This window comes from Salipiger pallidus (genome assembly GCF_014643635.1).
In the GTDB taxonomy this organism is placed as follows: domain Bacteria; phylum Pseudomonadota; class Alphaproteobacteria; order Rhodobacterales; family Rhodobacteraceae; genus Salipiger; species Salipiger pallidus.
On the sequence record NZ_BMJV01000005.1, the window covers coordinates 1 to 226,596 of the forward strand.

The 226,596-nt window shown below is 65.1% G+C and carries 211 protein-coding genes, 3 tRNA genes, 1 other RNA gene and 4 pseudogenes (1 of these 219 only partly in view); 119 read left to right on the forward strand and 100 right to left on the reverse strand.

Features of this window, described 5'->3' with window-relative positions; translation table 11 throughout:
• The coding region (locus IEX41_RS12100) for a formyltransferase family protein (RefSeq protein ID WP_277874177.1) at positions 1-265 on the forward strand (265 nt) is incomplete at its 5' end.
• Between the two features lie 232 nt (positions 266-497).
• Here the strand turns inward: IEX41_RS12100 and mfd are convergent.
• Together mfd and IEX41_RS12110 are read right to left on the reverse strand one after the other, a co-directional pair.
• Positions 498-3,977 (reverse strand): transcription-repair coupling factor, encoded by a 3,480-nt coding sequence (gene mfd / locus IEX41_RS12105; RefSeq protein ID WP_229673197.1) that lies wholly within the window; start codon positions 3,975-3,977, stop codon positions 498-500.
• A gap of 54 nt (positions 3,978-4,031) precedes the next feature.
• Positions 4,032-4,559, reverse strand: coding sequence for a component of SufBCD complex (locus tag IEX41_RS12110; RefSeq protein WP_188790525.1), 528 nt, complete (start codon positions 4,557-4,559; stop codon positions 4,032-4,034).
• A 128-nt stretch (positions 4,560-4,687) separates the two neighbouring features.
• Here IEX41_RS12110 and hemB point away from each other — a divergent pair, with 128 nt between their 5' ends.
• Entirely contained in the window at positions 4,688-5,686 is a 999-nt protein-coding gene (hemB, locus tag IEX41_RS12115) for a porphobilinogen synthase (protein WP_188790526.1), read from the forward strand.
• A 232-nt stretch (positions 5,687-5,918) separates the two neighbouring features.
• Entirely contained in the window at positions 5,919-6,473 is a 555-nt protein-coding gene (locus IEX41_RS12120; RefSeq protein WP_188790527.1) for a lipid-binding SYLF domain-containing protein, read from the forward strand.
• Between the two features lie 172 nt (positions 6,474-6,645).
• Here the strand turns inward: IEX41_RS12120 and IEX41_RS12125 are convergent, their stop codons facing one another.
• Entirely contained in the window at positions 6,646-6,915 is a 270-nt protein-coding gene (locus tag IEX41_RS12125) for an usg protein (RefSeq protein WP_188790528.1), read from the reverse strand.
• A gap of 230 nt (positions 6,916-7,145) precedes the next feature.
• On the opposite strand from IEX41_RS12125, the gene gyrA reads away from it, so the two are divergent.
• Together gyrA and IEX41_RS12135 are read left to right on the forward strand one after the other, a co-directional pair.
• On the forward strand, positions 7,146-9,857 hold the full coding sequence (gene gyrA / locus IEX41_RS12130) for a DNA gyrase subunit A (RefSeq protein WP_229673199.1): 2,712 nt from the start codon (positions 7,146-7,148) through the stop codon (positions 9,855-9,857).
• Between the two features lie 159 nt (positions 9,858-10,016).
• Entirely contained in the window at positions 10,017-10,709 is a 693-nt protein-coding gene (locus IEX41_RS12135; RefSeq protein ID WP_188790530.1) for a M48 family metalloprotease, read from the forward strand.
• A 20-nt stretch (positions 10,710-10,729) separates the two neighbouring features.
• Here the strand turns inward: IEX41_RS12135 and IEX41_RS12140 are convergent, their stop codons facing one another.
• A complete protein-coding gene (locus tag IEX41_RS12140) occupies positions 10,730-11,035 on the reverse strand; it encodes a hypothetical protein (protein WP_188790531.1) in 306 nt (101 codons plus the stop codon).
• A gap of 205 nt (positions 11,036-11,240) precedes the next feature.
• Here IEX41_RS12140 and thrS point away from each other — a divergent pair, with 205 nt between their 5' ends.
• Entirely contained in the window at positions 11,241-13,187 is a 1,947-nt protein-coding gene (gene thrS, locus IEX41_RS12145; RefSeq protein WP_188790532.1) for a threonine--tRNA ligase, read from the forward strand.
• Positions 13,188-13,285: 98 nt separating this feature from the next.
• On the opposite strand, the gene IEX41_RS12150 is transcribed toward thrS, so the two are convergent.
• Positions 13,286-13,600 (reverse strand): ArsC/Spx/MgsR family protein, encoded by a 315-nt coding sequence (locus IEX41_RS12150; RefSeq protein ID WP_188790910.1) that lies wholly within the window; start codon positions 13,598-13,600, stop codon positions 13,286-13,288.
• A gap of 227 nt (positions 13,601-13,827) precedes the next feature.
• Between IEX41_RS12150 and IEX41_RS12155 the strand changes: the two genes are divergently transcribed.
• A complete protein-coding gene (locus IEX41_RS12155; protein WP_188790911.1) occupies positions 13,828-14,034 on the forward strand; it encodes a cold-shock protein in 207 nt (68 codons plus the stop codon).
• 42 nt (positions 14,035-14,076) lie between these two features.
• Here the strand turns inward: IEX41_RS12155 and IEX41_RS12160 are convergent, their stop codons facing one another.
• Positions 14,077-14,979 (reverse strand): LysR family transcriptional regulator, encoded by a 903-nt coding sequence (locus tag IEX41_RS12160; RefSeq protein WP_188790533.1) that lies wholly within the window; start codon positions 14,977-14,979, stop codon positions 14,077-14,079.
• A gap of 95 nt (positions 14,980-15,074) precedes the next feature.
• On the opposite strand from IEX41_RS12160, the gene metF reads away from it, so the two are divergent.
• The 4 genes from metF (at position 15,075) to eda (ending at position 18,865) form a co-directional block, all read left to right on the forward strand.
• Positions 15,075-15,941: a methylenetetrahydrofolate reductase [NAD(P)H] gene (metF, locus tag IEX41_RS12165; protein ID WP_188790534.1), complete on the forward strand. Its 867-nt coding sequence runs from the start codon at positions 15,075-15,077 to the stop codon at positions 15,939-15,941.
• Between the two features lie 177 nt (positions 15,942-16,118).
• On the forward strand, positions 16,119-16,925 hold the full coding sequence (locus IEX41_RS12170; RefSeq protein WP_188790912.1) for an HAD-IIB family hydrolase: 807 nt from the start codon (positions 16,119-16,121) through the stop codon (positions 16,923-16,925).
• On the forward strand, positions 16,926-18,152 hold the full coding sequence (locus IEX41_RS12175) for a glycosyltransferase family protein (protein WP_188790535.1): 1,227 nt from the start codon (positions 16,926-16,928) through the stop codon (positions 18,150-18,152).
• 68 nt (positions 18,153-18,220) lie between these two features.
• Entirely contained in the window at positions 18,221-18,865 is a 645-nt protein-coding gene (gene eda, locus IEX41_RS12180; protein ID WP_188790536.1) for a bifunctional 4-hydroxy-2-oxoglutarate aldolase/2-dehydro-3-deoxy-phosphogluconate aldolase, read from the forward strand.
• Positions 18,866-18,954: 89 nt separating this feature from the next.
• On the opposite strand, the gene IEX41_RS12185 is transcribed toward eda, so the two are convergent.
• Positions 18,955-19,800 carry a DUF6456 domain-containing protein gene (locus IEX41_RS12185; protein ID WP_308421504.1) on the reverse strand — a complete coding sequence of 282 codons (846 nt, stop codon included), beginning with the start codon at positions 19,798-19,800 and terminating at the stop codon, positions 18,955-18,957.
• A gap of 481 nt (positions 19,801-20,281) precedes the next feature.
• Here IEX41_RS12185 and IEX41_RS12190 point away from each other — a divergent pair, with 481 nt between their 5' ends.
• Positions 20,282-20,578 carry a DUF6477 family protein gene (locus IEX41_RS12190; RefSeq protein ID WP_188790538.1) on the forward strand — a complete coding sequence of 99 codons (297 nt, stop codon included), beginning with the start codon at positions 20,282-20,284 and terminating at the stop codon, positions 20,576-20,578.
• A 25-nt stretch (positions 20,579-20,603) separates the two neighbouring features.
• Here IEX41_RS12190 and IEX41_RS12195 read toward each other — a convergent pair whose 3' ends face one another.
• Positions 20,604-22,148, reverse strand: coding sequence for a trimethylamine methyltransferase family protein (locus tag IEX41_RS12195; RefSeq protein WP_188790539.1), 1,545 nt, complete (start codon positions 22,146-22,148; stop codon positions 20,604-20,606).
• Between the two features lie 274 nt (positions 22,149-22,422).
• On the opposite strand from IEX41_RS12195, the gene IEX41_RS12200 reads away from it, so the two are divergent.
• The 7 genes from IEX41_RS12200 to IEX41_RS12230 all read left to right on the forward strand — a co-directional run bounded on the left by IEX41_RS12200 (position 22,423) and on the right by IEX41_RS12230 (position 30,305).
• Positions 22,423-23,244: a DUF2270 domain-containing protein gene (locus IEX41_RS12200; protein WP_188790540.1), complete on the forward strand. Its 822-nt coding sequence runs from the start codon at positions 22,423-22,425 to the stop codon at positions 23,242-23,244.
• Between the two features lie 322 nt (positions 23,245-23,566).
• Entirely contained in the window at positions 23,567-24,307 is a 741-nt protein-coding gene (locus IEX41_RS12205) for a delta-class carbonic anhydrase (protein ID WP_229673200.1), read from the forward strand.
• Between the two features lie 108 nt (positions 24,308-24,415).
• A complete protein-coding gene (gene guaA / locus IEX41_RS12210) occupies positions 24,416-25,981 on the forward strand; it encodes a glutamine-hydrolyzing GMP synthase (RefSeq protein WP_188790541.1) in 1,566 nt (521 codons plus the stop codon).
• A 136-nt stretch (positions 25,982-26,117) separates the two neighbouring features.
• Positions 26,118-26,996, forward strand: coding sequence for a DMT family transporter (locus IEX41_RS12215; RefSeq protein WP_188790542.1), 879 nt, complete (start codon positions 26,118-26,120; stop codon positions 26,994-26,996).
• Positions 26,997-27,107: 111 nt separating this feature from the next.
• Complete coding sequence (locus IEX41_RS12220) at positions 27,108-28,268, forward strand: OmpP1/FadL family transporter (protein WP_188790543.1); 1,161 nt, start codon at positions 27,108-27,110, stop codon at positions 28,266-28,268.
• Between the two features lie 172 nt (positions 28,269-28,440).
• Positions 28,441-29,298 (forward strand): ATPase, encoded by an 858-nt coding sequence (locus IEX41_RS12225; protein ID WP_188790544.1) that lies wholly within the window; start codon positions 28,441-28,443, stop codon positions 29,296-29,298.
• 53 nt (positions 29,299-29,351) lie between these two features.
• On the forward strand, positions 29,352-30,305 hold the full coding sequence (locus IEX41_RS12230) for a homoserine O-succinyltransferase (protein WP_188790545.1): 954 nt from the start codon (positions 29,352-29,354) through the stop codon (positions 30,303-30,305).
• 34 nt (positions 30,306-30,339) lie between these two features.
• Here IEX41_RS12230 and IEX41_RS12235 read toward each other — a convergent pair whose 3' ends face one another.
• Entirely contained in the window at positions 30,340-30,792 is a 453-nt protein-coding gene (locus IEX41_RS12235) for a DNA polymerase III subunit chi (protein WP_188790546.1), read from the reverse strand.
• Between the two features lie 4 nt (positions 30,793-30,796).
• Entirely contained in the window at positions 30,797-32,281 is a 1,485-nt protein-coding gene (locus IEX41_RS12240; protein WP_188790547.1) for a leucyl aminopeptidase, read from the reverse strand.
• Positions 32,282-32,428: 147 nt separating this feature from the next.
• Here IEX41_RS12240 and lptF point away from each other — a divergent pair, with 147 nt between their 5' ends.
• The 7 genes from lptF to IEX41_RS12275 all read left to right on the forward strand — a co-directional run bounded on the left by lptF (position 32,429) and on the right by IEX41_RS12275 (position 40,350).
• A complete protein-coding gene (lptF, locus tag IEX41_RS12245; protein WP_188790914.1) occupies positions 32,429-33,547 on the forward strand; it encodes an LPS export ABC transporter permease LptF in 1,119 nt (372 codons plus the stop codon).
• The gene (gene lptG, locus IEX41_RS12250) at positions 33,544-34,638 is read left to right on the forward strand and encodes an LPS export ABC transporter permease LptG (protein WP_188790548.1); all 1,095 of its coding nucleotides are present in this window, start codon (positions 33,544-33,546) and stop codon (positions 34,636-34,638) included. The genes lptF and lptG overlap by 4 nt, the downstream gene beginning before the upstream one ends.
• Complete coding sequence (locus IEX41_RS12255) at positions 34,638-36,821, forward strand: LPS-assembly protein LptD (RefSeq protein ID WP_188790549.1); 2,184 nt, start codon at positions 34,638-34,640, stop codon at positions 36,819-36,821. The genes lptG and IEX41_RS12255 overlap by 1 nt, the downstream gene beginning before the upstream one ends.
• Positions 36,812-38,047: a peptidylprolyl isomerase gene (locus tag IEX41_RS12260; protein ID WP_188790550.1), complete on the forward strand. Its 1,236-nt coding sequence runs from the start codon at positions 36,812-36,814 to the stop codon at positions 38,045-38,047. Before IEX41_RS12255 ends, IEX41_RS12260 begins: the two co-directional genes overlap by 10 nt.
• Positions 38,044-39,021, forward strand: coding sequence for a 4-hydroxythreonine-4-phosphate dehydrogenase PdxA (gene pdxA / locus IEX41_RS12265; RefSeq protein WP_188790551.1), 978 nt, complete (start codon positions 38,044-38,046; stop codon positions 39,019-39,021). The genes IEX41_RS12260 and pdxA overlap by 4 nt, the downstream gene beginning before the upstream one ends.
• Before the next feature lie 121 nt (positions 39,022-39,142).
• Positions 39,143-39,979: a 16S rRNA (adenine(1518)-N(6)/adenine(1519)-N(6))-dimethyltransferase RsmA gene (gene rsmA, locus IEX41_RS12270; protein ID WP_188790552.1), complete on the forward strand. Its 837-nt coding sequence runs from the start codon at positions 39,143-39,145 to the stop codon at positions 39,977-39,979.
• Positions 39,980-40,056: 77 nt separating this feature from the next.
• On the forward strand, positions 40,057-40,350 hold the full coding sequence (locus IEX41_RS12275; protein ID WP_188790553.1) for an SH3 domain-containing protein: 294 nt from the start codon (positions 40,057-40,059) through the stop codon (positions 40,348-40,350).
• Positions 40,351-40,487: 137 nt separating this feature from the next.
• Here the strand turns inward: IEX41_RS12275 and IEX41_RS12280 are convergent, their stop codons facing one another.
• From IEX41_RS12280 to IEX41_RS12305, 6 genes are all read right to left on the reverse strand, one after another.
• Positions 40,488-41,222 (reverse strand): DUF4167 domain-containing protein, encoded by a 735-nt coding sequence (locus tag IEX41_RS12280; RefSeq protein ID WP_188790554.1) that lies wholly within the window; start codon positions 41,220-41,222, stop codon positions 40,488-40,490.
• Positions 41,223-41,468: 246 nt separating this feature from the next.
• A complete protein-coding gene (gene prmC, locus IEX41_RS12285) occupies positions 41,469-42,323 on the reverse strand; it encodes a peptide chain release factor N(5)-glutamine methyltransferase (protein WP_188790555.1) in 855 nt (284 codons plus the stop codon).
• The gene (prfA, locus tag IEX41_RS12290; RefSeq protein WP_188790556.1) at positions 42,320-43,369 is read right to left on the reverse strand and encodes a peptide chain release factor 1; all 1,050 of its coding nucleotides are present in this window, start codon (positions 43,367-43,369) and stop codon (positions 42,320-42,322) included. The genes prmC and prfA overlap by 4 nt, the downstream gene beginning before the upstream one ends.
• Positions 43,370-43,423: 54 nt before the next feature.
• Positions 43,424-43,843, reverse strand: coding sequence for a DUF1499 domain-containing protein (locus tag IEX41_RS12295; protein ID WP_188790557.1), 420 nt, complete (start codon positions 43,841-43,843; stop codon positions 43,424-43,426).
• 226 nt (positions 43,844-44,069) lie between these two features.
• Complete coding sequence (gene speB / locus IEX41_RS12300; protein WP_188790558.1) at positions 44,070-45,035, reverse strand: agmatinase; 966 nt, start codon at positions 45,033-45,035, stop codon at positions 44,070-44,072.
• Positions 45,036-45,077: 42 nt separating this feature from the next.
• A complete protein-coding gene (locus IEX41_RS12305) occupies positions 45,078-46,235 on the reverse strand; it encodes a M20 aminoacylase family protein (RefSeq protein WP_188790559.1) in 1,158 nt (385 codons plus the stop codon).
• 93 nt (positions 46,236-46,328) lie between these two features.
• Here IEX41_RS12305 and mazG point away from each other — a divergent pair, with 93 nt between their 5' ends.
• The gene (gene mazG, locus IEX41_RS12310; protein WP_188790560.1) at positions 46,329-47,180 is read left to right on the forward strand and encodes a nucleoside triphosphate pyrophosphohydrolase; all 852 of its coding nucleotides are present in this window, start codon (positions 46,329-46,331) and stop codon (positions 47,178-47,180) included.
• An 88-nt stretch (positions 47,181-47,268) separates the two neighbouring features.
• On the forward strand, positions 47,269-48,282 hold the full coding sequence (locus IEX41_RS12315; RefSeq protein ID WP_188790561.1) for a Fe(3+) ABC transporter substrate-binding protein: 1,014 nt from the start codon (positions 47,269-47,271) through the stop codon (positions 48,280-48,282).
• 250 nt (positions 48,283-48,532) lie between these two features.
• On the opposite strand, the gene IEX41_RS12320 is transcribed toward IEX41_RS12315, so the two are convergent.
• The 3 genes from IEX41_RS12320 to fabD all read right to left on the reverse strand — a co-directional run bounded on the left by IEX41_RS12320 (position 48,533) and on the right by fabD (position 51,057).
• Positions 48,533-48,766, reverse strand: coding sequence for an acyl carrier protein (locus tag IEX41_RS12320; protein WP_017469623.1), 234 nt, complete (start codon positions 48,764-48,766; stop codon positions 48,533-48,535).
• A 249-nt stretch (positions 48,767-49,015) separates the two neighbouring features.
• On the reverse strand, positions 49,016-49,753 hold the full coding sequence (gene fabG, locus IEX41_RS12325; protein ID WP_188790562.1) for a 3-oxoacyl-[acyl-carrier-protein] reductase: 738 nt from the start codon (positions 49,751-49,753) through the stop codon (positions 49,016-49,018).
• Between the two features lie 362 nt (positions 49,754-50,115).
• On the reverse strand, positions 50,116-51,057 hold the full coding sequence (gene fabD, locus IEX41_RS12330; RefSeq protein ID WP_188790563.1) for an ACP S-malonyltransferase: 942 nt from the start codon (positions 51,055-51,057) through the stop codon (positions 50,116-50,118).
• Positions 51,058-51,287: 230 nt separating this feature from the next.
• Here fabD and IEX41_RS12335 point away from each other — a divergent pair, with 230 nt between their 5' ends.
• The 6 genes from IEX41_RS12335 (at position 51,288) to IEX41_RS12360 (ending at position 58,232) form a co-directional block, all read left to right on the forward strand.
• Positions 51,288-52,481, forward strand: coding sequence for a cytochrome b/b6 domain-containing protein (locus IEX41_RS12335; protein WP_188790564.1), 1,194 nt, complete (start codon positions 51,288-51,290; stop codon positions 52,479-52,481).
• Between the two features lie 318 nt (positions 52,482-52,799).
• Positions 52,800-53,939: an acyl-CoA dehydrogenase family protein gene (locus tag IEX41_RS12340; protein ID WP_188790565.1), complete on the forward strand. Its 1,140-nt coding sequence runs from the start codon at positions 52,800-52,802 to the stop codon at positions 53,937-53,939.
• Positions 53,940-54,020: 81 nt separating this feature from the next.
• Positions 54,021-55,052, forward strand: coding sequence for an enoyl-CoA hydratase/isomerase family protein (locus IEX41_RS12345; RefSeq protein WP_188790566.1), 1,032 nt, complete (start codon positions 54,021-54,023; stop codon positions 55,050-55,052).
• Positions 55,053-55,111: 59 nt separating this feature from the next.
• A complete protein-coding gene (gene mmsB / locus IEX41_RS12350) occupies positions 55,112-55,984 on the forward strand; it encodes a 3-hydroxyisobutyrate dehydrogenase (protein WP_188790567.1) in 873 nt (290 codons plus the stop codon).
• Positions 55,985-56,117: 133 nt separating this feature from the next.
• On the forward strand, positions 56,118-56,744 hold the full coding sequence (locus IEX41_RS12355) for a DsbA family oxidoreductase (protein ID WP_188790568.1): 627 nt from the start codon (positions 56,118-56,120) through the stop codon (positions 56,742-56,744).
• A 282-nt stretch (positions 56,745-57,026) separates the two neighbouring features.
• A complete protein-coding gene (locus tag IEX41_RS12360) occupies positions 57,027-58,232 on the forward strand; it encodes a multidrug effflux MFS transporter (protein WP_188790569.1) in 1,206 nt (401 codons plus the stop codon).
• A gap of 214 nt (positions 58,233-58,446) precedes the next feature.
• Here the strand turns inward: IEX41_RS12360 and IEX41_RS12365 are convergent, their stop codons facing one another.
• Positions 58,447-59,124, reverse strand: coding sequence for a hypothetical protein (locus IEX41_RS12365; protein WP_188790570.1), 678 nt, complete (start codon positions 59,122-59,124; stop codon positions 58,447-58,449).
• Positions 59,125-59,235: 111 nt separating this feature from the next.
• On the reverse strand, positions 59,236-59,382 hold the full coding sequence (locus IEX41_RS12370) for a hypothetical protein (protein WP_188790571.1): 147 nt from the start codon (positions 59,380-59,382) through the stop codon (positions 59,236-59,238).
• 170 nt (positions 59,383-59,552) lie between these two features.
• Here IEX41_RS12370 and IEX41_RS12375 point away from each other — a divergent pair, with 170 nt between their 5' ends.
• Together IEX41_RS12375 and IEX41_RS12380 are read left to right on the forward strand one after the other, a co-directional pair.
• A complete protein-coding gene (locus IEX41_RS12375) occupies positions 59,553-60,767 on the forward strand; it encodes an NADP-dependent isocitrate dehydrogenase (RefSeq protein ID WP_188790572.1) in 1,215 nt (404 codons plus the stop codon).
• Positions 60,768-60,960: 193 nt separating this feature from the next.
• Positions 60,961-61,578 carry a YitT family protein gene (locus IEX41_RS12380; RefSeq protein ID WP_188790573.1) on the forward strand — a complete coding sequence of 206 codons (618 nt, stop codon included), beginning with the start codon at positions 60,961-60,963 and terminating at the stop codon, positions 61,576-61,578.
• A gap of 72 nt (positions 61,579-61,650) precedes the next feature.
• On the opposite strand, the gene IEX41_RS12385 is transcribed toward IEX41_RS12380, so the two are convergent.
• The 5 genes from IEX41_RS12385 to IEX41_RS12405 form a co-directional block, all read right to left on the reverse strand.
• Complete coding sequence (locus IEX41_RS12385; protein ID WP_188790574.1) at positions 61,651-62,544, reverse strand: fructose bisphosphate aldolase; 894 nt, start codon at positions 62,542-62,544, stop codon at positions 61,651-61,653.
• Between the two features lie 104 nt (positions 62,545-62,648).
• Positions 62,649-64,001, reverse strand: a complete 1,353-nt coding sequence (locus IEX41_RS12390; protein WP_188790575.1) for a cytochrome P450 — start codon at positions 63,999-64,001, stop codon at positions 62,649-62,651.
• Entirely contained in the window at positions 63,998-65,236 is a 1,239-nt protein-coding gene (locus IEX41_RS12395) for a hypothetical protein (protein WP_188790576.1), read from the reverse strand. The genes IEX41_RS12390 and IEX41_RS12395 overlap by 4 nt, the downstream gene beginning before the upstream one ends.
• Positions 65,237-65,328: 92 nt before the next feature.
• Positions 65,329-66,081: a cytochrome c biogenesis CcdA family protein gene (locus IEX41_RS12400; protein WP_188790577.1), complete on the reverse strand. Its 753-nt coding sequence runs from the start codon at positions 66,079-66,081 to the stop codon at positions 65,329-65,331.
• Positions 66,082-66,588: 507 nt separating this feature from the next.
• Positions 66,589-69,453 (reverse strand): Rne/Rng family ribonuclease, encoded by a 2,865-nt coding sequence (locus tag IEX41_RS12405; protein WP_188790578.1) that lies wholly within the window; start codon positions 69,451-69,453, stop codon positions 66,589-66,591.
• A 628-nt stretch (positions 69,454-70,081) separates the two neighbouring features.
• On the opposite strand from IEX41_RS12405, the gene IEX41_RS12410 reads away from it, so the two are divergent.
• Positions 70,082-71,509: an NCS1 family nucleobase:cation symporter-1 gene (locus tag IEX41_RS12410; protein ID WP_188790579.1), complete on the forward strand. Its 1,428-nt coding sequence runs from the start codon at positions 70,082-70,084 to the stop codon at positions 71,507-71,509.
• Positions 71,510-71,613: 104 nt separating this feature from the next.
• Positions 71,614-72,600 (forward strand): DNA topoisomerase IB, encoded by a 987-nt coding sequence (locus IEX41_RS12415; RefSeq protein ID WP_188790580.1) that lies wholly within the window; start codon positions 71,614-71,616, stop codon positions 72,598-72,600.
• 485 nt (positions 72,601-73,085) lie between these two features.
• Here the strand turns inward: IEX41_RS12415 and IEX41_RS12420 are convergent, their stop codons facing one another.
• Both IEX41_RS12420 and IEX41_RS12425 read right to left on the reverse strand, forming a co-directional pair.
• Positions 73,086-74,942, reverse strand: coding sequence for a cation:proton antiporter (locus IEX41_RS12420; protein ID WP_188790581.1), 1,857 nt, complete (start codon positions 74,940-74,942; stop codon positions 73,086-73,088).
• A gap of 574 nt (positions 74,943-75,516) precedes the next feature.
• Entirely contained in the window at positions 75,517-76,701 is a 1,185-nt protein-coding gene (locus tag IEX41_RS12425; protein WP_188790582.1) for a deoxyguanosinetriphosphate triphosphohydrolase, read from the reverse strand.
• 140 nt (positions 76,702-76,841) lie between these two features.
• On the opposite strand from IEX41_RS12425, the gene IEX41_RS12430 reads away from it, so the two are divergent.
• On the forward strand, positions 76,842-77,165 hold the full coding sequence (locus IEX41_RS12430) for a HesB/IscA family protein (protein ID WP_188790583.1): 324 nt from the start codon (positions 76,842-76,844) through the stop codon (positions 77,163-77,165).
• Between the two features lie 216 nt (positions 77,166-77,381).
• On the opposite strand, the gene IEX41_RS12435 is transcribed toward IEX41_RS12430, so the two are convergent.
• From IEX41_RS12435 to IEX41_RS12450, 4 genes and pseudogenes are all read right to left on the reverse strand, one after another.
• Positions 77,382-78,350, reverse strand: coding sequence for an ABC transporter substrate-binding protein (locus tag IEX41_RS12435; RefSeq protein ID WP_188790584.1), 969 nt, complete (start codon positions 78,348-78,350; stop codon positions 77,382-77,384).
• Positions 78,351-78,360: 10 nt separating this feature from the next.
• Entirely contained in the window at positions 78,361-79,158 is a 798-nt protein-coding gene (locus IEX41_RS12440; RefSeq protein ID WP_188790585.1) for an ABC transporter ATP-binding protein, read from the reverse strand.
• The gene (locus IEX41_RS12445; RefSeq protein ID WP_188790586.1) at positions 79,158-79,976 is read right to left on the reverse strand and encodes an ABC transporter permease; all 819 of its coding nucleotides are present in this window, start codon (positions 79,974-79,976) and stop codon (positions 79,158-79,160) included. Before IEX41_RS12445 ends, IEX41_RS12440 begins: the two co-directional genes overlap by 1 nt.
• Positions 79,973-81,112, reverse strand: a pseudogene (locus tag IEX41_RS12450) (aryl-sulfate sulfotransferase). The gene IEX41_RS12445 and the pseudogene IEX41_RS12450 overlap by 4 nt, the downstream one beginning before the upstream one ends.
• Before the next feature lie 170 nt (positions 81,113-81,282).
• On the opposite strand from IEX41_RS12450, the pseudogene IEX41_RS21880 reads away from it, so the two are divergent.
• Positions 81,283-81,444 (forward strand): annotated as a pseudogene (locus IEX41_RS21880) (LacI family DNA-binding transcriptional regulator); the annotation flags it as partial.
• 114 nt (positions 81,445-81,558) lie between these two features.
• Positions 81,559-82,314 (forward strand): substrate-binding domain-containing protein, encoded by a 756-nt coding sequence (locus IEX41_RS12455; protein WP_373285636.1) that lies wholly within the window; start codon positions 81,559-81,561, stop codon positions 82,312-82,314.
• A 37-nt stretch (positions 82,315-82,351) separates the two neighbouring features.
• Here the strand turns inward: IEX41_RS12455 and IEX41_RS12460 are convergent, their stop codons facing one another.
• Positions 82,352-82,762 (reverse strand): SufE family protein, encoded by a 411-nt coding sequence (locus IEX41_RS12460; RefSeq protein WP_188790588.1) that lies wholly within the window; start codon positions 82,760-82,762, stop codon positions 82,352-82,354.
• Positions 82,763-82,892: 130 nt separating this feature from the next.
• Between IEX41_RS12460 and IEX41_RS12465 the strand changes: the two genes are divergently transcribed.
• Both IEX41_RS12465 and IEX41_RS12470 read left to right on the forward strand, forming a co-directional pair.
• Complete coding sequence (locus tag IEX41_RS12465; protein WP_188790589.1) at positions 82,893-83,408, forward strand: hypothetical protein; 516 nt, start codon at positions 82,893-82,895, stop codon at positions 83,406-83,408.
• A gap of 513 nt (positions 83,409-83,921) precedes the next feature.
• Entirely contained in the window at positions 83,922-84,377 is a 456-nt protein-coding gene (locus tag IEX41_RS12470) for a c-type cytochrome (protein ID WP_188790590.1), read from the forward strand.
• 102 nt (positions 84,378-84,479) lie between these two features.
• Here the strand turns inward: IEX41_RS12470 and rnd are convergent, their stop codons facing one another.
• Complete coding sequence (rnd, locus tag IEX41_RS12475; RefSeq protein ID WP_188790591.1) at positions 84,480-85,637, reverse strand: ribonuclease D; 1,158 nt, start codon at positions 85,635-85,637, stop codon at positions 84,480-84,482.
• Positions 85,638-85,872: 235 nt separating this feature from the next.
• Between rnd and IEX41_RS12480 the strand changes: the two genes are divergently transcribed.
• Complete coding sequence (locus IEX41_RS12480) at positions 85,873-86,073, forward strand: hypothetical protein (protein WP_188790592.1); 201 nt, start codon at positions 85,873-85,875, stop codon at positions 86,071-86,073.
• Here the strand turns inward: IEX41_RS12480 and purN are convergent.
• Entirely contained in the window at positions 86,060-86,656 is a 597-nt protein-coding gene (gene purN, locus IEX41_RS12485) for a phosphoribosylglycinamide formyltransferase (RefSeq protein WP_188790593.1), read from the reverse strand. The two genes, IEX41_RS12480 and purN, sit on opposite strands and share 14 nt — an antisense overlap.
• The gene (purM, locus tag IEX41_RS12490; RefSeq protein ID WP_188790594.1) at positions 86,653-87,699 is read right to left on the reverse strand and encodes a phosphoribosylformylglycinamidine cyclo-ligase; all 1,047 of its coding nucleotides are present in this window, start codon (positions 87,697-87,699) and stop codon (positions 86,653-86,655) included. Before purM ends, purN begins: the two co-directional genes overlap by 4 nt.
• A gap of 224 nt (positions 87,700-87,923) precedes the next feature.
• On the opposite strand from purM, the gene ssrA reads away from it, so the two are divergent.
• The 8 genes from ssrA to IEX41_RS12530 all read left to right on the forward strand — a co-directional run bounded on the left by ssrA (position 87,924) and on the right by IEX41_RS12530 (position 93,752).
• Positions 87,924-88,273: a transfer-messenger RNA gene (gene ssrA, locus IEX41_RS12495) on the forward strand.
• A 184-nt stretch (positions 88,274-88,457) separates the two neighbouring features.
• A complete protein-coding gene (locus IEX41_RS12500; RefSeq protein WP_188790595.1) occupies positions 88,458-89,114 on the forward strand; it encodes a DUF1194 domain-containing protein in 657 nt (218 codons plus the stop codon).
• 49 nt (positions 89,115-89,163) lie between these two features.
• Positions 89,164-90,432, forward strand: a complete 1,269-nt coding sequence (chrA, locus tag IEX41_RS12505; RefSeq protein ID WP_188790596.1) for a chromate efflux transporter — start codon at positions 89,164-89,166, stop codon at positions 90,430-90,432.
• A gap of 88 nt (positions 90,433-90,520) precedes the next feature.
• Complete coding sequence (locus IEX41_RS12510) at positions 90,521-90,997, forward strand: SspB family protein (protein WP_188790597.1); 477 nt, start codon at positions 90,521-90,523, stop codon at positions 90,995-90,997.
• An 18-nt stretch (positions 90,998-91,015) separates the two neighbouring features.
• On the forward strand, positions 91,016-91,651 hold the full coding sequence (locus tag IEX41_RS12515; protein ID WP_188790598.1) for a class I SAM-dependent methyltransferase: 636 nt from the start codon (positions 91,016-91,018) through the stop codon (positions 91,649-91,651).
• 103 nt (positions 91,652-91,754) lie between these two features.
• A complete protein-coding gene (fumC, locus tag IEX41_RS12520) occupies positions 91,755-93,149 on the forward strand; it encodes a class II fumarate hydratase (protein WP_188790599.1) in 1,395 nt (464 codons plus the stop codon).
• 202 nt (positions 93,150-93,351) lie between these two features.
• Complete coding sequence (locus tag IEX41_RS12525; RefSeq protein WP_188790600.1) at positions 93,352-93,528, forward strand: DUF4169 family protein; 177 nt, start codon at positions 93,352-93,354, stop codon at positions 93,526-93,528.
• Positions 93,525-93,752 carry a ribbon-helix-helix domain-containing protein gene (locus IEX41_RS12530; protein ID WP_188790601.1) on the forward strand — a complete coding sequence of 76 codons (228 nt, stop codon included), beginning with the start codon at positions 93,525-93,527 and terminating at the stop codon, positions 93,750-93,752. The genes IEX41_RS12525 and IEX41_RS12530 overlap by 4 nt, the downstream gene beginning before the upstream one ends.
• Positions 93,753-93,861: 109 nt before the next feature.
• Here the strand turns inward: IEX41_RS12530 and lipA are convergent, their stop codons facing one another.
• The gene (gene lipA / locus IEX41_RS12535; RefSeq protein ID WP_188790602.1) at positions 93,862-94,812 is read right to left on the reverse strand and encodes a lipoyl synthase; all 951 of its coding nucleotides are present in this window, start codon (positions 94,810-94,812) and stop codon (positions 93,862-93,864) included.
• Between the two features lie 501 nt (positions 94,813-95,313).
• Here lipA and IEX41_RS12540 point away from each other — a divergent pair.
• Positions 95,314-95,399: transfer RNA gene (locus IEX41_RS12540), tRNA-Leu, on the forward strand.
• A gap of 578 nt (positions 95,400-95,977) precedes the next feature.
• On the opposite strand, the gene IEX41_RS12545 is transcribed toward IEX41_RS12540, so the two are convergent.
• The 5 genes and pseudogenes from IEX41_RS12545 to recA form a co-directional block, all read right to left on the reverse strand.
• Complete coding sequence (locus IEX41_RS12545) at positions 95,978-96,265, reverse strand: DUF1330 domain-containing protein (RefSeq protein ID WP_188790603.1); 288 nt, start codon at positions 96,263-96,265, stop codon at positions 95,978-95,980.
• A gap of 2 nt (positions 96,266-96,267) precedes the next feature.
• Positions 96,268-96,552, reverse strand: coding sequence for a DUF1330 domain-containing protein (locus IEX41_RS12550; protein ID WP_188790604.1), 285 nt, complete (start codon positions 96,550-96,552; stop codon positions 96,268-96,270).
• 2 nt (positions 96,553-96,554) lie between these two features.
• Entirely contained in the window at positions 96,555-99,227 is a 2,673-nt protein-coding gene (alaS, locus tag IEX41_RS12555) for an alanine--tRNA ligase (protein ID WP_188790605.1), read from the reverse strand.
• Positions 99,228-99,414: 187 nt separating this feature from the next.
• Positions 99,415-99,597: pseudogene (locus IEX41_RS21885) on the reverse strand (DM9 repeat-containing protein); the annotation flags it as partial.
• A 250-nt stretch (positions 99,598-99,847) separates the two neighbouring features.
• Positions 99,848-100,936, reverse strand: coding sequence for a recombinase RecA (gene recA / locus IEX41_RS12565; protein WP_188790606.1), 1,089 nt, complete (start codon positions 100,934-100,936; stop codon positions 99,848-99,850).
• Positions 100,937-101,117: 181 nt separating this feature from the next.
• Here recA and IEX41_RS12570 point away from each other — a divergent pair, with 181 nt between their 5' ends.
• Positions 101,118-101,720 carry a gamma-glutamyl kinase gene (locus tag IEX41_RS12570; protein WP_188790607.1) on the forward strand — a complete coding sequence of 201 codons (603 nt, stop codon included), beginning with the start codon at positions 101,118-101,120 and terminating at the stop codon, positions 101,718-101,720.
• Here IEX41_RS12570 and IEX41_RS12575 read toward each other — a convergent pair.
• The 8 genes from IEX41_RS12575 to IEX41_RS12610 all read right to left on the reverse strand — a co-directional run bounded on the left by IEX41_RS12575 (position 101,712) and on the right by IEX41_RS12610 (position 111,505).
• Positions 101,712-103,961 (reverse strand): hybrid sensor histidine kinase/response regulator, encoded by a 2,250-nt coding sequence (locus IEX41_RS12575; RefSeq protein ID WP_188790916.1) that lies wholly within the window; start codon positions 103,959-103,961, stop codon positions 101,712-101,714. The genes IEX41_RS12570 and IEX41_RS12575 overlap by 9 nt on opposite strands.
• 193 nt (positions 103,962-104,154) lie before the next feature.
• Positions 104,155-105,312 (reverse strand): RsmB/NOP family class I SAM-dependent RNA methyltransferase, encoded by a 1,158-nt coding sequence (locus tag IEX41_RS12580; protein ID WP_188790608.1) that lies wholly within the window; start codon positions 105,310-105,312, stop codon positions 104,155-104,157.
• 168 nt (positions 105,313-105,480) lie between these two features.
• A complete protein-coding gene (locus tag IEX41_RS12585) occupies positions 105,481-106,653 on the reverse strand; it encodes a metallophosphoesterase (RefSeq protein WP_188790609.1) in 1,173 nt (390 codons plus the stop codon).
• A gap of 555 nt (positions 106,654-107,208) precedes the next feature.
• A complete protein-coding gene (guaB, locus tag IEX41_RS12590) occupies positions 107,209-108,657 on the reverse strand; it encodes an IMP dehydrogenase (protein WP_188790610.1) in 1,449 nt (482 codons plus the stop codon).
• Between the two features lie 269 nt (positions 108,658-108,926).
• A complete protein-coding gene (proB, locus tag IEX41_RS12595) occupies positions 108,927-110,033 on the reverse strand; it encodes a glutamate 5-kinase (RefSeq protein ID WP_188790917.1) in 1,107 nt (368 codons plus the stop codon).
• A 2-nt stretch (positions 110,034-110,035) separates the two neighbouring features.
• Complete coding sequence (obgE, locus tag IEX41_RS12600; RefSeq protein WP_188790611.1) at positions 110,036-111,067, reverse strand: GTPase ObgE; 1,032 nt, start codon at positions 111,065-111,067, stop codon at positions 110,036-110,038.
• Positions 111,068-111,314: 247 nt separating this feature from the next.
• Positions 111,315-111,391: transfer RNA gene (locus tag IEX41_RS12605), tRNA-Asp, on the reverse strand.
• Between the two features lie 37 nt (positions 111,392-111,428).
• A tRNA-Asp gene (locus IEX41_RS12610) sits at positions 111,429-111,505 on the reverse strand.
• Between the two features lie 98 nt (positions 111,506-111,603).
• Between IEX41_RS12610 and IEX41_RS12615 the strand changes: the two genes are divergently transcribed.
• The 8 genes from IEX41_RS12615 to IEX41_RS12650 all read left to right on the forward strand — a co-directional run bounded on the left by IEX41_RS12615 (position 111,604) and on the right by IEX41_RS12650 (position 117,951).
• Positions 111,604-111,954 carry a hypothetical protein gene (locus tag IEX41_RS12615; protein ID WP_188790612.1) on the forward strand — a complete coding sequence of 117 codons (351 nt, stop codon included), beginning with the start codon at positions 111,604-111,606 and terminating at the stop codon, positions 111,952-111,954.
• Positions 111,955-112,220: 266 nt separating this feature from the next.
• Positions 112,221-113,300 (forward strand): LytTR family DNA-binding domain-containing protein, encoded by a 1,080-nt coding sequence (locus tag IEX41_RS12620; protein WP_188790613.1) that lies wholly within the window; start codon positions 112,221-112,223, stop codon positions 113,298-113,300.
• A 102-nt stretch (positions 113,301-113,402) separates the two neighbouring features.
• The gene (locus tag IEX41_RS12625) at positions 113,403-113,759 is read left to right on the forward strand and encodes an SUF system Fe-S cluster assembly protein (protein ID WP_188790614.1); all 357 of its coding nucleotides are present in this window, start codon (positions 113,403-113,405) and stop codon (positions 113,757-113,759) included.
• A gap of 83 nt (positions 113,760-113,842) precedes the next feature.
• Positions 113,843-115,504, forward strand: a complete 1,662-nt coding sequence (locus IEX41_RS12630; protein WP_188790615.1) for a mechanosensitive ion channel family protein — start codon at positions 113,843-113,845, stop codon at positions 115,502-115,504.
• A 128-nt stretch (positions 115,505-115,632) separates the two neighbouring features.
• A complete protein-coding gene (locus IEX41_RS12635; protein WP_188790616.1) occupies positions 115,633-116,013 on the forward strand; it encodes a HesB/IscA family protein in 381 nt (126 codons plus the stop codon).
• 119 nt (positions 116,014-116,132) lie between these two features.
• On the forward strand, positions 116,133-116,876 hold the full coding sequence (tpiA, locus tag IEX41_RS12640; RefSeq protein WP_188790617.1) for a triose-phosphate isomerase: 744 nt from the start codon (positions 116,133-116,135) through the stop codon (positions 116,874-116,876).
• A gap of 302 nt (positions 116,877-117,178) precedes the next feature.
• Positions 117,179-117,493 carry a hypothetical protein gene (locus IEX41_RS12645; protein WP_188790618.1) on the forward strand — a complete coding sequence of 105 codons (315 nt, stop codon included), beginning with the start codon at positions 117,179-117,181 and terminating at the stop codon, positions 117,491-117,493.
• 119 nt (positions 117,494-117,612) lie between these two features.
• A complete protein-coding gene (locus tag IEX41_RS12650) occupies positions 117,613-117,951 on the forward strand; it encodes a hypothetical protein (RefSeq protein ID WP_188790619.1) in 339 nt (112 codons plus the stop codon).
• Between the two features lie 107 nt (positions 117,952-118,058).
• On the opposite strand, the gene IEX41_RS12655 is transcribed toward IEX41_RS12650, so the two are convergent.
• The 6 genes from IEX41_RS12655 to IEX41_RS12680 form a co-directional block, all read right to left on the reverse strand.
• Positions 118,059-119,435 (reverse strand): TRAP transporter large permease, encoded by a 1,377-nt coding sequence (locus IEX41_RS12655; RefSeq protein WP_188790620.1) that lies wholly within the window; start codon positions 119,433-119,435, stop codon positions 118,059-118,061.
• Positions 119,436-119,439: 4 nt separating this feature from the next.
• A complete protein-coding gene (locus tag IEX41_RS12660; RefSeq protein WP_188790621.1) occupies positions 119,440-120,129 on the reverse strand; it encodes a TRAP transporter small permease in 690 nt (229 codons plus the stop codon).
• Between the two features lie 123 nt (positions 120,130-120,252).
• On the reverse strand, positions 120,253-121,263 hold the full coding sequence (locus IEX41_RS12665; RefSeq protein WP_188790622.1) for a DctP family TRAP transporter solute-binding subunit: 1,011 nt from the start codon (positions 121,261-121,263) through the stop codon (positions 120,253-120,255).
• 264 nt (positions 121,264-121,527) lie between these two features.
• Positions 121,528-123,759 (reverse strand): transglycosylase domain-containing protein, encoded by a 2,232-nt coding sequence (locus IEX41_RS12670; RefSeq protein WP_188790623.1) that lies wholly within the window; start codon positions 123,757-123,759, stop codon positions 121,528-121,530.
• 104 nt (positions 123,760-123,863) lie between these two features.
• Positions 123,864-125,090: a sigma-54-dependent transcriptional regulator gene (locus IEX41_RS12675; protein WP_188790624.1), complete on the reverse strand. Its 1,227-nt coding sequence runs from the start codon at positions 125,088-125,090 to the stop codon at positions 123,864-123,866.
• Positions 125,087-126,862: a sensor histidine kinase gene (locus IEX41_RS12680; protein ID WP_188790625.1), complete on the reverse strand. Its 1,776-nt coding sequence runs from the start codon at positions 126,860-126,862 to the stop codon at positions 125,087-125,089. Before IEX41_RS12680 ends, IEX41_RS12675 begins: the two co-directional genes overlap by 4 nt.
• Positions 126,863-126,923: 61 nt before the next feature.
• On the opposite strand from IEX41_RS12680, the gene IEX41_RS12685 reads away from it, so the two are divergent.
• Positions 126,924-128,096, forward strand: coding sequence for a cytochrome P450 (locus IEX41_RS12685; RefSeq protein ID WP_188790626.1), 1,173 nt, complete (start codon positions 126,924-126,926; stop codon positions 128,094-128,096).
• A 193-nt stretch (positions 128,097-128,289) separates the two neighbouring features.
• On the opposite strand, the gene IEX41_RS12690 is transcribed toward IEX41_RS12685, so the two are convergent.
• The gene (locus IEX41_RS12690) at positions 128,290-128,745 is read right to left on the reverse strand and encodes an Lrp/AsnC family transcriptional regulator (RefSeq protein WP_188790627.1); all 456 of its coding nucleotides are present in this window, start codon (positions 128,743-128,745) and stop codon (positions 128,290-128,292) included.
• Between the two features lie 153 nt (positions 128,746-128,898).
• On the opposite strand from IEX41_RS12690, the gene cobA reads away from it, so the two are divergent.
• From cobA to IEX41_RS12720, 6 genes are all read left to right on the forward strand, one after another.
• Entirely contained in the window at positions 128,899-129,666 is a 768-nt protein-coding gene (cobA, locus tag IEX41_RS12695) for a uroporphyrinogen-III C-methyltransferase (RefSeq protein ID WP_188790628.1), read from the forward strand.
• Entirely contained in the window at positions 129,666-129,965 is a 300-nt protein-coding gene (locus IEX41_RS12700) for a DUF2849 domain-containing protein (protein WP_188790629.1), read from the forward strand. The genes cobA and IEX41_RS12700 overlap by 1 nt, the downstream gene beginning before the upstream one ends.
• Before the next feature lie 68 nt (positions 129,966-130,033).
• Positions 130,034-131,707, forward strand: a complete 1,674-nt coding sequence (locus IEX41_RS12705; RefSeq protein ID WP_188790630.1) for a nitrite/sulfite reductase — start codon at positions 130,034-130,036, stop codon at positions 131,705-131,707.
• 5 nt (positions 131,708-131,712) lie between these two features.
• A complete protein-coding gene (locus IEX41_RS12710) occupies positions 131,713-132,501 on the forward strand; it encodes a phosphoadenylyl-sulfate reductase (protein WP_188790631.1) in 789 nt (262 codons plus the stop codon).
• Positions 132,498-132,881 (forward strand): DUF934 domain-containing protein, encoded by a 384-nt coding sequence (locus tag IEX41_RS12715; protein WP_188790632.1) that lies wholly within the window; start codon positions 132,498-132,500, stop codon positions 132,879-132,881. The genes IEX41_RS12710 and IEX41_RS12715 overlap by 4 nt, the downstream gene beginning before the upstream one ends.
• Before the next feature lie 82 nt (positions 132,882-132,963).
• Complete coding sequence (locus IEX41_RS12720; protein WP_188790633.1) at positions 132,964-133,827, forward strand: ferredoxin--NADP reductase; 864 nt, start codon at positions 132,964-132,966, stop codon at positions 133,825-133,827.
• Between the two features lie 202 nt (positions 133,828-134,029).
• Here the strand turns inward: IEX41_RS12720 and IEX41_RS12725 are convergent, their stop codons facing one another.
• Positions 134,030-134,644, reverse strand: coding sequence for a hypothetical protein (locus IEX41_RS12725; RefSeq protein ID WP_188790634.1), 615 nt, complete (start codon positions 134,642-134,644; stop codon positions 134,030-134,032).
• Between the two features lie 178 nt (positions 134,645-134,822).
• Complete coding sequence (locus tag IEX41_RS12730; protein WP_188790635.1) at positions 134,823-135,659, reverse strand: ICP22 family protein; 837 nt, start codon at positions 135,657-135,659, stop codon at positions 134,823-134,825.
• Between the two features lie 257 nt (positions 135,660-135,916).
• Here IEX41_RS12730 and infC point away from each other — a divergent pair, with 257 nt between their 5' ends.
• Entirely contained in the window at positions 135,917-136,462 is a 546-nt protein-coding gene (infC, locus tag IEX41_RS12735; protein ID WP_188790918.1) for a translation initiation factor IF-3, read from the forward strand.
• A 444-nt stretch (positions 136,463-136,906) separates the two neighbouring features.
• Here the strand turns inward: infC and IEX41_RS12740 are convergent, their stop codons facing one another.
• From IEX41_RS12740 to IEX41_RS12750, 3 genes are read right to left on the reverse strand one after another with little or no spacing between them, the layout of a single operon-like run.
• A complete protein-coding gene (locus IEX41_RS12740) occupies positions 136,907-137,875 on the reverse strand; it encodes an XdhC family protein (RefSeq protein WP_188790636.1) in 969 nt (322 codons plus the stop codon).
• A gap of 33 nt (positions 137,876-137,908) precedes the next feature.
• Positions 137,909-139,102 (reverse strand): DegT/DnrJ/EryC1/StrS family aminotransferase, encoded by a 1,194-nt coding sequence (locus tag IEX41_RS12745; RefSeq protein ID WP_188790637.1) that lies wholly within the window; start codon positions 139,100-139,102, stop codon positions 137,909-137,911.
• Positions 139,103-139,141: 39 nt separating this feature from the next.
• Positions 139,142-139,807, reverse strand: coding sequence for an HAD-IA family hydrolase (locus IEX41_RS12750; protein ID WP_188790638.1), 666 nt, complete (start codon positions 139,805-139,807; stop codon positions 139,142-139,144).
• A gap of 105 nt (positions 139,808-139,912) precedes the next feature.
• Between IEX41_RS12750 and glmU the strand changes: the two genes are divergently transcribed.
• The 3 genes from glmU to IEX41_RS12765 are packed head-to-tail and all read left to right on the forward strand — an operon-like array spanning position 139,913 to position 143,759.
• Entirely contained in the window at positions 139,913-141,262 is a 1,350-nt protein-coding gene (gene glmU / locus IEX41_RS12755) for a bifunctional UDP-N-acetylglucosamine diphosphorylase/glucosamine-1-phosphate N-acetyltransferase GlmU (protein ID WP_188790639.1), read from the forward strand.
• A 5-nt stretch (positions 141,263-141,267) separates the two neighbouring features.
• Positions 141,268-143,085 (forward strand): glutamine--fructose-6-phosphate transaminase (isomerizing), encoded by a 1,818-nt coding sequence (gene glmS / locus IEX41_RS12760; RefSeq protein ID WP_188790640.1) that lies wholly within the window; start codon positions 141,268-141,270, stop codon positions 143,083-143,085.
• The gene (locus IEX41_RS12765) at positions 143,082-143,759 is read left to right on the forward strand and encodes a DNA alkylation repair protein (protein ID WP_188790641.1); all 678 of its coding nucleotides are present in this window, start codon (positions 143,082-143,084) and stop codon (positions 143,757-143,759) included. Before glmS ends, IEX41_RS12765 begins: the two co-directional genes overlap by 4 nt.
• 56 nt (positions 143,760-143,815) lie before the next feature.
• On the opposite strand, the gene IEX41_RS12770 is transcribed toward IEX41_RS12765, so the two are convergent.
• Entirely contained in the window at positions 143,816-144,946 is a 1,131-nt protein-coding gene (locus IEX41_RS12770) for an acetoin utilization protein AcuC (RefSeq protein WP_188790642.1), read from the reverse strand.
• Positions 144,947-145,063: 117 nt separating this feature from the next.
• On the opposite strand from IEX41_RS12770, the gene IEX41_RS12775 reads away from it, so the two are divergent.
• Positions 145,064-146,116 (forward strand): AbrB family transcriptional regulator, encoded by a 1,053-nt coding sequence (locus IEX41_RS12775; protein WP_188790643.1) that lies wholly within the window; start codon positions 145,064-145,066, stop codon positions 146,114-146,116.
• Positions 146,117-146,175: 59 nt separating this feature from the next.
• On the opposite strand, the gene IEX41_RS12780 is transcribed toward IEX41_RS12775, so the two are convergent.
• Both IEX41_RS12780 and IEX41_RS12785 read right to left on the reverse strand, forming a co-directional pair.
• Positions 146,176-148,005, reverse strand: a complete 1,830-nt coding sequence (locus IEX41_RS12780; RefSeq protein WP_188790644.1) for an ABC-F family ATP-binding cassette domain-containing protein — start codon at positions 148,003-148,005, stop codon at positions 146,176-146,178.
• A 151-nt stretch (positions 148,006-148,156) separates the two neighbouring features.
• Positions 148,157-149,218, reverse strand: a complete 1,062-nt coding sequence (locus IEX41_RS12785; RefSeq protein ID WP_229673232.1) for an anhydro-N-acetylmuramic acid kinase — start codon at positions 149,216-149,218, stop codon at positions 148,157-148,159.
• 97 nt (positions 149,219-149,315) lie between these two features.
• Here IEX41_RS12785 and tyrS point away from each other — a divergent pair, with 97 nt between their 5' ends.
• Positions 149,316-150,569, forward strand: a complete 1,254-nt coding sequence (gene tyrS, locus IEX41_RS12790; RefSeq protein WP_188790646.1) for a tyrosine--tRNA ligase — start codon at positions 149,316-149,318, stop codon at positions 150,567-150,569.
• A gap of 400 nt (positions 150,570-150,969) precedes the next feature.
• On the opposite strand, the gene IEX41_RS12795 is transcribed toward tyrS, so the two are convergent.
• Positions 150,970-151,122 carry a hypothetical protein gene (locus IEX41_RS12795; protein ID WP_188790647.1) on the reverse strand — a complete coding sequence of 51 codons (153 nt, stop codon included), beginning with the start codon at positions 151,120-151,122 and terminating at the stop codon, positions 150,970-150,972.
• Between the two features lie 48 nt (positions 151,123-151,170).
• Here IEX41_RS12795 and IEX41_RS12800 point away from each other — a divergent pair, with 48 nt between their 5' ends.
• On the forward strand, positions 151,171-152,058 hold the full coding sequence (locus tag IEX41_RS12800) for a GNAT family N-acetyltransferase (RefSeq protein WP_188790648.1): 888 nt from the start codon (positions 151,171-151,173) through the stop codon (positions 152,056-152,058).
• 159 nt (positions 152,059-152,217) lie between these two features.
• Here IEX41_RS12800 and IEX41_RS12805 read toward each other — a convergent pair whose 3' ends face one another.
• Together IEX41_RS12805 and IEX41_RS12810 are read right to left on the reverse strand one after the other, a co-directional pair.
• Positions 152,218-152,775, reverse strand: a complete 558-nt coding sequence (locus tag IEX41_RS12805) for a peptidylprolyl isomerase (RefSeq protein ID WP_188790649.1) — start codon at positions 152,773-152,775, stop codon at positions 152,218-152,220.
• On the reverse strand, positions 152,762-153,274 hold the full coding sequence (locus IEX41_RS12810) for a peptidylprolyl isomerase (RefSeq protein ID WP_188790650.1): 513 nt from the start codon (positions 153,272-153,274) through the stop codon (positions 152,762-152,764). Before IEX41_RS12810 ends, IEX41_RS12805 begins: the two co-directional genes overlap by 14 nt.
• A gap of 156 nt (positions 153,275-153,430) precedes the next feature.
• On the opposite strand from IEX41_RS12810, the gene IEX41_RS12815 reads away from it, so the two are divergent.
• The 3 genes from IEX41_RS12815 (at position 153,431) to IEX41_RS12825 (ending at position 155,726) form a co-directional block, all read left to right on the forward strand.
• Positions 153,431-154,609, forward strand: coding sequence for a phosphoglycerate kinase (locus IEX41_RS12815; protein ID WP_188790651.1), 1,179 nt, complete (start codon positions 153,431-153,433; stop codon positions 154,607-154,609).
• A 359-nt stretch (positions 154,610-154,968) separates the two neighbouring features.
• Entirely contained in the window at positions 154,969-155,268 is a 300-nt protein-coding gene (locus IEX41_RS12820) for an FtsB family cell division protein (RefSeq protein ID WP_188790652.1), read from the forward strand.
• A gap of 314 nt (positions 155,269-155,582) precedes the next feature.
• The gene (locus IEX41_RS12825; RefSeq protein WP_188790653.1) at positions 155,583-155,726 is read left to right on the forward strand and encodes a hypothetical protein; all 144 of its coding nucleotides are present in this window, start codon (positions 155,583-155,585) and stop codon (positions 155,724-155,726) included.
• A gap of 305 nt (positions 155,727-156,031) precedes the next feature.
• Here the strand turns inward: IEX41_RS12825 and IEX41_RS12830 are convergent, their stop codons facing one another.
• From IEX41_RS12830 to yajC, 10 genes are all read right to left on the reverse strand, one after another.
• A complete protein-coding gene (locus IEX41_RS12830) occupies positions 156,032-156,601 on the reverse strand; it encodes a DsbE family thiol:disulfide interchange protein (RefSeq protein WP_229673202.1) in 570 nt (189 codons plus the stop codon).
• Positions 156,594-156,752 carry a heme exporter protein CcmD gene (ccmD, locus tag IEX41_RS12835; protein ID WP_188790654.1) on the reverse strand — a complete coding sequence of 53 codons (159 nt, stop codon included), beginning with the start codon at positions 156,750-156,752 and terminating at the stop codon, positions 156,594-156,596. Before ccmD ends, IEX41_RS12830 begins: the two co-directional genes overlap by 8 nt.
• Positions 156,749-157,477, reverse strand: a complete 729-nt coding sequence (locus tag IEX41_RS12840) for a heme ABC transporter permease (RefSeq protein WP_188790655.1) — start codon at positions 157,475-157,477, stop codon at positions 156,749-156,751. The genes ccmD and IEX41_RS12840 overlap by 4 nt, the downstream gene beginning before the upstream one ends.
• 175 nt (positions 157,478-157,652) lie before the next feature.
• Positions 157,653-158,315 carry a heme exporter protein CcmB gene (gene ccmB / locus IEX41_RS12845; RefSeq protein ID WP_188790656.1) on the reverse strand — a complete coding sequence of 221 codons (663 nt, stop codon included), beginning with the start codon at positions 158,313-158,315 and terminating at the stop codon, positions 157,653-157,655.
• Entirely contained in the window at positions 158,312-158,926 is a 615-nt protein-coding gene (gene ccmA, locus IEX41_RS12850) for a heme ABC exporter ATP-binding protein CcmA (RefSeq protein WP_188790657.1), read from the reverse strand. Before ccmA ends, ccmB begins: the two co-directional genes overlap by 4 nt.
• A 279-nt stretch (positions 158,927-159,205) precedes the next feature.
• On the reverse strand, positions 159,206-159,559 hold the full coding sequence (locus IEX41_RS12855) for an Mth938-like domain-containing protein (protein ID WP_188790658.1): 354 nt from the start codon (positions 159,557-159,559) through the stop codon (positions 159,206-159,208).
• Between the two features lie 10 nt (positions 159,560-159,569).
• Positions 159,570-160,322 (reverse strand): sulfite exporter TauE/SafE family protein, encoded by a 753-nt coding sequence (locus IEX41_RS12860; protein ID WP_188790659.1) that lies wholly within the window; start codon positions 160,320-160,322, stop codon positions 159,570-159,572.
• Positions 160,315-161,283: a protein translocase subunit SecF gene (secF, locus tag IEX41_RS12865; protein ID WP_188790660.1), complete on the reverse strand. Its 969-nt coding sequence runs from the start codon at positions 161,281-161,283 to the stop codon at positions 160,315-160,317. The genes IEX41_RS12860 and secF overlap by 8 nt, the downstream gene beginning before the upstream one ends.
• A gap of 1 nt (position 161,284) precedes the next feature.
• Positions 161,285-162,946: a protein translocase subunit SecD gene (gene secD, locus IEX41_RS12870; protein WP_188790661.1), complete on the reverse strand. Its 1,662-nt coding sequence runs from the start codon at positions 162,944-162,946 to the stop codon at positions 161,285-161,287.
• Between the two features lie 31 nt (positions 162,947-162,977).
• Positions 162,978-163,265, reverse strand: a complete 288-nt coding sequence (gene yajC / locus IEX41_RS12875; protein ID WP_188790662.1) for a preprotein translocase subunit YajC — start codon at positions 163,263-163,265, stop codon at positions 162,978-162,980.
• Positions 163,266-163,634: 369 nt separating this feature from the next.
• Here yajC and IEX41_RS12880 point away from each other — a divergent pair, with 369 nt between their 5' ends.
• The 3 genes from IEX41_RS12880 to IEX41_RS12890 all read left to right on the forward strand — a co-directional run bounded on the left by IEX41_RS12880 (position 163,635) and on the right by IEX41_RS12890 (position 167,928).
• A complete protein-coding gene (locus tag IEX41_RS12880) occupies positions 163,635-164,654 on the forward strand; it encodes a family 8 glycosyl hydrolase (protein WP_188790663.1) in 1,020 nt (339 codons plus the stop codon).
• Between the two features lie 122 nt (positions 164,655-164,776).
• Positions 164,777-165,949, forward strand: coding sequence for an HlyD family secretion protein (locus tag IEX41_RS12885; RefSeq protein WP_188790664.1), 1,173 nt, complete (start codon positions 164,777-164,779; stop codon positions 165,947-165,949).
• On the forward strand, positions 165,949-167,928 hold the full coding sequence (locus tag IEX41_RS12890) for a glycosyltransferase (protein ID WP_188790665.1): 1,980 nt from the start codon (positions 165,949-165,951) through the stop codon (positions 167,926-167,928). Before IEX41_RS12885 ends, IEX41_RS12890 begins: the two co-directional genes overlap by 1 nt.
• A 94-nt stretch (positions 167,929-168,022) precedes the next feature.
• On the opposite strand, the gene IEX41_RS12895 is transcribed toward IEX41_RS12890, so the two are convergent.
• Both IEX41_RS12895 and IEX41_RS12900 read right to left on the reverse strand, forming a co-directional pair.
• On the reverse strand, positions 168,023-168,595 hold the full coding sequence (locus IEX41_RS12895; RefSeq protein ID WP_188790666.1) for a hypothetical protein: 573 nt from the start codon (positions 168,593-168,595) through the stop codon (positions 168,023-168,025).
• A gap of 114 nt (positions 168,596-168,709) precedes the next feature.
• On the reverse strand, positions 168,710-169,927 hold the full coding sequence (locus IEX41_RS12900) for a HAMP domain-containing protein (protein WP_188790667.1): 1,218 nt from the start codon (positions 169,925-169,927) through the stop codon (positions 168,710-168,712).
• 580 nt (positions 169,928-170,507) lie between these two features.
• On the opposite strand from IEX41_RS12900, the gene IEX41_RS12905 reads away from it, so the two are divergent.
• The 6 genes and pseudogenes from IEX41_RS12905 (at position 170,508) to arsB (ending at position 177,452) form a co-directional block, all read left to right on the forward strand.
• On the forward strand, positions 170,508-171,599 hold the full coding sequence (locus tag IEX41_RS12905) for a carboxynorspermidine decarboxylase (RefSeq protein ID WP_188790668.1): 1,092 nt from the start codon (positions 170,508-170,510) through the stop codon (positions 171,597-171,599).
• Between the two features lie 41 nt (positions 171,600-171,640).
• A complete protein-coding gene (locus tag IEX41_RS12910) occupies positions 171,641-172,879 on the forward strand; it encodes a saccharopine dehydrogenase family protein (protein WP_188790669.1) in 1,239 nt (412 codons plus the stop codon).
• Positions 172,880-173,214: 335 nt separating this feature from the next.
• Positions 173,215-174,048 (forward strand): arsenate reductase/protein-tyrosine-phosphatase family protein, encoded by an 834-nt coding sequence (locus IEX41_RS12915; RefSeq protein ID WP_188790670.1) that lies wholly within the window; start codon positions 173,215-173,217, stop codon positions 174,046-174,048.
• Positions 174,045-175,043 carry an ArsJ-associated glyceraldehyde-3-phosphate dehydrogenase gene (locus tag IEX41_RS12920; RefSeq protein ID WP_188790671.1) on the forward strand — a complete coding sequence of 333 codons (999 nt, stop codon included), beginning with the start codon at positions 174,045-174,047 and terminating at the stop codon, positions 175,041-175,043. The genes IEX41_RS12915 and IEX41_RS12920 overlap by 4 nt, the downstream gene beginning before the upstream one ends.
• A gap of 132 nt (positions 175,044-175,175) precedes the next feature.
• Entirely contained in the window at positions 175,176-176,438 is a 1,263-nt protein-coding gene (gene arsJ, locus IEX41_RS12925; protein ID WP_188790672.1) for an organoarsenical effux MFS transporter ArsJ, read from the forward strand.
• Positions 176,435-177,452 (forward strand): annotated as a pseudogene (gene arsB / locus IEX41_RS12930) (ACR3 family arsenite efflux transporter). The gene arsJ and the pseudogene arsB overlap by 4 nt, the downstream one beginning before the upstream one ends.
• A 294-nt stretch (positions 177,453-177,746) precedes the next feature.
• Here the strand turns inward: arsB and IEX41_RS12935 are convergent.
• Entirely contained in the window at positions 177,747-178,364 is a 618-nt protein-coding gene (locus tag IEX41_RS12935) for a glutathione S-transferase family protein (RefSeq protein ID WP_188790673.1), read from the reverse strand.
• 457 nt (positions 178,365-178,821) lie between these two features.
• Here IEX41_RS12935 and IEX41_RS12940 point away from each other — a divergent pair, with 457 nt between their 5' ends.
• Complete coding sequence (locus IEX41_RS12940; protein WP_188790674.1) at positions 178,822-179,739, forward strand: AEC family transporter; 918 nt, start codon at positions 178,822-178,824, stop codon at positions 179,737-179,739.
• Between the two features lie 194 nt (positions 179,740-179,933).
• Here IEX41_RS12940 and IEX41_RS12945 read toward each other — a convergent pair whose 3' ends face one another.
• Positions 179,934-181,187, reverse strand: a complete 1,254-nt coding sequence (locus tag IEX41_RS12945; protein WP_188790675.1) for a diaminopropionate ammonia-lyase — start codon at positions 181,185-181,187, stop codon at positions 179,934-179,936.
• A gap of 283 nt (positions 181,188-181,470) precedes the next feature.
• Here IEX41_RS12945 and IEX41_RS12950 point away from each other — a divergent pair, with 283 nt between their 5' ends.
• From IEX41_RS12950 to IEX41_RS12985, 8 genes are all read left to right on the forward strand, one after another.
• Positions 181,471-182,172, forward strand: a complete 702-nt coding sequence (locus tag IEX41_RS12950) for a GntR family transcriptional regulator (RefSeq protein WP_188790676.1) — start codon at positions 181,471-181,473, stop codon at positions 182,170-182,172.
• 1 nt (position 182,173) lies between these two features.
• A complete protein-coding gene (locus IEX41_RS12955; protein WP_188790677.1) occupies positions 182,174-183,169 on the forward strand; it encodes an ADP-ribosylglycohydrolase family protein in 996 nt (331 codons plus the stop codon).
• Entirely contained in the window at positions 183,166-184,074 is a 909-nt protein-coding gene (locus IEX41_RS12960) for a PfkB family carbohydrate kinase (protein WP_188790678.1), read from the forward strand. Before IEX41_RS12955 ends, IEX41_RS12960 begins: the two co-directional genes overlap by 4 nt.
• Positions 184,075-184,137: 63 nt before the next feature.
• Positions 184,138-185,175: an ABC transporter substrate-binding protein gene (locus IEX41_RS12965; RefSeq protein WP_188790679.1), complete on the forward strand. Its 1,038-nt coding sequence runs from the start codon at positions 184,138-184,140 to the stop codon at positions 185,173-185,175.
• Positions 185,176-185,201: 26 nt separating this feature from the next.
• Positions 185,202-186,065: an ABC transporter permease gene (locus IEX41_RS12970; RefSeq protein ID WP_188790680.1), complete on the forward strand. Its 864-nt coding sequence runs from the start codon at positions 185,202-185,204 to the stop codon at positions 186,063-186,065.
• A complete protein-coding gene (locus IEX41_RS12975; protein ID WP_188790681.1) occupies positions 186,062-186,841 on the forward strand; it encodes an ABC transporter permease in 780 nt (259 codons plus the stop codon). Before IEX41_RS12970 ends, IEX41_RS12975 begins: the two co-directional genes overlap by 4 nt.
• Complete coding sequence (locus IEX41_RS12980) at positions 186,841-187,854, forward strand: ABC transporter ATP-binding protein (RefSeq protein WP_188790682.1); 1,014 nt, start codon at positions 186,841-186,843, stop codon at positions 187,852-187,854. The genes IEX41_RS12975 and IEX41_RS12980 overlap by 1 nt, the downstream gene beginning before the upstream one ends.
• Positions 187,855-187,991: 137 nt before the next feature.
• The gene (locus tag IEX41_RS12985) at positions 187,992-188,516 is read left to right on the forward strand and encodes a cysteine hydrolase family protein (protein WP_229673204.1); all 525 of its coding nucleotides are present in this window, start codon (positions 187,992-187,994) and stop codon (positions 188,514-188,516) included.
• A 242-nt stretch (positions 188,517-188,758) separates the two neighbouring features.
• Here the strand turns inward: IEX41_RS12985 and IEX41_RS12990 are convergent, their stop codons facing one another.
• The 5 genes from IEX41_RS12990 to IEX41_RS13010 form a co-directional block, all read right to left on the reverse strand.
• The gene (locus IEX41_RS12990) at positions 188,759-191,236 is read right to left on the reverse strand and encodes a carbohydrate-binding protein (protein WP_188790683.1); all 2,478 of its coding nucleotides are present in this window, start codon (positions 191,234-191,236) and stop codon (positions 188,759-188,761) included.
• Between the two features lie 2 nt (positions 191,237-191,238).
• Positions 191,239-192,783, reverse strand: a complete 1,545-nt coding sequence (locus IEX41_RS12995) for a gamma-glutamyltransferase family protein (RefSeq protein WP_188790920.1) — start codon at positions 192,781-192,783, stop codon at positions 191,239-191,241.
• A gap of 90 nt (positions 192,784-192,873) precedes the next feature.
• Complete coding sequence (locus tag IEX41_RS13000; protein WP_188790684.1) at positions 192,874-194,175, reverse strand: NAD(P)/FAD-dependent oxidoreductase; 1,302 nt, start codon at positions 194,173-194,175, stop codon at positions 192,874-192,876.
• 12 nt (positions 194,176-194,187) lie between these two features.
• Positions 194,188-194,994 carry a creatininase family protein gene (locus IEX41_RS13005; protein WP_188790685.1) on the reverse strand — a complete coding sequence of 269 codons (807 nt, stop codon included), beginning with the start codon at positions 194,992-194,994 and terminating at the stop codon, positions 194,188-194,190.
• Positions 194,994-195,371, reverse strand: a complete 378-nt coding sequence (locus IEX41_RS13010) for a cupin domain-containing protein (RefSeq protein WP_188790686.1) — start codon at positions 195,369-195,371, stop codon at positions 194,994-194,996. The genes IEX41_RS13005 and IEX41_RS13010 overlap by 1 nt, the downstream gene beginning before the upstream one ends.
• A gap of 265 nt (positions 195,372-195,636) precedes the next feature.
• Between IEX41_RS13010 and IEX41_RS13015 the strand changes: the two genes are divergently transcribed.
• From IEX41_RS13015 to IEX41_RS13030, 4 genes are all read left to right on the forward strand, one after another.
• Positions 195,637-196,386, forward strand: a complete 750-nt coding sequence (locus IEX41_RS13015; protein WP_188790687.1) for a GntR family transcriptional regulator — start codon at positions 195,637-195,639, stop codon at positions 196,384-196,386.
• A gap of 119 nt (positions 196,387-196,505) precedes the next feature.
• Entirely contained in the window at positions 196,506-197,171 is a 666-nt protein-coding gene (locus tag IEX41_RS13020) for an aspartate/glutamate racemase family protein (RefSeq protein WP_188790688.1), read from the forward strand.
• A 16-nt stretch (positions 197,172-197,187) separates the two neighbouring features.
• On the forward strand, positions 197,188-198,537 hold the full coding sequence (locus tag IEX41_RS13025; protein ID WP_188790689.1) for a dihydroorotase: 1,350 nt from the start codon (positions 197,188-197,190) through the stop codon (positions 198,535-198,537).
• Positions 198,538-198,552: 15 nt separating this feature from the next.
• On the forward strand, positions 198,553-199,335 hold the full coding sequence (locus IEX41_RS13030) for an SDR family oxidoreductase (protein WP_188790690.1): 783 nt from the start codon (positions 198,553-198,555) through the stop codon (positions 199,333-199,335).
• A gap of 249 nt (positions 199,336-199,584) precedes the next feature.
• Here IEX41_RS13030 and IEX41_RS13035 read toward each other — a convergent pair whose 3' ends face one another.
• Entirely contained in the window at positions 199,585-200,508 is a 924-nt protein-coding gene (locus tag IEX41_RS13035) for a dihydrodipicolinate synthase family protein (protein WP_188790691.1), read from the reverse strand.
• Positions 200,509-200,762: 254 nt separating this feature from the next.
• Between IEX41_RS13035 and IEX41_RS13040 the strand changes: the two genes are divergently transcribed.
• The 7 genes from IEX41_RS13040 (at position 200,763) to IEX41_RS13070 (ending at position 206,450) form a co-directional block, all read left to right on the forward strand.
• Positions 200,763-202,715: an oxidoreductase gene (locus IEX41_RS13040; RefSeq protein ID WP_188790692.1), complete on the forward strand. Its 1,953-nt coding sequence runs from the start codon at positions 200,763-200,765 to the stop codon at positions 202,713-202,715.
• A gap of 185 nt (positions 202,716-202,900) precedes the next feature.
• Positions 202,901-203,761, forward strand: a complete 861-nt coding sequence (locus IEX41_RS13045; protein WP_188790693.1) for a substrate-binding periplasmic protein — start codon at positions 202,901-202,903, stop codon at positions 203,759-203,761.
• 39 nt (positions 203,762-203,800) lie between these two features.
• Complete coding sequence (locus IEX41_RS13050) at positions 203,801-204,472, forward strand: amino acid ABC transporter permease (RefSeq protein ID WP_188790694.1); 672 nt, start codon at positions 203,801-203,803, stop codon at positions 204,470-204,472.
• Complete coding sequence (locus tag IEX41_RS13055) at positions 204,469-205,122, forward strand: amino acid ABC transporter permease (protein ID WP_188790695.1); 654 nt, start codon at positions 204,469-204,471, stop codon at positions 205,120-205,122. The genes IEX41_RS13050 and IEX41_RS13055 overlap by 4 nt, the downstream gene beginning before the upstream one ends.
• A gap of 40 nt (positions 205,123-205,162) precedes the next feature.
• Positions 205,163-205,975 (forward strand): amino acid ABC transporter ATP-binding protein, encoded by an 813-nt coding sequence (locus tag IEX41_RS13060; protein WP_277874178.1) that lies wholly within the window; start codon positions 205,163-205,165, stop codon positions 205,973-205,975.
• The gene (locus IEX41_RS13065; RefSeq protein ID WP_188790696.1) at positions 205,972-206,151 is read left to right on the forward strand and encodes a hypothetical protein; all 180 of its coding nucleotides are present in this window, start codon (positions 205,972-205,974) and stop codon (positions 206,149-206,151) included. The genes IEX41_RS13060 and IEX41_RS13065 overlap by 4 nt, the downstream gene beginning before the upstream one ends.
• 89 nt (positions 206,152-206,240) lie before the next feature.
• Complete coding sequence (locus IEX41_RS13070; RefSeq protein WP_188790697.1) at positions 206,241-206,450, forward strand: ATP-binding cassette domain-containing protein; 210 nt, start codon at positions 206,241-206,243, stop codon at positions 206,448-206,450.
• Between the two features lie 887 nt (positions 206,451-207,337).
• Here the strand turns inward: IEX41_RS13070 and IEX41_RS13075 are convergent.
• The 4 genes from IEX41_RS13075 to IEX41_RS13090 all read right to left on the reverse strand — a co-directional run bounded on the left by IEX41_RS13075 (position 207,338) and on the right by IEX41_RS13090 (position 210,009).
• Complete coding sequence (locus IEX41_RS13075) at positions 207,338-207,838, reverse strand: ferritin-like domain-containing protein (protein ID WP_188790698.1); 501 nt, start codon at positions 207,836-207,838, stop codon at positions 207,338-207,340.
• Between the two features lie 332 nt (positions 207,839-208,170).
• Positions 208,171-208,941 carry an aromatic amino acid lyase gene (locus IEX41_RS13080; RefSeq protein ID WP_277874182.1) on the reverse strand — a complete coding sequence of 257 codons (771 nt, stop codon included), beginning with the start codon at positions 208,939-208,941 and terminating at the stop codon, positions 208,171-208,173.
• A gap of 101 nt (positions 208,942-209,042) precedes the next feature.
• Entirely contained in the window at positions 209,043-209,387 is a 345-nt protein-coding gene (locus IEX41_RS13085; protein ID WP_188790700.1) for a P-loop NTPase family protein, read from the reverse strand.
• Between the two features lie 478 nt (positions 209,388-209,865).
• The gene (locus tag IEX41_RS13090; protein WP_188790701.1) at positions 209,866-210,009 is read right to left on the reverse strand and encodes a hypothetical protein; all 144 of its coding nucleotides are present in this window, start codon (positions 210,007-210,009) and stop codon (positions 209,866-209,868) included.
• Between the two features lie 30 nt (positions 210,010-210,039).
• Here IEX41_RS13090 and IEX41_RS13095 point away from each other — a divergent pair, with 30 nt between their 5' ends.
• The 6 genes from IEX41_RS13095 (at position 210,040) to IEX41_RS13120 (ending at position 213,566) form a co-directional block, all read left to right on the forward strand.
• Complete coding sequence (locus tag IEX41_RS13095; RefSeq protein ID WP_188790702.1) at positions 210,040-210,273, forward strand: hypothetical protein; 234 nt, start codon at positions 210,040-210,042, stop codon at positions 210,271-210,273.
• Between the two features lie 318 nt (positions 210,274-210,591).
• Entirely contained in the window at positions 210,592-210,753 is a 162-nt protein-coding gene (locus IEX41_RS21890; RefSeq protein WP_188790703.1) for a transporter substrate-binding domain-containing protein, read from the forward strand.
• 30 nt (positions 210,754-210,783) lie between these two features.
• Positions 210,784-211,068, forward strand: coding sequence for a type 2 periplasmic-binding domain-containing protein (locus tag IEX41_RS21895; RefSeq protein ID WP_188790704.1), 285 nt, complete (start codon positions 210,784-210,786; stop codon positions 211,066-211,068).
• A gap of 287 nt (positions 211,069-211,355) precedes the next feature.
• Positions 211,356-211,790 (forward strand): hypothetical protein, encoded by a 435-nt coding sequence (locus IEX41_RS13110; protein ID WP_188790705.1) that lies wholly within the window; start codon positions 211,356-211,358, stop codon positions 211,788-211,790.
• Positions 211,791-211,968: 178 nt separating this feature from the next.
• A complete protein-coding gene (locus tag IEX41_RS13115; protein WP_188790706.1) occupies positions 211,969-212,454 on the forward strand; it encodes a MarR family winged helix-turn-helix transcriptional regulator in 486 nt (161 codons plus the stop codon).
• Positions 212,451-213,566, forward strand: coding sequence for an FUSC family protein (locus IEX41_RS13120; RefSeq protein ID WP_188790707.1), 1,116 nt, complete (start codon positions 212,451-212,453; stop codon positions 213,564-213,566). Before IEX41_RS13115 ends, IEX41_RS13120 begins: the two co-directional genes overlap by 4 nt.
• Positions 213,567-213,910: 344 nt before the next feature.
• On the opposite strand, the gene IEX41_RS13125 is transcribed toward IEX41_RS13120, so the two are convergent.
• From IEX41_RS13125 to IEX41_RS13135, 3 genes are all read right to left on the reverse strand, one after another.
• Positions 213,911-214,453 carry a peroxiredoxin gene (locus tag IEX41_RS13125; protein WP_188790708.1) on the reverse strand — a complete coding sequence of 181 codons (543 nt, stop codon included), beginning with the start codon at positions 214,451-214,453 and terminating at the stop codon, positions 213,911-213,913.
• A 258-nt stretch (positions 214,454-214,711) separates the two neighbouring features.
• Positions 214,712-215,821, reverse strand: a complete 1,110-nt coding sequence (aroB, locus tag IEX41_RS13130; RefSeq protein ID WP_188790709.1) for a 3-dehydroquinate synthase — start codon at positions 215,819-215,821, stop codon at positions 214,712-214,714.
• 5 nt (positions 215,822-215,826) lie between these two features.
• Positions 215,827-216,411 (reverse strand): shikimate kinase, encoded by a 585-nt coding sequence (locus IEX41_RS13135; protein WP_188790710.1) that lies wholly within the window; start codon positions 216,409-216,411, stop codon positions 215,827-215,829.
• A gap of 95 nt (positions 216,412-216,506) precedes the next feature.
• Here IEX41_RS13135 and IEX41_RS13140 point away from each other — a divergent pair, with 95 nt between their 5' ends.
• From IEX41_RS13140 to IEX41_RS13155, 4 genes are all read left to right on the forward strand, one after another.
• A complete protein-coding gene (locus IEX41_RS13140) occupies positions 216,507-216,656 on the forward strand; it encodes a hypothetical protein (RefSeq protein WP_188790711.1) in 150 nt (49 codons plus the stop codon).
• Positions 216,646-218,322, forward strand: a complete 1,677-nt coding sequence (locus IEX41_RS13145; protein ID WP_188790712.1) for a hypothetical protein — start codon at positions 216,646-216,648, stop codon at positions 218,320-218,322. The genes IEX41_RS13140 and IEX41_RS13145 overlap by 11 nt, the downstream gene beginning before the upstream one ends.
• The gene (locus IEX41_RS13150) at positions 218,319-219,251 is read left to right on the forward strand and encodes a site-specific tyrosine recombinase XerD (protein ID WP_188790713.1); all 933 of its coding nucleotides are present in this window, start codon (positions 218,319-218,321) and stop codon (positions 219,249-219,251) included. Before IEX41_RS13145 ends, IEX41_RS13150 begins: the two co-directional genes overlap by 4 nt.
• Positions 219,252-219,426: 175 nt before the next feature.
• Positions 219,427-220,758 (forward strand): HlyC/CorC family transporter, encoded by a 1,332-nt coding sequence (locus tag IEX41_RS13155; protein ID WP_188790714.1) that lies wholly within the window; start codon positions 219,427-219,429, stop codon positions 220,756-220,758.
• Here the strand turns inward: IEX41_RS13155 and IEX41_RS13160 are convergent.
• Positions 220,715-221,899 (reverse strand): histidine kinase dimerization/phosphoacceptor domain -containing protein, encoded by a 1,185-nt coding sequence (locus IEX41_RS13160; RefSeq protein ID WP_188790715.1) that lies wholly within the window; start codon positions 221,897-221,899, stop codon positions 220,715-220,717. The two genes, IEX41_RS13155 and IEX41_RS13160, sit on opposite strands and share 44 nt — an antisense overlap.
• A 261-nt stretch (positions 221,900-222,160) precedes the next feature.
• Between IEX41_RS13160 and IEX41_RS13165 the strand changes: the two genes are divergently transcribed.
• The gene (locus IEX41_RS13165) at positions 222,161-222,781 is read left to right on the forward strand and encodes a nucleotidyltransferase family protein (RefSeq protein WP_188790716.1); all 621 of its coding nucleotides are present in this window, start codon (positions 222,161-222,163) and stop codon (positions 222,779-222,781) included.
• Positions 222,782-222,891: 110 nt separating this feature from the next.
• Here the strand turns inward: IEX41_RS13165 and IEX41_RS13170 are convergent, their stop codons facing one another.
• From IEX41_RS13170 to IEX41_RS13185, 4 genes are all read right to left on the reverse strand, one after another.
• Complete coding sequence (locus IEX41_RS13170; RefSeq protein ID WP_188790717.1) at positions 222,892-224,163, reverse strand: glycerate kinase type-2 family protein; 1,272 nt, start codon at positions 224,161-224,163, stop codon at positions 222,892-222,894.
• 24 nt (positions 224,164-224,187) lie between these two features.
• Positions 224,188-225,897, reverse strand: coding sequence for a CoA-binding protein (locus IEX41_RS13175; RefSeq protein WP_188790718.1), 1,710 nt, complete (start codon positions 225,895-225,897; stop codon positions 224,188-224,190).
• Positions 225,898-226,077: 180 nt separating this feature from the next.
• On the reverse strand, positions 226,078-226,545 hold the full coding sequence (locus IEX41_RS13180; RefSeq protein ID WP_188790719.1) for a lipocalin/fatty-acid binding family protein: 468 nt from the start codon (positions 226,543-226,545) through the stop codon (positions 226,078-226,080).
• Positions 226,542-226,596, reverse strand: the 3' portion of a protein-coding gene (locus IEX41_RS13185) for a GDSL-type esterase/lipase family protein (RefSeq protein ID WP_188790720.1). The gene runs 572 nt beyond the window's last position; the window shows 55 of its 627 coding nt (coding positions 573-627); its start codon lies beyond the right edge, outside the window; it ends in the stop codon at positions 226,542-226,544. The genes IEX41_RS13180 and IEX41_RS13185 overlap by 4 nt, the downstream gene beginning before the upstream one ends.

Consider the following 226,596-nt stretch of genomic DNA (forward strand, 5'->3'; position numbering starts at 1 on the left):
CGAGCGCGGCGTGAAACTCATCGGGGCCACCTCGCATTACGTCACCGCCGACCTCGACGAAGGCCCGATCATCGAACAGGACACGGTGCGCGTCACCCACGCGCAATCCCCCGAAGACTACGTCTCGCTGGGCCGCGACGTCGAGGCGCAGGTGCTGGCCCGCGCGATCCACGCGCATATCCATCGCCGGGTTTTCCTCAACGGCAACAAGACGGTGGTCTTCCCCGCCTCCCCGGGCAGCTACGCCTCCGAGCGCATGGGCTGACCAGCCCNCGGATTTGGCTCACCTTGTATGCGCACAGATTCCGGTGGCCTCCTGCCCGTGGCCAAGGTCCTGCAGTGCGTATTTGACAAGAGAAGAAACAAGGGGTGCGCGCCATCAAGACCGCGCCCCTTGTTTCCTTTGACCTCAAATATCCCGGGGGAGGCCGCCGAAGGCGGACGGGGGCAGCGCCCCCACCCGGGCCGCGCCGAAAGGCGTGGCAGCGCGCAGCGCCTTATTTCTTCTCCTTGATGCGGATGGTCCCTGCCTTCTCGGCAAGGTCCCGGGCAATGGCATAGGCGCCCTTGATCTTGTCGCTGTCCCGGGCCCAGTCACGGCGCACGACGATCTTGTTGTCCTTGATCTTGGCCTGACCCCGCTCGCCTTGGATGTACTCCACGAGCCCCTCGGGCTTGGCAAACTTGTCGTTGTGGAACTGCACCGTCGCGCCCTTGGGGCCCGCGTCGAGCTTGGCGATCCCTGCCCTTTTGCACATGTCCTTGATCCGCACCACCAGCAGCAGCGTGTTGACCTCCTTTGGCAGCTTGCCGAAGCGGTCGATGAGCTCGGCGGCAAAGCCTTCGAGTTCGACCTTCGTGGTCAGCTGGGACAGGCGGCGGTACAGGCCAAGGCGGACGTCGAGATCGGGCACGTAATCCTCAGGGATGAGGACCGGCACGCCAAGGCTGATTTGCGGCGCCCACTGGCCATCATCGTCCATAAGGCCTTGGCTTTCGCCCGAGCGGATCTTGGCAATCGCCTCTTCGAGCATCGATTGGTAGAGTTCGTACCCAACGTCGCGCATCTGGCCGGACTGTTCTTCGCCAAGCAGGTTGCCTGCCCCACGGATGTCGAGGTCCTGGCTTGCCAGCGTGAACCCAGCCCCCAGCGTGTCGAGAGAGCCCAGAACCCGCAGGCGCTTTTCGGCGGTGTCGGTCAGCTTGGTGCGCGGCTTGGTGGTGAGGTACGCATAGGCGCGGGTCTTGGACCGGCCCACACGGCCCCGGATCTGGTAGAGTTGCGACAGGCCAAACATGTCCGCCCGGTGCACCACCATGGTGTTGGCCGTCGGGATGTCGAGGCCCGATTCCACGATCGTCGTCGCCAGCAACACATCATACTTGCCGTCGTAGAAGGCATTCATCCGGTCGTCGAGCTCGCCCGCCGCCATCTGACCGTGGGCGACCACGTAGCTGACCTCGGGGACCTGTTCACGCAGGAACTCCTCTATTTCGATAAGGTCCGAAATGCGCGGCACGACGTAGAAGCTCTGGCCGCCTCGGAAATGTTCGCGCAGCAGCGCCTCGCGGATGGTCACCGCGTCGAATTCCGACACATAGGTGCGGATCGACAGGCGATCCACCGGGGGCGTGCCGATGATCGACAAATCGCGCACCCCCGAGAGCGACAGTTGCAGCGTGCGCGGAATCGGTGTCGCCGTCAGAGTCAGCACGTGGATGTCAGAGCGCAGCTGCTTCAGCCGCTCCTTGTGACCAACGCCGAAATGCTGCTCTTCGTCGATGATCAGCAGCCCGAGGTTCTGGAACTTGATCCCCTTGGCCAGCAGCGCGTGGGTGCCCACCGCGATATCCACGGTGCCTTTCGAGATGCCATCCCGCGTCTTGGCCGCATCCCCCGAAGACACGAAGCGCGACAGCGGCGCTACGTTGATGGGGAAGCCCCGGAAGCGTTCCGCGAAGCTTTTGTAATGCTGTCGGGCCAGCAGCGTGGTCGGCGCTATCACCGCCACCTGCACGCCGGACATGGCTGCAACGAAGGCCGCACGCATGGCAACCTCGGTCTTGCCGAAGCCCACATCGCCACAGATCAGACGGTCCATGGGCTGGCCGCTGTCCATGTCCGACAGCACATCCTCGATTGCCGAGACCTGATCGTCGGTTTCCGTGTAGGGGAAGCGGGCGCAGAAGCTTTCCCAAGCCCCCGGCGGCGGGTCGATGACTGGCGCCTTGCGTAGCGCCCGCTCGGCCGCGATGCGGATGAGCCTGTCGGCCATCTCCCGGATGCGTTCCTTCATGCGGGCCTTCTTGGCCTGCCATGCGCCGCCGCCGAGCTTGTCCAAAAGCCCTTCATCATGGCCATAGCGCGACAAAAGCTCGATGTTCTCGACCGGCAGGTAGAGGCGCGCACTTTCAGCGTATTCCAGAAGCAGGCATTCATGCGCCGCGCCGGCCGCAGTGATCACCTCCAAGCCATGGTAACGCCCAATGCCGTGATCGACGTGGACCACGAGATCACCCGGCGACAGGGACTGCGTTTCGGTCAGGAAATTCTCGGCCTTGCGACGCTTTTTCGGGGCACGGATCAGCCGGTCTCCAAGCACGTCCTGCTCGGAGATCACCGTAATTCGGCCATCCCCGAAAGGCGCCTCGAAGCCCGTCTCCAGCGCCCAGACCGCAAGATGCAGCCCGCGCTTGCCAATGCGGGCGCCGTTGGCGACGGGCACTGCCTCGGACAGACCTTCATCTTCGATAAGGCCGGTCAGACGTTCCCGCGCGCCTTCGGACCACGAGGCGATGAGGACAGGGCCCTGCGCCATCTTCTTCTTCACATGGTCCGCGAGAGCCGCAAAAAGGCTGATGTTCTCCTGCTGCCGCTCGGGTGCGAAGTTTCGTCCGATGCGCCCGCCTGCATCCACCACGCCGGGGCCCGAGCCCTGCTGCAGCGGATGGAACTGCACCACGCGGCGGCCTTCGGTGGCCATCTCCCACGCGGTGTCGTCGAGGTATAGCTGCCCCGGCGGCACGGGTTTGTAGACCGAATCCAGCCGGCCCTTCTGCGTCATGGCGTGGCGGCGGGTGTCGTACTGGTCGGAAATGCTCTCCCACCGTGCCAACCGCGCGGCGGTGAGCTGATCGTCCATCAGCAGCGGCGCACCGGGCATGTAATCGAACAGCGTCTCGAGGCGCTCGTGGAAGAACGGCAGCCAGTGTTCCATACCCTGCTGCTTGCGCCCGGCGGTGACGGATTCATACAGCGGATCGTCCGCGCCGCCTGCCCCGAACTCCACCCTGTAGTTCTGGCGGAAGCGCAGGATCGCGGCCTCGTCGAGGATGACCTCGGAGACCGGAGCCAGCTCGACCGCGTCAAGCGTCTCGGTGGTGCGCTGAGTCACCGCATCGAAGCGGCGCGCCCCGTCCAGAACATCACCGAAAAGATCGAGCCGCACCGGACCGCCATCGCCGGGCGGGAAGATGTCGATGATGCCACCACGAACCGCGTAGTCTCCCGGCTCGGTCACCGTGGGTGACTGCACGAAGCCCATGCGCACGAGGAACTGCCGCAAGGCCGCCTCATCGATGCGATCGCCGACGCGGGCCCCGAAGGCGGCCTCGCGCAGTGTATCCCTTGGCGGTAGGTATTGCGTGGCCGCCGACAGCGTGGTGAGCAGGATGAAGCGCTCGGGCATGCCGTGGACCAGCCCCGCCAGCGTCGCCATCCGCGTGGCGGAAATGTCGGGATTGGGTGACACCCGGTCATAGGGCAGGCAATCCCAGCCCGGGAATGTGATCACCGGCATGTCCGGCGCGAAGAACGCCAGCGCATCGCGCAGCGCCGCCATGCGTTGGTCGTCGCGGGCGACGTGCAGCACCGGGCCGCCGGCCTTCTCGACCTCGGCCAGAACAAGCGTTGCGTCGAAACCTTCGGGCGCGCCGCCCATGGTGATGCGGGCCGGGGGGATCTGGGTCTTTGCCATGAGCGCTGATTTGGCCCGCGCGAGCCCTGCCGTCAACTGCGCAAATGCGTGCGCTCAGCCGCCGAGGGCCGTGAAGGTCATGTTGTGGAACATCCCCCACAGCGCGGTGATGAAGATCGACATCATGCCGATCAGCTGGATGACGAACCGATGTGTGCCAAGCTTTCGCCACAGGTCCGGGCCGGTGAGGCCGAAACCGCGGATGCGCAGGGCGATCCGCACGCTCAGAAGCCCGACCAGCGCCATGGGGCAGCCCAGCAGGAACAGGGCCTGGCTGATCTCGGCCCCGTAGACGAACCCGGACACCAGAAGGGCGCTGAGGATCATGCAGCCAATGCCGATGACCCAGACGCCGGAAACCTCGGAGATATAGAGCAGGCGGTTCACGTTGATCCGGACCATGTCCTCAAGATCAAGCTCGGCCTGTCCACCCTGCCGGCGGGCGCGCATCACCATGTCGAAGGGAACGCCCAGCACCCAGTGGCTCGCGCTCGACCACATGACGGCAAGGGCAATCCAGAACCACAGGTTGGAAAAGGATCGCAATTCAATGGTTTCCAGAACGATGCGATACCAGTCCACTAGGCCTTGAACCCCTGTCGGTGCCGGCCGGGGCCGGGCCTTCATGCGCAGCCCTGTGACAGCGCGCCCTCTTGTGAGGGCGCTCTTTCCATGCCACCCAAGAGGCACGTTTACAAGAGAGGCCCGTCATGAAACCCACCCTTGCCGCCTTTCCGGCAACACGTCTGCGCAGGCTCCGCAAATCGCCGGCCATCCGCGCGCTGGTGAACCAGTCGGTGCTGAGCCCGGGCGATTTCATCTGGCCGGTCTTCGTGCGCGACGGAGACGGCGTGATGGAACCCGTGGCCTCCATGCCCGGCGTCAACCGGCTGTCGGTGGACAAGGTGGTCGAGGCGGCGCGCGAGGCCCATGCCCTTGGCATCCCGGCGATCTGCCTTTTCCCCTACACGCCCGAGCATCTCAAGACCGAGGATTGCGCCGAGGCCTGGAACCCCGAGAACCTGTCCAACCGCGCCACGCGGGCGATCAAGGATGCGGTTCCCGACATGGCGGTGATGACCGACGTGGCGCTCGATCCCTACAACATCAACGGCCATGACGGGTTCGTCCGGGATGGCGAGATCATCAACGACGAAACCGTCGAAGCCCTCGTGAAGCAGGCCCTGAGCCAGGCCCGCTCAGGCGCCGACATCATCGGCCCGTCGGACATGATGGACGGTCGTATCGGCGCGATCCGGGCCGAGCTGGAGCGCGAAGGGTTCCGCAACACGCTGCTGCTGAGCTATGCTGCCAAGTTCGCTTCGGCCTTCTACGGCCCCTTCCGCGATGCGGTGGGCGCGTCTGGTGTATTCAAGGGCGACAAGACCACCTATCAGATGCAGCCCGGCAACTCCGACGAGGCCATGCGCCTGATAGAGCGCGACCTTTCTGAAGGCGCCGACATGATCATGGTGAAGCCGGGGATGCCCTATCTCGACATCTGCCGCCGCGCCAAGGACATGTTCGGCGCGCCCACCTTCGCTTATCAGGTGTCCGGCGAATACGCGATGCTGGCGGGCGCTGCCGAGCGCGGCTGGCTCGACCACGACAAGGTCATGCTGGAAAGCCTGACCGGATTCAAACGCGCGGGCTGCGATGGCGTACTCACCTACTTTGCGCCGGCGGCGGCACGCCTGCTCAACGGCTGATCTCCGCGCAGCGACGCGCAAAGCGCCTTCGAACGGCGGAATGCCGCCCTCCAGGCCCGGTTCGGCGTGACAGCCCCGGCAACCGCAGCTATGGTTTTGGCCAGCAACCGGCGGGACAGTCGGGCGGACAGGCTATTGTCGGCATGGCCGGCTTACAAGGGGCCGGCTCAGCCGGCTTGCACAGGGGCCGGGATCGCCCGGCTTGGACAGAGACAGGACGAAAGAGCAGATCATGACCATCAGCAGACGCAGCCTTGCTCTCGGGTTGGGCGCTTCGGGGCTTCTTGCCGCATGTGGAAACGGTGTCGGCAGCGTTGGCGCGCCGACCATCGACGCGCGCGTGGACAGCACCCTGAGCCAGATGTACTCGCAGTTCCCCGGCACGGTGGATCTTGCCAACAAGTCCACCGGCATGCTCGTGATGCCGCTGGTGACCGAAGCCGGGCTTGGCCTTGGCGGCGCCTACGGCCGCGGCGCGCTGCGCGTGGGCGGTGCCACCGTGGATTACTACTCCATGGTCAAGGGCTCCGGCGGCTTGCAGATCGGCGCCCAGCAATATGCCCATGTGCTGTTCTTCATGACGCAAGACGCGCTGCAGAACTTCCGCTACTCCCCCGGCTGGGCCGCCGGCGCGAACGTGGAATATGCCACCCCCGAACGCGGCGAGACCCTGGCGGCGGAAACCACTACCTCGCTCGCGCCCGTCATCGCGGTGATCTTCGGCCAGTCCGGCCTGCGCCTCGGCGCGACACTCGAAGGCACGAAATACACCCGGATCATTCCCTGATCTCATGGCGATGGAGGGGCGCTGCCCCTCTTCGCCTGCGGCGCAGCGCCCCAGGATACGTGCAGCGACTGGACGCGCCAAGCGCGGCTCCCGGTTTCCTTTGACCAAAATATCCCGGGGGAGTCTCCACAGGAGACGGGGGCAGAGCCCCCTGTTGCCACCGGGCCCGGACCTAGTGGTAGCGGAATTCGCCAACCACCTGCCGCCACTCCCCGGCACCGATCATCTTGCGATGTGTAAAGCGGATCGAATGCAGAGGCCCCTCGATGCTATCCTGCCAGAATTCAATGAACTCAAAGAGCCTTTTGTGGTCCGGGGCAAGATCATACTCCTGCCAGACGAAGGTGTTGAGAACATTCCTGTAATCCGGCATGCGATAGAAGATTTCCGCGGTGGTCAGCCCGTAGCCTTTCAGCATGAGTTCCGTCGGCGTTTCCTGCATCGCTTTACCTCCTGTCTGCCCTGTTGTAACAGCTTGCGGACAGTTCAGTTATTTTTCAATGAAAACAGGTTGTTGGCAGGCAATCAAGGTGGCTGCCAGAAATGCGGGCGCGCCACCATTGCGCCCCATATCCTGTCTCTGGTATAAGCGGTTTCAACAAGATATAGCTTCACGACGGACAGGCGAGCAACGTGACGGATACGCCGGAACCCCCTGAAAACGATGACGAAATGAGCAGACCCGAGCGTCCTGCTCCCACCGGACCCGGTATTTCGATCATCGACGAGATGAAATCGAGCTATCTCGATTACGCCATGAGCGTGATCGTGAGCCGCGCGATTCCGGACCTGCGGGACGGTCTCAAACCGGTCCACCGCCGGATCCTCTATACCATGTGGGAAAACGGCCAGACCCGCGCCAAGGGCTATCGCAAATGCGCGACCGCCGTCGGCGATGTCATGGGCCGCTACCACCCCCACGGCGACAGCGCGATCTACGACGCTCTGGTGCGGATGGCGCAGGACTTTTCCATGTCCCTGCCGCTGATCGATGGCCAGGGCAACTTCGGCTCCATGGACGGCGACCCGCCCGCGGCCTACCGTTACACGGAGGCCCGACTCGACAAGACCGCCGAGGCGCTGCTCGAGGACATCGACAAGGACACCGTCGATTTTGTTCCGAACTACGCCAACGAGCGCAGCGAGCCTGTGGTTCTCCCGGCGCGCTACCCCAACATCCTTGTAAACGGCTCCGAGGGCATCGCCGTCGGCATGGCCACCCGCATCCCGCCACACAACCTTGGTGAAGTGGCGGACGCGACACTTGCGCTGATCGAGAACCCGGACCTGTCGTCCGAGCAGCTGATCGAATACATCCCTGCCCCGGACTTTCCCACGGGTGGCGTGATCCTTGGTCGATCGGGCGCGCGAAAGGCCTACCTCGAGGGGCGCGGCAGCGTCATCATCCGGGCCAAGACCCGGATCGAGGAGATCAAGCGCGACCGCTATGCCATCGTCATCGACGAGATCCCCTACCAGGTGAACAAGGCGGTGATGATCGAGCGGATCGCCGAATCCGTCCGTGACAAGAAGATCGAAGGCATCTCGCACGTTCAGGACGAATCCGACCGCTCCGGCGTGCGCGTGGTAATCGAGCTCAAGCGCGATGCCACCGCCGAGGTGGTGCTGAACCAGCTCTACCGCTTCACGCCGATGCAGACCTCTTTCGGCTGCAACATGCTGGCGCTGAACGGCGGCAAGCCTGAGCAGCTGACCCTGCGGGCCTTCCTCACCGCCTTCGTGGACTTCCGCGAGGACGTGGTGGCGCGCCGCACGGCCTACCTGCTGCGCAAGGCGCGCGAGCGGGCGCATATCCTCTGCGGTCTGGCCGTGGCAGTGTCGAACGTCGACGAGGTGGTGCGCACCATCCGCCAGTCCGCCGATGCGGCCGAGGCGCGCGACAAGCTGATGACCCGGCGCTGGCCCGCCGAGGATATCCTGCCCTACATCGCGCTGATCGATGACCCGACCCACACCGCGAACGAGGACGGCACCTATAACCTGTCGGAAACGCAGGCCCGGGCCATCCTCGAGCTGCGGCTGCAGCGCCTGACCCAGATCGGGGTCAAGGAAGTCACCGACGAGCTCGAGGAACTGGCAGGCAAGATCCGCGAATACCTCGAGATCCTCGGCAGCCGCGAGCGGATCATGGAGATCGTGTCAAACGAGCTTAGCGCGGTGAAGGAACAGTTCGCCGTTCCCCGCCGGACCGAGATCATCGACTGGGCCGGCGACATGGAGGACGAGGACCTCATCGAGCGTGAGGACATGGTCGTCACCGTCACCGCCGGCGGCTACATCAAGCGCACGCCGCTGGGTGAATTCCGCGCCCAGAAGCGTGGCGGCAAGGGGCTTTCGGGCGGCGGCCTGAAAGAGGACGACGTGGTCACGCAGCTGTTCGTGGCCAACACCCACACCCAGCTGCTGTTCTTCACCACCGAGGGCATGGTATACAAGCTCAAGACCTGGCGCCTGCCGCAGGGTGGCCGGACCTCGCGCGGGAAGGCGATCGTCAACATCCTGCCGATCCCGCAAGGGGTGTCGGTGGCGGCGATCATGCCGGTGGACCGGGAAGAGGCCGACTGGGACGATCTGCAGATCGTCTTTGCCACCTCCAAGGGCTCTGTGCGCCGCAACCGGCTTTCGGATTTCACCAACGTCATGCGCAACGGCAAGATCGCGATGAAGTTCGATGGCGAAGACGAAACCACTCGTCTCATCAACGCCCGGATCTGCTCCGAGGATGACGACATCATGCTTGTCACCAACTCGGGCCGCGCGATCCGCTTCCCGGTGCCGGAGGTGCGGGTGTTCAACTCGCGCAACTCCACCGGGGTGCGGGGCATCAAGCTGTCGAATGGGGACGAGGTCGTGTCCATGTCCATCATCCGCCACTTCGAGGCGGAATCGGACGAGCGGGCCTCCTACCTCAAGATGCGCCGTGCCATGGCCGGGCTCGCGGACGATGCCGAAGGCTCTTCGGATGAAGAGGAAGGCAACGCCGACAGCCTGCTGCCGGCCGAGCGCTATGCCGAGATGTCCGCTGCCGAGAACCTGCTGCTGACGATCACCGCCAAGGGTGTCGGCAAGCTGTCTTCGAGCCATGACTACCCCGTTCGGGGCCGTGGCGGCATGGGCGTGACCGCGTGGGAGAAATCCATGCGCGGCGGCGAGATCGTGGCCTCCTTCCCGGTCGAAATGGACGACCAGATCATGCTGGCAACCTCGACCGGCCAGTCGATCCGGGTGCCCGTGGAAGGCATTTCCTTCCGGTCCCGCGCAGCGGGCGGTGTGAAGGTCTTCAATACCCGCGAAGGCGAGGTCGTCGTGTCGGTGGCCTGGATTGCCGACCAGGGCGACGAAGACGAGGTCGAAGAGGGCTGAGCCCCTCCCGCCCCGAAGTGATCAATACGTCCCGGCCGGGGTTCTGGCCGGGACGTTTTTCTTTTGCGTATCTGGAAAGAGAAGAAACAGCGGGTCATGCCCAAGAACCGGCGCAGGTTCGGCTTGGAACCGGCGCAGGCCGGGCCCATATTGTGTGGTATGTTGAAGTTTACCCCGATCCTGCTGGCGCTGCTTTACGGCTTTGCGATGTATCGCTTTTCGGTCTGGCGTACCTCTCGCGAGCTGGACGCGAAATCGACCGAGCTTGCGGATGGGCAGCTCAGGGCGCTGACCGACCGGATGGCCAAGGCGCTGGACCTGCCGCGAATCCGCGTGAACATTTACGAGATCGAGCCGGTCAACGGGCTGGCGGCGCCGGATGGACGGATCTTCATCACGCGCGGGTTCTACAACCGTTACCGTGCCGGTGAGGTGTCGGCCGAGGAGCTCGCCAGCGTCATCGCGCACGAGCTGGGGCACGTGGCGCTGGGGCATTCGCGGCGGCGGATGATCGACTTTTCCGGGCAGAATGCTATCCGGACAGCCCTCGTGATGGTGTTGGGACGGATCCTGCCGGGTGTTGGTCCATGGGTTGCAAGCATGCTCATGCGCCTGCTGTCGGCACGACTGTCGCGCGGCGATGAATACGAGGCGGATGCCTATGCCGCGGCCCTCCTGCACAAGGCGGGGATCGGCGTGACCCATCAGAAGTCGTTGTTCCGCAAGCTCGATCAGCTCTCCGGCGGCGGGCGCGGTGTGCCCGCATGGCTGCTGTCACACCCCAAGACCGAAGAGCGTATCGCCGCGCTCGAGGTGCTCGAGGCGCGCTGGGACGATGCTTCGAAACACTAAGCCAGCCCTTTTCGGCGCGGTCAGTTTCGCAGGATCATCCGGAGGCGGCTGCGCTTGTTGCTGTCGCTTCGGTTGCTGTGGAGGATGCCCCTCACCCGCCCGGCCTGTTCGGGCGTGATGCTGGCCGGGTCAGCCCGGGGCATCAGGAAAGCAAGGCGGCTTTTTTCGCCTCGGGTCAGCGTTACGGGGCGTCCGATGCTGAGGGTCCAGTTGCGCTCGTGCACGCCTGTGCTGCCCTGCGCGTAACCTTGCGCGGCGGCAAGGCCAGGGGCCGCCGCTCCGAGCGCGGCGGTGAAAAGAACCATGGCATATGTGCGACGGATCATATCGCTGTCTCCTGTTGCCGTTCGGGATGGCGCGCCCGCCGGCGCCCGCATCCCGTTCCATTAAAAGGATAAGCCGCATCGCCAGCACCACAAGGGGGCACCACGGGTTCTTGACACCCCTGACCACGGGGGTCACAAGGCGCAGGTAACCATATACCCGCAACCGGGCGTTCCGTGGGCGCCAGACCGACGAGGAGAGCCATAGATGGCCCAGATCTCCCTAACCTTTCCCGATGGCAATGCACGTGAGTTCGAGGCCGGCGTAACCGCCGCCGATGTCGCTGCGTCGATCTCCAAGAGCCTGTCGAAGAAGGCGATTTCCGCCACCGTCGACGGCCAACACTGGGATCTTCAGTGGCCGATCGAGGCCGATGCCGCCATCGCCATCAACACCATGTCCGAAGAGGACGCCGCGCTTGAGCTGATCCGTCACGACATGGCGCATGTCATGGCCCGCGCGGTCCAGGCGATCTGGCCGGACACCAAGGTCACCATTGGCCCGGTGACCGAGAACGGCTGGTTCTACGATTTTGACCGCACCGAGCCCTTCACCCCCGAGGATCTTGGCGAGATCGAAGCCAAGATGAAGGAAATCATCGCGGCCCGAGATCCCGTCCGCACCGAGGTCTGGGACCGGGAGCGTGCGCGCAAGCATTACGAGGACAGCGGCGAGCCCTACAAGGTCGAGCTGCTCGATCGTATCCCCGAAGGCGCGCCGATCCGCATGTACTGGCACGGTGCGTGGCAGGATCTGTGCCGCGGCCCGCACCTTCAGCACACCGGCCAGCTGCCCGCCGACGCGTTCAAGCTGATGGGCGTCTCGGGCGCCTACTGGTTCGGCGATGTCACCCGCCCCATGCTGCAGCGCATCCAGGGCGTGGCCTTCAAGAACCGCGATGATCTGAAGAAATACCTCAACTTCCTCGAAGAAGCGGCCAAGCGCGATCACCGCAAGCTGGGCCGCGAGATGGACCTGTTCCACCTGCAGGCCGAAGCGCCGGGCCAGATCTTCTGGCATCCGAACGGCTGGTCGATCTACACCAGCCTGCAGGATTACATGCGCCGCATGCAGACCGCCGGCGGCTATGTGGAAGTGAACACTCCGCAGGTCGTCGACCGCAAGCTGTGGGAAGCCTCCGGGCACTGGGACAACTACCAGGAAAACATGTTTATCGTCGAAGTGGACGAAGAACATGCCCGTGAAAAGGCGATCAACGCGCTCAAGCCGATGAACTGCCCCTGCCACGTGCAGATCTTCAACCATGGGCTCAAGTCCTACCGCGACCTGCCGCTGCGCATGGCCGAATTCGGCTCGTGCAACCGCTACGAGCCGTCGGGCGCGCTGCACGGCATCATGCGGGTGCGCGGCTTTACGCAGGACGACGCCCACATCTTCTGCACCGATGACCAGATCGAGGCGGAGACCAAGAAATTCATTGAATTTCTTGCCCGCATCTACGCCGACCTCGGCTTCGAGAACTGGACCATCAAGCTTTCCACCCGTCCCGAAAAACGTATCGGGTCCGAGGAGAGTTGGGACCGGGTCGAGGCGGCGCTTGGCGATGCCTGCAAGGCGGCCGGCTACGGGTTCGAGCTGCAGGAAGGCGAAGGCGCCTTCTATGGCCCGAAACTCGAGTTCACGCTGACCGACGCAATCGGCCGCGAATGGCAGTGCGGCACGCTTCAGGTGGACCCCAACCTGCCGGAGCGGCTCGATGCCAGCTATGTGGGCCAAGATGGTGAAAAGCACCGCCCGGTCATGCTCCACCGCGCCGTGCTGGGTAGCTTCGAGCGCTTCATCGGCATCCTGATCGAAGAACACGCAGGCAAGCTGCCCTTCTGGCTGGCCCCGCGCCAGGTGGTTGTCGCCTCGATCACGTCCGAGGCCGACGATTACGTTCTGGAGGTTGTCACCGCACTCAAGGCCGCTGGCGTGCGCGCCGAGGCCGACCTGCGCAACGAGAAGATCAACTACAAGGTCCGCGAGCATTCCGTGGGCAAGGTGCCGGTCATCCTTGCGGTTGGTCATCGCGAAGTGGAGGAACGCACCGTCACCGTGCGCCGACTTGGCGAAAAGCAGACCAAGGTTGCCTTGCTCGACGAGATCACCGCAGAGCTTGGCCACGAGGCCACCGCACCCGACCTGCGCTGAGCCCTGAGCCGGGCCACGGTCGCAACACAGCAAAACGCCCCCGCGCAGCGCTCTGCCGGGGGCGTTTTCATGTCTGGCTTCATCACCTTTGACGCGGTTCAGACCCCGAGCGATGCCTGCGTGGCCTTGTCCCAGCCAAGGTACAGTGTCTCTCCGTCATCGATAAGTGGGCGTTTCATCAAGGTGGGATGCTGGGTCAGCAGCTCCTGCGGGGTGCCCTTGCGGTCTTCCTCAGAGAGCTCGCGCCAGGTGGTGGAGCGTGTGTTCACCAGCTTGTCACCAAAGCGCACGAGCGCTGCGCTCAGCAACTCGGCGGGGACGCCCTCCTCGCGCACGTCGATGAAGTCCGCCTCCGGCAGCGCCTTTTTCGCCTTGCGGCAGGTGTCGCAGGTCTTGAGCCCGTACAGCTTCATTTTGGCCATTCCTTTTGCCTCTGAAGGGGCAAAATAGCGCCTGACGCTGCGAGAGCGAAGTCTTTGTCTTGATTTTTGCCGAACCTGTGCAACGCTCAGGTTGTAACTTCGCCGACCGGACACGGGGAGACGGTGCGCCAGCCGCTGCTCCCCCCAAAAGCGAACGTTGCGGGGCGCCCGGCATGACCGGGCAGAACATTGGGAACGACTGGAAGGAGCACGGGAACATGCCGAATGGCACCGTGAAATGGTTCAACACCACAAAGGGCTACGGTTTTATAGCCCCGGACGACGGCGGCAAGGATATTTTCGTCCATATTTCAGCGGTAGAACGCTCTGGCCTGACCGGCCTCGCCGACAATCAGAAGGTCAGCTATGAACTCAAGGAGGGTCGCGACGGGCGCATGATGGCGTCTGATCTCCAGACCCTCTGACAATACGGCCGTCCCGGCCTTTTGCGGGCCGGGACGTGCTGTTCATCGCTGCAGCTTTCTCGCCTCGACACCGGCAAGACGGACAAGGTCCTTCATGAAGGGCTTTTCCAGGTCATCCGTGCGGTTGGCGGCGTAAAGCGTGCGCTTGAGGCCGGTTTCGGTCAGGGGCCGGGTGATGTAGTCCGAGCTGTATTTCACCTCGCGCACCACCCAATCCGGCAACACCGAGATGCCGCGATTCGATGCCACCAGCAGCAGGATCACCGCCGTCAGCTCCACTTGGCGGATGCCAGCAGGCTCGACCTTGGCCGGGCTCAGAAGCTGCGAGAAAATGTCGAGCCGCGCCCGGTCCACCGGGTAGGTGATAAGCGTTTCGCCCCGGAAGTCCTGCGCGTCAATCCAGTCCTTTTCCGCCAGCGGATGGGTGGCAGCGGCCACGAACACCGGGCTGTAGTCGAAGAGCGGCGTGAAAGTGACCCCCGGCAGCACCTCCGGATCGGATGAGATCACCACGTCCACGTCTTCCTTCTGCAGCGCGGGCAGCGCGTCGAAGGCAAGGCCGGGGCGGATGTCGACGTCCACGTCGGGCCAGCTCTTGCGAAACGCCTCGAGCACCGGGAAAAGCCATTCGAAACAGGCGTGGCATTCGATGGCGATGTGCAGCCGCCCCGATTTGCCCGCGCGCAGACCATCGAATTCGGCCTGTGCCGCCTCGACCTGGGGCAGCACCTGTTCGGCCAGGCGAAGCAGCCGCATCCCCGCCGCCGACAAGCGCATGGGCTTGGACCGGCGCACGAAAAGCTCGACCCCGGTCTGATCCTCGAGCCCCTTGATCTGGTGGGACAGGGCCGATTGCGTGATGTTCAGCACGTCCGCCGCCCGCGCGAGGCCGCCGGAATCGTGAATGGCCTTGATGGTCCGCAAGTGACGGAACTCGATATGCATCCTAGCGTTTCGCTCATGTTGTTGTTGAGATTTATGAGTTTGTCTCACATCCGCATCTGTGCGACAAGAGGCCAACCAAGACGAGGACCCAAGGCATGAACCGCCCCGAGATCTCTTTCGAATTTTTCCCGCCCCGCAACATCGAGGCGACCTTCCGCCTGTGGGACACCATGCAGACGTTGTCCCCGCTCGCACCCCGCTTTGTCTCCGTGACTTATGGTGCCGGTGGTACGACGCGCGAGCTGACCCGTGACGTGGTGGCGACCCTGCACAAGCATTCCGGCCTGCCGGTCGCGGCGCACCTCACCTGCGTTAACGCCACCCGCGAGGAAACCCTTGGCATCGCGAAGCAGTTCCGCGAAGCCGGTGTTCGCGACATCGTCGCTCTGCGGGGCGATCCGCCCAAGGGCTCGGATGGGTTCGTGCCCCACGAGGACGGCTTCAAGAGCTCGGTCGAGCTGATCGAGGCACTGCGTGAGACCGGTGATTTCAACATCCGCGTCGGCGCCTATCCCGACATCCACCCCGAGGCCCCCAGTGCCACATCGGACGTGGAGTACCTCAAGCGCAAGTTTGACGCCGGTGCCTCCGAGGCGCTGACCCAGTTCTTTTTCGAGGCAGACAGCTTCTTCCGGTTCCGTGATGCCTGCGAGAAGGCCGGGATCGACAAGCCGATCGTGCCGGGCATCCTGCCCATCGAGAACTGGAAGGGCGCGCGCCGCTTTGCCGAGGCCACCGGGACCAAGATCCCCGCATGGGTGATCGAGGCCTTTGAGGCCGCCGAACGCGATGGTCGTACGGATCTGCTTGCCACGGCAATCTGTACCGAACTGTGCACCGAGCTGCTTGAAGGCGGTGTCGACAAGTTGCACTTCTACACGCTCAACCGTCCGGAACTGACCCGCGATGTCTGCCACGCGCTCGGCGTGACACCGGAAGTCAGCCTCGAAAACGTCGCCTGAGCGATCCGCTCCCGACCCAACCGGAACGCCGCCCCTCACCGGGCGGCGTTTTTCGTTTCAACTACGGGCTGTGGCCTGCACAGAATCGCTTGGCAAAGTGGCAAGTTGCCTTGTCGCGGCGAGGCAAAGGCGCGTGGAATGTTCCCCCGTCAATTGGGATATGGTTACCTCATCTTCATGAAGACCCTGCATGAATGGCACGGACGGCTGATCGTCTTTACCGATCTCGACGGAACCTTGCTGGACCACGCCACCTACAGCCACGCCGCCGCGGCCCCTGCGCTGCACGCACTGTCGCAGCTTGGCGTGCCGCTGATCCTTGCCAGTTCCAAGACCGCGCCAGAGATGCTGCCGCTGCATGCGGCGCTTGGCCTTGGGGACACGCCGATCATCGTCGAGAACGGCGCCGCCCGAGTGACACCGGGCGATACCCTTGGCGCTCATGGCGATTACGACAGGCTGCGTACCATCCTGTCCGAGCTGCCCCAAGACCTGCGGGCGCCCTACCGCGGATTCGGCGACATGACCGATGCGCAGGTCGCGCAGATTACCGGCCTGAACCCCGAGGGCGCGGGGCTTGCCCGACAGCGCAGCTTTACCGAACCGGGCCTGTGGTCCGGATCCGACGCCGGGCAGCGCGCCTTCCTTGCGGCGCTGGAGGCACGCGGCGTCACCGCCCGCAGCGGCGGACGCTTCCTCACCTTGTCTTTTGGTGGCACGAAAGCGGGCCAGATGCAGGGCATCATGGGTGATCTGGGCCGCGACATCGCCATCGCGCTTGGCGATGCGCCCAACGATATCGAAATGATCGAGACCGCCACCCGCGGCGTCATCATCCGCAACGACCATGGCAAGGGAATCGCCCCCCTGTCCGGCGAGGCAGAGGGGCGCATCCTGCGCACCACCCTGCCCGGCCCCGAAGGCTGGAATGCCGCCATCCTCGGGCTGCTCGATCAGCCCGCCCTCATGCAAGGACACGACTGAATGGCCGACTTCCAGCAGAACGGCAACATTGCCCAGTTCCACAACCTGCGCTCACGCCGGCACGAAGAGCTGGTCTACGAGCTCGACACCTTCGCGCAAAGCCGCAAGATCTCGTTGGTCCTGCCGTCGCTGTTCTCGGAACTCGAAGGGGATGCGCTTCCCAATATCCTGTCGGAGCTGGCGAAGGTAAGTTACCTGCATCGCATCATCGTCGGGCTCGACCGTGCGAACGAGGCACAGTATCGCCACGCCCGCCAGTTCTTCTCGGGGCTGCCTCAGCTCACCACGGTGATCTGGAACGACAGCCCCCGAATGACCGCCATCATGAAGCGGCTCGAAGGGCTGGGCCTTGCGCCACAAGAGCCGGGCAAGGGCAAGAACGTCTGGGGCTGCATGGGTTACCTCATCTCCTGCGCTGACAGCGCGGTGATGGCGATCCATGATTGCGACATCGTCACCTACAAGCGCGAGATGCTCGACCGGCTGGTCTATCCCGTTGCCAATCCGACCTTTTCCTACCAGCTGTCCAAGGGGTATTACGCCCGAGTTGGCGGCGGCAAGCTCAATGGCCGGGTAACGCGCCTCCTGGTCTCGCCCCTTCTGATTGCGCTCAAGCGCACCATCGGGGACCGAGATTACATCGATTACCTGCGCGCCTTCCGATACCCTTTGTCGGGCGAGATGGCGCTGCGGACCGGGCCGCTGCCGGACCTGCGGATCCCGTCCGACTGGGGGCTCGAGATCGGTGTGTTGTCAGAGGCGTGGCGCAACCTCGGGCCCCGGCAGGTCTGCCAGGTGGAGGTCGCCGACAACTACGACCACAAACACCAGGATCTGTCGCCCGAAGATGCAAGCCGGGGCCTGTCGCGGATGTCCACGGACATCTGCAAGGCGATCTACCGCAAGCTGGCTGCCGATGGTACGGTGTTTACGCCGCACGTGTTCCGCACGCTGAAGGCCACCTATTACCGTTCCGCGCTTGATCTGCTTGAGGCCTATTCGGCAGATGCTCGGATGAACGGGCTGACCATAGACCGCCACGCCGAGGAGCGATCCATCGAGATGTTCGGCGAGAACATCGTGAGAGCCGGGCAGCTCTTTATCGAGAACCCGCAGGAAACGCCCTTCATTCCCACCTGGAACCGCGTGCATTCGGCCGATCCGACGTTGCTTGGGGATTTCCGCGCGGCGGTTGCGGCGGACGAACAAGAGTTCGGCTCAGAGTAATGTTAGCGCCTTACATCGGAACCGGATCGTGCTAAACGGCACTGAAACAGACCCGCGAGGAGGCCCGCATGATCACCCCGAAGGACGCAAGCCTGTCGAATGAAAAGCTCTGCCGCATGGCGCCGGTGATCCCGGTGCTGGTGGTTGAGGATGCCGCGAAGGCCGCGCCCCTTGCGCAGGCGCTGGTCAAGGGCGGGCTTCCGGCGCTGGAAGTGACGCTGCGCACCCCCTGCGCGCTCGAGGCCATCGCTGAAATGGCGAAGGTCGAGGGCGGCATCGTCGGCGCGGGAACGCTTCTGACCCCGGCGGATGTCCACGCGGCAATCGACGCGGGCGCAACCTTTGGCGTCTCGCCCGGTGCCACGGACCGGCTCCTAGATGCCTGCGAGGAAGCGGGCCTGCCGCTGCTGCCGGGGGCCGCCACCTCGTCGGAGGCGATGCGCCTTTATGAACGCGGCTATACCATGCTGAAGTTCTTCCCCGCCGAAGCCAATGGCGGCGCGCCGGCGCTGAAGGCCATAGGCGCGCCGCTGCCCCAGCTGAAATTCTGTCCTACGGGCGGCGTCAGCATGAAGAACGTGGGCGATTACCTGAAGCTGTCCAACGTTCTGTGCTGCGGCGGAAGCTGGGTGGCGCCGAAGGACATGGTGAACGTGGACGATTGGGCAGGGATCGAGGCGCTTGCCGCCGAGGCCGCTGCCCTGCCGCGCTGATTTCGACAGTACGACACAAGACGGGCGTGGCAGAGGCGATCTGCCGCGCCCGTTTCCTGCAAGCCCAACGCGTCCCCCCGGGGTAGGCTTCAGCCAATCAGCCCGCCGCCCTTGGCATTGGTCTCCTCGTAGAACCGCTGGAGGCGCTGCAGCGCGATACGTAGGACAACCTTGCCGGACCGCGCGGCCCAGCCCATACGCTTTTCGGTTATCTCAAGGCCTTCGAGATAGCAGCAGCATTGCAGCGCAACGTCACCAAGCCCCGGCCCAAGCTCCTTGAGGGCGGCGATGAAACGCCCTCTCGCCGCCTCCGGACCACGGGGCAGCTCTGTCACCTCCATGTCCGCACCCGGTGTCAGGAACTGATCCCAGTTTTGCGCGCCGCGATTGCCGATCTGCGCCAGTTCGAAATCCTCGCGAAGGCGCTCCCCTGCCCGGACCAGATCATCGCAGATAAAGGGCATACCGGATTTGTCCCGGCGCCGGGAAAGCAGCACCAGCGGGCTTTCCGTCATCATCGCCCGCCGGCGCGCCTGTGGATCGGCGGCGGCGGCCTCCATGGCCGCCTCTGCATCCGAGGTCCGGGCAAAGCCGGCCTGAGCCTCGGCAAAGCCGCGCAGCTTGTTTTCTTGATCTGCCAGCAACTTGCTCAGTGCCACCCGCCCCGCTGACGTGATCCGGTAGCGCGAGATCCGGCCCGGCGCATGGCAGGCAATCCAGCCTTTCAGCGCCATCGCCTGTGCCACCGGCGCATCCACCACGGCAGTGCGGGTAGAGCCGCCGTCGCCAAGGTCGCGGACCACCACGGCCTTTTCCATCTTATCCGCGACCGCAAGCACGGCGCTGGTTTCACACAATCTGCGCAACACGCGCCGCGCTTCGCGGGCAAGCATGGCGGAATCCGGTGTCTGGTCATCCCGGAGAGGCTCTGTCATCTTTCCGAACTCCTTGTCGGCGGTCCGGGCATTGAGGCGTCCCAACCGCCTCAGGGCCCCGTCGACAAGCGGATCGTCCCGCAAGGTTTCGATCTTTCGCACCTGGCGCAAGACCGTCGAAGCGTGGCAACCCGCGTGTCGCGCCAGTTTCCGTATCGCCTCTCCACCTTCCGTATGGGCAAGATAGTGCTTTGCATCTTCCGGCACCCAGGCAGGAAGGCGAACGGCAACATCTGTTTCGCTACGGCAAACCATGTCTTTCATCCCCTAGGCCAGTCATTTATCCACAGAGTTTTCCCCAGAATATCGCAACCTTGGGCAGTGTGGGGTTACCTGTTGGTTAACAACAATTGCGACCACCTGAAATTAGCTTCAATTTATAAACAATTCTGAACAAGCCGCGCGCTGCGCGCGACAGCTCCGCAACATCGCCCGGAGCATGCCACCATGGGCTCGTCACCTCATTGAAAGGATACGAGACATGCAGGATGTCATGGGAATGCTGTCGTCGCTGCGCCGGCCGAAACTGCTGGTTGAGGCCGCACGCGTCGGGGCGAGCGAGTATCGGCGAGAACGGCACCTGGGGCGGATACTGGGGATGACGCCGTTGCGCAGCGGGCCTGCCGTTTTCAGCCTGTTCGAGATAGAAACAACGCTGAACGATTGCCGGGTCAGCGGTGAAGGCGGCTATTCCGCCAGCCGCCATGTCGAAGTGCTGGCGGCACTGATTGGCGAAGCGCACCTGCTCGAAGCCGCGCGCGCGGACGCTGCATCCTGACAAGGCAGCGCCCGCAGATGTATGATCAGGTAAAGCTGTCGGGCTGCGCCGCCTTTTTTTCCGCCACGAAAGCGCTCAGGGCCTCGGCGATAGCGGGATCCAGCGGCGGCTGTTCGTAGGTGTCGAGCAGCTTCCTGACCCGCGCCCCGGCGAGGACCATGGTATCGCGGCTGCCTTCTTCGGCCCAGGTTTCGAACGGCTTGTAATCGAGCAGCTCCGAGCGCCAGAACGCCTCCTTGAAGTTGGCCTGCGTGTGGGCGCAGCCAAGATAATGCCCGCCCGGCCCCACTTCGCGCAGCGCATCCATCGCCTGAGCGTTTTCATCCATGGCAACACCGGCTGCCATCTTGTGCAATGCGCCAAGCTGGTCCGCATCCATCACGAACTTCTCGTAAGAGGCCACGAGCCCTCCTTCGAGCCATCCGCAGGCGTGCAGCATGAAGTTTACCCCGGCATAAAGCCCGTTGTTGAGCGTGTTTGCCGTCTCGTAGGCGGCCTGCGCATCGGGCAGCTTCGAGCCGCAGAACGAGCCGGCCGAGCGGAACGGCAGCCCGAGCCGCCGAGCCAGCTGACCCGCCCCATAGGTGATCTGCGAAGCCTCGGGGGTGCCGAAGGTCGGCGCGCCAGAGTTCATGTCGATCGATGTCACGAAGGCGCCGAAGATTACCGGCGCGCCCTTGCGCACCAGTTGGCTGTAGGCAACGCCTGCCATCACCTCGGCCAGCACCTGGGTCAGTGTCCCCGCGACCGACACCGGCGCCATGGCACCGCCGACGATGAAGGGCGACACGATGCAGGCCTGGTTGTTGGCGGCATAGACTTCGAGCGCGCCCATCATGGTGTCGTCGAAGGTCAGCGGCGAGTTGATGTTGACCAGCGAGGTCATCACCGTGTTGTCCTGCACGAAGTCCTTGCCAAAGAGCACACCGCACATGTCGACGCTGTCCTGCGCCCGGCTGGGTTCGGTGACCGAGCCCATGAAGGGCTTGTCCGACAGGGTCATGTGAGCGTGCAGCATGTCGAGGTGCCGCTTGTTCACCGGCACATCCGTCGGCTCGCACACGGTGCCCCCGGAATGGTGCAGCCAGCGCGACATCTGGCCGAGTTTCACGAAGTTCCGGAAATCCTCGATGGTGGCATACCGGCGGCCACCGACGGCGTCATGCACGAAAGGCGGGCCGTAAACCGGGGCGAGGACCAGGTTGCGGCCACCGATTTCGACATTGCGGGCGGAGTTGCGGGCAACTTGAGTGAACTGCGACGGCGCGGTGCTGCAAAGCTGCCGGGCAAGGCCGCGGGGGATGCGGACACGCTCGCCCTCGATCTCGGCGCCGGCCTCTTTCCAGCGGGCCAGTGCCCCGGGATTGTTCACGAAGTTGACGCCGATCTCTTCCAGCACCGTCTCGGCATTGTGCTCGATGATCTCCAGCGCTTCCTCGTTCAGGATCTCCATGTCGGGGATGTTGCGCGTGATGAAACGTGCGGTCTCCACCGAGGTCACGCTACGGGCAGCCCGGCGCGCGGCACCGCCACCGCTTCTGCCGCGCCTCTGGGCGGTTGCTTCCGTCATGTGATCCCTCCGAACTGGTTTGCGGACGCACTTCGACCGCGATTGTCCCTTCCTTCTAGCTTGCCCTGCCCAGCCTTACCGGGCGGTTAGCGGCACCTGACGGGAAAAAGCGACATTCCGTCGTCTCCTGCCCACCAGTCAAGTCCACCTGTCCGAAGGGGATACTCCGTCAAAGATTAAAAACCCATGTATCGCTTTGATGACGTTAACAGCTCGTTGACCGGTGGTGGGGATGATGGAGGCGGGCAGCAAGGCCCGATCGGGAGCAGAGCCAATGTCAGCAGGCGCAGAAACAGCATGGCACACCGCAAGGCGGCGCGGCGCACACGCACGAGTCATCGGTCCCGAAGGAACGGACCGGGACACCGTACGCATCACCAGCACCGGGCCCACCAGCCGCAATCGTGACGGCGACGGCCCCGGCGGCGGAGCCGGGCTACCCGACCTCACCACCGCGGAAATCGGCGCGTTGGCGCATCTTTACAGGGGCGAGGTGTATCGCTGTTCGGTATGGCGCACGCGGCTCGACACGACCACGAATTGGGCAGTGGTGACGCTGGGGGTCGCGCTGTCAATTTCCTTTGCTGCGCCGGAGGCGTCCCCCTTGCCGCTGGTCCTGGTGGGCATCCTCAACTTGTTTTTCCTGACGCTCGAAGCCCGGCGTTACCGGTATTGTGACATCTGGCGCACCAGGTTTCGCGGCATGGAAAAGAACTTCTACGCGGCGCTTCTCGACCCGCGGGCGCGTTCCCCCAACCCCCTATGGCGCCAGATGCTCGCCCATGATTACGTCTATCCTGTGTTCCACCTATCCTACGCGCAGGCCCTCGGACGCCGACTGAGGCGCAGCTACATCTGGATCATGTTCATCCAGGTGGCCGCCTTCCTCGGCAAGATTACCGTCCACCCCACGCCCGTATCCTCCTGGGACGAGGCGACGCAGCGCGCCTCGGTCGGCGCCATCCCGGGCGAGGTCATCTTTGCGGGCGGCGTGACCTACGTCGTCATCTTCTGCGCCATCGCAGTCTACAGCGCATGGCGCGACCGCCGCCGCTTCCATTCGGACAATATGCCCCTGCCGGACGCCATCTACTGATCCATTAGGAGCCACTTCAGGGTTTTGCGCCATGTTGCGCACCAACGAGTCACGGCACGAACCGCCCAATTCCGGAGCTTTCACAGAAATGTATCGCTTTGTCGTTTCCCTGATCTGTGTCCTCGGCCTGACTGCCGGCACGGCCTGCGCTGAAGCCACTCACGGAAGAAGTCGTTCCGCCCTGCCGCCGGGAACCCATGGCCAAGATACCGGATTCGGCGCCACGGCGGCCGGTCACGACAGCGGTGGCCAGGGCGCTGAACGGCATATAGCGAAGGACCCGCATGCGACAGGCGCTACGCAGGCGAGCGTCTCGGCCCCGGTGTCGTCCGGCCATGGTGCGACCTGTCAGGGCTTCGGCCCGCAGACACCGCGTGACATCACCAATCCCTACGGACGCAATCCCTCACGATTCCAGATTGCACCGCCGCCCGAAGAGATGAACCTGTGCAATATCCACACGCACACCAATGCCGAACACATGGGGCCGGGCTTTTCCATCTATGCAGGGCCGGGTGACCATGGCGGGTTCCGCTGCTCTGGAGGGCAGAACCTCAGCCCGTCGGAACTCAGCCGGCCCCGGCGCAACGGCGCCCGCTTCGAAGGGGTCGAACCCGGCGACACGATCGAAGTGCACTGGGTCTATTCCAGCTGCAATATCGCACCGGGGCCGGGCCTTGGCTCGTGTCTGTCGGATGCCTGTCGGAACCCCGAGCTTCGGGTGGAAAGTCAGGTCTTCCTTGTCGTGAACGACCCAACGGCGCTGGATTTTCGCGACTTCGTCTACATGGGGACCATGCGCAATGGCCTCAGCCAAGCGCGGTCCCTGCCTACCGGGACAGGCAATCCGGTGGTATTTCTCGGCTCGACCACCGGGCCGAGCTATAGCCAAGAGATCTGCTCGCCCCTGCAAGTGACATGGTCCGTGCGCCCACGCTGTGCCCGGCTCGACATCACCTCCCTTGATGCGTGGGCCGCCATGGGCAACATTTTTGAGGAAATCCAAAGTCACGGGGTGCGGCAGCTTGTCACCGCGCCAGACCTTCTGTCCCCCATCGAATGACTCCCGGCTGCCCCGGTGAGCCGTCGACCTCGAGACTGGAAGCATCATCGGTACACAACTGGCACCTCGCCTCTTGCGCAGGGGCGCAAGCGCCCCTAAAGCGTCGCCATGACCCAGCATGATCGCCTCCTCATCATCGACTTCGGTTCCCAGGTGACGCAGCTCATCGCGCGCCGCCTGCGCGAGCTGAACGTCTACTGCGAAATCCACCCCTACCAGAATGTCACCGACGCGTTCCTGGCCGAGTTCGCCCCTAAGGCGATCATCTTTTCCGGCGGCCCCGACTCGGTGATGCGCGAGGGCTCGCCCCGTCCGCCGCAATCGGCCTACGAGCTTGGCGTGCCGATCCTCGGGATCTGCTATGGCCAGCAGGTCATGATGCAGGATCTCGGCGGTCGTGTCGAAGCGGGAGAACACGCCACGGCGGAGTTCGGCCGCGCCTACGTGCTTCCGACCGAGCGCAGTACTGATTTCTTCAACGGCTGGTTCCTCGACGCCACCGGACGCGAACAGGTCTGGATGTCGCACGGCGACCACGTGGCGGAAATCGCCCCGGGCTTCGAGGTCTACGGCACATCGCCCGGCGCCCCTTTCGCGATGATCGCCGACCTCGACCGCCGCTTCTACGCGGTGCAGTTCCATCCCGAGGTACACCACACCCCTAACGGCGCAACGCTTTACGAGAACTTCGTCAAGATCGCGGGCTTCACCGGCGATTGGACCATGGGCGCCTACCGCGAGGAGATGATTGCCAAGATCCGCGAAGAAGTCGGCGACCGCCAGGTGATCTGCGCGCTCTCGGGCGGTGTCGACAGCTCGGTCACCGGCATCCTGCTGCACGAAGCCATCGGCGACCAGCTCACCTGCGTCTTCGTGGATCACGGCCTTCTGCGCCTTGGTGAGGCCGAGCAGGTGGTGTCGATGTTCCGCGACAACTACAACCTTAACCTCATTCACGCCGATGAAACCGAGCTGTTTCTCGGTGAGCTCGAAGGCGTCTCGGACCCCGAGACCAAGCGCAAGATCATCGGCCGCCTGTTCATCGACGTGTTCCAGAAATACGCCGACCAGATCGAGGGTGCCGAGTTCCTCGCCCAAGGCACGCTTTACCCCGATGTCATTGAATCGGTGAGCTTCTCCGGTGGTCCGTCCGTCACCATCAAGAGCCACCACAACGTCGGCGGTCTGCCCGAGAAGATGGGCCTCAAGCTGGTTGAGCCGCTGCGCGAGCTCTTCAAGGACGAGGTCCGGGCGCTGGGCACCGAGCTTGGCCTGCCGAGCAGCTTCATCGGCCGTCACCCCTTCCCCGGGCCGGGCCTTGCCATCCGCTGCCCAGGCGAGATCACCCGCGAGAAGCTCGAGATCCTGCGCAAGGCGGATGCGGTCTACATCGACCAGATCCGCAAGCACGGCCTCTACGATGAGATCTGGCAGGCCTTTGCCGCAATCCTGCCCATGCGTACCGTGGGCGTGATGGGCGACGGGCGGACCTACGACTACGCGCTCAGCCTGCGCGCCGTAACCTCTGTCGACGGCATGACAGCCGATTACTACCCGTTCACCCACGAGTTCCTAGGCGAAACCTCGACCCGGATCATCAACGAGGTGAAGGGCATCAACCGCGTGTTCTACGATTGCACCTCCAAGCCGCCGGGCACCATCGAGCTCGAATGAGCCAAGGCGCTGGCGCGCTGGTCGCAGCGCCCTAGGCAGCGCCCGGGAGGGCACCAGACGTCCTGCGCGGGCGGCACGGAGACCGTGCCGCCTGCTTGCATGTGAAGGCCGCCCCGGTGGCCAAGGGAGAGAGACCATGAGCCAGACCCTCCGAGCCGTCCTGTGGATGACCGGTGCCGTCGTGTCCTTCACCGCGATGGCCCTTGCCGGCCGTGCGATCAGCCTCGACCTCGATACGTTTGAGATCATGTTCTACCGCTCTGCCCTGGGCGTGATCATCGTCTGCGTGGTCCTGAGCGCGACGCGGAGCTGGGGTCAGATCACCACCCGGCGCATGGGTTTGCAGCTAGTGCGCAACCTGTGCCACTTCACCGGCCAGAACCTGTGGTTCTACGCCATCGCCACGATCCCGTTGGCGCAGGTCTTCGCGCTGGAATTCACCTCGCCGCTCTGGGTGATCCTGCTTTCGCCGCTGGTACTGGGTGAACGGCTGACCAAGAGCCGCGCGGTGGCGGCGGTATTCGGTTTCGTCGGCATCCTCGTGGTGACCCGCCCGGGCGCCGAGCCGCTGTCGCCCGGACTTGTCGCCGCAGCGCTGACCGCCATCGGTTTTGCCGGCTCGGCGGTGTTCACCCGCCGCCTCACCCGGACCGAAACCATCGCCTGCATCCTGTTCTGGCTCACCGCCATGCAAGCGGCTATGGGCCTGTTCTGCGCTGGTATCGATGGTGACATTGCCCTGCCTGCTGCAGAAAGCTGGCCCTTCGTGGTGGTTATCGCCATCGGTGGCCTCGTGGCGCATTACTGCCTGACCACCGCGCTGAGCCTGGCGCCCGCGCCAGTGGTCATGCCCATCGACTTCACCCGTCTTCCCCTGATCGCACTGATCGGCATGGCCCTTTACAGCGAGGTTCTCGATCCGTGGGTATTCCTCGGCGCTGCCATCATTTTCGGTGCGAACTACTACAACATTCTGAACGAAACAGGCGTACTCGGTCGAAAACTGCAAAAGTGACGTTACGGAGTTTTACGTCAACCTGACGCCTCGTCATCGCTTGACCGTCAAATCGACAGGCCACTACCGTCAACCTTGGAGGAGTGACAGGTTCAAGGGGAGAGGAACGTCATGAAATCGCTATACGTCGGGGCTGCAGCCCTGGCTTTGACCACCGGTGCCGCTCAGGCCGGGGGTATCGAGAGGACATCGCAATCGCTGATGATCCTGTTTGAAACGGGCAACCTGCTGGAGTTCTCACTCGGCAAGGCCTCGCCAGAGCTCAGCGGGCGCAATATCGCATTCGTAGAGGGCCTGCCGGTCGAGGACATCGATAATGTCGGCAAGGACTTCTGGCTGCCGTCTTTCGCGCTGAAGTACGACGTGAACGACCGCTGGGCACTGGCGCTGATCTATGACCGTCCGTGGGGAGCGGACGTGGAATACGGCGGCGAGAACCCTGTCTTCGGCGGCACCACCGCCGAGGCGAACACCCACACCATCACCGCACTGGCAAAGTACCAGTTCAACGACAATTTCAGTGCGTTCGGGGGGCTGCGGTTCCAGCAGGCGGGCGGAGACATCCACCTGGAGGGCATCGCCTATGGCCCGGTGACCGGCTACGATGTCAGTCTGGATGACGACTGGGCCGCAGGCTACGTGGTTGGTGCCGCTTACGAGCTGCCGGACATCGCACTGCGCGTGGCGCTCAGCTACCAGTCCGAGATCACCCATGACATGGAGACCCGCGAACGCGGCCCGCTGGTGGACCCGGATGGCCCCGGCCCTATCCCGGCGCTGCCGCTGCTCAACGCCTCGGGCGAGACCGAGGTGAAGACACCGGAAAGCTGGAACCTCGACTTCCAGACCGGCATCGCGCAGGACACGCTGCTGTTCGGCTCGGTGCGCTGGGTGCACCATTCGCAGTTCCGCGTCGATCCCGCCGCCTTCACTGCTGTCACCGGCGACGGCCTCATCGACCTGGAAGACACCACCACCTGGACCCTGGGCGTGGGACGCAAGTTCAATGACAAGTTCTCGGGGGCGGTCAGCGTCACCTATGAAGCACCGGGGGACGAGCTCGTCTCGCCGCTGGCGCCCAAGACCGGCTATACCCAGCTGCGCCTCGCGGGAACCTACAACATCAACGAACAGCTAAGCGTGTCGGGCGGGGTCAGCCACTTCTGGCTGGGAGATGCCAAGCCGGAAACCAGCACGCCCGACGTGGCGCGCGCCTCGTTCGACGACAACACTGCATGGGGTGTGGGGGCCAAGATCACCTACCGCTTCTGAGCATGACGGGGGCCATCCGTGGCCCCCTTTTCCGCCGCAACGCTCCATGGCGCCCCGGCGGACCTTCAAGGCCGGATCGCCAGGACCGGTACGCCTTATCAGCGCCTTGGGCATTTGACGCCGGGGCCGCGCCTCTTTACCTCTGGCGCGGACGAATCCCGGAGCCTTCCCCATGCCTTACGAAACCGCCCGAGCGTGGCGCGATGCCCCCAGCAGACGCGCCGTGATCTTTGCCATGTCGGGGCTTGGCAAGACCCATGTCTCATCGATGTTGCGCGACGCGGGAAGCTGGTTCCACTACTCGATCGACTACCGCATCGGCACCCGCTACATGGGCGAGTACATCGTCGACAACGCCAAGCGCGAGGCGATGCAGGTGCCCTTCCTGCGCGATCTTCTGCTGTCGGATTCGATCTACATCGGCTCGAACATCACCTTCCAGAATCTCACCCCGGTCTCCACCTACCTTGGCAAGCCTGGCGACGTGGCCAAGGGTGGGCTGCCCATGGACACCTACCGCGCGCGACAGGACCAGTTCCGCCGTGCCGAGGAACAGGCGCTTCTGGACACGGGCTATTTCATCGACCGGGCAAAGGATCTGTATGGCTACCCGCATTTCGTCTGCGATACCGGCGGGTCGATCTGTGAATGGGTGAATCCCGAAAACCCCGACGATCCGATCCTCGCACACCTGTCGGACCGCGCCCTGATGATCTGGATCCGTGGGACCGACGCGCACACCGAAGAGCTGGTGCGCCGCTTCGACAAGGCGCCGAAACCAATGGCCTACCAGCCCGATTTCCTCGAACGCTGCTGGCGTGACTACCTTGAGGAAACCGGCCTGCCCGAAGCGCAGATAGACCCCGACAGCTTCATCCGCTGGACCTATGCCCGTGCGCTCGCCCATCGCCAGCCGCGTTACGAGGCGATGGCCCGCCACTGGGGTGTCACGGTCGAAGCCGCCGACATGGCCACCGTCCGCGACGAGGCCGATTTCACCGAAGTGGTCGCTGCTGCGCTTCCCACTTGAGCAATGCCCCCCGGGGGTCTACATCAGCAGACCCCTGAGACAGGATAGATACGATGCCCATCAAGCTGCCCTCCGAGCTTCCCGCCTATGACGTTCTCACCCGCGAGGGCGTCATGGTCATGGACGAGGACAGCGCATCGCGGCAGGACATCAGGCCGATCAAGATCGCCCTGCTCAACCTGATGCCCAAGAAGATCCAAACCGAGAACCAATTCGCCCGGCTTATCGGTGCAACGCCGCTGCAGATCGAGTTCAGCCTGATCCGCATGTCCGAGCACCAGACCAAGAACACCGCCGCCGAGCATATGGAGGCGTTTTATCGCCCCTTCGCGGAGGTCGAGGCCTCAGGTGAAAAGTTCGACGGTCTCGTCATAACCGGCGCGCCGATCGAACATCTGGAGTTCAACGAGGTCACCTACTGGGAAGAGCTGGCGCGGGTCTTTGCCTGGTCGCAGACCCATGTGCATGCCACCATGGGCGTGTGCTGGGGCGGCATGGCGATGATCAACTATTTCCATGGGGTGAAGAAACACATTCTCGATCACAAGGCCTTTGGCTGCGTGCGGCATCAGAACCTTGCGCCCGCGTCACCCTTCCTGCGCGGCTTTTCGGATGACATGGTAATGCCTGTCTCGCGCTGGACCGAAATGCGCCGGGCCGAGGTCGAGGCGGCGGGCCTTCCGGTGCTGATCCATTCGCCCGAAACGGGGCCCGCGCTGGTCGAGGACAAGGCGCATCGTGCGCTCTACATCTTCAACCATCTTGAGTACGATTCCGGCACGCTCAAGGAAGAATACGACCGCGATGTCGCCGCCGGCAAGCCGATCAACGTGCCCGCGAACTACTACCCGGACGATGACCCCACCCGCACGCCGCTGAACCGCTGGCGCAGCCATGCGCATCTGCTTTACGGCAACTGGATCAACGAGATCTACCTCACCACGCCCTTCGACGTGGCACGGATCGGGACCGACTCCACCGACTGGCGGGCGCCCAAGACCTTCTGAAGACCATCTGCCAAGTAGCTGAAAACAGGAGCGTCTAGCGCTCCTGCTTCTTTTCCCAGCGGCCCGACTCCTCGGACCAGTATTGCGCCGAACAGCCTGCGGCGGTCAGCGCCTTCCACTGCCCGCGCGCCACGTTCAGCGCCGCCTCGTCATGGCCATCGAACAGGATGCACACCCGGTCGAGCCGCTTGACCTCGTCCGCGTCCACCTCGGCGCCATGCACGGACATCAGGCACGACGGCTCGTTGGTCATGTCGGTCCCTGCGGTCAGAAGCACCGGCTGCAGCGCATCATGCGGCCCGCCTGCAAGGCCGTGGGGCAGGAAACTGTCCTCCGGGCCCCACAGCGCGTGGTCGAGCCGCTCAAGCCGATCCGCCGCCCCGCGCACCACCACCCGCCAGCCCTGCGCGAGCGACCGCTCGAGCAGGACCGGCAGCGTGGCTTCCATGGGACGCCGGGTCAGGTGGTAGAACATGGCCGCGCCCATCGGATCAGGCCTTTCCGTCGTCGGCTTGCACTTCGAAGCGGTCCCTCACCAGCCGGTCGAGCGCAAGCACTCCCCAGCCCGACGCGCCCTTGGGCGACAGCGGGCCTTCGGATTTCAGCGAGGCGACCCCGGCGATGTCGAGGTGGATCCACGGCATGTCCTCACGCACGAAACGGCGCAGGAACTGGGCGGCGGTGACGGAGCCCGCCGGGCGGCCACCGATGTTCTTCATGTCGGCGACATTGGATTTCAGCAGATCGTCATAGGCCTTGCCCATGGGCATCCGCCATGCGCCCTCGCCCTCGGTTCCGGCCGCACGCAGGAATGCGTTGGCGAAGGGATCGTCGTTGGAGAAGACGGCGGCGTTCTCGTGCCCGAGCGCCACGATGCAGGCCCCTGTGAGGGTCGCAAGATCGACGATGGCAGCGGGTTTGACGTGTTCCTGCGTGTACCACAGCACGTCGCCCAGCACGAGGCGGCCTTCGGCGTCAGTGTTGATGACCTCGACCGTGTCACCCTTCATCGAGGTGACCACGTCGCCGGGCCGCACCGCCTCGCCCGAGGGCATGTTTTCGACCAGACCGACGAGGCCAACCACATGGGCGGGCGCCTTGCGCATCGCCAGCGCCTTCATGACGCCAGAAACAACGCCCGCGCCGCCCATGTCCATGGTCATGTCTTCCATGCCGCCCGCGGGTTTCAGCGAAATACCGCCGGTGTCGAACACCACGCCCTTGCCCACGAGCGCCAGCGGATCGGCCTCGGCCCCCTTCCAGCGCATCACCACCACCTTCGACGGCGAGGCAGAGCCCTGCCCGACACACAGCAGCATGTTCATGCCCAGCTCGGCCAGCCTGTCCTCTTCGAGCACCTCGACCTCGACCCCGAGCTCGCGCAGCCCCTCGAGCCGGGTGGCAAATTCCGTGGTGGTGAGCACGTTGGCGGGGGCGTTCACCAGATCGCGGGTGAAGAACACCCCCGAAGCGACGCCCAGCAGCGGGGCACAGGCCGCCTCGATTTCGGCGGGCTTGGGGCAATGGACGGTGGCGGGCTCCAGCGGCTTGCCCTTGTCGCTGCGCACCTCGGTGTAGCCATAGCCGCGCAGGGCGAGGCCCAGAACCACCTGCGGCAGGCGCACCAGCGTCTCGCCCAGCACGGTCACCGGCGATGCCCCCGCCAGACGCGCCAGAGCCGCACCGGCCTTGCGCGCCGGCTCGACCTCGGCGCGGCGTTCCAGCTTCACGATATCGATGGCATCCGCCGCCATGCCGCCCGGAAAGGCCAGCGACACAACCCCGCCCTCGGGCAGCTTTTCCCAGGCCTCACCCTCGACCGCCCGGGCAACGCTGCCCCGCGTCAGCCGGTTCAGCCGCCGGGCGCCCCGCCCCAGCTGGCCCGCCGCGTTGACGAACACCGCAACCCGTCCGGGCGCGTCCTTGAGCGCATCGAGATCGGTTTCGACGAAGGTGATCTGGCGCAGATCTGTCATCATGCTCTCCCATTGATTGGCAATAGTGGTAAGGCCGCCGGACGACATTGACCAGAGGCAGCTTTTCCAGCACAAGCCGTTGGTCTAGGGTAACCGAAAACATGCAAGAATGACGGGGGACGGGCAGTGCAGAGATTCGACAGGTACATGCTGTCGCAGCTCATGGTCGTGTTCGGATTTTTCGCCCTCGTCCTCGTGATGGTCTACTGGGTCAACACCTCCGTGGGCCTGTTCGACGAACTCATCGCAGACGGGCACACAGCGGGAATTTTCCTTGAATTCACCATGCTTGCCCTGCCCGGCGTCATTGGCATCGTGCTGCCCATGGCGGCTTTCGGCGCAGCGGTCTACGTCACAAACCGCATGTCCAATGACAGCGAGCTGACCGTCGCAAGCGCCACCGGCCTGTCGCCGTGGCGGTTGGCGCGCCCGGTGCTTGTGTTCGGTGTCATAATCGGCCTGATGATGGCGGTGCTGGCCAATGCGCTGGTACCCGCATCGGTATCACAGTTGCGTCTTCGCGAAGGAGAGATCTCGAACTCGGTGACCGCGCGGCTGCTGCACGAGGGCACTTTCCTTCACCCGGTGTCGGGGATCACCTTCTACATCCGCGACATCACGCCTGAGGGTGAATTGCTTGACGTGTTCCTGTCGGACCGTCGCAGCGAGGACCGGGTGACCACCTACACTGCCGAAACCGCCTTCCTCCTGCGCGAGAACGGTGCCTCCCGGCTGGCCATGCAGTCGGGCATCGCCCAGACCCTGCGCCTGTCGGACCAGACTCTGTCCACCACCAATTTCGACGACCTGACTTACGACATCTCCGAGATGGTCGCCGCAGGCGGGGCCAAGCGGCGCCGTGCCGAACAGGTCCCCACGCTGGAGCTGCTGACGCAGACCGCTGCCGTGGCCGAGGAAGTCCGCGATGATCCGGGCGAGCTGCTCGAGGAGGCGCATGGCCGCATCGCGCAGCCGCTGCTGTGCATCGTCGCCGCGCTGATCGGCTACGCGGCGCTGATGAGCGCGAGCTACTCGCGCTTCGGAGTGACCAAACAGGTGGTCGGTGCGATCTTCCTTTTGGTGCTGGTCAAGGTCATCGAAAGCGCCGTGGGCGGCCCGGTGCGAGCCAACCCCGCGCTCTGGCCACTGATTTACGTGCCAGCGCTGAGCGGCCTGCTCATGGCGCTGCTGCTGCTGTACCAGGCCGCGCGACCCTTCCGGCCGGGCAGCCCGGCCGCGCCTGATGAAGACGGGACAACCGCATGATCCTGCACCGCTATTTCGCCCGCCGCTTCCTGTGGATGTTCCTGTCGATCCTAGGGGTCTTTGCCCTGTTCATCGGCCTTTTGGATTTCGTCGAACAGTTGCGCAAGTTCTCGGGCGAGGCGAATTTCGCCCAAGTCCTCCAGGTCACACTGCTGCGCCTGCCCGACGGCATCTACGAGATCCTGCCGCTGGTCATGATCCTTGCCACCGCGGCGCTTTTCCTGATGCTGGCCCGCTCGTCCGAGCTGGTGGTGGTGCGCGCCTCGGGGCGCGCCGGGCTTACCGCGCTGATGGGGCCAATCACGGTGGCGCTTATCATCAGCGCCGTCACCGTGGCCATCTTCAACCCGCTTGTCGCGGCGACGTCGAAACGTGCCTCGGCCCTGTCGGAAAGCTACGAAAGCAGCGGCGCATCGGTAATCTCCATCGGGCGCGATGGACTGTGGCTGCGCCAGGGCGGCCCACAGGGCCAGACCGTGATCCGCGCCTCCAGCGCGAACCCCGACGCCACCATCCTCTACGACGTGAGCTTTCTCAGCTATGCTCCCGGCGCCGGCCCGGTGCAGAGGGTCGAGGCCGAGGAGGCAGAGCTCGAGGACGGTGCATGGGTGCTGCGCAACGCCAAGGCCTGGCCGCTGGCCGAAGGGATCAACCCCGAGGCCGGGGCCCAGCAGCACGACACCCTGCGCATCCAGAGCGACCTGAGCCGCGACGACATCCGCGACCGCTTTGGCAGCCCCTCTGCGGTGGCGATCTGGGATCTGCCCGACTTCATCGCCGGGCTTGAAGAGGCCGGCTTTTCCGCCCGCCGCCATCTTGTATGGTTCCAGATGGAACTGGCACGGCCGGTTTTCCTCGTGGCCATGGTTCTGGTGGCCGCGGGCTTTACCATGCGCCCCTCGCGCATGGGCCGCACCGGGCTGCATGTGCTGGCGGCGGTGCTCTTGGGCTTTGGCCTCTACTACGTGCGCAACTTCGCGCAGATCATGGGTGAGAACGGCCAGTTGCCGCCGGTTCTCGCCGCCTGGATTCCGCCCGTCGCGTCGCTTTTGCTGGCGCTCGGGCTGGTCCTTCAGATGGAGGACGGTTGATGCGTCTTGCCCGCCACTTCGCCCTTGCCGCCCTTCTGGGCATGACCGCCCCTGCCGCTCTTCTGGCGCAGGAGACGGTGATCCGTGGCGGGGCCGAGGCTGAACAGTCTCAGCCCGCCCTCCTGATCGCCGACGCGGTCTACGTGGAGGACGGCGCGCAGCTTGTGGCCACCGGCAATGTCGAAGCGCTGCATGACGGGGTGCGTCTGACCGCCACGCGCATCGTATACGATCAGGAAGGCAATACCCTCTCCATCGACGGGCCGATCCGCATCACCGACGATACCGGCAACCTGCTGCTGGCGGATGCGGCGCAGATGGATCAGGGGCTGCGTAATGGTCTGCTGTCCGGCGCACGCATGGTGATGGAGGAACAGCTGCAGCTTGCTGCCGTCGAGGCGCAGCGCGTCGATGGCCGCTACACCCAGCTCAGCCGCGTTGCGGTCACCTCGTGCCAGGTCTGCGGCCGCAACGAGGTGCCGCTGTGGCAGATCCGCGCCGACCGGGTGATCCACGACGAGGACGCCCGTCAGCTTTATTTCGAGGGCGCGCAGTTCCGGGTGCTCGACGTGCCGCTGCTGTGGCTGCCGCAGCTTCGCCTGCCGGACCCGTCGCTGAGCCGCGCACGCGGCTTCCTGACGCCGACGATCCGCAGCACCTCTCTTCTGGGGACAGGCATCCGGGTGCCCTATTTCATCCCGATCGGCGACGACAAGGACCTTACCCTGACGCCCTACCTGTCGTCGGAAACCCGCACCCTCGAGGCACGCTACCGCCAGGCCTTCGCCAATGGCACCATCGAGCTGAACGGCGCCGTCACCCGCGACACGCTGGTCGAGGATGAAACCCGCGGCTATCTCTTCGCCCTCGGGGAATTCGGCCTGCGCAACGATTACAAGCTCGAGTTCGAACTGCAGAGCGTCTCCGATGACGCCTATTTCAACGAATACGATTATGGCCCGTCGGAGCGCCTCGAAAGCTACGTTCTGGTCAGCCGCGCCCGGGCGGACGAATACATACAACACGATCTTACCGCTTACGAGACCCTGCGCGCCGCCGAGGACAACGACACCCAGCCGTCCCTGATCCTTGGCAGCAGTATCGAGCGGCGATACTTCCCGTCGCGGATCGGCGGAGAGCTGCGGCTTGGGGCCGAACTGCACGGGCATTACCGGCGCTCCACGCTTGATGTGGACAGCAACGACGACGACAGCGTCGTCGATGGCCGCGACATGGCGCGCCTGACCGCCGAGGCTGCATGGTACCGCCGCTGGACGCTGGCAGGCGGCATCCGGGCGGGCGTGCAGACTCACCTCTGGGCCGACCGATACATCACCTGGGACGATGCCGCCGCCGACGGTGAGGCCGACCAGCTGACGCCCGGCGCCGCGCTTGAACTTCGCTGGCCCTTTGTGCGCCGCGGCGCAGGCGGTGAACGCACCCTGATCGAGCCGGTGCTGCAATACGGCTGGGTCGGCGGCGAGCGCCTGAACGTTCCCACCGACGAAAGCACCCGCGTCGAATTCGACGAAGCCAACCTGCTTGAGCTCTCGCACTTTCCCGCCGCCGACCGGCGGGAGCGTGGCGAGCTTGGCGTCGCTGCTATGCGCATGACCCATCAGGGACGGTCCGGCTGGACTGCCGGGCTGACCCTTGGCCGGGTCTGGCGCAGTGATCTCGACAGTGGGCTGAGCCGGTCATCGGGGCTCGACGATCACCAAAGCGACTGGCTGATCTCGGGCGGCTTCACCAACCCGCTGGGCCTCAGCATCTCGGTGCGCGGACTGATGGACGACGACTGGCAGTTTTCCAAGGCCGAAAGCCGGGCCGCGTGGTCCAACGACCGGGTGGATCTGGGGGCCACTTACGTGATGCTCGTCGAGGATCCGCTGGAGGACCGCGACGAAAGCCAGGCCGAATGGGGCTTTGATGGCAGCTACCGCTTCGGCCGCCACTGGACCGGCTCCGCGGAATGGCGCTACGACCTCGCCGACCGGCGACTTGACCGCACCGGCCTCGGGCTGCAATACCGCAATGAATGCGTACAGGTGGACCTCACGGTGTCCCGCAAATTCGCGTCCGCGACGAACCTTGAACCTTCGACCGATTTCGGCCTGATGGTGGGTCTGACCGGGTTCGGCACCGCCGCCAGCGCCAAGGAGTATCGACGCACATGCAACTGACCCCTGCCCGCCTTATCCGCTCGCTGAGCGTTGCCGCCGTCCTGGCCTTGACGGTCGCGCCGGTGGCCGCCCCCGCGCAGAACATGTTCGGCCCGGCGATCACCGTGAACGAGATGGTGGTGACCGGCTACGAGCTGTCGCAACGCCAGCAGATGCTGACCCTGCTCAACAGCCCTGGCAATCCCGCCGAAATCGCACGCCAGCAGCTGATCGAAGAGCGACTGAAGCTCCAGGCCGCTCGCGACCAGGGCATTGTTCCTACCGAGACTGAAGTGGCCGAGGGCATGGAAGAGTTCGCCGGCCGCGCCGACATGAACGCCGAGCAGTTCATCCAGGCCCTTGCCGGCGGCGGTGTCGCCGAGCAGACCTTCCGCGATTTCGTCTACGCCGGCATCGCATGGCGCAACTTCGTGCGCGCTCGGTTCGGCGCCCAGGTCAGCCAGATCAGCGATGACGAGGTCGACCGCGCCCTTGCCGGGGCCGGCGGTCAGTCCAACGTGCGGGTGCTTCTCTCCGAAATCATCATGCCGCTGACTCCGCAGAACGCCGCTGAAGTTCGCGCCCGGGCCGAGCGCATCTCGCAGCTGACCTCGGTGTCCGAGTTCTCGGCGCAGGCGCGGCAGTATTCCGCCACCGCCACCCGCGACGAAGGCGGTCGCCTGCCTTGGCGCGACCTGACCGATCTGCCTCAGGCACTGCAACCGCTGATGCTCGGCCTTGCGCCAGGAGAGGTCACCGACCCGCTGCCCATTCAGGGTGCCGTGGCACTGTTCCAGCTGCGCGACATCGAAGAAAGCGGCTACACCCCGCCCGAGATCTCGAGCATCGACTATGCCGCCTATTACATGGCTGGTGGTCGGTCGCCGGAAACGCTGGCGAAGGCCCGCGTGCTGGCCTCCCGCGTGGACCGCTGCGACGATCTCTACGGCGTTGCGAAGGGTCAGCCCGAACAGGTGCTGGATCGCAGCGCGCTGCCGCCCTCGGAAATCCCCACCGACATCGCCTATGAACTCTCGAAGCTCGATCCCGGCGAAGTGTCCACCGCGCTTACCCGGTCGGACGGTCAGACGCTGGTCTTCCTGATGCTCTGCGGGCGCACGTCTTCGGCGGTCGAGGACGTGGACCGCAACCAGGTAGAGATGGGTCTGCGCAACAGGCGCCTCGCCGAGCTGTCCGACAGCTTCCTTGCGCAGCTGCGATCCAACGCGCGCATCGTCGAGCAATGAGCGCACCCCGGCAGCCCGTGGCCCTGAGCTGCGGTGATCCCTCCGGCATCGGGCCGGAGCTGGCCGAGGCCGCCTGGGCGGCCCTTGGACCTGAACTGCCCTTCGTTTGGCTGGGCGAGCCGTCGCACCTGCCGGGCAATGTACCTGCAGTGGTCATCAGCGATCCGTCTCAGGCTGCGGATGCGGCCGTGCGCGGCCTGCCTGTGCTGCCGGTCGGCATGCCCGGTCCGAGGGTGCCCGGCACGCCTCAGCCCACCCAGGCGGCGGGGGTCATCGCCTCCATCGCCCGCGGTGTGGAGCTGGTGCAATCTGGCGCCTGTTCGGCGCTGTGCACCCTGCCGATTTCCAAGCAGGCGCTGGCCGAGGGGGCGGGCTTTGCCTACCCTGGCCACACGGAATACCTTGCCGATCTCGCCGGGGTAGACGAGGTGGTGATGATGCTGGCATCGGACGAGCTTCGGGTGGTGCCTGTCACCATCCACATCGCCCTGTCGGAGGTGCCCGCCGTCCTAACGCCTGCACTGCTGGAAACGCGCCTGAGGATCACGCACGCCGCGCTTGTAGCGCAATTCGGCATCGCAGAGCCCCGGATTGCCGTGGCCGGCCTGAACCCGCACGCGGGCGAAGGTGGCCGCATGGGCCGCGAAGAGATCGACCTCATCGTGCCGGTGCTGGATCGGCTGCGGGGCGAGGGCATGGACTTATCGGGCCCGCTGCCCGCGGACACCATGTTCCACGCCGAGGCGCGTGCGGGCTATGATGCAGCGGTGTGCATGTACCACGACCAGGCCCTGATCCCGATCAAGACGCTGGCCTTCGACCGTGGGGTGAACGTGACCTTGGGCATGCCTTTCATCCGGACCTCGCCCGATCATGGCACCGCCTTCGGCATTGCCGGCAAGGGCATTGCGAACCCGACGTCGACCATCGAGGCGCTGCGCACGGCCTGGCGGATGTCTGGGGCGGCGGCGTGATTTGCGAAGACAGCGGAGCCGCTGCGCGGCTGGTGGGTAGCGCCGCTGCGCGGCGCCGTGAGGGGCTCTGCCCCCGCAGCCTGCGGCTGCTCCCCCGGGATATTTGGAGTCAAAGGAAGCGATGAGCGCCATCGATGGATTGCCGCCCCTGCGCGAGGTGATTGCCAGCCATGGGCTGTCAGCGCGCAAGTCGCTGGGGCAGAATTTTCTTCTTGATCTCAACCTGACCGCCAAGATCGCGCGGCAGGCGGGGGATCTGTCGGGGATGGATGTGCTTGAGGTCGGGCCGGGACCCGGTGGGTTGACCCGTGGGCTGCTGGCCGAGGGCGCCCGCAAGGTGCTGGCTGTCGAGAAGGACACGCGTTGTCTGCCGGCACTGGCTGAGATTGCCGAGGCCTATCCCGACCGGCTCGAGGTGATCTCGGGCGATGCGCTGGAGCTGGACCTGCTCTCGCGGCTCACGCCACCGGTCGCGATCTGCGCCAACCTGCCCTACAATGTCGGCACCGAGCTTCTGGTGCGCTGGCTGACCCCCGAGGCCTGGCCGCCGCAGTGGCAGACCCTGACGCTGATGTTCCAGCGCGAAGTGGCCGAGCGCATCGTGGCGACCCCTGGCAGCAAGGCCTATGGACGGCTGGCGGTGCTGGCGCAATGGCGCTGCGACGCGCGGATCGTATTGAGCCTGCCGCCCGGCGCCTTTACCCCGCCGCCCAAGGTGTCTTCGGCGGTCGTGCATCTGAAAGCGCTGCCCGAGCCGCGGTTCGAGGCGGATCGCAAGGTGCTGGAGCGGGTGGTCGCCGCGGCCTTCAACCAGCGGCGCAAGATGATGCGCGCCTCACTCAAGGGCCTTGCCCCGGATATCGAGGACAAGCTTCACACCGCCGGTATTCTGCCCACCGAGCGGGCCGAGCAGGTGTCCCTGGAGCAATTCTGCGCGCTGGCACGGCTGCTGGCGTGATCCGGCATCAGCCCGGGTTTCCCTCGGGCCACGATCCGCGCTACACCCGGCTCCGAGGCAGAGAACAGGAGATCCCCATGAAAGCAACCATCCTGGCAACCGCTCTGGCGGCGCTGGCCCTTGGCGGCTGCGGTGCCACGTCCAGCCTGGCCGAGCGGCACGTGGTCTATGGCGTTGGTGAAGACGACATGCTGAAGCTGCGCGGCGGCCCCGGCACCGGGTTCGAGCAACATGCCGGCCTGCCTAACGGCACCGTCGTGCGGGTTCTGGACTGCACCTCGACAGGCGGCACCAGCTGGTGCGAGGTTGCCTTGGATCGATCCCCGGGCATGCGGGGCTATGTCTCGCAGGCGTACCTGCGGCGTCTCTGATCAGACCCGCCACACATGCAAAAGGCGCCGTTCCGAGGAACGGCGCCTTTTTTGTTCTGCACCGGATTTATGTTGCCCCGGCTTGCCCCTCGTCCAAGATCTCGCGGACTAGCCAGGGCAGCCAGCCTGGCCAGACGTTACTCTGCCGCGTCGGGGGCCGGAGTGTCGCCGGAGGGCGCGGGCTCGTCGCCCTCGGCCTTGGGGGCGGGTTTTTTGCGGGGACGGCGGGGCTTCTTGGGCTTTTCCTCGGGCGCAGGAGCCTGTTCGGCCGAGCGGTTTTCCGGGGTTTCCACGAGGCCGCTCTCAGGGGTATCTTCACTGCCTTCGGGGCTGTCGACACTGCCGAGCGGATCACCCTGCCGGGCTTCGCTCCGGTCATTGCGGTTGCTTCGGTCAGAGCGGCTCTTGCGCGGCTGGGCCTGCGGCTGCGGCTGAGCCTCGCCCTCGGGCGCGGGTTTTGCCTCGGGCTGCTGGTGCGACTGGTTCGAGCCCTCGTTCGAGGACTGGTTGCCGTCGTCGCCTCCCTGCTGTGGCTTGCCCTGTTCGCGTTCGGCCCGCTCGCGGTCGCGCTGCGACTGGCGTTCACGGTTCTCGCGCTCCTGCGCCTCACGCTTGGAATCAGCCTCGCGCTGCGCTTCGGAAAGCATGCGCATGTAATGTTCGGCATGCTGCTGGAAGTTCTCGGCAGCGACGCGGTCGTTCGCCAGCCAGGCATCGCGTGCCAGCTGGTTGTACTTGTCGATGATCTGCTGCGGCGTGCCGCGGACCTTGCCCTCGGGGCCACTGCTGTCGAACACGCGGTTGACGACGTTGCCCAGCGAGTTGCGGTTGCGGTTGTTCTTGGACCGCGAACGGGTTTTCGAGGATCGCATAGTGTCTGCTATAAGCCTTGTGTCTGACGGAAGTCCGACTGCCCTGTGTCCCGGCTGGGCCTCGAGAGGCGTCTTCATGCTGGGTCACGTCGATTTCGGGTTGCTGTCGGGCGGGACCGCATCGCTTGAGCTATGCGAGGCATCCACCGCTCCAACGCCCCCTGATAATCATGTCCTGCCGTGAGAAACAAGGAAAAATGCGAAAACCATCCGCAAGAAACGGCGGTTTCTGCCGTCAGGGCGCGATCAACCGGCAGCTTTGCGCCCTGCAACCACGCGGTCGCGACCATCTAGATCAGGGATGATCGCCACGTCCTGCAGCCCCTGCGCGGCGAACATCGCCGCCACCTCTGCCCCCTGCGTCGGGCCGATCTCGACCAGCGCCCGCCCGGCGGGCGCAAGATGCGCGGCAAGCTGCGACGAGATGGCGCGGTAGGCCGCGAGCCCGTCGCCTTCGTCGGTCAGCGCCATTCGCGGCTCGTGGTCGCGCACTTCGGGCGACAAGCCCGGCATCTCGGAAAGAGCAATGTAAGGCGGGTTCGACACGATGAGATCAAAAAGCGGCGCATCGCCGGGGAGCGCCTCCCACCAGCTGCCCTGCCGGAACGAAGCGCGGTCCTCGAGTTTGCAGGCGTCACGGTTCCACGCGGCAACCTCGAGAGCGGCAGCAGACAGGTCCGTGCCGATCCCACGGCTGGTGGGCCGTTCCGCGAGCAGCGTCAGCAGGATGCAGCCGGAGCCGGTGCCAAGGTCGAGCACATCCTCAAACGGGGCCCCCAGCGCGGCCTCGATCAGCATCTCGGTTTCCGGGCGCGGGTCGAGCACATCGCCGTTCACACGGAAATCGCGCCCGTAGAAGGCCCGCCGCCCGGTGAGATGGGACATGGGCACCCTGCCCGCGCGGCGCGTCACCAGCGCGCTGAAATCCTCGGCCTGCTCGTCGGCCACCGGTTCGGGCAGGAACAACGTCAGGCGCCCCGGCGGCACGCGCAGCACATGGGCCAGCAGGCGCCGGGCGTCGCGTCCGGCATCGGCAATCCCGGCGGCCGACAGCTGACGGGTCGCCTCGACCAGCAAGGCAGAGCCGGTGGGCGGGCTCATGCGCCCATCTCGGCAAGCATGGTCGCCTGTGCGTCGGCGGTGAGCGCGTCGATGATCTCGTCAAGATCGCCGCCTATGATTGCATCCAGCCGGTAGAGCGTCAGGCCGATACGGTGATCGGTCATGCGCCCCTGGGGGAAGTTGTAGGTCCGGATCCGTTCGGACCGGTCGCCGCTGCCCACCTGCGACTTGCGATCCGAGGCGCGGGCATCGTCTGCCTTCTGCCGTTCAAGATCGAATAGCCGCGCACGCAGCACGTTCATGGCAATCTCGCGGTTGCGGTGTTGAGACTTCTCAGAACTGGTCACCACGATCCCGGTCGGGATATGGGTGATCCGCACTGCTGAATCGGTGGTGTTGACATGCTGGCCGCCCGCACCTGAGGCGCGCATCGTGTCGACGCGAATGTCGGCGGCGGCAATGTCGATATCCACCGCCTCGGCCTCGGGAAGCACTGCGACAGTCGCGGCAGAGGTATGGATGCGCCCGCCACTTTCGGTTTCAGGCACACGCTGCACGCGGTGCACGCCGGATTCGTACTTGAGCCGGGCGAATACGTGGTCGCCCTCGATCCGCACCACCAGTTCGCGCAGGCCGCCAAGCTCGGTAGGCTGTTCTTCGATCACCTCCCAGCGCCATCCGTGGGCCTCGGCGTGGCGCTGGTACATGCGGGCCAGATCGGCGGCGAAAAGGCTGGCCTCTTCGCCCCCGGTGCCGGGCCGGATCTCGAGGATCGCGGGGCGGCCATCGGCGGCATCGCGGGGCAGCAGCGCAAGTTGCAGTGCATGCTCCACCTGCGGGATGCGCGCCTTCAGGCCGGGCATCTCCTCTTCGGCGAGGGCCTTCATTTCGGGGTCGGCCAGCATCTCCTGCGCCTCGGCCAGATCGGCCTCGAGCGTTTCCCATTCGAGGATCTGGTCGACCACGGGCTTCAGCTCGGAATACTCGCGCCCGAGGGCGGCGATGTCGCCTTGCCCTGTGGCCATCATCGCCTCGAGATACTCGAAGCGCTGCTTGATCTGGTGAAGTCTGTCAGCGGGGATCATGCCGCCTTCTGTTCCCTATCGCCACGGCGCCGTCAAGGGCGCGCGGGCGCTGGGTCAGTCGTCTCCGCGCTCGGCAGCCAGCTGCGACAGCCAGGCGTCCACACGGGTGCGATTGGTGCCCATGTCACTCTGGCCAAAGCGCTGGCGGCCATAGATTTCGATCCGTCCGTCTTCGAGCTGCGTGGTGGTGTAGTCAGGAAAGCCCATCCACTGCGACCGGGTGATATAGGTCACACGGCCTTCGCCGGGGCTGCCCGCCAGCACCTCGGTGCGCGGCGTCTCGAGTATGATGCGGTGCAGCGCGGCATAAAGCGTGTCATTGCCGGGCGTGCTGCGCCGCACACCGCTGGCCAGATCCTGGTCGGCGGCGACCTGCGGATCCACGTTCCAGGTAGCGGGGTCAGAAGGGGCAAGCCTGATCCACGCGAGCCCACCGACCACGACCAGAATGATGATCCAGAAGATAAGCCTCACGCGTACGATCCTTTCCCGATGGCGCAGACAGAGGGCCTGCCCGGCACTTTCCTTTCACACGATTCCCGCCGGCAGGAAAAGGCCGGTCCGGGCCCCTTCGCGGGTTTTTGCCGGCAAACCCGCTCTTGCCCACGGCCTTCGGTCCTGCCTCAATCTTCAGTTCCTGCCTGCTGATCGAGGTTCCGCCTCCGGCTGCGAGCAGTCCGGATCGCTGCCGCTCCGCGCCTCAGGCGCTGCGGCGGGTCCAGCCCCAGAGGCACAGCAGTTCCGTCGCCACGTGAGCCGCCGCAATGGCGGTGGCGCCAGTGGTGTCGAACGGGGGAGACACCTCCACCACGTCACCGCCCTTGAGATCGATCCCCGCAAGCTCGCGCAGACAGACCGCAGCCTGATGGCTGGAAAGCCCGCCCCACACCGGCGTACCGGTGCCCGGCGCGAAGGCGGGGTCAAGCGCGTCGATATCGAAGGTCAGGTAAACCGGATGCGCGCCCACGATCTCGCGCGCTTTTGCTGCCGCCGCTTCGGGACCGATGCTGTGCAGCTCGCGCGCGTCGATAATGTTAAAGCCAAGCGTGTCGGGATTGTCCGTGCGAATGCCGATCTGAACCGAGCGCGCCGGATCGACGTAGCCAAGCTTCACCGCCTTGTACATGAACGTGCCGTGATCGATCCGGTCGAAATCGTCATCCGCCCATGTATCCGTGTGAGCGTCGAACTGTATCACGCTGAGCGGGCCGTATTTTTCTGCATGCGCTTTCAGCAGAGGCAGTGTGATAGAGTGATCTCCACCGAGTGTGATGGATGCTGCACCCGCCTCAAGTATGCTCTTAACATGAGCCTCCAAGGTGCTGGGAAACATTGGAACATTTGCATAATCAAAGGCAAGGTCGCCATAGTCCGCAATGGCGAATTCGCTGAGCACGTCATAGCCCCAGCCATAGGGGGCATCGCACGGTTGCAGCGCGCTGGCCTCGCGGATGGCGCGCGGCCCAAGCCGCGTGCCTGTGCGGTTGGTCACCGCCTGATCAAAGGGCACGCCAGTTACAGCGACATCCACGCCCCGCAGGTCCTTGGTATATTTGCGCCGCAGGAACGAGGTTGCGCCGCCGAAGACATTCTCGAAACTCGGCCCCTTCAGGTCATCGCGGGTGAAGGCGTGGTCAATTTGGGTTTTGGCGTCTTCGAGAGCCATGAAATTTCCCTCCTGTCAGTGTATTACGCCTTGTAGCTGAGGTTATGCCAGAGGCTGGCGTGTCTCGATCAGCCGGGCGAAGAAGCTTGCGCCGATAGGGGCGATCTCGTCGTTGAAGTTGAACATCGGGTGGTGACAGAGCGGGCCAACCCCCTGACCAAGATAGAGAAAGGCACCCGGCCGCGCCTCGAGCATGTACGAGAAATCCTCGGCCCCCATCGAAGGCACCGCCTCATCGTCAACCTGAGGCGAAATTTCCCTCGCGACATCAACAGCAAAGCCTGTTTCCCTCATGTGGTTCACAGTGGGCGGGTAATTGCGCTGGTAGTCCAGATCCGCAGAGACGCCATAGGCCATGGCCTGTCCTGAAACAATCTCGCGGATCCGCCGTTCAGCCATGTCGCGAATGCCCGGATCAAAGCTGCGCACGGTCCCGGCCATGTAGGCGCTGTTTGGGATCACGTTGGTGGCCGAGCCGCTTTGTACCACAGTCAGTGACACGACGAGTGATTCAAGCGGATCGGTATTGCGCGACGGCACGGTCTGAAGCGCCTGCCCGATGGCAAGCGCGCAGGGAATGGGGTCGATGCAGGTGTCTGGATGCGCCGCGTGGCCGCCACGCCCGGTGAGGCGCAATTCGAAGTCATCCACCGCGGCCATCAGCGGACCCGGCCGCGTGGCAAATTCGCCCGCCGGGCGCGACGGATCGGTGTGCAGGGCATAGACCTGGGATATGCCGAAGCGCTCCATGATGCCTTCCTCGACCATGATGCGCCCGCCGCCGATGGTCTCCTCGGCGGGCTGGAAGATCAGCGCCACCTTGCCCGAGAACCTCCGCGTTTCAGCAAGGTATTTCGCAGCGCCCAGAAGCATCGTGGTGTGCCCGTCGTGACCACAGGCGTGCATCTTGCCCGGTACGTCCGAGGCGTACTCAACCCCGGTTTCCTCGTCCATCGGCAACGCATCCATGTCCGCACGCAGGCCCGTCACTGGGCCGTCCCCCTGGCCTTCGATGATTGCCACGACGCCGCTGGTGGCGATGCCTTCATGGATCTCCGAAATGCCGAACTCTCGCAGCTTTTTCACCACGAAGGCGGCAGTCTGGTGGCAATCCAAGCTCAGCTCGGGATTGCGGTGAAGGTGATGCCGCCAGTCCGCCATCTCCGAGGCGTAATCTGCGATGCGGTTGACGATGGGCATGGGTGGACTCCGGATGATGCTTGGCGCAGGACAGAACAGAACAGAACAGAACAGAACAGAACAGAACAGAACACCTTATGCCGGGGGAAGTCCATGAGTGACAACAGGTCCGAAGCCCAGATCCGCAGTGATGCCCTCGTGCATAATCCCAAGGGAGGGATGCCGCGCCTGATCGAGATCATGCGCCGCCTGCGCGATCCCGAGACCGGCTGTCCCTGGGACGTGGCACAGGATTTCGCGTCGATTGCACCCTACACAATCGAGGAAGCCTACGAGGTCGCAGACGCCATCGAGCGCGAGGCCTGGGATGAGCTGCGCGGCGAGCTGGGTGACCTGCTGTTCCAGTCGGTTTTCCACGCGCAGATGGCCTCCGAGCGGGGTCTTTTCGGGTTCAATGACGTGGCTGACACCATGTCCGACAAGATGGTCGCACGGCACCCGCATGTGTTCGGAGCCGACAGCAACGAGAAGAGCCCCGAGCAGCAGGTTGCCGATTGGGAGACCATCAAGGCCGCCGAGCGCGCGGACCGCGCCGAAAAGGGCGTTCTCGACGGGGTCGCCATGGGGCTTCCGGCGTTGATGCGGGCAGTAAAGCTGCAAAAGCGCGCGGCGCGGGTGGGCTTCGATTGGCCGTCCACAGACGAGGTTATCGACAAGATTGTCGAGGAAGCACAGGAGCTGCGCGAGGCGGAAAGCCCTCAACATGCCGAAGAGGAATTCGGAGACCTGCTGTTCGTCATGGCCAACCTTGCCCGGCACATGGACATTGACCCTGAGGCTGCGCTGCGGGCTGCAAATGCCAAATTCACGCGCCGTTTCGGACAGATAGAGGACGCTCTTGCCACAGAGGGGAAACACCCTTCGGACAGCACGCTCGAAGAGATGGACCGCCTTTGGGACGCGGCGAAGGCCCGAGAGAAAGCGGCCAAAGCAGCCTCGGAATAGCCAATCGTTTTTATCGGGCATTGACCCGACTGTTTCAATCGGCTTTATGTCCCGTCGTTTGCAATCCGCACGAAGGGAGCCCAGAGACATGCGCCTTGCAGTATCCGCCATCGCCTTGGCCGCCGTGGCCGCACCGGCCCTCGCTCAGGACCAGTCCGGTGAGGTCAACCTCTATTCCTACCGCCAGCCCGAGCTGCTGGCACCACTGACCGAAGCCTTCACCGAGGCGACCGGCATCGAGGTCAACGTGGCCTATCTCGAGGATGGCATGGTGGAGCGCCTGCAGGCCGAGGGCGACCGCTCGCCCGCCGACCTGGTGTTCACCGTGGACATTTCGCGCCTGTCGGCCGTCGTTGACGCGGGCGTCACGCAGGCCGTGGAAAGCGATGTTCTGTCGCAGAACATCCCCTCCACTTACCACGATCCAGACGGCCACTGGTGGGGCCTGACCACCCGCGCGCGCATCGTCTACGCGTCCAAGGACCGCGTCGATCCTTCGGAAGTGACCAGCTATGAAGACCTCGCCGACCCCAAGTGGGAAGGACGCATCTGCACCCGCTCGGGCACCCACCCCTACAACGTGGCGCTAGCCTCGGCCTTCCTCGCGCATCACGGTGCGGAAGAGACCAAGACCTGGCTCGAGGGCCTGAAGTCCAACCTTGCGCGCAAGCCGCAGGGCAATGACCGCGCGCAGGTCAAGGCGATCTGGGCCGGTGAGTGCGACATCTCGCTCGGCAACACCTATTACATGGGCCAGATGCTGAACGATGACGAGCAGAAGGAATGGGCGGAGTCGGTCAACGTTCTGTTCCCCGAGTTCGAGGACGGCGGCACCCACGTGAACATCTCGGGCGTGGCGATGACGAAATCTGCGCCGAACCGCGAGAACGCGCTGAAGATGATGGAATTCCTCAGCTCGCCCGAGGCGCAGGAAATCTATGCCCACGCCAACTACGAGTATCCGGTCGCGCCGGGCACCGAGGCGGACGAGCTCGTGGAAAGCTGGGGCAGCTTCGAGGCGGACGAGCTTAACCTGATGGAGCTTGCGGGCTACCGGGGCGAGGCGCTGCGCCTGATTGAAGAGGTCGATTTCGACGGCTGATCGACGGCCGGGCGCACGAGCCTTTCGACCGCCTGACCGGCGGCGAAGGGGGCTCTGCCCCCGTCTCCTGCGGAGACTCCCCCGGGATATTTGGGGTCAAAGGAAACACGAAGGGGCGCTGCGGCATCGCGGCGCCTTTTTCCTTGGGCAATAAGCTGCTGAGGGTTGGTTCCCGGCGAGCCAGGCGCAAAAGGAAAGCGGCGCCCCCACAAGGGAGCGCCGCCTGAAATCCGGTCGGATCGGGAGAAGCTTACTGGGCTTCCTTGATGAACTTGACCGCGTCGCCGAAGGTCTGGATGGTTTCGGCTGCGTCGTCCGGGATTTCGATGCCGAACTCTTCTTCGAAGGCCATCACCAGCTCGACGGTGTCGAGGCTGTCTGCGCCGAGATCGTCGATGAACGAAGCGCTTTCGGTCACCTTGTCTTCTTCAACGCCGAGATGCTCGACAACAATCTTGCGAACGCGATCAGGGATATCGCTCATTCTTCCGTCCTCACAATGTCCTGGGCCATGCGGCCCTTTCTCTTTTGCCCTCGCCCCACCGGGGTGGCGGCGTATCGCCCGTGCCATGGCAGCGTGCCTGTCAGCAGCGGGCGGCTCACCCCGGGAGAATTCCCCCGGGAACGGCCATGCAACGCGGTTGCCCGCGCCCCCCGGCCTAATTCTTTTCGCGCCTATATCACAAGGAAACAGCTTGGCAAATGCTTTGTGCCCCCTCGTGCCGGGGCGCTTTTACAGCATCGCCATACCGCCGTTGACGTGCAGCGTGGCGCCCGTCACGTAGGCGGATTCCGGGCTCGAGAGGTACAGGACGGCAGCTGCGATTTCCTGCGCGGTGCCCATACGGCCTGCCGGCACCTGGTTCAGGATCCCGGCCTTTTGGTCATCGTTCAGCTTGTCGGTCATCGCGGTTTCGATGAAGCCCGGAGCTACCGCGTTCGCGGTGATGCCACGTGAGGCAACCTCGTAGGCGAGCGACTTGGTCATGCCAACCATGCCGGCCTTGGCGGCGGCGTAGTTGCCCTGGCCGGGGTTGCCGGTGGCCCCTACGATGGACGAAATGTTGACGATGCGGCCCCAGCGCGCCTTCATCATGCCACGCAGCACGCCCTTGCAGAGCTTGTAGGTGGCGGTGAGGTTCACGTCGATTACCGACTGCCATTCATCGTCGGACATGCGCATGAAGAGATTGTCGCGGGTGATGCCGGCATTGTTCACGAGGATGTCGACGCTGCCCATGGCATCGGCGGCCTGCTTGGGCAGCGCGGTGACCGCCTCGGGGTCCGAGAGATTGCACGGCAGCACGAAGGCGCGTTCACCCAGTTCGTCCGCCAGCGCCTGCAGTGGCGCTTCGCGGGTGCCCGAAAGGCCGACGGTTGCGCCTGCCGCGTGGAGCGCCTTGGCGATCTCGCCGCCGATACCGCCCGAAGCGCCGGTGATGAGTGCGCATTTGCCTGTAAGATCGAACATGACCTGCCCTTCCAAGTGATGTGACTGTTGCATTTGTTGCGCCCGCGTATGGCATCGGTCCGGGTTCGGGGCAAGTCCGGAGGCGCACTGCAACGCCCTATGCGGGCGACCGTTTTGCTGCGGCCTTATGTGGACCAAAGCGGCTTGAGAGTGCCACAAGGGCGTCTCGCAAGCTGTTCAGGCGCTAGTGGGGTGGGACGTTGCCACGGCAGATGCCGCTATTTGCCGTCAGGCCCTGCCGCGGATCCGAAAGGTCCCCGGGGCCTGTCGGGGCTGCGCCCAGGCAGGACGCAACGCGCGGGACTGCGCATCTGCTCGACCCGCCGGGGTGGTCCGGCGGGCCGCGGGGTGCCCAAGAGGCCTTAGCCGGCGTTCGCGAGGAGTTTGGCGAGATCCTCGGACGTGCCGATGTTCTGGACCGCAGCGCTGCGTTCGATCCGGCGGACCATGCCCGAAAGCGCCTTGCCCGCGCCGATTTCCCAGAATTCCGTGACGCCCTCGGCGACCATGTACTGCACGCTTTCACGCCAGCGCACGGAGCCGGTGACCTGCGCCACCAGAAGCTCTCGGATCTCTGCCGGGTCGGTGACGGCGGCGGCACGAACGTTGGCCACCAGCGGCACGGCGGGCGCCTTGATCTCGACCGCAGCCAGAGCCTCGGCCATCACGTCGGCGGCGGGGGCCATCAGGGCGCAGTGGAAGGGTGCGCTGACCGGCAGCAGCAGGGCGCGCTTGGCACCGCGGGCCTTGGCGATCTCGACCGCGCGCTCCACGGCGGCCTTGTTGCCCGAGATCACCACCTGCGAGGGATCGTTGTCGTTGGCCGCCTCGCACACGCCGCCTTCACTGGCGGCCTCGGCGGCCACCTCGCGCGCGGCCTCGAGATCGAGGCCAAGCAGGGCGGCCATGGCACCTTCGCCCACGGGCACGGCGCTTTGCATCGCGGCACCACGGGTGCGCAGCAGGCGGGCGGCGTCACCAACGCCAAGCGCGCCAGCAGCGGTCAGCGCAGAGTATTCGCCCAGCGAATGGCCTGCGACGAAGGCGGCGGAGCCGATCTCGATGCCCTCGGCCTCGAGCGCGCGCATCGCGGCCATTGAGGTGGCCATCAAGGCGGGCTGGGCGTTCTCGGTCAGGGTCAGGGCCTCGATCTCGCCTTCCCATACGAGACCGGAGAGCGATTGACCCAGCGCCTCGTCCACCTCGTCGAACACCGCGCGGGCGGCAGGATAGGCGTCGGCAAGGGCGCGGCCCATTCCGATGGTCTGTGCCCCCTGTCCGGGGAAGATGAAGGCCTTGGACATCGGCGTGGTCTCCTGTCGTTTGTCTGTGGCGCCGGTTGGCGCGGGTCCGTCTGCGGCGTGCTGTCACACCACCGTCATGCTGGGGGCTTCCATTAACGTCCTTGGCCCGTGCAGGCAACATGTGCGGGCAACAGTGCGCACGGGGGCTGTGCGCCCTTGGACAATTGGTTGTGCGCCCCGGGGCCGCTACCTTCGCCCAAAGCCATCCCCCTGAGAAGGAGCCAGCCCGCATGTCCATCGCCAACACCTCAACCAGCTACGGCAGCCTTGCCCGCGCCTTTCACTGGCTGATCGCGGTCGGCATCCTTGCCATGATCCCACTGGGCTGGACGGCGCATCTGTGGCCCATGTCCAACCCTGATGAGATTGCGTTCAAGACGCAGCTGTTCTCGGTCCACAAAACCATCGGCGTGCTGATCTTCGTGCTGGCGCTGGCGCGGATCCTTTGGGCCATCGTTCAGCCGCGCCCGGCCCCGCTGCACCCCGAGCGCCGTGCCGAGACCCTCGCCGCCGAGGTGGTGCACTGGGTGCTTTACGCCGCGCTGGTGATCGTGCCGCTGTCAGGCTGGATCGAACACGCGGCCACGGACGGGTTCGCGCCGATCCTGCTGCCCGTGGGTCAGGATCTGCCGCTGGTGCCGAAATCCCCCGCCGTGGCCGAAACCTTTGCCGCCGTCCACTTCCTGTCTCAATGGCTGCTGGTGGCGGCGCTGGTGCTGCATGTGGCCGGTGCGATCAAGCACGCGGTGATCGACAAGGACGCGACGCTGGTCCGCATGGCCCGTGGCCGGGATGCAGGAACGCCCCACCCACGGCGCGGCCATGCCTCTGCTCTCGTTCTGGCGGTGGCGGCATGGGCCGCAGTGCTGGGCGGCGGTGCTGCGGCGGGCATGTACGGCACGGACGGCGACGGTGCGCCGCAACTGGAGCAGGCCGCGTCGGACTGGACCGTCAAGGAGGGCACGCTGGGCATCGTGGTGATGCAGAACGGCCGCGAAGTCAGCGGCAGCTTCTCCGACTGGACCGCCGCCATCAGCTACGAGCCGCGCGATACCCCCGGCCCGGCAGGCGAGGTCGAGGTGACGATCTCGGTGCCCTCGCTGACGCTGGGGTCGGTGACGAGCCAGGCGCTGGGGGCGGACTTCTTCGCCGCCGAGACCCATCCCACCGCTACCTTCCGCGCCGACATCGTGCAGCTTGAGGATGGCAGCCTTGAAGCGCAGGGCACCCTGGCCCTCAAGCAGGCCGAGGTGCCGGTCACACTGCCCTTCACCCTCGCGATCGAAGATGGGACCGCCCAGATGGAAGGGGCAACCACGCTTGACCGACGCGACTATGCCATTGGCGACAGCATGAGCGATGGAGAACAGTTGGGCTTTGACGTCTCGGTGAACGTCGCGCTGACGGCGACCCGGGCGGAGTGATCCACCCGCGGCCCCCCGCCGGACCACCGTGACAGACAAATGCCAAGGGCGCCGCGCTTTCACGCACGGCGCCCTTTTTCACGCCGCCGTTCCGTATGTCCTTTATCGTGTCCTCTATCATGCGCCCGGACGGTGATGCAGCGGCGCTGCCGGTTCGGAGCAGGTACCGCGCGGGGCCACAGGACCGCACCCTGCCCCGAGCGCTGACGCGACGGCACGTCACGACGCGCCGGTGGGATCGCCGCTTGCATCCCCCGGCGACTCTCGGCACAATCTGAACAACCGTTCAATTTCCGGCAAGGCATGGGAGGGCCCGGCATGGATTTTGCGCTGACCGACGAACAGTCGGCCATCTTCGACATGGCACATGGCTTCGGACAGGAGCACATCGCGCCACACGCCCGCGACTGGGAGGCAGCGGGCACCATTCCGCGCGAGCTGTGGCCCAAGCTGGGTGAGCTCGGGCTCGGCGGGATCTATGTCAGTGAAGAACGCGGTGGCTCCGGCCTCACGCGGCTTGACGCGACGCTGGTGTTCGAGGCGCTGAGCATGGCATGCCCGGCGGTTGCAGCGTTCCTGTCCATCCACAATATGTGCGCCCGGATGATCGACAGCTACGGCTCGGATGATCTCAGGGACCGGTTCCTCGGCCCCGCCTGCCGGATGGAAACGGTGCTGTCCTACTGCCTGACCGAACCCGGCTCCGGCTCGGATGCGGCGGCGCTGCGCACGAAGGCCGAGGCGTCGGGCAATGGCTGGGCGCTGACCGGCACCAAGGCGTTCATCTCGGGCGGCGGCTATTCCGATGCCTACGTGGTCATGGCCCGCAGCGGCGAGGATGGCCCTCGCGGCATCTCAGCCTTCGTGATCGAGGATGGCACCGAGGGGCTGAGCTTTGGCGGGCTCGAGCAGAAAATGGGCTGGAAGGCACAGCCGACCCGGCAGGTGCAGATGGACGGCGCACTCATCCCGGCGGGCAACCTGCTCGGCGAGGAAGGCAAGGGCTTTCGCTATGCCATGGCCGGGCTCGATGGCGGCCGGCTCAACATATCCGCCTGCTCGCTCGGGGCGGCGCAGGCGGCGCTGGACACGACGCTGGCCTACATGGCCGAACGCCGCGCCTTCGGTCAGAGCATCGACCAGTTCCAGGCGCTGCAATTCCGCCTCGCGGACATGGAGATCGAACTGCAGGCGGCACGCACCTTCCTGCGGCAGGCCGCGTGGAAGCTGGACACGGGCGCGCCCGATGCCACAAAATTCTGCGCCATGGCCAAGGCCTTCGTGACCGAGGCGGGATCGCGCATCGTTGACCAATGCCTGCAACTGCACGGCGGCTACGGGTATCTCGCGGATTACGGGGTCGAGAAACTTGCGCGGGACCTGCGGGTGCACCAGATCCTCGAAGGCACAAACGAAATCATGCGGGTGATCGTGGCGCGCGGAATGGTCTCGGCCTGAGCCAGCCGCGCCCCGGACCCGTCTTCGGAGGGGTCCGCCAAGTCCTTGCAAGGAATTGGCCCGCCGCAACAGGGAAACACCATGACAGACCTCAAGACGCAAATCAGCGGCCGCGCCGGGATCATCACGCTCGACCGCCCCAAGGCGCTCAACGCCCTCACGCATGACATGTGCCTTGCGATCACCGCGGCGCTGGACGAGTGGCGCGACCATCCGGGCGTGGACCTCGTGATCCTCGAAGGCGCGGGCGAGCGTGCCTTCTGCGCCGGGGGCGACATTGCCGAGATCTATCGTCGGGGTCTTGAGGGCGACTTCGAGCCGGGTCGTCAGTTCTGGCGGGACGAATATGTCATGAATGCCGCGCTTGCCGAGTATGCCAAGCCTATCATCAGCTTCATGCACGGCTTTGTCATGGGCGGCGGCGTGGGCCTTGCGGGGCATGTGCGGCACCGGGTGGTGGGCGAAAGCGCCCAGATCGCCATGCCAGAATGCGGCATCGGCTTCGTTCCGGACGTGGGCGGCACGCTGCTTCTGGCCCGCGCGCCGGGACGGCTGGGCGAACATCTGGGCCTGACGGCCACGCGAATGGGCCCCGGGGATGCGATCCATGCCGGTTTCGCCGACCTGCACGTGCCCGAGGCGGACTGGCCCCTGCTGAAGGAGAGGCTTGCCGAAACCGGTGAGACCTCGGCCCTTGGCGAAGCCTCGGCCCCCACCGCCCCCGGCCAACTGGCCGAAGCTGCACCGTTTATTGACCAGATCTACGCCAAGCGCGAACTGCCCGCCATTCTCGCCGCTGCCAAGGCGTCTGACACGCCCACGGGCGAGATCGCCCACAAGGCGCTATCGCGCAATTCCACGCTGTCCATGGCCATGACGCTGAAGCTTATCGCTGCCATGCGCGCGCCTGGCACCGACATCCGCAGCGCGCTGCGGCAGGAATACCGTGTCGCCCACCGCATCGCCCAACAAGGCGATTTCCTCGAAGGGGTGCGGGCGCAGATCATCGACAAGGACCGCAACCCTCAGTGGCAGCGCAATATCGACACGCTGGACCCTGCCGAGGTGGATGCGCTGCTCGCCCCACTGGGAGAGGACGAGCTGGCGCTCTGAACACCGCCCGCGCGCCGCGCCGGGCATGCAACCATGGCTTAGGGAGAGGACCTCAGAGCATGAAGATCGCATTCATCGGGCTTGGCAACATGGGAGCCCCCATGGCCCGGAACCTTGCCGCCGCCGGCCACGAGGTCACCGGCTTCGACACTGCAGGCACCAGCGCAGAAGGCGTCACGGCAGCAGGCTCGGCCATCGAGGCCGTGAGCGGCGCCGAGATTGTCATTACCATGCTGCCCAGCGGCGCCATCCTGCGCGCCGTTGCCGATGAGATCCTGCCCGCCATAGCCCCCGGTGCGGTCCTTTTGGATTGCTCGACCGTCGACGTGGACAGTGCCCGCGACGTGGCTGCACTGGCCCAAGCGCGTGGGCTCGGAGCGCTTGACGCACCGGTGTCGGGCGGTATCGGCGGCGCAGCGGCAGGCACGCTGACATTCATGGTTGGCGGCAGCGACGACGCCTTCGCCCGCGCCGCGCCTCTTTTCGAGATCATGGGGCAGAAGGCTGTCCACTGCGGCCCCTCCGGCAATGGACAGGCGGCGAAGATCTGCAACAACATGATCCTCGGGGTCACCATGATTGCCACATGCGAAGCCTTCGCATTGGCTGACAAACTTGGCCTGTCGCGCGAGGCGATGTTCGATGTCGTCTCCACATCGTCCGGGTACAGCTGGTCAATGAACGCGTATTGCCCCGCGCCCGGCGTGGGACCGGCTTCGCCCGCCGACAACGACTACACCCCCGGCTTTGCCGCAGAACTCATGCTCAAGGATCTCGGCCTGTCCCAACAGGCGGCCACGGCGGCGGACGCTGACACTCCGATGGGGGCACGCGCGCTCGAGCTCTACCGCAGTTTCGTCGAAGACGAGAACGGCCGCGGCAAAGATTTCTCGGCCATGCTGCCACGATTTGAGAGCCGGCGCCGCGATTGAACAGCCCCGCAAGGTAGGCTCGGGCGGACGGGCGGCGTCCGAGCCCGGGCGCTATGGGCGGGAGCCGTTCGGGATATCCGGTCGCACACCGGCCACGGGGCTGCTAAGACTCCCCGAAAAGGAGCCTTCGCGCATGGTAACGCTCGACATTTTCTCGGACCCGATCTGCCCATGGTGCTATATCGGCAAGGCGCAGCTGGACGCGGCGCTGCTCGACGCACCGGACCACCCGTTCCAGATGCGTTGGCGGCCTTTCATGCTCAACCCGGACATGCCCGCCGAGGGCATGGACCGTCGTGCCTATCTCGAGACCAAGTTCGGCGGTCAGAAGGGTGCGGTGGACGCCTACATGCCCATCTCGGAGCATGCGGCGCAAGCCGGGGTCGAGATCAACCTCGACGCCATTTCTCGGACGCCCTCAACGGTCGATGCCCACCGGCTGATCCACTGGGCCGGGATCGAGGGCGTGCAGCAGGCGGTGATCTCGGCACTTTTCAGGGCCTATTTCGTCGACGGGCGCGACATCGGGGACACCGAGATACTGGGGGACATCGCCGATGCCTGCGGCCTTGATGCCAGCCTCGTGCAGCGGTTGCTGCGCTCGGATGCGGACAGGCGCGAGATTTTCGAGATGGATGCCGCCGCGCGCGGGATGGGTGTAACCTCGGTCCCCACCTTCGTGGTTGCGGGTCAGCATGCGGTGCCCGGAGCCCAGCCGCCCGCCCTTTGGGCCCGCGTCATCGACGAACTCAAGGCGTAGGGCAACGTCGGCTGAGCGGCCAGGACCGGTCTGATGCACCTTCTGGCGGGGCTTGCGCTCGGCCTTTTCAAAACCGATAGTATGCGAACAAATCTGGCAAACGGGCGCGTCAAGGTGCGGGCATGCTTTACACGCATACCGAACTTGTAGGCGCGCAACCGCCCTCCAAGGTGGTTGTGCGACAACGGCAGTTTCCGATAGCCGGTCAAGAAGCTGCAATCGCTTTCCAATACCATAATCCGGCAGGGACGGCCCTATCGTCCTGCCGCATCGGAGTCCGTCATGAAGTCTGTCCCGGGTCGTGCCGAATTCATCGCCCTGCTGGCGATGCTGTTCGCCACCATTGCCTTTTCCATCGACGCGATGCTTCCCGCCCTGCCCCAGATCGGCGCAGAGCTGACGCCTGACGACATCAACCGGGCGCAGCTGGTGGTCACCAGCTTCGTCTTTGGCATGGGCGTTGGGACATTCTTTACCGGCCCGCTGTCGGACACCTTTGGGCGAAAGCCCGTGATCCTCGCGGGCATCGCGCTCTATATCGCGATGTCCTTGCTGGCGGCATCGGAAGAATCGCTCGAAATGCTACTGATGGCGCGGTTCTTTCAGGGCCTGGGGGCCGCCGGCCCTCGGGTGGTGGCGCTAGCCATCGTGCGCGATCTGCACGCCGGGCGTGAAATGGCGCGTATCATGTCCTTCGTCATGATGATCTTTACCATCTTCCCGGCCCTTGCCCCTTCTCTAGGAGCGGTCATCATCTCGGTCGCCGGCTGGCGGGGCATCTTCTGGGCATTTGTCGTATTTTCGGCGATCTCGGCCACCTGGCTGACCCTGCGCCTGCCTGAAACCCATCCACGCGCCAACCGCCGGCCGTTCAGCTTCGCAGCCCTCGGCGCCGCGTTGAAAGAGCTGTTAGGGCACCCGGTCGTTCGTATCTCGATCGCGGTGCAGGCGCTGATCTTCGCCATGCTGTTCTCGATGATCTCGAGCATCCAGCAGATCTATGACATCAGCTTCGGACAGGCCGAGCATTTCCCGCTCTGGTTCGGAGGCGTCGCAATCCTTGCGGCGTCAGGGAGCGTGCTGAACGCAAAGCTGGTGGGCCGGCTCGGGATGCGTTTCATGGTGACGGCGATGCTCACGGCACAGGTAGGCCTTGCGGGGGTCGCGCTACTGCTGTTTTCCTCCGGAGCGCAAGGAGCGCTTGGCTTCGGCGTCTTCTTGGTGTGGCAGCTTTCAGTGTTCTTTCAGATGGGTCTGACCGTCGGCAACATCAACGCCATCGCCATGGAGCCGGTAGGCCATATCGCGGGGCTTGCGGCATCGGTGATTGGGGCTGTTGCCACGGTCCTGGCGGTGGTGATCGCCGTGCCCAACGGCTTGATGTTCAATGGAACCCCCATTCCGCTTGCTGCCGGCATCTTCATCGAGGCCGCGCTGGCCCTCATCTTGATGCGGCGCCTTGCACGGATCGAAGACCGCGACGCATGACACCATCCCGCACCGCGCTCAGGCGCGGCATTTGTCGGCGCTTGTCGGCGTGGTGCGGAGGCTGAACGAGCTCATCTCGATGAGCATTCTCTGGGCATGGTCCCGCAGGCGCATGGTGTTGATCGCATCGGATGTCACGCCACCACCCTGTTCGGCGCTCTGCATCCAAGCAGCGTACGGTCACACGCCGTGCCAGCCTGTCCGAAAGGTCCGTTCAGGCGTTGGTGATGGCGCTCACCGCAGGGGTGGCCCGACTCAGCACATGGGCTTGGCGTTGGCTGCGGCTGGACATGTCGCCAGTGGCAGCCTCAAGCGCATTGGTATTCATTTCGAAGGGACGGGCCTTGCCGTCCGTGCGCCACAACGTGTCCCACCAGTCGGCCAATCGCCCTGTTGAAATCAAGGGGCATGTCCTCGAAGCATCCTGTAACGCGGTCGTGCGTGACGCAATCGAGATTTCGCAGCGCAGATTGCGACAAAGCCAGCCCCGAACAACATTGCGAGCATCCGGCCAAGGATTGAGATCCCCGCGGGCATGATAAAGTTCAGCATGTGGGTGTCGATCTGCCATGGCTGCGTCTGGAAACTCGCAATCAGGATCATCGTCTCGGTCGGTACCGAGGCGGCCAGAACCTGATCGCGCCTCCCCCTTTGCAGCCTTTGGGACAGCAGCGCCAGGCCACGGCAGGCGACGCCCCCCGCGCGTTCCTGGCGGAGTCCAGCGTTCAAAGTACGGGTCGGTGTCCAGCTGCGTCGGCAATGGCATCACGCCAAGCAGGAAAGTCAGCGCAGCTTCTTTGAGCTGGCGGATCCTGAAGACCAGCGATCTGATCGTCGGGAAACTCGAAACAAGAATGCCATCGCGCGGCTCATGGATGGTACGGGCACCCAAGTGTGGTGGAAAATCCACCGGCGGCTTACCCCGAGCCGTCCAACGCCCCCCTAAGGCGACAAGCGACGGCTCCACAGGCTCCCGAGCTCCGGACAGGATGATCTCGTCGACCTACCCTCTCCCCGGCAGAACCGCCGCGAGCTCCGGCTGCCCGGCCTCCTGCGCCGCCGGACCCAGAGCAGCGGCGAAGGTGATCGCGATTCCCGTCACGAGCATGACAACGAAGAGCGCGACATCGAAATACATACGGACATGCATGGACATGACGCCTTTGTACCGCTCGTTTCCTTTCCAGCCCCTTACGCGATGCTCAATTTTTCGGCCTTCCCTCACGTTTATGGTATACCAGTGCATACAATACTTTTCCTTTATGCCTTTCTGGTCTACAGCGCTCACACTGCAATGGCGCAATCAGGAAAGGGAGCGGCATGTCGAAGATCAAGGTAGACAACCCGATCGTCGAGATGGACGGCGACGAGATGACCCGTATCATTTGGGATTTCATCAAGAAGAAGCTGATCCTGCCCTATCTCGACATAGATCTTCTGTACTACGATCTTGGCATCGAAAGCCGGGATGCCACCAGCGACCAGATCACCATCGACGCCGCCGAAAAGACGAAAGAGGTCGGTTGCGCGGTCAAATGCGCCACCATCACCCCCGACGAACAGCGCGTCGAGGAATTCGGCCTCAAGAAGATGTGGAAGTCACCCAACGGCACGATCCGCAACATCCTTGGCGGGGTGGTGTTCCGTCAGCCGATCATCTGCCGCAACGTGCCGCGGCTCGTGCCAGGCTGGACGCGCCCAGTGGTGATCGGGCGCCATGCTTTCGGCGACCAGTACAAGGCAACCGATTTCACCTTCCCCGGTTCGGGCAAACTGACGATGAAATTCGTCGGAGATGACGGCACGGTGATCGAGAAAGAGGTTTATGACGCGCCCTCCGCCGGGGTCTACCAGGCGATGTACAACCTTGATTCGTCGATTATCGACTTTGCCCGGGCGTCGTTCAACTACGGCTTGAACCTCGGCTGGCCGGTGTACCTGTCCACCAAGAACACCATTCTCAAGGCCTACGACGGGCGCTTCAAGGACCTGTTCCAGCAGGTGTTCGACGAGGAGTTTGCCGATGCCTTCAAGAAGAAGGGCATCTGGTACGAACACCGTCTGATCGACGACATGGTCGCCTGCTGCATGAAGTGGAATGGCGGCTTCGTCTGGGCCTGCAAAAACTACGACGGCGACGTGCAGTCCGATACCGTGGCACAGGGCTTCGGCTCGCTGGGGCTGATGACCTCGCAGCTGATGACCCCCGATGGCAAGATCGTCGAGGCCGAGGCTGCTCACGGCACCGTCACGCGCCACTATCGCCAGCACCAGGAGGGCAAGTCGACCTCGACCAACTCCATCGCGTCGATCTTCGCCTGGACCGGAGGGCTCAAGCATCGCGCAAAGCTTGACGACAACCAGAAGCTCATGGAGTTCGCGACGACACTCGAGAAGGTCATCGTGTCCACCGTGGAAGACGGCTGGATGACCAAGGACCTCGCGCTGCTCGTGGGGCCGGATCAGAAGTGGCTGACCACCATGGGCTTCCTCGAGAAGATCGACGAGAACCTCAACAAGGCACTGGCAGGCTGAGCCGGGCAACAAATTCCTTTGAAAGGAATTTGCGGCCCTGATGGCTGAAGTTACGCGGGCGTGGGCAGAAGGGTCCGCGCCCGTTGCTATATTGCCGGATATGTAGGCGTAAACCAGTCGGGACGTCGTGTTCCGCAGGCTGCAATCACACTGGCGGATTGACCTTCAGAGAAAAGGTCAGCATCACTGCCTCATGCAGATTCTGGGATCCCCTCCACCCGACAGGCACACGCTCTGGGAAGACGTCCACGGCATTCTCGTGGGCACGCTTCTCGTGGCCCTGTCGATCCAGTTCCTCCGGGCGACCGGGCTGTTCACCGGGCAAGTGGCGGGCCTTGCGCTCGTGCTGTCCTACCCCACAGGTTTGCCCTTCGGTCTGCTGTTCTTTTGTATCAATCTGCCGTTCTACTTCTTGGCGGTGAAGCAGCTGGGCTGGAGGTTCACAATCAAGAGCTTCGTGTCGGTGCTGCTCATGTCGGCCATGGCGGACAGCCTGCCACTGGTCATGACACTGGATGTTCCTGAATGGCTCGGGGCGATCATGTTCGGCGTGCTGTCGGGCATCGGCCTGCTGTCGCTGTTCCGGCACGGGGCAACGCTGGGCGGCGTGGGGATCGTGGCGCTGTGGCTGCAGGACACGCGGGGGATCAAGGCAGGCTACATCCAGCTTGGCTTTGATCTGTGCGTTTTCCTCGTAGCCCTGACGCTGTTCGACTGGGACCGCGTGGCGTGGTCACTCCTGGGGGCCGTGATCCTGAACGCACTTATCACCATCAATCACCGCAGGGATCGCTATATCGCGCGATCCTGAGGGCGGTAAATTGCGTATTTGGAAAGAGAAGAAGCGCAGCCCCGCGCGATAGGGACTGCGCCTGCGCCAGGCTCAGAGCGAGGCTTCGTAGATCTTGGTGATGTTGGCACCAAGCGCGGCATCGAAGTCGCTGTCCGCCTGCTTCTTCAACAGGCCCTCGGCCAGGGCACGGCTGAAGGACGCGATCATCTTCGGCTGCTTCGCCAGCTTTTCGCAGGCCACATCGGTGGAGTAGCCGCCCGACAGCGCAACGACACGGACGACGCGGGGGTGATCGGCGAGGCTGTCATAAAGGCCGTCCACGGTCGGGATCGTCAGCTTCAGCATGACGTCATCGCCCTCGGGCAGCGTGTCGAGCTGGGCGGCGATCTCGGCCTTGAGCATCTCTTCGGCCTCGGCCTTAGTGGTGGAATTGATGTCCACCTCGGGCTCAATGATGGGCACGAGGCCAGCGGCGATCACGGTGCGGCCAACCTCGAACTGCTGCGCGACGACGGCCTTGATGCCAGCCTCGTTGGCGGCGTGGATGACCGAGCGTTCCTTGGTTCCAAAGATGCCGAACGTCTCTTTCGCTTCTTTCAGAAGCTCTTCGAGGCCCGGCATCGGCTTCATCACCTGCACGTCGTTTTCCTTGTCGGCAAGGCCCTTGTCGATCTTGAGGATCGGCACGACACCGCGCTTTTCCCACAGGTACTGGCCGGTGGGGATACCCTCGATCTCGGCGCGCATGGTGCGCTCGAAGAGGATTGCGCCCAGCACCTTGTCCGAGGTGAAGTCCGGCGCCGTGATGATGCGGGTGCGCATCTTGTGGATCTCGCCGTACATCTCGGCTTCGCCGTCGTATTCGTCTTCCTCAACGCCGTAGAGCTTGAGGGCCTTGGGGGTCGAGCCACCGGACTGATCGAGCGCGGCGATGAAGCCCTTGCCCGTCGCCATCCTCGCCTTCTGCTCTTCAAAAACGCTCATCTGGACTCTCGCTCCCGTGCTGGAAATGTCTTTCGGGACAAGGCTTAAAGCATGGTTTCAACGTTGGATAGATGCGCCTGCCGGGTTTAACGCTAACGCGAGCGCTAGCGTTTTTCGACGCGCAACTCTATGCCATTTTGCGCCCTCACGGTGAGAAATGCCACCGGGCGCGGCACCTTGTCGGGAAACGCTCTGAGCCGGAAGTCGCGCAGGATGAGCGCCAACATCAACACCCCTTCGGCCATGGCAAAGCCCGCCCCGGTGCAGACCCGAGCGCCGCTCGAGAACGGCATGTAGGCCTCGCGCAGGCAGGCCCGGCCATTTTCGGTGGCAAAGCGCCCGGGATTGAAGCTGTCAGGATCATCCCAGAGCCGCTCGTGCCGGTGCTGGTGCCACGGGCTCAGCACCACTTGGGCCCCCTTCGGCACGTCGCGGTTGCGGAAGCGCTCAGGGCGAGTGGTTTCGCGCACCATCATCGGCACCGGGGGGTAAAGACGCAGCGTCTCGCGGAAGACATCACGGGTGACGCGTAGCTTCGACAGGTCCGAGAACTGTGGGTCGTGGCCGAGCGCCGCGCCCTCTTCCGCAATACGTTCCTGCCACTCGGGATGCGTCGCCACGAGGTAAAGCGCCCAGGCGAGGGCCGAGGCACTGGTTTCGTGCCCGGCAAGGAAGAAGATGGCCACCTGGTCCACCATCTCCTCGGCGGTGAACGTCTCGCCGGTCTCAGGGTCGCGGGTTGTCATGATCTTGGTGGCAAGATCGTCGGGGGCGGTGCCCGCCGCGATCTCCGCCATGCGGGCCTCGGTCAGTTGGGTGATGAGGCCGCGGATGCGGGCGGCGCTGGCGCGGGTGTCTCTGCGGTGCAGGCGCGGCAGCCAGCGCGGCAGCGGCACGAAGGCAGCCACGTTCAGGATGGGCTGACTGCGCTGGTAGTCGCGAAATTCATGGAATACGCGGGATGCAAGCCGGTCCTCGATGGGCAACGAGAACAGGGTGCGGAATATGATGTCGGCGGCGGCGTGGCTGGTCTGTTCCTCGATCTCGACCACGCCGCCTGCGCCCTGCCCCAGCCGCGCCACCGCTGCGCGGCTGGCATCGAGCATGGCTGGGAAGGTCTCGCGCAGGCGCCCCCCCTCAAAGGCCGGGTCGATGATCCGCCGCTGGCGCTGCCACTGCGCACCGTTGGTCAGGAACACTGACTCCCCCAGCAGGGGTCGCAGCCCTTCGGAGATGCGGGCAGATTTCGGGAAATCGAGCGGCCTCTCCTTCAGCACCGTCTTCACCAGTGCAGGATCGTTGACCATGTAGGACCGGAAGAACGGCGTGCGGAATTCGGCCATCCATGCCCGGTAGAGCCGCGCCGGCTGGGCCGACAGGATGTCCTGCCGGAACAGCCTGAGGTAGCGCAGCAGCGACACCCGGTCCGGGCGCGACGGGGGCTTGGGCGGGATCACGGCGCCACCGAGGTGAATTTCGACACCGGCACGTCGATGCGGCTGCCAGATGGAGGGCGCTCTGAGTAACGCGTGCCGAGGGTCAGTGGCCCAGCGGTGATACGGAAGTAATCGTAGTCGAGCGGTGCGTCGAAGGCACACAGATACTGGAAATGCAGGCGGAAAAAGCGCCAGCGCAGCTGTTTCCAGCGCGCGGGACTCAAGGACTTGGTGAACTGGGCCGAGAACACCAGCGGCCAGCGCTTGTCCTCTGGCGCAACGCCGCTCACCGTGACCGGATCGCACAACGCGAAAGCGCAGCCGTCGCCGGGGGCAGTCACATCGACCCATGTGAGCTCGTCGCGCGCCGACAGGTAGGCGAGGTCCGCCCGCAGGCGCCATGCGCCGCGCAGGAAGGACACCATGGGCACGACCTGCCCGAGGCTCAGGAAGGACAACTTCGGCCCCGTGGCAGGCACCCTGCCCGACCGGATGAGATCCGCGAGGATCGACACCCCCAGATGCGCCCCCGAGCTGTGGCCGACCACCAGCACCTCGTCCGCGTCGCTCGCAAGCGCCTCGGCGATGATCGCGGCAAACTGCGCCATGCGCGTCTCAAGCTCGGGCGGGTTGGCACCTTTGTGCCTCGCGGAATAGGCGTAGTCGTGCATGAGGTAATAGGCAAACAGCTTGCCGTCGCGGGCCTTGAACCAGCGCAGGACCAGCCCCACCACGACGGCCCAGAGCGCTGCCCCGATGATTGGCGCGGCGATGCCGATCCATGGGCTGGCGAGCGACGCGATCCCGAACGCGGCCCATCCCAGCAGCACCGCCAGAACCAGTTGCGCCAGCAGCATCCCCACCGGGTAGAGCGCCGCGATCACCGGCCCCTTGCGCAGCCGCATGAGCCGCCGCAGCGCGCCGGTGGCGATGTATTCCCACGCGGTCAGAAGCAGTTGCAGGTAGGTTGCGGGGATGGTGCCTGACATGGAGCCGCGCACGATGTCGGACCAGACCAGCACCTGCACCTCGGCCTCGACCTCGACCTCGGCGCCCTCCTGCCGCGAGGACACCGCCCAGCCATAGGGCCCGCTGCCCTGCCGGGGCCGCAGGTCCAGATCATAGCCAGAGATCGCCGCCTGTGCGGCCCCTTCCTTGCGGTAGAGCTCGCGGTAGCGGCGGGGGTGTATGGGATCGTAGCCGGGGATGTAGAACACCTTGCGGTGGCTCACCTCCTGGCGCTGCGCCGCCTCCATGCCGATTGCCTGCCTGTCCTGCCCGTGTTGCGGACAATCTTAACCGATCATCCCGGCAAGAACAGGGCGCGAATTGGCCCCCTTCGAGGATCTCAGCCCAGTTGGCCCAGTGAGGGGAAGGTTTCAAGCAGCCAGAAGGAGAAGGCCGAGAACGCTCCCGTCAGCAGCGCCAGACCCACGGCGATCAGCAGCACACCCATGACCCGCTCGATCATCTTCATGTGCCGTTTGATGCGGTTCATGAAGCCGATGGCGCGGGTCAGGAACACCGCCGCAAGCAGGAACGGCAGGCCCAGCCCGCCAGCGTAGACCGCCAGCAGCAGGGTGCCGCGGGTCACCGACGCCTCGGAGGCGGCCATGGACAGGATCGCGCCCAGTTGCGGGCCGATGCAAGGGGTCCAGCCGAAAGCGAAGGCAAGACCCAGCACATAGGCCCCGAAGGCCGAGCCACCGGTTTCTCCGGTTTCGATCCGCGCCTCGCGATCCAGGAACGGGATACGGAAGACATGCAGGAAATGAAGCCCAAAGATGATCACCACCACGCCCGAAATTCGGGCCAGAAGCAGTTGGTTCTGCAGGAAGAACGTTCCCAGCCACGACGCGGTGAAGCCCAGCAGCACGAAGACCGTGGAAAGCCCCAGCACGAAGAACACCGCAGCCATGACCGCCCGCAGCCGCGCCCGGCCGCCAGCCTGCATTTCCGACAGGCTGACCCCGGACATGAACGCGAGGTAAGGCGGCACGATGGGCAGCACACAAGGGCTGAGGAAAGAGATCACGCCCGCCAGCAGAGCCACGAAAATGGCCGGCGCAAGGCTGGCGTCGATGAGGTCAATTCCGAACATGGGCTTCGCATAGCCTAAAGTGTCAGGCCCGTCACCTGCGCTGACGTCACATCCCCGTGGACGGATTGGTACGTTGCCCCGCATGCGACATCCGCACCGCCGGTCCGGAGTGATATTGCGGCAAAGCGGCAGGGTCCGCGTCTCGGAGCGCGGCGGTGAATGACTGTCAAATCATTCCGGCCCGGCTGTCGCTGGCTTGGGATGGCGGGGGCTTCCACCCGAGAAACCGCGCGCATTCCGCCCCGACTACGGCGCAATTCGTCCCGAAGATCTTCGCACATCGGCGCTGGGACTCCGCGCGCCCATCCAGACAAACGCGGGATAGGCGGTTCGGCGGCGGACAAACCTCAGACCCGGCTGGGTGAACTATCGGGTGGCATCGCTACACAAGCCCATTCGGTAGGGCTGCGCCCAGCGATGTCTCATGGCCCCGCCCCAATCATCGATCGCAAATGAAAACGCCCCGGCCATGGGCCGGGGCGTTCCGTGATCATCATGCGGTAAAGCTCAGCCTACAGACCACCAACCGCGGCGCTTGGGCTTGTTCTCCGCCGGAGCGGGCTCGGCCGCCTCCTCCTCCGGCGCGACGGGGGCAACCGGTGCCTTGGCAGGCTCCGGGGCCGGTGCCTCTGCCGCGGGCCGGTCTTCGGACTGCGCAGGCTCTGCCTCGGAAGCCTGTTCTGCTACCGGAGCAGGTTCCGCTGCCGGGGCGGGTTCCTCGGCCGCAGGGGCCGGATCTTCGCTGGCAGCTGCGGGCTCGGCAACGGCTTTGGCCGCGGCAACGGTCTCGGCCACTTGTTTCGGAGCCGCCTCAACGACCTCGTCGGACACCACCGGTGCAACGACCTCCGGAGCGATCTCGGCGGCAACGGCGGCGTCCTCGACGGGCGCTGCCTCTTCGGAAACGGCAACCGTTTCTTCAGCGGCAGGGGTCTCGGGAGCGATGGCTTCGGCAACCGGAGCCCCGGTTACGTCAGCACCAGGTTCGGGGCCGACCTCGGGGGCCGCGTCGGTCGCGTCGGTCGGGGTCTCGTCGGTGGCCTTCTTGCGCGAGCGCGACCGCGAGCGGCTGCGCTTCCTCGGCTTTGCCTCTTCGCCGTCACCTTCGGCTGCGGCCTCGGAGTTGCCCTCCTGCGGTGCATCCCCGGTGGAAGCAGCCTCCGCCGGAGCGGCGTCTGCTGCCGGTGCGGTTTCGGAATCATCGGACCCGTTCTCGCCGTTCTCGTCACCGTTCTCGTCATTGTCCCGGTTCTTGGACCGCGAGCGGCGACGGCGGCGACGGCGCTTCTTGGGCTTATCGTCATCATCCGAGGGCGCGGACGGCGCGGTTTCCTGAACCACTTCTGCCTCGGGCTCGGCCTCGTACGCTTCGGGCGCCTCGTCCTCGTCCTCTTCGGCGTAGGTGCCGTCCTCGTCGATCTGGTCCATCAGCGAGGTATCCACAGACACAACCGGCGCGACGACCTCGGGGACACTGCGCGTGGCGGTCTTGAACTTCTCCATGGAGAAGTCCGGCGACACCAGCGCGGGATCACCTTCGATGCGCACGGCCATGCCGTAACGCGCCTCGATCATGGCGACATGTTCGCGCTTCTGGTTCATCAGGTAGTTGGCGATGCCCACCGGGCATTTCAGCAGAACCTCGCGCGACCGGCCACGAGTGCCTTCCTCTTCGACCTGGCGGAGGATGTTCAGCGCCATGTTGTCATCCGAGCGTACGAGTCCGGTGCCGTGGCACGCGTGGCAAGGCTGGGTCGTGGCCTCGATCATGCCGGGGCGCAGACGCTGGCGCGACATCTCGAGAAGGCCGAAGCCAGAGATCCGGCCCACCTGAATGCGGGCACGATCGGTCTTGAGCTTGTCCTTGATCTTCTTCTCGACGGCAGCGTTGTTCTTGCGCTCGTCCATGTCGATGAAGTCGATGACGATAAGGCCCGCAAGATCGCGCAGACGCAGCTGGCGGGCCACTTCTTCGGCAGCCTCAAGGTTGGTCTTGAGCGCGGTTTCCTCGATCGAGCCTTCCTTGGTGGCGCGGCCCGAGTTCACGTCGATAGCCACAAGCGCCTCGGTTACGCCGATCACGATGTAACCGCCGGACTTCAGCTGGACCGTCGGGTTGAACATCGACGACAGGTACGATTCCACCTGGTAGCGCGCAAACAGCGGCATCGTATCCACGTAGTGCTTCACGTTTTTCGCGTGGGACGGCATGATCATCTTCATGAAGTCCTTGGCGATGCGGTAGCCCTTTTCGCCTTCGACATGCACCTCGTCGATCTCGCGGTTATAGAGATCGCGGATCGAGCGCTTGATGAGGTCGCCCTCTTCATAGATCTTGGCCGGCGCGATGGATTTAAGCGTCAGCTCGCGGATCTGCTCCCACAGACGCTGCAGATATTCGTAATCGCGCTTGATCTCGGTTTTGGTGCGCTTGGCACCGGCGGTCCGGATGATCAGGCCCGCACCCTTGGGCACGTCGATCTCGGTCGCGATCTGCTTGAGCTTGGACCGGTCGGCAGCGTTGGTGATCTTGCGGGAAATGCCGCCACCGCGCGCGGTGTTGGGCATGAGCACGCAGTACCGGCCTGCGAGCGACAGGTAGGTGGTGAGGGCCGCGCCCTTGTTGCCACGTTCTTCCTTGACGACCTGGACCAGCAGGATCTGCCGGACCTTGACCACTTCCTGGATCTTATACTTGCGCGGACGCGGTTTGCGGGCCGGGCGGATCTCTTCCTCGGTGTCGTCATCGGCCACGGATTCGATGCTGTCATCGCCGTCCGAGATGTCGTCATCACCGTCGTCGTCATCGTTCTGACCGTTCCCGGCCGCAGGCGTCGTGTCCGCGGGCGCCGAAATGGCGGCGTCGGTCACTGCAGACGTTTCGGGCTGTGCCTCTTCGCCCTCGCCGAGGTCGATGGTCTCCATGCCACTGATGTCATCGGAGTCACCGGCGGCCTCGCCGGTCACGGTCTGATCGTCGGTCTTCGTCGTCTCTGCCTTGGAGCGCGAGCGCGACCGCGAACGGCTGCGACGGGACTTGGAGCGCTTTTCCTTGTCGTCCTCTTCGGCCTCGGCCTCGGCGGCAAGGGCAGCCTCTTCCTCCATCAGCGCCTGACGGTCGGCGACGGGGATCTGATAGTAATCGGGATGGATTTCCGAGAAGGCGAGGAAGCCGTGCCGGTTGCCGCCGTAATCGACGAAGGCCGCCTGAAGCGACGGTTCGACCCGGGTTACCTTTGCGAGGTAGATGTTGCCAGCAAGCTGGCGCTTGTTCTCGGACTCGAAGTCGAATTCCTCGACCTTGTTTCCGTCCACCACCACGACGCGGGTTTCCTCCGCGTGGGTGGCGTCGATGAGCATTTTCTTTGCCATGTTTTCCGTCTGCACGGCGCAAGCGCCCCTCCTCCCGGAGGGGGATGAAGAAGCGTTGCGGCGTGGCTTGTCTGGGCGAGTTGCGGCGCTTGAGGTAAACAGCAAGCGGCACGGGAAGACGTATCGCCTTCGCCCGGGTGCCTGATCTGCTGCGCGCGCTTCATCGCGTTTCTTCTCCGACGCGGGTTAGGGTCCCTTCCGGGTCGCCCTCCAGCGCCTGTTTACGGCCCGAAGCCAAGGGTATCCCTGTGGCGGACCGGGCGGTCTTCGGGTGGCCTTTCGGCCCGATCGGTCTGTTCCGGGTCCCTTATGTGCGGGGACGTCGCCGAAACAGCGAAACTCTCATGGCCTGCGTTACGCATGGCCTGACTGTCAGCATAGAGGGAAGGCTGTGGAAAACACAATATCCAATGTGACACCGCCGCAAAGAACCCAAACCACAGAACCTGCATGTTTCTTGGGCGTTAACGGAAATGAAACGTTTCGCCTGCCCACCCGCTCGGCATAGTCTGGGCCGACGTGGTGGCCGGGATGGCCGCGGACGTGTGAAGCGGCTTAACTCAGCCGTAGGTTGAGACGCAACGGCCATTCAAAGGCCACCTGAAAGACGACAAGCAGGAGAGACCCCATGTCCACACATCCCGAGGCGGACGGCAACACCCTAGCCCCCGTGGCCCCGGCCGAGAAAAGCTGGGGCTGGTTCGCCATTTTCAACATCTGGGCCAACGACATCCAGTCGCTCTTCGGCTATTCGCTGGTGGCGTCCCTGTTCATCTCCTTCGGGGTATCGGGCTGGACGGCCTTCGCCGCGCTGATCACCGCCGCCATCATGGTAATGCTGCTGGTAAACCTGTCCGGCAGACCGGGCGAGCGCTACGGCATCCCCTACCCGGTCCTCGCCCGCGCCAGCCTTGGCCTGCTGGGCGCACGGCTGCCGGCTATCCTGCGCGCCATCGTGGCGGTGTTCTGGTACGGGGTGCAGGTTTATTTCGCCTCCACCGCCCTGGCGCTGCTGATCCGCTCGCTCACCGGGATCGAGGGCGGCTTGTCCATCATGGGGATGACGGCCATCGACTGGAGCTCATTCATCGTTGTGTGGGTGTTCCATATCCTGATCTTCTGGCGCGGCATGGCCTGGGTCGAAACCTTCCTCAACATCGCCGGCCCCTTCGTCTACGCGGTCATGATCGGCCTCGTGATCGTGCTTTGGAACAAGTCCGACGGGCAGCTGCTGGCCGAGGCGCAGACCATCTTCGCCAGTCCCGAGGCAACGTTCTGGACCGAAGCCTCGGGCTTCGTCGCCATCGTCGGCACCATGGTGGCATACTTCGCCGCCGTGATGATTAACTTCTCTGACTTCTCGCGCTATGCCAAGGACGAGCGGGCCATGGTGATCGGCAACCTTGCCGGCTTGCCTTTCAACATGATCCTGTTTTCGGCCCTCGCGCTGCTGACCACCGCAGGTGCCGCCGTGGTCTATGGCGAGGCGATCATCAACCCGACCGAGATCGTGGAGCGTACCGATAGCGTGCTGCTGGGCATCATCGCGGCGATCACCTTCTTTGCCGCGACCGTGGGCATCAACCTCGTGGCCAACTTCATCCCTGCGGTCAACGGCATCGCCAACCTCGCGCCTTCGAAGATCTCGTTCCGCACTGCGGGGATGATCACCTCGGGCTTTGCGCTGGTGATCGGGGGCTTCTGGACCAGCTTCATCAGCAACTTCGGCATCGCGGGCTTCGTGAACACGCTGGGCGCGACGCTGGCCCCCATCTACGGCATCATGATTGTGGACTACTACCTGCACCGCAAGGGCCTGCTGGAGCGGGACGAGCTTTATGCAGAGCGGTCGGGCCGGTACTTCTATGGCAACGGCTGGAACGATCCGGCGTTGATCGCATTCGGCATCGCGGCAGTGTTCTCGGTGGCCACCGTGTGGGTGCCTGCTCTGCAGGCACTTTCGGGATATGCGTGGATGATGGGCGCGGCGCTTGGCGCGGGCATCTATCACAAGCTCGCCGCGAACCGGCTGAAGGAAGATGCCACGTCCGACTGACGCTGTCCGCTTAGAGCCGCCATTTGCTCGCGGCCGAATGTCCCCTGCCGCGCCCGCCTCACGCGGGCGCGGAACCGCCCCTGCCCAAGCGGCGTTTGCCGTCCATGAGCATGGCACCGGATCTTGTATATTACCCCGATGATCGCCCCGGCATCACCCGGCGGCGCTGCGGGCGTGGCTTCAGCTACACCGCCCCCGACGGCACGCGCATCGACAACCGCAAGGAACGCCGCCGGATCGAGGCTTTGGCCGTGCCACCTGCCTACGAGAAGGTGTGGATCTGCCCCCGGATCAACGGCCACCTGCAGGCCACCGGCCGTGACGACCGCATGCGCAAGCAATACCGCTATCATCCCGACTGGACCGAATTCCGCGCGCAGCGCAAATACGCCCAGCTTGCCGCCTTCGGAGAAGCCTTGCCCGGCCTGCGCCGCCGCATCCTGTCGGACCTGCGCAGCGGCAACGAGGGCGACCGCAGCTTTGCCCTTGCCGCCGTTCTGGCATTGCTCGACCGGGCCGGGATCCGGGTTGGCAACACCGCCTACTCCAAGGAAAATGGCAGCTATGGTGCCACAACCCTGCGCGCCACTCATATGTCCCTCGACGGCGGCAGCCTGACGCTCCGCTTCCCGGCAAAGGGTGGCACGAAGGTGGACACCACCCTCAGGGACCGCACGCTCGAACGGGTGATGGGGCGGCTCGACGACCTGCCCGGGCGCGAGCTGATCTCGTGGCTGGACGAGGACGGCACGCCCCATGCGGTCAGCTCCGAGGAGGTCAACGCCTTCATCGCCGAGCGCAGCGGCACGACAGGCGTCACCGCCAAGACCTTTCGCACCTGGAACGGCTCTGCCGCCGCGCTGGAGCGCGCGCTGCGGGACGAGTCTCCGACGATCAAGGCCCTGTCCGAGGCCGCCTCGGAGCGGCTGCACAACACGCCTGCCATCGCGCGTAAGTCTTACATCCATCCGCAGGTGATCGACCTTGCGGGCAGCGAGCCTGCCTTACGCGATGACATCGCCCGAAGCGCCCCCGAGGTCACCGGCCTGCGCCGGGCCGAAGCGCAACTTCTGTACCTGCTGAAGCGCTGAAATCTGCCGTTTGCGGGAAAAGGACATCTTGCTGGAAAAGGACATCCCGGCGCGGGCTGGCATCATCTCCTTGAAAATTTTCCTTAAGCGGTCTGCAATCCTGGCGGACCCGCTTTGAAAGGGACGCGACAGCATAAGGCCGACGTCCACCGTTATGGCCCTTGATGTGATCGCAGCGCCTCGCAAAACGCCGCCCGCACCACTCATGAAAGAAAGATCGCCGCAGCGGGATTCTGCGTGCAAGCCCGCTGCCACGTTCCGCAGACGTCGTCCGGTTCTGCGATAGACACACGACATGGTCTGCAGACGGCAGCGAGCAATGTCAGTAGGCCTGCGCACCGTGTGAACGTCTCTCTGCGGTTAACCGAAGCGGAGGCACCTGCGGGAAAGCTGGAGAAACCTGCGCAAGCGGCAGGCATGTGCCCCCGCCGGAACGCGCAAGGGGCGCCACCGGGCGCCCCCTTTTCCTCGTTCGGTGGGCCTGCTCAGGGGGCCTTCATCGTGTCGTTGCCATTCTCGTCACGCCGATCCTCCTTGCGCTCCTGCCGCTTGGGGCCGAGGAACAAGAGCCGCGTGCCGTCGGTTTCCTTCACCTTGTCGTCAGGGCCAAGAAGCCGCAGCGTGCCGTTGGGGCCAAGGTCGGCGACGGGGACGCCTTCGGGGTTCCGCTCCCGCCATTGCGCGATGGGAAATTCGCTCGACAGTTTGGTGACGCGGAATTCCCAGCCCTCGGCCAGCCGTGCGATGGCCTCGAAATAGGTCTCGTCCGCGCCTATGCGCTGGCCCCCGAGGGTCGAAGGCAACGCGTGACGTGCCGATTGCTGGCGCATCCGCTTGAGCTGGAACACGTGCTCCCTCCCGAACTCCGGGGCGAGGTCCGTGGCCACGAGGGTGTTGTAGGCGTCATTGTCGGTGGCTGCGATGACCTTGTCATAGCTGACGAAATCCAGCTTATGTTCCGCAGCCTCCGACAGGATGTCACCCCAGAACGTCTCTAGCCCCGCCTCGCGCGCATGGCGCAGGTGGGCGTGGTTCGGGTCCGCCACCATAACCGGCAGGTCGAGCTTGCGCAGCGCCAACCCCAGCGCCGCCGACCACCGCGAGCCGCCCACGATGAGCACGCCGGGCGTCTCCGTCGCCTTGAGGCCAAGCGCCCGTGCCATGGGGGTGAGCGTGAAGCCGTGCAGCACCACCGTCGCCGCCACCAGTGCAAAGGCCAAAACTGACACCCGCTGTCCGTCGGCAATGCCAAGCGCGGTGAGCCGTTCACCGAACAGCCCCGCCACGGCCACCAACACCACCCCGCGCGGCCCGGTGAAGGCCACGAGGAGGCGTTCCCGCCACGGGATGTTGGAGAACGCCAGCGCCAAGAGCACCGGCACCGGGCGCGCCACGAAAATCACCGCCAGCACGAAAACCACCGCCCGCCAGTCGAGGCCCGCAAGGGTCTCGCGGCTCATGTTGGCGGCGAGCAAGATGAACACGCCAGACACCAGCAGGATGGTCGCGTGTTCCTTGAAGCGGCGAAGTTCGGCGTAGCTGGGAAGGTCGGCGTTGGCGATCCAGATGCCCATTACCGTGACCGCCAGCAGGCCGCTTTCATGCAGCAGCGAATCCGACAGCGCGAAGACCGCCAGCAGGATCACGAACAGCACCGGCACCTTCATGTATTCCGGCACCAGCGCGTTGCGGAAGGCCCGCGCCAGCCCCCAGCCGCCTGCCACCCCAAGCGCGATGGAGGCAAGGATGCCCACCACCATGTCGGTGATCGCCTCGCCCATGGTGGCGGCGTTGTGGACCACGACGACCAACTCGAAGGCCAGCACCGCGGCCAGCGCGCCGAAGGGATCGTTGACGATGGCCTCCCATTGCAGCAGCGCCGCGGGGCGCTTCTTGAGCCGCGCCTGCCGCAGCAGCGGCGCGATCACCGTGGGGCCGGTGACGATCATGATGCCGCCGAAGACGATCGAGGTCTCCCAGCTGAGGTCCGCTGCCCAATGCAGCGCCAGCGACGAGGCGATCCAGCCCAGCGGCCCGCCCACCAGCACCAGCCGACGCACGCCCGTGGCCGCATCTGACAGGCTTTGCCGGTTGAGCGACATGCCGCCCTCGAACAGGATGATGGCCACGGCGATGGCGACCATGGGCTGCATCAGCGCGCCGAAATCGCGGCCCGGATCAAGCAGGCCGATCCCCGGCCCCACCAACAGGCCCGCCGCCAGCATGAGCACGATGGCTGGCATGCGCAGCCGCCATGCCAGCCATTGCGAGCCCACGCCAAGCAGGCCAACCAGCGCAAACCCAAGCACCGGGGCGATCCCCGCCGTTTCAGAAACTGCCATCTTCGTCCTTTCGACCTGTTGCACTGCCCTCCCGTCCCGGCACCAGACCGCACGGAGTGATGGACCTCACGGGGCGGGCCAGCGACATGAGATCACCAGATGTGCCGCCAAGGGCCTCTGTCCAGTGTTCGTGATGCGCGGGTTGATCCGTTTGCCACCATTGCCTGCGCCCGGATGTCACGGACCGGTTCTGCAATAGCGGCATAGGATTGAGAAAGTGCTCCCGGACGCGCCACCCGATCCTGCCATTGCGACCACACTGACCGCGCGGGAAACAGCCCCCTCGATGATCATGGCGGCGACCCCGTGCCCATTTCGGCAAGGACCTCTGCCCTTCAGCACCCTTCTCTTCCGTTCACAAGGAGCGGCCTCATTTCGGCGGTGACGTCTATAAATGACGCTCGGCGGCCTGCTTGCGCAGGCGGACGGCCTCGCTTCGCGGTGACGACTGACGTCCAGCAGACAGTCGACCTGTCACTTAGCTGCGGTGCAGCGGTTGGCGGCGGCAAAGGAGCGCATGCCTTTTCAGAAGCATGCCCCCGGGTGCGACAGGGCGAGCTCCGGTCACGATGGCTCAGGGCACGTCGTGCAGCACATCCACACCCATCAGGCGCTCATGTGCCTGAAGCGCGAAGCGATCGGTCATGCCGGCAATGTAATCGGCCACCAGCCGGGCCAGCTCGGCCTCGGAGCGGACCTCTTCGATTTCGCGCCGCCAGCGCTGCGGCAGATGCGAGGGGTCCTGCATGTAGATCGGGAACAGATCGCGCACCACCTGCGTCACCCGCGTGCGGATCTCGACGACGGAAGGCGCGCGGTACATGCGGGTGAACAGGAACTGGCGGATCTCGCGGATCTGCTGCCACATCTCGTCCGAGAAACAGATCACCGGCTGGCCCATGTGCCGGATGTCCGCCGCGCTTTGTGGCTTCAGCGTGGCAAGCCGCTCCGCAGAGGTGTCGATCACGTCAGACACCATGAAGCCGAACACCCGCCGCAGCGCCTCGTGCCGCCGCCGATAGGGATCGAGACCCGGGTAAAGCCGGTCGACCTCATCATAAGCGGGACGGATGAGGGCCATCTCGCAGATTTCGTCCTCGGTGAAGAGACCGGCCCTGAGCCCGTCCTGCAGATCGTGATTGTTGTAGGCCACGTCATCCGAAAGCGCTGCCACCTGCGCCTCGCCGCTGGCATGGGTGTGCAGTTCGAGATCATGGACGTCGTTATAGGCCGCAAGGGTCACCGGCAGCGCCTCGCCGTCCTTCAGGGGCAGCAACGGTCCGTTGTGCTTCGCGATGCCCTCGAGCGTGTCCCACGTCAGGTTCAGACCGTCGAAATCCGCATAATGCCGCTCCAGCGAGGTGACGATGTGCAGCGCCTGCGCATTGTGGTCGAAACCGCCGTAGGGGGCCATCAGCTCGTGCAGCGCATCCTCTCCGGTGTGGCCAAAGGGCGTGTGGCCCAGGTCGTGGGCGAGCGCCACCGCCTCGGTCAGGTCGGTGTTCAGGCCAAGGGCGTTGGCCATGGTCCGCGCCACCTGTGCCACCTCGATCGAATGGGTCAGACGGGTGCGGTAGAAATCACCCTCATGCTCAACGAAGACCTGCGTCTTGTGCTTGAGCCGCCGGAAGGCCGAGGAATGGATGATCCGATCGCGGTCTCGCTGAAAGCACGAGCGGAAGGCGCTTTCTTCTTCGGGGAAACGCCGCCCGCGCGAGTCTGCCGGATCGCATGCGTAAGGTTCGATCTTCTTCGCCATGGCCTCGGCCTCTTTTGCTGTCCCTGCCGGACGCGGGCCGACCCGCATATCGCGAAGTCTGCATTGCGCACGGTTGCCGGTTGTGTCGCGGATCCCTATATTACGAGTGCTGCACAAGTTAAACCGCTGCGAGTCCTGCCATGAATCTTCCTCCCAAAGTCACCGACCGTGCCTTCGCCCGCCTTGAAGAGATCGGCGCCGGCGCACAGGGCAAGGCCCTGCGCGTGGCCGTCGAGGGTGGCGGCTGTTCGGGCTTCCAGTATGACATCAAGCTCGACGCTGCTGCCGAGGACGACCTCATCCTGACCCACGGGCAGGAAAAGGTGGTCATCGACGAGGTATCCCTGCCCTTCCTGGCCAATGCCGTCATCGACTTCTCCGAAGAGCTGATCGGCGCGCGCTTCACCATCGAGAACCCGAACGCCAGCAGCTCCTGCGGCTGCGGCACCAGCTTCTCGATGTAAGGGCTGACCCGGTACGGGCGCACCGCGATACATCATCTGATGCCCGGTGATCTTCTCTGACACGCGACATCACCCGGCGCGTTCAGCTATATGAAAACGGCTCGCTTCACGCGGGCCGTTTTTACTTGTGGTCGTCCATCGCAGGTGCCCTGTCTTGTCGGCCTCTGAAGGCCTGTTCAAGGCCTCCAAGACGTTCGCAATAGCGGCACGGGCCCCTCAGGGCAGGCTTACCGCTTCCGGCGCGGCCCGGCGCAGCGCCTCGGGTGCGAAATGCTCCAGCATCGCATCGCTGCCTTTCGCTTCGCCCCGCACCACGCCCTGCTCGAGGATCCAGTCGCCTTCGGCGGCCAGGAGGTCGGCAAGCCCCGCATCGAGCTGCAGCCCGATGTCGAGATCCTGCCACAGGCGGCCCAGCTGATCGATGCTGACCGCGCCCTGCATCGACTGCGCCACCGCCTCCATCGCCGCCTCGGGGTCGGCGCGCACATCGGCATCAGCTCGGGCCAGCGCCTTCATGAAGGCGTCAAGATCCACGCCGCGCTCGGTCGTCATCTCGGGGCTGGCAGCAAGGATGAAATGCGCCTCGTAGCCGGGGGCGCGCAGTTCGGCATAATCATCCCCAATCGCCTCGCGGGCGGCGGCGTAAAAACTGGGGAACGGCGCGATGGCGTCCACGTCGCCCCGGGCCAGTGCCGGAACAAGATCCGTGGGAGCAGCGCCGATCACCTGTGCCTCGACGCCGGCCTCGCGAAGGATGCCGTCCAGAAAATAGTTCACATTGGTGCCAATGGTCGTGCCGATGCGCAGATCCTGCAGATCCTGCGGCCCTTCCACCGTCGCAGCGGCGCGGCTCACGATGATTCGGCTTCCCGTAAAGCGGGCAAGATCGCCGATCACCGCGAAGTCCTGCCCGCGCAGCGCGCCCACGGCGGCAGGGAACTCGGCCATGAAGGTCACGTCCACCTGTCGGCCAAGCATCGCCTCGAACCCCTCGCGGCCAGTGCGGAAGGCCACCAGATCGAGCTCGACGCCGGCATCCTCGAAATAGCCGTTCTGCAGGGCAACATCGACCTGCGGCGTCTGCGGATTGGGGGTCCAGGCAAAGGTGATCGGCTCGGCCAAGGCGCTACCCGCCGCAGCGATGGCACCGAGGGTGACGATGGTGAGGCGGCAGTGGTAAGGCATCAGGGCTCCTTCAAGACAGATGCTCCGGGCGGAAGGTGCCCGGGGGCCTCAGGAGGCCTAGGATATCTTCACGCAGCATTAACAGATCACGACCGGCACGGGAAAGCTTGCACGGTCTGGGCTGCGTCAGCTGGTAATGCATTACCAGCTGGCCCGGCGCATGGCTCATCACCCTGACGTGATCTGCCAGCAGAATCGCCTCGTCCACGTCATGGGTGACGAAAAGCACCGTCGCCCGCCGCTTGCGCCACAGGGCCAGCAAAAGCTCCTGCATGTCCACCCGCGTCTGCGCATCGAGCGCGCCGAACGGTTCATCCATGAGCAGCACCCGCGGGCCGGTGGCGAAGGTGCGCGCAATGGCAACGCGCTGGCGCTGCCCGCCGGACAGTTGCTGCGGGTAGCGGTGGGCAAGTTCCGCAAGCCCCACCTCTGCCAGGGCCGCCTCGGCGCGCTCGACCTCGGCACGGCGGCCAAGACGGAACTGCTTGAGCCCGAAGCGCACGTTGCCCAGCACCGTCAGCCACGGAAACAGGGCATATTGCTGAAAGACCACACCGACCTCAGGCGGGGGCCCGTGCACCTGTGCCCCGTCGATCCAAACGCGGCCCTGCGCCGGGGGCGTGAACCCGGCGATGGCGTTGACAAGCGTGGATTTGCCGCAGCCTGACGGACCGATCAATGCCGTGAAGCTGCCGGGCTGCAGGTCGAGGTCGATATTGCGCAGGGCGATGTCGGCGCCATGTGCGCGGTCACGACTGCGGCCGTGACGGATGGTCAGGCCCTCGATCTTCACATGTGCGCCGCGCATCAGGCCTGTTCCCAGTGGACCAGCTTTGCCCCGAGCCTCTGGACGACGAAATCCGCCGCCGCGCCAAGCGCCCCGAGGATGATAAGCAGCGCGAACATCCGGTCGGTGCGGATGTATTGCCGCGCCTCCTGCAGTCGGAACCCGAGGCCCGAAGACGCCCCCGACAGCTCGGCGGCTACGAGGCTCAGGAACGACAGCGCCACACCCAGCCGGACGCCGGCAAGGATATGCGGCGCCACCGAGGGCAACATCACCGAAACGAATTCGCGCCGGGGTGTGGCGCCAAGGCTGCGGGCCGCACGCAGGTAGGTTTCCGGAAGATACTGCATGCCATGATGGGTATTGAACCATACCGCGAGAAAGACCGTGTAGCTGACCACGAAATACTTGGACCCTTCACCGATGCCGAACCAGACGATGGCAAGCGGCACGAGAGCGATGGCCGGGATCGGCCGCAGTAGGCTCAGAACCGGGCCCAGCATCACCCGCGCAATGGCAACGCGCCCGGTCAGCAGGCCCACCCCAATACCCAGCGTCGACCCAATGGCGAACCCGATCCCCGCCCGTCCCAGAGAAGCCCCGAGGTCGGTCAGAAGGCTGCCGTTGTACCAAAGCTCAAGCGCCGCGCCCCACACGTCCCATGGCGCGGGGAGGATCGTGTCGGGCACCTCGGACCACGCGCCGAGCAACGCCCAGACGGACAGAACGAGCCCGAAGGACAGCACGATCGCCGCACCCGGAAGGCCCGCGATCCGCAACGAGACGCTGCGGGCGGTGTGGGTCGCAAAGGGGGAATTGGGTTTCGGGCTCTGCGTCACATCCAGGGAATCCGGCTCACATGGTATCTGTGAGCACGGAAGCACGAGTTGTGGCGACCTGCAATGAAGTGATTGAGCGGAGTTGGATATTCCGCGAAATCGGGGATCACGTATTCCCAGACCACGTCGCCGCCGGGCGTGATTTCAAACAAACGACCGAAGGTGCTTTCGCAAATCAGCGTATTGCCGTTCCAAAGCCTCTGGACCCCGCCCATGTATGGCGAAAAGAAACACGGCGCATTGGCGTCGCAATAGCTCCAGCTGATTTCCATGGTTTTGGGATCGAATTCCACCACACGACTGAAGGGATTTGACGACCCACGCCGCAGGTTGCCGTTGTCGAAACACAAGATCCGTCCGCCTGATACTTCGGTCGGGGCATGCTGCTAGGCCAGCAGGTCCGCCCCGGTGGACCAGGCAATCTGGCCCGTCGCCCGTGACACGGCAATGACGCCCGAGGTCGTGCGCATGCTCATGAGCACCAGCCCGCCCGAGGTCACCGACAGCCCGTTGATCATCGGCCAGTGGCGACGGTCAAAGATCGCCTGCACCGGCAGGTCGGCGGGGTCGATATGGTCCCAGATCCGCCACTCCCACACCGTGCGGCCATGCCGGTCAACCTCGCGCACGATGTCCGACTGGATCACCCCGTCCGGATCATCGCGCGAGGCGTCGCCCCCCGTCACCCGCGCTGCCAGCGCCTTCGGAAGCGGCGCCGCCACCGTGTAGAGCAGGTGCCCGTTGGGGAGCCAAATGGCATCGTGATGGTGCAGGATATCCTCATGACGCCAGACGATATCCCCTGTGGGAGTTACCTCGTAGAAATCCCCGCCGTGCCAAAGGTCCCAAGCCGGATAGAGCGCCGCCGACCAGACATGGCTGCCGTTGTAGCCAAGGTTGCCGTTCTCCAGCAGTACCGCATCGCGGCCAGGGCGCACGGGCATCGTCCAGCGATGCACCGTGCCCCCCGTGATGTCGATCAGGTCCACCACCCCGCCCCCGGTCTGCCGCGCGTAAAGCGTGACACCGCCAGCGGTCCGCTGCCGGTCCAGCGCGGTCACCCCGAGGCGCCGCCGCGCAAGGGTGACCGTGGCATCGGCCCTTTGGGCACTTCGAAATTCTAGGGACTCCGGCATCGGCAGCACCGCCTGTCTATAAGCAAACCAAATAATTTGACGCGAATGGCGTCCGAGAAACACTTCTGCATGTTATAACGATTTAGCGAATTGGACGATTGGTTTTTCTTGCATGCGGGCGAAAACGGGCGCATTCGGTAAGTTAAGTCGAGGAAAGAAGATAGGTATTCATGTCAAGTTCGTCGGATTTGTCGCGCCGCCGAGTGACGGTCAAGGACGTTGCCCGCGTCGCCGGAGTGTCCGCCGGAACCGTCTCGAACGCGATCAGCGGCAAGCGCCGCGTCGATGCCGAGACCCGGGAACGGATCGATCGCGCCATCGCCGAGCTGGGCTATGTGCCCAATCTCGCCGCGCGCGGCATGCGCACCGGACGCGCCAACACCATCGCGATCTTCTCGTCGATGCCCACCGCCGTGGCTGCGGGCAAGGCAAAGCTCGGCTTCCTGATGGAGATTGCCGCCGCCGCCGCCGTGACCGCACTGGAGCGCAACGTGGCGCTGGTGCTGGTGCCGCCCATCAAGGATCCGAGCACCGCCCTGTCCACCATCCCCTTCGATGGCGCCGTACTGGTGGAACCGGCGGCAGACGATCCCTATCTCGACATGCTGCGCAACAGGGGCCTTCCGTCGGTCGTGATCGGTCCGCCGCCGGACGAGAAAGACCCGTGGGTCCGCGTCGACAACCACCAGATCGCCGAGCTTCTTGTCGATCACATGATCGAGGTCGGCGCGACCAACTTCCCGCTTCTGGTGGGGCGCAGCATGCGGCGATCCAACGTGATCTTCCGCGAAACCTACGTGGCGCGCTGCAGCGCCGCTGGCCTGCCGGTGCGCATCATCGAGATCGACGAGACCGATGCCGAGAACGCCGCAGAAGCGGCCATCCTGCGCGAGATTGACGAGGGCAACGGGCTTGACGGCGTGGTGGCTTCGATCGACGCCACCGCCTCCGGTGCCATGAGCGCCCTGCGCGCCCGTGGGTTGAGCGTACCAGATGACGTCAAGGTGGTGACCCGCTACGACGGCTTCCGTGCCCGCAGCGAGAACCCGTCGCTGACCGCGCTCAACCTGCGCCTTGACGAGATCGCCCAGATTGCGGCCAATTCGTTGCTCGACGTGCTCGAGGGCAAGGAGCTGTCAGGACCCATCGACGCGCCGCCTCCCCTCCTGGTGGTGCGCGGCTCGACGGTCAAAGGCATGTGATATGACAGGGCATCCCGCATGGGGTGCCCGTCTGCCGTCAGGCCGCCGCGGCGGCTGTTTCGCGGATGCGCTGGACCATGGCCGTGAGCCCATTCGAGCGCTGCGCCGACAGGTGATCGTTGAGCCCCAGCCGCCCCAGTTCCGACCGTGCATCAAGGGGCGCGACCTCTGCCACCGGCAGCCCGTCATAAAGCTTGTGCAGCACCGCGATCAGCCCGCGCACGATCATCGCGTCACTGTCGCCGCGAAAATGGAAGGTGCCGTCCGAAATCTCGGGATGCAGCCAGACCTGGCTGGCGCAGCCTTCCACCTTGGTGGCGGGCACCATGAGCGCTTCGGGCAGCGGCTCCATCGCCTTGCCCATTTCGATCACCATGCGGTAGCGGTCTTCCCAGTCCTCGAGGAACTCGAAATCCTCGACCACCTCTTCAAATGCCGCCTGTGCCATGCAATGCCTCCTGAGTTTCGCCCCAGAGGTAGGCAGGCCGGGCGCAAAGGTCCAGCCCGGAACGCGGTGCTTTTCAAGCCTGCGACAATAGGATAACCCCTAGGCCAAGACAGGCAGGGGGCAGTGGCTCATGATGAAATCTCTTACCATGCTGGTCCTTGCGGGCAGCGTCGTCGCCGGGTGCGCCACGGTTCGCGAGTCCCGCGTCAACCCCATGAACTGGTTCGGGCGCAGCGCTCCGGTCCCTGCCAGCGTTGAGCAAGGCTCTGCCGGGCCGGTCAACACCCTGATTCCCGCCCGTCGACAGTCCATCGTCTGGGGCCGCGAAGAGGTCTACGGTGGTCAGCCGATCGAGACGATCGACGAGCTTCTGATCGAACGCCGTCCGGGCGGTGCCATCATCCGTGCCACCGGCATCGCCGACCGCGCCGGCCCCTTCGACGTGCGCCTTGTCGAGGACGAGGCCGCGAGCACCGGCGGCATCAAGGCCTACCGCATGCTCGCCCTGCAATCCGCCGGTCCGCGCAGCACCGGCCCGCGCGCTCGCATGGTGACCGTCGCCGACTGGCTGACCGACCAGGAGCTTTTCGGCGTGTCTCAGATCCGCGTGTCAGGGCGCGCCAACGCGCTAGCCGCGAGCCGCTGACAGGTCTGCCGATGGCTGCGGCGATCATGCGGGCGGTGGACTGGGCGTTAGCCCCGGTTCGCGCCTTGATGACATTCCCGCGGACGCCTTCTTTCATGCGCTGCGCCCCGACGGCAATCGCGGTTCTGCTCTGGGTCTTCCTCGTGGTCCTGTCGCCGATGGCACCCGCTAGCGCCGCGACACATGATCATGGCGCGCACGTTTGTCTTGACTGCGATGACGCAGATGCGCCTACGGGCCTCGCCTGCCAGTCAATGGCCGGCTGCCTGGCCGCGGTCCTGCCCCAATTCTTCACGGCACCGGCGGCGCTTAGCGCACGCCAGCACCATCCCCGCACAGGCCCGCAGACTGGCAGGCCGACCCGTTTTGCGCCGGATGTTCCTCCTCCGAGACGCGGTCTGTCCACCGCAGCCTGACCAGCGCGAAAGGCGTCTGGGCCAGATGCGCCACTTCCTGCCCGCAGGACAGACCGAAGACACGCGGCCAGACTGCCGCGTTCCAGAGGATACCCCCATGAAGACATACATCATCGGCGGCGCGGCCATCGCCCTTGTCGCCATCGCAGCCGTCGCCCTCATCCGGCCTGGATCGAGCCAGACCGCACCAGCCACGAACGAAGCCGCAGCACAGGCGGCCCCCGCAGAAGGCGACCCGATGGTCGAGGTGAGCCTTCCAGCCGAGCTTTCCGACCGTGCCAGCCTTGGCAAGCAGGCCTTCGATGCGGTCTGCGCCGACTGCCACGGCGAAAACGCCGCCGGGCGCATGGGCTTTGGCCCGCCGCTCGTGCACCGCATCTACGAGCCGTCGCACCACGGCGATGCAGCGTTCCAGATGGCCGCGGCCAATGGCGTGCGCGCCCACCACTGGCGGTTCGGCAACATGCCCCCGCAGCCGCAGGTCACCCCCGGCGACGTGCGGGCGATCATCGACTACGTCCGCACCCTGCAGCGCGCCAACGGCATCGAGTGACACCATGAAAAAGGGCTGCCTCCAGCAGGCGGCCCCGTCATTCGGGCAGTGCCTTCAGAACGATCGTCCTGACGGACTCTGTCGCGTCAGGGCAGCAGCGCCTCAGATCTCGATAACCTTCACATCGCGGCCCTTCACGCCAAGCGCCAGCTTGCCCTCGCACAGACGCAGGGCATCTTCGCCGAACACCTCGTGACGCCAGCCGGTCAGCGCCTTCAAGTCGCGCATCCCGGCGGCAATGGCATCGAGGTCGGCCGCCGGCGCGATCAGCCGCGCCGCCACGCCCGACTCCTCGGTGCGCGCCTTGAGCAGCACGCGCAGCAGATCCGCCAGCGCCGGGTTCACCTGCAGCTGGTCGCGGGATATGTCGGGTTTCGGCAGCTGCTCTTTCGGACACTCCTGCCCCGCCTTCACCGCAGCGAGGATGCCGTCGGCAATCGCGCCCTTGCGGGCCTCGCGCAGCAGCAGGCGCGAACGGCCAAGGTCTTCCATGTTGGCGGGCTTGGTCGAGGCCAGCTCGCTCAGTGCGTCGTCCTTGAAGACCCGGTTGCGGGGGATGTTGCGCGATTGCGCATATTCTTCGCGGAACGCCGCCAGCGCCTGCACGATGGCAAGGAAACGCGGGCTGGACGACCGGGTCTTGACCCGCTGCCACGCATCCTCGGGGCGGGTGACGTAGGTTTCGGGGTCGGTGAGCACGCCAAGCTCTTCGGCCACCCAGCGGGCCCGGCCGGATTTCGCCAGCTCGGCGGCAAGGTATTCGTAGATCACCCGCAGGTGCGTCACGTCAGCAAGGGCGTATTTCTTCTGCGCGTCGGTCAGCGGGCGGCGCGACCAGTCGGTGAACCGCGAGCTCTTGTCGAGCGTCGCCTTGGCGATGCGCTTGACCAGGGTCTCGTAGCCCACCTGTTCGCCGAAGCCACAGACCATGGCCGCGACCTGCGTGTCGAACAACGGGTCGGGAATGACACCGTGGTCGATGAAGAAGATCTCGAGATCCTGCCGCGCCGCATGGAAGACCTTTACCACCGACGTGTCACGGAACAGTTCGAGCAGCGGCTCGAGTGACAGGCCGTCCACGAGCGGGTCGACCAGAACGGCGTTCTCGTCGCCCTCTCCGGGATAGGCCAGCTGGATCAGGCAGAGCTTGGAATAATAGGTGCGCTCGCGCAGGAATTCCGTGTCCACCGTGACATAGGGCGTTTGCGCGGCCTCGGCGCAGAAGGCTGCCAGCTCTTCGGTGGTGGTGATGGTCTTCATGCGGGCTCCGGGGTCTTGCAGGATCTGGGTTTCAGATCTCCTACACCCAGCGGATGGCGAGGCAAAGGGGGCTGCGAGGAATGGACGCGGAGTGATGCATCGCCGCAGTCCCTTAAGGGCAATTCATCAACAAGGATGATACCCAATACATCAAACATTCATTTTCAATATGCGCCGTCGGTCTCTACCTGATCCTCACACGCCCCGCTGCCAGTTCCCTGTCGGAGACCACGCTATGACGATTCTCGATACGTCTTCCCTGCCCCGCAGAAGCGTTGCGCTCACGCCGCGCGCCGCTGCCTCGGTCCTTGCCGCCGTTGCATTGCTGATTGTGCTGGGAGTGCCTGCCCTGACCGCGCCTGACGCCGATCTCGATAACGGAAACTGGCGCGGGAATTCTGCGGGCGCTATCGCCCGCGACGTCAGGCTTCGCTGAGGCGCAGCATCTCGCGGTTGCCGCCCGCGAAACGCCGCAGAACCGCCGGGTAGAGGCGGTGTTCCTGCACCAGCACCCGCGCGGCCAGTGCGTCGGGCGTATCACCGGGCAGGACCGGCACCGTCGCCTGCCCGAGGATCGGGCCATCGTCAAGCTCGGCGGTAACCTCGTGCACGGTGCAGCCGTGTTCGGCATCGCCGGCCTCGAGCGCACGGGCATGGGTGTGCAGCCCTCGGTACTTGGGCAGCAGCGACGGGTGGATGTTCAGCATCCGCCCTTCCCAGCGGCTGGTGAAGCTGCCGGTGAGCACCCGCATGAAGCCCGCCAGGCACAGGATATCCGGCGCGGCATTCTCGAGCTCAGCCTGAAGCGCCTCCTGAAAGGCCTCGCGATCGCCGCCGAAGGGCTTGTGATCCACCACAGCCGTGGGAACGCCCCGTTCTGCAGCGCGTGCAAGCCCGCCCGCATCCGCCTTGTTCGACAGGACGAGGCAGGGGCGCGCCGGATGATCGCCGGTCATGCTGTCGAGAAGCGAGACCATGTTGGACCCGCCCCCCGAGATGAAGATGGCGACGCGTTTCACTTGAGGCTACCGGTATAGCTGACGCCAGCTCCCTCGGTGATGGTGCCAAGATCGAACACCTCGTGGCCCGCCTCGGCAAAGGTGGCGCGCGCAGCTTCGGCCTTGTCTGCCGGGACCACGGCGATCATGCCGATGCCGCAGTTGAAGGTCTTGAGCATCTCGGCCTCGGCGATGTTGCCCTGTGCCGCGAGCCAGCCGAAGATCGGCGGCAGCGCCCAGGAGCCAAGGTCGATGGTCGCGCCGCAGCCCTCGGGCAGCACGCGCGGCAGGTTCTCGGTCAGGCCGCCGCCGGTGATGTGGGCCAGCGCATTGACCTGCCCCGCCTTGACCGCCGCGATGGCGCCCTTGACGTAAAGCGTGGTCGGCGCCAGCAGCGCCTCGCCGAGCGAGCCGTCGCCCCAGGGGCAATCGGCATCCCAACCAAGGCCGGACATTTCCACGAGACGGCGCACGAGGCTGTAGCCGTTGGAATGTACGCCGTTCGAGGCAAGGCCCAGCAGCACGTCGCCGGGGGCAACTTCATGCGGAAGATCCGTGCCGCGCTCCATGGCACCCACCGCAAAGCCTGCAAGGTCGAAATCGCCAGCCGGGTACATGCCCGGCATCTCGGCGGTCTCACCACCGATGAGGGCGCATCCCGAGCGCACGCAGCCCTCTGCGATGCCCTCGATCACGCGCGCGGCGCTGTCGGTATCAAGCTTGCCCGTGGCGAAGTAGTCGAGGAAGAAAAGCGGCTCCGCACCCTGGCAGACCAGGTCGTTGACGCACATGGCGACAAGGTCGATGCCCACGCCGTCCACGAGGCCGGTGTCGATGGCAATGCGCAGCTTGGTGCCCACACCGTCGGTCGCCGCCACGAGGATCGGATCCTCGTAGCCCGCGCCCTTCAGGTCGAACAGCGCGCCAAAGCCGCCGAGCCCGGACATGGTGCCTGCCCGCGAGGTGCGTTTCGCCGCAGGCTTGATCCGATCCACGAGCGCATTGCCCGCATCGATGTCCACGCCTGCATCTGCATAGGTGATGCCGTTCTTGCCGTCGCTCATAACGCCCTCCGGATGTCTTGCGCGCGGCTTTAGCGCATGGTTGCCTCGAAGGAAAGCGCCAAGGACGCCCTTCGCCGATCCAGGCCGCGAAGGACGGAGGCTGCGTATTTGGAAAGAGAAGAAGAGCCCCTGTCCTTCTTCTCCGCCTCAGGACGCCTGCTGGAGACCTCCTGACACCGCCAGCGGCGCGCGTTGCCAGTAGACGGTGCGATTCATTCAGTTTGCCCCTTTGAATCCGTCCGAAACCTGCCTATATTCAGATCGTTCCCACGGGAACTATGGGCATAAACGCGCATGTAATAAGCGGATCGGACCCGGGGGCGGTACCCGGCGGCTCCACCATAAAACCCTCGTTGGGGGAGGCATGGGGCCGAAACAGGATCGACGAACGTGTAAAGATGTAGCTTTGTCCCGGTGAGATACCACCGTTATCGGTTCACAACGCATAATTGCCAACGACAATCATGCTCCGGTCGCAGTTGCTGCGTAAGCAGTAACAAGACCGAAATCTAAGTCCTTGCGCCTAGCAGCGTAAGGCGGGGTTCGCAGGCACCTGGCAACAGAAGCCTGCACTTTCCCCATTTTTTGGACTGGCAGTTTCTGGACTGGCTGAGTTTTCGACCGGCAGTGCACGGGGCGGTCACTTAGGGTCCATGCATGGGGGGGCCTGCGTGTACCGCCTGTATCGGACCGCCTGAAGACTACCGAAGCATCGCGTGATGATTGACCGGATGGCAAGCGCCTGCCAGCATCGCCGAATGCTGCGTTGTCTGACCATCTGCTACGGCCTTGTCGCCGCCGCGCCCGCGCCCGGCTGCGAGACAGCACTGTTGCTGGCTATGGATGTTTCGAATTCGGTCGATGTGGCCGAGTACAGGCTTCAGACCGATGGGCTTGCGCTGGCGCTGGCGGATCCTGACATCGCCAAGATCATGACAGATGGACAGGTTGCGATAGCAGTCATGCAATGGGCCGGTGCAGAGCGTCAGCAGCTCAGCATCGACTGGACCCGGATCGCCGATCGTGAGGCGCTGAGACAGCTTGCCGCACGGGCGTCTGCGATGGAGCGCGCCTTCGTCCTGTCGGACACGGCCCCCGGCGCGGCGCTTGATGCCGCGATCACACAGTTCGGGCGCGCCCCGGACTGCCAGCGCCGGATCATAGACGTGTCGGGCGACGGAACCCCGAACGCAGGTCCAGCTACCGAGGCCGCGCGCCAGAAGGCGCAGCGCGCAGGCATCACCGTCAACGGCCTTGCCATAGAGGCGCAGGGCCATGGCGTTGCCATCACCAATTTCTACCGCCGCAGACTTATCACCCGCGACGGCTTCGTCATGACCGCCCGGGGGTTCGAGAGCTTTGCCGAGACCCTGCGTCGCAAGATCCTGCGGGAAATCTCGCGTGTTACGGGCTGAGCCGACCAAGCGTCACACCCTTGTCACAGTGCGCGGGCATGGCGGCTGAATGACGCGCCTTTCCGACATCTTCCGCGCCTTCGGGCGCATCGGCTTGCTGAGCTTCGGCGGCCCCGCCGCCCAGATCGGGCTGATGCACCGCGTTCTCGTGGACGAACGCCGCTGGCTGAGCGAGGCGCAGTTCCTGCGCGCCCTGTCCTTTTGCATGCTGCTGCCCGGCCCCGAAGCCATGCAGCTGGCCACCTGGGCCGGCTGGAGATTGCGCGGCACCGTAGGTGGCCTTCTTGCCGGCACCCTCTTCGTTCTGCCGGGCGCCACGGTGATCGCGGTCCTCGCGGCGCTTTACGCCAACTATGGCACCCACCCTCAGACCGAAGCCCTGATGCTCGGGGTCAAGGCGACGGTCATCGTCATCGTCGCGCAGGCGCTTTACCGGCTGGGGCGCAAGACGCTCAACGGGGCGACCTCGGCCACCATAGCCGGGCTGACCTTTGCCGCGCTGGTGTTGTTTTCGGTGCCCTTCCCCGTCGTCGTGGCACTGGCGGGGCTTTATGGCTGGCTGGCCACCCGGGAGCAGGCAGATGCGCCACCCGAAGCGACGCCTCATTCTGCGCCCACCTTGTCGCTGATCGTGCTCTGGGCTGCCCTTTGGCTCGCGCCCCTACCCCTTCTGGCGCTGACCGGGCAGACCCTGCTATTCGATCTTGCGGCGTTCTTCGCCAAGCTGGCCGTGGTATCCTTTGGCGGGGCTTACGCGGTGCTGGCGTGGATGGCGCAGGAAGTGGTGCAGATCCGCGGCTGGCTGTCACCGGAGCAAATGGTCGACGCGCTGGGGCTGGCGGAAACCACCCCCGGCCCGCTGATCCTGGTGACCCAGTTCACCGGGCAGCTCATCGGGCAGGAAGCGGGTGGCCCCGGTCTGGCGATTGCGGCGTCCCTGCTGACGCTCTGGATGACCTTCCTGCCGTGTTTTCTGTGGATCTTTGCCTTTGCGCCACACCTCGAGCGGCTTCTGGCCCGGCCACGACTGAAGGGCGCTCTGTCGGCAATCACCGCAGCAGTCCTTGGCGTCATTGCCAACCTGTCCCTATGGTTCGCCATCCACGTGCTGTTCTCCGAAACACTGTCTGCTCCGCGCCCCTTTACCACCACCTTGCCGATCTGGAGCAGCCTGCGCCCCGAGGCCGTCGGACTGATCGTGCTCGCGGGGCTGCTGCTGATCGTGGCGCGGCGGTCGGTGCCGGTGACGCTGGTTGTCATGGCGCTTGTCGCGGCGGTAATCATGCCCCTTGTCGGGGGCATTCCGGCCACCCCCTGACGACACATCGGAAATTTCCCGTCGCAAAGCCTTTTCCTCGCCGTCAAATCGAATAAGGTACAGGGCCAAAGACACAAGGGTTAGTGGCATGTCCCGCGGGATCGACTACGGCAATCTCATGCACCGCGCCATGCGCGGGCTTATCAACGACGTGCTCCTCGACGTGGCCGAGCGCGGCCTTCCCGGCGAGCATCATTTCTTCATCACCTTCGACACACAGCATCCTGACGTGGAGCTGGCCGACTGGCTGTCGGACCGCTACCCGGGCGAGATGACCGTCGTGGTCCAGCACCGGTTCGACGATCTCGACGTCACACCGGATGGATTCGCGGTCACACTGAGCTTCGGCGAAGCTCCGGAGCGGCTCTATATTCCATACGATTCGATCCGCACCTTCGTGGACCCATCGGTGGAATTCGGCCTGCGCTTCGAAACCCACGAGGATGAAGAGGACGACGAAGACGACCCCACCCCGCCGGACGACGGCCCCGGATCGCATGATGGCGATGACGGGCCCCGGCAGGATGCCGAGGTCGTCCGGCTTGACGCATTCCGCAAGACCTGAGGTGCCGCGGAGGTGACGATGCGCCCCGCACCGCCTCCACCGCGTGGGGACCGCATCCCGCGCAACAGCGCTCGGCTGTCGCAGGCGCTTCAGCTTGACGATGACGCACGGCTGTTCCTGCGCGAGGCGATGAAACGTCCGCAGGCGGTGTCGGCGCTGGTGCCATCATCGCAGAAGCTTGCTGCCGCCATGGCGGCGCAGGTGCCGGCAGGCCACGGCCCGGTGGTTGAACTTGGCCCCGGCACCGGCAAGATCACCCGCGAGATTCTGGCACACGGCGTGTCCCCGCGCGACCTGCACCTCGTGGAGGTAAACGACCAGTTCGTCACCCTTCTGAGGGATCGGTTCCCCGAAAGCCGGGTTCACCATTGCGGGGCAGAGGCGGTATCGACGCTGCATCTGCCGCCCCTGCGCGCGGTGGTCTCGGGCCTGCCGATGCTGTCCTTCCCGGCCCGCCTGCAGGCGCGCATCCTGCGCTCTGCCTTCCGCAGCCTTGCCCCCGGTGCGCCGTTCATCCAGTACACCTATGGCCCCACTGTCTCAGTCTCGGGACGGGTGATGCGCGCGCTCGGGCTGCAGTCCCGGCGCAGCGCAATCGTGTGGGGCAACCTGCCGCCAGCACAGGTGCTCCTGCTGCACAGGGCGACCCGGTGACCGCCTTTTCACAGGCCATGTTAACGGTATCCATTGGTATACAGCCTTGCCTTTCCCGCGTCGTCGGGTAAGACGAAGGCAAACGTGTTCATAGGAGGTTCCCGTGACCCAGACCCGTACCGAAACCGACAGCTTCGGCCCGCTCGAGGTACCCGCAGACAAGTACTGGGGCGCGCAGACCCAGCGTTCGATCATGAACTTCCCCATCGGCTGGGAAAAGCAACCGGTGCCGATCATTCGCGCGCTTGGCGTGGTCAAGAAGGCCTGCGCCATGGCGAACAAGGCCAACGGGTCCATGGATGCGGAAATCGCCGACGCGATCATCGCCGCAGCCGGTGAAGTCATCGAGGGAAAGTTCGACGACAACTTCCCGCTGGTGGTCTGGCAGACCGGGTCCGGCACCCAGTCGAACATGAACGCCAATGAGGTGATCTCGAACCGCGCGATCGAGATGCTGGGCGGTGTGATGGCATCGAAAAAGCCCGTTCACCCGAACGATCACTGCAACATGGGCCAGTCGTCCAACGACACCTTCCCCACCGCCATGCACGTGGGCATTGCAATGCAGGCCCGTGACGTGCTGCTGCCGGGCCTCGAAAAGCTGGCTGCCGCGCTGGAAGCCAAGTCCGAGGCGTTCAAGGACATCATCAAGATCGGCCGCACCCACACGCAGGATGCCACCCCCCTGACGCTGGGTCAGGAATTCGGCGGCTACGCTCACCAGGTCCGCAAGGGTATCGAACGCGTCAACGCCTGCCTGCCCGACATCTACGAGCTCGCGCAGGGCGGCACCGCCGTCGGCACCGGACTCAATACGAAAAAGGGCTGGAGCGAGGCCGTCGCCGCCAACATGGCCGAGATCACCGGCCTGCCCTTCGTCACCGCCCCCAACAAGTTCGAGGCGCTGGCCGCCCATGACGCCATGGTGATGTTCTCGGGCGCGCTCAAGACCGTTGCCGCGTCGCTCTTCAAGATCGCCAACGACATCCGCCTGCTGGGCTCGGGCCCGCGCTCGGGCCTTGGAGAACTGATCCTGCCGGAAAACGAGCCGGGCAGCTCGATCATGCCAGGCAAGGTGAACCCGACCCAGGCCGAGGCGCTGACCATGGTCTGTGCCCATGTCATCGGCAACGATGCCGCCGTGGGCATGGCTGGCAGCCAGGGTCACTTCGAGCTCAACGTCTACAACCCGATGATGAGCTACAACGTGCTTCAGTCCATGCAGCTTCTGGGCGATAGCGCGTCCGCCTTCACCGACAACATGGTGGTGGGGATCGAGGCGAACGAGACCCGCATCGACCAGCTGATGAAGGAATCGCTGATGCTGGTGACCGCCCTGGCGCCGACCATCGGCTACGACAACGCCACGAAGGTCGCCAAGACCGCGCACAAGAACGGCACCACCCTGCGCGAAGAGGCCGTGGCACTTGGCTTCGTTGACGAGGAAACCTTCGACCGCGTGGTGCGCCCCGAGGACATGATCGGCCCCAAGGACTGATCTGCAGCGCTCGTGCGAGACAAGACAATCAAGGGGCGGGCCTTCGGGTCCGCCCTTCTTCTTTCCAGCGCAGCCTCATGATAACATCGGCCAAGCTGGACGATCACGCCGATCTCTGCCCAGCCCGATGGCGCCGGCCCTCGACGGCACGGCCCGGCACGGGCATATTGAGCTTTTCCGCAATCAGCCTAGATGGTCTGCCATGAGCAAGGTTATCAATCTCAACAAGATGCGGAAGTCCCGCGACAGGACTGCCCGCAAGCAGCAGGCGGACGAGAACGCCGTGCTGCATGGCCGCACCAAGGCTGAGAAGGCGCGCGATCAGGCCCAGGCCGAAAAGGAACTGCGGCACCTCGACGGGCACAAGACTGAAGAATGAGCGGCCCCCCTGTCAAACGTTCGCTCAGCCTGCGCGGTCACCGGACATCAGTGTCTCTGGAAGAGCCGTTCTGGCACGAGTTCCGCGCCATCGCGCAGGCCGAGGGCAAGGCAATCAACGCTCTTGCCGCCGAGATTGACGCCACGCGAGAGCTTGAGACCGGTCTGGCCTCGGCGATCCGGGTCTATGTCCTCCAGAAGGTGAAAGCCCGCGCTGCCAACTGAGCGAGAACAAATTCCTTGGAAAGGAATTTGCATGCTCGGCCCCGCTGTCGCGCCAGGAAAAAGGGGGCACCTTGGCCCCCTTTCCCCATAGTCCCATGGCTCGCGCGGATCAGACCTGCGCGAGCTTGGCCTCGCGCGCGGACCGCAGCCGGGCAAAATCGTCGCCAGCGTGGTAGCTTGACCGCGTGAGCGGCGTCGCCGAAACCATCAGGAAGCCCTTGCCAAAGGCCGATTTCTCGTACTGGGCAAACTCGTCCGGGGTGACGAAGCGATCCACCGCGTGGTGTTTTGGCGTCGGCTGCAGGTACTGGCCGATAGTCAGGAAGTCGATCTCGGCAGCGCGCATGTCGTCCATCACCTGAAGCACCTGCGCGCGGTCTTCGCCAAGGCCGACCATGATGCCCGACTTGGTAAAGATCGACGGATCCAGTTCCTTGACCCGCTGCAGCAGGCGCAGGCTGTGGAAGTAGCGCGCGCCCGGGCGTACGTCCGGGTAGAGGCCGGGGACAGTCTCGAGGTTGTGGTTGAACACGTCAGGCTTGGCCGCCACCACGGTTTCGAGAACCGAGGGCGCGCATTTCAGGAAGTCCGGCGTCAGGATCTCGATCGTGGTCGCCGGCGAGCGGTGACGGATCGCGCGGATGGTCTGGGCAAAGTGCTCGGCCCCACCATCATCGAGATCGTCACGGTCCACCGAAGTGATCACAACGTGATTCAGCCCCAGCTTCTGGACCGCGTCAGCCACCCGGCCCGGCTCGAACACGTCGAGCGCATCGGGACGGCCCGTGGCGATGTTGCAGAACGAACAGCCGCGGGTGCAGATGTCGCCCATGATCATCATGGTGGCATGGCCCTGATTCCAGCATTCGCCGGCATTCGGGCAGCCTGCCTCCTCGCACACCGTGACAAGCTTGTGCTCGCGCATGATGCGGTGGGTTTCCTGGTAGCCTTTACCCGTCGGCGCCTTGACCCGGATCCAGTCCGGCTTCTTGGGCTGCGGGTTGTCCTTGCGGTGGGCTTTTTCCGGATGGCGCTGGGTCGGGATCTTCAGATCGCGCACGGCTCTCTCCCCGTGATAACGGATGGTTTGGTATTGAACTATATAGAAGGCCGGGGGGCGTTACCACCCGCGACGCACGAAGACTGCACGCCTCACGGGTCTTTGTACCGCATCGCCGTGCGCTTGTGCAGCCCGGTCTTCCGCATGGCTTCGCGCGGCCGAGATGACATGGCAGTTGCAGCGTGGACGACTGCGCGTGATGCCTGGAGCATGCAAGGACCGAGAGGTGTCCCCGGAACGTCGACGTCTTCCCTGCGTCGATCGGGGTACTTCCTGCAGCGGCGCGTACCTTGCCATTCGTGGGCATCGGGCTGGCGCAGGCTTTGGATCGATGAAGGCCGCGTATGATCGCGCCGTTTCGTCCTGCCTCCGCCGTGTAGCGGCAGCCTGTCCACCGTAAACGGACCTGTGGCGCATCCTCACGCGCCGCGATGTTTTGACCGGACAAACCCAGCTTTGGGCTGGACGATCCTCGTCCCCTTCGCTAGATCTCTCTCACGAGCGGGCGTGGCGGAATGGTAGACGCGACGGATTCAAAATCCGTTTTCCGAGAGGAAGTGTGGGTTCGAGCCCCACCGCCCGTACCATCCCCCATATTAACAGATACCAGCCACTTACCGACGCGCATCAGGTGCAGAGCCAACGCGATTCTGCAGACCAATAGACATATCCTGTTACCGCCGCACGATGATGCGAGGGGCGACACGTTTGGCCTGCGCCGCTGCAAAACTTTGGAATACGGGCATGAAGGCGGCGGCTGCTCAGGACAGGGCAAGTCGGAGACTTGAGCAGATGGCAGCGTCTCATCCCAACAACCGGGCTTTTCGACAGCCAGCATTGCAACTGTATTAGTCTCTATCGATTTGGGCCCAAGGTGCGCATAAGCGTCTGTCAGCTCGCCCCGCAGCCCGTGCGTGACTGCATCCTGCAAAGTTAGGTCCGGCCGTGCGGAGAGTGGGCACATCGACAGCTCTGCCGTTCGAGCGTAGAGAGCGGCGGTAGAACAGGGCTTCGCGAGCGCCTCAAAGGTCCTGCCGCAACCTAGCAACGACCGCTCGCGCCGCACACGCTACCCGACCCTAAAGGGTAACCACAGGCTTCATCTCGCCAGCCCGCTGTGGCGGGCGGCAGCACTATAGTGCGCTACCCAAAGGCCGCGAGCACCTTACTCGGAGGTTTCCACCACCAGAAGTTCGCGCTCGGACGCGCCACGGGCGTGGCTCATGGCTTCCTGGTATTCCGGAGAATGGTAGCAGGTCTCGGCAGCCTCGACGCTGGGGAACTTTGCCACCACGTTGCGCGCCCGCTCCTTGCCCTCGAGCTGCACGTAACGTCCGCCACGGGCGATGAAAGTGCCGCCGTGCTTGGCGATGGCCGGGCCCGCAAGCGCGGCGTAACGGCCATAGGCCTCTTCGTCAGTGACGGTAACATGGGCGATCCAGAGGGCGGGCATGGTCAGACTCCTTCGACGATGACAACGCTGCGCGTCGAGGCGCGCAGGGCGATAGGCAGGATGCGTTGGTATTCGGGCGAGTTGAACCAGCGCTCTGCTGCGATGCGGCTGGGAAATTCCAACACCACGTGGCGCGAGGGCGCGTCGCCCTCCATCACCATCTGGGGGCCGCCCTTGACCAGGAACCGCCCGCCGAATGCTTCGGCGAGCGCGACGGTCTGCCTGGCATACCGTGCATATTCCTCAGGATCCGTAACCTCGATCCTGGCGATGACGTAGGCGGGCATCCTCAGCCCGCCGCCAGGACGGCTTCGGCCGCGGCAATGGCCGCATCAGCCTGGCTGGCGTCCTTCGCCCCACCTTGCGCGAGGTCCGGACGGCCGCCGCCGCCCTTGCCACCAAGCGCCTCGACCGCGGCCTTAACGATGTCCACCGCCGACAGGCTGGCGGTCAGATCCTCGGTCACGCCTGCCGCAACGGCGACCTTGCCGCCGGTGTCGGCAATCAGCAGCACCGCGCCCGAGCCGAGCCGCGCCTTGTGCTCGTCGATGAGCGGCGGCAGGTCCTTGCCTTGCACGCCCGACAGCACCTGAGCAACAAAGGCCGTGCCACCCACATCGCGTGTTGCCGGGCCTTCGCCCGCGCCGCCCGACATGGCGAGATCGCGGCGCAACTGCGCCACCTCGTTCTCGAGCTTGCGGCGTTCGTCCAGAAGCGACGCCACACGGGTGACCGCATCGGGGCCGTGGGACTTCAGCAGGCCCTCGATCTCCGACAGTGCCTTGTCACGGCCCCGAAGCTCGTCCATCGCGGCTTGACCGGTCAGCGCCTCGATGCGGCGCACACCTGCCGAGGACGCGGTTTCCGAGGTCAGCACGAAGGTGCCGATATCGCCGGTCTGCGCCACGTGGGTGCCGCCACAAAGCTCGAGCGAATAGGTCTTGCCGTCGGCGCCCTTGCCGGAGCCGTCCAGCGCACCCATGGATACCACGCGGACCTCGTCGCCGTATTTCTCGCCGAAGAGCGCCTGCGCACCAAGGTCACGGGCATCGTCCGGTGTCATGATGCGTGTGTTCACGACACTGTTCTGGCGGATGTAGTCATTCACCTCCACCTCAACCCGCGCGACCTCTTCCGGGCTCAGTGCCTTGGCATGGCTGAAGTCGAAGCGCAGACGATCCGGCGCGTTGAGCGAGCCGCGCTGCGCCACGTGATCGCCAAGCGCACGGCGCAGGGCCTCGTGCAGCAGGTGCGTGGCCGAGTGGTTGGCGCGGATCTTGCCACGGCGGGCGTGATCCACCTCCTGCGCAACCGCCTCACCCTTGGTGAAGGTACCCTGCTTGATGGTCACCGCATGGGCAAAGACTTTGCCATCACCCATTTTCTTGGTGTCGGTGACTTCCGCCAGATCGTGCTCGTCCTCGAGCCGGCGCAGCCAGCCGGTATCCCCGACCTGGCCGCCGCTTTCACCGTAGAAGGGCGTCTGGTTCATGATGATCCAGCCGCTGTCACCGGCGGACAGGCTGTCGACCTCGGCACCATCCTTGACCAGCGCCAGCATCTGCGCTTCGGCGGTCTCCGTGTCGTAGCCAAGGAAATCGGTGGCACCGTGCTTGTCGGCGATCTCGAACCAGATGGCGAGGTCGGCGGCTTCGCCGGAGCCCGACCATGCGGCGCGCGCCTTGGCCTTCTGCTCGGCCATGGCGCTGTCGAAGCCACTGGTGTCCACGGTGCGCTCGCGCTCACGCAGCGCGTCCTGCGTGAGATCGAGCGGGAACCCGTAGGTGTCATAGAGCTTGAACGCCGTCGCGCCGGGCAGCGCGGCACCGTCCGGCAGGCCCACAAGCTCCTCGTCGAGCAGCTTCAGTCCCCGGTCCAGCGTCTGCTTGAAGCGGGTTTCCTCAAGTTTCAGCGTCTCTTCAATGAGCGGCTGCGCCCGGTGCAGTTCCGGGTAGGCCGCGCCCATCTGGCGCACGAGCGCCGGGACAAGGCGGTGCATGACCGGATCCTTGGCCCCCAGCATGTGCGCGTGGCGCATGGCGCGGCGCATGATGCGGCGCAGAACATAGCCGCGTCCGTCATTCGACGGCATCACGCCATCGGCAATCAGGAAGGACGTCGACCGCAGGTGATCCGCGATCACCCGGTGGTGGGTCTTGCCGGGGCCATCGGGGTCGGACGACGTGGCATCGGCCGACGCCTCGATCAACGACCGGATGAGGTCCGTCGCGTAGTTGTCGTTGGTGCCCTGAAGCAGCGCTGCAACCCGTTCGATGCCCATGCCAGTGTCGATCGACTGCATGTCGAGAGCGCGCATGGAGCCATCCTCGAACTGCTCGTTCTGCATGAAGACGAGGTTCCAGATCTCGACGAAGCGGTCGCCATCTTCCTCGGGCGATCCGGGAGGGCCGCCCCAGTACTGCTCGCCGTGATCGAAGAAGATCTCGGTGCAGGGGCCGCAGGGACCGGTCGGCCCCATCATCCAGAAGTTGTCGTTGGTCGCGATGCGGATGATCCGGTCCTCGGGGACGCCGACGGATTTCCAGATTTCGGCCGCCTCGTCATCGGTGTGATAGACCGTGACCAGCAGGCGCTTGGCATCGATGCCGAGCTCCTTGGTGACGAGGTTCCAGGCGAAGGGGATCGCTTCGCGCTTGAAGTAGTCACCGAAGGAGAAGTTGCCCATCATCTCGAAGAAGGTGTGGTGCCGCGCGGTGTAGCCGACATTGTCGAGATCGTTGTGCTTGCCCCCGGCGCGCACGCATTTCTGCGCACTGGTGGCGCGGGTGTAATCGCGCGTCTCGACCCCGGTGAAGAGGTTCTTGAACTGCACCATGCCCGAATTAGCAAACATGAGCGTGGGATCGTTGCGGGGTACGAGCGGGCTCGAGGGCACGATCTGGTGCCCCTGCTTCTCGAAATACCCCAGGAAGGTAGAGCGGATGTCGTTCAGGCTCGTCATGGGTGTCCTTGGCGGTGTTCCTGGCTGGCAGGTGTCTCAGCGTTCCCGGCTGGTGTATCCCCCTGCCCGCGCCCTGTCCATAATCCAAGGTCAGATTCCCGCCAGAGCGGTGTTAACGACCAGACCGCATCCCGCATGCGCCCCGCCAGGACAGCCACAGGAGGCCGGATAACGGCACCCGGGCCTGTCAGGGGATCAGGAGAACATATTGTCCCACGATGCTCTCCCGCCCGCTGTAGCCGATGTTGCAACCTTCACAGCGCGCACGGATCTTGCCCGGATGCCAGCCGCCCTTGGCCCGCGCGACGCAGGCGTATGGCGCCCGGCGGTCTGCCTCATAGCCGGCCCAGAATGCACAAGGCGGAATGGCCCCGTCTTCGCTGTATGCGTTTGAAAAGGTATCCGCTCAAAGCGTGACGAGGCTCACAACGAGGAACAGCGCTGCGAGTGGGTCGGCAATCGCGATCACTCTCTGAAAAGGACAAGAGCGCCGCCGCGCTCATGTCCTTGTGAGCAGTTTCCAGAATGACCGCAAAGCCCGTGTGACAAGGATGCCCTAACGCAAAACGCCCCGCCGGGGTCGGCGGGGCGTGGGTCAGATCGCGGTGTGAGCTGGGCAATCAGCCTTCGACGAGGTCTCCATCATCATCACGGCCCTGCTTCTCGTCATCGGACATGTGGAAATCAAGGCCATGCGCCGCGCGAATCTTGTCCTCGATCTCCAGCGCGATGCGCTGGTTTTCCTTGAGGAAGGTCTTGGCGTTCTCACGGCCCTGGCCGATACGCTCGTCCCCGTAGGAATACCACGCGCCCGCCTTGTCCACGACACCCGCCTTGACGCCAAGGTCCAGCATTTCACCGGTCTTGGAGATGCCCTCGCCGTACATGATGTCGAACTCAACCTGCTTGAAGGGCGGCGCCACCTTGTTCTTGACCACCTTCACGCGGGTCTGGTTGCCGACGACCTCGTCGCGGTCCTTGATCGCGCCGATGCGACGAATGTCGAGACGCACCGAGCTGTAGAATTTCAGCGCGTTACCGCCAGTGGTGGTCTCGGGCGAGCCAAACATCACGCCGATCTTCATCCGGATCTGGTTGATGAAGATCACCATGCAGTTGGACCGGCTGATCGAGCCGGTCAGCTTGCGCATGGCCTGGCTCATCAGGCGGGCGTGCACGCCCACGCTGCTGTCGCCCATGTCGCCCTCGAGCTCGGACTTCGGCGTCAACGCCGCCACCGAGTCGACCACGACCATGCTCACCGCACCCGAGCGCACCAGCGTGTCGGTGATCTCGAGCGCCTGTTCGCCGGTATCGGGCTGCGAGATCAGCAGCTCGTCAAGGTCAACGCCAAGCTTCTTGGCGTAGTGGGGATCAAGGGCATGTTCTGCGTCAACGAAAGCGCAGACGCCGCCTTTCTTCTGTTCTTCGGCCACCGCGTGCAGGGTCAGGGTGGTCTTGCCCGAGCTTTCGGGGCCATAGATCTCGATGATCCGGCCCTTGGGGAGGCCACCGATCCCCAGCGCGATGTCGAGCCCCAGAGAGCCTGTCGACGTGGCCTCAATGTCCTTCATGGCGTTGTCGCCACCAAGTTTCATGATCGAGCCCTTGCCGAACTGCCGTTCGATCTGTGCCAGCGCCGAGTCGAGCGCCTTTTGCCGGTCTGCGTTGCGCTTGCTGTCCATATTGAGAAGATCTGCCGTTGCCATGGGATTTGGATCCTTATTCCACACCGCGTCCGAGGCGGCAATTGCTGCTTTCGTTCACCTCTTGTTCCCAAGCCATATGGGACTAAAAGGAGAACATATCAAGGTTTATTTTCATGGACCACTGTTGGTGCAGACGGTTAATTAGTGGTTTACGGCAGGCGTACGGAGAAGGGTTTTCGTTATGTTGGTGTTCTGGAAGGCGCGTCTCGTGCTGTTGGCGGTGCCCAAGACGGGCAGTTCCGCCTACGAGACGGCGCTTGCGCCCCATGCGTCGATGACCGTCCTCGACCCGCCGGAGCTGAAACACGCGCCAGTCTATCGCTACAACCGCTTTTTCCGGCCGATGTTCGAGAAGATGGGCCAGGACCACATGGAGCTGGTGGCGGTGATCCGCGAGCCGGTATCGTGGCTGGGATCGTGGTATCGTTACCGGCAGCGCGATTTTCTCGACGGTCGACCGACCTCGACCAAGGGGCTCAGTTTCGACGCCTTCGTGCAGGCCTATTGCACCGGCGAGCGCCCGCCCTTCGCAAACGTGGGCAGCCAGGCCAAGTTCGTCGAGCCAAGGCCCAACGGCACGGAGGTCTCGCGCCTGTTCCGCTACGAAAACCAGGCGGGACTCATCGCCTTTCTGGAGAATCGGCTTGGGGTCCCTGTGGACCTGCCGCGTGAAAACGTCTCTCCCCGCGGCGACCTTGGGCTCTCCGCGGAGACCGAGGCGAAGCTGCGCCGCAAGTGTGCCGCGGACTTCGAGCTCTGGGATCGCGCCGAAGAGTCAGTTTAGCTGCTGGTGCACCGTCTCGGTCAGCTCGCTGAGCGAAAACGGCTTTGGCAGGAAGACCGAGTTGGGCACCTTTTCAGCACCCTCGACGAAGATGTCCTCGGCATAGCCCGACACGAAAACCACCCGCGTGCCTGCCCGTTCCTTCAGGGCCTCGCGCACCCAAGTCGGGCCGTCCATGCCCGGCATGATGACGTCCGTTACGAAGATGTCGACCTTCACGTCCCGATCTTCAAGCTTGTCGAGCGCCTCTTCGCCCGTGCCAGCCTCGAGAACGCTGTAGCCGCGCATGCGCAGGGCGCGGGCGGCGAAGGCCCTGACCGGGGCCTCGTCCTCGACCAAAAGGACGACGCCGGTGCCGTTCTTGGGCATTATGCGTGCCGCTGCCTGTTTCGACACAGGCGCCACGTTCGCAGGAACTTCGAATGCCGGAAAGAGTAGCGTGAAGGTGCTGCCCTGCCCGACCTCGCTGTCGACGAAGATGAAGCCGCCGGTCTGCTTGACAATGCCGTACACGGTCGAGAGGCCTAGGCCCGTGCCTTCGCCGGTGCGTTTGCTGGTGTAGAACGGCTCGAACACCTTCTGGAGCTTGTCCTTGGGGATGCCCATGCCGCAGTCGGTCACCTTGACGGTGACGTATTCCCCGGCCTCGACGACGGCGCGGTCGCGTTTCAGCGGCTCGGTCAGCACCCTGCGTTCGGTCTCGATCTGAATGCGCCCGCCGTCCTGCATGGCATCCCGGGCGTTCACCACGAGGTTCATCATAACCTGCTCCAACTGCCTGCGATCCCCCCGGATGGCGGGCAGGACAGGGTCGTGGGACAGTTCCAACTGCACCTTCTCGCCGACGAGGCGATTCAGCAGGTGGGTCAGATCCGACAGCGTGTCGCGCAGGTCCAGCACCTCAGGCCGCAACGTCTGCTTGCGCGAGAAGGCCAGAAGCTGCCCGACCAGCCCCGCGGCACGGTTGGCATTCTGGTTGATCTGCACGAGGTCGGCATAGTCGGGGTCGCCGTGGTCGTGGCGCAGCAGCAGCAGGTCGCAGTGGCCCGAGATCGCCGTCAGCAGGTTGTTGAAATCATGCGCCACCCCGCCTGCAAGCTGGCCGATGGCCTGCATTTTCTGGCTCTGGACAAACTGCGCCTCGAGCGTCTTGAGCTCTGTCGCATCATTCAAGACCGCAACCAGCTCAGCCGAATCCCCCGTGCGCACCCGGTTGAGCGTCACCTGCACATAAACCTCGCGATCCTGTCGGCTGAGCCGCAGGAATTCCGACCGGTGCAGCCCTCGCCCCGCCACCGCCTCGGCCAGCCAGCCGGATATAGCCCGGCCAAGGCCCTCCATGAACTCCGCGACGTTGCGCCCGTCGGCGCTGGTGACGTCCAGCATTTGGCACGCCACCCCGTTGGCCCGCAGGATGGTTCCGTCCGGCGACAGGCGCAGCAAGGGCACCGGGAGATCGTCGAAGCCCGAGCGAGCATCCGCGGTGCCATCTTCGTCGTCCTCAACCGGCTTCAGAACCACCTCCTGGCGCCCGACGCCGGCATCGTTCACGCTCGCAACGAATTTGCGCACCCCACCCGGCGTGTTGAAACTGTGCTCCGCACCGGGCCGCAGCGGCGGATCCGTCAGCGCTTCCTCGAGGCGCTTGACCCGGCGGCCGAAGATGCCACGTGCGGCAGCATTCATGAACAGTACCGCTCCGCTCCGGCCCACCGTCAGCGTCGGGCGTTCATTGTGCTCCTGTAGTGGTTCAGGCAGAGACGCGGCCCCAATGGTCTCCAGCCGCCAGACATGCCGCCCACCGCCAAGACGGCGCGTGGACAGCCGGAACCTGCCAGAGTGGCCGGCCAGGTCCTCGTGTGCGGAACCTGTGCCTTCGGACTGTTCCATGAGACGTAAGACCAGCTCATCGACGCTGGACAGCCCGCGCCCGAGAACGGTGGTGACCGGAACGCCGACGGCCTCCCCGAAGCGATCGACAAGCGCGGTGTTGGCAAAGACGACCCGTAACTGTGGATCCGTCACAAGCATTGGCATGATCGCATCGTTTGCCAGTTGTGACAGGACCGTCATCTCGAGCCTCGCGGACTGCCTGCGCCAGAGGAGGCCCCCCCCGAGGATCACCGCCGAAGTAAAAAACGCTGTCGCCCCCGCAAGCAGGGCATTGGCGACCATCGCGTTACCGATCGCCGCTGCCGCGGCCCCGCACAGAAGCGCGAGACCCAGATAAGGCAGGACCATCCACGGCCTGATCTCACCAGCCTGCACCAAGGCATCCAGCCTTGCGCCGACCCTGGCCGACAGACGCTCCGCTTCGCTATTCGACACGAGGCCCCCTTTCGCCCAAACGTGTACCCGCCCATCTTTGGCACGAGACACATTAACCAAAGGTAAACCTTATGCGAGAACAGACTTGTTCCCGCTCGCGCCTGTCTCAGGCGCCCGGCGCGGCCAGCAGGCGAAGATAAAACCCGTCGCCACCATCCTGCGGTAGGAACTGGCGTTCGAACTGGCTGGTCCACTCCGGCATGCGATCAAGGAAGCCACGGGTTGCATCGCCGTTTTCCTCCGCCAGCATGGAGCAGGTCGCATAGGCCAGGATCCCTCCGGGGGCGACAAGGCGGGCTGCGGTGTCGAGGATCTCGGCCTGCAGGCGGCACAGCTCTGCCAGCCCGTCGGGATCAAGACGCCATTTGCCGTCCGGGGAGCGGCGCCATGCCCCGCTGCCGGAACAGGGCACGTCGCACAGCAGCAGATCGAACGGCCCCTCTGGCGCGTCCGCCGTCAGGATCCTGGCACCGGCCCGCGCCGCACGAGCGGGAATGTCCGCCATGCGCTCGGGGTTCGCGTCGTGGGCGATGATCTCACCCCCGGTGCGAGCGGCCATGGCAAGCGCCTTGCCGCCACCTCCGGCGCAATAGTCGAGCACGCGTAGCCCGGGCGACAGAGGCAGCGCCTCGACCACCGCTTGACTGGCGACATCCTGCAATTCCACGAGACCGTCCGCGTAGGCGGCCGAGCGGCCGACACCGCGTTCACCGGCCGTCACCTCGAGAGCAGTCGAGGCCAGGCCATGAAGGCGCGTTTCGATCCCTTCGTCCGCCAGCGCCGCCTGCGCCGCCTCGAGGCTGCAGCGCCGGGTGTTGACCCTCAGGAAGACCGGTGCCCGGTGGCGCAGCATCTCGGCCGCCGGGGCAAGGCGATCCCCGAGGCTTGCGCCCAGCCGATCAGCCAGCCAGTCCGGCAGGTCGAGCAGGTCATTGCCCTCGGGCAGCGCCCCGGCGGCCCGCTCTGCGTCGCTGAGCGCTGCGGGAGCGTGTCCCTCTCCGGTAAAGATGGTGTCCGGGTCGACCTGCTGCTGACGCAGAAGGCCGATCATGCGCGACCGTCCGTCGCTACCGCCGCCTTGCGCAGCCGTGGACCGCCAGCGGCGCAGCACCTCGAACACATGATCGCGCACGGCGGCGCGATCCTTCGACCCAGCGAACCGCGAATTTCGGGACCACCGTAGCAACGCCTTTTCCGCCGGAAGCCCGGCGCTGATGCTGTCGATGATCTCTGCAGCGGCGGCGATACGTGCAGCGGGGGTCATGCCCGTCCCCACGTGGTGGTCTGCTGATTGAGCGAGCGATGCGCGGTCTGTGGCATGTTCTTCATCCGTCCCTGGCCTGGCGCCGCGAAGCTGCCGCGCAGCCGCGCTCTAGCCGTGCGGGCCGGGGACGGTCAAGCGCCTGCCCGCCTCGAGGCCTGCACCGCGGCGTCACGTGCCGGGCCGGAGATCTCCGGTTCCTCGCCCTGCAGAGGCATTCGCGGAGCGCAGGGTTATCCGTGTCAGCTCTGACGGCACGCCGAGACGCAAGGCAAATCCGGGCCACTGCGCAGTGCCGTTGCTCACATAAAGATGCATGCCATCGACGTTGTAGAGCCCCGAGACGAAACCTTCGTTGAAGCGTGCGATAAGGGCGTCAAGGCCGCGTACCATGCCGCCATGGGTGTGGCCCGACAGCTGGAGGTCCACCCCGCGCGCCGCCATCCTCCGGGCCTGTCGTGGCTGATGGTTGAGCAGGACCACCGGGGCACCCTCGGGCGCGCCGGCCAGTGCCGCGTCAAGGTCAGGCCCGGGCAACCCGAAGCGCGGCGCCGCAAGGTCCGTGAGCCCAGCCACCACCAGCGGCGCGCCACCGCGCTCGACAACCGTGTGCTCGTTTGCCAGCAACGACAGGCCAAGGTCGGCATAAGCGCCCCACCACGCGCCGAACTCGAAGTAGTATTCATGGTTCCCAGGGCTTACGAAGACCCCGTCCCGCGCTTTGAGGCCCGCCAGCGGTGCCACGTCGCGTTCCCACGCCGGCAGGTAGCCGTCGATAAGGTCGCCGCTGATCAAGACAAGGTCGGCTCCCAGATCATTGACCCGGCGCACCAGCGTTTCCGCGAAGTCGCGCTGGTAGAGCCGGCTCAGGTGGATGTCGGTCAGATGCACCAGCTGGTAGCCATCGAAGGCATCGGGCAGGCCGCCGATCTCGAGCGAGAGGTCCTTTTGCGCCGGCTGCCTCAGGGCATTCGACACCCCGACTGCGGCGATCACCAGCCCGAGGGCCAGCGCAGCCCCGCTCCATTCCTGCGCCAACGGGCGCCATTGCCATGTGACGAGTGATCGCAGCAGCATCACGGTGTCCAGCAGCAACAGCAACGCCGCCGACAGGATCACCGCGCCAAAGCCCACGTTGACCGCGATCACCATCGCCCGGGGCAGTTCGAGCGAGAACATGTTGCCGTAGGCCAACCGGGTTAGCAGGTGGTTCTCGGCCAGCAGGAGAATGACGAGAACAGCGAGCGCCCTGCCCCAGACCGGCACATCAACAACGCCCGCCAGCGGCCAGACCGTGCGAAGGGCCACGTAGGCTCCGAGAATTCCCATGACGGTGGCAAACATCTTCCGGCTCTCCTGCTGTGTCCCCTGATCCACCGGGCCGCGGACGCTGCGGCAGTCCAGAAGAGGTGTCGCACCGCTCATCATCGATTACCGTCAGAAACAAGGCGCCTGAACGGGCCCTAGGCATTTGATGGCTCCCGGCACCGGAACGTGATTGCCCCTGCTCATATTTCCAGCCTGCCTGCTGCAGGACCTCCCGAGCGACCTGCTGGAGTGTCCATCAGTCGACTTCGCCGGGCTAGACAGCCAAGGGTTTGATGGAGACGGACAAGACACGGCGGCGATATCGATCCGGACACTGGCCAAAGCACCAACCGAACAGCGCGAGGCCCGCTCGCTCCGACGTCGCTCCCGCCAGCAGTCAAGGTACGGATCAAGCAGCAAGAGGCACCGCCGCGTGAACGTCGCTCCGGCCACCACGCAATGGAGCAACCAAGCAGCACGGGGCGCTGTCGCATCAACGTCGTTTCAGTCCCCAGCCAGGGCACGACCCAAGCGACAAAGGGCCCGGACGCCGAAACGTCCGGGCCCTCCTATCAAGCGCACCCTGCGGTCTCAGCCGATCCGGTAGTTCGGGCTCTCGCGGGTGATCTGAACGTCATGCACGTGGCTTTCAGTGAGACCGGCGTTGGTGATCTTCACGAAATTGCTGTGCTGGCGCATGTCAGCAACCGTGGCATTGCCGGTGTAGCCCATGGCCGCTCTCAGGCCGCCCACAAGCTGGTGGATCACCGCCCCTGCCGGGCCCTTGTAGGGAACCTGACCTTCAATCCCTTCGGGGACCAGCTTGTCACTGGCTGCGTCCTTCTGGAAGTAACGGTCCGCCGAGCCGCGCGCCATGGCACCCATGGACCCCATGCCCCGGTAAGCCTTGAACGTCCGGCCCTGATAGAGGATGACCTCGCCCGGGCTTTCGTCGGTGCCCGCGATCATGCTGCCGACCATGGCGCAGGACGCGCCCGCCGCGATGGCCTTGGCGAAATCGCCCGAGAACTTGATGCCGCCGTCGGCAATGACCGGCACGTCACCGGCGGCCTTGGCGCAGTCCATCACTGCGGTGAGCTGCGGCACGCCGACACCGGCGACCATGCGCGTGGTGCAGATCGAGCCCGGCCCTATGCCGACCTTGACCGCATCCGCCCCTGCGTCGATGAGCGCGCGGGTGGCTTCGGCGGTCGCGACGTTGCCCGCGATCACCTGAATGGTGCTCGACAGACGCTTGGCGCGGGTCACTGCTTCAAGCACGCCGGCGGAATGGCCATGGGCGGTGTCGATGACGAGGATGTCGACGCCCGCATCCACCAGCGCCTCGGAGCGCTCGAAGCCAGCCTCACCCACGCCGGTCGCTGCTGCGACGCGCAGGCGGCCCAGATCGTCCTTGCAGGCGGTGGGGTTGAGGACGGCCTTCTCGGTGTCCTTGAGGGTCAGCAGACCGGTGAGCCTGCCGGCGCCATCGGTCACCAGAAGTTTCTCGATGCGGCGGGCGCGCATGAGGCTGATGGCCTCGTCCCGGTCGGCGGGCTCCTGCAGGATCGCAAGGTTGTCGGTGGTCATCATGACGCGGACCGGCGTATCGTCCTTCTGGGCGAAGCGCATGTCGCGATTGGTGACGATGCCGACGACGCGGTGGTTTTCATCGACCACCGGGAAACCGGAGAAGCCGTAGCGTTCGATCAGCGCCTTGGCATCGGCCAGGGTCTGATCCGCGGTGAGGGTCACCGGGTTGTAGACGATGCCGGATTCAAAGCGCTTGACCCGGCGCACCTGCTGGGCCTGCTCCTCGACGGTGAGGTTCTTGTGTATCACGCCGATACCTCCGGCCTGCGCCATGGTGATGGCCATGCGCGCTTCGGTGACCGTGTCCATGGCGGAGGACAACAGCGGGATGTTGAGGGAAATGGATTTCGTCACCTGCGTGCGGGTGTCGGCGGTGCTGGGAAGCACGCTGGACGCAGCGGGAACAAGCAGAACATCGTCGAAGGTGAGGGCCTCGCGAATCTCCATGAGAGCAGCTCCTTGGGAGGGGATCGGTTGGCACGTCCCTATTGCATGGATGCACCGGAGGGGAAAGGCCCCTTTTGCCGCCGCGTCATTTACCGAAGGTTCGGTCCTGTTGACGCATGAGGGAACGAGGGGCGCTGCCCCTCGCGCTCCCCGGGATATTTTCAGGTCAAAGGAAACAGGCAGGCGCGGCGTGGATCGACGACCCGGCGTCGAAGGTCAGGCACGATGGCCGGGCCCACGCCTGGTCCGGCCATCGGAGAAATGCCCGTTCAGAGCGCCATGTCGTCGCGGTGGATAAGCACGGCCCGGCCCGGATAGCCGAGGATGGCCTCGATCTGCGACGACTGGTGACCGGCGATCTGCCGCGCCTCTTCGGCGGTGTAGCGGGTCAGCCCCTGCCCAAGGCTGGCGCCGCGCGCGTCACGCAGCAGTACGGGATCGCCGCGTCCGAAGTCCCCGGTGGCGGAGGTCACACCAACCGGCAGCAGAGAGCTGCCCTGCGCCAATGCCTTTGAGGCGCCGTCGTCCAAAGTCACCGTGCCGCAGGGCTTCATCGCCGCGATCCAGCGTTTTCGTGCCGCGTGCGGATCAAGCCGCGAGGTGAACCAAGTGGCGTTTGCGCCTTCCTCCAGCGCCAGCAGCGGCTGCATCACCGAACCTTCGGTGATCGCCATAGCACATCCCGCAGCCGTGGCGGTCTTGGCCGCCAGAAGCTTGGTCTTCATGCCGCCCTTGGACAGACCCGAGCCCGCGTCGCCGGCCATGGCCTCGATCTGCGGAGTAATCTCGTGGATCACATCGTAGCGGTGGGCCGCAGGGTCTTCGGACGGGTTGGCGCTGTAGAAGCCATCCACGTCTGACAGCAGCACCAGCTGGTCCGCGCCCGCTGTCACCGCCACCTGCGCCGCGAGGCGGTCGTTGTCACCGTAGCGGATTTCGTCCGTGGCGATAGTGTCGTTCTCGTTGACGATGGGCACCGCGTGGAAGCCCAGCAGGGTCTCCATCGTGGCACGCTGGTTGAGATAGCGGCGGCGGTCGGCACTGTCCTCGAGAGTGACAAGCACCTGCGCCGTGGTGATGCCATGCGGTGCAAGCGCCTCTTCCCATTCCCGGGCGAGGCGGATCTGGCCGACCGCGGCGGCGGCCTGGCTTTGCTCCAGCGGCAATGTGGTGCGCGGCAGGCCGAGGATCCCCCGGCCAAGCGCGATGGACCCCGAGGACACGAGGATTACGTCGGTGCCCCGCGCTCGTACCCGGGCCACGTCGGCGGCCATGGCGCGCAGCCAGTCACCCCGGAAGGCACCGCTGTGTTTGTCCACGAGCAAGGCCGAGCCGATCTTGACCACCAGCCGGCGCGCATCCGAAAGGCGCGCCATGGTCAGGGCCGCCATGCACTGTCGTCCTGCGGGGCATCGCGCAGGCGTTTCTCGTCAATGTGCGACCGCAGGGCGCGCAGCACCTCTGTGGTGCCCTCACCGCTGGCACCGGACATCAGCAGAACCTTGCATCCGGCGCGCTCTTCGAGCTCTTCGCGCAGGAAGGTCCGTTCCTCGTCATCCATGGTGTCGACCTTGTTGAGCACAACAACCCGCGGCTTGTCCGCAAGGCCGGCGCCGTACTGGTCGATCTCGTTTACGATGGTGTCGTAATCCTCAAGCAATGTGCCGGAACTGCCATCGACAAGGTGCAGCAGCACCGCGCAGCGTTCGACGTGGCCAAGGAACAGATCTCCAAGACCGCGTCCCTCATGGGCACCCTCGATCAGGCCAGGAATGTCTGCGACGACGAACTCGCGCCCGTCGACGCCCACCACACCGAGATTGGGGTGCAGCGTGGTAAAGGGATAATCCGCGATCTTGGGCCGTGCATTCGACGTCGCCGCAAGGAAGGTGGACTTGCCAGCGTTCGGCAGGCCCAGAAGGCCCACGTCGGCAATGAGCTTCAGCCGCAGCCAGATGGTCCGTTCGATCCCCGCCTGGCCGGGATTGGCGCGGCGCGGCGCCTGGTTGGTCGCGCTCTTGAAATGCAGGTTACCCCAGCCCCCGTTGCCGCCCTTGGCCAGAAGCACGCGCTGGCCCAGCTCAGTGATGTCGGCGATCACGGTCTCTTCGTCCTCGTCGAGGATCTCGGTCCCCACGGGCACGCGCAGGACAATGTCCTCGCCGTCCCTGCCGGTCCGCTGACGACCTGCACCGGGGCGGCCGTTCTCGGCAAAGAAATGCTGCTGGTAGCGGAAGTCGATCAGGGTGTTGAGCCCGTCCACCGCCTCGGCCCAAACATCGCCGCCGCCGCCGCCGTCCCCGCCATCGGGACCACCGTATTCAATGTATTTCTCGCGGCGGAACGAGATGCAGCCGTTCCCGCCACTGCCGGAACGAAGATAGACCTTGGCAAGATCGAGAAATTTCATGGGTCGGGTCCGTTCGGGCAAAGGGGGTGGATGAAAGCGTCTGTGATCCGGCGCCGTTTACAGGGAGTCCGGCGCGTTCTCAAGCGTCACAGAGCAGCCCTGCTGAGGCCATGCGGCGCGGGATCGGGTAGCCGGGCGCGCCCTGCGCGTCTTCTCTTTCCAAATACGCATGGTGCGCCTTCCCCAAATGCGAAACGGCGCCCCGAGGGGCGCCGCATACACATGGGATCATCCGGAAGAAAGAAAGTGGCGCGGTTGACGGGGCTCGAACCCGCGACCCCCGGCGTGACAGGCCGGTACTCTAACCAACTGAGCTACAACCGCGCATTTTCCTTCCAAAGGCACAACATTCAGGGGCAAGTGGCGCGGTTGACGGGGCTCGAACCCGCGACCCCCGGCGTGACAGGCCGGTACTCTAACCAACTGAGCTACAACCGCTCGCTTGCCTCCGGAGCGTTGTGTCTCCGAATGTGGGGGCCTTCTAAGCGGGGCGTCAGACACCGTCAAGCGCTTTCGACGACGAATGTTGCAGTTTTTTGAAATCTTTCGATTCAGCCCTGCAAAACCTGCCCGACGGACGGGAAGACACCTTTTCCGTGTCTGTTTTCTCGTTCTACATCATTAGCTTGTCCGGCGTCCTGCGGTCCATTCCAGAGCGTGCCACCGAACGTGGCATATCTTGCGAAGCCCCCCCCGCGCGCACCGGCGGCGCAGAACAGGAAGAGCTTTGCCGACAGGCGTACAACTGGCCGGAAAAGGCCCGCATTGCGCCGCCCGCAGGTCACCGACCGGCGAACTCCATCAGCTCCGAAGCGAAAAGCGCAGTGCCCCCTGCTTCGCTGAAGGCCAGCAAATGCGACGCGCTCGCGGATCTCATTCAAGCGTAGCCGCAAGGCATCCATGCGCCTCACCAATCGAGATAGCTCTTGCCACGCCCATACCGCGCCGCTCCCTCAATTCCTCCCGATCGTTTCGCTCCAACATGGCTCAGCCAGGCGGAGGGAGTGAACAGATTTACCGTAAAGTAAGCGCTTCTTTGATGCGCAATGTGACCAGAATCGAGGCGCTCCTGTTGCTGGCGCGGCTCCAGAGAGGTCACTAGCGGTTGATAACCAAGGCAATTTCGGTAGAACCCCTGCTCAGGAGGTCGAAGTTGACTTCGATCAAAGACATTGGCCCAGATCGCTCGAAGTCACCAAGCGTCATGATGAAAAATCGTTTTACCACTCCACTCAAACTCTATGATGTCTGTTTCGTACCGCTGCGGATCAACGCTGCGGAGTTTATCGATCTGTTCTGCAATCCGCTGACATGGCGCTACCTAGGGATCGTTTTTCTGATTCTTCTGGTGGCGGATCCTGCGGCCATGTCCTCAGTCCTGCCTCCCTTCGGCTATGTTGCAGCCTCATTGGGAGCGTTCGTTCTCTATCTCGCCGTGCAGTGCCTGCTGATGCTCGGCCTTGCGGTAATTCGCCAGCACTTCCCGGAACCGGGGCTCTACTTCCCCCTGCTCAGCGCAGCGGCCCTCGTGCCGGTGCTCGCGGCGCTTGGGGCTGCGCTCGACATGATACTGCCGGAAGACGTGTCCAAGGGGCTCAACCGGCGGCTTGGCTTTATCGCCGCGACGACCATTCTCTTCGAGGCGCTGTTCATGCGCTTCGTGCTGCCTCGCCTCAGGGCAGAAGATCCCAGACTTGGTGCGAAGACCCCGCCGCCGGCAGCTGATCAGGCGCCTGCAACCGGTCCGCAGGCCGCCGCGACCGTCATCCCACAGGCCGATCCGTTCGAGACCACACATGCCAGTGCTTTCGACCGCGCCGCAAAGTGGATCTTCCCCATTAACCGCGCCGTCATGCCCCAGACCAAAACGCACGATGAGCCTGGCACTCAGGAAAAGCGCCTGATTCACGTCGGAGGCCAATCGATTGCGCTTGATGATATCTCTCTCATCGAAGCGCAGGAGCATCACGTGATCCTGCACACCAGCGATGGTCCCCTGACCTATCGGGCCCGCCTGTCTGACATTCTTGCACAGGTCGGCCCCGATGACGGCATCCAGCCGCACCGGTCTTTCTGGGTGGCGCGGCATGTGGTGCAGGAGGTGGCACGGGAGGCCGGCAAGCCGGTCCTCAAACTTGAAGGCCATGCGCCGCTGCCGGTGGCGCGCGGACGACTGGCCGACGTGCGGGACTGGCTCGATGCCAATTGCGAACGGGCCACCGAGCCGTCGTGATCATGGCGCCCGACCCCATGGCATCTTGCAGGGCCGGGGTTTACCGTGGGACGCGCATTCCCTATATAATCCCTCAGGAAACACACAGCCAAAGGACTGGTCATGGATGATGCACCGCTCGAAGGCGAGCCGCTGATTGCGCCCTCCAGCACCGGACATCCGCTTTACGACGGGGTCGTCGAAGCCTGCCGTTCGGTTTACGATCCAGAGATCCCGGTCAATATCTATGATCTGGGCCTGATCTACACTATCGACATCGACGACCAGTCCCTGGTCAAGGTGACGATGACACTAACCGCGCCGGGCTGCCCCGTCGCTGGCGAAATGCCCGGTTGGGTTCAGGACGCCGTGAGCGCCGTGCCCGGTATCAAGGACGTGGACGTGGACATGGTCTTCGATCCGCCTTGGGGCATGGACATGATGTCCGACGAAGCCAGGCTTGAGCTCGGCTTCATGTAAGTTTCGCAACACCCTGCGCTGCATCGCAGAGAAAAACGTTATCAAGCGGCGGAACCTTCCGCCGCTTGTCTTGTTTGTGAACGATGATTTACCGGCTCAACTTTCTCGTGACCTTCGTTTCAGCAGTTTTTCTGCTGTTCCTTCCCGTCCAGGCCCAGGAAAATTCGCAGCTTGATCGCTGGTACGAAGAGAACTTCGTAAACCGCGGTCTGGGCGATGCCCCGGACAACATTGACCGCAGCACCCCCCGCTCGAGCCTCGAAAGCTTCATGTTCCGCGCCGATGCCGAGGACTGGGCAGGCGCGGCCCACATGCTTGACCTGTCATCCATCCCCGATGACGAGCAGGCGAGTGTCGGCCCGGAGCGCGCCGAACAGTTCGCTACGCTGCTGGATCGCAAGATCATGATCGACTGGTACGATCTGCACGACCGTCCCGATGGCGTCGATGCACAAACAACCGATTCCCCCATGGCAGGGCAGCCGCGCCGGTCGTTGCTGCTGTGGTATGTAAAGCTCGGCAACCGCCCCATCCCGATCCGCATCAACCGCGTCAAACCCGCCTTCGGGGAGCCGGTCTGGGTCGTCTCGAAACAGACGGTCAGCGCCCTGCCCGCCCTTGCCGAGGCATACGGGCCAACGGAACTGGAACTGATGTTGCCGGACGAGATGCGCAGCAAGGCTTTCTGGGGTCTGCGCTGGTGGGAGGTTGTGGCCTTCCCGCTGGTGGTTTTGCTCACGGCGGGTATTGGGTATGCTGCCAATCAGCTGATGTCGCGCGGTCTTGGCCGGACCCACCGCGATGCACCCACATCGTGGATCGTCGCGCTTCGGGCGCCCGTCACCCTTGCCATCGTATCGGTGTCGATGGCGCTTCTGACGCGGCATGTCTTTGTGTTCTCGGGGCGAATCGACACGATCATCTCCCCTCTGGTGATTCTCGGGCTGGTGGGCGCGACCCTCTGGTTCATCGTGAACCTCGCCGATGTGGTCCTGTCCCGCCTGGTGAACTTCGAAAGCGACCAGCTGGCGGAAATGGGCGACGGTATGGAGCAGCGCCGCAACGTTGCCACCCGCATTTCGGCCGCGCGTCGAGCAGCCATCGTCATCGTGATCCTCGTGGGTGCCGGGATCACCATCAACGAAGCCAGTGTCATGCGTTCGCTGGGGATCTCGCTGCTGGCTTCGGCCGGCACGGCGACCATTATCCTTGCCTACGCCGGGCGCAACGTGCTCACAAACATCATGGCCTCACTGCAGATAGCGCTGAACCAGTCGGCGCGGATCGGTGACAAGGTGGTGTTCCGTGGCAACTTCTGCTCGGTCGAGCGTATCCATTTCACCTTTGTGCAACTGCGTATCTGGACCGGCGTGCGCCTTATCGTGCCAGTGGTGGATTTCGTTGCCGAACCGTTCGAGAACTGGACCATGCAAGACCCATTCCAGCAACAGGAGATCTATCTGCGCCTCTCCCATGCTGCCGACATAGAACCGCTGCGCCGCCGCTACCACGAGATCCTCGACGAGATAGAGGGTATCGCCGACCGTCCCGAGATGCGCGGCGTCTTCGTCACTGGGCATGATGCGCTGGGACAGACGGTTCTGTTCCTGGTGCCCTGCCCCGATCCCAACGTGGCTTGGGGTCTTGCCACCGAAGCTCGCGAGCGGCTTCTGGTCGCCGCGCGTGAACTGAACAGCGACGCACATTCCTACTTCCCCGAAAGCGCTCCGGCCAGCGCGACCTGACAAGGCGCGCCGCCCGATGGCGCCCGACCTGCGCGGCCGCAGGGGGATGCATGCGGCAACGCATGCCCCCCGCTTGTTTCCGGGCCGCAAAACACTTAGGTTTGTTCCCTGACCAAGGAGGCATCCGCATGTTCGGCATTCCCGGCAAACAGGCCGTTACCATGACCCCCGCAGCGGTGGCGCAGGTGCGCCGCCTGATGGACCGCGACAATCGCGCCGGGCTTCGCATCGGCGTTAAGAAAGGCGGCTGCGCGGGCATGGAGTATACCATGGAGTTCGTCGACGCCGCAGAAGGCAACGACGAAGTGGTTGAACAGGACGGCGCCCGCGTTCTCATCGCGCCCATGGCGCAGATGTTCCTGTTCGGCACCGAAATCGATTACCGCTCATCGCTGCTCGAGTCGGGGTTCCACTTCAACAACCCCAACGTCTCGGACGCCTGCGGCTGTGGCGAATCGATCAAGTTCAAGGACGTGGAAGAGCTTCAGGCGGAGCGCGGCGCGAGCTGATCGCCACGCGCCAACCTGATAGCGCAAACCTGTTCCCGGGGGCCGCACTGCGGCCCCTTCTTGCTTGACCTCGGGGGCTTGGCCACCATTCTTCCTTGAAACGCCATCAAGGAGACGACATGCGCACCAAACTTGCCGCAGGCAACTGGAAGATGAACGGCCTTTCGGCTGGCCTCGATCAGCTCAGCGAAATGGAAACCGCCGCCTCCGGTGCGGCCGAGGTTCTGATTTGCCCCCCCGCCACGCTGGTGGCAAGCGCCGCGTCCCGAGATGGCTCCATCGCCATTGGCGGGCAGGATTGCCATGCAGCCGCCTCCGGTGCCCATACCGGTGACATCTCGGCCGAGATGCTGGCCGATGCGGGTGCCACCTACGTGATCCTCGGCCATTCCGAACGTCGCACCGATCACGACGAACACGACGACGAGGTGCGGGCCAAGTGCAAAGCCGCCTGGGAGGCCGGTCTCAAGGTCGTGCTCTGTGTTGGTGAAAGCGAAGCGCAGCGGGACGCCCAGAACACCCTCGACATCATCGGCGGTCAGCTGGCGGGCTCAATCCCCGATGGCGCCACCGGCCACAACCTGGTGGTCGCCTACGAGCCGATCTGGGCTATCGGCACCGGCAAGGTGCCCACCACCGACCAGATCGGCGAGGTGCATGACTTCATGCGTGCCCGCCTCGAAAAGCGCTTTGGCGAAGGCGTAGGCCGGTCGGTCCGCCTGCTCTACGGCGGTTCGGTCAAGCCGGGCAACGCGACCGAGATATTTGCGGTGTCCAACGTCGACGGCGCCCTTGTAGGCGGCGCGTCGCTGAAGGCGTCGGATTTCGTACCGATCATCGAAGCGCTCAACGCTGCAGGCTAAGCGCTCGCCCGTAACACGGACGAAGGATTGCAGGGCGGCATATGCTGCCCTGCCGCAACCCTGGAACTCCGGGGTCTCTCATTGCCCCGATTGTCCGTGCCTGCGCTCTCATCCAGTAAGGTTATTCCGAAAGTCACGAATGATCTTGTTTCACCTACGTCTCACTGACGTTGCCGCTTCGGCACTGATCGCAGGCAACAGCTCAGGACATCGATGAGGACGTTAGCGCCCACTCGGCCCCCAAAGAAGGGATACCGCAGGACGGTGGTGAGCACATCTTCGAAGGGCTTACTATCTTTGACATGATGGACGGCTCGAACGGACTTGTCGGAGACGATGTAGACACTGCGCTGTCCAGTGACAGCGACCTTCTGCCAGAAACATGCGGCCTGCTTGACGGCACGCTTTCGGTGATCCGTCTTGGGGCTGGCGACGACAGCTTCGCTCTCTGGGATGTGGTGGACGCCCTAGCCTGCCCCGACACGGGGCTTCTTATCCTCGGCGGCGGCTTTCTTGCGGCGGAAGCTGACGGCAGCGACGCAGAGCGAACGATAAGCTCGACGGCGTTTACACAGATTTTCTTCGACAACGCCGGCGATGATCGCATGACCGCTTGAGCAGACGATGCGGATCCACTTCGGCGCCTGAATGAAATCAGTTCCAGCTCCGATGAAGGCAATGACAACCTTTCCGCTCCGCTATACATGTCATTGGCCAAGCATCTAATAGCGATAACGTGCTGAGCGGCCACGGTGGAGAGCTTTATGGCGATCCGCGCAACGACAGCATCCACCTATCGTGGAACGCCGATGACGGCGCCAGTGCCCTTGGCGGCGTATGGACCGTCGACGAGCCGACCAGCGACCACGTATTTGGCGACGTTCGGGTGATCGACCCCGAGGATGCCAGCCACACTGAAAGCCTCTTCGAGCCCTCGGCCAGGGGTGCTTCCGGGGTCTCCGTCATCCCAATCTTCTTGATCCGGGGCATGGCCACCGGTGCCTCGAAGGTGGCGTGCAAATTCACAGTCCTCAAGCCGTCCAGCGGTCAGGCGCATCTCATCCGTATCGACTGAGGCCGGCCTGCCGATCCTTGCGAAGCGTCCCTGCCCGCCGTGCTCCCCCAACGCAAAGCGGCGCCCGGTTTCCCGGACGCCGCCCATTGTTTGCCTGTGCCGAGGGATCAGTTGGTGATGATCTCAGGGCCCATGAATGTTGTCGGCAACCAGGTCGACAGCCACGGGATATAGGTCACCATGATGAGGAACACGAACAGCACCGCGAGGAAGGGCAGCGCCGCGCGCACCACCGACATCATCGGCATCCCCGCAACCCCGGAGGTCACGAAGAGGTTCAGGCCCACGGGCGGAGTGATCATCCCGATTTCCATGTTCACCACCATGATGATGCCAAGGTGGATCGGGTCGATGCCGAGCTCGATTGCGATGGGGAACACCAGCGGAGCGACGATCACCAGAAGGCCCGACGGCTCCATGAACTGGCCACCGATCAGCAGGATCACGTTGACGATCACCAGGAACATGATCGGGCCGAGGCCGGCGTCGAGCATGGCCGCCGCGATCTGCTGTGGGATCTGCTCGTCGGTGAGCACGTGCTTGAGGATCAGCGCGTTGGCGATAATGAACATCAGCGTGATGGTCAGCTTGCCCGCGTCGAACAGCGTATCACGGGTATCACGGTGGAAGAAGGCGGTGACCAGCGCGATGGGCTTGCGCCACAGCGGCAGGTTCGGCGCGCCGTTCCGGCCCGCGAGCGGCCCCATGTCGCAGTAGACGAAGTTGGCAATGAGGAAGGCGTAGACCGCCGCCACCGCTGCCGCCTCGGTCGGGGTGAAGATGCCGCCGTAGATGCCGCCAAGGATGATGACGATCAGCATCAGCCCCCAGAGCGCGTCACGACCTGCCGCGAACGCCTCTCCCCAGCCTTTCCATTCGCCCTTGGGCAGCTTCTTGATCCGCGCGATCACATAGATGGTGATCATCAGCATGGTGCCGGCCAGCAGGCCCGGGATGACGCCCGCCAGGAACATCCGACCCACGGACACGTCGGTGGCCGAGGCATAGACCACCATCACGATCGACGGCGGGATCAGAATGCCGAGCGTACCTGCGTTGGCGATCACACCCGCCGCGAAATCCTTGGTGTAGCCGACCGAGCGCATGCCCGCGATCACGATGGAGCCGATGGCCACCACGGTCGCCGGTGACGAACCCGAAAGCGCCGCGAAGAGCATGCAGGCGAAGACACCCGCGATGGCGAGGCCGCCATGCATGTGGCCCACGAGGGCGATGGAGAAGCGGATGATCCGCCGCGCCACGCCGCCCGTCGACATGAAGGACGAGGCAAGAATGAAGAACGGGATCGCCAGCAGCGTGTAATGCCCGGCCATCGCCTGGAAGAAACTTTGCGCAACCGAGGCCAGCGAGGTGTCCGACAGCACCAGCAGGAAGACAATGGACGACAAGCCCAGCGACACCGCGATCGGCACGCCGATCAGCATCAGGCCGATGACGAAGATGAAAAGAAGAAATACGTCCACGGTCTCAGTCCTCGCGGTTCATGTGCGCCACGTCATCGACGGCGTCTTCAGCTTCGTGGGAAACGATCAGGCTGCTCTGCTTGCCGGTCCAGATGGCCCAGCCCGCCTGAATGAAGCGGACGAAAAGCAGGAAGGCACCAAAAGGCAGGATGACATAGGGGATGAAGCGCGGCAGCTTCTCGTAGGCGTCACCGAAATTGATAATGGGCTCGATGAAGCGCAGCCACTCGGGCATGGGAATGTCGACGACCTCGTACCATGACCGGTAGGACGTGCGGGACATCTCTTCAAAGCCGGTGGGGAACCAGCGCCCCGTGGTCTGCGGCAGGTTGGCGAAGTTGGCCCAGTAGTCCCAGGCGCCCTTGAACAGCAGGCCGGCATAAACGATGCACAGCAGCGCGGCGATGATGGCCAGCATGCGCCGCACCGGAGTGGGCACGAGATTGGTCACTGCATCGACCCCAAGGTGCGCCGTCACCTTCACCGCGTAGGAGATGCCGAACAGCACCAGCCACGCGAACAGGATCGACACCGCCTCGAGCCCCCAGATGAAGCCCGTGTTGAAGCCGTAGCGCAGCACCACGTTGACGAAAGTGATAAGCGTCATGAGCCCGAGGATCACCGCGATGACGGTTTCCTCGAGCTCGTTGACGAAGCGGCCAAAAGCTGACTGGCCATGAGACTGACTGGACATCCCGTCCCCCATGCGCATCGGGGTTCACCCCCCGGGTTACAGATTTTTTCGGAAAGTTCTTGGCGGGTCCGGCCCCTCCGGGAGGAGGAGATCGGGGGCCGGACCCTAATGCTCAGGCCTGAATCAGCCCTGAACCTCTGCGTTGATCGCCTGTGCGGCGTCGATGTTTTCCTGGCCGACGTCGTCGGTGAACTTCTCCCAGACCGGCTTGAGCGCATCAACCCAGGCTTCGCGCTGCTCCGGGGTCAGCTCGCGGATGGTGCCACCGGCATCGAGAATGGCCTGGCGGTTGTCCGCGTCGACCTCGGCGATTGCCGCGTTCCGCTCGGCGGTCACTTCGTGCACGATGGTCTCGAGCTGAGTGCGCACGTCCTCGTCGAGGCTGTCCCACCAGTCGGCCGAGGTCACGACCATGTAGTCGAGCAAACCGTGGTTGGTCTCGGTGATGCCGTCCTGCACTTCGAAGAACTTCTGGCCGTAGATGTTCGACCAGGTGTTGTCCTGACCGTCGACAACGCCGGTCTGAAGCGCGCCATAGACTTCCGAGAAGGCCATGGGCTGCGGGCTGGCGCCAAGCTGCTCCATGTTCGCCTTGAGCACTTCGGAGGGCTGGACGCGGAACTTGAGACCCTTGGCATCCTCGGGCGAGATCAGCGGCTTGTTGGCCGAGAACTGGGTCAGGCCGTTGTGCCAGAAATCAAGGCCGAGAAGGCCGCGGCGCACCATGGATTCCTTCATCGCCTGGCCGGTTTCGGAGTTCTGGAACTGGTCGACCGCTTCCATGTTCACGAACATGAACGGCAGGTCGAAGATCCGGAACACCTTGGTGAATTGCTCGAACTTCGACAGCGAGGGCGCGGCCATCTGGACGTCGCCGTTCAGCATCGCCTCGAGGACCTGGTCGTCGTTGTAGAGCGTGGAGTTCGGGTAGACCTCCATGCAGGCCACGCCGTCCATCTCGGCGTTGACGCGCTCTTGCAGAAGTGTCGCAGCGATGCCCTTGGGGTGCTTGTCGGTGTTGGTCACGTGGCTGAACTTGATGACCATCTCGCCATCGTCGCAGGCTGCCATCGCGCCCGAAGCGCCCGCAGTAAGAGCCATCGCGGCCACGGCGGTCATGAGCGTCTTCTTCATCGGTATCCTCCCGAAAGTGATGAGAACGAGGGCCTGCTCCTCTGCCGACCCTTCACCAATGACATGACAGCCATGCGCCAGACGCATCAAGCGTCTGTGACAGGTTTGTGTGTCTATAGAATTATAGATTATATATCAGCATCTTGACCCGTGAATGCGAGCCGCTTGGCGGAATGCTACATCGCAGCGTGTGCGAGATCCCGCACGCTCCTCCCGAGGCACTGTGCGGAAAACCGCACAGTGCCGTGCCGACTCGCTTCTATTTCAGCGGGTACAAAGCTCGCGCGGGCGGTTGCCATAAGGCTGGAAGGTGCAGTCCGAGGCACGGAAGGAGCGATAGGCACGTTCACAGGCAGAAACGTTGCAATTGCCCGACGCGCGGGCGCGGCCGCCGGACGCGTCCCGCTGCAGGGCGTTCACCAGGTCTCGGGCAGACACCCGCTGAACGTTAAGTGCGCGGCCCAGCAACGCCTCGACCGCGCTGCCACCGCCACCGCCCGCCGAGGGGCGTGGCGCCGGGGCCGTAACGGTCTTTGCAGGTTCGGGGAGATCAGAAAGGGTTTCGGGGCGCGCTTGCGGGCTCGGCATGTCCGATGCGACGACCTCGGGCGCGGTGTCCTCGGGCCCGGCAGTGCCGTTGGAGGCCGGGTCCGGCGCACCTTGGAAGAAGGCCGAGAAGATCTCGGCGGGCAGCGAGCCGCCGGTCACCTCGTCCATGGGGCTGTTATCGTCATTGCCGACCCAGACACCGACGACGAGGTCCCCTGCCCAACCGATGAACAGCGCGTCACGGTAATCCTGGCTGGTGCCGGTCTTGCCCACAGCGCCGGGCACGGCGCCGGCGGCCTGTCCGGTACCATGGGTGACAACGGCGCGCAGCATGCCAGTCATCGTGCCGCGATGCTGCAGCAATTGCGCAGCACGGCCCTCGGGTTCCGGATCGCCCCACTTGAATGGGTGGAACTCCATGTCGCGCCCAGACACCCCTGCAAGCCCCCTCGCCAGAACTGGCGCACGCCCGGTGGCAATGGCAGCGTAGGCTTCGGTCATGTCGAGCAGCGTCACCCCGGAAGCCCCCAGTGCCAGCGCGGGCGTCTCGCTCAGATCAGCCTCGATCCCCAAGGCGCGGGCAGTCTCGGCCACGGCATCGATCCCCAAGGTCCGAGCCAGCTGGACCGTGGCCGCATTCATCGACTTCACAAAGGCCACTGCCATCGCAACGTCGCCATGGAATTTACCGTCGAAATTCTGCGGAGCGTAGCCGTTGATGTCCACCGGTCTGTCGGAAATTGCATCCTCGGGCCGCATGCCCCGTTGCAGGGCCGTGAGGTAGACGAAGGTCTTGAAGGTCGACCCCGGCGCGCGCAGGGCATCGGTGGCGCGGTTGAATTCGCTTTGCGCGTAGTCACGCCCGCCGACCATGGCCGCAACCGAGCCATCGCTGCGCAGCGCCACGAGCGCCGCCTCATGGGCGCGGTCGCCCAGCACGGACGCCACAGCATTTTCGGCAGCAACCTGCAGGCCGGGATCGAGCGTCGTGCGCAGCGTCACCGCACCATCAAGCGTCGCGGTCACCGCGTCCGCCTGCCCTTTCACCCAGTCGGCAAACCAGCCGCCATAGGGCGCCCGGCCACGCTGCGGCGACATGGTGGCAAGTTCGATACGGGCGGCGTTGGCCGCAGTGGCGTCGATGCGGCCCTGATCCTCCATAAGGCCCAGCACCAGCGCCGCTCGGTCGCGCAGCGCGTCAGGGGCCCTGAACGGGTTGATCTCGGAGGGCGCCCTGATGATCGCCGCAAGCGCCGCCGATTGCGCCAGCGACAGGTTCTGTGCCGAAGTATCGAAGTAGACCCGCGCGCCCGCTCCCACACCCGTGGCACCGGCACCCATGTAGACGCGGTTGAGATAGGCCTCGAGGATCTCGTCCTTCGTATAGGCGTCTTCCATCTGCGCCGCCAGCCGGGCTTCGCGCAGCTTGCGCATGTAGGATTTCTCGGGGGTCAGGTAGCTGATCTTGACCAGCTGCTGGGTGATCGTACTGCCGCCCTCGACGATGCCGTCCGAAACCATGTTGCGCATCCCCGCCCTGAGGATGCCGCGCAGGTCGACACCGCCGTGGTCGCGAAAGCGCTGATCCTCAAGGGCGATCACGGCCTCCTGCAGATGCACCGGAATGCGCTCGCGCGTCACGTATTCACTGGTCACCCCATGGGCGAGATAAAGAGGATTGCCGCCTGCGTCCTCAAAATCCAGCTCAGTAGGCATGGCGGCCTGAGCTGCGGCAAGATCGGGTTTCGTGGCAATCCAAATTCCCGCACCGCCGAGCACCACGATGCCGAGTGTCGCACCTAGGACCAGCGGCAGCCTGCCCCGGCCATGCCGGCCACCTGTTTCCGCCCTCCTCGACAGCGATTTCACCTTGAGCCCGCCTCGGCGGGCGGCACTGGCAAAACGGGACATAAAATTACGGAACTGGCTGGGGTCGGGCTTTTTCACGGCGATCCTGGCTTTTGCAGTAGACGTCGGGGACCAATCCGCCACCGCCCGGGTGGTTCCCGCCGACCTTCAGATGCGCTGCAGTTATGGCGAAATGCTGCCGTCTAGCGAAACGTCTCGGCCTTCATCCCGTATTTCGCCAGCTTGTCGTAGAAGGTCTTGCGCGGCAGCTTCAGCAGCTCGGCCGCGGCGCTGGCCTGCCCGCCGGTGCGCCGCAGCGCATCCGCCAGCAGAGAGCGTTCCACCTGTGCCATGCGCTCGACCAGCCCCAGCGCCTCGTCGCCGCTGGCCTCCTCGCCAAGGCCTAGCACGAAACGCATGGCGGCGGACATCAGCGCACGCGCGTTGCCCGGCCAGTCGCGCGCCATGAGCGAGGCCACCACATCTTCGCCGATCTCGGGTGCGGACAGCCCTGACTGTTCGGCGGCCTGCGCCACATATTGGCGGAACAGCACGGGAATGTCTTCGGGGCGGTCCGCAAGCGCCGGGATGCGCACCGGCATCACCTCGAGCCGGTAGTAAAGCTCGGCTGACACGCGCCCGGCCTCCACTGCCTGCCCAAGATCCTCGACCGTACCCGCGATCAGCCGTGCGCCGCCCTCTTCGAGAAAGTCCAGAAGGGCCAGCTGGGTGTCCATGGGCAGCTGCCCAATCTCGTCGAGGAACAGCGTGCCCCCGGCGCAGGCAGTCCAGAGCTCGGACAGCACATCACGCCCCAGCCCTGCAGACGAGCGTTTCTCGAACGGTGCCTTGGCGGCGCTCGAGGACAGGTGGATGACCTCCGCCACCTTCGAGATACCGGTCCCCCGAGCCCCGCGCACCAGCACGTCGGTGCCCGCCCGCGCCGCCGCACGCACCTGCGCCCGCAGGGTTTCCGACTGGGGCGAGATGCCGAAGATCATCCGCGCCGCCGGATCGCCGGTTTCCAGCTGCGCCTTCAGGCGGCGGTTCTCCAGCACCAGCCCCCGGTCGCGCAGCGCCCGCTCGATCACCGTGATGAGATCCTGCGGTGCGCAGGGTTTTTCGAGGAAATCGAAGGCGCCCGCGGACATGGCGCGCACAGCCATGGGGATGTCGCCTTCGCCGGTAAGCAGGATCACCGGCAGGTCGGCGTCCTGATCATGGGCATAATCCAGCAGATGGAACCCGTCGCGCCCCGGCATGCGGATGTCGGACACGATCACCCCCTCAAAGCTGGGGCGGATGCGGTCCTTGGCCTCGACGAAGCTGCCAGCGGTCACTGCGTCGAAATCGGCCAGCTCCAGCGTCTGGCCAAGCGCCTCGCGCACCGCTGCATCGTCATCCACCAGAAGCACCTTGCGCACGCTCATGCTGTCTCTCCCATCTTGCCCGCCTGCAGCAGTTCGACGGTGAATACCGCGCCACCGCCGTCCGCGTTCTCGCCCCTGAGGCGGCCACCGAAACCTTCGACGATGCCATAGGAGATCGACAGCCCGAGGCCCATCCCTTCTTCGCCCCCCACCTCCTTGGTGGAATAGAACGGATCGAAGATGCGCGACGGATCAGAGATCCCCGGCCCGGTGTCGCGTACGGTCAGGCGCACGAGCCCGTCCGCATCGTCATGGGCCACGCGGATCACGATGCGCCGCTCCGCATCCTGATGGTCCGAGTTGGTCTTCATGGCGTCCATGGCATTGGCGATGAGGTTGACCACCACCTGCGCCAACCGCACCTCGCCCGCCATCACCACCGTGGCGCGGTCCGGGCGCTGCCAATCGATCTCGACCCCTGATGTGGCGATGCGCTGGCCCAGCACCTCGAGCGCGCTTTCCACCACCGCCGCAAGACCGACCCTTCGGGCCGGCTCGGGCTCGGCGCGGGCGAAGGCGCGCAGGTTCTTGATGATGCGGCCCATACGGCTGGCCATGTCGGAAATCCGCCCGAGGTTTTCAGCCGCCCGGTCCTGCCGTCCCCGTTCGAGGAAGGCCGCGCCGTTCTCGGCAAAGCTGCGGATCGCCATCAGCGGCTGGTTGAGCTCGTGGCTGATGCCCGCGCTCATCTTGCCAAGGGCGCTGAGCTTGGAGGCCTGCACCAGTTCCGCCTGCGCGCGGGTGAGCGCGGCTTCGGCCTCCTGCCGCTCGGCGATCTCGCGGCGCAGGGCGACGTTGCTCTGCTCCAGCGCGCGGGTGCGGGCAGACACCCGCTCTTCGAGTTCGGCATTGGCCAGCCAGAGGGTGCGGCGGCGCTCGAAGGCCAGCCACAGCACTGTGCCGAAGAACAGCAGCAGCGCGCCGACGACGGCGGCCTGCAGCCCGGCCAGCCGCTCGGCGGGGGTGATGTCCACAAGCAGAACGCCGGTCATGCCGATCACCGGCAGCTCCAGCTGCAGCCGCAGGGCGCGGGTGGGAATGTAAGGTGAAAACCGCTGAACCCAGACCGTGTGACCGCCGGGATGACGCAAGCTCAGCTCCTTGAGCGCACCATCGGGCGACATCACCTGCGTGCCCACTCGCCGCCAGTGCAGCAGCTCGGAGCGGTTGGTGGCAAAGATCTCGCCGCTGCTGTCGGTGAAGAACACCGCCGGAAGTGAGCCGCGCCAGACCTGTTCCAGCCGTGCCATGTCCACCGCCACCACCAGGGCGCCGCGCACCCCGCCACCCGGCCCGAAGGAGGGCGCGGCGAAGTAGAACGCCCTCTCGATATCGCCCGGCCCGGCGCCGTGCGATATGCCCAGAGCCCCGTCGAGCGCCCGGCTGAAGGGCGCGCCCTCGATCACGGCACGGGGCAAGCCAGGCCCCGATTGCGCAAGGATGCGGCCTTCGGCGTCGAGATAGGCCGCCAGCACCGCTCCCGACCGGTCGGCAGCGCGCAGCAGCATCGCCTCGGCTCCCGCCGGGTCCGCCCCCCAGTGCAGCGACGCCAGTGCCGGGTGGTCGGCGGTCAGCACGGCGAATTCGCGGAACCGCTGCAACTGGGTGACAAGCCGGTCCGAGGCAAGTTCCAGATCGCTCAGCCCGCGGGCCGCCACGGGCTCCAGCCCCTGGATGTAGGCACTGCGCCACAGCCCCCCCGTGGTGATCGCGATGGCGATCAGACCCATGGCCAGAACGAGGGCGCGGCGTTTGCGGTATGGGTGCGTCATGAGCGCTTCATAGCAACCCCGGCCTTGCGCGGGAAGCGGCGGCGGTGCAAGGCATCACCCCATGCGCAGCTTTTCCCAATCCCCCACCGATCCCGCCTTCGTTCAAGACCCCTACCCGTTCTACGACCGGATGCGCGCCTCCGGCGATCTGGCGTACTGGGAGGATTACAGCCTTGTCTGCGCCACCTCGCACCGGACGGTCCATGCGCTGCTGCGCGACCGGCGCTTTGGTCGAGAGATCCCGGCGGAGCTGGCGCAGCCGGTGCCGGATCACCTCGCTCCTTTCTACCGGATTGAGGACCATTCGATGCTGGAGCTGGAGGCGCCGCGCCACACCCGCCTGCGCGGCCTTGTTCTGCGCGCCTTTACCAGCCGCCGCATCGCGGGTCTCGGACCCGAGATCGCCGCACTGGCGCACGGGCTGATCGACGGATTCGACGGCCCCGATGTGGACCTGTTGACCGCCTTCTGCCAGCCGATCCCGGTCATCGTCATCGCCCGGCTTCTGGGCGTACCCGACGACATGGCCCCGCAGCTTCTGCGCTGGTCGAACGACATGGTGGCGATTTACCAGGCGCGGCGCACCCGTGCCATAGAGGACGCCGCAGCCAGCGCCGCCGAGGCTTTCGCCGACTTCCTTCGCGGCTACGTGGACGCCCGGCGCCGCGCCCCCCGCGATGACCTGCTGTCACAGCTCATTGCCGCAGAGGAAGAGGGCGAGCGGCTGAGCCTCGATGAGCTCATTGCCACCTGCATCCTGCTCCTCAACGCCGGGCACGAGGCAACGGTGCACACCATGGGCAACGGTATCGCGCTGCTGCTGTCCCATGACATGACGGTGACCGAGGCCACTGCCGCGCGCACGGCCGAAGAAATCATGCGCCACGATCCGCCGCTGCATATGTTCACCCGCTACGCCTATGAGGACACAGAACTTTATGGTCACCGCTTTGCGCGCGGCGACAAGGTGGCGCTGCTGCTAGGCGCTGCCGGGCGAGACCCAGAGGTGTTCACTGACCCGCATGTCTTCGCCCCCGGTCGGGAGCCCCGCCCCCATCATGCCTTTGGCGGAGGCGCGCATTTCTGCATCGGTGCGCCGCTGGCGCGGCTCGAGCTGCAGACTGCCTTGCCCATCCTCTTCGAGCGGCTGCCACGGATGCGGCTGACCGAACCGCCCCGCTTCGCAGACCTCTATCACTTCCATGGGCTGGAGAGCTTGCGGGTCACGCTCTGACCCGACTGCTTCAGTGCGCCTGTTCTCACTCGGCACCTTTTGCCACATCGGGCCAGTCCGCTCGGCTGCGGTCAGGCCAGATACGGCCACTGGGTTCTCCCGGAAACAGCCGCCGCGACGCCCCCCATTTCGCGCCGCCCCTCTCAGTGAACCTCATTGACGCAAGGCCGCAAAACGGTGGCAGGCAGGCAGCTCAGACCGGCAGAGACGTGGTGTTCTTGATCTCTTCCATGGACAGAAGCGCGGTGACATTGTGCACCCGCACTTCCGAAATCAGCGCCTGATAAAAGACGTCGTAGGCCCGCGCATTCTGCACCCGCACCTTGAGTATATAGTCGATATCGCCCGCCAGCCGGTGCGCTTCCATCACCTCGGGCCGCGAGCGGACTGCATGCAGAAACCGCTTCTGCCAGTCACTGTCATGCTCGGACGTGCGCACGAGCACGAAGAAACAGGCCTCGAACCCGAGCATATCGGGATCGGCCACGACGATCTGCGGGCCGATGACACCAGCCTCGCGCATCTTTCGGATGCGGTTCCACACCGGCGTCTTGGAGGACCCCACCGCACGGGCGATCTCGTCAAGCGAACGACCCGCGTCGGATTGCAGTTCGCGAAGGATTTTCCGGTCGATCTCGTCGATCTGCACGGGTTTCCCCTTTGCTGTGAGTTATTGGACAAATTTCCCATACCAGCGCCCATACTCAGGAGCAATTCCTTATACACCGCCCCCTCCTAGGCAATATGCAGGACAATGTTCTATATAACACCTCAGTTTACGACCAAAGCGGAGCCAACGCCTATGGCACAGCAGACCCAGACCGCAGGCCACGTGGCCTTCGTCGGCGCCGGACCCGGCGATCCCGAGCTGCTGACCCTGCGCGCCGCCCGCCTTCTGGCCGAGGCCGACGTGATCCTGCACGATCAGCTTGTCCCTGCCGAGATCCTCGCCCTTGCCGGACCGCAGGCACGGCTTGTGCCCGTGGGCAAGCACGGCTTTGGTCCCTCGATGAAGCAAGACGATATCAACGCGCTGCTGATCACCGAGGCTGGCCGCCACGACCGAGTGGTGCGGCTCAAGGCCGGTGATCCGGGTGTGTTCGGCCGCCTCGACGAGGAAACCTCGGCGCTGGACGCTGCTGGCATCGCCTATGACGTGACGCCGGGCCTTACCGCCGCCACCGCCGCCGCTGCTTCGCTTGGACTGTCGCTCACCCGCCGGGGCCGCAACAGCGAGCTGCGGCTGCTGACCGGCCATGACGTGAAAGGCTTTGCGGAACAGGACTGGCGCGCGCTGGCCGCCCCCGGCGCCGTCGCGGGCATCTACATGGGCAAGCGCGCCGCGCGTTTCCTGCAGGGGCGCCTGATGATGCACGGCGCCGCCCCCGACACCCCGGTCACCGTGGTCGAGAACGCCTCGCGCCCCACCGAACGCCGCCTTGCCAGCACGCTGGCCACCCTTGCCGCAGATATGGAGGCCGCTACCTTCGACGGCCCCGCCGTCATGCTGCTGGGCCTTGCGCCCTCTGTTGCCGTGCCTGATATCCGCTCCAGACAGGAGGTTTCCTGATGCCCAAAGCCTTTACCCCCAAAGTCGTCACCGCGAACGCCCTGCTCGAGGGTGACGTGATCTACCTTGGTGCCGATGATACATGGGTCCGTGACCTGGCCGATGCCGAGATCATCACTGACGAGGCCATCGCACAGATGCGCCTTCTTGATGCGCAATCGCGTGCATCCGAGGCCGTGGGCGTGTACCTCGCCGACATGGCCCCCACGGACAGCGGCCCCGAACCCACCCATTTCCGCGAGGCTTTCCGCGCGACAGGCCCGTCGAACTACAGCCACGGCAAACAAGAGCGCGCCTGACCCCTCGGGCGCAAATCTTTGAGAAAGATTTGCAAATTCCTGCCACAGGAATTTGCGGGAGAGACCAGATGTACAGCTACACCGATTTCGACGCCGCATTCGTGGCCGAACGGAACCGCCAGTTCCGCGCACAGGTCGAACGCCGCATTGCCGGCAACCTGACCGAGGACGAGTTCAAGCCGCTGCGGCTGATGAACGGTCTCTACCTGCAGCTTCACGCCTACATGCTGCGCGTGGCGATCCCTTACGGCACGCTGAACGGTGCCCAGATGGATACGCTCGCCCTGCTGGCGGAAAAGTGGGACAAGGGCTACGGCCACTTCACCACCCGGCAGAACATCCAGTACAACTGGCCGGAATTGCGCGACATTCCCGATATGCTCGACGCGCTGGCCGAGGTGCAGATGCACGCCATCCAGACCTCTGGCAACACCATCCGCAACGTGACTGCGGACCATTTCGCCGGTGCCACTGCCGACGAGGTCGCGGACCCGCGCCCCGTGGCCGAGCTGCTGCGCCAGTGGTCCACCGACCACCCGGAATTCCAGTTCCTGCCGCGCAAGTTCAAGATCGCCGTCACCGGCGCCGAGCAGGACCGCGCGGTCATCAAGGCGCATGACATCGGCATCCAGGTCGTCGAGAAGGACGGCAAGATCGGCTATCGCGTGCTCGTAGGTGGCGGCCTTGGCCGGACTCCGATGATCGGCAAGGAAATCGCGTCCTTCGTTCCGCAGCAAGAGCTGCTTCCTTACGTCGAGGCCGTGGTCTCGGTCTGGAACCTGCTGGGCCGCCGCGACAACAAGTACAAGGCGCGCATCAAGATCACCGTGCACGAGCACGGCATCGAGGACATCCGCGCCCGCGTCGACGCCCGTTTCGAGGAAACCCGAAAGGCCTTCGACGGCACCGATCTGGCGATCTTCGATGAGATCAAGGCGCAGTTCGCCGCGCCTGCCTTCCGCAACGCGCCGGAAGATGACTTTACCGCCGCCTATGATGCCGACCCGGTGTTCCGCGCCTGGGCCGACAGCAACCTTTCGGCCCACAAGGCACCGGGCTACGCCATCGCGCAGATCTCTCTCAAAGCGCACGGTGCCACCCCTGGCGATGCCACCGCCGAGCAGATGCGCGTGATGGCACAGCTGGCCCGCGACTTTGGCCATGACGAGCTGCGCATCACCCACGAGCAGAACGTGGTGCTCCCGCATGTTCACAAGTCCGACCTGCCGCAGGTCCACAAGATCCTGAAGGCGCATGGCCTTGCCACCGCCAACATCGGCAAGATTTCGGACATCATCGCCTGCCCGGGCATGGACTACTGCGCGCTAGCAACCGCCCGTTCGATCCCGATCGCGCAGGAAATCGCGACCCGCTTCGATGAGCTGAAGATCGAGAACGACATCGGCGAGCTCAAGATCAAGATCTCGGGCTGCATCAACGCCTGCGGCCACCACCACGTGGGCCACATCGGCATCCTCGGGCTCGATCGTGCGGGCGTGGAGAACTACCAGATCACCCTTGGCGGCGATGCCACCGAAACCGCCGCCATCGGCGAGCGCACCGGACCGGGCTTCCCAGCCGAAGGGGTGGTCCCGGCCATCGAACGCATCGTGGAAACCTACATGAAGGAGCGCACCTCCCCCGAGGAAACCTTCCTCCAGACCTTCCGCCGCACCGGCATGGCGCCGTTCAAGACCGCGCTCTACGGTGAGGAGGCAGGCAAGAAGGCCCGCGCAGCGTGACCCTGATGAGCCAGCTTTCGCCAGACACATCAGCAGCGGTCAGCCCAGCCCCGGATCCCGCGCAGATCGAAGATCTGCGCGCCCGTGTAGCGGCGCTCAACTCCCGCTATCGTCATCACGGCGCGACCTCGGTGCTGACCGGAGCGCTGAATGACGCGGAATCCGGCAACATCGCCATGGTGTCGTCCTTCGGGGCGGAATCCGTGGCGCTGCTGCACCTCGTGGCGATGATCGACCGCACCACCCCGGTGCTGTTCATCGACACCCGCCTGCTGTTCGCGGAAACGCTGGCTTACCAGCAGGAGGTGGCCGAACGGCTGCACCTGCGGGACGTGCGGGTGCTTCGCACCGACGAGGTGACGCTGGCGCAGCAAGATCCCATGGGCGCCCTGCGCCTAACCGACAAGAACGCCTGCTGCGCCCTGCGCAAGACGGTCCCGCTCGAGAACGCTCTTCAGGGGTTTGACGGATGGATCACTGGGCGCAAACGCTTTCAGGCATCGACCCGGGCCACCCTCGAATTCTTCGAACTCGAAGAGGAAACCGGCCGCATCAAGGTCAATCCCCTGGCCCACTGGTCGCCGGAGGACGTGCGCAATTACATGGACGAGAACCGCCTGCCCCGGCACCCGCTGGTGGCGCAGGGCTACCCGTCCATCGGCTGCATGCCCTGCACCTCCAAGGTCGCCCCGGGCGAAGACCCCCGCGCCGGACGTTGGCGCGGCGAAGAAAAAACCGAATGCGGCATCCATTTCGGCAATGGTGGCCCCGCAAGAACAGGATCCGACACATGACCGTCATCGTCACCGACACGGGCTTCGGCCTCGACGACTGGACCGCCGGCTTCGGCAATGGCACCGCGCTTGATCTTCCCTCGGACACCGATCCCGAGGCGCTCAGCTTTGATGATGCCGTGCAGATGATCCGCGTGGACTTTCCGTCCTTCGCGGACGGGCGCGGCTTTACCCTCGCCCGCCTGCTGCGTCTGCGCGGCTATCAGGGCCGGCTGCGCGCGAAGGGACACGTGATCTCAGACCAGTACGCCATGGCCCGCCGGTCGGGCTTTGACGAGGTCGAGATCAGCGACGAGCTGGCCGCCCGCCAGCCCGAAGCCGAATGGCAGTTCCGCGCAAATTGGCAGCAACACGACTACCAGTCGCGCCTGCGCGGTTAAGCTGACTTCCCATATACCGACACACGTTCTACAAAGGGAGTCGCGCATCGTTTGCACACGAACGATACGCGATGCTGAAACCATGACCGAGATGACTGCCGTGACCGACACCCAATCGACCCCGGCCGACGCGCCGAAAAAGCCGGTCTTGCCTGACGCGCAGACCGTAACTGAAGTGAAGCACTGGACCGACCGCCTGTTCTCGTTCCGGGTGACGCGCCCCGCGAGCCTGCGCTTCCGTTCCGGCGAGTTCGTGATGATCGGCCTGATGGGCGACCCGCATCCCGAGACCGGCAAGCTGAAGCCCCTCTTGCGCGCCTACTCCATCGCCTCCCCGTCCTGGGATGAGGAAATGGAGTTCTACTCGATCAAGGTGCAGGACGGCCCGCTGACCTCCAAGCTGCAGCACATCAAGGTGGGCGACCAGATCATCATGCGCCCCAAGCCCGTGGGCACTCTGGTGCATGACGCACTGCTGCCCGGCAAGCGCATCTGGTTCTTTGCCACAGGCACCGGCTTTGCGCCCTTCGCGTCCCTCCTGCGCGAGCCGCAGACCTACGAGGACTACGACGAGGTCATCATCACCCACACCTGCCGCGAGGCCGGTGAGCTGAAATACGGCGCGGACCTGATCGAGAGCCTCAAGACCGACGAGCTTCTGAACGAGGTGATCGGCGAAGGGTTCTGGAAAAAGATCAAGTACTACCCCACCACCACCCGCGAAGAGAGCCCCAAGATGGGCCGCATCACCGACCTGATGCGCTCGGGCGAAGCGTTTGCCGATCTGGGCGTGACGCCTCTCAACCCGGAAACCGACCGGGCGATGATCTGCGGCAACCTCGCCTTCAACCTCGAACTGAAAGAGATGTTCGAGGAATACGGCCTCGAGGAAGGCGCCAACAGCGACCCCAAGCATTACGTGGTGGAAAAGGCGTTCCTCGACTGACCGTCGTAGAGGACATCGCCCCCACCTCGCACCAGATGAAAAAGGGACCGGCCCCGATGCCGGTCCCTTTTTTTTGTTTCTGACGTCAGGCTTCCTTGCGTGGGCCGCCGCCGCGCTCTGGTGACACCACTCGACAAAGTCCGCCGCCTTGCGCCCGACGCACGGGTAGGCATCCGCCTGTGGCCATTGAACGCGAGGTATCTCAGTCTTTGGCCAGTTCGAGATGCTCGCCATCCAGAACCAGCAGCACGTTGAGGAAAAGCATGATGAACGCAGCTGCGGTGTAGACCGACATGCCCTCAAGCGCCGGGACTGAGAAGAGCGATCCAGGCACGAAGGAATTGCAAAGCAGGATCGTGACAGCGACCGACACGCCAAGGATGCTCAGCGTCAAGGCAAGGAAATTGCATTTCTCCTTAATGCTCAGCCAAGTCACGAAGGCGCCTAGAACAAGCCCCAGCGATGTGCCCATGGACATCCGATCCCCCGCCGCAAGCTTGTCCCGAAACAGGACATGGTCGGGCTGCGGCTGGTCAAGGATATTGGACACAAGGTAGCTCATTGCGATCAGGAGCACCGCGCTGGACAGCCCCCCGGACCAGTTCAGCGATCGCTCCGTGCGCAACCCCGACAGACCCGTCGCCGCGAAAAGTGCGGCAAGGCACAGCGCTGTTGCCGGAACCATGGCCGCCCGCCGCGCAGAGCTGCGCACCAACGGCTCCATGCCCGAGCCCAGAGCCCATGCCATCAGCACGGCCCCCATCCAGAGCGCCCCGACACAAGCCAGAGCGCAACAGAACCTTCTATGGGCCATCATGCCCGTCTCCGTAGTCTTGGCGATTGAATTTCGATTTGGTCATTAATCCAATAAAACGATTTAACCGTCAACCACCCCGAAAACATAAATGCACGTTTAAGAATGTGATGGCGGAAGTCACGGACTGACGCCCCTAACCTCCAATGCTTGCAGCGCCGCATGACGGGTTATCTGCGCGTCATTGGACCAGTTGCCCGCGCAGAATGGACAGCGCCGCCTCAAGCAGCACAGGATTGTCGCGAGCGCCTTCCAGCGTGCTCTGCGTGGTCCGCTTCAGAAGAGGGCTCAGATCGGCCCCCTCCACGTAATCTATGACCCTGTCGTAGTCGAACCCCTCGACCGTGAGCAGCCTGTCGAGTTCATCCTTGTCAGGGACATCGGCCGTCTCAGATGGCGCGGCATCGCTGCCCTTGGAGTCCGCTTCAGCCTGATCCGGAGCGGCCTGCTGCGTCTCGGCAGAGCTATCCGGCCGGTCGGCCGGCGAAGTGCCCGGTTCGGAGGTATGATTGTCGGGCAGAACGCCCTCTGGAGCGCTTGCCGGCCCATCGCCCACGTCGGAGCTATCTTCACCGGTATCTTCAGCTTGGGCGGTATGTCCGGCCTCGGGGCCAAGGTCACCCGTGCCGTCTGCCCCGTCGTTGTCACGCGCCATGGCGTCGAGGCTATCATCCAGCGTCTCGCCCATCTCTCCGAGCACCCCGCCAATGGTGGCAGCAGCGGCCTTACCGGCAACTTCGAGCCGGCGGCCCACTTCACCGGCAGCCTCGTCAAGCGCGGCCCCAGCATCCTCGCCCGGGGCCTCGCCCACGGTCTGCGCCGACGGCTCGGGGGGGCTGCCTTCGGTGATCGGCGGGGTCCCGTCCACTTCGGCATCCGGCACGTTGGGCTTGGGCGAATGCGACGCCGTGGCCGCTGGTTCGGCTTGCACGGCCTCTTCGGCCGGCGCATCGCGCAGCGCGTAGGTGAGCCCGCCTACGGCCATGAGGCCGACGATAAGCGCCAGGATTTTTTGCATGTGTTCCCCCTGAATCAGGTGTCTTGAGTGTCTGTGCATCGCGGGACGGATGCCTCCGGCCCGCGTCATCGCATGTGGATTTGCGCACGAACCGAGGGCGTCACAAGGCTGCGTGGGGCGTAACGGCGCCGATTTGCCCCCTCTGAGAGACGTTCCGCTGTCGTTACGGCGGCTTTCCGCGGATTTGACGCTTGAAACACGGGGCTGCGAGGACTATTTTCCGCCCTCAAAGTATTCACGGTAAAAGGACCGATACCATAGCCCGCAGACCTCACAACGCGCCCCCAACGCGCGACACCGGCCCCCGCGTCAACGACCGTATCCGGGCCCCCGAAATCCGCCTGATCGGCGCCGAAGGCGAGAACTTGGGTGTTCAGCAGCCGCGCCGCGCCATGGAACTGGCCGAGCAGGCCGGTCTCGACCTTGTTGAGATTTCTCCGAACGCGACTCCGCCGGTCTGCAAGATCATGGATTTCGGCAAGTTCAAGTATGAGACGCAGAAGCGCGAATCCGAAGCGCGCAAGAAGCAGAAGATCATCGAGGTCAAAGAGGTCAAGTTCCGTCCCGGCACGGACACGCACGACTATGATGTCAAGATGCGCAACGTCTACAAGTTCCTCGAGAACGGCGACAAGGTGAAGGTCACCCTGCGCTTCCGGGGCCGCGAGATGGCGCACCAGAACCTTGGCCGCGAGCTGCTCGAACGCGTTGCAGCGGACGTCAAGGAGCTTGGCAAGGTCGAGAACATGCCGAAGATGGAAGGCCGCCAGATGATCATGATGATCGGGCCGCTTGCCAAGTAACGGCACCGCTTCAGGCATGGCCGGTGCGATACCGGCCACCGCAAGGATCACCCGCCGCAGTCACGGCGGGTTTTTCTTTGCCTGATCCAGTCTTCGCCCGGTCGAAGTGATGGCGACTGAATTGGCCGAAGCCCTGCAGTCGCGCTCTGGCAAGGTTCAAGCCGGGGGTGCTGCCCACAGCGCATCACACCTGCCATCACGACGCGGCCACCTTCACCTGGCCTCCTGCAGTCACTCTCGGTGCTGAAGTATTCTTACGAAAGGCTCGTCCGGTGGCGACCTTAGGCCCACCTTGACCTTGGGGAGCAGGTCATTGCCAAATCTCCTCTTGGCACTCCCACAAGCCGCTTTCGCGTTCGGCACCGGCAAAGCCCTGCGCCTCCCCATGACCGCCGTTTGCTCTCTGGCTCCTCGCGAGATGGCATTGGCACCAGCGGGTGCAAATCAGACCGCCTTGCGCAGCACCGCAATCATTTCGGACAGGATCGAAACGGCGATCTCCGCCGGCCCCATGGACCCTATGGACAGCCCAACCGGCCCGTGGATGCGCGCAATCTCGTCTTCGGTAAAGCCAGCTTCGGCCATGCGCTCACGCCGCAGGCCCTGGGTGCGCTGCGACCCGAGCGCGCCGATGTAATAGCATTCAGACTTCAGCGCCCGGATCAGCGCCGGGTCGTCCAGCTTGGGATCGTGGCTCAGCAGCACCACGGCGGTGCGCGCGTCGATTCCCATCTCATCGATCACATCGTCGGGCCAGTCGTTCACAACCGTCTCGCCCGGGAACCTGCTGCTGGCGCCGAAGGTCTCGCGCGGGTCGATCACCAACGGATCAAAGCCAGCGATCCGCGCCATGGGCACCAGTGCCTGCGCGATATGCACCGCGCCGACGACCAGCAGACGCAGCGGCGGGTTATGAATGGCCACGAAGGTCCGCCCGTCCTCGGCAAAGCCGGACTTGTCGAGGCGGAAGCGTTCGTCGTGACCCTCGCGCTCCAGCCGTCGCTCACCGGTGTCGAGGTTCGATACCAGCGCCACCGGAGTCCGAGAGGCGCGCAGGGCGCAGAGCTCTTCCAGTAGCGCCTCGGAGATCACCGAACCCACCGGCTCCACCAGTACGCGGATGGTGCCGCCGCAGGCCAGACCGACGGTGAAAGCATCACCATCAGACACGCCGAACTCCAGCTCACGCTTTGTACCGTCTTCCAGCGCCTCCTGCGCCTCGAGGATGACCGCGCCCTCGACGCAGCCACCCGAGACCGATCCTTCAATTTCGCCATTCCCCGAAACAACCAGTTGCGAGCCGATGCCGCGCGGGGCCGAGCCCCAGGTCTGGATCACCGTGGCAATCACTGCGCCACGGCCCTCACGGTGCCATTCAAGCGCAAGTTCGGGGATCCTGTCGTGGTCAGGCATGTGTCTCGTCTTTCTTTCTTGCTGGGCGCGCGCTCAGGCCTGCTGCCAGACGGCAGAAACCTCGGCCCGAATGATCGAGGCAATCAGCGCGACGTCGTCCAAGCTGAATGTAAGTGGCAAGCGCAGATCGACCAGTCCTGCCAGCACCGCATCGGTGCGCGGCAGCGCCGGGCTTTGGGCATAACGCCAGCTGTCGTAGCGCGAGGTGAAGGCCTGCGGCTCGGCGGCACCGAACCACTTGAGCTCCACCCCCCGCTCGGCGCAGCGGTCCAGAACCGCCTGCACCGCCGTGTCGGCCCAGCCGGGCAGCAGGAACTGGAAAGACGACCCCACCGGCTGTGCCCTGGCCTCGCGCTGTACCAGCCGCAGCCCCGGCGTGCCGCCGAGGGCCCGCTCCATCGCATCATAGCGCTCGTTCCAACGTGCGGCCTGCTCGGGCAACGCGCGCAGCTGCGGGCGCAGGATGGCAGCGCGCAGGTTGTCCATGCGGCCTGACACGTTCGGGGTGTCGTATTTCACCCGCTCGAACACCTCCGGGCCCGGCGCAGCGAGATGGCGCTCATACAGCATGTAAGACCCCGACAGCATGACCGCCCGCGCCGCGATCTCTTCGTCGTCGGTGACGAGAAAGCCGCCCTCGCCGGAGTTGGCATGTTTGTAGGTCTGGGTCGAATAGCAGCCCACCACCCCGTGCCGCCCTGACGGAACGCCGTCCCAGGCGGCTCCCATGGTGTGGGCGCAATCCTCGATCACCGTGATCCCCGCAGCGTCGCAGATCGCCATGAGCCGATCAATGTCGCAGATATGGCCTCGCATGTGGCTGAGCATGAGATACCGCGCCTCGCCCGCCAGCGCCTCGAGGTGATCAAGGTCGATCACCAGATCCTCGGTCACCTCCACGAACACCGGCACCGCACCGACCGCGGCAATCGCTCCGGGGACCGGCGCAAGCGTGAAGGCGTTGGTCAGCACCTTGTCGCCGGGACGCACCCCCACGGCGCGCAGCGCACATCCCAGCGCATAGCCGCCAGACGCCACCGCGAGCGCATAGCGCGCACCGGTCAGCGCGGCGAACTCCTGCTCCAGAAGCGCAGCCTCGGACAGCTCGCCCGGGGCGGTGTTGTAGCGGTGCAGTCTGCCGTGACGCAGGACGGCGAGCGCAGCCTCGATCCCCTCTTCTGGGATGGGCTCCTGCTGGGTGAAATTGCCTGTGAAACGCGTGTTCATGCCCCCTTGATGCGCCGAGCCGAACCGGGCGTCAACGGCTCAGGGCAGCAGGCGCGCGACCTCGTGATGGAGGTCATCGAAATGGCCGATGATCCCCTCGGGCGACAGCGCCTTCACCCCGTCGCCGTCGGGCCCGAAAGTCACCAGAATGCACGGCACCCCCGCCGCTGACGCGGTCTTTCGGTCGGTGTCGGTGTCACCGACAAGGCAGGAGCGCGAGATCTCGCCACCGAGCCGTGCGACGGCCTCCCGATAGGGCCACGCGTCGGGCTTGCGGACGGGCAGCGTGTCCGCGCCGATCAGGGCACCGAAATAGGACCGCACCCCCAGTTTCTGCAGCAGGCTTTCCGCCAGCGCCTCGGGTTTGTTGGTGCAGATGCCGACCTTGTCCCCGGCCTCCAGCAGCGCCTGAACCGCCGCCATGGCCCCGGGATAAAGGCGGGTGTGGATGTCGATATCCTCGCCATAGACCTCGAGAAGCCGCGGATACCATGTCTCGACCAGCTCCGCATCGTAGGCACCGGCCCGCTCCAGCCCCAGCTTCAGCATCGCCCGCGCTCCGCGAATGGCGGTCGCGGCATCGCGGTCGGGCTCGAGACGCACTTCGTTGCCCATCTCGTCGAAGCAACGGTTGGCGGCGGCAATGAGATCGCCACTGGTGTCCGCCAGCGTACCGTCGAGGTCGAAAATCACGGTCCGGGTCATCGTCTCTCCTGTCACACGGCGAAATCAGACGTGATGCCCGCCGACTTGCTCCTGCTCACTGAACCGATAAAACCGAAGAAGGCAGAACACAAATGAGAAACCAGCATGAGCATCGCCCTGATCATTCTTGCAGCGGGCAAGGGCTCCCGCATGGAGTCCGACCTACCCAAAGTGTTGCACCGTATCGCGCACGCGCCGATGCTGTGGCACGCCATGCGCGCCGGCCAGTCACTCGACCCCGAACGCACGGTGGTGGTCACCGGACATGGCTCGGACGAGGTGACGGCGGCGGCGCATGAATACGACCCCGAGGCGCGCGTGGTGCTGCAGACCGACCAGCTCGGCACCGCCCATGCGGTGGCACAGGCCGCCCCCGAGCTCGAAGGCTTCGACGGCGATGCCATTGTGCTTTATGGCGACACGCCCTTCATCAGCCACGAGACCCTCGAGAAGATGGCGCAGGCGCGCGCCAAACACGACGTGGTCGTGCTCGGCTTCGAAGCCGAGGATCCGGCGCGCTATGGTCGGCTTCTCACCGATGGCGACACCCTTCTTCGCATCGTCGAATGGAAGGATGCATCAGATCAGGAACGCAAGATAAACCTCTGTAATTCCGGCGTTATTGCCGCCGATGCCCAGACCCTCATGAGCCTAATTTCCGCTGTCGGAAACGACAACGCGGCGGGTGAATACTACCTGCCGGACATCGTGTCAATCGCCCGCTCGCGTGGGTTGAAATCCGGCGTGGTGCATTGTGACATCTCGGAAACCGTTGGCGTGAACTCCCGCGCGGAACTGGCTGCGGCGGAAAAGGTTTTCCAGGCCAGCACCCGGTCGCGGATGCTGTCCGAAGGGGTCGCAATGTTCGCCCCTGAAACCGTCTGGCTGTCCTGGGACACGGTCATCGGTCGCGAGACCGAGGTCGAGCCCAACATCGTCTTCGGTCCCGGCGTGACGGTGGAATCCGGGGCGCGCATCCGGGCATTCTCGCACCTCGAGGGCTGCCACGTGAGCCGCGGCGCCGTGGTCGGCCCCTTCGCCCGTCTGCGCCCCGGCGCGGAGCTGGCCGAAGACAGCCACGTGGGCAACTTCTGCGAAGTCAAGAACGCCTACCTTTCCGAAGGCGTAAAGGCCAATCATCTCAGCTACATAGGCGATGCCGACGTGGGAAAGGGCACCAACATTGGCGCCGGGACCATCACATGCAACTACGATGGCGTCTTCAAGCACCGCACCACCATTGGCGAGAATGCCTTCATCGGATCCAACACTATGCTGGTGGCGCCGGTCCATGTAGGAGACGGCGCGATGACCGGCTCCGGCTCGGTCATCACTGATGACGTGGCACCGGGCGCGCTGGCGCTGGGACGGGCGAAACAGGTCGAGAAACCGGGTTTTGCGACCCGCCTCATGGACATGCTGAAGGCCAAGAAGGCCAAGCAGAACAAAGGATAACGGGCATGTGTGGAATTGTCGGTGTACTGGGTCGGCACGAAGCGGCCCCCATCCTTGTCGAGGCGCTCAAGCGCCTTGAATACCGCGGCTACGACAGCGCGGGCATTGCCACCATCAACGCCGGCAAGCTTGATCGCCGCCGCGCCGTGGGCAAGCTGGTGAACCTCAGCGACCGGCTGGTGCACGAGCCGCTTGCCGGCAAGTCCGGGATTGGTCACACCCGCTGGGCCACCCACGGCGAGCCCAACGAGAAGAATGCCCACCCGCACCGCAAGGGCGGCGTCGCCGTGGTGCACAATGGCATCATCGAGAACTTCCGCGAGCTGCGCACCGAGCTGGCCGCCGAGGGCATCACCGCCGAAACCGACACCGACACCGAGACCGTCGCGATGCTGGTCCACCACCTGCTGAGCACCGGCCTGTCGCCCGCCGACGCCGCTCGCGCTGCGCTTGGCAAGCTCGAGGGGGCCTTCGCACTGGCTTTCCTCTTCGATGGCGAAGAGGATCTGATGATTGCCGCCCGCAAGGGCTCGCCGCTCGCCATTGGCCATGGGGACGGTCAGATGTACGTCGGCTCGGACGCCATTGCGCTTGCACCGCTCACCGACACGATCACCTATCTCGAGGAAGGCGACTGGGCGGTCATCACCCGCGCCGGCGCGCAGATCTTCGATGAGGACAACCGCGAAACCGCGCGCGCGCCCCGCAAGATCCGCATTGATGCGGCCCGCGTGGACAAGGGCGGCTACAAGCATTTCATGGCAAAGGAAATCGCCGAGCAGCCCACGGTCCTTGCGGATGCGCTGTCCGCCTACCTTGTTGGCGACACGATCAACATCGACCAACAGGCCATTGATTTCACGAAGATTGATCGTTTGACCATGGTGGCCTGCGGCACGGCCTACTATGCCTGCCTCACCGCGAAATACTGGTTCGAAAAGCTCGCTCGCCTGCCGGTCGAGGTCGATGTCGCCTCGGAATTTCGTTACCGCGAACCGCCGATCCTGCCGGGCACCGCATCGCTTTTCGTTAGCCAGTCCGGCGAGACCGCAGACACCCTTGCTGCTCTGCGATACTGCAAGGGCAAGGCGGACAGCATCCTGTCGGTCGTCAACGTGGAAACCTCATCCATCGCCCGCGAAAGTGACGTGGCACTGCCCATCCATGCGGGCATCGAGATCGGTGTCGCCTCCACCAAGGCCTTCACCTGCCAACTCAACGTGCTGCTTCTGCTCGCCATTCAGGCGGCCAGCCAGCGCGGTGAGATGACACCCGAGGACCGCTCTGCGCTGCTTAGCGACCTGCGCAGCCTGCCGGGCCTGTTCAACGCAGCGCTCCAGCGGGACGCCACCATCGAGGCGGCGGCGATCAAGATCTCGGAGGCCCGAGACGTGCTGTTCCTGGGCCGGGGCCTGATGTACCCCCTCGCCTATGAAGGCGCTCTCAAACTTAAGGAAATCAGCTATATACATGCCGAAGCTTATGCATCAGGAGAGCTGAAACACGGCCCCATCGCATTGATCGACAAGACTGTTCCAGTGATCGTCATGGCGCCCCACGACGCGCTCTTCGACAAGACTGTCTCGAACATGCAGGAGGTCATGGCGCGCGGCGGCAAGGTCTGTCTTGTCACCAATGCGGCAGGTGCCGAAGTTGCAGGGGAAGGCACATGGCAGACGGTGATCATGCCCGATGTGGATGACCGGCTTGCACCGTTGCTCTATGCAGTGCCCGCACAGCTGCTGGCCTACCACGCCGCCGTCGCCAAGGGCACGGACGTGGACCAACCGCGCAACCTCGCGAAATCCGTGACGGTGGAATGAGCCCCGAAGACGCGCTGGCGCAGATCGAGGCGCAGGCCGACCCCGGCCGCGCCGAGGGGATGGCGGAGTACCACAAGGTGCCCCGCCGCTACATCGGCACCCCCAATTCGGTGCTGAACGATCTTGCACAGGACTGGCGGCGAACGCTGTCCCTGCCCGAACGACAGGCCCTAGCAGACGCCCTGTGGGCCACGGACATCTTTGAGGCCCGCGTGGTCGCCGCCAAGCTGCTCACGCAGGCCCGCATCCGCGATGATGGGCCGGTCTGGGACTTGCTGCGCTCATGGGTGCCGGAGTTCGACAGCTGGGCCATCGCCGACCATGCCGCCTCGGCCATCGGGCGGCGGCTCGTGGCGGAGCCCGCGCGGCTTGAGACGGTCGAGGGCTGGGTGACGTCGGACCACATGTGGACCCGGCGCGCGGCACTGGTGGCGACGCTGCCATGGGCCAAGTTGCCTCACCCGTCCGATGCCGATTTTGCCACCCGCGACCGCATCCTCGGTTGGGCGGCAGAGCTTGCCCCGGACCGGGACCGGTTCATTCAGAAGGCCGTTTCTTGGTGGCTGCGCGATCTTGGAAAGCATGACGCGCCCCGCGCCATGGCCTTCCTTGACCAGCATGGCACCAAGCTGACCCCGGCTGCGCGCAAGGACGCGTCACGCCTGCTGCGCTAACGCAGCTGGAACCGTCGCGCCGCCGGTTCTCGCCCTGCATGTAGGTGACGCGGCGGCTAGTCGGAGAGCCCGAGCCGCGCCCGCAAGACGTTGACACCCCAGCCCACCTCGTCACGCAGCGGGCCGTTACGCGGCGCGTCACGCAACGTGGTCAGCAGCTCGGGCGCGGGGCGGCCCTTGCGCGACCAGACCAGCCGGGACAGCAGCGCCGTGCCCTCATGCGGCAGACGGTCCGGGATTGATTGCCCCGATAGCGTCGCCCAGACCCCGGCCCAGCAACGCGCCACGGTCCATGGGTTGTAGCCGCCCCCGCCTGATACGATGAGCCTCGGCGCCAATGCGGCCAGCTTTGCGACCGCCCGGAAATGGCTGTTGTTTGACAAGGCAAGGCGTGACAGCGGATCCTCGGTCAGAGCGTCCGAGCCGCATTGCAGGAACACCGCATCTGGGGCGAAGTCCGACGTGGCTGGCAGGATCAGCTTGTCCAGAACATGGGCGAACTCGGTGTCATTGAACTCGCGTGGCACCGGCACGTTGATGGCTGATCCCCCCGCATCGTCGCCAAGCGCCCCGGTGAAGGGCCAGCGACGGTCCTCGTGCACCGAAATCGTGCGAACTGCGTCCGATCCGGTAAAGGCGATCTCGACCCCGTCGCCGTGATGCGCATCGATATCCACGTAGACCACGCGGCGCGCGCCGAGGCGCAGCAGGTGCTGGATGGTGATCACCGGCTCGTTGAGGAAACAAAAGCCCGAGGCGGCATCCGCCAGCGCGTGATGGGTCCCGCCACCGGGATTGTAAACGGCCCGCGCGGCGCCGGACATGACCAGTTCGGCCGCCAGAAGCCCGCCCCCGACCGCGGTGGCGGGGCGACGGAACATCTCCGGAAAGAGCGGGTTCGAAAGGGTGCCTAGACCATGGCGCTCGCGCACCTCTTGCGTGACGGCACCGCCCCGCTCTGCCGCTTCCAGAGCAGCGATGTAGGCGGGGGTGTGGAAGCTGGTGAGCGCCGCCGGTTTCGCCCGTGGGCTTTGTCGGTAAACCCGCTCCGGCAGGTGGCCAAGGGCGCGGGAAAGGTCGATCGCGGCGGGCACCCGCTCAATCGAGAGCGGGTGACGGGCGCCGTAGATCGAGCCACGGTAGACCTCGGAGCCGATGAAAAGCGCTGGGGGCGGTGATGCGTCCATTCCACCGATCTAGAGCGCAGCCTGGCCGGTGGAAAGGTGCCATGTCGCGGGCCCTTGGCATTCTTCCCAGAGTTCCGCTATCTCACTCGCATGACTGGCCTTTCCCCGACCCTCCGCATGATCCTCCTGACCGCCTTGCTGCTGGCTTTCGGTGGCTTCGGCGGGCTCATGGCGCAGATCGCCCATGTTCCCATGCCCTTCATGCTGGGCAGCCTTGCCAGCGCAGCCATCGCCACGGCGCTGTTTCAGCATGGCGGGCTGAGTGGCTATCGCTTCCCTATGAAATTCCGCACCGGGTTCATCGGCCTGATCGGGGTGATGATCGGCACGCAGGTGCAGCCGCATCTCTTCGATGAGGCAGCCGGCCTCGCGCTGTCGATCGGCGCGCTGGCACTCTTCGTGGTGCTGGCCCACGGAGGCAATTTCGTGATCTTCCGAAAGATCGGAGGTTACAACCCGCCCACCGCCTTCTTTGCAGGGGCACCCGGTGGGCTGATGGAAAGCCTCGTGATGGGTGAAAAGGCAGGCGCCGATCTGCACTTGCTCACCGCACAGCAGTTCCTGAGGATCATCCTCGTGATCTCGGTCATGCCCACGGCCTTGTCGCTGTGGCTGGGCCACCCGGTGGGCAGCGCAGCCGGGGCGAGCCTTGGACCGCAAGGCCCGGTGCCGCTCTTTGCGCTGCTGATGATCGTGCTGGCGGCGGCGGGCGGGCTTGGCCTTGCGAAGCTGGTCCACCTGCCGGCGGGACAGATCACAGGGCCGCTGCTACTCAGTGCCGCGCTGACCCTGAGCGGGCTGGTGGACCTGCACCTGCCGTTCTGGCTCATCGCCGTGGCGCAGGTGGTGGTGGGCGTGTCGCTGGGCGTGCGGTTCGCGGGGATGAGCGCCCGGATGCTCGGCCGGTCGATCTGGCTCAGCGCGCTCTCGGTGGGCTGGATGCTGCTGCTGGGCGCGGGCTTCGCGGTGGCCCTTATGCAAGTGACTGGGCTCGATTTCCTCGTGCTGATGATCTCCTATTCGCCGGGCGGCGTGACCGAGATGTCTATCATCGCACTCAGCCTCGCGGCCAACCCGGCGCTGGTCAGCCTGCACCACGTGGTGCGGATCCTCTTCACCGTGAGCCTGATGGGCCTCGCGGAACGGCTGCTTCCCGTCCGCAAGGCCTAAGCCGGGCGCCAAATTCCTTTGCCAAGGAATTTGGCCCGGGCCGACCCGAAGCGCGCGGATCAGCCCGCCGCTTCGGCCTTTTCCTCAAGGGCAAGCCACTCCTCTTCCGACCTGCCAAGCTTTTCCTGCCGTTCGGTCAGCATCTCGGTGGCCTTCTTGAACTTTACCGGCTCGCGGGTGAACAGCTCCGGATCTGCCAAAAGCTGCTCGAGCTTGGCGATTTCGCCCTCGAGCCGTTCAAGCTCGGCGGGAAGTTCCTCAAGCCGGTGTTTTTCGGTAAAGCTGAGACCCGGAGCCTTGGGTGCGGGTTTCGCCTTTTCCGCAGGCTTCGGCTCCCGGCTGTCCTTGCCGGGCTTGGCGGCCTTTTCCTCGCGCTCGGCCTCGCGGCGTTGCGACTGGTAGTCAGACCAGCCGCCCGCGTAGACCACGGCGCGCCCATCGCCTTCCATGGCAATCGTCGTGTTCACCGTCCGGTCGAGGAAATCGCGGTCGTGGCTGACGATCAGCACTGTGCCGTCGTATTCGCCCAGCAGATCCTGCAGCAGGTCCAGCGTTTCCACATCAAGATCGTTTGTCGGCTCGTCGAGCACCAGCAGGTTGCTTTCCTTGGCCATCAGCTTGGCCAACAGCAGCCGCGCCTTTTCCCCGCCGGAGAGCGAGCCGACCTTGGCCCGCACCCGCCGTTCGTCGAACAGGAACTCCTTGAGATAGCCGACCACATGCTTCGGCTCGCCGCGCACCATCACCTGATCGGCCTTGCCCGACACGCGCATGTCCGCGTCCCCGGTGAGGCTTTCCCAAAGGCTCATTTCGGGGTCGAGCGCCGCGCGCCCCTGATCGAACACCGCCGGCACGAGATTGGTGCCAAGCTTCACGCTGCCCTCGTCGGGGGCGATCTCGCCCATGAGCATGCGGATCAGCGTCGTCTTGCCGGTGCCGTTCGGCCCGACAAAGGCCACCCGGTCGCCGCGCTGAACGGTCAGGGAAAAGCCCTTCACGATGGTTTTCTCGCCGAACACCTTGGTGAGGCCGTCGGCCTCGATCACCTTCTTGCCCGAAACCGGGGCCGAGGTCAGTTCCATCGCGGCAGTGCCTTGGCGGCGGATCATCCCCGCCCGTTCCTGACGCAGCGCCTTCAGCGCCCGGACCCGGCCCTGGTTGCGGGTGCGGCGGGCGCTGATGCCCTCAACCGCCCACTTGGCCTCGGCCTTGATCTTGCGGTCAAGCTTGTGGCGGGCCTCGTCTTCTTCGTCCCAGACCTTGTCGCGCCAGTCCTCGAAGGCGGCAAAGCCCTGCTCTTGCCGGCGCACTGCGCCGCGGTCGATCCAGAGCGTCGCGCGGGTCAGCTCTTCGAGGAACTTGCGGTCGTGGCTGATCAGCACGAATGCCTTGCGGGTGGATTTCAGTTCGGTTTCGAGCCAGCGGATGGCCGAGATATCAAGGTGGTTGGTCGGCTCGTCCAGCAGCATCACGTCAGGATCCTGGGCCATGAGCCGCGCCAGCGCAGCGCGCCGCCGTTCCCCACCCGAGGCGGTGGCGACCTTGCGGTCCGGGTCGAAGCCAAGGCCTTCGCCGGCACGCTCCACGAGGTACATCTCGGCCGGGCCAAGCCCCTCGGCGGCATAGTCGCCAAGCGTGTCGAAGCCCGAAAGGTCCGGCTCCTGCTCCATGTAGCCGACTGAGCCACCGGTCACCACGACGCGGGTGCCGGTGTCGGGCTCCACGAGCCCTGCCATGACCTTCATCAGGGTGGATTTGCCCGACCCGTTGCGCCCCACCAATGCGACACGGTCGCCGGGCTGGACGTTGAGCGAAAGGTCGGAGAAGACGGGCTCGCCCCCGAAGGTCAGCGAGATGTCTGAAAGCTGGAGAAGAGGTGCCTGTGCCATGGGATCTGCGCTATGGCGGGACAGGCGCGGCGTCAAGAGGTGGCGCGCTGCGGAGCGTCATGAGGGCGCGCTGTTTACCGTATCAGAGGCTGCGCTTTGCCGTGCCCCATGAGCGCGCCAAATGGCGCTGCCCCGCGTCCCCACGTTCGCGTCAGCGAGACACCCGTGCGATCTGGCCGCCGCTGACCGGCGCTGCAACGCCCGTCGTGCCGGGGGCCGAGGTCGGCATCCTGCGCGCCACCCGCACCGCGAGATAGGCAAAGGCCTGTGCCTCGAGCATGTCACCATCAAGACCGACCGCCTCGACCGGCTCCACGGGGATGTCGAGCCCGGCGGCCATCATCTTCATCATCACCGGGTTGTGGCGCCCGCCGCCGCCCACGAGGATGCGTTCGGGCGGACATGGGCAATGCTCGATCCCCAGCATCACGGCGGTGGCGGACATGGCGGTCATGGTGGCGGCTGCATCCGCGTCCTCCAGCTCGCGCACGAGGTCGAGCATCAGGGAAAAATCATCCCTGTCCAGGGACTTCGGCGGCATCTTGCGGAAATAGCTTTCGTCGAGGAAGAGCTCGAGCGCCCCATCCGCCACCTCGCCCTTTGCCGCCAGTCCGCCGTCGCGGTCGCAGTCCCAGCCCAGCCGTTCGGCCACAAGATCATTGATCGGCGCATTGGCAGGCCCGGTATCAAAGGCCAGAAGCGCTCCGTCCTCTTCAGGCGAGGCAAAGCGCGGGTCAATCCAGGTGAGGTTACCCACCCCGCCGAGGTTCAGGAAAGCCAGCGGTTTCGTGGCGCCCATCCATTTCGCGCAGGCGAAGTGGAAGAACGGCGCCAGCGGCGCGCCCTGCCCGCCAAGCGCCACGTCGGCAGAGCGAAAATCCCACACCACGTTGCGCGCCAGCGCCTCGGCCAGCACGCCGCCGTCACCGATCTGGTGCGTGCCGCGCCCCTGAGGCTCATGCGCCAGCGTCTGGCCATGAAACCCCACAAGCTCGGCTTGCGGGAACTGCGCCAGAAGCTCTGCGTGAGCATCCTGCACCACGCATGCCGCCTCTTCGAGGCCATCCCCGGGCCAGCGCCCCAGAACCCCGCGCAGCACCTTGCGCTCCGCGTCCGTGTAGGCGCGGTAACCACTGTCACCGAATTCGAGAATGTCGCGCCCATCGGTGCGGATCAGCGCCGCGTCCACCCCGTCGAGGGATGTCCCCGACATCGCACCCAAGGCCCAGATCGGCCCTTCGTTCAACTTGCCCTTCACCTCTGCCCGCCCCAGCCTTATAGGAACCGGCAGACCATACGAGGGAAGCCACATGACTTACCATCCCAAATCGGACTTTCTGCGCATCATGATCGAGCGCGGCTATCTTGCCGATTGCACCGATTACCAGGGCCTTGATGATGCCCTGACGAACGGGGTGGTGACCGCGTATATCGGATATGACGCGACGGCGAAATCGCTGCACGTGGGGCACCTGCTCAACATCATGATGCTGCGCTGGCTGCAAAAGACCGGCCACAAGCCGATCACCCTGATGGGCGGCGGCACCACCAAGGTGGGCGATCCCTCCTTCCGATCCGACGAACGCCCCCTGCTGGGGCCGGAGCAGATCGACGCCAACATCGAGGGCATGAAACAGGTCTTCGCCAAGTACCTCGACTACGGGGACGGTGCGAGCGATGCCATGATGCTCAACAACGCCGAATGGCTCGACGGGCTGAACTACCTCGAGTTCCTGCGAGACATCGGGCGGCATTTCTCGGTGAACCGGATGCTGTCCTTCGAGAGCGTGAAATCGCGCCTCGACCGCGAACAATCGCTGTCGTTCCTCGAATTCAACTACATGATCCTGCAGGCCTATGACTTCCTCGAGCTGAACCGCCGCTACGGCTGCGTTCTGCAGATGGGCGGCTCGGACCAGTGGGGCAACATCGTCAACGGCATCGACCTCACGCGCCGGGTGATCGACCAACAGATCTTCGGCCTCACCTCGCCGCTTCTGACGACCTCGGACGGGCGCAAGATGGGCAAATCCCAAGGCGGTGCCATGTGGCTCAACGCCGACATGCTGAGCCCGTACGAGTTCTGGCAATTCTGGCGCAACACCACAGACGCGGACGTGGGCCGCTTCCTCAAGCTCTACACCGAGCTTCCGGTCGAGGAATGCGAGCGCCTTGGCGCGCTTGGCGGGGCCGAGATCAACGAGGGCAAGATCATCCTCGCGAACGAAGTCACGACCCTATGCCACGGTGCAGACGCGGCCGCCGCCGCCGAAGCCACCGCCCGCGAAGTCTTTGAGAAGGGCGGCGTCGGTGACGATCTCCCTACACTGGAGCTGACCGCTGAGGAGCTCGCCGAAGGCGTTTCCATCGTGCAGGTCATCGTACGGGCGGGCCTTGCCAAGTCAGGCAAGGAAGCCAAGCGCCTGATCTCCGAGAACGGTGCACGCATGGACGACGCCCCGCTGACTGACGCGGGGCTGATGCTGGACGCGGGTACGCTCTCTGCACCGATCAAGCTGTCGGCAGGCAAGAAACGCCACGCGCTGGTCCGCCTCGCTGAGTGATCAGTGACCTCACGCCGGGCCCTGACAGGCCCGGCGTGAGAGGCCGTCACCATGGCCGCCGAAGACTTGCTGCACGTTTGGCCGCATCGGGGGCTGGTCCCGCGGGTTGAAGCTTGGTCGTATCTTCGTCCGCTCGCATGCTCCTATCCCGGCCAATCCACCCCTTCAGACACCGTCAGCCAGGTTGGACCTCAACCGGCGGCTAGCCCCACAGTATGCCGGAGCACCGCCATATGGAGCGGAAGCTGCTAGGCGTCTCCCCGGGCCACCGCCCGCGTGCCAGAGCCCAAGCGCCAGCTTTCCGCTTTGCGACGCATCTGCCCGGCGCTCTCCCGGGCGGTCCTGAGCATCCCCGACAGTCCCCGTCAGAACGCCCCGGGCGTCACCACCTGCCAGCGCCTCAGAAGATCACCTGCGCCAGCGCAACCAACGCGAAGGGCGCCGAAAGCGCCAGCGACAGCAAAAGTGCCGCCGCAGCTGTCGGTTTCGGACGAGGCGCCGTGACGGCGACGGAGCGGGGCGCCTTCGGGCGCTGCGGGGAAAGCTGAACCATGCATCGGAGTTAATCACCGATTCACTTTCCAGGTCCTTAATGGAGATCATGGAATCGCTTATCGTCCCTCTCACGCAATCGCCTGAGTTCGGCCAGACGCTCAAGGCTTTCGGCTTGCCGGTCCGCTGCGGCCTTGTGGGGCCGGAACGCGCACCGGAGATGCAATGGCTGATCCAGTCCCGCCGCCTGCCCCTGCTCGGACAGGTGGACCTGATCTCGCGCGGGCCCGTGCTGCGCAGTGAGACCGCCATCGAGGACTGGCTGCCACTGTGCCAGAACCGCAGGTGTACCCCGCTGCTGATCAACGCGGATGATGTGGACACGAACGGCCTGCGCGCTGCCGGGTTCTGGCCCCTCATCACCCCGGCCACCATCGCCATGCTGACCCTCGGGCCAGAGCGCGGAATGAAGGCCGCGCTGCATCAGAAATGGCGCAATCGCCTCTCCAGGGCACAGGCCTCGAAGATCACCGTGACCCGGCGTCCGATCGGCCGAGACCACTGGCTCTTGAGGGCCGAGCAGGAGCAGGCCCGCAGCCGCGGCTATCGCAGCCTGCCACCGGATCTCGTGGCCGCCTACGCCGCCACCAATCCCGGTAAGGCATTGATCTGGGAGGCGCTCCACCGCAAGACACCCGTTGCTGCCATCGCAATCCTGCGCCACGGCCGCATGGCGACCTGGCAGATCGGGGTAACTCACCCCGAGGGTCGAAAGCTCAACGCCATGAACCTGCTTCTGTGGGAGGCGATGCTTTGGCTCGCGGCACACGGCCACGACCGGCTCGACCTTGGTATCCTGAACACCGATGATGCTCCAGGCCTCACGCATTTCAAGCTCGGCACCGGTGCCAAAGCACATCGCCTCGGCGGCACATGGCTGCGGCAGCCCATGCTGGCACCGCTCGCACGACATCTGCCACAACGCCTCGCCGCCTGACCGGGCGCCTGTGGACCCGAAGGTCTCTCAGTTGCCGAAAATATCCCGGGAGGTGAATTGCCTCGACCGGGGCAAAAGGAGGGCAGCGCCCTCCTGAACCGCCGCCCGACGCCGAAGGCACCGGGCGGCAAAACCAGCGCGCGGGAGCGCACTGATGAATCAGTCAGTGACGGTGACGCTCTCGATCTGGTCGGGCACGCCGATGACGGCACCATTCCCGCCAGTGCCACGCTTGATCGCGTCCACCACGTCCATGCCGCTCGTCACCTCGCCAACGGCGGTGTACTGGCCGTTGAGATGCGGCGCCGGCGCGAACATGATGAAGAACTGCGAATTCGCCGAATTCGGGTTCTGCGAGCGAGCCATGCCCACGATGCCACGATCAAAACTGCGGTCCGAGAACTCGGCCGAAAGGTTGGGCATGTCTGAACCGCCGGTCCCGGCAAGACGCATGTCCTGCCCGACCCGGCCATACTGAACGTCGCCGGTCTGCGCCATGAACCCGTCGATCACGCGGTGGAACACCACGCCGTCGTATTCACCCGCCTCCGCCAGGGAGATCAACCGCTCCGCATGTTGCGGCGCGACATCATCGAAAAGCTCGATGTGGAAAGTGCCGTTGGCCCCTTCCCCGGTCACGGTCACATCCAGCCCTTCGGCCAGAGCGGGTGCCGCCACAAGGCAGAGCCCGGCGGCAACGAGATTACGAAACCACATCGGCTGCCACCTTCACGCTGACCATCTGGTCGGGATCCGCGGGCGGCTCGCCCCGGGTGATCGCGTCCACGTGGGCCATGCCCTCGATCACGCGGCCATAGACCGTGTACTGACCGTTGAGGAAATGGTTGTCCTTGAAGTTGATGAAGAACTGCGAGTTCGCCGAGTTCGGGTTCATCGAACGAGCCGCCCCCAGTGTGCCGCGATCATGTGGCAACTTCGAGAATTCCGCCGGCAGATCCGGCAGGTCCGATCCACCGGTGCCCGCACGGCGCAGGTTGAAGCCCTCGCCGGACTTGCCATGCTCCACGTCACCGGTCTGCGCCATGAAACCGTCGATGACGCGGTGGAAGACGACGCCGTCATAGGCACCGGCCCGTGCCAGTTCCTTCATGCGCTCCGCGTGCTTCGGCGCCACGTCCGGCAGCAGCTCGATCACCACGGTGCCATCCTTCAGCTCGAGGATGATGGTGTTCTCGGGATCCTTGATCTCGGCCATGTGCAATACTCCGTTATGCGCCAAACCAATGTCCTGCCATGTAATCCGACCACATACAAATGCCAAGGGAGCGGAACGGCCAGGCGCCCCATCGCATTGACCTCGTTCGTCCTTCGGGGCAGACCAACATTAACGAATTTCTCAGGAGGACGACCTATGGCCTGGAAGACGCTCGACCAGATGGAGCTTGACGGCAAGCGGGTGCTCACCCGCGTCGACATCAACGTGCCGGTGGAAGACGGCCGCGTCACCGATGCCACCCGCATCGAGCGCATCGCGCCCACCGTGCAGGACATCCTGTCCCGTGGCGGCATCCCGGTGCTTCTCGCCCACTTCGGCCGCCCCAAGGGCAAGCCGGTGCCCGAGATGTCGCTCAAGATGCTGGTTCCCGCCCTCGAGGCCGCCTTCGGCACGACCGTCGCCTTCGCCACTCTGGACGAGGCAGAGTCGGTGATCGCCGCCGCCGAAAAGGGCCAGGTGGTTCTGCTGGAAAACACCCGCTTCGAGCCGGGCGAGGAAAAGAACGACCCCGAGCTGGCGAAAACCTACGCCGCCCTCGGTGACGTTTACTGCAACGACGCCTTTTCCGCCGCCCACCGCGCCCATGCCTCCACCGAGGCGCTCGCCCGCCTGCTGCCCGCCTGCGCAGGCCGCCTGATGCAGGCCGAGCTCGAGGCGCTCGAGGCCGCACTTGGCGACCCCAAGCGCCCGGTACTCGCTGTGGTCGGTGGTGCCAAGGTATCGACCAAGCTCGAACTGCTGGGCAACCTCGTGGAGAAGGTCGACATCCTCGTCATCGGCGGCGGCATGGCCAACACCTTCCTTGCGGCGCAAGGCATCGACGTGGGCAAGTCGCTCTGCGAGCATGACATGACCGGCACCGCCAAGGAAATCGCGGAAAAGGCCATGTCCACCGGCTGTGAGATCCTGCTGCCGCGCGACGTGGTCGTTGCCCGAGAATTCCGCGAGAACGCCCCGTCCGAGGTCGTGCCCGCGGAAAACTGCCCTGCCGACGCGATGATCCTCGATGCCGGCCCAGACAGCGTCGCGCATGTGGAGCAGGCCATTGAACGCGCCGAGACCCTGATCTGGAACGGCCCCCTCGGTGCCTTCGAGATCGCCCCCTTCGACAAGGCCACCAACGCCGCCGCCGCCTATGCCGCGAAGGCCACGGCCAATGGCAAGCTGGTGTCGGTCGCAGGTGGCGGTGACACCGTTGCCGCGCTCAACAAGGCGGGCGCGTCGGGCGACTTCACCTATATCTCCACCGCTGGCGGCGCCTTCCTCGAATGGATGGAAGGTAAAGAGCTGCCCGGCGTGTCGGCCCTCGGCTGACCAGAATACCAAGGCGGGCCCGAACGCGGCCCGCCCCCTCACGGCCCCGGCTTTCTTCTCGTTGAAAAATGCGCTCGGGGGAGCCCGCGCCAGCGGACGGGGCAGAGCCCCTTGTTCGCAAGCCCGGCCGGGGTCACAGCAGTCGAGCACGTCGTCTGATGGCACCGCAGTGCGTGCCGCCATGGGGCATCACGCTCCTGTGACAACCCCATCAGGGCAATCCTGCCACGCAAACCCGAGTTTCCGCATCCCGCTGAAAAAGGGGGATTTGCAAGGCGAATCACCTGTGTCAAAGTCATCCTCACGCATCCGGAAGAGGTGCGATCCATGAGTCAGAGCAGCTAGGCAGACGCGTCAATATGAACGCAAGGCGCAAACCCGCAGTCGGGATTCTCGTATACGCAACCGTGACCTTCGGTCTTTCGGCCTATTTCGTCTTTGCCGCCGTGCAGGGCGATTTCGGGCTGTTCAGACGCGCGGAGATCGAGGTGGAGGGCAACCGGCTTACTGCCGAGCTCGCCCAGCTCGAGTCCGAGGTCGAGCGGATGGAGAACCTCACCCTGCGGCTTTCGGACGATTACCTCGACCTTGACCTGCTGGATCAGCAGGCGCGCGATGTGATCGGCCTGATGCGCTCGGACGAGATCGTCGTCCGCTAAGGCGGGCCCGTCTTTCGTCCCGTTCCCGGCTTGCAGGCCCACCGGTCGATCCCCGCCCGGAGCCAGCGCAATGCCGCCGCGTTTCACATCTGCAAGGCCTTGGGCCTACGGGTTAAGTTACCATTTCCGTCGCCACGACTTTCGGTTTTGACCGGTTCTGCGGCGGAACTTCGCCCGAACGCCCATGCCTCAGGCAGAGCCCCGCCGCTTTCGGCCATGTCCATCGGATTGCTTCCATTGCGCGCTTGAAGATTGGCCGCCGGGCTGCCCATCTTCAAGGGATAGAAACCGGCGCATATGCTTTGAGGCAGCAAATGAAAGTGCTTACCATCCTGCAGGCAACAGCCCTTGCCTTCCTGGCCATCTTCGGTGCCTTCGCGGCACAGGGACAGGCTCAGTCCGTACCGCCCAAGGCGGCCTGCATTCAGCAGGAAACCGGTGCGCCCTGCGATCTCTGAGGGGCGCGATGCGTGAGCTGACGCCGCGCATCGCAGGCCATCCGGCGCGTCTTTTGGTTCTGGGACAAGGGGGCTCTGCCCCCCGCCGCTGGCGCGGACTTCCCGGGCGTATCTTTTAAGAGAAGAAGACAGGGGCGCGGCTTCAGAGCGGCGCCCTGCTTGTTTCGACCTTATTCGGGCGCGACGGGGCTGGCCGTCGCAGCAGTTGTGGATCACGCGCACAGTGGTTTCCCGGGCCTAGCACCACTGCAAAGGCTGCCGACCCTGAACGTGCGGCAACCGGCGCCGCGCCCCTAGGGGTCCGGTCAGCGGCCGAGCGCTTCATTGAGCTTGGGCAGGAACACATCGGTGTAGAGTGTGCCTGCCAGTGGCCCCACGTGCTTGTGCACGATGGTGCCATCGCCCGCGACGATGAAGGTTTCGGGCGGGCCGGTGACGCCCCATTCGATTGCGGTGCGGCCCTGCGGGTCCTTGGGAACGCCCATGAAGGGCGAATCGTCCTCGGTCAGGTACTTGGCGGCATTGCCGTCCTGATCCTTGTAGTTGACGCCGACGATGCGCACGCCCTCGTCCTGAAGCTCCAGAAGGCGCGGGTGTTCTGCGCGGCAGGGTGGGCACCAGGAGGCCCAGAAGTTCACCACCGTCACCTCTCCGCTGCGCAGCGCGTTGTCGGAGACGGGCGGGAAGCCCGGCAGCGTCTCGGTGGGCAGAGCCGGCGCCTGGCGCCCGATAAAGGTCGAGGGCAGCACCGTGGTGTCGCCGCGCTGCATGCCGAAGAAGGCCATGATGGCAAAGCCCGCGAAAATCAGCGGGGGCAAGATCATCAGCACCGGCACGCGGCGGCGCGTTTTTTCGGACTGTCCGGTTTCAGCCATGACGTTTGCTCCTGTCCTCGACCCGTTCCAGATCGGCCCGCATCCGGCGTGCCCTCGCTACGCTGGCGAGCACCAGCACCGCCAGCAGGCCGAGGCTCACCCCATAGGAGGCCAGCACAGCGAAAGCGTATTTCCCGAGCTCGGGCATCATGCCTGTCTCTCCCGTGCGATGAGCGCGCGCATGCGGCGGGCGCGGATTTCCGTCTGGGTGCGCAGGAAGACCAGCGCGATGAACAGCAGCACAAAGCCCGCGATGCAGACCAGCGCCGGATACCAGAACACGTCCGCCACGTTCTCTTCCTTGTCGAGCGACAGCGACGCCCCTTGGTGCAGCCCCTGGTTCCAGAACAGCACCGCGTAGCGCGACAGGATCGCAAAGACCGACCCGACAAGGCAAAGGATGGACGTCAGGTCTGCCGCGGTGTCGTCATTTTCGATCGCCGACCAGAGCGCCATGTAGCCGAGGTAGAACAGGAACAGCACGAGGAACGAGGTCAGGCGCGGATCCCAGGCCCACCAGGTGCCCCACATGGGCTGGCCCCAGAACGCCCCCGTGGCCAGCGCGATCACCGTGAAGGTGGCGCCCACCGGGGCTGCGGCGCGAGCGGCCAGCGCCGAGACATGATGGCGCCGGATGATCCAGATCAGCGAAGCCACCAGCATCATCGCCCATGCGTTGATCGCCATCATGGCGGCGGGGACATGGATGTAGAAGATCTTGACCGTCGATCCCTGCCGGTAGTCGTCCGGCGTGAAGAAGAAGCCCCAGACCAGACCCACCACGAGGCAGATCGCCGCCCCGGCGGAGATCCACGGCAGGACGCGATCCGTCGTGCGGATGAACTTCACGGGGTTGGCATATTCCCAGATCGACATGGCCCTTGCCCCTATCTCAAAACCAAGGTGCTTTCACCTGAATTTTCCGTCAGCCGCAACCGCTTCGATGGTCGCGCCCCATGTTTGCCGATGCCGGTGTGCCCCGCCTTGATGCAGCGCAAGCGCCCTGCCCCTCTGCTCCGGCCCCACGCCCCTTGGCACAGCTGGATCACGGCTATCCTTGCCGCATGTTGATGCGCAGCACCGCCGCGCTGGCGAAGGGAAGCAGGGCTATGACCCCGGCGCTGATGCCACCCAGCAGCAGCAGAGGAGTCTGCACGGACAGCCCCTCGGCCCCGCGCCGCGCCACTTCCGCGCCAAAGATCAGCGTCGGCACGTAAAGCGGCAGCACCAGAAGCGACAGGAGCAGCCCGCCACGCTTGATCCCCACGGTGAGCGCCGCGCCGAAGGTACCAATCACCGACAGCGCGGGTGTCCCCACCGCCAGTGACACCGTGACCCACAGGTAACCCGGCGCGGGCAGGCTCAGCAGCACGCCGAGAAGAGGCGCCACCAAAACCAGCGGTAGACCGGAGGTCAGCCAGTGGGCCAGAGCCTTGACCGTGACGATGCCCTCGCTGGGCAAAGGCGCGGTCACCAGCAGCTCGAGCGAGCCGTCCTCGTGATCGAGCGCAAAGATCCGGTCGAGCGACAGAAGGCAGGCCAGCAGCGCCCCGATCCAGAGCACGCCCGGCGCGATGCGCGACAGAAGGCCGGTCTCCGGGCCAACTCCGAAGGGCACCAGCAACGTCAGGATGAGAAAGAACGACAGACCGAGGCCAAAGCCCCCTCCGGCGCGGACCGCCAGCCTCAGGTCTCGGATCAGCAGCGCGATCACAGGAAAGCCTCGTCAAGCACCGACGCCCGAGGTGACGCCTTGTAGGGGGCGACGTCGAGCACCTCGGCTTCGGGGATGCCGAGGTCGATATGGGTTGCCATGAGCGCCGAGCCCCCGGCCCCAAGATGCCGCCGCACGACGCTGGCAAACAGGGCTACGGACGCCGTATCGAGCGACACCGTCGGCTCGTCCAGCACCCATAGCGGGCGCCCGGTGACCACCAGCCGTGCGAGGCCGAGGCGGCGCTTCTGACCCGCCGACAGGTTTCCGGCAAGGCGGTCTGCCAAAGGCTCCAATTGGAAGTCCGACAGCGCCTGCGCGATGTCCGTCCCGCCAAAGACCTGCGCCCAGAAGGTCAGGTTCTCGGTCACGGTGAGCATGGATTTCAGGCCGTCGGAATGGGCGGCGTAGGCGATGCGCTCGCCCGCGCCGTCCACCGTTCCGGCGAAGGCAGGCTGAAGCCCGGCGACCGTGCGCAGCAGTGTTGTCTTGCCCGACCCGTTCGGCCCGCGCAGCACCAGCGCCGTTCCCGGCGCGACCGAGAAGGTCAGCCCTTCGAGCACCGGAATGCCCCCGCGGGCCACCGCCAGATCCGTCACGTTCAGCATCATGCCTAAGCCCTTAGCGCAGCCCGCAACCTTGGGAAAGCCCCACCATGCGGGGGCATGTGTCCTTCCTCGGGTCGCCATGCCTCGGACGCATTCGATGGCCGAGGCATCCCCTTTTCAGGAGATAGCAAGGACAGACCGAAGCAAGGCCCAGTCAACGCAGAAACAGGAGACCATGGCCGGGCGAAAGCGACGCTTGAGCGCGATAATGCAGAGCCGTCACGCCCGGGACTGCCCGGTTCGCAGACGGACCAACTTTCGATCAGACCGAAGATCTGCAGCTCAGACTGGCATCACCGCGAGGGCGACACGGCGGCCTTCGCCAAGAAGCACGTTGTAGGTGCGACAGGCCGATGGCGTGCTCATCACTTCGACACCAAGGCCGCTTTCCTGAAGCCTTGCCAGAGTGGAGGCGGTCAGCGGTTCCATCTGGCTTCCGGTACCGACAAGCAGCACGTCCACCTCTCCGGCCAATTCAAGGAGCGGGTCAAGATCCTCCAGCCCGCCCCAGGCGACCAAGCCTTCGATGGACAGACACAGCGCGCCATCCACTGGCCTGCCTCCGACCCGGAAGAAACCGGGGCCGTAGCCATCGACTGGTTGCGCCGCTCCGAAGCCAATTTCCTTCATCTGCATGGCGATTCCCCTAATCCCATACCGGCAGCCCCAGCAAGATAGCCGTCCCGATGATTCCGTAGGCCACAACACGGTATCCCTCCTCCCGCGCTGGTACGAATAACGTCTGGCCCACCTTCGTGCCCAGACCATAGGGGACAAGCATCAGAAAACCAAGCGCAATGGCCGACGCCGATAAGATGCCTCGAAAAGCCATCATTGGCACAAGCATCGTCGAGGTCACGGTGAGAAAGACCAGCGTGGTGGCGCGGGACCGGGCGACACCCTCCTGTCCGGAAAGCTGGAACAGGATGAGCACCGGACCCAGAAGCCCCGTGGCGCCTCCGACGAGGCCGGTTGCGGCGGCTACCCCCGCCCGGGTCGCAGGACCCGGCGTGGTACGGTATCGCCAGCCCGCCATCAGCGCCAGCAATGTCACCGAGGACACCGCAATGACGCCCCAGCGCAGGGCGACGGTGTCCGCATGGGCCAGCACCAGCAGGCCAAGCGCGATGAATGGCAGCGCCACGGCGATCATCACGCCGCTCTGGGCCCGATCCACCTGCCGTAGCGCGGCGGGCAGCACCGTGAAGACAGACGCCATCGCAGCCAGGTTAAAGGACGCGATGGCGCTTTCCATGGGAAGGAAGATGGCCCCGACGGGCATGAAGATCAGCGCCGCGCCGAAACCGGCAAAGCCGTAGACGACCCCGGCAACAAAGCACGTCGCCAGAAGCCATCCAAGCCCCGGCACCGCCAGGGCTTGGACAAAGGCCTCAGACACTCGAGCCGTCGGGCTGGCGTTCCTCGGCCTCGGGCTTGGACCAGTCGCGCTTGACACCGAACCACAGCAGCATGGCCGAGGCGACGAAGATCGAGGAATAGGTGCCGACGAACACGCCCCAGATCATCGCGAAGACAAAGCCCCGGATCACGTCGCCGCCAAGCGCGAACAGCGCAAACAGCGCCAGCAACGTGGTCAGCGAGGTCATGATCGTACGCGACAGGGTCTCGTTGATCGAAAGGTTCAGCACCTCCTTGAGGGGGCGCTTCTTGTACTTGATGAGGTTCTCGCGGACGCGGTCGTAGACCACCACCGTGTCGTTCAGTGAGTAGCCAACGATGGTCAGCAGCGCCGCAATGGTGGTGAGGTCGAACTGGATCGCAACCTCCGAGAACACCCCGATGGTCAGCACCACGTCATGCACCAGCGCCAGCACGGCGCCGGCCGCGAACTGCCATTCGAAGCGCAGCCAGATGTAGATCAGCACCGCACCCATGGCGAGTGCCACGGCGATGAAGGCTGTCTGAATCAGCTCACCCGAGACCTTGGGGCCGACGCTGTCGACCTGCAGGAACTCGATGTCCGGAGCGACCTCCTGAAGCGCGGCCTCCACGGTGGCGATGGTTTCGGGGGTGACCGATTCCACCTCGTTCTGGGCCTGGATGCGGACGCTGGCCACGTTCTGGTCGGGGCCGAAGGACGGATCGTAAATCTCGGTGATCGAGATATCGCCCAGCTCGAGCGCGTCCATGGCCGCGCGGTAGGCGCCCACATCCACAGGCTCGGCACTCTGGGTCCGGATGGTGGTACCGCCGCGGAAGTCGATGCCGTAGTTCAGGCCCCTGACCGCGAAGCTGGCCAGAGCCAGCAGGATCAGGACACCGGAAATGCCAAGCCAGACCTTCCAGTGCTTGAAGAAGTCGAACGAGGTTTCGTCGCGGACAAGTCGAAGGTGGCGCATATCAGATCTCCAGCGTCCGGGGACGGCGACGTTCGAACCACATGACGATCAGCAGGCGCGTCACCCAGATGGCGGTGAACACCGAGGTGATGATGCCAAGGCCCAGGGTGATGGCAAAGCCGCGCACCGGCCCCGAGCCCATCACGTAAAGGATGATCGCGGTGATGATGGTGGTGATGTTGGCGTCGACGATGGCCGACAGGGCGCGCGAATAGCCAAGCTCGATGGCCCGGGCGGGGCCGCGCGCGGATTTCATTTCCTCGCGGATGCGCTCGAAGATCAGCACGTTGGCGTCCACGGCCATGCCCACGGTCAGCACGATGCCCGCGATGCCCGGCAGGGTCAGCGTCGCCCCGATGCTGGACAGCACCCCGAGGATCAGCGCGATGTTGAGCACCAGCGCGATGTTGGCGAAGAAGCCGAAGAGGCCGTAGGTGGCGAACATGAACACCAGCACGAGGCCGAAGGCCACGGCGGTGGCCAGCTTGCCTGCGTCGATGCTGTCCTGCCCCAGCTGCGGGCCGACGGTGCGTTCCTCGAGGAAATCAAGTTCGGCGGGCAGCGCACCGGCGCGCAGCAGCACGGCGAGGTTGGTGGATTCCTCGACGGTGAAGTTGCCGGTGATGATGCCCGAGCCGCCGGGAATGTGGCTCTGGATCACCGGGGCCGAGATCACCTCGTCATCGAGCACGATGGCGAAGGGCGAGCCGATGTTGGCCGCCGTGTAGTCGCCGAAGGCGCGCGCCCCGCCGGGGTTGAAGCGGAAGGTGACCGCGGGCCGCCCGTTCTGGTCGAAGGACGGCTGGCTGTCGGTCAGCTGCTCACCGGTGACCACGGGCGCCTGTTCGAGAACGTAATACACGCCCTCCTCGTCCAGCGACGGCAGGACCTCGTTGCCGCTGCCGGGCACTTCGTTTGCATCGGCGGTGCGCGACACAACCGGCTGGAAGGTCAGCTGCGCGGTGGTGCCGATGATCGCCTTCAGCTCGTCCGCCGAGCCAAGGCCCGGCACCTCGATGAGGATGCGGTCGGCGCCCTGGCGCTGGATGGTGGGCTCGCGGGTGCCCACCTCGTCGATGCGGCGGCGGATGATCTCGAGCGACTGCTGCATGGTGCGCTCGTCAGTGGCCTGACGTTCGGCCTCCGACAGCTCGATGACGACATCGCTGCCTTCGCCCGACACCGCAAGGTCGGTGGTGCCTGCCCCGGTGAGGGAGGCCACGGGCTGCGCAAGGCCGCGCACCACTTCAAGCGCGCGGGCCATGCCGTCGGGGTTGGAAATACGGACGCGCAGCGTGCCGGGGGCACTGTCCTGCAGGCGGATGGTGCCCACGTCCGAGCGGGCGTCGCGCAGGGCGTCGCGCACAGTCGGCCAGAAGCTTTCCATCCGGGATTCGTAGACCTCGGCCAGCCGCACCTCGGTCAGAAGATGCGCGCCGCCCCGAAGGTCGAGCCCGAGGTTCACGAGGTTCGAGGGCAGCCACGAGGGCCACTGCCCCGCCTGCGCCTCGAGCTCGGGGGTGGCCCCCGAAGTTTCGATGCGGCTCAGGGCATCGTTGTGCCCTTCGACGCGGTTGTAGAAGAGGTTCGGCGCCGCAAGCACGAGGCCCGCCACCACCAGCGCCCAGATCAGGGCGCGTTTCCAGGTTTCGATCTGCAGCATGTGCGGCGCCTTCAGGGGTCTTGGAGAAAGATCAGCTCTCGGCCGGTTCGGTCTTGGAGAGAACGGTGGTGATGGTGTTCTGCACCACACGGACCTTCACGCCTTCGGCGATCTCGATCTCGACCTCGTTGCCTTCCTTGACCTTGGACACCTTGCCGATGATGCCGCCTTGCGTCACCACCTGGTCGCCCCGGCGAAGGGCCGCGACCATCTTCTGATGCTCCTTCATCTTCTTCTGCTGCGGGCGGATCAGCAGGAAGTACATGATCGCGAAGATCAGGATCAGCGGGACGAACTGGGCAATGGCGCTGCCATCCATGGGCGGGCTCCTCTTTGGGGTAAAGGGGGGCATCCGCCCCGGTCTGAAGTCGCGCGGAACCTATGTGCAGGCGGACCCGGATGCAAGGAGCCTCAAGGGCATCGCCGGACGATCTGCGCATTCACGTCACGCGCCCTTGGCCAGTGCACCGGGTGGGTGGCAGGACTGCCCCGGGTTCGGGCGCCAGTGCACGTCCCCTGCCCGGCCGGTCGTTCCATCAGTATGAAACCGTGTTGCCGCAGCGCGAACCGCAGTTTTCAAATCTGTCCCGCCCTTCAGCGTGGCAGCGTCGGCACATCCCGGCCCGACCCGCGATCACCTCCGCGCGAGCCTATCGCCAGCGCTGCCATGTCACGGTATGAACGGCGCATGACGCTCCGCCTCCTCGCGCGCCGCCAGCTTGTTTTCGGCCTTGCAGGTCTTGCCGTGACGCCCTTGCGCGCCCGGGCTGAAACTGCATTTCCGGCGGCCCGCGCGCAATCCGGCTGGGAGGCGTGGAAGGCGGCCTTCCTCGCCCCCGAGGGCCGCGTCATCGACGGCGGACAGGACCGCATCAGCCACTCTGAAGGGCAGGCCTACGGGCTGCTCCTCGCACAGGCCCATGGCGACCGCGAGGCCTTCGAGCGCATCGAAGGCTGGACCCGCGCGACGTTGGCCAGCCGGCAGGATGCGCTGATGGCGTGGAAGTGGCAGGACGGACAGGTCGGGGATTGGCGCAATGCCACCGACGGTGACCTGCTGCGGGCATGGGCCCTGCTGCGCGCTGCCCGCGATTCCGGTTGGGGCGATTACGGGGCAACGGTCGCTGCCATCACCCACGACATCGTGACGATCTGCCTCGCCCCCGACCCGCGCCGCCCCGAAGAGCCGCTTCTGAAACCCGCGGACCAGTCGCTTGCCACCCCCGAGGCGGTGCTGGTGAATCCCTCCTATTACCTGCCGCGCGCGATGATCGAACTCGGGGAGGCCACCGGCCAACCCGCGCTTGTGCGCGCCGCCGCCCATGGAGAACGGCTGCTTACCGATCCCGCCGCCCTGCGTGACTGGATCACCGTGTCCACAGAGGGCATCCGCCCGGCCGAGGGGTTCGACGACCGCTTTGGCTGGGATGCGCTGCGCATCCCGCTTTACCTTGCTTGGTCGGGGCGGAACGATCACCCCGCCATGGCCCTCAGCCGCGACCGGCTCGCCCGTGCCACCGCACCGGGGCACGTGGCTGTGGTCACCGGCCCCCGCGGCGGCCTGCGCCACCAGAGCAACGCCCCCGGCTTTCGCGCCATCGCTGACATCGCCGCGGGACGCAGCCCTGTGCCGCCGGGAGAGACGTCGCAGGGTTATTACCCCTCGACGCTTGGACTGTTGGCGGAACTCTCGCAAAAAGAGAATTAACTGCCGCAAAATTCACACAATTATCTGAGAGGGGACGGGCGGATATTGGAAGTCCCCGCCAGCTGGGACACACTACCCCAATCCCTCGGAACGGGCGCCCCTGCCCCGCAAAGGAGAACGCCATGAAGCTCCTGAGACTGTTTCTCAGCGTTGCCCTCATTCTTGTCGCCCTTTGGGTGATCGTCGCCGAACAGATGACCGGCGCCAGCGCCAACGCGGTGGTGAACGCGCCGCTGGTCAACGTGCGCGCCAGCACCGCCGGCACCCTCACCTTGGCCGACCGGCCCTTTGGTGCCTACGTTCAGCGCGGTGAAACGCTGGGGTCGATCAACGACGAGGTTGTCGACAGCGTGCGGCTCAATGACCTGCGCATGGAACAGTCCTTTGCCGAGGCCGAGCTTTCCCGGCTTGAGGCCGAGCTGGCCAGCACCCGCGCGGTCCGCGAGCGGCTCGTCGAGCGCACCAACACCTTCCAGGCCCGCCGCCTTGATGAGTTGCGCACCCGGCTCGAACATGCGCGGACCCGGCTGGCCATCCTCGAAGAAGGTGATTTTCCGGACGAGACCGACCAGCGCCTGATCGATCTCGTGGGCGAAACGCCGGACATCCTGCCGCAGGAACCGGGCGTTGCGCCCTTGCTGCTCGACCACGCGCGCGAACGGGTGGAGCTGCTCGAGATCGCGTTGGCCGCGGCCGAAAGCGGCGTTTTCCTCGGGGACGGCTACAATGACAGCCCAAACGCCGGTCAAAGGGCCAACGAGCTTGAGACCGTGATCGCCGGACTCGAGGGGGCTGTGGAAGAGGCCCGCTCCCGTCTGGAGGCGGTGCACACCCGCGCCAGCCGTGAAGGCCTGCGGGTCAACACGCTTAGCGGCGGCGAGATCGTCTCTCCGGTCAGCGGCACCTACTGGGAGCTGATCGAGGCCGATGGCGTCACCGTGCAGCGCGGCGATCCGCTGCTGCGCATCGTCGATTGCGGCTCCAGCTTTGTCACCCTGTCCACCACCGAGCGCGTATTCAACAGCCTGCAGATCGGGGATTCCGCCAGCTTCCGCCTCACCGGGCGCGAACGGGTGATGGAGGCCACCGTGGCGCGCCTTGCGGGAACCGGTGCCGCGCGGCTTTACCAGAACATGGCCGTGGCGCCGTCGCAGCGGCACCTCGAGCGCTACGACGTGGCCCTGTTGGTGCCCGAATTGACGGCGGACCCGGAACGCGGCTGCGCCATCGGGCGCACCGGGCGGGCGTTCTTCGACAGCCGTCCGCTTGACTGGCTGCGCGGCCTCTTCGATTGATGCTGCCGTTTCCGCATGTGGGCGAGCTTGGCTCGGCAGCCATGTGGGTGTTGCTGGCCATCGGCGCGGGCGGCCTGCTTGCGTCCCTCGTGGACACGAAGAACACCCTGCACCGGTCGCTGATGCTTGGCGTGTCGGCGGTGTTGGCGCTGCGCTACATCATCTGGCGTGGCACCGACACGCTGGCCCCGCTGGCCTTTGACATCGACGCGCTGGCCAGCTGGCTGTTCTACACCATTGAGGCCATCGCCATGGTCGGATCGCTCAGCGCCTACGTCCTGCTCAGCCGGGTGAAGATCCGAAGCGACGAGGCGGACGCCAACAATGGCTGGTGGTGGCCTGCCGAGCCCAAGGTGGCCATCCTCATCGCCACCTACAACGAGGAAAAAGAAATCCTCGAGCGGACGATCGTCGGGGCGAAGTCCCTGCGCCATCTCAACAAGGAGATCGTCGTCTGCGACGACAAGCGCCGCGACTGGCTGCGCGATTACTGCGCCGAGATGGGCGTGCGCTACATGCGTCGCCCCACCAACGAAGGCCAGAAGGCGGGCAACATCAACCACGCGCTAGACCGGCTGGCCGAGGACGCGGTGCCGCCCGATTTCGTCGCAGTGCTGGACGCGGATTTCGTGCCGCACCGGGGCTTCATCTCGCGCACGCTGGCGCTGTTCCATGACCCCGAGGTGGGGCTGGTGCAGACCCCGCAGCATTTCTTCAACCCCGATCCGATCCAGCACAATTTCCACCTCAGCCGGTCTTACCCGGACGAGCAGCGGTTCTTCTTCGACCACATGCAGCCGTCGCGGGATGCGTGGGGTACGGCGATCTGCTGCGGCACCTCGTCGGTCGTGCGCTGGACCGCGCTGCGCGAGGTGGGCGGGTTCAATACCGAATCCGTGACCGAGGACTTCATGCTCACCCTCGTGCTCCAGAACATCGGCTGGCGTACGGTCTACCTGTCCGAAGCCTTGAGCGAAGGGCTGGCGCCCGAGGGCCTCAAGGAATACGTCACCCAGCGCGCCCGCTGGTGCCTTGGCCTCATGCAGATCGCCCGGTCCTCCATGGGTCCGCTCGCCAAGAGCAACCTGCGCCTGCGCGACCGTTGGAGCGTCATCGATTCGGTGATCTACTGGAGCTTCAGCTTCATCTTCCGGCTGTCGTGCATCGTGTTCCCACTCCTCTACTGGTATTTTGACGTCATCGTGGTCGATGCCTCGCTGCCCGACGTGATCCGCTATTTCGCGCCGTTCTACGTGTGGTCGCTGATCTCGATGAACATCCTAAGCCGCGGCACGCTGGTCCCGGTGCTCCATGACGTCAGCCAGATGCTGGGGGCCATCCCCATCACCCGGGCCGCCATCGCCGGGCTGTTCCGGCCCCATGGCCACCCGTTCTCTGTCACCGCCAAGGGGGGCGACCGGTCGAACGTTGTGGTGCAGTGGCGGCTGATGATGCCGTTCCTCATCGCCTTCATCCTCACGCTCGCGGCGCTGGTACTGGGCATCTTCTTCGACCGGTTCTCGACCTTCGAAGCCGGGGACGGCAAGTGGGTGATCCTGTTCTGGACCACCTACAACCTCATCGTGCTTGGAACGACCTGTCTTGCCTGCATCGAACAGCCCCGGCACGAAATCCACATCGCGGACAAGCCCGAGCGGGTGGCTTTCAGCACCGGCGAGAGGCGCTACCAGTTGTGGATCTCGTCGCTCACGCTCGACACGGCGCAGCTTCGCGGCCTCAGCCTGCCCATCGAAACCCGCGGCAGGATCGAGATTGCCGATGTTCCCGGCCCCATCGAAGCTTATGTCATCGCCTTGGTCTCAGACGGCCTGCGCCTGCAGCTTTTGCCCAACGACGCCCAGCGGGAGGCGCTGTTTGTCAAGTTCTATACCGAAGGGGACGAGCCGGGTGTGACGCAGGTCCGGCTGATCTCGCTGCTGTCTGACCTGGTTCACCGTTTTGGTGCGCACCGCGACTGACAGGGCTTGCAAGGCGCCCAGCCTCGCGGACTGAGCACATGACGACGGCCCCCGCGTTGGCGGGGGCCGCTGGGACAAGGGACGGCGCGGTGGGTCAGTAAGTGTTGACCGAAAGCCCGACGAACAGCGCTTCGCTTTCAAAGCGATACCCCGTACGCACGGTGAAGGGCCCGTCCCCGACCTTGCGGTTCAGCGACACGGTCTGATCACTGTAGGTGTCGCTTCCCCCGGCGGTGACGCTGATCGACAGGCCGTCGGTGCCGCCGAACTCGGCGACCGAGAACCAGCTGCTGTCGATGGTGTCATACTGCGCCGACACGAAGACAAAACCGAAGTCCGTCGGCTGGTAGCGTTCCGCGACCACCCGCGCGCCCCAGTCCACGCCTGCATCGCCGTCGCTGGTGCCGATGCTGGGCCCGACCTTGAGCGTACCCACCCCGTCCAGAACGAAATCGCGCGACACGAAGGCACCCGCGCTCCAACCGCCGTCGTAATCGGCGCGGTTCAGGCCGAAGCTGAAGGCCCCGCGCGTGCCGGCGACAACCGCGTCAGTGGTGGAGGTGGTCCTGTCCAGCTGGAAGAAGAAACCATCGGCACGGGCATCGGGCGCCACGAGCACAAGGATGCCGCAAAGCGCGCTGGCGGAAAGGAAACTGGGCTTGGTCATGAACATCCTGTCACCTTGTTACATAGGGCCTGACGGGGGAGAGAAGGCGCTAGAATTCCGCGCCCTGGCCCTGCGCACAAGGCGCAAGGGGCGTTTCTTGTCGGAGCGTTGCTCTCAGGACGCGTCTTCGTAGCGCGAGTTCTTCCACTGTCCGAGAACCTGCGCCCCGATGCTGACCGAGCCGCTCCGTGCGCCGCCCGCGGCCACTGTCGGCAGCGCCGTGTCATTGTGATCGGGATGCACGGACTGGTGACTCGCGAGCATCGCCTGGATGCGCACCAGCGCCCGGCTCAGCATCTCGGCTTCTTTCGAGCTGCGGCTGTCGATCGGATAGTCGTAATCCCCCTCGGCCACGTCGATGGCGGTGGCGGTCAGTGCCTCGATGGGCCTCAGCAGGATCCGCGCCACCAAGAGCGTCGCACCAAGGACGAACAGCGCGGCGATGGTCACCGAGAAGAAGGCGCTCCGCAGGATGTCCGGCATGGTGTTGGTGACGTTGTCACGATCAAGCGTGGCGAACACGCGCCAGCCGAAATCGGGAAGCGCATCGCTGATGAAGTTGGGCGAGTAGGCGAACAGACCCTCCTCGCGCGCCGTCAGGCGGAAGGCGCCGGCATTGTTGATCCCAAGCTCGGCCTGCATGGCAACTGCATCGGGCAGTTCCTCGGGATCGTCGCGGGTGTCCACGAGCGTGTTCCCGTCGCGGTTCTTGACCACCACGTCGATCTGAAGCTGGCGACGGGCCTGAGACAGGAAGTCTGCCACCCATGCCATGCGGAGGCTGTATACCAGCACGCCGGTGACCTCTCCGGTCTGCGCATCGAACACAGGGGTCGACAGGTTGAGCAGCGACTGCCTCTGGTCGGCACCGTCAAGCGGCAGCGTAGAGCTGGAATAGACGTTGCCCACGTTGCCACCACGCAGACCTTCACGGAACCAGCGGCGCTGGCTTACGTCTTCACCTTCGCGCAGCCGGTTCGTGCCCGAGATGATGCGCCCGTCAAGGTCGGCGACCCCGGACCATGCCACCTGCCCGCCGGTCTGCCCCACCGCATCCATGAACTTATTGATATCGGACACGTCCGCGCCCTGAATGTTGCGCGCGACGGCGTTAAGACTGTCCCATTCCCGGCGCAGGGCAGTGTTGAAGCTGAGCCCAATTGCATCGGCCCCACGCAGCACGATTTCCTGCTGGAGGTGAAGCTGGGCGTCCGACGCGCGCTTGACCACGGTGATGGCCACGAAGGCTGCGGCGATGAACACCGCCACCATCACGGTCACCGCCATGCGAGTGAAAGCGCTGGGTGTCGAGCTTTGCTTCAGAACAGGCATTCTGCCCTCCTAGTCTGTCCGAAGCCGCCGGAACTAAGGCGGCTAGATAGTCGTGGTTTACAGAACCTTATTGAACAGCAGAACTAGGCCACTTTGTGTCAAAGCTGGGTCGATTTATCGTTGAGCAACCGGACACAATCGCGATTTGAACCATATAATTCATACACTTGACGCTCCGATCAATGCGTCGAAATGCTCTGAAACGCCTTAAAAATAAAGCCATATTAATACGTTTTAACAACGAATTCGTGATCTGTGGCCGGGGCGCTGAGGCGCTATGGTATGGTGGCGTTCGGCGACAGTTTCGAAGTTGCAGAAGAAGATGGCTGAAAGAGATACTTTCGGAGCCAGCTCGACCACCGAAACAGCCGCCAAAACTTCGAATCGCAGCGGCAAAGGTCCCGCCGCGTCCGGTGGCCAAGGCACCCGCCGGCCCCGTGCCGGTGCCTCCGACCGTGGTCGGCAGGCTCGCCCGACGCGTGGCAAACGGACCTTCCACCGTTGCGAGGTCACACCATAAGCGCTACATGCCCAAGCGACACCGGCAGAACCGTCCCCATCGCGAAAGGCCCCCGCGCGCATGCAGACGCCCTATTATCTCATCGACAAGTCCCGCCTGCTTCCGAATATGGAGAAGATCGCGCATCTGCGCGAGGCCTCCGGCGCCAAGGCGCTGCTGGCGCTGAAGTGCTTTGCCACATGGTCGGTCTTCGACATGATGTCCGAGTACATGGACGGCACCACCTCATCCTCGCTCTTCGAGGTCAAGCTCGGGCGCGAGAAGTTTCCCGGCGAGACCCACGCCTATTCCGTGGCATGGGCCCCCGAGGAAATCGACGAAGTGCTGACCAGCTCGGACAAGGTGATCTTCAACACCGCCCAGCAGCTTCAGCGCTTCGAGGAAAAGTCCCGGGGCCACACCCGAGGCCTGCGGGTGAACCCCGGCGTGTCGACCTCGGGCTTCGATCTTGCGGACCCGGCGCGCCCGTTCAGCCGCCTTGGTGAACACGCTCCCGAGGATATCGAGCCCGTGGCCGACCTCATCAGCGGCTTCATGTTCCACAACAACTGCGAAAACGCGGATTTCGAACGCTTCGACGCCATGCTGGGCATGATCGAACAGCGTTTCGGCCATCTCATCCGCCGCATGGATTGGATCAGCCTCGGCGGCGGCATCCACTTCACCGGCGAGGGCTATCCCCTGGACAAGCTGGCCGAGCGGCTCAAACGCTTTGCCGGCACCAACGAGGTGCAGGTTTATCTCGAGCCCGGCGAGGCGGCGATCACCAACTCCACCACGCTGGAGCTGACGGTGCTCGACACGCTTTTCAACGGCAAGAACCTTGCTATCGTCGATAGCTCCATCGAGGCGCACATGCTCGACCTGCTGATCTACCGTGAGAACGCCAAGATGCAGGAGAGCGGCGATCAGGAGTGGATGATCTGCGGCAAATCCTGCTTGGCCGGGGACATCTTCGGTGAGTTCCGTTTCCCAAAAGGACTGAAGGCGGGCGACCGGATTAGCATTGACGATGCAGCCGGTTACACGATGGTCAAGAAAAACTGGTTCAACGGCGTCCAGATGCCCTCCATCGCCATCCGGGAACTGGACGGGACCGAACGGCTGGTCAAGGCATTCACCTACGACGATTTCGCGGCTGCCCTGTCGTGAGCAATTGCCCGGAAACGGGCCTCATCCAAGGGAGTTCTGATTTGAAGAAGAACGTTCTCATCATCGGCGCCGGTGGCGTCGCGCAAGTGGTGGCGCACAAATGCGCCCAGCACGCTGACGTGCTTGGCGATCTGCATATCGCCAGCCGGACCGTGTCCAAATGCGATGACATCATCGCCTCCGTCCGGGCCAAGGGTCACGACTGCGCCTTCACCGCCCATGGCGTGGACGCCACCAAGTCCGCCGAGGTGGCTCAGCTCATCCGTGACACGGGCGTGCAGATTGTCATCAACGTGGGCACAGCCTTCGTGAACATGCACGTGCTCGACGCCTGCATTGAAACCGGTGTCGCCTACATCGACACGGCCATCCATGAAGAGCCCGACAAGATCTGCGAAACCCCGCCGTGGTATGCCAACTACGAATGGAAGCGCCGCGAGGCTTGCGCCGAAAAGGGCGTGACCGCGATCCTTGGCGCGGGCTTTGATCCGGGCGTGGTGAACGCCTATGCGCGCTTCGCCATCGACCAGATGGACGAGGTGAAAAGCATCGACATCGTCGACATCAACGCAGGGTCGCACGGCAAGTATTTCGCCACGAACTTTGACCCCGAGATCAACTTCCGAGAATTCACCGGCGTGGTCTATTACTGGGAAGACCAGCAGTGGAAAGAGACGACAATGTTCGCCTCTGGCCACGAATGGGATCTGCCGGTGGTCGGCCCCTCCAAGGCCTACCAGTCCGGCCATGACGAGGTGCATTCGCTGGCGACCAACTATCCGCAAGCCGACGTGCGCTTTTGGATGGGCTTTGGCGATCACTACATCAACGTCTTCACCGTGCTGAAGAACATCGGCCTTCTGTCCGAGCAGCCGGTCAAGATGGCCGACGGCGGCGAGGTGGTGCCGCTCAAGGTGGTCAAGGCCTGCCTGCCCGACCCCGCGTCGCTGGCGCCCGAGTACACGGGCAAGACCTGCATCGGCGATCTGGTGAAGGGCACGAAGGACGGCGAAGAGGTCGAGCTCTTCGTCTACAACGTGGCCGACCACAAGGACGCCTACGAGGAAGTGGGCTCGCAGGGCATCTCCTACACCGCGGGCGTGCCCCCGGTTGCGGCGGCCATGCTGGTGGCCAGCGGCGAATGGGACGCCAAGGCCATGAAGAACGTCGAGGAACTGGACCCCAAGCCGTTCTTCACCCTTCTGGACCGCATCGGCCTGCCGACCCGCGTGCTCAAGGGCGGGCTCAAGGGCGAAGACATGGCCTGGACCGACCTCTGAGATCTTCCGGCAGGCGGCCCCGCGCCGCCTGCTGCCATGCCGCGCCGCGCCCCTTGCCTGGGCTCGCTTTCGGTGGATCGGCTGCACGATCTTGGCGGGCTTTTCACCTGACATCTCGGCGCCTGCCACGGATCGCCCGATTGCATTGTGGCGCCATCGCTCCGCCATTTGGTCAATATCCGCCTCCCATTCGCAGATATTTTCGCCTCCAGCTTCCGGCACTGCGCCCAACGAGCTAGGTGGGGCTGGTTATCCTGCTCTACACCAGTCAGCTTGCCCCCCTGTTACAAAAGCTTCACTTGGCAGTCGCCCTTTATTTCATTAATTCATGAAATATGGAAAAAGAAATCCCTGAGCAGCTAGCTACCCTCGGCCACCCAACGCGTCTTTCGCTGTTCCGCCTGCTCATGCGGCGCTATCCGGACCGTGTTCCCGCAGGTGAGCTGGCCGCCACGCTCGAGGTCAAGCCCAGCACCATGTCTGCCTACCTGTCTACCCTGCAAAAGGCCGGACTGGTGGTGCAGGAACGGGCTGGAACATCCCTTCTCTACACCGTCCAGATGACGAACGTGCAGCGCCTCATGGGCGCGCTCTGGGGAGATTGCTGCCGGGGCCGGCCGGATCTTTGCCCTCCCGGCTATCGCGAACCATCGTCCATGCACCATGAAAAATACAACGTCCTGTTCATCTGCACGGGCAATTCCGCCCGCTCGATCTTTGCCGAAGCATTGTTGCGCCAGATCGCGGGTGACAGGTTCAACGCCTTCTCCGCCGGCACCCGTCCCGGAACGCAGCTGAACCCATTCGCGGTGCAGGTGCTGCGGGACAAGGGCCACGACATCGCGCCGCTACGGTCCAAGACGGTGGACGATTTCACCAGGCCCGATGCCACGCGCTTCGATTTCATCTTCACCGTCTGCGACCAGTCCGCCAACGAGGACTGCCCCGCATGGGAGGGCCAGCCGGTGAGCGGCCACTGGGGCATGCCCGATCCTGCGCAGGCCACCGGCACCGACGCCCAAAAGGCCCTCGCCTTCCAACAGGCCTACGGCGTGCTCAAGCGCCGGATCGAGGTTTTCACCGCTCTGCCAATCGCCCAGCTCAACCGCATCGCACTGCAACGCGCCGTCGACGATATCGCCCGCACTGCCCCGGAGGCCCTCGCATGACCACCTACGCACTCAATGGCCTTGGCCGCATGGGCAAGCTTGCCCTCAAACCCCTGCTCGAAAGCGGCGCAAGGATAGCATGGATCAACGACGCCGTCGGGGATGCGGAGATGCACGCCCACCTCTTGGAATTCGACACGGTGCACGGGCGCTGGGTTGCCACCTTCTCCCATGACGACGGCAGCGTGACCATCGACGGCACTAGGCTCCCCTTCATCGGTACCGCGAAAATCGAAGACCTGCCTCTCGATGGCGTCGACGTGGTCATTGACTGTACCGGAGTCTTTAAGAGCGAAGCCGCGCTCGCCCCCTATTTCGCCGCCGGCGTGAAAAAGGTGGTGGTCTCGGCCCCCGTGAAGGACGGCCCCACCGCCAACATCGTCTACGGCATCAACAACCACAGCTACGACCCCGCGCGGCACAGCATTGTCACCGCCGCGTCCTGCACGACGAACTGCCTCGCCCCGGTGGTCAAGGTCATGCACGAGACCTTCGGCATCCGCCACGGGTCGATCACCACGATCCACGACGTGACCAACACTCAGACCATCGTGGACCGCCCCGCCAAGGACCTGCGCCGCGCCCGCTCGGCGCTGAACTCGCTGATCCCAACGACGACCGGCAGCGCCACGGCCATCACGCAGATCTTCCCCGAGCTCAAGGGACGCCTCAACGGCCACGCCATTCGGGTCCCGCTGCTCAACGCGTCGATCACTGACTGCGTCTTCGAACTGAGCCGCGAGACCACAGCCGAGGACATCAACGCCGCCTTCGAGGCCGCCGCCGCGGGCCCCCTCAAGGGCATCCTCGGGTTTGAGACCCGACCGCTTGTCTCCGCCGACTACACCAACGATCCGCGCTCGAGCATCATCGACGCCCCCTCGACCATGGTGGTGAACGGCACCCAGGCCAAGATCTACGCCTGGTACGACAACGAATACGGCTACGCGATGCGTCTTGCGGACGTGGCTCTTATGGTCGGTGCGTCGCTCTGAGCGGCACGCCCCGACCTTCCGCCCTACGGTTACGGCCTCTGGGCCTCCCGCACGACCCCGCCCCCTTTCTCTTTTAGAATACGCAAAACCCGGCCCTTCAACCAAAGCCGCGCCGACACTCCGGGACCAGACATGACAACCAACGCCTCCCGCCCCGAGGGCCTTGCCGCCTATGCCGCGGTCACCGCCGCCTACTGGGCCTTCATGCTCACCGACGGCGCGCTGCGGATGCTGGTGCTGCTGCAATTCCACGCGCTGGGGTTCAGCCCCGTGCAGCTAGCTTATCTTTTCGTGCTTTACGAGATCGCGGGCATGGTCACCAACCTTGCCGCTGGGTGGATCGCCGCGCGCTTCGGGCTGACCTCGACGCTCTACTCAGGCCTTGCCCTACAGGTAGCGGCACTGCTGGCGCTGACGCAGTTCGAGCCTGGCTGGGCCATCGCCACATCGGTCGCCTTCGTGATGTGCGTGCAGGGTGCCAGCGGGGTCGCCAAGGACCTTGCCAAGATGTCATCCAAATCCGCCGTCAAGCTGCTCGCCCCGTCGGGCGGAGGCCTATTCCGCTGGGTCGCGCTTCTCACCGGCTCAAAGAACGCGGTGAAGGGCCTTGGATTCCTCATGGGCGCGGCGCTTCTGGCCACGGTGGGCTTTAGCGGCGCGGTGCTGGCCATGGCGCTGGTGCTGGCGGTGATCCTCGTGGCGGTCATGGTCTTTATGCCCTCGGGCCTGCCGCGCGGCCGCAAGGGCGCGAAATTTTCGGAGGTCTTCTCAGACAGCGCCAACGTCAACTGGCTTTCGGCGGCGCGGGTGTTCCTGTTCGGCGCGCGCGACGTGTGGTTCGTGGTGGGCATCCCGATCTACTTCTACGCAGTGCTGTCTGACGGATCCGAGGCAGGCAATCGCGCCGCCTTCTTCATGATCGGCACTTTCATGGCGGTCTGGATCATCCTCTACGGCGCGGTGCAGGCCGCCGCCCCGCGCCTCCTGCACGCCGCCCGCAGCCCCGAGGTCGATTTGGTCCGCGCCGCCCGTGGCTGGGCCGCGATGCTGGCCGTGGTGCCCGCCATCCTCACCGCCGCCGTGCTGGCAAGCGGCGGCCCCGCGCCGTGGCTTACCGTAACGCTGATCGTGGGGCTGCTGGTGTTCGGGGCGCTCTTCGCCGTGAATTCCTCGCTGCATTCCTACCTCATCCTCGCCTTTACCAAATCCGAGCGGGTGACGATGGACGTCGGGTTCTACTACATGGCCAATGCCGGGGGGCGGCTTGTCGGCACAGTGTTGTCGGGACTGACATACCAGCTGGGGGGACTGCCGTTGGTGCTTGGCACCGCCACGGTGATGGTCGCCCTTGCGGCGCTGATCTCGGGCAGGCTGACAGCGAAAGACCTGAAATGAACCACTTCGAACGCTTCCCCTCCCTCTGGGTGGCCCTTGCCATGATCGCCGGCATCACGCTTGGCGCACTTTCCCCCGGCCTCGTGACCGCTCTCGCAGGGGCCAGGATCGCCAGCATCAACCTCGTGGTGGCGGTGCTGATCTGGGCCATGGTCTACCCGATGATGGTCGGCGTGGACTTTGGCGCAATCAAGGGTGTGGCCAAGCAGCCCAAGGGGCTGATCCTCACGCTGGTGGTCAACTGGCTGGTGAAACCCTTCACCATGGCGCTGCTCACGGTCCTGTTTTTCGAGCATGTCTTCGCGCCCTTCATCGCTGCCGAGGACGCGGCGCAATACATCGCGGGCCTCATCCTGCTGGGGGCCGCGCCTTGCACCGCCATGGTTTTCGTCTAGAGCCAGCTCACGAAAGGGCGATTCCACCTACACGCTGGTGCAGGTGTCGGTGAACGATCTTATCATGGTGGTGGCCTTCACGCCCATCGTCGCCCTGCTGCTGGGCGTGACCGAGATCGCCGTGCCGTGGCAGACCCTCATGCTGGCCACAGTGCTCTACGTCGCTCTGCCGCTTGTGGCGGGGCTGCTCACCCGCCGCAGTCTCGGCAGCCCTGATGCGATTGAGCGCTACTTGGCCCGGATCAAGCCGCTCCCGGCGATCGGGCTCGTCATCACTGTGGCGCTTCTGTTTGCACTTCAGGGCGAGGTGATCCTGTCGCGCCCCGGCGTCATCGCTCTTATCGCGGTGCCGATCCTGATCCAGAGCTACGGCATCTTCGCGCTGGCCTATGGCGCGGCATTCTTGATGAAAGTGCCGCACCGCATCGCCGCCCCCTGCGCCATGATCGGCACGTCGAACTTCTTCGAGCTGGCGGTGGCCGTGGCGATCAGCATTTTCGGCCTCAACTCCGGCGCGGCGCTGGCCACGGTGGTTGGGGTACTGGTCGAGGTGCCTGTGATGCTGTCGCTGGTCGCCTTCGCCAACCGCACCCGCGCGCGGTTTCCCCAAGGCAACTGAACGGGCCGAGCCGCACGAAAGCAGAGGGCGGCGCGGGTCCCTTCGTCGCACCTGGCTCGCGTCCACGCCTGCCTGCCAAAGCCTGCCTGTGCCTAAGCCTGCCTGTGCCTAAGCCTGCCTGCCTGCCAAAGCCGACACGCGGCAGATAACCTGCATGATCCTTGGACAGGAGCAGATAGCTCTGCCCTTTTCGTCAGAAGCGTTGCCTCTGACCGGCCGACTGCGCTGAAGCGGCCATTCTCTGCGGCTGGCCCGAGCGTCGGTTATGCGGACGAAGCTGCCGCTCCCTGCAAGTCAGGTCAACTCTGTCATAACTGCCTTGCGATAGGTTTCGCGTTGCGAAAGGCGGTCGTACCACGACTCAAGCGCAGGCAGGTCAGGGCGCTCGATTGGCATATTGAACCAAGCATAGGCAATACAGCCCAGCGGGATATCTCCGATCCCCAGGGTTTTGCCCGACAACCACGGCCTCTGGGCGAGAGCCTCGTCCGCGACCTTCATCAAGCCGGCGCACTGTTCCTGCCCTCGCAGCATCGCTGTTTCATCGCGCGTCTCCGGCGTGCGACGAACCATATTCCAGAACAGATCGCGGAAAGGGACCGCGAATGAAAGGGATGCCCAGTCCATCCACTTGTCAGCAACGGCCCAGGTTCTTACATCCGCCGCGGCAAACCCACCAGAACCATATTGCCGGGAAAGGTATCGGACTATGGCATTGGATTCCCAAAGTACCAGCGATCCGTCCTGAAGACATGGAACCAGCCCATTCGGGTTAAGCGCACGAAACTCCGGCGTGGACACGACGCCAAAGGCGCCCCCTGCGGGGACATGCTCATATTGCAAACCCAGCTCTTCCGCGCACCAGAGCACTTTGCGAACGTTGGTTGAACTGCCCCGTCCCCAGATTTTCATGACCTATCCCTTGCTTGATGTTTGCGCCTATACGCCGACGTTCATTGGCATGAAAGGGCTCGAAGCTGACCTTCGCTGCATGGGGCAGGAACGGCAGCATCGGGCGCTGACGAATGCCACGCGGCCCGTGAGAGGCAAACCTTTCTGACGAGAGAGGCCATCTCGGCGCGGAGCAGAGCTTCCGCATCTCTATTTTAAAACGATATTTCCCCTGCCCGAGAGGCAGGATTTTGTGACCCCTGCCAATCCTGTGGCGCCTTCGTGCGGCTCCGCGTTTCACCTCGTCTCGGTCTGTCCGGTTGCCCGGTCGCAGCGCAACCGGCACAGCGCCGCCGTGCCACCATAAAGCCCAGCGACTGCGGCTCCGCACCCGGCGTGATGGCACTGGCGGGACGGGGTACTTCCATACTTCTTGCCCCCCTGCTAGGCACGAGCGGTCTACCTTGGAAGCCCTTCGATGACCGACCGTATCCTGCTGGCCCTCCTGCCCATCGTGCTCATCATCGCGATGGGTCAGCTGATGCGCCGCCGCCGCTTCCTCGAGGAGCGCTTCTGGCCACAGGCCGAACGCCTGAGCTACTACGTCCTGCTGCCCTGCCTGTTCTTTAACGGTCTCGCCACGGCGGATCTTGGGGATATCCCCGTCACGCGGCTGGCGCTTACGCTCATTAGTGCGACGTGCATCGTGTCCGCCCTCGTGGTGCTGGCGCGGCCCGCCTTCCGGGTGGACGGCCCGGCCTTCACGTCAGTTTTCCAAGGCAGCGTGCGGTTCAACAACTACGTTGGCGTCACGCTAACCACTGGCCTGTTCGGAGCCGCCGGTCTGCCGCTGGCGGCAATCAGCAATGCCGCGCTGGTCCCCACGGTCAACATCCTTGCCATCCTCGTCTTTTCACGCTTCGGCATGGCAGGCCTGAGCCTGCGGGGCATCGCGGTGCAGCTTGTCACCAACCCGCTGCTGGTGGCCTCCTTCGCAGGCATCGCCTTTCAGGCCTCGGGGCTGCACATCCCCGCCGGGATAGAGCCCGCACTGCGCGCCCTCGGCAGCGCATCGTTGCCACTAGGGCTGCTCTGCGTCGGTGCGGCGCTGGACTTTTCCACCGCGAAGCAATGGGTGGGGCCGGTGCTGCGCTCGTCCGTGGTCAAATTCGCACTGCTGCCAGTCGCAACCCTGCTCAGCGCCACCGCTTTCGGGCTCACCGGGGATGCGCTGACCACCGCCCTGCTGTTCCAGACGCTGCCCACCGCGTCCTCGGCCTATATTCTCGCCCGGCAGCTTGGGGGCGACGCGCCGCTGATGGCCGGGATCATCGCGACCCAGACCATCCTCGCGCTGGCCGCCCTGCCGCTGGCGCTGCTGATGCTGCTGCCCTGACGGCGTGCCCACGGCAGCACCCTTGATGGCTATGCTGCCCCTCGACGCTTGCAGCTCCGCGAGGTCACGAACCCACGGTCACACCCTGCGGCCAAACAAAATGAGGCCGCCCCGTTCATCCCCCGGATGCTCAGTCCAGATGCGGTGCCATGGATCTCAGGACCGCCACAGGCGAAAGCGTCCTGAACCCTGCGTTACGCCTCGCCTGACCGCACCGCCGCCGCATCCGCGCCGACGAGCGCCTCGTAGACTTCCGGGTCCGTGTCGCCCTCAGTTCCGAAGACCAGCACCCGCGACGCGTCGGTCAGTCCCAGAATCTTCCTCGCCTCAGGGACGCGCATGGCGGCCGCGAGCCCGGCCAGCCCAGCCACGGCGCTTTCGCCGGCCACGAGCGGCACATCGCCGCCGTCGGGCCGCGCGAGCAGGCGCATGAAGGCAACCGCCGAGGCGTCGGTCACGGTCATCACCGCATCGCCGTGGTCACGCAGGATCTGCCATGAAAGGGCCGACACCTCGCCGCAGGCCAGCCCCGCCATCAGCGTATCGAGATCCCCGCCAACCGCCGCAGGCGCGCCCGCGCGGAAGCTTTCCAGCCAACAGGCCGCTTGGTCCGGATCGCACAGCACGATCTCGGGGCGAGCCATGCCCCAGCGCCGCACCGCGAGCGCCGTCACCGCCGCCGCCATGCCGCCGACGCCGGTCTGCAGGAAGATGTGAGTGGGTGGTTCGGGGAGAGCGTCGAAAGCCTCGCACGCCATGACCTCGTAGCCCTGCATCACGTCCTTGGGGATCTCGGTGTAGCCTTCGTAGGACGTGTCTGAGACCACGAACCAGCCCTCACGCGTCGCCGCGTCCTGCGCCTCGCGCACACTGTCATCGTAATTGCCGCTGCAGCGGCGGACCTCCGCGCCATAGGCCTCGATGGCAAACTTGCGGCCCTCGGAGACATGGGCATGGATGAAGATCACGCAGGCACAGCCGAACGTCTGCGCCCCCCAAGCCACCGACCGTCCATGGTTACCATCAGTGGCGCAGCAGACGGTGATCCGCGCCGCCTCCTCGGGAAACGCACGCTGGGTCACGTCCTCCATGGTGACCTCGCGCCCGAGCCTCTCCGACAGCTGACGCGCCAGTAGCCGGGCAACGGCATACGCGCCGCCAAGCGCCTTGAAACTGCCCAGACCGAAGCGGAGCGCCTCGTCCTTGTACCAGACCTGCGCCACACCAAGCCCGTCGGCCATCCCCTCGAGGGCTACCAGCGGCGTGGGTGCATAGCCCGGCCAGCCGGTGATCGTGCTCCGGGCGGTGCTCAGCCCCACGTCTGACAGGATGGCATCCTGCGCCGCAGTCCAGGGCAGATGACGCCCCGCGGCATGGTTGAGCCGAAGCGTGAAGGCCTCGGTGGTGCCGGGGTGGCAGGTCAACTCGCCGGTCGGATCGTGGGACATGGGGCCTCGCGTTTTGGTCTGTGAAGGAGGCGCCAAGCGGAAGGCGCCGGATCGTGCCATTGGTCGGCACAGCGCGGTTCTTCGTCAAGCAGATCGGCAGGCCGCCGGTTCATGAACAGCGGCAGTAGCGACCCCCGCCCGGGCAGCAGTAGCGCCTCCCGCCCGGGCATATGTCGGTGCCATTCATGCAGACTGTGGGAAGAAACGGATCGGCCCCCATGAAGTTTTTCCGAGACAGACCTGTCTGAACCTGTCTAGCATACATTATCAGACAGGATTCTTCATGCGACAGGCTTCCATCGAATCGAAATCCGACCGGATCGCCCGCGTGCTCGAGGCTGAGATCCGCATGGGCGCCCTTCGGGATGGCGATCCGCTGTCCAGCGAGGCCGCCCTCGTGGAGCGCTTCAACGTCTCGCGCAGCACCGTACGCAAGGGGCTGGGGCTGCTGGCCGCCAAGGGGCTGATCCTGACGCGGGTGGGCATAGGATCCTTTGTCACCTACCGGGGCACCCAGATCGACAGCCAGGCGGGTTGGAGCCTGTCGCTGCCAGACGGCGACGCCCGGCTTGGCATGCGCATACTGCGCATCGTGCGGGCGCCCATGGATCTTTGCGCCCCAGGCCCCGAAGGCGAAATGCTGCACGTCGACCGCATCCGCTTTCTGGAGGCGACGGGCCTCGGCCTCACGTTTGAGCGGGCACGGCTGCCATGGCGCGGATCGTTCGAACCTCTTCTGGACGGGCTCGAGGGTGGATCACTGTCGCAGAGCCTTGCTTCGCGGGGGATTTCCGCAGCCAGCGGCGAGGAATGGGCAGGCGTGCTTCCCGCCCTGTCGACCGAGGATGCGCAAGCCATGGGTCGCACCCCGGGCGAGCCGATGCTACGGCTTCGCAGGCTCACCCGCGATGCGGGTGGCGCCGTCATCGAATATGTCGAGAGCCTGCTCGACCCGGGCCAGTTCGGCCTGCACATGGAGTTCTGAGATGCCCCGCGACGCTCTGTCCCTTGCCGAAACCCGCGCGCTGGCCGCCCTTCAGGGCCTTGCAGTGGGCGATGCGCTGGGGATGCCCGCTCAGACCCTTCCCCGGTCCGAGATCGCCGCGCGGTATGGACGCATCACCGGCTTCATCGCCCCCTTTGATGGCCACCCGGTCAGCCATGGCCTCAGCGCCGCGCAGATCACCGACGACACCGAACAGACGCTGCTGCTGGCCCGCCGCCTTATGTCCACTCCGGACGCCTTTGACGATGCAGGCTGGGCGCAGGATCTGCTGGACTGGGAGGCGGGCATCCGCGCGAAGGGCCTTGCGGACCTGCTCGGCCCGTCTTCCAAGCGCGCCATCGAGGCGCTGCTGGCGGGCACCCCGCCCGAGGAAACCGGCCTGCGCGGCACCACCAACGGCGCCGCCATGCGCATCGCCCCGGTGGGCATCCTCGAACCGGCGAAGCCTGCCCGCATTGCCGCCCGCGTCGCCCGCACCTGCCGTGTGACCCACAATACCGGCGAGGCCATCGCCGGGGCCGCCGCGGTGGCCATGGTGGTGAGCTGCGGCTTGGATGGCATGGGCTTCGACGCGGCGCTGGACCCGGCGCTGGCCGCCGCCCGCGAAGGCCAGACCCTCGGCAACCCGGTGGGCGAGCCGGACATGGCGGGCCGCATCGCGCTGTCTCTGACACTTGCGCAGACCGGCGATCCCGAGGCGCTTTTGGCGCAAATCGGCAGTTCGGTCGCAAGCCGGGAAAGCGTGCCCATGGCTTTCGGACTCTTGGCATTGGGCAAGGGCGATCTCTGGGCCAGCCTCCTGATGGCCGCCAACATCGGCGATGACACGGACACCATCGGCGCCATCGCGGGCGCCATGGGCGGTGCCACCGGCGGCAGCCTGCCCGATACAGCCATCTCGGCGGTCGAAGAGGCCAACGCGCTGGACCTCGCGCCGCTGGCATCCGCCCTCGTGACGCTGCGGGACGCCGCATGAGCGCGCTGCTGCAAATGACCGGCCCGGTGGCCGACCTTGTCTACAGGGTGCGCGCGATCCCCGAGCCGGGGACCGAGGCGGTGGTGACCGGTTTCGGCATGACCGTGGGCGGCGGGTTCAACGCACTGGCTGCGGCCCGCGCCGCCGGAATGGAGGCCATCATGGGCGGCAGCGTCGGCACCGGGCCCTTTGGCGATCTTTGCGCCAATGCGCTGGCGGAACGGGGCATCGCCTTGGCCCGCCCCCGGCATGCAACGCGAGATCAGGGCTGCTGCACCGTTCTGCTCGAGCCGGATGGCGAGCGCAGCTTCGTCGCATGGCCCGGCGCCGAGGGGCAAATCACCGCCGAAGCGCTGGAGCCCATCGACCTTGGCGCGGTCTCATGGGTCATGCTTTCGGGCTACACGCTGCATTACCCCGGGGCGCGGGAGGCGCTGACCAGCTGGATTGACGCACTTCCCAAGAGCATCCGTTTCCTCTTCGATCCCTCGCCCATGATCGCTGAACTGCCCAAAACGCTGCTGGCCCGCATCCTCACCCGCGCCGACTGGATCAGTGCCAATGGAGCCGAGGCCGAGGCCCTCACCGGCCTGCCCGCCGCTCGCGCCGCCGAGGCTCTGGCGCAGGGGCGCGAGGGGGCCATCGTCCGCATCGGTGCGATGGGCTGCCTGCTGGCAACAGAATATGCACTCCATGAAATCCCCGGCCATCCCGTCGAGCCCGTCGACAGCAATGGCGCTGGGGATTGCCACATCGGCAGTTTCATCGCCGAGCTGCAGCGCAGCGATGATGCCCTGCTCGCCGCCCGCTACGCAACCGTCGCCGCCGCCCTCTCGGTCATCCGCGACGGCCCCGCCACGCCCCCGTCCCGTGCGGAGGTGGAGCCAATCCTCCACGCCGCCTGAACACAAGACCAACCAAAGCCAGAAGGCCCATAACGGCCCCAGACCCCAGCAAGGAGACGACCCATGAAGACCCGCACTTCCCTCATCGCCCTCACTGCCGTGGCGCTTGCCTCTGCCGCCCACGCAGACGAGATCCGCGTACTCAACTGGCAGGGCTACGGCACCGATCTAGACTGGTCGCTCGAGGCCTTTGAAGAGGCCACCGGCCACACCGTGGTGCATGAGTATTTCAACTCCGAGCAGGAAATGCTCACCAAGATGCGCACCAACCCCGGTGCCTACGACGTTGTGCTCATCAACGCCGCCTACACGACGCAAGCCTATGACGAGGGGCTGCTTGCCCCGATCGACACCTCTGCCATCGACAACTATGCGGGCGTGCCCGCCAATTTTGCCGAAGACCCCGCGCTGATGCACGAGGGCAAGGTCTACGGCGTGCCGTGGACCTGGGGCCTGACCGCCATCGCCATCAACAGCAATTCCTTCGACGAAGCGCCAACTTCAATCCAGGTGCTGTGGGATCCCGCCTACAAGGGCCGCGTGTCCATCCGTGATGACGCCGAGGAGGCAGTTCACCTTGGGGCTCTGGCCACCGGGCAGGACATCAACAACATCGAGGATCTCGATGCGGTCGAGGCCAAGCTCGCCGAGCTGATGCCGCAGCTGCGCACCTTCTGGTCGTCGGAAAACGACTGGAACCAGTTCATGGCGGCGGGCGAGCTGGACGTTGCAAGCTACTGGTCGGGCTCGGCGGCGCGCTCCGCAGGCATGGGGCTGCCGGTGGATTTCGTGGTGCCCGAAGAAGGCGCCATCGCATGGCTTGACGGTCTGTCGATTCCCGAAACATCTGAGCACAAGGAGGCCGCCGCCCAGTTCATCGACTGGATGATCGACCCCGAGTTCTACGTGCAATGGGACGAGGAAGGTGCGCCCGCCTCGGCCAACGCCGAGGCCGCAGCGGCCCTCCCGGACGACGCCTTCAACAAGCGGGTGCTGGGCGATCCCGATGTCGCCGCGCTGGCCCGCTTCCGCGCGCCCATGGACGACGAGACCCGCGAGACCTATCTCGCGCTCTGGCAAAGCCTGAAGGCTGCCCAGTAAGCCCCTGACAAGAATAGGAGAACAGCATGGCACAAGTGGCCCATGCCAGTGACCGGAGACGGCTGTTCGCGCTGCTTTCACCGGCCTATCTGTGGCTCACGCTGGCGGTGTTCCTGCCGCTGTCGGCCATGCTGTTCTTCAGCGTCCTGTCGGACATGCCAGGGGCCGATGGCGGCTGGGGCCTGACCCTTGGCAACTACGCTGCATTCCTGGAAAACCCAACCTATTCAACGCTCTTGTGGAAGTCGTTGAAGCTGGGAGCGACGGTCACCTTCTTCTGCGTCATCATCGGCTACCCTTGCGCGCTGGTGCTGGCGAAATCCATCCGGGGCCGGTCGCGCGAGGCGCTGTTCCTGCTGGTGATCCTGCCGTTCTGGTCCAATTCGCTGGTCCGCATCTTCTCATGGGCCATCGTGCTGCGCGGCAATGGCGTGCTCGAGCGGGCGCTCAACTGGGTGTTGCCCTTCGATATAAGGCTGAACCTGATGTTCACCACCGAGGCGGTGACCATCGGCCTTGTCCACAGCTACCTGCCTTATGTGATCCTCACGAGTTACCTCGCGCTTCAGGCCATCGACGACGACATCCTTGATGCGGCGCGGTCCATGGGCGCTTCGAAGCTCACCATCCTGCGCCGACTGCTGCTGCCGCTGTCCCTGCCGGGGCTGCTCGCGGGGGCTGTACTGGTCTTTGTGCCCGTGGTGGGCAGCTTCATGGAGCCGCGCATCCTTGGTGGGCGCATGGGCACCTATTACGGCACCGTCATCGAGGACCAGTTCGTCGCGGTCTACAACTGGCCCCTTGGCGCGGCGCTCTCCTTCATCCTGCTGGCGGTGGTGCTTGTGATCCTCGGGGCCGCCTCCCCAGCGCTCAGAAAGGCCCGCACATGACCCTCCTTGCGCTCGCGGGCCGCGTCTGGCTCGGCCTCGTGCTGCTGTTCCTCTACGCGCCGATCCTCATGATGGCGGCCATGAGCTTCAATGCCTCACCCTTCTACCAGCTGCCCTTCGAGTTCAGCACGAAGTGGTACGCGGACATGGCGGGCAACGACCAGATCATCGACGCGGCGCTGCGGTCGGTGCTGATCGCCTTCGTGGTCACCGCCATCGCCACCGCCGTGGGCACGGCGGCGTCCATCGCGCTTTTTCGCTACGACTTCCCCGGCAAGCGGGTGCTGCAGGTGCTGCTGTTCCCTCCCATCGCCATACCGTGGCTCATCACCGGGACCGCTATGCTGGTGTTCTTCTTCTCCATCGGCATCGGGCGCGGCACGCCCGCGGTCATCATCGGCCACGTCGCGCTGGCGCTGCCTTACGTCATCGTCACCGTCACCGCGCGGCTGTCGGCCTTCGACGTGACGCTGGAAGAGGCGGCGCGCTCCATGGGCGCGGGCCAGTGGACGGTGCTGCGCCGGGTCACGCTGCCCTTCATCGCACCGGGCATCGTTGCGGGCGGGCTCTTTGCCTTTGCGGTCAGCTTCGATCAGTTCGTGGTGAGCTACTTCCTGTCCAAACCGGGCGACACCACCCTTCCGGTGCTGATCTACACCGCCATCCGCAAGGGCTTCACCCCCGAGATCAACGCCATCTCGACCATCATCATCACCGTCTCCATGGCGGTCATGTTCCTTGCCGCGCGCAAATCGAACTTCGGAGGAGACCGCTGATGTCGCAGGTCGAAACCACTCGGGTCACCAAGAGCTTCGGGAAGACGAAGGCACTCGACGACGTGTCTCTGACTTTTGACGACGGCGGGTTCTTTGCCCTCCTGGGCCCATCGGGGTCGGGCAAGACCACGCTGCTCCGGACCATCGCGGGGTTTCATTTCCCCGACAGTGGCAGCATCCGCGTCGGCGAGCGAAACGTCGAGAAGGTGCCCGTGGAAAAGCGCGACATCGGCATGATGTTCCAGAATTACGCGCTGTTTCCCAACCTCAGCGTGGCCGACAACATCGGCTTTGGCCTCAGGGTGCGCAAGGTCGGCGCGACCGAGGAAAAGCGCCGCATCGCGGAGGCGCTCGAACTGGTGCAGCTGCGCGATCTGGGGAACCGCATGCCCGCGCAGCTGTCGGGCGGGCAGCGCCAGAGGGTTGCGCTGGCGCGGGCGTTCGTCACGCGCCCGAAGGTGCTGCTGCTGGACGAGCCATTGTCGGCGCTCGACAAGTCGCTGCGCATCGACATGCAGGTGGAACTGAAGCGTATCCAGCGCGAGGTGGGCATCACCACGATCTTCGTCACCCACGATCAGGAAGAGGCGCTGACCCTTGCCGACCGTATCGGCATCTTGCGCGATGGCCGCCTCGTGCAGGCCGGTCCCCCGCGCGAGGTCTACGACCGCCCCGCCACCGCCTTCGCCGCAGGTTTTCTCGGGGATGCCAACTGGATCCCCGAGGCATTGCTTGGCGGGCTGGCCCTGCCTGCGGCGCTGCCGTTCGGCCCGACCCGCTATGCCACGCGCCCCGAGGCGCTGACGATCTCGGCCACGCGGCCCGAGGGCAACGCCCTGCCCGCGCGGCTGGTCAGCCGGGTCTTTGCCGGCGCCATGGCGACGCTGCTTCTGGACGTCGCCGGGGAGCCTTGGAAGCTCATCGCCCGTGACCGCGACATCCCTGCCGTGGCCGAGGGACAAGAGGTCTGGCTTGGCTGGGCGGCGGGCGATACGCTTGCCGTCGCCGCCTGAGGTTTTAACTGTGACGGAGGCGCCCGACACTTGCGCCTCGGCGGACACTTCGGGCAACACGGCTCAGGCCTGACTGGCGCGCAGGCCCTTGGACAGCATGACGATCAGGCCGCCCCGCGCCCGACCCGGAGGACCCCATGACCGACCATCTTCTCGTCATTGACATGCAGCCGGGCTTTGGCCATCCCGAAAGCCCGTGGTGCACCCCCGGCTATGCGCGTGTGGCGGACAACATCGCTCAACTTCTGCCCACGTTTCAGGACCGGGTTCTCTTCACCCGCTTCCTGCCGCCGCTGACGCCCAACGGCGCTTGGGTGCCCTATTACGAGGCATGGCCCTTTGCGCTCGACCCCGAGCAACGCTGGCTGTGGGAGCTCGACCCGCGGTTCACTGGTGGTACGGTGCAGAGTCATCGCTTTGCCAAGTGGCGCGAGGCGGCACCACTGGTCCCCGAGGATGCGACGCTGGTGATCGCCGGAGTCGCGACGGATTGCTGCGTACTCGGCACCGCAATCGAGGCGGTGGACGACGGCCGCCGCGTGCGCCTCGTGGCCGACGCCTGCTCGGCAGGCTCAGAGGCGCTGCACGAAGCGGCGCTGACGGTGATGCGCGACCGCGCGCCAATGCTGACGATCACCGACACCGCCACAGAGGCAAGATAAGGCTCAGGGCTCAGGGCTCAGGGCTCAGGGCTCAGGGCTCAGGGCTCAGGGCTCAGGGCTCAGGGCTCAGGGCTCAGGGCTCAGGGCTCAGGGCATGTGCGCGGCGGGTCCGTTGCAAGCAAGGCGTTTGACGAAGCTCCCATCGCGAACTCATTGCGCCCTTTCGGCCCTCACATCGACCGGAGCGGATGAGTTCGCCTCCTCGACGGCCTCGCCCCAATCGCCGACAAAGCAAGGGGATGTCAGCGCTTGTCCAGCAACCGAGGCGCCTTCGTCAGCCCTGATGCGTCCGGCCAGCCCGTCCCGGCGAAGCGCGAGCCACAGAGGTAGCGGTTCGCCCCGGTGTTCATCACTTCGATCCGCAGCCTGTGCGGCCCTTCGGCCACGCGCCCCAGCGGCACATGGTAGGGCGCATGGTGGCATCCTCCCACAAGCGCCCCGTCCAGTGACACCCGCGCCGCGCAGGCCAGCTCCGGTAAGGCAAGGACCAACTCCTGATCCCGGTCAGTGTGAAATGTCGTCTCGTAGCACCCGCAGCCAGAGAACGCCTGGTCCCCCTGCACCTGCCAGCCAGCCCCGACCGAAACCGCCCGGGCCGTACCAGTGGTCGCTAGGGTCCATCCGCCGTTCAGCACCATCACCTCGGTCAGTGGCTTGGCCCCGAGCGCCAGGGTCGATCCAGCCACCGCAGCGGCGTCAGGCTTCAGCCGAAGGCGATGCACCTGTTGCGGCGCGAGTCGGAGCGTCGCCCGCTGCACAGGGCGGTGAGCATGATCCCCTGCGCGCAGGCAAAACCCGCTCTCGAAAGCCAGCGCTACCTCGCAGGGCGCGTCGCCTTCGTTGAACAACACCAGACGCCACCAACCGTCCGCATCCCGTCCGCAAGACAGCTGCCTGAGGCCTGGCACGGCCTCTGCCAGCGGTACTCCGGTGCATTCGCTCAAGAGCGTGCGTAGAACCACGCCTTCGGGTGGCGGGCCGTCCTCGACCCAAATTCGAGCCCTCAGCACGTCGATCCGGTCCGCAGACGCCGCGGTTTGCAGGTGGGTGACTTCGGGCAGGACGAGCCCCACGATCTCGGCACCGTCCAACATCACGGCCTCACCGGCGGTCATCCGCCACAGCCCCGCTTCGTCGATCACGAGAGGCCGCACACCAGCCTCTGTGAGCGCCCGACACCACGCTCCGAAACGGGTCGCGTGAGCATGCCGTGGCCCCTCGGCCAAGGCCGTCTCGTAGGGGTAGAGGATCGCGATACGAGGGCATTTCGCGTTTTCAAGAAATACCGAAAGCTCTGCCATCTCCCGCGCCAGCGCGGGCATCACCGGCCACCATGGCTGGAAATTGTACCCTGGCGCAAAGTCGAAACGCAGGTTGTCGAGAGCACTGTCCCGCGCATCTCCGTCGTTTTCATAAAGCGCATGAAGAATGATCCGCGACGCTCCCAGCAGATGCAGGCGGATCATCTGGGCGCGCAGGGCTGCAGGCGTCAACTCCCACTGGCCGCTTGCCCTTACGTCCGAGCGTTCAGACGTCAGGTAAAGCTCGACCTCACAGCCCGTGCGGCCCGAGGCATGGGCGATCCCAAAACCCAACAGCGGCGCAAGCTGCGCCTCGAGGTTGTTGGCATCCACCGCCGTCACATCACGATAGCGGTCGGTGCCGAAGAAATCCGCGGCCATGGCAGCGCGAGGGTCAATGCTGGTGAAGCCGCCGCTCAAGTCGAACGAGGCGATATGCGGCAAGATCTCGTGCCCCGAGAGCTGCAGGCCGTAGACATCGCAGAACCTCCGCAGCGCGCCGAGGAAAGCGGTCTGCATCCGCCCCGTGACCGCCCGGTAAATGCGGCTTCGGATTGCGGGTGCCTCCGGCAGATCCCTGAGCAGCGCCAGCAGTTGCGGACCAAGCGGTCCATGGGCCTCGATCTCGGCCTGCAGCGCGTCAGACCATGCAAGGCTGTTTCGGAGGTTTCCGAAACGCTCCGGCCAATCGTAGAGCACCGGCGCAGGCTGGTCGAAGAACAGCCGGTCCAAAGTCCCGCCCATGTGGCCCGCACAGGCTGACGCGTAGGGGGTAAGGCCGACCTCGACAAAGCGCCTGCCCGCCTCTGGTGACAGGTAATCCGGGATGCGCGAGGTCGAGCTCCGGGCAGCAAGGAAGACGGTCCAGCGCGTGCCCTCGGGCAGGCCTTCAGCGCGGACCGTGGCGCCCTCGGGGCCTGACGTGGCCAGCCGCACTTGGGCGGTGATGTCCTCGGGGCCATGGGGGCGCTCAGCCACTGCGGCGACGATCTTCCACCCCATCCAGAGCGGGGTCCCATCCTCATGCATCCAGTGCCGCGCCGCCGGGCCAAGGCTTGCGCCCAGCGTGGCCTCGATCTCGTCCACGCCAAGCTCAGCCCCGGTGCCACCGGCCCAGAACAGATGCCGTTCACGCAGATGCTCCGCGCCGTCCACGATGCGCCCGCCCGCATGGCCGCTGATCCAGGCGTAATCATCGTAGAGCCCGGCCTTTAGGCCAAGCTCCGACATGATCTCCACTGCGGTGGCATAGGCGCGCAGCCAGCCGACTGAGAGGTAGATCTCGCGCGACAAGGACAGCCGAGCCTGAATGTAGATCCGCACGAACCCGGCATCGCGAAAGCTGCGCAGCTGGTCGCGCATGTCCTTCTCGGTCGGCAGGCGCGACCAGAACCAGTAGGCGTCAAGCCGCGTCTTCATGCTCAGAAGGCCAGCGCGAGCCCGTCCTTGCGCGGGTCGGACCCGGCTACGTACCCTGCGTCCGTGCGCTGGATCAGCTGCGCGCCACCAAAGCCGAAGACCGCATCGGGGCTTTCGCGCTTCAGCTCGTGGCCCATTGTGGTCAGTTGCGCGGCAAGCCCTTCGTCAAAGGTGCTCTCGATGGCGACGCCGCGGCCTGCGGTCACCCGCCAGCGCGGCGCATCGGCTGCCGCCTGCGGGTTCTGGCCGAAGCCGAGCACGCGCAGCGCCATCTGCAGGTGCCCCTGCGCCTGCATCGGGCCGCCCATGACGCCGAAGGACATGGCAGGCTGGCCCTTCGCGTCGGTGGCAAAGCAGGGAATGATGGTCTGGAACGGTTTCTTGCGCGGGGCGACCACGTTGACGTGGGCAGGATCAAGCGAAAAGCCCGCGCCACGGTTCTGCATCGAGATCCCCCAGTCCGGCACCACTGCGCCCGAGCCGAAGCCCATGAAGTTCGACTGGATGAAGGACACCATGCGCCCGTCGCGGTCGGCGGTGGACAGGTAGACCGTACCGCCCAGTTTCGGGGTTCCGTGGCCCGGATCACCCGCCTTTGACGGATCGATTAGCGCGGCGCGCTTCGCGAGGTAGTCGGGCGTCAGGAAGTCGGCGGGCGTGTGGCGCATGTGGCCCAAGTCAGCGATATGTTCGTAGGCGTCCACAAGGCCCAGCTTCACCGCCTCGATGGCAAGGTGCATGGTGGCGGGATCGTCAGGGGCGCCGTCCTTCCAGCCCAGCCGGTCCAGCACGCCCAAGGAGATGAGCGCCCCGAGCCCCTGCCCGTTCGGCGGGATCTCGTGGATCCTGTAGCCTGCGAATTCGGTCGAGATCGGGGCAACCCATTCCGCCTCGTGGGCGGCCAGATCGTCGACGCTCAGCACAGCGCCATTGGCCTTGGCGGCGGCGGCGATGACCTCGGCCACCTCACCGCGATAGAAGGCCTCTCCCTCGGTGGCGACGATGGCGCGCAGTGTGCGGGCGTGACCCGGCAGACGCATTCGCTGGCCCGCCAGCGGCGCCGTGCCGCCGTGCAGGAAGCAGCCCGCAAACCCGGGTTGGCTGCCCAGCTGCTTCGCACCGTTGGCCCAGAGTTTCGCGATGACCGGAGACACCGGGAAGCCTTCCTCCGCGATCCGGATGGCGGGGGCGGCAAGCTGCTCGAGCGGCAGGGTGCCAAAGCGTCTCCACAGCGCGATCCAGCCCGAGACCGCCCCCGGCACGGTCACCGAATCCCAGCCGCGCTGGGGCATGATATCGGCGCCGGCGAAGCGCTCGGGCGTCCAGCCCTCGGGCGAGCGGCCCGAGGCATTCAGCCCGTGCAGTTCCGCACCGTCCCAGACCAGCGCGTAGCCGTCCGAGCCAAGCCCGCAGCCCGTGGGCTCCACCACCGTCAGCACCATGGCTGCCGCGATCGCCGCGTCCACTGCCGTGCCGCCCGCGTGCAGCATCGCCATGCCCGCCTGTGCCGCCAGCGGCTGCGAGGTGGCAACGGCGCTATCGCCCATGACGGGCTGGCGGACGGAAGCGTAAGGCAGGGTCGGATCAATCACGGGCTTGGGTCCTTCTCTATCATCGAGGTCAGTTCGGCGGCCTGCTCAGGAAGGCGCCTCGGTCTCGAGACGGTCACGGAATTCGCTCCAAGGCAACCACATATAGGGGCCAATGGGCGCGAAGGCGCGCATGGGCACCGGGTCCGGCTGCGTGACGGGCACCACAAATTCGGCCTCGGTGGTGCGGCCGGCAAGGAAGCGCCCCAGCTCGTAGCCGAAGGCGGTGGTCAGAGCCACGCCGCGCCCGTTGCAGGCGATGGGCGCCCAGAGGCCATCATTCAACCGATACAGGCGCGGCAAACTGTCGAGCGTGATCGCCACGGTGCCCGTCCACGCATATTCGGCGCGCACCTTGCCGAGGCCGGGCAGGAAGCGCTCGAAGCGTTTCTCGAACCGGCGGCGGGTGCGGGCCATGCGCCCCGGCCCCGGGTAGACGAGGCCACCGCCCACGATGCGCCCATCGGGCGACCAGCGGGCCGCGAAAAGGTGCCGGCGGGTGTCGGCCACCGGGGCGCGGGCGGGCAAGATGCGCGCCTGCGTCTCGGCGTCAAAGCGCTGGGTGGCGATCTGGAAGCTGCGGGTGGGAATGATCGAGCGGTCCACGGCGGCACACAGCGGCCCCACCATAGCGTTCGAGGTCAGCACCACCTGCCCCGCCCGCACCCGGCCCGAAGCGGTCCTGACCGCCCATCCGATGCCGTCGCGCTCAATCCCCGTCACCGGGGAGCGGGCGAGGATCTGCACCCCGGCCCCAAGGCAGGCGCGCACCAGCCCGCGCACATAGGCCAGCGGGTTCACCTGCCCGCCGGTGGGGATGTGCATGGCGCCGTGGTAGCCGTCCATCCCGGTCTTGGCATGGGTGGCCTCGGCATCCAGAAGCTCCACGTCGAAGCCCAGATCGCGCCATTCGGACACCTGCGCCGCATTGGCAGCCAGCGCGGCACGGCTGTGGGCCGGTTGCAGCCAGCCGGTCTGCTCGGCACCGTCAATGCCGTGCTCGCGCACCAGATCGAACAGACGCGTGCCAGACCCGCCGATCATCCGGCTAAACGCCTCACCACGCGGCTTGCCGAAGGTCGCCATGGCATTCTTTGGCGACAGCGCCTTCTTGAGCGTCGGCACCACGAAGCCGGTATTGCGCCCGGAGGCGCCGAACCCCGGCTCGGACGCCTCGATGAGCGCAACCGAATGCCCCTCGGCGGCCAGCGTAAGCGCGGTGTTGAGGCCGAGATACCCCGCCCCCACCAGCGCGAAATCCACCGTGATCTCGCCCTCAAGACGCGGCAGGTCCGGACCGGAAGGGGTGATCGCGGACCACAGGGAGTGTTTGAAGGTTTCCTCAACCATAAAGGTGCCTTTTCAGCCAGCGAGGGGCGCCATGCCCCCGGTCTTGCCAGTGCGCAGCGGCGCACGGGCGAAATCATCGTAGAAGGCGGCAAGCCGGGCCACCGTGACTTCGAGCATCGCCTCACCGTTGCGCAGGTCAGCCGCGCCGGGATCACCGTAATAACCGCAGTCGTCCGGCTGGAAGACCGGCGGCCAGATCGCCCCTGCGGTGGTGATGGGATCACCCGCGCTGTCCGAGGCCATCCACGGCTGGGTGCAGCGGGGCGGATAGCCCTGCCCAGCGTTCTCATCCACAAGCCCAAGCGCCATCAGAAGCGCGGTTTCGTATTCGCAGGCGTGGCCCGCTCGGTCTAGCCCGCCCTTCAGCATCGGCACCCAGTCGGCCTGTGATGGGGCAAAGTAGTTCACTGCTCCAACCGCGTGGCCGTCGGTCACCATCTCACCGATAAGGCTGCGCAGGGGCGCTTCGTTGCCGCCATGGCCGTTGACGAAAAGCACGCGGTTGAACCCGGTGTCGAGCACGGAGCGCGCGAGGTCATGCAGCACCGCCAGATAGGTGGTCAGCCGCAGCGACAGCGTCCCGGCCCAAGCCCCGTGATGGGGCGAAAAGCCGGACGCCACGGCCGGGGCCACGACAACCGGCACCCCTGCCCGCTCCGCTGCACGTTCCGCCACGGCCGCGCTCAGCAGCGTGTCGCAGCCGACGGGAAGATGATCGCCATGCTGCTCGGTCGCGCCGGTGGGAATGACCACCAGCGCGCCCAACTCACGCAGCCCGGCAAGCTCCTGCCGTGTCAGGGAATGCCAGAGCCGTGCCATCACATGTCGCCATGTTCCTTGGACGGGTTGGCGCAGACCGCGACAACCAGCCCAGCTTCGCCGATGATGTGGCGGTAGCGGTAGGATTTGGGCAGGTACATCGCGTCACCCTGCTTGAAGATCCGCTCTTCGCCAGTTTCCTCGACGATCTGGCGCGACCAGCCCTGCAGGCAGTAAAGCACCACCTGGTTCTCGCCGTTGCCCTCTACCATCACGTCGAAGTTCGGCATGTAGGTGGTGATGTGGAACGAGAACGAGCAGCCATTCTGGTTCTTGGTGATGAGCCGGTGAGAGAATTCCTTGCCTTCGTGCACCCAGGTCAGCGGCACGTCTTCCTGACGGGCCCACTGGATTGTGTCTTCAAGCGCTTTGGTCACGGGAATGTCCTTTTCTGATGGGAGCGGCGCGGCCACGTCCCCGAGTCGTTTGGGTATTTGGTGTAATATATCTGAGAAATCTTACAGGAATTGTCCAGTACAACCGGCCCCGAATTGCTCTTTGCTGGCGTGAGATGCCCGAAAAGAATGCACCCGGGCGCGTCGCTGACAAAAGGGCGGAAGAGAGCGCAATGCAATTGAACCAGAAAGAACTTTTGATATATCAGGGAAAACATCTTTTTCGACACAACCGGAGATACTGCCCGTGAGCCAACTTGCCGAGACGTCTCCGAAGAGCGCCACCAAGCCCGCGGCCAAAGCCAAGGCTGGGGCCGTCAAGAAGACCACGAAGCGCCAGTCGCTGACGGAACAGGTCTATGCCCAGTTGCGCCGCGAGATCCTCAGCTGCACGCTTAAACCGGGCACGGACCTGTCGGAGGCCGAGCTGGCGGAGCGCTTTGACGTCTCCAAAACCCCGGTGCGCGAGGCCCTCGCGGCGCTGCGCCTCGACGGGCTGATCCGCACCTTCCCGCGCCGTGGCTACCAGGTGGCACCGATCACCTTTGGCGACATGAACGAGCTTTTCGACGTGCGCACGATCCTCGAATCGGGCGCCGCCGAGATGGCCGCCAGCCGTGTGACCGACGAAGAGCTTGATCGCCTCACCCAACTGGCGGTTGCCTCCTACGATGTGAGCGCCCAGACCACGCTTGCGGAGTTCATCACGAAGAACCGCGACTTCCACCTTGCGATCGCCCGTGCGTCGCGGAACGAACGGCTCTACCAGATGCTGGAGCGGCAGATCGACGAGCTTGAGCGGTTCTTTTACCTCGGCGCGACCTTGCGCGACGTGAACACCGAAACCAACGAGGAACACAAGGAAATCGTCGAGGTTCTTGCCCGGCGCGACCCCGAAGCCGCGCGCCAGATTCTGGTTCACCACAACGATGTTACCCGCAAGGGCCTGATCACCACGCTGGCCAGCAGTCCCAGCTTCGGAACGGTCTCTCTTTAAGCACATTGCCCGGCGCCCGCGGGTTTTGCGGCCCGCGTGTGTCGGAAAGCATTGGCAACATCCGTGATATATCTATAAAATACCTAAACAAACATAGAAGCCATATCAGAGACCGTCCGATGACCCGCATCTTCATCCTGAACCCCAACAGCAGCGCCAGCGTCACCGACGCCATGGCGCACTCCGTTGACCTCGTGAAGGACGGGCTCTGGGCCGAGCCAGTCTTCGGCACCCTCGAGGGTGGCCCCGCCGGCATCGAAAGCCAGGCCGACATCGACACGGTTATCCCGCCCCTGCTGGACCGGATTGCCGCGGAAGAGGCCGACGCCTACGTGATCGGCTGCTTTTCGGATCCCGGCCTTGCGGTGGCCAAGGCGAACTCGGCCGCGCCCGTGGTCGGCATCGCCGAAGCTGCCTATGGGGAGGCCGTGCAGCTTGGCGTGCCCTTCGGCGTGGTATCCATCGTGCAGGCCTCCATCGGCCGTCACGCCAAGGCCATCGATGCGCTTGGCTACACGCCCTTCCTTGCCGGTGACCGGTCGCTCGACATCGGCGTGACGGAAATGGATCAGGCCGACCGCGCGATTGCCCGCATCACCGAGATCGGGACCGAGCTGCGCGACATCGACGGCGCGCGGTCGCTGATCCTCGGCTGTGCCTCCATGGGCGTTTACCGCGCCGAGATCGAACGCCGGCTCGGCCTGCCGGTCATCGACCCGGTACAGGCCGGCGCACTCAGGGCGCAGATGCTGCTGACCCTGAACTACCCCAAGACCCCGCACTGAATGAAAAGGACCTCCCATGTTTGATCTGCTCCTCAAGGGCTCGGTGGTCCTGCCCGACCGCATCATCGAAGACGGCTGGGTCGCGGTACGCGGCGAGCGCATCGGCGCCATCGGCACCGGCGAAGCGCCTCAGGCCACCAAGATGATCGACGCCGGCACCGACTGGATCATCCCCGGTATCGTCGACGGTCAGACCCACGCCACCAGCTACAAGGGCCTTCCCGGATTCGAGGCGACGTCGCAATCAGCCTTGGCGGGCGGCATCACCACCATGGTGGACATGCCCTACGACAACCCCGACCCGCTGAACACTCTCGAGCGGTTCGATGCCAAGGTGCAGGCAGTCCACGATTATTCCCATTGCGACGTGGCGCTTTACGGCACCGTGGCCCCGGGTCAGGGCACCGATCTCATGCAGCCGCTCGCCGACCGGGGAATCTGCGCCTTCAAGCTGTCGCTGATCGAAAGCCACCCGGTGCGCTTCCCGCGCATCCCGGCGGACGAGATCCTCGACATCCTCACCGCCTCGGTGCCCACCGGCCTGCCCGTGGGCCTGCACAACGAAGATCAGGAGATCGTCCGCGCGATGATCGAGCGGCACAAGGCCCAAGGCCTTACCCGCCCCGAGCACAACGAAACCTCGCGCCCCGAGGTGGCCGAGCTCAGCGCAACCGCGCAGTTCATGGAGTTGGGCGCGGCCACCGGCGCGCATGTGCATATCGTGCACCTCTCGTCGCCGCGTGGGCTGCAGATGATCGCCGAGTATGCGGCGCGCGGCGTGCGCGCCACCGGCGAGCTATGCGTGCACTACCTGCATTTCGACGCCGCCCGTGACATCGAACGGCTTGGCGCGCGCATGAAGGTGTCACCCCCCATCCGTTCGGGCATGATCGAGGACCTGTGGCAGGCCTGCGAAGACGGCCTTCCCGCCCTCATTTCCTCGGATCATTCGAGCTGGCCCATCGACAACAAGCTGGCGGCTTCCATCTTTGACGCAGGCGCGGGCATTCCCGGGCTTGAGACGCTGGGGCCGTCTTTTTACACGGACGCCGCCGAACGCTACGGCGAAGAGGGTGCCGTCCGCCGCCTCGTGGACTACATGTGCCTCAAGCCCGCGGAATTCTTCGGGCTGGCGCCGCGCAAGGGCGCCATTGCCGCCGGGGCAGACGCGGATCTTGTCGTGCTCAAGCGCGGCCCGAAGCCGTTCGACGCCTCGCAGACCCGTGACGGGCTCAACTGGAGCCCCTATGACGGCGAAACATTCACTGCCTCCGTCGCCACCACCGTGCGGCGCGGGGAAATCGCCTGGGATGGCGCGCAGATCCTGTCAACGGCAGGCAGCGGCGCCTTCATCCCGCGCAACTGATAAAGGAAGTACCCTATGGATCTCGGGATCACCGACAAACGCGCCCTCGTGCTGGCCTCCTCCCGGGGCCTTGGCCTCGGCATCGCCGAAGCGCTGGTGGCCGAAGGCGTCCACGTCATGCTGACCGGTCGCAACGAAGCCGCGCTCAAGGAAGCCTCGGAGCGTCTGACCGCCGCCGGTCCCGGCCGCGCGGTCTTTGCCGTGGTGGATATGAGCGCCCCTGACGCGGCGGACACCGTGGTGACGGCGGCCATCGACGCGCTTGGCGGCGTCGACATCCTCGTCAACAACACCGGCGGCCCGAAGCCCGGCCCGATCACCGCATCGACCGGCTGGACCGATGCCTTCGACACCATGGTCGAGCGCGTCATCTCCGTGACCAACCTGCTGCTGCCGCACATGCGCGAGCGGGGCTGGGGCCGCATCCTGACGCTGACCTCGTCGGGCGTGGAACAGCCGATCCCCAACCTTGGCATGTCCAACACCCTGCGCGCGGCGCTGCTGGGCTGGTCCAAGACGCTGGCCTCGGAAGTGGCGGGCGACGGCGTGACCTCGAACATCCTGCTGCCGGGCCGCATCCATACCGACCGGGTGGACGAGCTGGACGCCAACGCCGCCAAGCGCCAAGGCAAGACCCCCGAGGAGGTCGCCACCGCATCGCGCGCCACAATCCCCGCGGGCCGTTACGGCAAGGTTGAGGAATTTGCCGCCGTCGCCGCTTTCCTCGTGAGCGACAAGGCCTCCTACGTCACCGGCGCCAAGTTCCGCTGCGATGGCGGCATGATCCGGTCCATCTGACCGGCTGATCTTCCCGGCGGGCGTATTCTCCCTTTGCGCCCCCGGTTGCCGCGCCTTTACCCGCGCGGCGATCGAGCGTGGCTCCCTTTCGCTTCGGGTCACTCGGGCGGCCCCATGTGCAGGGGCCGCCCTTTTTCTTTGCCTATTGGCAGGTTGACCTCATCAGGCAGGGCACAGGATCAGCGCGATGCAAAAAAAGGCCGCCGGTAGCCCCGGCGGCCATTCAACGTCTCAGTCAGGCAGGGCGGCTCAGGCCAGCTCGGCCAGCCGCTTTTCAAGCCGCGCAAGCGTGCGGTCCAGCTCGGCCATGTCGGCGGCCTCGAGCTTCGGCCCCGGGCGGCGCACGAAGGGCGACGCGATGGCACCGCGGCGGAACAGCACTTCCTTGCGGAAGGCAAGGCCGAGGCCCGGCTGAGTCTCGAGGCGGATCAGCGGCAGATGCGCGTCGAAGATGTCCTCGACCGCGTCACGCTTGCCGATCTTGCAGCCTTCGACCACCTGCGCCAGCATCTCGGGGAAGGCATAGCCGGTCATCGCACCGTCGGCACCACGCTCCATCTCCTGCGGCAGGAACAGACCGCCGTTGCCTACAAGGATCGACACCCGGCCAGCGCCTGCCTCTTCGGCCGTGCGCAGCGCGCCGAGCTTGGCCAGACCCGGCCAGTCCTCGTGTTTCAGCATGACGATCTGCGGGTTCTCCGCAAAGATCTGCAGCAGGCAATCCACCGAGAACTGCACACCAAGCGCCAGCGGGAAATCCTGAAGCACCACCGGAACATCCGGCCCCAGCGCTTCGCAGACCATGCGGTAGTAGCCGGTCAGCTGCGCATCGGTGCGCAGGTTCGGCGTGGGAGCGACCATGACGCCCGCGGCGCCCCGCTCCATCGCCTGCAGGCTGAGCGAGCGCAGTGCCACGAGGCCCGGCGCAGACACGCCCACGACCACCGGAACACGCCCTGCCACGGTGGCCAGCACGGTGTCGAGGAAGCTGAGCGATTCCTCGGGGGTAAGCTTGGCCGCCTCGCCCATCATGCCCAGCACCGTCAGCCCCGACGCGCCCTTCTCGAGGTAGAACTCGGTGAGGCGCTTCGCGCTTTCGAGGTCCAGCGCGCCGTCCGCCGTGAACGGCGTCGCGGAAATGACGAAAACGCCGCTCGTCTGGTTGTCGATCATTGGTCTTCTCCTTTGCAGCCCCCCCCGGGGCATTCATCACGTATCCGCGCCGCGGGGCAGCCTCAACCTCCCGGCCAATCGGCCACGTAGAAGCGTCGACCGACGCCGACGGAGCACAACTGCCCGTCTTGCAAGCATCTGCCGGGAATCCGGGGTCCGCGTGCCGTGGCGGATCTGGACATGATCATAAGAATATATTTGATATATCACAAGCAATACCAAACGCGCTTAGCGCGCAATTTCCGGAGCCAGGCATGACCCAGAGCGACTTTTCGAGGCTGACGCAGCCCATCACCATCGGCGGCTGCGAGATCCGCAACCGCATCGTCATGACCGGCCATGGCACCGGCATGCCGACCGACGGGACCCCCAACGACCAAATGGTTGCCTATTATGAGGAACGGGCGAAGGGCGAGGTCGGGCTGATCATGCTCGGCACCCAGCAGGTGCATCCGTCGTCGCCGGGCATCACCGGCCTTCTCACTTGCTATGACGACCGCATTATTCCCGGCCTGAAGCGCGTGGCCGACGCGGTGCACAAGCACGGCGGGCGCATCTTCGGCTACCTCGGACACATGGGCATGGCCTCCTCGGCCCGGCCCGTGGCGCTGTGGTCCGCCTCGGCCACCTACGAGCAGAAGTTCGGCGAGGTCGCGCACGAGATGACGCGGGCCGAAATCGCCGAGCTGGTGGCCAGCTTTGCCGCAGCCGCCCGCCGCAACCTCACCGCCGGGATGGACGGGATCGAGGTGCATTGCGGCCATGGCCTGTTGCTCATGCAGTACCTGTCGCCGCACACCAATTTCCGTACCGACGAATATGGCGGCTCGGTCGAGAACCGCACCCGCTTCCCCCGCGAGGTGCTGGCCGCCGTCCGCGCCGAGATAGGCCCCGACGTGCCCCTTGGCATCCGGGTGTCCGGCGACGAGCTGGTGCCCGGCGGCCTCACGGTCGAGGACATGGAAGAGATCTGCACCCTGCTCGTAGAGGCGGGCGATCTTGATTACATCGACGTGAGCGCGGGCACCGATGGCGATCTTGTGTCCAACATGCTGCACGAGCCACCAATGGGCCTGCCGCCCGCGCCCTATGCGTCCGTGGCTGGGCGGATCAAGGCCGCCTGCCCCGGCGTCGCAATCCTGCACGCCACCCGCATTCACACCGCCGCCGAGGCCGAAGCGCTTCTGGCGCGGGGCGATGCGGACATGGCCGGGATGGTGCGACCGCTCATCGCGGACCCGCACCTGCCCGCAAAGGCGCGGCGCGGCGATGCGGACCGAGTGACCCCTTGCGTAGCCTGCGAACAGGCATGCTTTGGCCGCCTCTACCGGGGCCGCCACATATCCTGCGTGGGCAATCCCACCACGGGCCGCGAGCAACGCTGGTACGGTCTGCCGCAGGCCACGCCAAAGCGTGTCACCATCATTGGCGCAGGCCCCTCGGGGATGGAGGCGGCGCGCATTGCCGCCCTGCGCGGCCACACTGTGACACTGCACGATGAGCACGACGTGCTCGGGGGGCGGATGAACGTCGCCCGCCTGCCCTCGTGGCGGTCGGAATGGGGCCGCATGGTGGCCCACAAGGCGTCCGAGATCGATAAACTGGGCGTGATGCTGAAGCTGGCCGCCCGCGCCGATCTGGACACCATCCGCGCCGATGCGCCGGACGTGGTGCTGCTGGCCTGTGGCTCAAAGCCCAACCCACTCAAGATGCCTGGGATCGAGACCGCGCCGGTGGTCATCGTCGACGACGCGGTGAAGGCCCCCGAGATCTGCGGCAAGCGTGTGCTGATCATCGACAACATGAACCGCACCCCCGGCACCGCCTGCGCGCTGCATCTTGCCGAACGCGGCCACGAGGTCAGCATCGCGACGCAAGGCCTGCATGCCGGCCACCAGCTGGTGATCCAGAACCTGACCCTCTTCCACCGCCGCGCCGCCGAGATGGGCGTCAATTGCCTGACCTCCGTGCGCCCGGTGCGCTTCGACGGCGGCAGCGTAACGCTTCACAACGTCTTCAGCCGCAAGGATCTGCCGCCCATAGAGGTCGACACCATCGTCGTCGCCGACCCCGGCCTGCCCCGCAACGAACTGTTCGAACCGCTGGAAACCGCCGGAATCAACGTCCGCGCCATCGGCGATGCTTATGCCCCGCGCGACATCGAGGCGGCGTTTCTCGACGGTTACGAGGCGGCGATCGCGCTCTGACAGGGCGCGATGCGCTATGGAATGCCTAAAGATACATCAATGCGAGCCTTTTGATGCGTCTTCTGATATATCACATCGAATATTCTATTGCGCGCTGGTTTCGGCTCCGCCTAGCTGAAGTGGTTAGAACCAAGGGTCGCCCCGCAAGGGCGCCCGCCATCCCGACAGAGAGCCCGGAGACATCCATGACCCACTTCCGCAAGACCGCGAGCGCCATCGCCATGACCCTCGCGCTGGTCGCGCCTATGGCGCAGGCGCAGGACTTCTCGACCTCGGACCTCGAGGTGAGCCTCGATTTTCCGCAGCCTTGGCCGCTGGAGAACCTCATCGAGGACGGCAAGCTGATCATCGCCACCACCGGCAAGACCGCGGGCGAGACCTTCATCGGCGAGAACGGTGAACTTCAGGGCGCGCGCATCGACCTGTGGACCAAGATGGCCGAGGACCTCGGCCTTGAGCCGGAATTCGTGCGCGTCGACTGGGCGGGCGTGATGCCGGGCCTTGCGGCCAACCGTTTCGATCTTGGCTGCGAAGGCGCAAGCTGGAACAACGACCGCCTGACCTCGAACGACTTCTTCCTGACGCGCCCGGTCAAGGTCGCGATCCACGTCGCGGTGGTGAAGAAGGACAGTGACTATGACAGCCTCGACGATCTCGCGGGCGTCAAGATCGGCGGCGTGAAGGGTGAGATGGAGCTCAAGCACCTTGTGGAGGCCACCGGCCACGCCGAAGAGGACGCGCTTGGCCTGCCCGGCGTGACCGAATCCCGCCTCGCGCTGATGAACGGCCAGATCGACGCCTACGGCACCGGCCTGCACGCGGCCACCGCGCTGCTGGAAAGCGAAGGCGGCGACCAGTTCAAGATCCTCTCCACACCCACCTCGGTCGGTGTCGGCGGTTTCTGCGTCAACGCGCGCGAACCCGACCTGCTCACCGCCGTGAACTTCCTGCTCGCCAAGTATCGCACCGACGGCACCATCCGCGAGCTGAACGACAAGTGGGGCCTGCCCGACACCTCCGACATGCTGTCGGTCGTCGGCTACTGATCCGGCGATCCGGACCCTGACCTGACAAGAGGACGGCCAATGGATTTCGACCTTTCCGTATGGATGACGCGCGGACCCTATATTCTGCGCGGGCTCTACGAAACCCTCGTGCTGTTGGCGGGCGTGCTTGTCATCAGCGCACCACTGGCCGTCCTCACCGGGCTGGCGCTCGAAGCGCGCTCGCGCTGGCTGCGCCTGCCTGCCCTCGGGCTCAGCTGGCTGATCCGCGGTGTGCCGCCGCTGATCATCCTGTTCATCGCCTATTACGTCCTCCCCGTGGTGCTTGATATCCGGATGGACTCGCTGACCGCCGCCGTGGCGGGCTTTGTGCTCTACAACACCTTCATCATGGGCGAAGTGGTCGCCGCCGGGCTTCGGTCCGTGCCAAAGGGCCAGCACGAAGCCATCGCCGCCGCAGGTCTGCCGTGGTTCCGGTCGCTGCGCCGGATCATCCTGCCGCAGGCCATGCCCACGATCATCCCGCCTTACGTCTCCTACTCCATGGACATGGTGAAGGGCACCGCACTGGCGGGCGCCATCGGCGTCACCGAGATGGTGACCCGCGCCAACCAGGCCATCGTCGCCACCAACCGGCCCTTCGAGATCCTGATCGGGGTGGCCATCATCTACGGCATCATCGACGCCTTCCTGATCGCGCTGCAGATGTGGTCGGAACGGCGCTGGGATCACAAGGGGCACCTTTCCGCATGAGCTTTGATCCGACCCTCATTGTCGAGGCCTGGCCGCAGCTGATGCGCGGGCTTGAAACCACCGTCTGGCTGTTCCTTGCGGTAATGATCCTGTGCACCCCGCTGTCGCTGCTGGTGGCGCTGGCGCGACTGTCGCGCCGCCGCTGGCTGTCCCGGGCAGCGGGCACCTATGTCAACGTGATCCGCGCCCTGCCGCTGCTGGTCATCCTGTTCTTCACCTTCTACGGCCTGCCGTCCCTGGGCATCTTCGTGTCGCCCTTCACCGCCGCGCTTGGGGGCATGGTGCTGGTCACCACCGCCTACCTTGCCGAGGATCTGCGCGCCGGGCTCATGGCCGTGCCCCGTGGCCAGTTCGAGGCTGCCGATGCGCTTGGCCTGCCGCAGGCGCGCTTCGTGCGCCGGGTGCTGATTCCGCAGGCACTGCCGATCATGTGCGGCCCCTATTTCACCCGCGCCATCGTCACGGTGAAGGCCACTTCCATCGCCTCACTGGTGGCCGTGTCGGAACTGACCTCGGCCAGCATGGCCAAGGTCACCGAAACCTACCGCGCCATGGAATACCTCGCCTTCGCCGCCGTCGCCTACATCCTGCTCAGCGCGCTCATCGCCGTGGTGCAGGCCGTGGTCCAGCGCCGTGTGCGCTTGCCCTGACATCGGCGATCCCCATGCGCCCCCTCTTCCGAGGTCCCTGATGAAAGATACCGTCATGCATCCCGAGCCTGCCACCGTCGTCGACCACCAATCCAAGCGCATGCTGGAACTGATCGGCCTGCGAAAGAGCTTCGGCGCGAACCAGGTGCTGAAGGGGGTCGACCTGTCGATGAACCAAGGCGAAGTGGTGTCGATCATCGGCGCCTCGGGGTCCGGCAAGTCCACCCTCCTGCGCTGCATCAACTGGCTGGAGACCCCCGACAAGGGATCGACCATCATGGTCGACGGCCGGCAGGTGGGCCATGATGACCCGGCTCGCGCCTCTCGCCGCGACCTCGCCCGCCGGCGCACCGAGATCGGCATGGTGTTCCAGCACTTCAACCTTTTCCCCAACATGACTGCCATCGAGAACGTCATGGAGGCGCCCCTTGCCCACGGTCGCGGCACGAAACCGGAAATCCGCGCGCTGGCCGAGGAACTCCTTGCCCGCGTAGGCCTGTCCGAGCGCATGACCCACCATCCCAGCCAGCTGTCGGGCGGCCAGCAGCAGCGCGTCGCCATCGCCCGTGCACTAGCCATGAAGCCCAAACTGATGCTCTTCGACGAGGTGACCTCGGCGCTCGACCCCGAGCTGGTGGACGAGGTGCTCAAAGTAATGAAAGGGCTGGCAGAGGACGGCATGACCATGCTTTTCGTCACCCACGAGATGGCCTTTGCCGAGGATGTGAGCGACCGTATCATCTTCATGGCCGATGGCGCGATCCTCGAAGAAGGCCCGCCGTCCGAGGTCCTGCGCAAGCCCCGCCATGACCGCACCCGTTCGTTCCTCTCCCGCGCCATGCGCGGCATGTGAGGGCCCAGAATCTCGACACCGCTCCCGCCACTGGAGCCCTCATCCAATTCCGCGCCCTCGAGAAGCCCCTTGGACAGCAATGCGGGCTGCGCGGCATCGACCACACCGTAAAGCGCGGCGAGGTGCTGGCGATCATCCATGAAGAGGGTTCGGGCAAGACCACGCCGCTGCGCTAAGTCAACCTCCTGATCGTTCCCAAAAAGGGCCGCATTCACTGGCGCGGTCAGGAGGTCGCTGGCATCAGCGCGGAGCTGTCCGCCTGACCATGAAAGAACACGAGCTGCGGCCCTACCGCCGAAGTCTCGGAATGCTGTTCCAGCAAATCAACGTCGTCCCGCACATGTCCGCGCTCGGGGCCATCATGGAGACCCCGGTCTCCGCCCAGGGCCGCCCCAGGGCCGAGGTTAAGGCGGAGGCCGAGGCGCTCATGGCCAAGGTCCGTTTGTTGCACCGCGCCTCTGCCCATCCGAACTAGATGGCGGGCGGCGAGCAGCAGTGCGCCGTCATCGCGGGCGCTGGCGATGAAGCCCTAGGCGATGCTCTTCGACGACGAGACGTCGCGCTTCAGGTAGCGCACACAGCCATTCTTTGGCCGCCGCCGTCATCCCGATACGGACACGCGCCGGCAGGACGTCGCCTATGCCGCCGCGACCGGTCCTGTGCCCAGCCGTGGCTGAGGGGTGAACCGTCCACGCTCAGCGAGGAGGCGACGCTCAACTGGAGACGGGGACTTCAAGCGGTCATCGGATCGCTTGACGAGCTGATTTACGCTGCACGTCAGGTACTTAGAGAAGACGGACTGTCCACTGGTAACCCAGATGCACTGCGCACGCAGGGCACTTACAAGGGACGGGGAACTTGCGCCATTTGTCGTCTCATGGGTCAGATGCACTGCGCATCGCCCCATCCTCTGGATTTCAACAGTGCCCTGTTCACCCTGAGAGAACTTTAAGTGTTAGTCGACGCCTCGCCCCCTCGGGTACCGACAATCAGATCAGCCTCATCGAGAGTGGTCGGCTCATGTTGACCGCCGACGCGCGGTTCGCCAAGCCTGCAGGTCCCGTCAGCAAGGTCGACTACTGACAGATGACCGCCTCTATGGTACGTTTCAGGGACGGCCGTCGGTATATCAAAATCACGAAGCCCCGAATTGGGCCACTCAGACCAATATTCGGTTCGTGCGCTTCGAGGTCTGACGACGACATTTGGATATTGCCGCGCGGATCCTAAAGCAGCTTTGGCTGATGCCAGTCTGGGACTGCGCGTGATGGGTGACTGAATCCCGTTTCCGCACATATCTAGTCCAAACGAAAAGAGCCGCACGATTGCTCGTGCGGCTCCAATTGCAAGGCGCATGTCACGTCAGGACGCGGCTTCCTTGTTGACCCCGCCCTTCATGGCGATTTCGGTCATCCGGCGGTCACCTTCATAGGTTTCATCAAGGCATTTCTTGAGAACGGCGGCGTCATTGTCGAGGCCAAGTCGGTTGGCAAACGCAGCGAGCGTGCCGTAGCCCGCGAGTGCATAATGCACCATACGCTGATATTGCGGAATGATCGCGGCATCACGCACGTCAGCGTCGGTAATGTCATTCGACAGACCATGCGCACGCGCCTCCTTCACAAGGCCCTCCATGCCCTTGCAGTGCTCTGCGTTCGGCTTGATGCCATGTTCATTGCACAGCTTCTCGATCTCGGCCAAGCCGTCGGCGATACCGTTGCCGCCATCAATCAGCGCTTCCGATAGAGCCTTGTCCTGGGCTGCGCGACCCAGTTCCGTCACCACGGGCAAGGACTGCGTGTTGGCGCTCCAGATGTCCTGCAGCTGGTCCAGGTAGATGTCCTTGAGCGAATTCATGGCCATTTCGATGTCCTTTGCTTTGCTTCACTCCCCAACCTGAGAACGTCGACTAAGGTTCCTTTGGTCAGTCCGATTTGCACCTGTCGCGGATGCGACACCCGCCTAATGCGCGCAGCGCTCGACAAAGTGGTCCAGCCCGCCGCAGCCCCTGATCGACTAGGTGAGAGGTGCCCTGTCGCAAACCTTGGCGGCGGTCGCACAGGGCGCCTTCTGAGCCAAGGTCAGGCCGCCGTGGAAGGCACGTCTGACCCGCCCAAGATCTACTGGCGGTTCATCACGGCCGACCCTCAATCGCCACCATCATGAAATCGGCTGCTGTCTGAGGCGTGACCTTTTCAAGCTGTTCGTGCCCCGCGAAAAGGGGCCGAACCCAGAGGGGGCACGCGGGACCGGATCCAGTCCGGCACCTGCTCAGGGCCGACCGCAGGCGCGAATGCCCTAAGCGCATCATCGGGTAGCGCCGGGGCGATGCCGCCGCCTAGACGCGCCAGAACGGCAAGTATCCTGTTCTCGTTCACTCGGGCCACTGCTGTGCACAGTGCGATCATCACGCTCGAGCAGTTGCCCCCGTACGGCGCGAGGGACGCGGGAAGGCTGCCTGCCAGCGGGTTAGAAAGGCAATCGATACACCGCTCGGAGATGCCCCCGAACTGCCCAGCAAGCACTGAAAGCCGTCCGCAAGCCAGCGCAACCGCTGCACCGATGGCGGTTCCCCGGATAAAGTCCTCGGGGGCGTCCGGGTGGCCGGCAACGCCGGGGCTCTCGCTGACATCACGCAGGTCCCGCGAGATCACCCCGGCGATCTGTGCAAGCTTGTCCCGAACCGCGCCTTGAATTTGCAGCATGACGCGCAGCGACAGGGGGGCTTGGGCGGAAAACAGGTTCCCAGTTGGCTTCATGGCGTCGCCCCGACTGCGCAGGACCTTGGCCACGCGCGCCACACCCAGCATCTTGCGAAACATGCAGGTGCTCGTGGGAAAGGGTTCGGGCTGGCGGTCCAGCACGTCTTGGGTGAAGGCACCCGCAGCATCTGGCCAGTCGGCTAGATCCCACAGCCCGCGATGGGCGAGGAAAGCCATCGCTGTGCCGCAATAGGTGCCATTGATGAGGTTGCGGCACTCCTAAGCGCAAGCCGCAGCGACGTCCGTCCGATACGTTTCTGTGGGTCAGGCGCGCTGAACGCCACGCCGTTCAGGAATATGTCGGACTACGCGCACGGAGCCCGTGCGAGGCCAACCCTTTGGCACATGCTCCCCGAAAGCTCCTGCGGAGACTTGTCCTCGTAGCCCTCAACGCCGAGGGTCTCTATCCGGCGCATGCCGGGCTCCTTCGCCTCACCCTTGGCCCTAACGCGCACGGTCAGACCGCAGATGATGTTCTGAAGGGCGGTGCGGGATGGCGCCAGCCCGCATGACTGGAGCGCCATGGACACGTGATACATTCGGAATTCGCGCAGGGCACTCACCGCGATTGACTGCTGCTCCGACATGGTCTTGATATGCGCGCCCGCGTTTTGTGGTGCCAAGCCCTTGGAACCTTCGGCGAATGCCAAGGCGCGGTCCCATTGCGCCAACGCGTTGGCTCGTAAAAGCCAGTGCCAACAACCAACAGCAATGTTGCACACCGGGGCTGCGGCTTTCCGTAACGCATCTCCCCTTCCTCGGCTTTCCGCCAGAACCGCCCTCAGTGGCCCGCCATGGCCTTGCCATCGAAGCCGAGAGGGAAGAACGCGAAGGCGGTCAGCGCCGCGAGCCGGTCGAGGGCGTTATGGAGATGCTGCATCTGCATGGCCCAGCTGAGAACGACGTAGACGTGATCCCAGCTATCCCCGCGCCGGTTGCCGATCGCGCTGTGCAGGTGAATGTGCGCGCCGCCGGGCTGCGCGAGGTTGGAGTTAATGTTATCACACCGAGGGGGGCGGGAATATGCGCCGGAGCGACTTCGAGACCCCGACCAGGCGCCCTCGCGATGCGGCTGAAATGTCGATCATAATAAGGCGGTCCCTGGCCCCTTGGTGACCAGTCCAAGGTTCATCCGAAGCACTCCTTGGTGAATACGGCCGGCTGGCCTGCGTTGATGGCGAAGCCAAGGCCCGTCAGGCCCGCCAGCGGCACGGTGCCGCCGATCCTCACCATGTCGGCGGGGGTTGGCGCGGGGTTGGTGATGTGGCCCATGGGTCCCTGCGAGGCAGGCCCCGCACCCTGATGTCATCTGCCTTGCGTAGCCGGCGTGGCGGCGGCGATGATGATGATGATGATGATGATGATGATGATGATGATGATGATGATGATGATGATGATGATGATGATGATGTGGCCTTCACGCGGGAGACGTCTTTGTCAAGGTCCTTGCAGGAAGTCTTGGCCACCACACCGCGATGTTCCTTCGACAGGAGCGCGGCACCTGTCAGGGGAACAATCAGCTCCTTCCTATCCTGACATAGCGTTCGGCATATCTCTGGACATGCCTCGTCACCCGGTCTCATGCAGCACCCTCTACGTGGCTGCCCCTTCAGAAAGGACGTCATGAAGACCTCCTCGACGCTCGCGCTTGGTCTCGGCCTTGCCGCAACCGCCTCTGCGGCAACACGAACTCTTCCCCCCGGTAGGCTGCTCATCGGCACCAGCGGCTTGCCCCCCCCCCGACCATGTACAACGAAATGGCCGATCTCACGGTCATCGAAACCCACCTCTCCACCAAGATCTCCAAGAATCTCAGGTTTCAGTCGGAAATAACGGTTCTGGACTGGTGGGGGCATGCTTACCGCTATGCTGGCGGGCCGGTTCGACATGGTTTCTTCTTCCGTGAGCCGCACCCACAAGCGCGTCGAACCCGCCGATTTCTTCGTCACGCAAGTCTATGTCGCCAACGGCGTCGGCGTGGCCGTACACACAGCAAACACCGACATCACCTCGTAGGATGACATCTGCGGCAAGACGTTCGGCATAATGAAGGGCACCGTGCAGACCGCCAAGGTGGTCGATGCCTATCGCGAGAAGTGCGTCGGCAACCCTGCGGAATTCCCCGGCTGGACCGAGATGCTGCTCGACCTGCGAAACAAGCGGGTCGGCCTGCTGGTGGGCAACTCCATAACGCCCGCTGACCTCATCGAATCCACCGACCGCCCGCTAAAGATGCCAATCGAGTCCCTGTCCGCGTCGGGCAACGCTCTGGTGGTTCAGCCCGAGGCAGAGGCGCTGACCTCCGAGATCGACAGCCTGCTGCCCTCGTAGCGCGATGATGGAGCGCTCAAGGCTCTGACTAAAAAATGGGTCGACACCGCCCTGAACCCCGACAACTGAGCCGGGGCAGCGCCGCCGATTCCCCCCTTGGCAGGAGGCCGCTGGAAACGCCTGGTGCCGGGTTCGCATCCTTGCCGCTTTCCAGTCGCTGAATACGTCAGCTCGGGGGCCTCGGACACTCATGGCGGCAACGAGCCGATACAAGTTGCATCGTTGCGGCATCCTGCACCGCTGACCTCGGCCTATCTCGAGCAAGCGCCGCGGCGGAATAATGGCTGGTGGATGACCTCAATGCTGAGGCCCGCAGCCACTTCGGGCGGGTGGATGCCAACACCCGTGGTACGCTGAAGCATGGCGCGCGGGCGGCCTTCCTCGATCCCTGCCTGCCGAACGTCACGCTCATCATCGGCACTGGGGGGCTGCGGCTGAAACCGCGCGTGAGACCCGCTGTCGAGCTGGCGGATGGCCATGTGATCGAGGCAGCCTCCGAGATCATGCTCGACTGCGGCGCGGTTGCCACCAAGGCACTTCTGCGCAACTGCAGCGGCCCGGAGAATGCACTGCGGTCCAGAGCTGAGGCTGAACGGATGCGCATTGCCGATGCGTCGACCATGCCTCGCATCCCGTCGGCCGCGCTGCATTTTAGCACCATAACGATCGCCGCCTACGCCGGACGGTTCATCGACGCCGACCACTCGCGCATTGCCCGGTGAATGCTCGGCCCGGAGCGACGGATAGCGTCCGAACGTTACGCTCTGCACCTTCGCTATCCTTCGTCAACTTCAGATCCTGAGACCGCACCCATGCGGGTGCTGCAGTCCCACGTCACATCGCGCCAGCCAAATATAATTTGAATTGCAAATCAAATCACTTTTCGTCAGACAGCTACCCATGACAAATCCGCCAGCTTCCTCCCGCGCCCGCTTCGGGCTGCGTTTTTCTCTGCTCGCGCGCCGCTGGCGCCGGGCCATTGATGCACATCTGGCCGAGGCCGGGCTGACCGACGCAACCTGGGTGCCACTCGTACACCTGCAGGAGACCGGAGGCGGCATCACCCAGAAGGCGCTGGCGCTGCTGGTGGGCGTCGACGGGTCCAGCCTCGTGCGGATCATCGACATCCTCGCCCGTGAGGGTCTCGTGGAACGGCGCGCCGAACCATCGGACGGGCGCGCCCGGCTGATCCACCTGACGGAGGCCGGACAGGCCCGCGTCGCGGAGATCCGGGCCGAGCTTGTCCGCGCCGAAACACACATCCTCGCCGACCTGCGCGACGAAGACATCGACGCCATGACCGCCCTGCTGGGCCAGATCGACGCACGGCTCGAAGAGGACGAGGCAGCACGCGATGCCGCAAAGCGAAAGGACCGCAGCCCATGACCGATCTTTCCAAGACACCGCGCCACCTGTCCTCCCGCCGGGAGGCTCTGCGGCATCTCTTCGCCCCCGACCATCTTGCGGCTGGTTTCCGGCTGGGGCCGCAGCCCTATCTGCGCAACTCGCTGCTGGCCGGGTTCCAGGCAGGGATCACGGCGGCCATCGCGCTGCCGCTGGTGCTGCTATCCCCTTGGGCGCACATGGTGGGATTCGCGGCACTTGGCGGCATGGTGGCACTGTTCGGGCGGTTCGACACCACCGCGGGACGGCTGCGGGTCGTGACGCTCGCGGCTCTGACGCAGATCGCAATGGTCATGGTGCTAAGCCTGGTGTCCCTGTCGCCCTCGCCGTGGCTGCACCTCGGCGCACTGACGCTGGCCTGCGGCCTCGCTTACCTTGTGGCAATCTCGGGGCGCTTCGGGCCTCCGGGGGCGCTGATCTTCGTCTTTGCAGGCGGCGCTGCGCTTGTCCCGGCCTCCGGGCTTGGCGACGTCGCCGAGCGCAGCATAGCCACTGCGGTGGTCGCCACGCTTGCCTTCGTGGTCTGCCTTGCCACGGAATGGCTGCGCCAGCGTCCCACGCCTGAACGTCCGCTGCCCGTGGAGCCGCTGCGCCCCATGTCCCACCGCCTGATTGCCTCTGGACGCATCATGGCCGGCTGCGCCGTCGCGCTGGTGGTAAGCCACCTGTGGGGCGCGAGCCACCCGGTCTGGGCGGGCATGGGCGCGCTGCTGGTTTTGCAGGGGCCTTTCCTGCACATCAACATGCACCGGGCGCAGCAACGGATGGCGGGGGCCGTGGTGGGCTCCCTGCTGGCATGGGTGATCCTTGCGCAAGAGCCAGGTCCGATGGTCATCATCGCGCTGATCTTCGTGCTTCAGATGTGCACCGAGCTGGTCATCGGCGCGAACTACTGGCTGGGGCAGATCTTTGTCACGCCCATGGCACTGATCATGAGCTACCTCGCCGCGCCGGGCCTGTCAGGCGCGCAGATGGCCCCTGAACGGGTACTCGATTCGCTTCTGGGCGTGGTGATCGGCATCGCGGCGGCGGTGCTGCTGTCCACCTTAGACGACCGGCACCACCTTGCGGCAGTCAGGACCAAGGGCGCCTGACGCCGCCCGGTTCAGGGATCCAACGGCACGCCGCACCGGATCATCGATGCCGGACTTCAGGTTCCGCTGGCCTGCTGCATGGAAACCGGGGCACACATATGGATGCAAAGAGCCAAAGAGCCAAAGAGCCAAAGAGCCAAAGAGCCAAAGAGCCAAAGAGCCAAAGAGCCAAAGAGCCAAAGAGCCAAAGAGCCAAAGGCGACCAACTCCGCACCTCCCCGTCAATGAAAAAACCCGCCGGGCGATGGCCGCGGCGGGGTTTTCCTTTTCTTGCTGCCCGTCATGGCAGACGGCGCGGCCCCCTTTTCAGGGCAGCAGCTCCGTGCCACCGGGGCAAAGCCCGATCACTCGGCGGCGACAACCTGCTTGAGGTGCTTCATCAGGTTCTCGGGCGAGGATTCGCCATAGGGATCCTCGGGGCAGTTGTCCACCAGGCCCGGCTCTTCGAACCATGCCTCGATCACGCCATTGTTGACGATGGCCGCATACCGCCAGGAGCGGACGCCGAAGCCGAGGTTTTCCTTGGAGACCAGCATGCCCATCTTGCGGGTGAATTCACCCGAGCCGTCCGGGATCACCTTCACGTTCTTGATGCCTTGAGCTTTGGCCCATTGGTTCATCACGAAGCTGTCGTTGACCGACAGGCAGTAGATCTCGTCGATACCCTGCGCCTTGAAGTCCTCGAAGCCCTTCTCGAAGCCCGGCAGCTGGTAGGTCGAGCAGGTCGGGGTGAACGCACCCGGGAGCGAGAACAGGATCACGCGCTTGCCGGCGAAGAAATCATCGGTGGTCTTGTCTTCCCAGCGGAAGGGGTTCGGGCCTTCGATGCTCTCGTCGCGGACGCGGGTGTGGAAGGTGACCTGGGGGAGTTTCACGTTGGTTTTCATAACTCTAGCTCCTGTCGAAAACACTGTCTTGTGCCAGCCGGGAACTGGCTCCTCCTCCCGTGTGCCCGAGGCGGGTGGGCCACCCCGGACGGGGCGGTTTTGAGTTCTCATGCCCGAAATGTCGAGTCCCGGATTCAGGAAATGGCGCGGGAAATTGCCGCATCGCGGCGCGCTGCCCGAAGCACGTGCCTCGCCGCCGCCACTGCCTGCAAAGGTCGCAGCGTGAAGACGCCCGGGGCATCTCTGGGCCTCTAGGTGTCAGCCAGAGAGCCCCTCGCGCAGGACGTCCAGCACCACGTCACGGGGCACGTCGCGGGTGACGAACGCCTGCCCGATCCCCCGTGCCATGATGAAGCCGATGGCGCCGTCGACGACCTTCTTGTCCTGGCCCATGAGCTCGAACAAACCTTCGGCATCCGGCAGATCGCCGGGGATGTCCGCAAGATCTGTCTTCATGCCCATGCGAGACAGGTGGGCGCGCAGGCGGGACGGGTCTTCCTGCGGGCAAAGGCCCAGCCGCGACGACACCTCAAAGGCCAGCGTGCAGCCGATGGCCACCCCCTCCCCGTGCAGCAGCCGGTCGGAATAGCCCGTGGCCGCCTCGAGCGCATGGCAGAACGTGTGCCCGAGGTTGAGCAGCGCGCGGTCGCCCTGCTCGGTCTCGTCGCGCACCACGATGTCAGCCTTCATCTCGACGGAACGGGTGACGGCATAGGTTAGAGCCTCGCGGTCGCGCCCGGTGATGGCGTCGGCATTGGCCTCGAGCCAGTCAAAGAATGCTGCGTCCCCCAGCAGGCCGTATTTCACCACCTCGCCGTAGCCGGCAAGGAAATCGCGCTGCGTGAGTGTGCCCAGAACGGCAATGTCGGCCAGCACCAGAGACGGCTGGTGGAACGCCCCGATAAGGTTCTTGCCCGCCGGAGAGTTGATCCCCGTCTTGCCGCCCACCGAGCTATCGACCTGCGCCAGAAGCGAGGTCGGCACTTGGACAAAGCGCACGCCGCGCCGCAGGATCGCGGCGGCGAAGCCCACGAGATCCCCGATCACGCCGCCACCCAAGGCCACGACCACATCGCGCCGTTCGACCTTTTGCGCCAGGAGCCATTCGGTCACCCGCTCAAGCTGGGCCCAGCACTTGGTGGATTCGCCCGCCGGAAGGGTCAGCGCCTCCGAGGAGACGCCCTCTGCCTCGAGCGCGCCCTGCAGCGTGGCAAGGTGATGCGAGGCTACGGTGGCATCGGTGACGATCGCCACGCGCTTGCGGTGCAGCAGCGGCGCGATCTCGGCCCCGGCCTGCGCCAGCAGCCCTGCGCCGATGCGCACGTCGTAGGCACGGTCCCCGAGGGCCACGTGAACGGTTCCGGTCATGCCAGTCATCCCTCTTTCAATACGTCGTCGCGGGCCTTGAGCGCCTCAATCACCCGCTGCGCCATGCCCTCGACGGTCTTGCCCTGCTCGGACGGCACGGCGATGTCCGCCAGCGCATAGACCGGCACCCGGGCTTCATAGATCTCGCGCAGGGTTTCCTTGGGGTTGTCGGTGCGCAGCAGGGGTCGGGTGTCCTTGTGGCGCACTCGGTTCCACAGCACGTTCAGCGGCGCATCAAGCCACACCGCCACGCCCCGGTCGGTGATCGCCGTGCGGTTGGCCTCTTGCATATAGGCCCCGCCTCCGGTGGACAGCACCGACGGCGTGCCGTCGAGCAGCCGGGAAATCACCTGGGCTTCCTTGCGGCGAAAGAACGCCTCTCCGTCGCGTTCGAAGATCTCGGCAATGCTGCGAGCTGCGGCGATCTCGATCTCGGCGTCCGAATCGCGGAAGGGAACATTCAGCGCCTGCGCGAGCGCCTTGCCCACCGCCGTCTTGCCGGCCCCCATCATTCCGACGAGAACCACGGTCTTTTTCAGCTTGAGTGCCTGCACGCTGTTATCCTGCACCCTTGTATCTCGGCCATCCATCGCCAATTTTCACTTTGAGGCCGTGAATGACGTGAGTTTGTCGAAAAGGCTAGGTATAAGTTCGGAAAAAGGCACGAGGCAGGACGACAAAACGCATGGGAACACTACTGAAATGGCTGTTCATCCTTCTGGTCATCGGCGGGATCGCGCTCGTGGGCTATGCCTACGTTGGCCCGTTCTTCGGGGCTGACTTCTCGCCGCCCCAGACCGAGATTCGTCAGCCCGTGGAGCTCGATGCGAACTAGGACCCGCCTTCTTGCCGGAGCCGCGCTTGGCCTCGGGATCGCTGCGGCGACCGGGGCAATGGCTCAGGAGCGCCCGGCGCGCAGCGATCCGGATCGTCCCATGTCGGTGATCGACTGGCTGGACGAACAGGCCTCGGGCGCGGGGCAGACCGCTGTTCCCCCGCAGGGACAGGGCAGCGCGCCTGCAAACCGCCCGGGCGGCCGCGTTGGTGCGCCCGGTCCCTACCCGGTCCTGCCTTTCCCGCGCCTTGATGAGCCGCCCGTCGCCTCATCCGGCACCAGCCCGGCGGTCGAGGTCCTGACCCTTGGCGACCAGCTGCCCGACGCGGTCGGACTGCTGCCCATGTCCGTCACCGGCCTGCCGCGCAACCTTTGGCGCGGCAGTGAGGCCGCCGACCTCGTGCCGCTCATCGGCGCTGTCGAACCTGCGGTACCGGCCCTGTCGGCGCTGCTCTTCACGTTGCTTCTGGCCGAAGCCGACGCACCACACGGCTCCGGAGAGCGCAGCGATTTCCTTGCCGCGCGGCTGGACCGGCTGCTGGAGGAAGGGGCCATCGACCCCGGCCTTGCGCTGGCCGAACGGGCCAACGGGTCGATGAACCCGGAGATCTTCGCGCGCTGGTTCGACCTTGCGCTTCTGGCGGGCTCGGCGGAACCGGCCTGCGAGACGCTGGATGATCGCCCTTCCCTTGCCGACGACATGGCCACCCGCGTGTACTGTGATGCACGCATGGGAAACTGGGATCACGCCGCCACGGTGATGGGCACTGCCAACGCCCTTGGCCAGCTCTCCGACCGTGATGCGGAACTGCTGACCCGCTTCCTTGATCCCGATCTCGTGGAAGGTGCGGCGCCCGTGGTGCCGCCAGCCCAGCCGACGCCCCTGCAATTCCGCCTCTTCGAAGCGGTGGGCGAAGCGTTGCCCACCCAGCCCCTGCCGCGCGAATTCGCGGCCGCCGATCTGAGCGGCAACAGCGGCTGGCGGGCGCAGATCATCGCTGCAGAACGGCTGGCGGCGCGCGGTGCCGTGTCGGCCAACCGCCTGCTGGGCATATATACCGACCGCAGGCCTGCCGCGTCGGGCGGCATCTGGGACCGGGTGGCAGCGGTGCAGGCTCTGGAATCGGCGCTGGCCACGAATCGCCCCGACCGCGTCGGCCCGGCCCTTGTGCGGGCATGGCCGCAGATGCGCAGCGCTGGCCTGCTGGTTCCGTTCTCTGAACTTTTCGGAGAAGCGCTGGCCGATATGCCTCTTGAAGGACGGGCCGCCGGCATCGCACGCAACGCCGCCTTGCTCGGCACCGATTACGAACTTGCCGCGAAGGAAATCGCCGCCACTGGCGTGCTGCCTGAACGGCTCGAAGTGGCGACCGGGCTGGCACGCGGAGAGGCCCCGCAAGATCCGCCCGACGATGCCATGACCGCCGCCGTCTCGGCCGCGTGGAGCGATCCTACCCCGCCCCCGGCGCTGGCGCGGATGCTCCAGCAGGGCCGCCTTGGCGAGGCGGTGCTGCGGGCCATGGCTCTGTTCGACACTGGGGCCGAGGGCAACTACGATCAGGTCACCGACGCGCTGGCGGTGCTGCGCTCCGTGGGCCTCGAGGACACGGCGCGGCGCGCGGCGCTTCAGCTGCTTCTCCTCGACGCCGAAGGCGCCCTGCGATGAGCGCCGCCAACTGGATCGGTGCTTTCCTCGAGGCGCAAGTTGCCGAACGCGGGGCGTCTGGCAATACCGTGGCCGCCTATACCCGTGACCTGACCGATTTCACCTCATGGCTGGCCGAGGACGGGATGGCGCTCGACACCGCGCAGCGCGGAGACGTCGAACGCTACCTGATCCATTGCGAGGCCATCGGGCTGGCCAAGGCCACCCGCGCCCGGCGGCTGTCGGCGATCAAGCAGGTCTACCGCTTTGCCTTCGAGGAAGGCCTGCGCGAGGACAACCCCGCGATCCAGGTCACCGGCCCGGGCAAGACCAAACGCCTGCCCAAGACCCTGTCCGTGGCCGAGGTCGACAGGCTTCTGGTCGCCGCCGAGAACCACGGCCGCACCGAGGACGACCGCCGCCGCAACGGCTGCCTGCTGCAGCTGCTTTATGCCACGGGCATGCGGGTGAGCGAGCTGGTGACCCTGCCGGTGTCTGCCGCAAGGGGCGATCCACGCATGTTGCTGATCCGCGGCAAGGGCGGCAAGGAACGCATGGTGCCCCTGTCGCCCCCCGCCCGCGAGGCCCTGTCGGCTTGGCTACTTCGGCGCGATGCGGCGCAGGAGGCAGCGCAGATACGCACTCCTACACGGTCCCCCTCGACGCATCTCTTTCCGTCGCGCGGCAAGGCCGGACACCTCACCCGCCATGCCTTTTACGTCCTGATCAAGGACATCGCGGTGGCGGCGGGCGTGTCGCCGGACGGGGTGACCCCGCACACCCTGCGCCACGCCTTCGCCACCCACCTGCTCGAGAACGGTGCCGACCTGCGGGCGATCCAGACCTTCCTCGGCCACGCGGATGTCGCCACCACCGAGATCTACACCCACGTGCTCGAGGCGCGGCTGCGCGAGCTGGTGCTTGACCACCACCCGCTCGCCCGGGACTGACACGCGCCCCCAGCCGTGATGGCCGGCGTCCCACACGGAACGTTGCAAGAGTTTTGCGAAACTCTTGACCTGCCTTCGGCACCGCACAGCATTCCCGGAGGGCGGCCTTGAACCCGCCCCTCGCCCTCCCCATAACCACTTAAACCCACGCGCAAAGACGCCACAGGAAGACACGATGGACCCCAGCACCGCCGCCACCGCGACAGACGCCGCCCTCTACATCACCGGGGGCGCGATCCTCGTGCTGATCCTCATGTCTGCCTTCTTCTCGGGCTCGGAAACCGCGCTGACCGCTGCCTCGCGCGGCAAGCTGCGTGCCAGCCAGGACCGAGGATCAAAGGGCGCCAAGACTGCGCTCGACATCACCGAGGACAGCGAGCGGCTGATCGGCTCAGTCCTCTTGGGCAACAACCTCGTCAATATCCTTGCCACCTCGCTGGCAACCTCGCTCTTCACCACGCTCTTCGGCGACAGCGGCGTGGCGCTGGCAACGCTCATCATGACCCTTCTGGTGCTGATCTTCGCGGAGGTGCTGCCGAAGACCTACGCCATCACCAACCCCGAGGCCGCCGCCTCGCGGGTGTCGGGCGCGATTCGCGTCATCATCCTCGTGTTTTCGCCCATCGTGGGCGCGATCCGTGCCATCGTGCGGGTCATCCTGCGGCTTTTCGGTGTGCGCACCGACCCTGACAGCCAGATCCTTGCGGTTCGCGAAGAGATCGCCGGCGCGCTGCACCTCGGGCATTCCGAGGGCGTGGTGGAGAAGGAAGACCGCGACCGCATCCTCGGCGCCCTCGACCTTGCAGAGCGCACCATCGAGGAGATCATGCTGCACCGGTCCAACATCGAGATGATCGATGCCGACCAGAGCCCCCGCGAGATCCTCAAGCAGTGCCTCGAAAGCAACTACACCCGCCTGCCCATCTTCCGCGGCGAGCAGGAAAACATCATCGGCGTGGCCCATGCCAAGGACCTCATGCGCGCCATGTACGACACCATCGACCAGGCCGGGGACCGCGCTGCCGAAGCGCTCGAGGAATTCCGCATCACCGACGTGATGATGAAGCCCTACTTCGTCCCTGACACCACCACGCTGGCCGACCAGATGCGGAACTTCCTGCGCAAGCACACCCACTTCGCCCTGGTGGTGGATGAGTATGGCTCGCTAGAGGGGCTCCTGACGCTCGAGGACATCCTCGAAGAGATCGTGGGCGAGATCACCGACGAACACGACCCCGAAGCCGAACACCAGATCAGCGCCGGTGAGGACGGCTGGTATTGGCTCGATGGGTCGATGACGATCCGCGATCTCAACCGGGCCACGGAATGGGCACTGCCGGATGACGAGGCGAACACCATCGCCGGGCTCGTGATCCACGAAGCTCAGACCATCCCCACCGTGGGCCAGCGCTTCAGCTTCCACGGTTTCCGTTTCGAGGTCATGGCCCGCGAGCACAACCGCATCACTCGGCTGCGCGTGCGTCCCCTTGCCCCGCTCGCGGGCTAAGCGGCCGGCGCGCGGTGTCCTGCGCGGCCAAGACCGGATCGATCGGCATCTCGGCACGCAGGACAAAGCCTGACGGCTCGCGCCCCTGAACCAGCGTGCCCCCCACCTGGGCGGCCGCCGCCTCCATCAACCGGCCCCCGAGGGCGGTCGAGGCCAGCGTGTCAGTGCGCGTTTCCAGAATTCGCGCCGCCCCGTTGTCGCTGCATTCGAACCGCATGCGGTTGTCGCCGATCTGTTCCAGCCTGAAGCGGATGATCAGCTCGTCCCCGTCCACCGGGTCGGCATATTTTGACGTGTTCGCGGCGAACTCATTGGCCACCACCCCAAGCGCCGCTGCCACCCGGCTGTCCACCTCGAGCGCGTCCGCCTCGAGCTCGATGCGGATCTCCGCCGCAGCATGGCGCTGAAGCAGATGCGACACCCGGTCGAGAAACTTGTCAATCCGCACATGGTGCATCTTCGAGGTGAGGTTAAGCTCTGCATGCAGCTGCGCGATTGAATCGACCCGCCGCCCGATGGCGTCGAGCGCGTCGCGCGCCTCTTCATTGGACAGGCGCGAGCGATAGAGCCGGATGGTCGAGGCAACGGTCTGCAGCGAATTCTTGACCCGATGGTCGATCTCTTCGCGCAGCACCTCCTTGTTGCGCAGCGCGCGCTGCAGGTCGAGCTGACGCATCACCTGGCGGCTCATTACGGTCAGCAGCTGGGTTTGCTGCTCGGTCAACTTGCGCGGTTTGTTGTCGAGAACACAAAGCGTGCCGATGGGATATCCAGCCCGGGTGACCAGAGGGGCGCCGGCATAGAAGCGCATGGCACCGAGAACGCCGCAGCACAGCGGATTGTCGGCGCTGCGATCATCGGCAAGGGTGTCCTCGATCACCAGCAGCCCGTCGTTCAGGATGGCGTGGGAACAGATCGCCTGGTCAAGCGGCGTCTCGCTCGGCTCAAAGCCGTGACGGGCCCGGAACCACTGACGGTCCTCGTCCACGAGGCTGATCAGGACCACGGGCACGTCCAGCATCACCGCCAGCAGGTCAACCACCTCGTCGAAGTCCGGGTCGCGCGGGGTATCAAGCACCCCGAAGCTGCGCAGTTCCTCCAGTCGGAGGTCTTCGTTCTCAGGCGTCTGCGCCAGCGTCATAACAGTTATCCCAAGACCATGCAGAGCCCGGAACCATAGCCCACATCAACCTGGGGTCAATCCACAACGGCCCTAACGGGAAGCGCCTGCCTGCACAGCTCCAACGGCTGCGCGCCGGCTCGTCCCCCGCGGGCACTCCCGGTCACAGGCCGGCGCCTCGGTGCCCGGCCCCGCGCCAACCGGCACTGGTGGCCGGGAGGGGCCTGCATCCCGCGAACAAAAATCCCACGCCGGAGACAGGCTGAGCTATAATCATAACCCATGGGAGGAATAGCCGTACTGATTCCCGCCGCCGGTGCCAGTCGCCGGATGCGCGGAACCGACAAGCTTTTGATGGATGTCGCGGGCGAGCCGCTGCTGCGCCGCCAGGCGCGGCTGGCGCTTGCCGCTGCGCAGCACGTCTGCGTGGCCCTGCCGGGTGCCGCCAGTGACCACGCCGCCCCCCGCGCCGAGGCGCTGCGCGGCCTTGCCGTGCAGATCGTGGAAGTGGCCGATGCCGATCTGGGTATGTCCTCGGCCCTGCGCCGCGGCGTCGCAATGCTGCCGCCCGGCCACGATGGGGTGATGATCCTGCCCGCGGACATGCCCGATATCGAGGCCGAAGACCTCTCTTGCGTGATCGACGCCTTCTTCGGCATGCCGTGCCCCACGGTGCAGCAGGCCACCAGCGAAGACGGTGTGCCCGGCCACCCGGTCCTCTTCCCCGCTGACTGCATCCCAAGCTTCCTCTCCCTTGCGGGAGACCGGGGCGCCCGCACGGTGCTCGCCGCCAACCGACACCGGGTCAGGTATGTGCCGCTGCCGGGATCAAGGGCGCTCGTCGACCTAGACACTCCCGAGGCATGGCAGGCCTGGAGCGCCGCTCGCAACGCCGCGGAGTGACCACCGCGAACGGTGCAGAATGGGCCGGAGCGTGGCCCTGCCCTTCTACTCTTTTCCAAAGACGCCAACAGCCCGATCGATCCGCCGCAGCGGCACCGATCAAAGGCGCATCACGCGCCGTCCGGTCGCACGAGGATCGCCCGGAAGTCGTTGACGTTTGTGCCCGACGGGCCAGGCACAAAAAGCGCGTCCAGGCGGTCAAAAGCTCCCCACGCATCGTTGCGGGCCAGCAAGGTCATGGCATCCTCGCCGCCCTCGCGCAGCCGTGCCGCCATCGTTCCGTCGGCAAAGGCACCGGCGTTGTCCTCGGTGCCGTCGATACCGTCGGTATCGGCCGCCAGGGCATGGATGCCCTGCTGGCCGTCGATGGCATGCAGGAAAGACAGCAGGAACGCCGTGTTGCGCCCGCCTCGCCCGCCACTGCCGCGCAGGGTCACCGTGGTCTCGCCCCCGGACAGCAGCACGACCGGTGCCGGCACGGGACGGCCCCGGCTCGCCACCTCGCGGGCGATGGCGGCGTGGACAAGCCCCACGTCCTTTGCCTCGCCCTCGATGGCATCTGACAGGATGACCGCCGGGATTCCGCCCTCATCGGCCTTGCGTGCCGCCGCCTCGAGAGACAGCCGGGCAGACGCGACGACCATTACCTCGTTGCGCGCAAAGCAGGCATCTTCCGGCACCGGTGCGGCTGATGCCTCGCTACGGATATGCGCCAGCACCCTGTCCGATACGTCAATGTTCCACGCCTCGATCATTGCCAGCGCCGCGCGCGCATCCACATGGTCCGGCACCGTCGGACCCGAGGCCACCTGCGCCGGATCGTCACCTGGCACATCCGAAACCACGAGGCTGACCACCTTTGCCGGCGCGCAGGCGGCGGCAAGGCGCCCCCCCTTGATGCGGCTTGCGTGCTTGCGGATGGCGTTCATCACCCCGATCGGCGCCCCTGACGCCAGAAGCGCCCGGTTCAGCGCCTGCTCATCCTCGAGGGTCAGCCCCTCGGGCGGTGCCGGCAGCAGGGCCGAACCGCCACCACAGACAAGCGCCACCACCAGGTCATCCTCGGTCAGCCCCGCAACCGCGCCGAACAGCGCTTCGGTCGCCTCGAGGCCTGCCGCGTCGGGCACGGGGTGCGCCGCTTCAAGCACGCGCAGATGCTTGCACGGGGTGGCATAGCCGTAGCGGGTGACAACCACCCCCTCGACGGGCGCGTCCCAGAGCCGCTCGAAGGCCGAGGCCAGCTGTGCCGCCCCCTTGCCCAGACCGATCACCACCGTGCGCCCCTTCGGCTTTGCCGGCATCGCCTCGGCCAGGGCCAGCTCCGGATCAGCAGCCGCGATTGCGGCCTCGTAAAGCCCCGTCAGAAATGCCTGTTCGTCCATCTTGTGCCTTCCCTGGTTTCGTCCTCACTCCCCGGCCGCGCGGTTGCGCGGCCCGGACGCATGGGCACCTCTGCCCGCGTCCGGTCGGAGGACAAGCTCGAACTCCCCCGGCTTGCCTCCTTCAGCGATGACGTGATCCTGCACCGAGTGCAGGGCGGGCACAACCGATGCAACCTGTTCCTTGCCCAGTCCCAACGATCGCAGCATGACTTCGGCCTCTCCCCCGCGCAGGGGCAGCAGGGCGATGCTGCGCTCCGGCCCGTGGCTCAGCGTCAGGACATAGCCATAGGTCCGATCAAGCGAGAGCCGCATCCTCAGTTCGGGTCCAGCGCTGGCGGTCGCAGGCAGCGGATCAAGGCCCTGCCCGGCCAGCATGGCCCTCACCTGGCCTTCATCCATAGGCACCGCTGGCGTATCAGCCGGCGGCACGAACAGTGGCGACGCGTGGCGCTGGATACCGCCCAGCTTGACACAGGCCCGAAGTGCCTCGAACGCGGCCGACAACCCTGCCAGCGGGATCAGCTGGTGGGCCAGAAGCGCCTCGGCCTGTGGCTCCGGCATGCCTTCGGGCAAGGCCGAAACCACGGCAAGAGGCATCTCGACGGTCTGCTTGGCAAGGATCGCCGCCTCGATGACCTTCGCCCAGATGTCGCTGTCGCAGCGATCGGCGCGCGGGTGATCGATCACCAGCAACGTCAAAACCGCCCGGCCCGACATCGCCTCGGCGATCAGCCGGGCGATGCGCGCGACCGGCAGCGCCGCAGCCTGCTGCGCATCCAGCGGATTGGCCAGTACGGCATCGCGCCCAAGATCGCTGCGCAGCGCCTCGAGCTGTAGGTCGGTGAAAGCCGGGAAGCTCAGGCCGCGCGACTGGCCCAGTTCACGGATCAGCCCGGCGGCGCATCCCGACACCGACAGCGCCGAGATCTGCGGCGCTGGCATGACACCCATAACGTGGAGCATCTTGAGCGCTTCGAGCAGGCCCTCGGGCGTGCGCACCCGAGCGGCGCCAGCCCGGGCCAGAAGTGCCGCCGCGCCGTCTTCTTCACCGGCCCGCAGTACAACGATGGACTTGCCCAGCCGTTCTGCAACCTGGGCCATCTCAAGGAACATCTCGGGGCTGCCGAGGTCCTCGCCCTGGATGCCGAGGGCCGTCACCCGGGGGTCCTCGAGAAGCGCGCGGCCGAGCATCGCCATGCGGGTCTGCGCCGGCCCGGGATGGGCCACCGCGATGCAGGCGATGGGCAGGCCGCGCCGATGCATCGACAGGGTCTGGGCAAGACTGGCACTGCGCGAGATGATGGCGACGCCGCGCTTGACCGGCCGTAGCCCGTGCGCGCCGTTCCAAAGAGGCAGCCGTTCCAGCGCGTTGATCATGCCCCGGCAATCGGGCCCGAGCAACGGCATCTCGCCCGCCGCGGCGGCCAGCGCCTCGGCATCCGCCTTGCCCTGGCAGATCGCGCCGCCTGCTCCCTTGGCAGAAAGCCCGGCCACCGCCTCGACGGCGGCGCCCTGCGCCAGCCCGATGATGGCCGCGTCCGGCCCCGCTGGCAGGTGCCCAATGTCGTCGAATGCACGCAGCCCTGCCACGTGCCCCGCACCGGGCACCACCGGCCAGATGTCCCAGACATACCCCATGGAGCGGATGTTACTGATGATGTCGTGGCACCAGGCCTCTGGTCCGACAAGGGCGACGGACCGTGGGCCAAGCAGCCTGGAAAAGTCTCTGGTCATGTGCCATCCCATCCCGATCAAAGGCTTGATAATTCTCATATAGGGGCGGGCCCCCTCGGGAACAGTTGCCCTCGCGATGATGTCAGGGCGAGCGTTTTCCACCGACCGCTCCGACCAACCTCGAAGTTGGCACGGAACATCGGCGGAATTGCGACAGTTCTGCGCGCAAAAGTTGAACCGTTAACGCAACCTACCGGCCATCCGTGCAAGATCGTAGCCGTACCATTCAAGAATGGTGCGCGCCGCGCCAAGCCGCTCGCCCGGGGCACCGCCGCGGTCCATGATCCACACTTGGCTGCCAGCGGGATCGCCTACGGCAGCAGTGCGGTTGTCCGCGTCGATCCAGTGCACCCAGAGCTGCCGCGCGCCGGTATCGTAGCGCCCCGGAGCAAGCCGCGACAGCGGCGACACCTCGCCGCCCAACGACAGGCTGCCCCCCGTGAACCTCACCCGCGTGCCCGGAGCCACCCCTGCCCCTTCGATCACCGTCCAGTCCCCCGCGAGCCGGGCATCGGTCACGTCGGACTGACTGGCCACTGGATAGGTCGGATTGCGAAGCGGAATGGGCGAGACCGGAAGCGTACCGCGCGGTGCATTGCACGCCCCGAGCATGACAACCAGCAGCATGAGGGCAAGGCGGTTTCTCATGACAGGATCCCTCGGACGGTGTTCGCCATGATCGCGCCGAAGCGCTCATGC

Bases quoted from the DNA above. Each gene is read 5' to 3' on its own strand.
- mfd (WP_229673197.1), bottom strand. From the start codon at position 3,977: ATGGCAAAGACCCAGATCCCCCCGGCCCGCATCACCATGGGCGGCGCG.
- hemB (WP_188790526.1), top strand. From the start codon at position 4,688: ATGAAACCCACCCTTGCCGCCTTTCCGGCAACACGTCTGCGCAGGCTC.
- IEX41_RS12120 (WP_188790527.1), top strand. From the start codon at position 5,919: ATGACCATCAGCAGACGCAGCCTTGCTCTCGGGTTGGGCGCTTCGGGG.
- IEX41_RS12125 (WP_188790528.1), bottom strand. From the start codon at position 6,915: ATGCAGGAAACGCCGACGGAACTCATGCTGAAAGGCTACGGGCTGACC.
- gyrA (WP_229673199.1), top strand. From the start codon at position 7,146: ATGAGCAGACCCGAGCGTCCTGCTCCCACCGGACCCGGTATTTCGATC.
- IEX41_RS12135 (WP_188790530.1), top strand. From the start codon at position 10,017: ATGTTGAAGTTTACCCCGATCCTGCTGGCGCTGCTTTACGGCTTTGCG.
- IEX41_RS12140 (WP_188790531.1), bottom strand. From the start codon at position 11,035: ATGATCCGTCGCACATATGCCATGGTTCTTTTCACCGCCGCGCTCGGA.
- thrS (WP_188790532.1), top strand. From the start codon at position 11,241: ATGGCCCAGATCTCCCTAACCTTTCCCGATGGCAATGCACGTGAGTTC.
- IEX41_RS12150 (WP_188790910.1), bottom strand. From the start codon at position 13,600: ATGAAGCTGTACGGGCTCAAGACCTGCGACACCTGCCGCAAGGCGAAA.
- IEX41_RS12155 (WP_188790911.1), top strand. From the start codon at position 13,828: ATGCCGAATGGCACCGTGAAATGGTTCAACACCACAAAGGGCTACGGT.
- IEX41_RS12160 (WP_188790533.1), bottom strand. From the start codon at position 14,979: ATGCATATCGAGTTCCGTCACTTGCGGACCATCAAGGCCATTCACGAT.
- metF (WP_188790534.1), top strand. From the start codon at position 15,075: ATGAACCGCCCCGAGATCTCTTTCGAATTTTTCCCGCCCCGCAACATC.
- IEX41_RS12170 (WP_188790912.1), top strand. From the start codon at position 16,119: ATGAAGACCCTGCATGAATGGCACGGACGGCTGATCGTCTTTACCGAT.
- IEX41_RS12175 (WP_188790535.1), top strand. From the start codon at position 16,926: ATGGCCGACTTCCAGCAGAACGGCAACATTGCCCAGTTCCACAACCTG.
- eda (WP_188790536.1), top strand. From the start codon at position 18,221: ATGATCACCCCGAAGGACGCAAGCCTGTCGAATGAAAAGCTCTGCCGC.
- IEX41_RS12185 (WP_308421504.1), bottom strand. From the start codon at position 19,800: ATGACAGAGCCTCTCCGGGATGACCAGACACCGGATTCCGCCATGCTT.
- IEX41_RS12190 (WP_188790538.1), top strand. From the start codon at position 20,282: ATGCAGGATGTCATGGGAATGCTGTCGTCGCTGCGCCGGCCGAAACTG.
- IEX41_RS12195 (WP_188790539.1), bottom strand. From the start codon at position 22,148: ATGACGGAAGCAACCGCCCAGAGGCGCGGCAGAAGCGGTGGCGGTGCC.
- IEX41_RS12200 (WP_188790540.1), top strand. From the start codon at position 22,423: ATGTCAGCAGGCGCAGAAACAGCATGGCACACCGCAAGGCGGCGCGGC.
- guaA (WP_188790541.1), top strand. From the start codon at position 24,416: ATGACCCAGCATGATCGCCTCCTCATCATCGACTTCGGTTCCCAGGTG.
- IEX41_RS12215 (WP_188790542.1), top strand. From the start codon at position 26,118: ATGAGCCAGACCCTCCGAGCCGTCCTGTGGATGACCGGTGCCGTCGTG.
- IEX41_RS12220 (WP_188790543.1), top strand. From the start codon at position 27,108: ATGAAATCGCTATACGTCGGGGCTGCAGCCCTGGCTTTGACCACCGGT.
- IEX41_RS12225 (WP_188790544.1), top strand. From the start codon at position 28,441: ATGCCTTACGAAACCGCCCGAGCGTGGCGCGATGCCCCCAGCAGACGC.
- IEX41_RS12230 (WP_188790545.1), top strand. From the start codon at position 29,352: ATGCCCATCAAGCTGCCCTCCGAGCTTCCCGCCTATGACGTTCTCACC.
- IEX41_RS12235 (WP_188790546.1), bottom strand. From the start codon at position 30,792: ATGGGCGCGGCCATGTTCTACCACCTGACCCGGCGTCCCATGGAAGCC.
- IEX41_RS12240 (WP_188790547.1), bottom strand. From the start codon at position 32,281: ATGACAGATCTGCGCCAGATCACCTTCGTCGAAACCGATCTCGATGCG.
- lptF (WP_188790914.1), top strand. From the start codon at position 32,429: ATGCTGTCGCAGCTCATGGTCGTGTTCGGATTTTTCGCCCTCGTCCTC.
- lptG (WP_188790548.1), top strand. From the start codon at position 33,544: ATGATCCTGCACCGCTATTTCGCCCGCCGCTTCCTGTGGATGTTCCTG.
- IEX41_RS12255 (WP_188790549.1), top strand. From the start codon at position 34,638: ATGCGTCTTGCCCGCCACTTCGCCCTTGCCGCCCTTCTGGGCATGACC.
- IEX41_RS12260 (WP_188790550.1), top strand. From the start codon at position 36,812: ATGCAACTGACCCCTGCCCGCCTTATCCGCTCGCTGAGCGTTGCCGCC.
- pdxA (WP_188790551.1), top strand. From the start codon at position 38,044: ATGAGCGCACCCCGGCAGCCCGTGGCCCTGAGCTGCGGTGATCCCTCC.
- rsmA (WP_188790552.1), top strand. From the start codon at position 39,143: ATGAGCGCCATCGATGGATTGCCGCCCCTGCGCGAGGTGATTGCCAGC.
- IEX41_RS12275 (WP_188790553.1), top strand. From the start codon at position 40,057: ATGAAAGCAACCATCCTGGCAACCGCTCTGGCGGCGCTGGCCCTTGGC.
- IEX41_RS12280 (WP_188790554.1), bottom strand. From the start codon at position 41,222: ATGCGATCCTCGAAAACCCGTTCGCGGTCCAAGAACAACCGCAACCGC.
- prmC (WP_188790555.1), bottom strand. From the start codon at position 42,323: ATGAGCCCGCCCACCGGCTCTGCCTTGCTGGTCGAGGCGACCCGTCAG.
- prfA (WP_188790556.1), bottom strand. From the start codon at position 43,369: ATGATCCCCGCTGACAGACTTCACCAGATCAAGCAGCGCTTCGAGTAT.
- speB (WP_188790558.1), bottom strand. From the start codon at position 45,035: ATGGCTCTCGAAGACGCCAAAACCCAAATTGACCACGCCTTCACCCGC.
- IEX41_RS12305 (WP_188790559.1), bottom strand. From the start codon at position 46,235: ATGCCCATCGTCAACCGCATCGCAGATTACGCCTCGGAGATGGCGGAC.
- mazG (WP_188790560.1), top strand. From the start codon at position 46,329: ATGAGTGACAACAGGTCCGAAGCCCAGATCCGCAGTGATGCCCTCGTG.
- IEX41_RS12315 (WP_188790561.1), top strand. From the start codon at position 47,269: ATGCGCCTTGCAGTATCCGCCATCGCCTTGGCCGCCGTGGCCGCACCG.
- IEX41_RS12320 (WP_017469623.1), bottom strand. From the start codon at position 48,766: ATGAGCGATATCCCTGATCGCGTTCGCAAGATTGTTGTCGAGCATCTC.
- fabG (WP_188790562.1), bottom strand. From the start codon at position 49,753: ATGTTCGATCTTACAGGCAAATGCGCACTCATCACCGGCGCTTCGGGC.
- fabD (WP_188790563.1), bottom strand. From the start codon at position 51,057: ATGTCCAAGGCCTTCATCTTCCCCGGACAGGGGGCACAGACCATCGGA.
- IEX41_RS12335 (WP_188790564.1), top strand. From the start codon at position 51,288: ATGTCCATCGCCAACACCTCAACCAGCTACGGCAGCCTTGCCCGCGCC.
- IEX41_RS12340 (WP_188790565.1), top strand. From the start codon at position 52,800: ATGGATTTTGCGCTGACCGACGAACAGTCGGCCATCTTCGACATGGCA.
- IEX41_RS12345 (WP_188790566.1), top strand. From the start codon at position 54,021: ATGACAGACCTCAAGACGCAAATCAGCGGCCGCGCCGGGATCATCACG.
- mmsB (WP_188790567.1), top strand. From the start codon at position 55,112: ATGAAGATCGCATTCATCGGGCTTGGCAACATGGGAGCCCCCATGGCC.
- IEX41_RS12355 (WP_188790568.1), top strand. From the start codon at position 56,118: ATGGTAACGCTCGACATTTTCTCGGACCCGATCTGCCCATGGTGCTAT.
- IEX41_RS12360 (WP_188790569.1), top strand. From the start codon at position 57,027: ATGAAGTCTGTCCCGGGTCGTGCCGAATTCATCGCCCTGCTGGCGATG.
- IEX41_RS12370 (WP_188790571.1), bottom strand. From the start codon at position 59,382: ATGCATGTCCGTATGTATTTCGATGTCGCGCTCTTCGTTGTCATGCTC.
- IEX41_RS12375 (WP_188790572.1), top strand. From the start codon at position 59,553: ATGTCGAAGATCAAGGTAGACAACCCGATCGTCGAGATGGACGGCGAC.
- IEX41_RS12380 (WP_188790573.1), top strand. From the start codon at position 60,961: ATGCAGATTCTGGGATCCCCTCCACCCGACAGGCACACGCTCTGGGAA.
- IEX41_RS12385 (WP_188790574.1), bottom strand. From the start codon at position 62,544: ATGAGCGTTTTTGAAGAGCAGAAGGCGAGGATGGCGACGGGCAAGGGC.
- IEX41_RS12395 (WP_188790576.1), bottom strand. From the start codon at position 65,236: ATGGAGGCGGCGCAGCGCCAGGAGGTGAGCCACCGCAAGGTGTTCTAC.
- IEX41_RS12400 (WP_188790577.1), bottom strand. From the start codon at position 66,081: ATGTTCGGAATTGACCTCATCGACGCCAGCCTTGCGCCGGCCATTTTC.
- IEX41_RS12405 (WP_188790578.1), bottom strand. From the start codon at position 69,453: ATGGCAAAGAAAATGCTCATCGACGCCACCCACGCGGAGGAAACCCGC.
- IEX41_RS12410 (WP_188790579.1), top strand. From the start codon at position 70,082: ATGTCCACACATCCCGAGGCGGACGGCAACACCCTAGCCCCCGTGGCC.
- IEX41_RS12415 (WP_188790580.1), top strand. From the start codon at position 71,614: ATGAGCATGGCACCGGATCTTGTATATTACCCCGATGATCGCCCCGGC.
- IEX41_RS12420 (WP_188790581.1), bottom strand. From the start codon at position 74,942: ATGGCAGTTTCTGAAACGGCGGGGATCGCCCCGGTGCTTGGGTTTGCG.
- IEX41_RS12425 (WP_188790582.1), bottom strand. From the start codon at position 76,701: ATGGCGAAGAAGATCGAACCTTACGCATGCGATCCGGCAGACTCGCGC.
- IEX41_RS12430 (WP_188790583.1), top strand. From the start codon at position 76,842: ATGAATCTTCCTCCCAAAGTCACCGACCGTGCCTTCGCCCGCCTTGAA.
- IEX41_RS12435 (WP_188790584.1), bottom strand. From the start codon at position 78,350: ATGCCTTACCACTGCCGCCTCACCATCGTCACCCTCGGTGCCATCGCT.
- IEX41_RS12440 (WP_188790585.1), bottom strand. From the start codon at position 79,158: ATGCGCGGCGCACATGTGAAGATCGAGGGCCTGACCATCCGTCACGGC.
- IEX41_RS12455 (WP_373285636.1), top strand. From the start codon at position 81,559: ATGGAGATTGCCGCCGCCGCCGCCGTGACCGCACTGGAGCGCAACGTG.
- IEX41_RS12460 (WP_188790588.1), bottom strand. From the start codon at position 82,762: ATGGCACAGGCGGCATTTGAAGAGGTGGTCGAGGATTTCGAGTTCCTC.
- IEX41_RS12465 (WP_188790589.1), top strand. From the start codon at position 82,893: ATGATGAAATCTCTTACCATGCTGGTCCTTGCGGGCAGCGTCGTCGCC.
- IEX41_RS12470 (WP_188790590.1), top strand. From the start codon at position 83,922: ATGAAGACATACATCATCGGCGGCGCGGCCATCGCCCTTGTCGCCATC.
- rnd (WP_188790591.1), bottom strand. From the start codon at position 85,637: ATGAAGACCATCACCACCACCGAAGAGCTGGCAGCCTTCTGCGCCGAG.
- IEX41_RS12480 (WP_188790592.1), top strand. From the start codon at position 85,873: ATGACGATTCTCGATACGTCTTCCCTGCCCCGCAGAAGCGTTGCGCTC.
- purM (WP_188790594.1), bottom strand. From the start codon at position 87,699: ATGAGCGACGGCAAGAACGGCATCACCTATGCAGATGCAGGCGTGGAC.
- IEX41_RS12500 (WP_188790595.1), top strand. From the start codon at position 88,458: ATGCTGCGTTGTCTGACCATCTGCTACGGCCTTGTCGCCGCCGCGCCC.
- chrA (WP_188790596.1), top strand. From the start codon at position 89,164: ATGACGCGCCTTTCCGACATCTTCCGCGCCTTCGGGCGCATCGGCTTG.
- IEX41_RS12510 (WP_188790597.1), top strand. From the start codon at position 90,521: ATGTCCCGCGGGATCGACTACGGCAATCTCATGCACCGCGCCATGCGC.
- IEX41_RS12515 (WP_188790598.1), top strand. From the start codon at position 91,016: ATGCGCCCCGCACCGCCTCCACCGCGTGGGGACCGCATCCCGCGCAAC.
- IEX41_RS12525 (WP_188790600.1), top strand. From the start codon at position 93,352: ATGAGCAAGGTTATCAATCTCAACAAGATGCGGAAGTCCCGCGACAGG.
- IEX41_RS12530 (WP_188790601.1), top strand. From the start codon at position 93,525: ATGAGCGGCCCCCCTGTCAAACGTTCGCTCAGCCTGCGCGGTCACCGG.
- IEX41_RS12545 (WP_188790603.1), bottom strand. From the start codon at position 96,265: ATGCCCGCCCTCTGGATCGCCCATGTTACCGTCACTGACGAAGAGGCC.
- IEX41_RS12550 (WP_188790604.1), bottom strand. From the start codon at position 96,552: ATGCCCGCCTACGTCATCGCCAGGATCGAGGTTACGGATCCTGAGGAA.
- alaS (WP_188790605.1), bottom strand. From the start codon at position 99,227: ATGACGAGCCTGAACGACATCCGCTCTACCTTCCTGGGGTATTTCGAG.
- recA (WP_188790606.1), bottom strand. From the start codon at position 100,936: ATGGCAACGGCAGATCTTCTCAATATGGACAGCAAGCGCAACGCAGAC.
- IEX41_RS12570 (WP_188790607.1), top strand. From the start codon at position 101,118: ATGTTGGTGTTCTGGAAGGCGCGTCTCGTGCTGTTGGCGGTGCCCAAG.
- IEX41_RS12575 (WP_188790916.1), bottom strand. From the start codon at position 103,961: ATGGTCCTGCCTTATCTGGGTCTCGCGCTTCTGTGCGGGGCCGCGGCA.
- IEX41_RS12580 (WP_188790608.1), bottom strand. From the start codon at position 105,312: ATGACCCCCGCTGCACGTATCGCCGCCGCTGCAGAGATCATCGACAGC.
- IEX41_RS12585 (WP_188790609.1), bottom strand. From the start codon at position 106,653: ATGTTTGCCACCGTCATGGGAATTCTCGGAGCCTACGTGGCCCTTCGC.
- guaB (WP_188790610.1), bottom strand. From the start codon at position 108,657: ATGGAGATTCGCGAGGCCCTCACCTTCGACGATGTTCTGCTTGTTCCC.
- proB (WP_188790917.1), bottom strand. From the start codon at position 110,033: ATGGCGCGCCTTTCGGATGCGCGCCGGCTGGTGGTCAAGATCGGCTCG.
- obgE (WP_188790611.1), bottom strand. From the start codon at position 111,067: ATGAAATTTCTCGATCTTGCCAAGGTCTATCTTCGTTCCGGCAGTGGC.
- IEX41_RS12625 (WP_188790614.1), top strand. From the start codon at position 113,403: ATGGATGATGCACCGCTCGAAGGCGAGCCGCTGATTGCGCCCTCCAGC.
- IEX41_RS12630 (WP_188790615.1), top strand. From the start codon at position 113,843: ATGATTTACCGGCTCAACTTTCTCGTGACCTTCGTTTCAGCAGTTTTT.
- IEX41_RS12635 (WP_188790616.1), top strand. From the start codon at position 115,633: ATGTTCGGCATTCCCGGCAAACAGGCCGTTACCATGACCCCCGCAGCG.
- tpiA (WP_188790617.1), top strand. From the start codon at position 116,133: ATGCGCACCAAACTTGCCGCAGGCAACTGGAAGATGAACGGCCTTTCG.
- IEX41_RS12645 (WP_188790618.1), top strand. From the start codon at position 117,179: ATGATGGACGGCTCGAACGGACTTGTCGGAGACGATGTAGACACTGCG.
- IEX41_RS12660 (WP_188790621.1), bottom strand. From the start codon at position 120,129: ATGTCCAGTCAGTCTCATGGCCAGTCAGCTTTTGGCCGCTTCGTCAAC.
- IEX41_RS12665 (WP_188790622.1), bottom strand. From the start codon at position 121,263: ATGAAGAAGACGCTCATGACCGCCGTGGCCGCGATGGCTCTTACTGCG.
- IEX41_RS12675 (WP_188790624.1), bottom strand. From the start codon at position 125,090: ATGAGCGTGCGCAAGGTGCTTCTGGTGGATGACGATGCAGCGGTGCGC.
- IEX41_RS12680 (WP_188790625.1), bottom strand. From the start codon at position 126,862: ATGACGCACCCATACCGCAAACGCCGCGCCCTCGTTCTGGCCATGGGT.
- IEX41_RS12685 (WP_188790626.1), top strand. From the start codon at position 126,924: ATGCGCAGCTTTTCCCAATCCCCCACCGATCCCGCCTTCGTTCAAGAC.
- cobA (WP_188790628.1), top strand. From the start codon at position 128,899: ATGGCACAGCAGACCCAGACCGCAGGCCACGTGGCCTTCGTCGGCGCC.
- IEX41_RS12700 (WP_188790629.1), top strand. From the start codon at position 129,666: ATGCCCAAAGCCTTTACCCCCAAAGTCGTCACCGCGAACGCCCTGCTC.
- IEX41_RS12705 (WP_188790630.1), top strand. From the start codon at position 130,034: ATGTACAGCTACACCGATTTCGACGCCGCATTCGTGGCCGAACGGAAC.
- IEX41_RS12710 (WP_188790631.1), top strand. From the start codon at position 131,713: ATGAGCCAGCTTTCGCCAGACACATCAGCAGCGGTCAGCCCAGCCCCG.
- IEX41_RS12715 (WP_188790632.1), top strand. From the start codon at position 132,498: ATGACCGTCATCGTCACCGACACGGGCTTCGGCCTCGACGACTGGACC.
- IEX41_RS12720 (WP_188790633.1), top strand. From the start codon at position 132,964: ATGACCGAGATGACTGCCGTGACCGACACCCAATCGACCCCGGCCGAC.
- IEX41_RS12725 (WP_188790634.1), bottom strand. From the start codon at position 134,644: ATGATGGCCCATAGAAGGTTCTGTTGCGCTCTGGCTTGTGTCGGGGCG.
- IEX41_RS12730 (WP_188790635.1), bottom strand. From the start codon at position 135,659: ATGCAAAAAATCCTGGCGCTTATCGTCGGCCTCATGGCCGTAGGCGGG.
- IEX41_RS12740 (WP_188790636.1), bottom strand. From the start codon at position 137,875: ATGCCTGACCACGACAGGATCCCCGAACTTGCGCTTGAATGGCACCGT.
- IEX41_RS12745 (WP_188790637.1), bottom strand. From the start codon at position 139,102: ATGAACACGCGTTTCACAGGCAATTTCACCCAGCAGGAGCCCATCCCA.
- IEX41_RS12750 (WP_188790638.1), bottom strand. From the start codon at position 139,807: ATGACCCGGACCGTGATTTTCGACCTCGACGGTACGCTGGCGGACACC.
- glmU (WP_188790639.1), top strand. From the start codon at position 139,913: ATGAGCATCGCCCTGATCATTCTTGCAGCGGGCAAGGGCTCCCGCATG.
- glmS (WP_188790640.1), top strand. From the start codon at position 141,268: ATGTGTGGAATTGTCGGTGTACTGGGTCGGCACGAAGCGGCCCCCATC.
- IEX41_RS12765 (WP_188790641.1), top strand. From the start codon at position 143,082: ATGAGCCCCGAAGACGCGCTGGCGCAGATCGAGGCGCAGGCCGACCCC.
- IEX41_RS12770 (WP_188790642.1), bottom strand. From the start codon at position 144,946: ATGGACGCATCACCGCCCCCAGCGCTTTTCATCGGCTCCGAGGTCTAC.
- IEX41_RS12775 (WP_188790643.1), top strand. From the start codon at position 145,064: ATGATCCTCCTGACCGCCTTGCTGCTGGCTTTCGGTGGCTTCGGCGGG.
- IEX41_RS12780 (WP_188790644.1), bottom strand. From the start codon at position 148,005: ATGGCACAGGCACCTCTTCTCCAGCTTTCAGACATCTCGCTGACCTTC.
- IEX41_RS12785 (WP_229673232.1), bottom strand. From the start codon at position 149,218: ATGTCGGGGACATCCCTCGACGGGGTGGACGCGGCGCTGATCCGCACC.
- tyrS (WP_188790646.1), top strand. From the start codon at position 149,316: ATGACTTACCATCCCAAATCGGACTTTCTGCGCATCATGATCGAGCGC.
- IEX41_RS12795 (WP_188790647.1), bottom strand. From the start codon at position 151,122: ATGGTTCAGCTTTCCCCGCAGCGCCCGAAGGCGCCCCGCTCCGTCGCC.
- IEX41_RS12800 (WP_188790648.1), top strand. From the start codon at position 151,171: ATGGAATCGCTTATCGTCCCTCTCACGCAATCGCCTGAGTTCGGCCAG.
- IEX41_RS12805 (WP_188790649.1), bottom strand. From the start codon at position 152,775: ATGTGGTTTCGTAATCTCGTTGCCGCCGGGCTCTGCCTTGTGGCGGCA.
- IEX41_RS12810 (WP_188790650.1), bottom strand. From the start codon at position 153,274: ATGGCCGAGATCAAGGATCCCGAGAACACCATCATCCTCGAGCTGAAG.
- IEX41_RS12815 (WP_188790651.1), top strand. From the start codon at position 153,431: ATGGCCTGGAAGACGCTCGACCAGATGGAGCTTGACGGCAAGCGGGTG.
- IEX41_RS12820 (WP_188790652.1), top strand. From the start codon at position 154,969: ATGAACGCAAGGCGCAAACCCGCAGTCGGGATTCTCGTATACGCAACC.
- IEX41_RS12825 (WP_188790653.1), top strand. From the start codon at position 155,583: ATGAAAGTGCTTACCATCCTGCAGGCAACAGCCCTTGCCTTCCTGGCC.
- IEX41_RS12830 (WP_229673202.1), bottom strand. From the start codon at position 156,601: ATGGCTGAAACCGGACAGTCCGAAAAAACGCGCCGCCGCGTGCCGGTG.
- ccmD (WP_188790654.1), bottom strand. From the start codon at position 156,752: ATGATGCCCGAGCTCGGGAAATACGCTTTCGCTGTGCTGGCCTCCTAT.
- IEX41_RS12840 (WP_188790655.1), bottom strand. From the start codon at position 157,477: ATGTCGATCTGGGAATATGCCAACCCCGTGAAGTTCATCCGCACGACG.
- ccmA (WP_188790657.1), bottom strand. From the start codon at position 158,926: ATGATGCTGAACGTGACGGATCTGGCGGTGGCCCGCGGGGGCATTCCG.
- IEX41_RS12855 (WP_188790658.1), bottom strand. From the start codon at position 159,559: ATGCAGATGAAGGAAATTGGCTTCGGAGCGGCGCAACCAGTCGATGGC.
- secF (WP_188790660.1), bottom strand. From the start codon at position 161,283: ATGCGCCACCTTCGACTTGTCCGCGACGAAACCTCGTTCGACTTCTTC.
- secD (WP_188790661.1), bottom strand. From the start codon at position 162,946: ATGCTGCAGATCGAAACCTGGAAACGCGCCCTGATCTGGGCGCTGGTG.
- yajC (WP_188790662.1), bottom strand. From the start codon at position 163,265: ATGGATGGCAGCGCCATTGCCCAGTTCGTCCCGCTGATCCTGATCTTC.
- IEX41_RS12880 (WP_188790663.1), top strand. From the start codon at position 163,635: ATGACGCTCCGCCTCCTCGCGCGCCGCCAGCTTGTTTTCGGCCTTGCA.
- IEX41_RS12885 (WP_188790664.1), top strand. From the start codon at position 164,777: ATGAAGCTCCTGAGACTGTTTCTCAGCGTTGCCCTCATTCTTGTCGCC.
- IEX41_RS12890 (WP_188790665.1), top strand. From the start codon at position 165,949: ATGCTGCCGTTTCCGCATGTGGGCGAGCTTGGCTCGGCAGCCATGTGG.
- IEX41_RS12895 (WP_188790666.1), bottom strand. From the start codon at position 168,595: ATGACCAAGCCCAGTTTCCTTTCCGCCAGCGCGCTTTGCGGCATCCTT.
- IEX41_RS12900 (WP_188790667.1), bottom strand. From the start codon at position 169,927: ATGCCTGTTCTGAAGCAAAGCTCGACACCCAGCGCTTTCACTCGCATG.
- IEX41_RS12905 (WP_188790668.1), top strand. From the start codon at position 170,508: ATGCAGACGCCCTATTATCTCATCGACAAGTCCCGCCTGCTTCCGAAT.
- IEX41_RS12915 (WP_188790670.1), top strand. From the start codon at position 173,215: ATGGAAAAAGAAATCCCTGAGCAGCTAGCTACCCTCGGCCACCCAACG.
- IEX41_RS12920 (WP_188790671.1), top strand. From the start codon at position 174,045: ATGACCACCTACGCACTCAATGGCCTTGGCCGCATGGGCAAGCTTGCC.
- arsJ (WP_188790672.1), top strand. From the start codon at position 175,176: ATGACAACCAACGCCTCCCGCCCCGAGGGCCTTGCCGCCTATGCCGCG.
- IEX41_RS12935 (WP_188790673.1), bottom strand. From the start codon at position 178,364: ATGAAAATCTGGGGACGGGGCAGTTCAACCAACGTTCGCAAAGTGCTC.
- IEX41_RS12940 (WP_188790674.1), top strand. From the start codon at position 178,822: ATGACCGACCGTATCCTGCTGGCCCTCCTGCCCATCGTGCTCATCATC.
- IEX41_RS12945 (WP_188790675.1), bottom strand. From the start codon at position 181,187: ATGTCCCACGATCCGACCGGCGAGTTGACCTGCCACCCCGGCACCACC.
- IEX41_RS12950 (WP_188790676.1), top strand. From the start codon at position 181,471: ATGCGACAGGCTTCCATCGAATCGAAATCCGACCGGATCGCCCGCGTG.
- IEX41_RS12955 (WP_188790677.1), top strand. From the start codon at position 182,174: ATGCCCCGCGACGCTCTGTCCCTTGCCGAAACCCGCGCGCTGGCCGCC.
- IEX41_RS12960 (WP_188790678.1), top strand. From the start codon at position 183,166: ATGAGCGCGCTGCTGCAAATGACCGGCCCGGTGGCCGACCTTGTCTAC.
- IEX41_RS12965 (WP_188790679.1), top strand. From the start codon at position 184,138: ATGAAGACCCGCACTTCCCTCATCGCCCTCACTGCCGTGGCGCTTGCC.
- IEX41_RS12970 (WP_188790680.1), top strand. From the start codon at position 185,202: ATGGCACAAGTGGCCCATGCCAGTGACCGGAGACGGCTGTTCGCGCTG.
- IEX41_RS12975 (WP_188790681.1), top strand. From the start codon at position 186,062: ATGACCCTCCTTGCGCTCGCGGGCCGCGTCTGGCTCGGCCTCGTGCTG.
- IEX41_RS12980 (WP_188790682.1), top strand. From the start codon at position 186,841: ATGTCGCAGGTCGAAACCACTCGGGTCACCAAGAGCTTCGGGAAGACG.
- IEX41_RS12985 (WP_229673204.1), top strand. From the start codon at position 187,992: ATGACCGACCATCTTCTCGTCATTGACATGCAGCCGGGCTTTGGCCAT.
- IEX41_RS12990 (WP_188790683.1), bottom strand. From the start codon at position 191,236: ATGAAGACGCGGCTTGACGCCTACTGGTTCTGGTCGCGCCTGCCGACC.
- IEX41_RS12995 (WP_188790920.1), bottom strand. From the start codon at position 192,783: ATGGGCGATAGCGCCGTTGCCACCTCGCAGCCGCTGGCGGCACAGGCG.
- IEX41_RS13000 (WP_188790684.1), bottom strand. From the start codon at position 194,175: ATGGTTGAGGAAACCTTCAAACACTCCCTGTGGTCCGCGATCACCCCT.
- IEX41_RS13005 (WP_188790685.1), bottom strand. From the start codon at position 194,994: ATGGCACGGCTCTGGCATTCCCTGACACGGCAGGAGCTTGCCGGGCTG.
- IEX41_RS13020 (WP_188790688.1), top strand. From the start codon at position 196,506: ATGACCCGCATCTTCATCCTGAACCCCAACAGCAGCGCCAGCGTCACC.
- IEX41_RS13025 (WP_188790689.1), top strand. From the start codon at position 197,188: ATGTTTGATCTGCTCCTCAAGGGCTCGGTGGTCCTGCCCGACCGCATC.
- IEX41_RS13030 (WP_188790690.1), top strand. From the start codon at position 198,553: ATGGATCTCGGGATCACCGACAAACGCGCCCTCGTGCTGGCCTCCTCC.
- IEX41_RS13035 (WP_188790691.1), bottom strand. From the start codon at position 200,508: ATGATCGACAACCAGACGAGCGGCGTTTTCGTCATTTCCGCGACGCCG.
- IEX41_RS13040 (WP_188790692.1), top strand. From the start codon at position 200,763: ATGACCCAGAGCGACTTTTCGAGGCTGACGCAGCCCATCACCATCGGC.
- IEX41_RS13045 (WP_188790693.1), top strand. From the start codon at position 202,901: ATGACCCACTTCCGCAAGACCGCGAGCGCCATCGCCATGACCCTCGCG.
- IEX41_RS13050 (WP_188790694.1), top strand. From the start codon at position 203,801: ATGGATTTCGACCTTTCCGTATGGATGACGCGCGGACCCTATATTCTG.
- IEX41_RS13055 (WP_188790695.1), top strand. From the start codon at position 204,469: ATGAGCTTTGATCCGACCCTCATTGTCGAGGCCTGGCCGCAGCTGATG.
- IEX41_RS13060 (WP_277874178.1), top strand. From the start codon at position 205,163: ATGAAAGATACCGTCATGCATCCCGAGCCTGCCACCGTCGTCGACCAC.
- IEX41_RS13070 (WP_188790697.1), top strand. From the start codon at position 206,241: ATGAAAGAACACGAGCTGCGGCCCTACCGCCGAAGTCTCGGAATGCTG.
- IEX41_RS13075 (WP_188790698.1), bottom strand. From the start codon at position 207,838: ATGGCCATGAATTCGCTCAAGGACATCTACCTGGACCAGCTGCAGGAC.
- IEX41_RS13090 (WP_188790701.1), bottom strand. From the start codon at position 210,009: ATGGGCCACATCACCAACCCCGCGCCAACCCCCGCCGACATGGTGAGG.
- IEX41_RS13095 (WP_188790702.1), top strand. From the start codon at position 210,040: ATGTCATCTGCCTTGCGTAGCCGGCGTGGCGGCGGCGATGATGATGAT.
- IEX41_RS21890 (WP_188790703.1), top strand. From the start codon at position 210,592: ATGCTTACCGCTATGCTGGCGGGCCGGTTCGACATGGTTTCTTCTTCC.
- IEX41_RS21895 (WP_188790704.1), top strand. From the start codon at position 210,784: ATGAAGGGCACCGTGCAGACCGCCAAGGTGGTCGATGCCTATCGCGAG.
- IEX41_RS13115 (WP_188790706.1), top strand. From the start codon at position 211,969: ATGACAAATCCGCCAGCTTCCTCCCGCGCCCGCTTCGGGCTGCGTTTT.
- IEX41_RS13120 (WP_188790707.1), top strand. From the start codon at position 212,451: ATGACCGATCTTTCCAAGACACCGCGCCACCTGTCCTCCCGCCGGGAG.
- IEX41_RS13125 (WP_188790708.1), bottom strand. From the start codon at position 214,453: ATGAAAACCAACGTGAAACTCCCCCAGGTCACCTTCCACACCCGCGTC.
- aroB (WP_188790709.1), bottom strand. From the start codon at position 215,821: ATGACCGGAACCGTTCACGTGGCCCTCGGGGACCGTGCCTACGACGTG.
- IEX41_RS13135 (WP_188790710.1), bottom strand. From the start codon at position 216,411: ATGGATGGCCGAGATACAAGGGTGCAGGATAACAGCGTGCAGGCACTC.
- IEX41_RS13140 (WP_188790711.1), top strand. From the start codon at position 216,507: ATGGGAACACTACTGAAATGGCTGTTCATCCTTCTGGTCATCGGCGGG.
- IEX41_RS13145 (WP_188790712.1), top strand. From the start codon at position 216,646: ATGCGAACTAGGACCCGCCTTCTTGCCGGAGCCGCGCTTGGCCTCGGG.
- IEX41_RS13150 (WP_188790713.1), top strand. From the start codon at position 218,319: ATGAGCGCCGCCAACTGGATCGGTGCTTTCCTCGAGGCGCAAGTTGCC.
- IEX41_RS13155 (WP_188790714.1), top strand. From the start codon at position 219,427: ATGGACCCCAGCACCGCCGCCACCGCGACAGACGCCGCCCTCTACATC.
- IEX41_RS13160 (WP_188790715.1), bottom strand. From the start codon at position 221,899: ATGACGCTGGCGCAGACGCCTGAGAACGAAGACCTCCGACTGGAGGAA.
- IEX41_RS13165 (WP_188790716.1), top strand. From the start codon at position 222,161: ATGGGAGGAATAGCCGTACTGATTCCCGCCGCCGGTGCCAGTCGCCGG.
- IEX41_RS13170 (WP_188790717.1), bottom strand. From the start codon at position 224,163: ATGGACGAACAGGCATTTCTGACGGGGCTTTACGAGGCCGCAATCGCG.
- IEX41_RS13175 (WP_188790718.1), bottom strand. From the start codon at position 225,897: ATGACCAGAGACTTTTCCAGGCTGCTTGGCCCACGGTCCGTCGCCCTT.
- IEX41_RS13180 (WP_188790719.1), bottom strand. From the start codon at position 226,545: ATGAGAAACCGCCTTGCCCTCATGCTGCTGGTTGTCATGCTCGGGGCG.